General features: G+C 63.7%; 231 protein-coding genes, 5 pseudogenes and 2 riboswitches (2 of these 238 cut by a window edge). Of the genes and pseudogenes, 130 read left to right on the top strand and 106 right to left on the bottom strand.

Annotated elements, in window-relative coordinates:
• Positions 1-355, top strand: partial view of a DUF2165 family protein gene (locus tag ACPRTJ_RS22620; protein WP_123752552.1) — the 3' portion only. 131 nt of this gene lie to the left of the window's left edge; 355 of the gene's 486 nt are visible here — the last part of the coding sequence; its start codon lies beyond the left edge, outside the window; its stop codon occupies positions 353-355.
• Positions 356-403: 48 nt separating this feature from the next.
• On the opposite strand, the gene ACPRTJ_RS22625 is transcribed toward ACPRTJ_RS22620, so the two are convergent.
• Positions 404-991, bottom strand: coding sequence for a TetR/AcrR family transcriptional regulator (locus tag ACPRTJ_RS22625; protein WP_426427326.1), 588 nt, complete (start codon positions 989-991; stop codon positions 404-406).
• Positions 992-1128: 137 nt separating this feature from the next.
• Between ACPRTJ_RS22625 and ACPRTJ_RS22630 the strand changes: the two genes are divergently transcribed.
• Positions 1129-2334 carry an MFS transporter gene (locus ACPRTJ_RS22630; protein WP_426427327.1) on the top strand — a complete coding sequence of 402 codons (1206 nt, stop codon included), beginning with the start codon at positions 1129-1131 and terminating at the stop codon, positions 2332-2334.
• A gap of 1 nt (position 2335) precedes the next feature.
• Here ACPRTJ_RS22630 and ACPRTJ_RS22635 read toward each other — a convergent pair whose 3' ends face one another.
• From ACPRTJ_RS22635 to ACPRTJ_RS22665, 7 genes and pseudogenes are all read right to left on the bottom strand, one after another.
• Complete coding sequence (locus ACPRTJ_RS22635) at positions 2336-2860, bottom strand: M15 family metallopeptidase (RefSeq protein ID WP_043861386.1); 525 nt, start codon at positions 2858-2860, stop codon at positions 2336-2338.
• A gap of 97 nt (positions 2861-2957) precedes the next feature.
• The gene (locus tag ACPRTJ_RS22640) at positions 2958-3254 is read right to left on the bottom strand and encodes a hypothetical protein (RefSeq protein WP_043861384.1); all 297 of its coding nucleotides are present in this window, start codon (positions 3252-3254) and stop codon (positions 2958-2960) included.
• Between the two features lie 173 nt (positions 3255-3427).
• Positions 3428-4009: a hypothetical protein gene (locus ACPRTJ_RS22645; RefSeq protein ID WP_123752555.1), complete on the bottom strand. Its 582-nt coding sequence runs from the start codon at positions 4007-4009 to the stop codon at positions 3428-3430.
• Positions 4010-4109: 100 nt separating this feature from the next.
• Positions 4110-4628: a GrpB family protein gene (locus tag ACPRTJ_RS22650; RefSeq protein ID WP_426427328.1), complete on the bottom strand. Its 519-nt coding sequence runs from the start codon at positions 4626-4628 to the stop codon at positions 4110-4112.
• Positions 4629-4647: 19 nt separating this feature from the next.
• Entirely contained in the window at positions 4648-5271 is a 624-nt protein-coding gene (locus ACPRTJ_RS22655) for an SMI1/KNR4 family protein (RefSeq protein ID WP_054914615.1), read from the bottom strand.
• 90 nt (positions 5272-5361) lie between these two features.
• Positions 5362-5628: a DUF4440 domain-containing protein gene (locus ACPRTJ_RS22660; protein WP_229589509.1), complete on the bottom strand. Its 267-nt coding sequence runs from the start codon at positions 5626-5628 to the stop codon at positions 5362-5364.
• 102 nt (positions 5629-5730) lie between these two features.
• Positions 5731-6273: pseudogene (locus tag ACPRTJ_RS22665) on the bottom strand (GNAT family N-acetyltransferase); the annotation flags it as partial.
• A 184-nt stretch (positions 6274-6457) separates the two neighbouring features.
• Between ACPRTJ_RS22665 and ACPRTJ_RS22670 the strand changes: the two are divergent.
• A complete protein-coding gene (locus ACPRTJ_RS22670) occupies positions 6458-7057 on the top strand; it encodes a DMP19 family protein (RefSeq protein WP_100632817.1) in 600 nt (199 codons plus the stop codon).
• A 35-nt stretch (positions 7058-7092) separates the two neighbouring features.
• On the opposite strand, the gene ACPRTJ_RS22675 is transcribed toward ACPRTJ_RS22670, so the two are convergent.
• The 3 genes from ACPRTJ_RS22675 to ACPRTJ_RS22685 all read right to left on the bottom strand — a co-directional run bounded on the left by ACPRTJ_RS22675 (position 7093) and on the right by ACPRTJ_RS22685 (position 9363).
• Positions 7093-7614, bottom strand: a complete 522-nt coding sequence (locus ACPRTJ_RS22675) for a GNAT family N-acetyltransferase (protein ID WP_100632871.1) — start codon at positions 7612-7614, stop codon at positions 7093-7095.
• 31 nt (positions 7615-7645) lie between these two features.
• Positions 7646-8824: a GGDEF domain-containing protein gene (locus ACPRTJ_RS22680; RefSeq protein WP_177346322.1), complete on the bottom strand. Its 1179-nt coding sequence runs from the start codon at positions 8822-8824 to the stop codon at positions 7646-7648.
• Between the two features lie 137 nt (positions 8825-8961).
• A complete protein-coding gene (locus tag ACPRTJ_RS22685; RefSeq protein WP_253087135.1) occupies positions 8962-9363 on the bottom strand; it encodes a GFA family protein in 402 nt (133 codons plus the stop codon).
• A 106-nt stretch (positions 9364-9469) separates the two neighbouring features.
• On the opposite strand from ACPRTJ_RS22685, the gene ACPRTJ_RS22690 reads away from it, so the two are divergent.
• A complete protein-coding gene (locus ACPRTJ_RS22690; protein ID WP_415377823.1) occupies positions 9470-10702 on the top strand; it encodes a M20/M25/M40 family metallo-hydrolase in 1233 nt (410 codons plus the stop codon).
• A gap of 41 nt (positions 10703-10743) precedes the next feature.
• On the opposite strand, the gene ACPRTJ_RS22695 is transcribed toward ACPRTJ_RS22690, so the two are convergent.
• The gene (locus tag ACPRTJ_RS22695) at positions 10744-12420 is read right to left on the bottom strand and encodes an MFS transporter (RefSeq protein ID WP_054914613.1); all 1677 of its coding nucleotides are present in this window, start codon (positions 12418-12420) and stop codon (positions 10744-10746) included.
• 221 nt (positions 12421-12641) lie between these two features.
• On the opposite strand from ACPRTJ_RS22695, the gene ACPRTJ_RS22700 reads away from it, so the two are divergent.
• Positions 12642-12938 (top strand): DUF3144 domain-containing protein, encoded by a 297-nt coding sequence (locus ACPRTJ_RS22700; RefSeq protein WP_043861375.1) that lies wholly within the window; start codon positions 12642-12644, stop codon positions 12936-12938.
• Positions 12939-12988: 50 nt separating this feature from the next.
• Positions 12989-13420 carry a hypothetical protein gene (locus tag ACPRTJ_RS22705; protein ID WP_104572355.1) on the top strand — a complete coding sequence of 144 codons (432 nt, stop codon included), beginning with the start codon at positions 12989-12991 and terminating at the stop codon, positions 13418-13420.
• 51 nt (positions 13421-13471) lie between these two features.
• Here the strand turns inward: ACPRTJ_RS22705 and ACPRTJ_RS22710 are convergent, their stop codons facing one another.
• On the bottom strand, positions 13472-14218 hold the full coding sequence (locus ACPRTJ_RS22710; RefSeq protein WP_058540110.1) for a hypothetical protein: 747 nt from the start codon (positions 14216-14218) through the stop codon (positions 13472-13474).
• A 166-nt stretch (positions 14219-14384) separates the two neighbouring features.
• On the opposite strand from ACPRTJ_RS22710, the gene ACPRTJ_RS22715 reads away from it, so the two are divergent.
• From ACPRTJ_RS22715 to ACPRTJ_RS22735, 5 genes are all read left to right on the top strand, one after another.
• Positions 14385-14894 carry a sigma-70 family RNA polymerase sigma factor gene (locus ACPRTJ_RS22715; RefSeq protein ID WP_043861372.1) on the top strand — a complete coding sequence of 170 codons (510 nt, stop codon included), beginning with the start codon at positions 14385-14387 and terminating at the stop codon, positions 14892-14894.
• Entirely contained in the window at positions 14891-15856 is a 966-nt protein-coding gene (locus ACPRTJ_RS22720) for a DUF4880 domain-containing protein (RefSeq protein WP_043861371.1), read from the top strand. Before ACPRTJ_RS22715 ends, ACPRTJ_RS22720 begins: the two co-directional genes overlap by 4 nt.
• 110 nt (positions 15857-15966) lie before the next feature.
• Positions 15967-18372 (top strand): TonB-dependent siderophore receptor, encoded by a 2406-nt coding sequence (locus ACPRTJ_RS22725; RefSeq protein ID WP_058540112.1) that lies wholly within the window; start codon positions 15967-15969, stop codon positions 18370-18372.
• A gap of 157 nt (positions 18373-18529) precedes the next feature.
• Positions 18530-19627, top strand: a complete 1098-nt coding sequence (nspC, locus tag ACPRTJ_RS22730; protein WP_043861418.1) for a carboxynorspermidine decarboxylase — start codon at positions 18530-18532, stop codon at positions 19625-19627.
• Between the two features lie 26 nt (positions 19628-19653).
• Positions 19654-20889, top strand: coding sequence for a saccharopine dehydrogenase family protein (locus tag ACPRTJ_RS22735; RefSeq protein ID WP_043861369.1), 1236 nt, complete (start codon positions 19654-19656; stop codon positions 20887-20889).
• Between the two features lie 202 nt (positions 20890-21091).
• On the opposite strand, the gene ACPRTJ_RS22740 is transcribed toward ACPRTJ_RS22735, so the two are convergent.
• Positions 21092-22804: an amidase gene (locus ACPRTJ_RS22740; protein WP_043861368.1), complete on the bottom strand. Its 1713-nt coding sequence runs from the start codon at positions 22802-22804 to the stop codon at positions 21092-21094.
• 217 nt (positions 22805-23021) lie between these two features.
• Between ACPRTJ_RS22740 and ACPRTJ_RS22745 the strand changes: the two genes are divergently transcribed.
• The 8 genes from ACPRTJ_RS22745 (at position 23022) to ACPRTJ_RS22780 (ending at position 30484) form a co-directional block, all read left to right on the top strand.
• Entirely contained in the window at positions 23022-24365 is a 1344-nt protein-coding gene (locus ACPRTJ_RS22745) for a gluconate:H+ symporter (protein ID WP_426427329.1), read from the top strand.
• Between the two features lie 37 nt (positions 24366-24402).
• Entirely contained in the window at positions 24403-25755 is a 1353-nt protein-coding gene (locus ACPRTJ_RS22750; RefSeq protein ID WP_116054272.1) for a D-serine ammonia-lyase, read from the top strand.
• Between the two features lie 14 nt (positions 25756-25769).
• Entirely contained in the window at positions 25770-26708 is a 939-nt protein-coding gene (gene dsdC / locus ACPRTJ_RS22755; RefSeq protein WP_054914605.1) for a DNA-binding transcriptional regulator DsdC, read from the top strand.
• 37 nt (positions 26709-26745) lie between these two features.
• Positions 26746-27243 carry a VOC family protein gene (locus ACPRTJ_RS22760; RefSeq protein ID WP_116054269.1) on the top strand — a complete coding sequence of 166 codons (498 nt, stop codon included), beginning with the start codon at positions 26746-26748 and terminating at the stop codon, positions 27241-27243.
• 161 nt (positions 27244-27404) lie between these two features.
• Positions 27405-28121 (top strand): AzlC family ABC transporter permease, encoded by a 717-nt coding sequence (locus tag ACPRTJ_RS22765; protein WP_043861363.1) that lies wholly within the window; start codon positions 27405-27407, stop codon positions 28119-28121.
• On the top strand, positions 28111-28419 hold the full coding sequence (locus ACPRTJ_RS22770) for an AzlD domain-containing protein (RefSeq protein WP_043861362.1): 309 nt from the start codon (positions 28111-28113) through the stop codon (positions 28417-28419). Before ACPRTJ_RS22765 ends, ACPRTJ_RS22770 begins: the two co-directional genes overlap by 11 nt.
• 124 nt (positions 28420-28543) lie before the next feature.
• Positions 28544-29518, top strand: coding sequence for a quinone oxidoreductase family protein (locus tag ACPRTJ_RS22775; protein WP_058540118.1), 975 nt, complete (start codon positions 28544-28546; stop codon positions 29516-29518).
• Between the two features lie 27 nt (positions 29519-29545).
• Positions 29546-30484, top strand: coding sequence for a LysR family transcriptional regulator (locus ACPRTJ_RS22780; RefSeq protein WP_116054266.1), 939 nt, complete (start codon positions 29546-29548; stop codon positions 30482-30484).
• Between the two features lie 3 nt (positions 30485-30487).
• Here ACPRTJ_RS22780 and ACPRTJ_RS22785 read toward each other — a convergent pair whose 3' ends face one another.
• Entirely contained in the window at positions 30488-31969 is a 1482-nt protein-coding gene (locus ACPRTJ_RS22785; protein WP_116054263.1) for a PucR family transcriptional regulator, read from the bottom strand.
• A 176-nt stretch (positions 31970-32145) separates the two neighbouring features.
• Here ACPRTJ_RS22785 and ACPRTJ_RS22790 point away from each other — a divergent pair, with 176 nt between their 5' ends.
• From ACPRTJ_RS22790 to ACPRTJ_RS22805, 4 genes are all read left to right on the top strand, one after another.
• Positions 32146-33177, top strand: coding sequence for an ABC transporter substrate-binding protein (locus tag ACPRTJ_RS22790; RefSeq protein ID WP_116054260.1), 1032 nt, complete (start codon positions 32146-32148; stop codon positions 33175-33177).
• Positions 33174-34580, top strand: coding sequence for an NAD(P)/FAD-dependent oxidoreductase (locus tag ACPRTJ_RS22795; RefSeq protein ID WP_116054257.1), 1407 nt, complete (start codon positions 33174-33176; stop codon positions 34578-34580). The genes ACPRTJ_RS22790 and ACPRTJ_RS22795 overlap by 4 nt, the downstream gene beginning before the upstream one ends.
• A gap of 9 nt (positions 34581-34589) precedes the next feature.
• Positions 34590-34937 (top strand): cupin domain-containing protein, encoded by a 348-nt coding sequence (locus tag ACPRTJ_RS22800; protein ID WP_043861356.1) that lies wholly within the window; start codon positions 34590-34592, stop codon positions 34935-34937.
• A gap of 105 nt (positions 34938-35042) precedes the next feature.
• Positions 35043-35936 (top strand): AraC family transcriptional regulator, encoded by an 894-nt coding sequence (locus tag ACPRTJ_RS22805; RefSeq protein ID WP_054914598.1) that lies wholly within the window; start codon positions 35043-35045, stop codon positions 35934-35936.
• 65 nt (positions 35937-36001) lie between these two features.
• Here ACPRTJ_RS22805 and ACPRTJ_RS22810 read toward each other — a convergent pair whose 3' ends face one another.
• Both ACPRTJ_RS22810 and thpR read right to left on the bottom strand, forming a co-directional pair.
• Positions 36002-36712, bottom strand: coding sequence for a hypothetical protein (locus ACPRTJ_RS22810; RefSeq protein ID WP_054914597.1), 711 nt, complete (start codon positions 36710-36712; stop codon positions 36002-36004).
• A gap of 44 nt (positions 36713-36756) precedes the next feature.
• Positions 36757-37299 (bottom strand): RNA 2',3'-cyclic phosphodiesterase, encoded by a 543-nt coding sequence (gene thpR, locus ACPRTJ_RS22815; RefSeq protein ID WP_043861354.1) that lies wholly within the window; start codon positions 37297-37299, stop codon positions 36757-36759.
• A gap of 125 nt (positions 37300-37424) precedes the next feature.
• Between thpR and ACPRTJ_RS22820 the strand changes: the two genes are divergently transcribed.
• Positions 37425-38447, top strand: a complete 1023-nt coding sequence (locus tag ACPRTJ_RS22820; RefSeq protein WP_043861353.1) for a hypothetical protein — start codon at positions 37425-37427, stop codon at positions 38445-38447.
• A gap of 9 nt (positions 38448-38456) precedes the next feature.
• Here ACPRTJ_RS22820 and ACPRTJ_RS22825 read toward each other — a convergent pair whose 3' ends face one another.
• Positions 38457-39530 carry an NAD(P)-dependent alcohol dehydrogenase gene (locus tag ACPRTJ_RS22825; RefSeq protein ID WP_043861352.1) on the bottom strand — a complete coding sequence of 358 codons (1074 nt, stop codon included), beginning with the start codon at positions 39528-39530 and terminating at the stop codon, positions 38457-38459.
• A gap of 318 nt (positions 39531-39848) precedes the next feature.
• Between ACPRTJ_RS22825 and ACPRTJ_RS22830 the strand changes: the two genes are divergently transcribed.
• Both ACPRTJ_RS22830 and ACPRTJ_RS22835 read left to right on the top strand, forming a co-directional pair.
• Positions 39849-40178, top strand: a complete 330-nt coding sequence (locus ACPRTJ_RS22830; RefSeq protein WP_043861351.1) for a hypothetical protein — start codon at positions 39849-39851, stop codon at positions 40176-40178.
• Positions 40179-40212: 34 nt separating this feature from the next.
• Positions 40213-41835 (top strand): ankyrin repeat domain-containing protein, encoded by a 1623-nt coding sequence (locus ACPRTJ_RS22835; RefSeq protein ID WP_426427330.1) that lies wholly within the window; start codon positions 40213-40215, stop codon positions 41833-41835.
• A gap of 67 nt (positions 41836-41902) precedes the next feature.
• On the opposite strand, the gene ACPRTJ_RS22840 is transcribed toward ACPRTJ_RS22835, so the two are convergent.
• The 4 genes from ACPRTJ_RS22840 to araD1 form a co-directional block, all read right to left on the bottom strand.
• Positions 41903-43489 (bottom strand): aldehyde dehydrogenase (NADP(+)), encoded by a 1587-nt coding sequence (locus tag ACPRTJ_RS22840; RefSeq protein WP_426427331.1) that lies wholly within the window; start codon positions 43487-43489, stop codon positions 41903-41905.
• A gap of 31 nt (positions 43490-43520) precedes the next feature.
• Positions 43521-45077, bottom strand: coding sequence for a UxaA family hydrolase (locus tag ACPRTJ_RS22845; RefSeq protein ID WP_426427332.1), 1557 nt, complete (start codon positions 45075-45077; stop codon positions 43521-43523).
• A gap of 30 nt (positions 45078-45107) precedes the next feature.
• Entirely contained in the window at positions 45108-46424 is a 1317-nt protein-coding gene (locus ACPRTJ_RS22850; protein WP_371917302.1) for an MFS transporter, read from the bottom strand.
• 63 nt (positions 46425-46487) lie between these two features.
• Positions 46488-47486 carry an AraD1 family protein gene (gene araD1 / locus ACPRTJ_RS22855; protein ID WP_426427333.1) on the bottom strand — a complete coding sequence of 333 codons (999 nt, stop codon included), beginning with the start codon at positions 47484-47486 and terminating at the stop codon, positions 46488-46490.
• A gap of 112 nt (positions 47487-47598) precedes the next feature.
• On the opposite strand from araD1, the gene ACPRTJ_RS22860 reads away from it, so the two are divergent.
• Entirely contained in the window at positions 47599-48516 is a 918-nt protein-coding gene (locus ACPRTJ_RS22860; protein WP_058540129.1) for a LysR family transcriptional regulator, read from the top strand.
• 80 nt (positions 48517-48596) lie between these two features.
• Here the strand turns inward: ACPRTJ_RS22860 and ACPRTJ_RS22865 are convergent, their stop codons facing one another.
• The 5 genes from ACPRTJ_RS22865 to ACPRTJ_RS22885 form a co-directional block, all read right to left on the bottom strand.
• Complete coding sequence (locus tag ACPRTJ_RS22865; RefSeq protein ID WP_043861344.1) at positions 48597-49412, bottom strand: gamma-glutamyl-gamma-aminobutyrate hydrolase family protein; 816 nt, start codon at positions 49410-49412, stop codon at positions 48597-48599.
• A gap of 306 nt (positions 49413-49718) precedes the next feature.
• Positions 49719-50180, bottom strand: a complete 462-nt coding sequence (locus tag ACPRTJ_RS22870; RefSeq protein WP_054914589.1) for a DUF4870 family protein — start codon at positions 50178-50180, stop codon at positions 49719-49721.
• Between the two features lie 30 nt (positions 50181-50210).
• Positions 50211-50849, bottom strand: coding sequence for a glycine zipper domain-containing protein (locus ACPRTJ_RS22875; RefSeq protein ID WP_052504252.1), 639 nt, complete (start codon positions 50847-50849; stop codon positions 50211-50213).
• 37 nt (positions 50850-50886) lie between these two features.
• Entirely contained in the window at positions 50887-52527 is a 1641-nt protein-coding gene (locus ACPRTJ_RS22880) for a hypothetical protein (RefSeq protein ID WP_054914588.1), read from the bottom strand.
• Between the two features lie 2 nt (positions 52528-52529).
• A complete protein-coding gene (locus ACPRTJ_RS22885; RefSeq protein ID WP_426427334.1) occupies positions 52530-53333 on the bottom strand; it encodes a hypothetical protein in 804 nt (267 codons plus the stop codon).
• Positions 53334-53530: 197 nt separating this feature from the next.
• On the opposite strand from ACPRTJ_RS22885, the gene ACPRTJ_RS22890 reads away from it, so the two are divergent.
• Both ACPRTJ_RS22890 and ACPRTJ_RS22895 read left to right on the top strand, forming a co-directional pair.
• Positions 53531-55261 (top strand): hypothetical protein, encoded by a 1731-nt coding sequence (locus ACPRTJ_RS22890; protein WP_426427335.1) that lies wholly within the window; start codon positions 53531-53533, stop codon positions 55259-55261.
• A 158-nt stretch (positions 55262-55419) separates the two neighbouring features.
• A complete protein-coding gene (locus ACPRTJ_RS22895) occupies positions 55420-55713 on the top strand; it encodes a hypothetical protein (RefSeq protein WP_058540134.1) in 294 nt (97 codons plus the stop codon).
• A gap of 99 nt (positions 55714-55812) precedes the next feature.
• On the opposite strand, the gene ACPRTJ_RS22900 is transcribed toward ACPRTJ_RS22895, so the two are convergent.
• The 6 genes from ACPRTJ_RS22900 to ACPRTJ_RS22925 all read right to left on the bottom strand — a co-directional run bounded on the left by ACPRTJ_RS22900 (position 55813) and on the right by ACPRTJ_RS22925 (position 61083).
• Positions 55813-56601, bottom strand: a complete 789-nt coding sequence (locus ACPRTJ_RS22900) for an amino acid ABC transporter ATP-binding protein (RefSeq protein WP_043861496.1) — start codon at positions 56599-56601, stop codon at positions 55813-55815.
• 19 nt (positions 56602-56620) lie between these two features.
• Positions 56621-57865 carry an NAD(P)/FAD-dependent oxidoreductase gene (locus ACPRTJ_RS22905; RefSeq protein WP_054914584.1) on the bottom strand — a complete coding sequence of 415 codons (1245 nt, stop codon included), beginning with the start codon at positions 57863-57865 and terminating at the stop codon, positions 56621-56623.
• 24 nt (positions 57866-57889) lie between these two features.
• Positions 57890-58600, bottom strand: a complete 711-nt coding sequence (locus ACPRTJ_RS22910; RefSeq protein ID WP_043861426.1) for an ABC transporter permease — start codon at positions 58598-58600, stop codon at positions 57890-57892.
• The gene (locus ACPRTJ_RS22915) at positions 58597-59316 is read right to left on the bottom strand and encodes an ABC transporter permease (RefSeq protein WP_043861427.1); all 720 of its coding nucleotides are present in this window, start codon (positions 59314-59316) and stop codon (positions 58597-58599) included. The genes ACPRTJ_RS22910 and ACPRTJ_RS22915 overlap by 4 nt, the downstream gene beginning before the upstream one ends.
• 109 nt (positions 59317-59425) lie before the next feature.
• Entirely contained in the window at positions 59426-60184 is a 759-nt protein-coding gene (locus ACPRTJ_RS22920; RefSeq protein ID WP_054914583.1) for an ABC transporter substrate-binding protein, read from the bottom strand.
• A 29-nt stretch (positions 60185-60213) separates the two neighbouring features.
• Entirely contained in the window at positions 60214-61083 is an 870-nt protein-coding gene (locus ACPRTJ_RS22925) for a MurR/RpiR family transcriptional regulator (protein WP_043861429.1), read from the bottom strand.
• Positions 61084-61231: 148 nt separating this feature from the next.
• Here ACPRTJ_RS22925 and ACPRTJ_RS22930 point away from each other — a divergent pair, with 148 nt between their 5' ends.
• The 9 genes from ACPRTJ_RS22930 to ACPRTJ_RS22970 all read left to right on the top strand — a co-directional run bounded on the left by ACPRTJ_RS22930 (position 61232) and on the right by ACPRTJ_RS22970 (position 77296).
• The gene (locus ACPRTJ_RS22930) at positions 61232-62248 is read left to right on the top strand and encodes an Ldh family oxidoreductase (protein ID WP_426427336.1); all 1017 of its coding nucleotides are present in this window, start codon (positions 61232-61234) and stop codon (positions 62246-62248) included.
• Between the two features lie 137 nt (positions 62249-62385).
• A complete protein-coding gene (locus ACPRTJ_RS22935; protein ID WP_043861431.1) occupies positions 62386-63588 on the top strand; it encodes an aromatic amino acid transaminase in 1203 nt (400 codons plus the stop codon).
• A 228-nt stretch (positions 63589-63816) separates the two neighbouring features.
• Positions 63817-65094, top strand: coding sequence for a serine/threonine transporter (locus tag ACPRTJ_RS22940; RefSeq protein ID WP_043861432.1), 1278 nt, complete (start codon positions 63817-63819; stop codon positions 65092-65094).
• Positions 65095-65246: 152 nt separating this feature from the next.
• Positions 65247-65747 (top strand): thiol peroxidase, encoded by a 501-nt coding sequence (tpx, locus tag ACPRTJ_RS22945; RefSeq protein WP_043861433.1) that lies wholly within the window; start codon positions 65247-65249, stop codon positions 65745-65747.
• 256 nt (positions 65748-66003) lie between these two features.
• Positions 66004-67290, top strand: a complete 1287-nt coding sequence (locus ACPRTJ_RS22950; RefSeq protein WP_078480367.1) for an MdtA/MuxA family multidrug efflux RND transporter periplasmic adaptor subunit — start codon at positions 66004-66006, stop codon at positions 67288-67290.
• Positions 67287-70385: an MdtB/MuxB family multidrug efflux RND transporter permease subunit gene (locus ACPRTJ_RS22955; RefSeq protein ID WP_058540138.1), complete on the top strand. Its 3099-nt coding sequence runs from the start codon at positions 67287-67289 to the stop codon at positions 70383-70385. The genes ACPRTJ_RS22950 and ACPRTJ_RS22955 overlap by 4 nt, the downstream gene beginning before the upstream one ends.
• On the top strand, positions 70382-73489 hold the full coding sequence (locus ACPRTJ_RS22960; RefSeq protein WP_043861436.1) for an efflux RND transporter permease subunit: 3108 nt from the start codon (positions 70382-70384) through the stop codon (positions 73487-73489). The genes ACPRTJ_RS22955 and ACPRTJ_RS22960 overlap by 4 nt, the downstream gene beginning before the upstream one ends.
• On the top strand, positions 73486-74988 hold the full coding sequence (locus tag ACPRTJ_RS22965; protein ID WP_054914580.1) for an efflux transporter outer membrane subunit: 1503 nt from the start codon (positions 73486-73488) through the stop codon (positions 74986-74988). Before ACPRTJ_RS22960 ends, ACPRTJ_RS22965 begins: the two co-directional genes overlap by 4 nt.
• A 229-nt stretch (positions 74989-75217) precedes the next feature.
• Positions 75218-77296 carry a putative bifunctional diguanylate cyclase/phosphodiesterase gene (locus ACPRTJ_RS22970; RefSeq protein ID WP_058540139.1) on the top strand — a complete coding sequence of 693 codons (2079 nt, stop codon included), beginning with the start codon at positions 75218-75220 and terminating at the stop codon, positions 77294-77296.
• Positions 77297-77305: 9 nt separating this feature from the next.
• On the opposite strand, the gene ACPRTJ_RS22975 is transcribed toward ACPRTJ_RS22970, so the two are convergent.
• Together ACPRTJ_RS22975 and ACPRTJ_RS22980 are read right to left on the bottom strand one after the other, a co-directional pair.
• Entirely contained in the window at positions 77306-77563 is a 258-nt protein-coding gene (locus ACPRTJ_RS22975; RefSeq protein WP_043861439.1) for a DUF1652 domain-containing protein, read from the bottom strand.
• Positions 77564-77841: 278 nt separating this feature from the next.
• The gene (locus tag ACPRTJ_RS22980; protein ID WP_426427337.1) at positions 77842-78489 is read right to left on the bottom strand and encodes a DUF1345 domain-containing protein; all 648 of its coding nucleotides are present in this window, start codon (positions 78487-78489) and stop codon (positions 77842-77844) included.
• 81 nt (positions 78490-78570) lie between these two features.
• On the opposite strand from ACPRTJ_RS22980, the gene ACPRTJ_RS22985 reads away from it, so the two are divergent.
• From ACPRTJ_RS22985 to yiaY, 4 genes are all read left to right on the top strand, one after another.
• The gene (locus ACPRTJ_RS22985; protein WP_043861440.1) at positions 78571-79242 is read left to right on the top strand and encodes a DUF3313 domain-containing protein; all 672 of its coding nucleotides are present in this window, start codon (positions 78571-78573) and stop codon (positions 79240-79242) included.
• Positions 79243-79399: 157 nt separating this feature from the next.
• Positions 79400-79852, top strand: coding sequence for a PACE efflux transporter (locus ACPRTJ_RS22990; protein ID WP_043861441.1), 453 nt, complete (start codon positions 79400-79402; stop codon positions 79850-79852).
• Positions 79853-80042: 190 nt separating this feature from the next.
• Positions 80043-81605, top strand: a complete 1563-nt coding sequence (gene ilvA / locus ACPRTJ_RS22995) for a threonine ammonia-lyase, biosynthetic (protein ID WP_043861442.1) — start codon at positions 80043-80045, stop codon at positions 81603-81605.
• Positions 81606-81683: 78 nt separating this feature from the next.
• A complete protein-coding gene (gene yiaY / locus ACPRTJ_RS23000) occupies positions 81684-82832 on the top strand; it encodes an L-threonine dehydrogenase (protein WP_054914574.1) in 1149 nt (382 codons plus the stop codon).
• An 80-nt stretch (positions 82833-82912) separates the two neighbouring features.
• Here yiaY and ACPRTJ_RS23005 read toward each other — a convergent pair whose 3' ends face one another.
• Entirely contained in the window at positions 82913-84265 is a 1353-nt protein-coding gene (locus ACPRTJ_RS23005; RefSeq protein ID WP_043861444.1) for a GntP family permease, read from the bottom strand.
• A gap of 100 nt (positions 84266-84365) precedes the next feature.
• A complete protein-coding gene (locus tag ACPRTJ_RS23010; protein WP_043861445.1) occupies positions 84366-84905 on the bottom strand; it encodes a gluconokinase in 540 nt (179 codons plus the stop codon).
• A gap of 207 nt (positions 84906-85112) precedes the next feature.
• Here ACPRTJ_RS23010 and ACPRTJ_RS23015 point away from each other — a divergent pair, with 207 nt between their 5' ends.
• From ACPRTJ_RS23015 to ACPRTJ_RS23025, 3 genes and pseudogenes are all read left to right on the top strand, one after another.
• Positions 85113-86132 carry a LacI family DNA-binding transcriptional regulator gene (locus tag ACPRTJ_RS23015; protein ID WP_054914573.1) on the top strand — a complete coding sequence of 340 codons (1020 nt, stop codon included), beginning with the start codon at positions 85113-85115 and terminating at the stop codon, positions 86130-86132.
• 194 nt (positions 86133-86326) lie between these two features.
• Positions 86327-86956 (top strand): annotated as a pseudogene (locus ACPRTJ_RS23020) (PAS domain-containing protein); the annotation flags it as partial.
• A gap of 168 nt (positions 86957-87124) precedes the next feature.
• Positions 87125-87541 (top strand): annotated as a pseudogene (locus ACPRTJ_RS23025) (methyl-accepting chemotaxis protein); the annotation flags it as partial.
• Between the two features lie 8 nt (positions 87542-87549).
• Here ACPRTJ_RS23025 and ACPRTJ_RS23030 read toward each other — a convergent pair.
• From ACPRTJ_RS23030 to ACPRTJ_RS23055, 6 genes are all read right to left on the bottom strand, one after another.
• Positions 87550-90846 carry a transporter substrate-binding domain-containing protein gene (locus ACPRTJ_RS23030; RefSeq protein WP_426427338.1) on the bottom strand — a complete coding sequence of 1099 codons (3297 nt, stop codon included), beginning with the start codon at positions 90844-90846 and terminating at the stop codon, positions 87550-87552.
• A gap of 7 nt (positions 90847-90853) precedes the next feature.
• Positions 90854-91468, bottom strand: coding sequence for a response regulator transcription factor (locus tag ACPRTJ_RS23035; RefSeq protein WP_043861449.1), 615 nt, complete (start codon positions 91466-91468; stop codon positions 90854-90856).
• A gap of 295 nt (positions 91469-91763) precedes the next feature.
• Complete coding sequence (gene cobM, locus ACPRTJ_RS23040; RefSeq protein WP_043861450.1) at positions 91764-92510, bottom strand: precorrin-4 C(11)-methyltransferase; 747 nt, start codon at positions 92508-92510, stop codon at positions 91764-91766.
• Between the two features lie 27 nt (positions 92511-92537).
• Positions 92538-92942, bottom strand: a complete 405-nt coding sequence (locus tag ACPRTJ_RS23045) for a cobalamin biosynthesis protein (protein WP_054914569.1) — start codon at positions 92940-92942, stop codon at positions 92538-92540.
• Complete coding sequence (locus tag ACPRTJ_RS23050; protein WP_054914568.1) at positions 92942-93631, bottom strand: CbtA family protein; 690 nt, start codon at positions 93629-93631, stop codon at positions 92942-92944. The genes ACPRTJ_RS23045 and ACPRTJ_RS23050 overlap by 1 nt, the downstream gene beginning before the upstream one ends.
• Before the next feature lie 11 nt (positions 93632-93642).
• Entirely contained in the window at positions 93643-93828 is a 186-nt protein-coding gene (locus tag ACPRTJ_RS23055; RefSeq protein ID WP_043861453.1) for a CbtB domain-containing protein, read from the bottom strand.
• 114 nt (positions 93829-93942) lie between these two features.
• Positions 93943-94171, bottom strand: a riboswitch (cobalamin riboswitch).
• Between the two features lie 56 nt (positions 94172-94227).
• Positions 94228-94425, top strand: a riboswitch (cobalamin riboswitch).
• A 98-nt stretch (positions 94426-94523) separates the two neighbouring features.
• Here ACPRTJ_RS23055 and cobW point away from each other — a divergent pair.
• From cobW to ACPRTJ_RS23075, 4 genes are read left to right on the top strand one after another with little or no spacing between them, the layout of a single operon-like run.
• Positions 94524-95594, top strand: a complete 1071-nt coding sequence (cobW, locus tag ACPRTJ_RS23060; RefSeq protein WP_078480382.1) for a cobalamin biosynthesis protein CobW — start codon at positions 94524-94526, stop codon at positions 95592-95594.
• Positions 95595-95597: 3 nt separating this feature from the next.
• Complete coding sequence (cobN, locus tag ACPRTJ_RS23065; RefSeq protein ID WP_426427339.1) at positions 95598-99347, top strand: cobaltochelatase subunit CobN; 3750 nt, start codon at positions 95598-95600, stop codon at positions 99345-99347.
• 7 nt (positions 99348-99354) lie between these two features.
• On the top strand, positions 99355-100362 hold the full coding sequence (locus ACPRTJ_RS23070) for an ATP-binding protein (protein ID WP_054914566.1): 1008 nt from the start codon (positions 99355-99357) through the stop codon (positions 100360-100362).
• Positions 100359-101027, top strand: coding sequence for a vWA domain-containing protein (locus tag ACPRTJ_RS23075; protein ID WP_229589463.1), 669 nt, complete (start codon positions 100359-100361; stop codon positions 101025-101027). Before ACPRTJ_RS23070 ends, ACPRTJ_RS23075 begins: the two co-directional genes overlap by 4 nt.
• Positions 101028-101144: 117 nt before the next feature.
• Here ACPRTJ_RS23075 and ACPRTJ_RS23080 read toward each other — a convergent pair whose 3' ends face one another.
• Positions 101145-101411 (bottom strand): hypothetical protein, encoded by a 267-nt coding sequence (locus ACPRTJ_RS23080; protein WP_054914565.1) that lies wholly within the window; start codon positions 101409-101411, stop codon positions 101145-101147.
• A 323-nt stretch (positions 101412-101734) separates the two neighbouring features.
• On the opposite strand from ACPRTJ_RS23080, the gene ACPRTJ_RS23085 reads away from it, so the two are divergent.
• The gene (locus tag ACPRTJ_RS23085; protein ID WP_043861458.1) at positions 101735-103060 is read left to right on the top strand and encodes a sigma-54 dependent transcriptional regulator; all 1326 of its coding nucleotides are present in this window, start codon (positions 101735-101737) and stop codon (positions 103058-103060) included.
• A gap of 88 nt (positions 103061-103148) precedes the next feature.
• Here the strand turns inward: ACPRTJ_RS23085 and ACPRTJ_RS23090 are convergent, their stop codons facing one another.
• The 9 genes from ACPRTJ_RS23090 to ACPRTJ_RS23130 all read right to left on the bottom strand — a co-directional run bounded on the left by ACPRTJ_RS23090 (position 103149) and on the right by ACPRTJ_RS23130 (position 111281).
• Entirely contained in the window at positions 103149-104435 is a 1287-nt protein-coding gene (locus ACPRTJ_RS23090; protein ID WP_043861459.1) for a hypothetical protein, read from the bottom strand.
• 47 nt (positions 104436-104482) lie between these two features.
• The gene (locus ACPRTJ_RS23095) at positions 104483-105223 is read right to left on the bottom strand and encodes a hypothetical protein (protein ID WP_058540148.1); all 741 of its coding nucleotides are present in this window, start codon (positions 105221-105223) and stop codon (positions 104483-104485) included.
• A gap of 33 nt (positions 105224-105256) precedes the next feature.
• Positions 105257-105937 carry a C39 family peptidase gene (locus ACPRTJ_RS23100; RefSeq protein ID WP_043861461.1) on the bottom strand — a complete coding sequence of 227 codons (681 nt, stop codon included), beginning with the start codon at positions 105935-105937 and terminating at the stop codon, positions 105257-105259.
• A gap of 60 nt (positions 105938-105997) precedes the next feature.
• Positions 105998-106993 (bottom strand): hypothetical protein, encoded by a 996-nt coding sequence (locus ACPRTJ_RS23105; protein ID WP_043861462.1) that lies wholly within the window; start codon positions 106991-106993, stop codon positions 105998-106000.
• A gap of 65 nt (positions 106994-107058) precedes the next feature.
• Complete coding sequence (locus ACPRTJ_RS23110) at positions 107059-107631, bottom strand: adhesin (protein ID WP_426427340.1); 573 nt, start codon at positions 107629-107631, stop codon at positions 107059-107061.
• A gap of 1 nt (position 107632) precedes the next feature.
• Positions 107633-108085 (bottom strand): hypothetical protein, encoded by a 453-nt coding sequence (locus ACPRTJ_RS23115; protein WP_370409168.1) that lies wholly within the window; start codon positions 108083-108085, stop codon positions 107633-107635.
• A 295-nt stretch (positions 108086-108380) separates the two neighbouring features.
• Positions 108381-108932: an AAA family ATPase gene (locus tag ACPRTJ_RS23120; RefSeq protein WP_286901604.1), complete on the bottom strand. Its 552-nt coding sequence runs from the start codon at positions 108930-108932 to the stop codon at positions 108381-108383.
• The gene (pnuC, locus tag ACPRTJ_RS23125) at positions 108929-109495 is read right to left on the bottom strand and encodes a nicotinamide riboside transporter PnuC (RefSeq protein ID WP_100632791.1); all 567 of its coding nucleotides are present in this window, start codon (positions 109493-109495) and stop codon (positions 108929-108931) included. Before pnuC ends, ACPRTJ_RS23120 begins: the two co-directional genes overlap by 4 nt.
• Positions 109496-109646: 151 nt before the next feature.
• A complete protein-coding gene (locus ACPRTJ_RS23130) occupies positions 109647-111281 on the bottom strand; it encodes a methyl-accepting chemotaxis protein (protein WP_043861500.1) in 1635 nt (544 codons plus the stop codon).
• Between the two features lie 284 nt (positions 111282-111565).
• On the opposite strand from ACPRTJ_RS23130, the gene ACPRTJ_RS23135 reads away from it, so the two are divergent.
• Both ACPRTJ_RS23135 and ACPRTJ_RS23140 read left to right on the top strand, forming a co-directional pair.
• Complete coding sequence (locus ACPRTJ_RS23135; protein ID WP_054914658.1) at positions 111566-112396, top strand: undecaprenyl-diphosphate phosphatase; 831 nt, start codon at positions 111566-111568, stop codon at positions 112394-112396.
• Between the two features lies 1 nt (position 112397).
• Positions 112398-112799: a DUF1294 domain-containing protein gene (locus ACPRTJ_RS23140; protein WP_054914559.1), complete on the top strand. Its 402-nt coding sequence runs from the start codon at positions 112398-112400 to the stop codon at positions 112797-112799.
• A 63-nt stretch (positions 112800-112862) separates the two neighbouring features.
• Here the strand turns inward: ACPRTJ_RS23140 and ACPRTJ_RS23145 are convergent, their stop codons facing one another.
• Together ACPRTJ_RS23145 and ACPRTJ_RS23150 are read right to left on the bottom strand one after the other, a co-directional pair.
• Positions 112863-113222: an MmcQ/YjbR family DNA-binding protein gene (locus tag ACPRTJ_RS23145; protein ID WP_426427341.1), complete on the bottom strand. Its 360-nt coding sequence runs from the start codon at positions 113220-113222 to the stop codon at positions 112863-112865.
• Complete coding sequence (locus tag ACPRTJ_RS23150; protein WP_043861502.1) at positions 113215-114123, bottom strand: LysR substrate-binding domain-containing protein; 909 nt, start codon at positions 114121-114123, stop codon at positions 113215-113217. The genes ACPRTJ_RS23145 and ACPRTJ_RS23150 overlap by 8 nt, the downstream gene beginning before the upstream one ends.
• Before the next feature lie 128 nt (positions 114124-114251).
• Between ACPRTJ_RS23150 and ACPRTJ_RS23155 the strand changes: the two genes are divergently transcribed.
• A complete protein-coding gene (locus ACPRTJ_RS23155) occupies positions 114252-114863 on the top strand; it encodes an FMN-dependent NADH-azoreductase (RefSeq protein WP_054914558.1) in 612 nt (203 codons plus the stop codon).
• Between the two features lie 133 nt (positions 114864-114996).
• The gene (locus tag ACPRTJ_RS23160; protein WP_078480393.1) at positions 114997-116028 is read left to right on the top strand and encodes an alpha/beta hydrolase family protein; all 1032 of its coding nucleotides are present in this window, start codon (positions 114997-114999) and stop codon (positions 116026-116028) included.
• Here the strand turns inward: ACPRTJ_RS23160 and ACPRTJ_RS23165 are convergent.
• The 3 genes from ACPRTJ_RS23165 to ACPRTJ_RS23175 all read right to left on the bottom strand — a co-directional run bounded on the left by ACPRTJ_RS23165 (position 116022) and on the right by ACPRTJ_RS23175 (position 120187).
• A complete protein-coding gene (locus ACPRTJ_RS23165) occupies positions 116022-117215 on the bottom strand; it encodes an MFS transporter (RefSeq protein WP_426427342.1) in 1194 nt (397 codons plus the stop codon). The two genes, ACPRTJ_RS23160 and ACPRTJ_RS23165, sit on opposite strands and share 7 nt — an antisense overlap.
• 171 nt (positions 117216-117386) lie before the next feature.
• Complete coding sequence (locus ACPRTJ_RS23170) at positions 117387-118973, bottom strand: ABC-F family ATPase (RefSeq protein WP_043861471.1); 1587 nt, start codon at positions 118971-118973, stop codon at positions 117387-117389.
• Positions 118974-118993: 20 nt separating this feature from the next.
• Positions 118994-120187 (bottom strand): tyrosine-type recombinase/integrase, encoded by a 1194-nt coding sequence (locus ACPRTJ_RS23175; RefSeq protein ID WP_426427343.1) that lies wholly within the window; start codon positions 120185-120187, stop codon positions 118994-118996.
• A 327-nt stretch (positions 120188-120514) separates the two neighbouring features.
• Here ACPRTJ_RS23175 and ACPRTJ_RS23180 point away from each other — a divergent pair, with 327 nt between their 5' ends.
• Complete coding sequence (locus tag ACPRTJ_RS23180) at positions 120515-120760, top strand: hypothetical protein (RefSeq protein WP_426427344.1); 246 nt, start codon at positions 120515-120517, stop codon at positions 120758-120760.
• Between the two features lie 101 nt (positions 120761-120861).
• On the opposite strand, the gene ACPRTJ_RS23185 is transcribed toward ACPRTJ_RS23180, so the two are convergent.
• From ACPRTJ_RS23185 to ACPRTJ_RS23200, 4 genes are all read right to left on the bottom strand, one after another.
• Positions 120862-121269 (bottom strand): phage protein NinX family protein, encoded by a 408-nt coding sequence (locus ACPRTJ_RS23185; protein WP_426427345.1) that lies wholly within the window; start codon positions 121267-121269, stop codon positions 120862-120864.
• Positions 121270-121462: 193 nt separating this feature from the next.
• Positions 121463-121714 carry a hypothetical protein gene (locus tag ACPRTJ_RS23190; RefSeq protein WP_426427346.1) on the bottom strand — a complete coding sequence of 84 codons (252 nt, stop codon included), beginning with the start codon at positions 121712-121714 and terminating at the stop codon, positions 121463-121465.
• A complete protein-coding gene (locus ACPRTJ_RS23195; protein WP_210015110.1) occupies positions 121711-122067 on the bottom strand; it encodes a hypothetical protein in 357 nt (118 codons plus the stop codon). Before ACPRTJ_RS23195 ends, ACPRTJ_RS23190 begins: the two co-directional genes overlap by 4 nt.
• A complete protein-coding gene (locus ACPRTJ_RS23200) occupies positions 122064-122381 on the bottom strand; it encodes a hypothetical protein (RefSeq protein ID WP_210015111.1) in 318 nt (105 codons plus the stop codon). The genes ACPRTJ_RS23195 and ACPRTJ_RS23200 overlap by 4 nt, the downstream gene beginning before the upstream one ends.
• Before the next feature lie 182 nt (positions 122382-122563).
• Between ACPRTJ_RS23200 and ACPRTJ_RS23205 the strand changes: the two genes are divergently transcribed.
• The gene (locus ACPRTJ_RS23205; RefSeq protein WP_236066310.1) at positions 122564-122863 is read left to right on the top strand and encodes a hypothetical protein; all 300 of its coding nucleotides are present in this window, start codon (positions 122564-122566) and stop codon (positions 122861-122863) included.
• A gap of 4 nt (positions 122864-122867) precedes the next feature.
• On the opposite strand, the gene ACPRTJ_RS23210 is transcribed toward ACPRTJ_RS23205, so the two are convergent.
• On the bottom strand, positions 122868-123161 hold the full coding sequence (locus ACPRTJ_RS23210) for a hypothetical protein (RefSeq protein ID WP_210015112.1): 294 nt from the start codon (positions 123159-123161) through the stop codon (positions 122868-122870).
• Between the two features lie 90 nt (positions 123162-123251).
• Positions 123252-123590: a hypothetical protein gene (locus ACPRTJ_RS23215; protein WP_426427347.1), complete on the bottom strand. Its 339-nt coding sequence runs from the start codon at positions 123588-123590 to the stop codon at positions 123252-123254.
• Between ACPRTJ_RS23215 and ACPRTJ_RS23220 the strand changes: the two genes are divergently transcribed.
• Positions 123583-124440 carry a hypothetical protein gene (locus ACPRTJ_RS23220; protein ID WP_426427348.1) on the top strand — a complete coding sequence of 286 codons (858 nt, stop codon included), beginning with the start codon at positions 123583-123585 and terminating at the stop codon, positions 124438-124440. The two genes, ACPRTJ_RS23215 and ACPRTJ_RS23220, sit on opposite strands and share 8 nt — an antisense overlap.
• Before the next feature lie 71 nt (positions 124441-124511).
• Here ACPRTJ_RS23220 and ACPRTJ_RS23225 read toward each other — a convergent pair whose 3' ends face one another.
• Both ACPRTJ_RS23225 and ACPRTJ_RS23230 read right to left on the bottom strand, forming a co-directional pair.
• Complete coding sequence (locus ACPRTJ_RS23225) at positions 124512-125435, bottom strand: DNA cytosine methyltransferase (RefSeq protein WP_426427349.1); 924 nt, start codon at positions 125433-125435, stop codon at positions 124512-124514.
• Positions 125436-125451: 16 nt separating this feature from the next.
• Complete coding sequence (locus ACPRTJ_RS23230) at positions 125452-125676, bottom strand: hypothetical protein (protein WP_426427350.1); 225 nt, start codon at positions 125674-125676, stop codon at positions 125452-125454.
• A gap of 230 nt (positions 125677-125906) precedes the next feature.
• On the opposite strand from ACPRTJ_RS23230, the gene ACPRTJ_RS23235 reads away from it, so the two are divergent.
• Entirely contained in the window at positions 125907-126254 is a 348-nt protein-coding gene (locus ACPRTJ_RS23235; RefSeq protein WP_426427351.1) for a hypothetical protein, read from the top strand.
• 37 nt (positions 126255-126291) lie between these two features.
• On the opposite strand, the gene yejK is transcribed toward ACPRTJ_RS23235, so the two are convergent.
• Positions 126292-127299 carry a nucleoid-associated protein YejK gene (gene yejK / locus ACPRTJ_RS23240; RefSeq protein WP_426427352.1) on the bottom strand — a complete coding sequence of 336 codons (1008 nt, stop codon included), beginning with the start codon at positions 127297-127299 and terminating at the stop codon, positions 126292-126294.
• Positions 127300-127356: 57 nt separating this feature from the next.
• Complete coding sequence (locus ACPRTJ_RS23245; protein WP_426427353.1) at positions 127357-127761, bottom strand: hypothetical protein; 405 nt, start codon at positions 127759-127761, stop codon at positions 127357-127359.
• Between the two features lie 118 nt (positions 127762-127879).
• Between ACPRTJ_RS23245 and ACPRTJ_RS23250 the strand changes: the two genes are divergently transcribed.
• Positions 127880-128113 carry a hypothetical protein gene (locus ACPRTJ_RS23250; protein WP_275731667.1) on the top strand — a complete coding sequence of 78 codons (234 nt, stop codon included), beginning with the start codon at positions 127880-127882 and terminating at the stop codon, positions 128111-128113.
• 128 nt (positions 128114-128241) lie between these two features.
• On the top strand, positions 128242-128475 hold the full coding sequence (locus ACPRTJ_RS23255) for a PLD nuclease N-terminal domain-containing protein (protein WP_229589100.1): 234 nt from the start codon (positions 128242-128244) through the stop codon (positions 128473-128475).
• A gap of 6 nt (positions 128476-128481) precedes the next feature.
• On the opposite strand, the gene ACPRTJ_RS23260 is transcribed toward ACPRTJ_RS23255, so the two are convergent.
• From ACPRTJ_RS23260 to ACPRTJ_RS23275, 4 genes are all read right to left on the bottom strand, one after another.
• Entirely contained in the window at positions 128482-128757 is a 276-nt protein-coding gene (locus tag ACPRTJ_RS23260) for a hypothetical protein (protein ID WP_426427354.1), read from the bottom strand.
• Between the two features lie 162 nt (positions 128758-128919).
• Positions 128920-129306: a response regulator transcription factor gene (locus ACPRTJ_RS23265; RefSeq protein ID WP_426427355.1), complete on the bottom strand. Its 387-nt coding sequence runs from the start codon at positions 129304-129306 to the stop codon at positions 128920-128922.
• Between the two features lie 3 nt (positions 129307-129309).
• Positions 129310-130161: a ParB/RepB/Spo0J family partition protein gene (locus ACPRTJ_RS23270; protein WP_426427356.1), complete on the bottom strand. Its 852-nt coding sequence runs from the start codon at positions 130159-130161 to the stop codon at positions 129310-129312.
• A 260-nt stretch (positions 130162-130421) separates the two neighbouring features.
• Positions 130422-130574: a hypothetical protein gene (locus ACPRTJ_RS23275; protein WP_426427357.1), complete on the bottom strand. Its 153-nt coding sequence runs from the start codon at positions 130572-130574 to the stop codon at positions 130422-130424.
• Positions 130575-131083: 509 nt separating this feature from the next.
• Between ACPRTJ_RS23275 and ACPRTJ_RS23280 the strand changes: the two genes are divergently transcribed.
• The gene (locus ACPRTJ_RS23280; protein ID WP_338794381.1) at positions 131084-131404 is read left to right on the top strand and encodes a DUF1654 domain-containing protein; all 321 of its coding nucleotides are present in this window, start codon (positions 131084-131086) and stop codon (positions 131402-131404) included.
• Between the two features lie 88 nt (positions 131405-131492).
• Entirely contained in the window at positions 131493-132101 is a 609-nt protein-coding gene (locus tag ACPRTJ_RS23285; protein ID WP_338794380.1) for a hypothetical protein, read from the top strand.
• Between the two features lie 50 nt (positions 132102-132151).
• Here ACPRTJ_RS23285 and ACPRTJ_RS23290 read toward each other — a convergent pair whose 3' ends face one another.
• From ACPRTJ_RS23290 to ACPRTJ_RS23305, 4 genes and pseudogenes are all read right to left on the bottom strand, one after another.
• The gene (locus ACPRTJ_RS23290) at positions 132152-132658 is read right to left on the bottom strand and encodes a hypothetical protein (RefSeq protein WP_338794379.1); all 507 of its coding nucleotides are present in this window, start codon (positions 132656-132658) and stop codon (positions 132152-132154) included.
• 201 nt (positions 132659-132859) lie between these two features.
• Positions 132860-133801 carry a hypothetical protein gene (locus tag ACPRTJ_RS23295; protein WP_426427358.1) on the bottom strand — a complete coding sequence of 314 codons (942 nt, stop codon included), beginning with the start codon at positions 133799-133801 and terminating at the stop codon, positions 132860-132862.
• A gap of 80 nt (positions 133802-133881) precedes the next feature.
• Positions 133882-134119 (bottom strand): annotated as a pseudogene (locus tag ACPRTJ_RS23300) (hypothetical protein).
• A gap of 2 nt (positions 134120-134121) precedes the next feature.
• Complete coding sequence (locus ACPRTJ_RS23305; protein WP_338794375.1) at positions 134122-134931, bottom strand: S24 family peptidase; 810 nt, start codon at positions 134929-134931, stop codon at positions 134122-134124.
• Positions 134932-135029: 98 nt separating this feature from the next.
• On the opposite strand from ACPRTJ_RS23305, the gene ACPRTJ_RS23310 reads away from it, so the two are divergent.
• Positions 135030-135269 carry a transcriptional regulator gene (locus tag ACPRTJ_RS23310; RefSeq protein ID WP_338794374.1) on the top strand — a complete coding sequence of 80 codons (240 nt, stop codon included), beginning with the start codon at positions 135030-135032 and terminating at the stop codon, positions 135267-135269.
• Positions 135270-135593: 324 nt separating this feature from the next.
• Here the strand turns inward: ACPRTJ_RS23310 and ACPRTJ_RS23315 are convergent, their stop codons facing one another.
• Positions 135594-136100 (bottom strand): hypothetical protein, encoded by a 507-nt coding sequence (locus ACPRTJ_RS23315; protein WP_338794373.1) that lies wholly within the window; start codon positions 136098-136100, stop codon positions 135594-135596.
• Between the two features lie 241 nt (positions 136101-136341).
• Between ACPRTJ_RS23315 and ACPRTJ_RS23320 the strand changes: the two genes are divergently transcribed.
• From ACPRTJ_RS23320 to ACPRTJ_RS23520, 41 genes are all read left to right on the top strand, one after another.
• Entirely contained in the window at positions 136342-137049 is a 708-nt protein-coding gene (locus tag ACPRTJ_RS23320; RefSeq protein WP_350489048.1) for a helix-turn-helix domain-containing protein, read from the top strand.
• Positions 137042-138421, top strand: a complete 1380-nt coding sequence (dnaB, locus tag ACPRTJ_RS23325; RefSeq protein WP_426427359.1) for a replicative DNA helicase — start codon at positions 137042-137044, stop codon at positions 138419-138421. The genes ACPRTJ_RS23320 and dnaB overlap by 8 nt, the downstream gene beginning before the upstream one ends.
• Positions 138421-138624, top strand: coding sequence for a hypothetical protein (locus ACPRTJ_RS23330; protein ID WP_350489046.1), 204 nt, complete (start codon positions 138421-138423; stop codon positions 138622-138624). Before dnaB ends, ACPRTJ_RS23330 begins: the two co-directional genes overlap by 1 nt.
• Positions 138621-139058: a VRR-NUC domain-containing protein gene (locus ACPRTJ_RS23335; RefSeq protein ID WP_350489045.1), complete on the top strand. Its 438-nt coding sequence runs from the start codon at positions 138621-138623 to the stop codon at positions 139056-139058. Before ACPRTJ_RS23330 ends, ACPRTJ_RS23335 begins: the two co-directional genes overlap by 4 nt.
• The gene (locus ACPRTJ_RS23340) at positions 139055-140353 is read left to right on the top strand and encodes a site-specific integrase (protein ID WP_350489044.1); all 1299 of its coding nucleotides are present in this window, start codon (positions 139055-139057) and stop codon (positions 140351-140353) included. Before ACPRTJ_RS23335 ends, ACPRTJ_RS23340 begins: the two co-directional genes overlap by 4 nt.
• Positions 140350-140580 carry a hypothetical protein gene (locus ACPRTJ_RS23345; RefSeq protein ID WP_275726651.1) on the top strand — a complete coding sequence of 77 codons (231 nt, stop codon included), beginning with the start codon at positions 140350-140352 and terminating at the stop codon, positions 140578-140580. Before ACPRTJ_RS23340 ends, ACPRTJ_RS23345 begins: the two co-directional genes overlap by 4 nt.
• Positions 140577-140894 carry a hypothetical protein gene (locus ACPRTJ_RS23350; RefSeq protein WP_275726649.1) on the top strand — a complete coding sequence of 106 codons (318 nt, stop codon included), beginning with the start codon at positions 140577-140579 and terminating at the stop codon, positions 140892-140894. The genes ACPRTJ_RS23345 and ACPRTJ_RS23350 overlap by 4 nt, the downstream gene beginning before the upstream one ends.
• A gap of 10 nt (positions 140895-140904) precedes the next feature.
• Positions 140905-141591 carry a hypothetical protein gene (locus tag ACPRTJ_RS23355; protein ID WP_275726647.1) on the top strand — a complete coding sequence of 229 codons (687 nt, stop codon included), beginning with the start codon at positions 140905-140907 and terminating at the stop codon, positions 141589-141591.
• 684 nt (positions 141592-142275) lie between these two features.
• A complete protein-coding gene (locus ACPRTJ_RS23360) occupies positions 142276-142965 on the top strand; it encodes a hypothetical protein (RefSeq protein WP_275726644.1) in 690 nt (229 codons plus the stop codon).
• Between the two features lie 66 nt (positions 142966-143031).
• Entirely contained in the window at positions 143032-143355 is a 324-nt protein-coding gene (locus tag ACPRTJ_RS23365) for a phage holin, lambda family (RefSeq protein WP_236176369.1), read from the top strand.
• Positions 143356-143359: 4 nt separating this feature from the next.
• Positions 143360-143557 carry a hypothetical protein gene (locus tag ACPRTJ_RS23370; protein WP_275726638.1) on the top strand — a complete coding sequence of 66 codons (198 nt, stop codon included), beginning with the start codon at positions 143360-143362 and terminating at the stop codon, positions 143555-143557.
• Complete coding sequence (locus tag ACPRTJ_RS23375) at positions 143557-143889, top strand: HNH endonuclease (protein ID WP_426427360.1); 333 nt, start codon at positions 143557-143559, stop codon at positions 143887-143889. The genes ACPRTJ_RS23370 and ACPRTJ_RS23375 overlap by 1 nt, the downstream gene beginning before the upstream one ends.
• 116 nt (positions 143890-144005) lie before the next feature.
• Complete coding sequence (locus tag ACPRTJ_RS23380; RefSeq protein WP_275726633.1) at positions 144006-144551, top strand: terminase small subunit; 546 nt, start codon at positions 144006-144008, stop codon at positions 144549-144551.
• Complete coding sequence (locus ACPRTJ_RS23385; RefSeq protein ID WP_275726630.1) at positions 144551-146236, top strand: terminase large subunit; 1686 nt, start codon at positions 144551-144553, stop codon at positions 146234-146236. The genes ACPRTJ_RS23380 and ACPRTJ_RS23385 overlap by 1 nt, the downstream gene beginning before the upstream one ends.
• Positions 146233-146394: a hypothetical protein gene (locus tag ACPRTJ_RS23390; RefSeq protein ID WP_019471615.1), complete on the top strand. Its 162-nt coding sequence runs from the start codon at positions 146233-146235 to the stop codon at positions 146392-146394. Before ACPRTJ_RS23385 ends, ACPRTJ_RS23390 begins: the two co-directional genes overlap by 4 nt.
• Complete coding sequence (locus ACPRTJ_RS23395; protein ID WP_426427361.1) at positions 146387-147685, top strand: phage portal protein; 1299 nt, start codon at positions 146387-146389, stop codon at positions 147683-147685. The genes ACPRTJ_RS23390 and ACPRTJ_RS23395 overlap by 8 nt, the downstream gene beginning before the upstream one ends.
• A gap of 16 nt (positions 147686-147701) precedes the next feature.
• On the top strand, positions 147702-148559 hold the full coding sequence (locus ACPRTJ_RS23400) for a head maturation protease, ClpP-related (RefSeq protein WP_275726623.1): 858 nt from the start codon (positions 147702-147704) through the stop codon (positions 148557-148559).
• A gap of 2 nt (positions 148560-148561) precedes the next feature.
• Positions 148562-149743, top strand: a complete 1182-nt coding sequence (locus ACPRTJ_RS23405) for a phage major capsid protein (protein ID WP_275726620.1) — start codon at positions 148562-148564, stop codon at positions 149741-149743.
• Between the two features lie 48 nt (positions 149744-149791).
• Positions 149792-150211 carry a hypothetical protein gene (locus ACPRTJ_RS23410; RefSeq protein ID WP_426427362.1) on the top strand — a complete coding sequence of 140 codons (420 nt, stop codon included), beginning with the start codon at positions 149792-149794 and terminating at the stop codon, positions 150209-150211.
• Between the two features lie 118 nt (positions 150212-150329).
• The gene (locus ACPRTJ_RS23415; RefSeq protein ID WP_210014925.1) at positions 150330-150671 is read left to right on the top strand and encodes a head-tail connector protein; all 342 of its coding nucleotides are present in this window, start codon (positions 150330-150332) and stop codon (positions 150669-150671) included.
• Positions 150668-150994, top strand: coding sequence for a phage head closure protein (locus ACPRTJ_RS23420; protein ID WP_210014924.1), 327 nt, complete (start codon positions 150668-150670; stop codon positions 150992-150994). Before ACPRTJ_RS23415 ends, ACPRTJ_RS23420 begins: the two co-directional genes overlap by 4 nt.
• Positions 150995-151004: 10 nt before the next feature.
• Complete coding sequence (locus tag ACPRTJ_RS23425) at positions 151005-151172, top strand: hypothetical protein (protein ID WP_275726613.1); 168 nt, start codon at positions 151005-151007, stop codon at positions 151170-151172.
• Positions 151173-151175: 3 nt separating this feature from the next.
• The gene (locus ACPRTJ_RS23430; protein ID WP_275726611.1) at positions 151176-151676 is read left to right on the top strand and encodes an HK97-gp10 family putative phage morphogenesis protein; all 501 of its coding nucleotides are present in this window, start codon (positions 151176-151178) and stop codon (positions 151674-151676) included.
• Complete coding sequence (locus ACPRTJ_RS23435; protein WP_275726609.1) at positions 151669-152055, top strand: DUF3168 domain-containing protein; 387 nt, start codon at positions 151669-151671, stop codon at positions 152053-152055. The genes ACPRTJ_RS23430 and ACPRTJ_RS23435 overlap by 8 nt, the downstream gene beginning before the upstream one ends.
• Positions 152056-152109: 54 nt before the next feature.
• The gene (locus ACPRTJ_RS23440) at positions 152110-152607 is read left to right on the top strand and encodes a hypothetical protein (RefSeq protein WP_275726607.1); all 498 of its coding nucleotides are present in this window, start codon (positions 152110-152112) and stop codon (positions 152605-152607) included.
• 40 nt (positions 152608-152647) lie between these two features.
• Positions 152648-152977: a hypothetical protein gene (locus ACPRTJ_RS23445; protein ID WP_275726606.1), complete on the top strand. Its 330-nt coding sequence runs from the start codon at positions 152648-152650 to the stop codon at positions 152975-152977.
• 92 nt (positions 152978-153069) lie between these two features.
• Positions 153070-153228: a hypothetical protein gene (locus ACPRTJ_RS23450; RefSeq protein WP_345799350.1), complete on the top strand. Its 159-nt coding sequence runs from the start codon at positions 153070-153072 to the stop codon at positions 153226-153228.
• Positions 153229-153268: 40 nt separating this feature from the next.
• Positions 153269-153514 (top strand): hypothetical protein, encoded by a 246-nt coding sequence (locus ACPRTJ_RS23455; protein ID WP_275726604.1) that lies wholly within the window; start codon positions 153269-153271, stop codon positions 153512-153514.
• Positions 153515-153577: 63 nt separating this feature from the next.
• A complete protein-coding gene (locus ACPRTJ_RS23460; protein WP_426427363.1) occupies positions 153578-156979 on the top strand; it encodes a tape measure protein in 3402 nt (1133 codons plus the stop codon).
• Positions 156979-157329 (top strand): phage tail protein, encoded by a 351-nt coding sequence (locus ACPRTJ_RS23465; RefSeq protein ID WP_275726600.1) that lies wholly within the window; start codon positions 156979-156981, stop codon positions 157327-157329. Before ACPRTJ_RS23460 ends, ACPRTJ_RS23465 begins: the two co-directional genes overlap by 1 nt.
• A 37-nt stretch (positions 157330-157366) precedes the next feature.
• Entirely contained in the window at positions 157367-158068 is a 702-nt protein-coding gene (locus ACPRTJ_RS23470) for a phage minor tail protein L (RefSeq protein ID WP_426427364.1), read from the top strand.
• A gap of 2 nt (positions 158069-158070) precedes the next feature.
• Positions 158071-158853, top strand: coding sequence for a C40 family peptidase (locus ACPRTJ_RS23475; protein ID WP_275726596.1), 783 nt, complete (start codon positions 158071-158073; stop codon positions 158851-158853).
• Positions 158850-159434, top strand: coding sequence for a tail assembly protein (locus tag ACPRTJ_RS23480; RefSeq protein WP_275726594.1), 585 nt, complete (start codon positions 158850-158852; stop codon positions 159432-159434). Before ACPRTJ_RS23475 ends, ACPRTJ_RS23480 begins: the two co-directional genes overlap by 4 nt.
• Before the next feature lie 55 nt (positions 159435-159489).
• A complete protein-coding gene (locus tag ACPRTJ_RS23485) occupies positions 159490-163005 on the top strand; it encodes a host specificity protein J (protein WP_275726592.1) in 3516 nt (1171 codons plus the stop codon).
• The gene (locus tag ACPRTJ_RS23490; protein ID WP_426427365.1) at positions 163002-163337 is read left to right on the top strand and encodes a hypothetical protein; all 336 of its coding nucleotides are present in this window, start codon (positions 163002-163004) and stop codon (positions 163335-163337) included. The genes ACPRTJ_RS23485 and ACPRTJ_RS23490 overlap by 4 nt, the downstream gene beginning before the upstream one ends.
• A 35-nt stretch (positions 163338-163372) precedes the next feature.
• Complete coding sequence (locus ACPRTJ_RS23495) at positions 163373-164017, top strand: hypothetical protein (RefSeq protein WP_196932260.1); 645 nt, start codon at positions 163373-163375, stop codon at positions 164015-164017.
• Positions 164018-164078: 61 nt separating this feature from the next.
• Positions 164079-164927: a hypothetical protein gene (locus tag ACPRTJ_RS23500; RefSeq protein ID WP_185061865.1), complete on the top strand. Its 849-nt coding sequence runs from the start codon at positions 164079-164081 to the stop codon at positions 164925-164927.
• Positions 164927-165541 carry a tail fiber assembly protein gene (locus ACPRTJ_RS23505; RefSeq protein WP_269210607.1) on the top strand — a complete coding sequence of 205 codons (615 nt, stop codon included), beginning with the start codon at positions 164927-164929 and terminating at the stop codon, positions 165539-165541. The genes ACPRTJ_RS23500 and ACPRTJ_RS23505 overlap by 1 nt, the downstream gene beginning before the upstream one ends.
• A gap of 56 nt (positions 165542-165597) precedes the next feature.
• Positions 165598-166092 (top strand): glycoside hydrolase family 24 protein, encoded by a 495-nt coding sequence (locus ACPRTJ_RS23510; protein WP_123752655.1) that lies wholly within the window; start codon positions 165598-165600, stop codon positions 166090-166092.
• Complete coding sequence (locus ACPRTJ_RS23515; RefSeq protein WP_404940708.1) at positions 166089-166598, top strand: lysis protein; 510 nt, start codon at positions 166089-166091, stop codon at positions 166596-166598. The genes ACPRTJ_RS23510 and ACPRTJ_RS23515 overlap by 4 nt, the downstream gene beginning before the upstream one ends.
• 150 nt (positions 166599-166748) lie before the next feature.
• Positions 166749-167288, top strand: a complete 540-nt coding sequence (locus ACPRTJ_RS23520; protein WP_123752656.1) for an AAA family ATPase — start codon at positions 166749-166751, stop codon at positions 167286-167288.
• Positions 167289-167499: 211 nt separating this feature from the next.
• Here ACPRTJ_RS23520 and ACPRTJ_RS23525 read toward each other — a convergent pair whose 3' ends face one another.
• Positions 167500-168249 (bottom strand): substrate-binding periplasmic protein, encoded by a 750-nt coding sequence (locus ACPRTJ_RS23525; RefSeq protein ID WP_123752657.1) that lies wholly within the window; start codon positions 168247-168249, stop codon positions 167500-167502.
• A gap of 312 nt (positions 168250-168561) precedes the next feature.
• Here ACPRTJ_RS23525 and ACPRTJ_RS23530 point away from each other — a divergent pair, with 312 nt between their 5' ends.
• Positions 168562-168768, top strand: coding sequence for a hypothetical protein (locus ACPRTJ_RS23530; RefSeq protein ID WP_123752658.1), 207 nt, complete (start codon positions 168562-168564; stop codon positions 168766-168768).
• Positions 168769-168988: 220 nt separating this feature from the next.
• On the opposite strand, the gene chrA is transcribed toward ACPRTJ_RS23530, so the two are convergent.
• Both chrA and ACPRTJ_RS23540 read right to left on the bottom strand, forming a co-directional pair.
• Positions 168989-170182 carry a chromate efflux transporter gene (gene chrA, locus ACPRTJ_RS23535; protein WP_123752659.1) on the bottom strand — a complete coding sequence of 398 codons (1194 nt, stop codon included), beginning with the start codon at positions 170180-170182 and terminating at the stop codon, positions 168989-168991.
• A 474-nt stretch (positions 170183-170656) separates the two neighbouring features.
• Positions 170657-170968: pseudogene (locus ACPRTJ_RS23540) on the bottom strand (integrase).
• A 225-nt stretch (positions 170969-171193) separates the two neighbouring features.
• On the opposite strand from ACPRTJ_RS23540, the gene ACPRTJ_RS23545 reads away from it, so the two are divergent.
• From ACPRTJ_RS23545 to umuC, 4 genes are all read left to right on the top strand, one after another.
• Positions 171194-171364, top strand: coding sequence for a hypothetical protein (locus ACPRTJ_RS23545; protein WP_167400192.1), 171 nt, complete (start codon positions 171194-171196; stop codon positions 171362-171364).
• 154 nt (positions 171365-171518) lie between these two features.
• The gene (locus ACPRTJ_RS23550; RefSeq protein ID WP_123752660.1) at positions 171519-171932 is read left to right on the top strand and encodes an Imm50 family immunity protein; all 414 of its coding nucleotides are present in this window, start codon (positions 171519-171521) and stop codon (positions 171930-171932) included.
• Between the two features lie 168 nt (positions 171933-172100).
• Positions 172101-172526, top strand: coding sequence for a LexA family protein (locus ACPRTJ_RS23555; RefSeq protein ID WP_426427366.1), 426 nt, complete (start codon positions 172101-172103; stop codon positions 172524-172526).
• Complete coding sequence (gene umuC, locus ACPRTJ_RS23560; protein WP_426427367.1) at positions 172519-173793, top strand: translesion error-prone DNA polymerase V subunit UmuC; 1275 nt, start codon at positions 172519-172521, stop codon at positions 173791-173793. Before ACPRTJ_RS23555 ends, umuC begins: the two co-directional genes overlap by 8 nt.
• A 230-nt stretch (positions 173794-174023) precedes the next feature.
• On the opposite strand, the gene ACPRTJ_RS23565 is transcribed toward umuC, so the two are convergent.
• From ACPRTJ_RS23565 to ACPRTJ_RS23575, 3 genes are all read right to left on the bottom strand, one after another.
• Positions 174024-174539 (bottom strand): hypothetical protein, encoded by a 516-nt coding sequence (locus tag ACPRTJ_RS23565; protein WP_426427368.1) that lies wholly within the window; start codon positions 174537-174539, stop codon positions 174024-174026.
• The gene (locus tag ACPRTJ_RS23570; protein WP_426427369.1) at positions 174536-175819 is read right to left on the bottom strand and encodes an AAA family ATPase; all 1284 of its coding nucleotides are present in this window, start codon (positions 175817-175819) and stop codon (positions 174536-174538) included. The genes ACPRTJ_RS23565 and ACPRTJ_RS23570 overlap by 4 nt, the downstream gene beginning before the upstream one ends.
• A 624-nt stretch (positions 175820-176443) precedes the next feature.
• On the bottom strand, positions 176444-176887 hold the full coding sequence (locus ACPRTJ_RS23575; RefSeq protein WP_116054070.1) for a hypothetical protein: 444 nt from the start codon (positions 176885-176887) through the stop codon (positions 176444-176446).
• Positions 176888-177252: 365 nt separating this feature from the next.
• Here ACPRTJ_RS23575 and ACPRTJ_RS23580 point away from each other — a divergent pair, with 365 nt between their 5' ends.
• Positions 177253-178311 carry a linear amide C-N hydrolase gene (locus ACPRTJ_RS23580; RefSeq protein WP_043861477.1) on the top strand — a complete coding sequence of 353 codons (1059 nt, stop codon included), beginning with the start codon at positions 177253-177255 and terminating at the stop codon, positions 178309-178311.
• Between the two features lie 263 nt (positions 178312-178574).
• On the opposite strand, the gene ACPRTJ_RS23585 is transcribed toward ACPRTJ_RS23580, so the two are convergent.
• Entirely contained in the window at positions 178575-178709 is a 135-nt protein-coding gene (locus ACPRTJ_RS23585; protein ID WP_426427370.1) for a hypothetical protein, read from the bottom strand.
• Between the two features lie 196 nt (positions 178710-178905).
• Between ACPRTJ_RS23585 and ACPRTJ_RS23590 the strand changes: the two genes are divergently transcribed.
• From ACPRTJ_RS23590 to ACPRTJ_RS23600, 3 genes are all read left to right on the top strand, one after another.
• The gene (locus ACPRTJ_RS23590; protein ID WP_058540517.1) at positions 178906-179421 is read left to right on the top strand and encodes a DUF4142 domain-containing protein; all 516 of its coding nucleotides are present in this window, start codon (positions 178906-178908) and stop codon (positions 179419-179421) included.
• 82 nt (positions 179422-179503) lie between these two features.
• Positions 179504-179698 (top strand): hypothetical protein, encoded by a 195-nt coding sequence (locus tag ACPRTJ_RS23595; RefSeq protein ID WP_426427371.1) that lies wholly within the window; start codon positions 179504-179506, stop codon positions 179696-179698.
• 40 nt (positions 179699-179738) lie between these two features.
• Positions 179739-179912, top strand: a complete 174-nt coding sequence (locus ACPRTJ_RS23600) for a hypothetical protein (protein WP_167400191.1) — start codon at positions 179739-179741, stop codon at positions 179910-179912.
• Positions 179913-179959: 47 nt separating this feature from the next.
• On the opposite strand, the gene ACPRTJ_RS23605 is transcribed toward ACPRTJ_RS23600, so the two are convergent.
• Together ACPRTJ_RS23605 and ACPRTJ_RS23610 are read right to left on the bottom strand one after the other, a co-directional pair.
• On the bottom strand, positions 179960-180562 hold the full coding sequence (locus tag ACPRTJ_RS23605) for a helix-turn-helix domain-containing protein (protein ID WP_426427372.1): 603 nt from the start codon (positions 180560-180562) through the stop codon (positions 179960-179962).
• A gap of 45 nt (positions 180563-180607) precedes the next feature.
• Positions 180608-182560 carry an FAD-dependent oxidoreductase gene (locus ACPRTJ_RS23610; RefSeq protein WP_043861480.1) on the bottom strand — a complete coding sequence of 651 codons (1953 nt, stop codon included), beginning with the start codon at positions 182558-182560 and terminating at the stop codon, positions 180608-180610.
• 192 nt (positions 182561-182752) lie between these two features.
• Between ACPRTJ_RS23610 and ACPRTJ_RS23615 the strand changes: the two genes are divergently transcribed.
• From ACPRTJ_RS23615 to ACPRTJ_RS23630, 4 genes are all read left to right on the top strand, one after another.
• Positions 182753-183796, top strand: a complete 1044-nt coding sequence (locus ACPRTJ_RS23615; RefSeq protein ID WP_426427373.1) for an ABC transporter substrate-binding protein — start codon at positions 182753-182755, stop codon at positions 183794-183796.
• A 121-nt stretch (positions 183797-183917) separates the two neighbouring features.
• A complete protein-coding gene (locus tag ACPRTJ_RS23620; RefSeq protein ID WP_167400190.1) occupies positions 183918-184091 on the top strand; it encodes a hypothetical protein in 174 nt (57 codons plus the stop codon).
• Between the two features lie 104 nt (positions 184092-184195).
• Positions 184196-184375 (top strand): hypothetical protein, encoded by a 180-nt coding sequence (locus tag ACPRTJ_RS23625; RefSeq protein WP_080922870.1) that lies wholly within the window; start codon positions 184196-184198, stop codon positions 184373-184375.
• 84 nt (positions 184376-184459) lie between these two features.
• Complete coding sequence (locus tag ACPRTJ_RS23630; protein ID WP_078480403.1) at positions 184460-184642, top strand: DUF6021 family protein; 183 nt, start codon at positions 184460-184462, stop codon at positions 184640-184642.
• Positions 184643-184695: 53 nt separating this feature from the next.
• Here the strand turns inward: ACPRTJ_RS23630 and ACPRTJ_RS23635 are convergent, their stop codons facing one another.
• The 4 genes from ACPRTJ_RS23635 to ACPRTJ_RS23650 form a co-directional block, all read right to left on the bottom strand.
• Positions 184696-184947 carry a hypothetical protein gene (locus ACPRTJ_RS23635; RefSeq protein ID WP_043861483.1) on the bottom strand — a complete coding sequence of 84 codons (252 nt, stop codon included), beginning with the start codon at positions 184945-184947 and terminating at the stop codon, positions 184696-184698.
• Positions 184948-185150: 203 nt separating this feature from the next.
• On the bottom strand, positions 185151-185363 hold the full coding sequence (locus ACPRTJ_RS23640; RefSeq protein WP_043861484.1) for a hypothetical protein: 213 nt from the start codon (positions 185361-185363) through the stop codon (positions 185151-185153).
• A gap of 119 nt (positions 185364-185482) precedes the next feature.
• Positions 185483-185707: a hypothetical protein gene (locus tag ACPRTJ_RS23645; protein ID WP_426427374.1), complete on the bottom strand. Its 225-nt coding sequence runs from the start codon at positions 185705-185707 to the stop codon at positions 185483-185485.
• Between the two features lie 62 nt (positions 185708-185769).
• Positions 185770-185997 (bottom strand): hypothetical protein, encoded by a 228-nt coding sequence (locus tag ACPRTJ_RS23650; protein ID WP_043861486.1) that lies wholly within the window; start codon positions 185995-185997, stop codon positions 185770-185772.
• Between the two features lie 84 nt (positions 185998-186081).
• Here ACPRTJ_RS23650 and ACPRTJ_RS23655 point away from each other — a divergent pair, with 84 nt between their 5' ends.
• A complete protein-coding gene (locus ACPRTJ_RS23655) occupies positions 186082-186771 on the top strand; it encodes a metallophosphoesterase (protein ID WP_058540159.1) in 690 nt (229 codons plus the stop codon).
• Here ACPRTJ_RS23655 and ACPRTJ_RS23660 read toward each other — a convergent pair.
• Positions 186764-187096: a hypothetical protein gene (locus tag ACPRTJ_RS23660; protein WP_210015441.1), complete on the bottom strand. Its 333-nt coding sequence runs from the start codon at positions 187094-187096 to the stop codon at positions 186764-186766. The two genes, ACPRTJ_RS23655 and ACPRTJ_RS23660, sit on opposite strands and share 8 nt — an antisense overlap.
• Positions 187097-187197: 101 nt before the next feature.
• Between ACPRTJ_RS23660 and ACPRTJ_RS23665 the strand changes: the two genes are divergently transcribed.
• A complete protein-coding gene (locus tag ACPRTJ_RS23665; RefSeq protein WP_043861489.1) occupies positions 187198-187824 on the top strand; it encodes a LysE family translocator in 627 nt (208 codons plus the stop codon).
• Positions 187825-187827: 3 nt separating this feature from the next.
• Here ACPRTJ_RS23665 and ACPRTJ_RS23670 read toward each other — a convergent pair whose 3' ends face one another.
• The 10 genes from ACPRTJ_RS23670 to ACPRTJ_RS23715 all read right to left on the bottom strand — a co-directional run bounded on the left by ACPRTJ_RS23670 (position 187828) and on the right by ACPRTJ_RS23715 (position 199934).
• A complete protein-coding gene (locus ACPRTJ_RS23670; RefSeq protein WP_350488856.1) occupies positions 187828-190278 on the bottom strand; it encodes an autotransporter outer membrane beta-barrel domain-containing protein in 2451 nt (816 codons plus the stop codon).
• A gap of 150 nt (positions 190279-190428) precedes the next feature.
• Positions 190429-190704, bottom strand: a complete 276-nt coding sequence (locus tag ACPRTJ_RS23675; protein WP_038611202.1) for a peptidylprolyl isomerase — start codon at positions 190702-190704, stop codon at positions 190429-190431.
• Positions 190705-190795: 91 nt separating this feature from the next.
• A complete protein-coding gene (gene eco, locus ACPRTJ_RS23680) occupies positions 190796-191275 on the bottom strand; it encodes a serine protease inhibitor ecotin (protein WP_078480411.1) in 480 nt (159 codons plus the stop codon).
• A 68-nt stretch (positions 191276-191343) separates the two neighbouring features.
• Complete coding sequence (hbdH, locus tag ACPRTJ_RS23685; RefSeq protein WP_043861492.1) at positions 191344-192114, bottom strand: 3-hydroxybutyrate dehydrogenase; 771 nt, start codon at positions 192112-192114, stop codon at positions 191344-191346.
• A gap of 10 nt (positions 192115-192124) precedes the next feature.
• Positions 192125-193516, bottom strand: coding sequence for a GntP family permease (locus ACPRTJ_RS23690; RefSeq protein WP_058540163.1), 1392 nt, complete (start codon positions 193514-193516; stop codon positions 192125-192127).
• Between the two features lie 725 nt (positions 193517-194241).
• Entirely contained in the window at positions 194242-195636 is a 1395-nt protein-coding gene (locus ACPRTJ_RS23695; protein ID WP_088514940.1) for a sigma-54 interaction domain-containing protein, read from the bottom strand.
• 28 nt (positions 195637-195664) lie between these two features.
• Positions 195665-196687: an ABC transporter permease gene (locus ACPRTJ_RS23700; RefSeq protein ID WP_058540165.1), complete on the bottom strand. Its 1023-nt coding sequence runs from the start codon at positions 196685-196687 to the stop codon at positions 195665-195667.
• A complete protein-coding gene (gene yejB, locus ACPRTJ_RS23705) occupies positions 196687-197745 on the bottom strand; it encodes a microcin C ABC transporter permease YejB (protein WP_043860172.1) in 1059 nt (352 codons plus the stop codon). The genes ACPRTJ_RS23700 and yejB overlap by 1 nt, the downstream gene beginning before the upstream one ends.
• Complete coding sequence (locus ACPRTJ_RS23710; protein WP_426429148.1) at positions 197742-199583, bottom strand: extracellular solute-binding protein; 1842 nt, start codon at positions 199581-199583, stop codon at positions 197742-197744. Before ACPRTJ_RS23710 ends, yejB begins: the two co-directional genes overlap by 4 nt.
• 69 nt (positions 199584-199652) lie before the next feature.
• Positions 199653-199934: a peptidylprolyl isomerase gene (locus tag ACPRTJ_RS23715; protein ID WP_043860171.1), complete on the bottom strand. Its 282-nt coding sequence runs from the start codon at positions 199932-199934 to the stop codon at positions 199653-199655.
• A gap of 76 nt (positions 199935-200010) precedes the next feature.
• On the opposite strand from ACPRTJ_RS23715, the gene ACPRTJ_RS23720 reads away from it, so the two are divergent.
• The 6 genes from ACPRTJ_RS23720 (at position 200011) to ACPRTJ_RS23745 (ending at position 210340) form a co-directional block, all read left to right on the top strand.
• Positions 200011-204147 (top strand): RCC1 domain-containing protein, encoded by a 4137-nt coding sequence (locus ACPRTJ_RS23720; RefSeq protein WP_426427375.1) that lies wholly within the window; start codon positions 200011-200013, stop codon positions 204145-204147.
• A 72-nt stretch (positions 204148-204219) separates the two neighbouring features.
• Positions 204220-205143, top strand: coding sequence for a hypothetical protein (locus ACPRTJ_RS23725; RefSeq protein ID WP_426427376.1), 924 nt, complete (start codon positions 204220-204222; stop codon positions 205141-205143).
• Positions 205144-205166: 23 nt separating this feature from the next.
• On the top strand, positions 205167-206177 hold the full coding sequence (locus ACPRTJ_RS23730; RefSeq protein ID WP_426427377.1) for a hypothetical protein: 1011 nt from the start codon (positions 205167-205169) through the stop codon (positions 206175-206177).
• 116 nt (positions 206178-206293) lie between these two features.
• Entirely contained in the window at positions 206294-207523 is a 1230-nt protein-coding gene (locus ACPRTJ_RS23735; protein ID WP_104572442.1) for a hypothetical protein, read from the top strand.
• A gap of 11 nt (positions 207524-207534) precedes the next feature.
• Entirely contained in the window at positions 207535-208815 is a 1281-nt protein-coding gene (locus ACPRTJ_RS23740; protein WP_426427378.1) for a hypothetical protein, read from the top strand.
• Between the two features lie 370 nt (positions 208816-209185).
• Complete coding sequence (locus tag ACPRTJ_RS23745) at positions 209186-210340, top strand: hypothetical protein (RefSeq protein ID WP_426427379.1); 1155 nt, start codon at positions 209186-209188, stop codon at positions 210338-210340.
• Between the two features lie 133 nt (positions 210341-210473).
• Here ACPRTJ_RS23745 and ACPRTJ_RS23750 read toward each other — a convergent pair whose 3' ends face one another.
• Positions 210474-211547: a 3-deoxy-7-phosphoheptulonate synthase gene (locus tag ACPRTJ_RS23750; RefSeq protein WP_043860165.1), complete on the bottom strand. Its 1074-nt coding sequence runs from the start codon at positions 211545-211547 to the stop codon at positions 210474-210476.
• A gap of 592 nt (positions 211548-212139) precedes the next feature.
• Between ACPRTJ_RS23750 and ACPRTJ_RS23755 the strand changes: the two genes are divergently transcribed.
• A complete protein-coding gene (locus ACPRTJ_RS23755) occupies positions 212140-212943 on the top strand; it encodes a hypothetical protein (RefSeq protein ID WP_052504202.1) in 804 nt (267 codons plus the stop codon).
• On the opposite strand, the gene ACPRTJ_RS23760 is transcribed toward ACPRTJ_RS23755, so the two are convergent.
• Both ACPRTJ_RS23760 and ACPRTJ_RS23765 read right to left on the bottom strand, forming a co-directional pair.
• The gene (locus tag ACPRTJ_RS23760; RefSeq protein ID WP_043860164.1) at positions 212944-213609 is read right to left on the bottom strand and encodes a response regulator transcription factor; all 666 of its coding nucleotides are present in this window, start codon (positions 213607-213609) and stop codon (positions 212944-212946) included.
• Positions 213610-213654: 45 nt separating this feature from the next.
• On the bottom strand, positions 213655-214191 hold the full coding sequence (locus ACPRTJ_RS23765; RefSeq protein WP_258658293.1) for a PQQ-dependent catabolism-associated CXXCW motif protein: 537 nt from the start codon (positions 214189-214191) through the stop codon (positions 213655-213657).
• Positions 214192-214347: 156 nt separating this feature from the next.
• On the opposite strand from ACPRTJ_RS23765, the gene ACPRTJ_RS23770 reads away from it, so the two are divergent.
• The gene (locus ACPRTJ_RS23770) at positions 214348-214992 is read left to right on the top strand and encodes a response regulator (RefSeq protein ID WP_043860162.1); all 645 of its coding nucleotides are present in this window, start codon (positions 214348-214350) and stop codon (positions 214990-214992) included.
• Positions 214993-215009: 17 nt separating this feature from the next.
• Here the strand turns inward: ACPRTJ_RS23770 and ACPRTJ_RS23775 are convergent, their stop codons facing one another.
• Together ACPRTJ_RS23775 and exaA are read right to left on the bottom strand one after the other, a co-directional pair.
• A complete protein-coding gene (locus tag ACPRTJ_RS23775) occupies positions 215010-215660 on the bottom strand; it encodes a pentapeptide repeat-containing protein (protein WP_043860161.1) in 651 nt (216 codons plus the stop codon).
• Between the two features lie 102 nt (positions 215661-215762).
• A complete protein-coding gene (gene exaA / locus ACPRTJ_RS23780; protein WP_043860160.1) occupies positions 215763-217634 on the bottom strand; it encodes a quinoprotein ethanol dehydrogenase in 1872 nt (623 codons plus the stop codon).
• A gap of 273 nt (positions 217635-217907) precedes the next feature.
• Here exaA and pedF point away from each other — a divergent pair, with 273 nt between their 5' ends.
• The 3 genes in view from pedF to ACPRTJ_RS23795 are tightly spaced (at most 8 nt apart) and all read left to right on the top strand, a layout consistent with a single transcriptional unit that may run on beyond the window.
• Positions 217908-218345 (top strand): cytochrome c-550 PedF, encoded by a 438-nt coding sequence (gene pedF, locus ACPRTJ_RS23785; RefSeq protein ID WP_043860159.1) that lies wholly within the window; start codon positions 217908-217910, stop codon positions 218343-218345.
• 3 nt (positions 218346-218348) lie between these two features.
• The gene (locus tag ACPRTJ_RS23790; RefSeq protein ID WP_054914531.1) at positions 218349-219104 is read left to right on the top strand and encodes a quinoprotein dehydrogenase-associated SoxYZ-like carrier; all 756 of its coding nucleotides are present in this window, start codon (positions 218349-218351) and stop codon (positions 219102-219104) included.
• Positions 219105-219112: 8 nt separating this feature from the next.
• A protein-coding gene (locus ACPRTJ_RS23795) for a quinoprotein relay system zinc metallohydrolase 1 (RefSeq protein WP_426427380.1) crosses the window boundary here: on the top strand, positions 219113-219445 show its 5' end (the start). The gene runs 594 nt beyond the window's last position; only the first 333 of its 927 coding nucleotides appear in the window; it begins with the start codon at positions 219113-219115; its stop codon lies beyond the right edge, outside the window.

The raw sequence follows: 219445 nt of genomic DNA on the forward strand, positions 1-219445 counted from the left end.
GTCGATGGCGCCCCTGCGCCAGGCACCGGCGATCGACCTGCCCCTGTGCTCGCGGGCCATTCACTCGCCCGCCGTACACAGGGCGGCATTGATGGTCGTCGTGCTGCTGCAGGCGGGGGCGGTGCTGGCCGCCTGGGCGGGCTGCTACCACCTGCTGCTGGGCAGCGGCCTGGACGCAGCCCGGCCCTGGTTGAACCTGGCGCTTAGCGCAGCCCTGGGCTTTCTTTTCGCCATGCTGCTCGGGGGGCTGTGGTTCGGCTACTGGATACGCCAGGAGGGCCTGCAGCTCACTCACCTGGCGCTGGTGGTGTGGGTGGTGCTGAACTTCATGGTGTTCAACCTGCAGTGGGGCTAGTGCGCCGCTGTAACCCCAATCGGGCCACCCTCGCGTGGCCTTGATGCCCTATGGTTTGGCCAGCAGCCCGCGCAGCAGCAGTTCCAGTGCGCCGGTGCTGCGCGCCAGTCGCGCATCGCCGTCATCACCCTGGGCGATCCACACCGCAGCCTCGGCCAGGCTGCCGTAGACCAGCGAGGCCAGGGCCTGCGGGGCGGCCTCGGCCACCACGCCTTGTTCGATCAACCGTTCCAGCAGTGCCTGGATCGACGCGATGCAATGGCGTTGCGCGTCCGCCGAGGTGCCCCCCAGCACGGCTGGGGCATCGCGCAGCACGATGCGCTGGTAATCCGGCTCCAGCGCCATTTCCAGATACGCCCGGCACCGCTGGCGAAAGCCTTCCCAGGGCGTCTGGGCAGTGTCGGAGAGCGCCTGCAGGCGTGCATCCAGCTCGGCGTCGATCAACGCCACCACGGCCGCCAGCAGCCCCTGCTTGTCGCCGAAGTGGTGATACAACGCGCCGCGGGTCAGCCCGGCCTGGGCGGTCAGGTCATCCATCGAGGTATCGGCATAGCCGCGTTCGCTGAACACGCTGCGGGCGGTGGCGAGCAAGGTGGCGCGGGTTTCTTCCATTTCGGCACGGGTGCGGCGAGCCATGGGCGTGTCTCCTTACATACGGTGCGTATGATTATTTACATTCGGTGCGTATGAATATACGCTTTTTATACATACATGCCGTATGTAACTTGTCGCGCTGCCGTGTCAGCGGCCAATTCACCGCCCTGGAGCATCAGATGGCCAACCCTTATCGAGACCTTTTTGCCGCGCCGGGCGCCCTGGGCTTTGCCTTGGCCGGGCTGCTGGCGCGTACCGCACTGCCGATGACAGGCATCGGCATCATCACCTTGCTGTCGCAATTGCGTGGCAGCTACGCACTGGCCGGGGCAGTGGCGGCGGCCTTCGTGCTGAGCTATGCGCTGTTGTCGCCACAGGTATCGCGCCTGGTGGATCGCCTCGGGCAACGCCGCGTGTTGCCTGCGGCCACCGCCATCAGCCTGCTCGGCCTGCTGCTGGTGCTGGCCAGCACCTGGCAACGGGCTGGCGACTGGGCGCTGTTCATCGGGGCGGTGCTGGCAGGGTGCATGCCGAGCGTGTCGGCGATGGTGCGTGCGCGCTGGACGGCCCTGTACCGTGGCCAGCCGCAGTTGCAAGCGGCGTATTCGCTGGAGACGGTGTTCGATGAGGTCAGCTTCATTGCCGGGCCGCCGCTGTCGGTGGGCCTGGCGGTGGTGGTATTGCCCCAGGCGGGCCTGCTTGCGGCCGCACTGTTGCTGGTGCTGGGTGTGTTCGCCCTGGTCGTCCAGCGCAGTACCGAGCCGCCGATCCAGCCCCGGGAAGCTGCCGGGGATCGTTCGGGCTCGGTGATCCGCCTGGCCAACGTGCGCCTGCTGACCCTGCTGATGGTGGCGATGGGCATGATCGTCGGCACCGTGGATATCGTCAGCGTGGCCTTTGCCGAGCAACGCGGCCAGCCGGCGGCGGCCAGCCTGGTGCTGTCGGCCTATGCCGTGGGGTCGTGCGTGGCGGGGCTGCTGTTCGGTGCGCTCAAGCTGCAGGTGCCCTTGCCGCGCCTGCTGTTGCTGGGTGGGCTGGCAACCGCTGCCACGACCCTGCCGCTGTTGCTGGTCGCCAGCCTGCCGGGCCTGGGTGTGGCGGTGCTGGTGGCGGGGCTGTTCTTTGCGCCGACCCTGATCGTGGCCATGACCCTGGTCGAGCGGCTGGTGCCCGAACATCGTCTGACCGAGGGCATGACCTGGCTGCTGGCCGGCTTGAACATCGGTGTGGCCGTGGGGGCGGCGGTATCGGGGCAGGTGGTGGATGGCAGCGGTGCACGGGCCGGCTTCGGTGTGGCGCTGGTGGCCGGTGCCCTGGTGCTGCTGGTGGCTGTGTGGGCCCACCGGCGCCTGGTTGCACGGGCGGCGGCGTCGCAGCCCGCCTGAATCAGCTGGCTACATGGCGCCAGTGCCAGGGCTCATACACGTAGCCTGCGCCATTGTCGGGCGGGTACGACAGCTCGAAGCCATAGGTCGCTGCGTTGCGGGTCAACCATCTGAATGCCGGTGTCGCTTCGAATTCGGGCTCCAGGTCGGTGCAGCCGGGGGTGCCTATGTCGACGGCACGCCCGGTGTGATGCTCGCTGAAGAACGGCGGGGCCGAGACCGCAAGGATCTGCTCGATGCTCTGCCCCTTGTCCAGCTTGCGCTGGATGATGCTCTTCTGCCGTTCGACGCTTCTGAAGGCCGACACCAGGTAAAGCGCCACGCCCTCGGCACCGGCAGCCGCTTTCAACTGGCGCCAGGCCTGAGCGGCCACGGCGATCAGTTCGTGCTTTCGGTTGTCCTGGCCGGTCTCGGCCCACTGCAGCAGGCTGGCTTCGACGAACTCCTGCAGATGGCGCTCGATCACCGCGTTCAACGGTATGCCGAGCTGTTCGAGCATCTGCAATGCGGCGGGGGAGTAGGGCATGGGGCTGACCTGTGCAGTGGGTATCAATCCAGCCTAGCAGTGAAGGCGTGGTGCGATGGGGCGTCGTCCGTTCAAACAGGTTCGCCTTGCCGATGCGTTACTGGCCCTTGCACTGGGCCAGTACCACCTGGCAGGTCCTGGGCGTGCCACCGGAGCGGCTGGCGTAGCGCATGCAGTTGTCCATGGATTTCTTGCGGGCCTGGCCCAGGGTCGAGCCCCAGGCCAGGCCGCCTTCGCCAGCGCTGGGCACCGCCTTTGCGTAGCAGTTGGAACCCTGGGCGGCATAACGATTGGCGGCCGTCTTGCCGGCGCAGCCGCCGGTCAGCAGCAGGGCGAATGCAAGCAGGCAGGGCAGGCCCCATGACAAGCGGCCAGGCACTGTTTTTGCGTTCATCCCGGTTCCCCTGTGCAACGGTCAAGCGACGTGAAAAAGGGGGGTGTTCCAATGGAATACCCGTGGCAGGCGCGGCTGCCATCGGGTGGTGGGCGGTGCGTTCCTGGCCGGGGAAATCCGGCCGGGAACGGCGCGCCAGAGCCGTTCGAGTCAGTCGACTCGGCGAGCATACCTCACGGGCGCGAGGTTTTCACGGTCAGCACTTCGGTGTACACCACGTCGACCGTCTGGCCGACCTTGAGGTTCTTCATGCGCGCCTGCAGTTCGGGGTCCTCGACCTTCACCACCTTCACCTTGCCCTGGGGCGGCAGCAGGGTCACTTCATGGGCGTCGAGGTCGATGGCGGTGATCTTGGAGGTGACGCGCACCTGGCGGAAAGCTTCGCCGCCCGGGTTGGGGTTGTCCTTGGTGGCGCGCACGGTGCCGGTCTCGTCGGTGACCTTCGGCGCGCCGCCCTCACTGGTGTTGAGCACATAGGCCACGGCACGGGTCACCGTGATGTCGACCTTGTCGCCCACCTTCAGGTTGTGCAGGTCCTTGGCCTGTTTGGTCAGCTGGATAGGCACCTGGCTGTTGTTCGGGCCTTCGATCGTGACCCGGAAGTTGCCCGGGTCCACGGCCAGCACCTGGGTGCTGATGTGGTCTTGCAGCGCTTCGCTGCCCAGCGGCAGTTCGGCGGCGTGGGCCGCAAAGCTGGCAGTGGTCATGAGTGAGGCGAGGGCAACTGCGTGGGCGAGGGAGCGAATCGATTTCATAAGCCTGCATTCCATGTAATGGCTGAATGAGCGGAACAACGCATGACGCAACGTGCGTGGATCACGCGCAAAGCATAGCCACTGATTGCGGATATGCCCGTTAGACGCCGCCCTGCGACGGCACCTGGCCACGCATCGCGGCCTCGATGAATGGCGCCTTGCCGGCCAGGTACTCGCCGATACCGTCACGATTGGTCGCTTCAAGCTCAAGCTTCAACGCCTGGTAGCGCTGGCGAAGGTCGTCATCGCTGCGCAGCAGGTCGCGAAAGCGCAGCATCCAGGCAATCTGTGGGTGGCCCTGGGCACACACGTGCACCTTGTGGGTACGGATACCGTCGACATCACGACGGTAGAAGTGGTGGCCCGGCGACAGGTCGGAGCCGCGCACGTACCCCAGAGCCTGCATGTGGGCGTGGCGTGCTGCGGTTTCCCGATGCGCCTGAACCACCACCAGCGCGTCGATCTCCGGCTTGGCGGCAAGGCCGGGTACGCCCGTGCTGCCCACATGATGGATGTCGATCAGTTCACTGCCAAAACCCTGGGCGATGCCTGCCCTGGCGGCCAGGTAGCGCTCGGGCCATTGGTTGTCGTAGGGGCGGATCTGACTGGTCAGCTTCATTGCGGTGTTTCCCTGGGAGTCATATTGGCCAGTCGCTTACCCGTGCGTTCCAGCGCTCACGGTGGCGTTCGCGCCAGCCGCGGCTGCCGGAATCGAGCCAGGCGAGGGTGGCCTGCACACTGTCCTGGCTGATGATGAAGCTGTCGATATGGTTGACGATGGTCTCTTCGGCCACATGCAGCAGGGCCAGGTAGTCGTTGAAGCTTTCGGCCAGCACCACGTATTCGTCGCCTTGCTGGCGGCGGCCGGTCCAGGCGGGCAGGGCGGCGACCATCGCGGCCACCTGCTGGCGCCCCTCGCGCAGGTCCAGCAGCAACAGGCTGGCGCCGCCGTCACGCCCGATCGGCAGCAGGCCGTGGGCAGGGTAGCCAGGGCGCTGGCGTGCGCGTTCCAGCTCGTAGGGGTTCGACTCCCATTCGCCGTCCAGGTCCAGCCCGTACAGCGAGAAGCTCATCAACTCGCGTTCGCCGCTGGCCAGGGTGACCGCCACGTCGTACTCGAGGTAGGCGCCGTTGCAGGTCGTGAGAAATTCACGGTAGTCAGCCGGCAGGGGCGCGCCAAGGCTGGCCTCCAGCTGTGCAAGCGCAGCGTCGCTGGCGCCTTGCCGGGTGTCTTCGAGCATCAGCCCGCGGTAATCGGTCATCAAGGTGGCTCGCTGTACAGGGGCGGCAGATGATGCCGCGCATGGGCGCCGCAGGCAAACGGCGCGGGTGGGGCCGCACCGTTTGCGGCATTACGCGGCCGGGGTGCCTTGATGAAAGGTCATCTGCCAATGGCCATCGAGCCTGCGCCATACCGAACTGCGCAGCGACGCGGTGTCGCTGTGGCAGGTATAGGTCACCAGCGCAACGTCCGGCGCCAGGGGGCGTACCTGAAAATCGCTGATCGTGCGCACCCTGAATGCCTGGACGGGCAGGCTGGAGAGCACATCCGCCTTGTGCCAGGCCTTGCCGCTGGCGCCAATCTCCATGAAGTCATCGGCCAGCAGCGTCGACAGCAAGGCCGTGTTGCTGCGTACGTCCTGCTGCAGCAGGCGTTGCTCCAGGTAGTGCAGGGTGGCTTCCAGCTCGCCAGCGGGTTGCGTTGCGGGGCTGGCGTCGCCGCGGCGCTTGCGCCATTCATCCTGCGTCAGCTCCCAGGTTTCCTGGGGCATCGGCCCACTGACGAAATTGCCGGGCTGCACGTGCAGCAGGTGCATGCCCTCGCGCAGCGATATGCGCCGTGACGCCAGGTTGCTCACGGCCTTGGGCACCTGCAGGGTCGGGCGATTCAAGGTGTCGAACCAGAAGCGGTTGATCACCTCGCACACCTCGCGCATGTAGCCCTTGCCTTGCCACTGCGGCGCCAGCCAGAAACCGCGGTGGTTGCCGGGGGTATCGTGCAGCGACACGCTGCCGATGCACTGCAGCGGGTTCTGCACCAGGCGGATCATCCAGTGCCATTCCTCGCCACGCGCCATGGCGGGCAGCGCCAGGTCGCGCACATACGTCAGTGCGCCGTCGTCCGGGTACGGCCAAGGCACGCGGCTGTCGAGATAACGCACCACCTCCCACTGCGGGAACAGTTGCTGGATCGCCGCAGCGTCGCTCAATTGCAGGGGCGTGAGCTGCAGGCGCGCGGTGGTGAAGGTAGGGATGCGGTTCATCTTGGCCTCGAAGCGGTAATGCATGGGGTGGGCGAGGGTGGGCAAGGTGTCGGCACCGAGGGTAAACCAAACCCATGCGCCAAGGCGATTGGATCGCGCAGGCCGGCACGCTGTAGCATGTGCGCCACGTTGGGCGCGACGCGCAAGGGGCGCGCCCTCACCACGCAATGACCATGGGGTGCGCATGAGCGACAACCAACCCTGCCGCGCCTGCGGCAACGTGATCCTGGCAAGCACCGCAGCGCGCACCGGCGGGTTGTGCATGCCCTGCAAGGGCGGCTACCGGGAGAACATCGAGAACGGCAAGCGCTACGCCCAGGAGCGCAAGCAGTACCTGGCCAGCCCGCAGGCGCTGTACTGGTCTGCGCTGGTCGATCGGGTGTTCCGCACGCCCCAGGGCTTTGCCGGGCTGGCACTGGCCGAGCAGCACTATTACGCGGTCAACGTGCTGCAGGGCGAGGTGTACAACGGCGGTTTCGACCAGTACTTCGGCAACTCCTCGGGCGATCACTATGCCAGCGCGTGCGCGGGGCTGCGTGAACTCGGCGCGTTGCAGACCCTCACGCTGCTGGAGGAGGCCAAGGGCCTGTTGTTCGGCGCCCAGGCAGTGCCTGCCGAGCAGGGCGAGCGTCAGTTGCGTATGCCCACCTATGCCGATGAGCCCGACCTGGCCTGCGAGGCCGCGCTGGATGCACTGGATACTCGCTTCTACCTCGACCCCGACCAGCTGGAGGAGCGCCTGGTGGCGTATGCGCGGCAACAGCAGCTGTTTGCCGCCGATTAGGTTTCGGGGTCCTGTTCTGCCAGGGGCGCGCGGTGTCAGTCGTTGCGGGCCTGCACGGTATCCAGTACCAGCTCCATGCCCTGGGACATCAGCGCGCTGCCCGCGCGCAGCGGTTCGGGTGGCCCAATCGGCTTGAAGCCCAGCGCGGTGTACAGGTGCATGGCAGGGCTGTCCTGAATCGTGACCCCCAGCCGTACCCGCTGCATGTCGTGGCGGCGGGCCCAGTCCAGCGCTGCCTGCAGCAGTGCCCGTCCGGCGCCGCGCCCGCGGCGGGTCGGGTCGACCCACATCTGGAATATCTCGGCAACGCCAGGCCCTGCACCGGCCAGCTTGCACCACACCAGCCCACAGGGCGCTTCGCCCTCCAGCGCAACAAACGCACGGCCCTGGCCGGAGCTTGCCGCCGCCTGCAAGCGCGCCGACCAGTCTTCATCGGTGCGCGTGGCCTCCGAGCCGTAGGTGCTGCCGAACGCATCCGGCGAGTCCTGCAGTGACTGCAGGCGCAGGTCGCGGTACAGCGGCCAGTGCGAGGGTTCGAGTGCTGTTGTGGCGATCATGCTGCTGTTCACCTTGTCCATTGGTACTGCCTCAAGGCGTGTGCAGGGGGTCGCCAGCGGCTGCGGTGCGGTCCACCACGCGAATACTGTCACGTCCACCGCGCTTGGAGGCGTAGAGCGCGCTGTCGCTTTGTTCGATCAGGGCCGTGAGGCTGCCCGGCGGCTGGTCGAACAGGTTGGCGCCGATGCTCAGGGTCACTGGCGCAGGCGTGGGGAACAGCTGCGCGGCGGCCTGCCGGAACTGCTCGCGCAAGGCACCGCCCAGCGCCAGGATACGTTCGGTGGGGGCGTTGTTGAGCAGAATCACGAACTCATCGCCACCCAGTCGCGCCGCCAGGGCGCCGGTGGGCAGCACCGCGCGGATCATCTCGCTCAGGTCGACCAGCAGGCGGTCACCGGCGCTATGCCCGAACAGGTCGTTGACCAGCTTGAAGTTGTCGATATCAATCAGTAGCAACGCTCCGGGCCGCGTGGCCGACACGTCTTCGAGCAGGCGCGGCGCACGGACTTCCAGGGCGCGGCGGTTGTACAGGGCCGTCAGCGGGTCGCGGGCGGCCAGGCGGGCGATGCGTTTTTCTCGCCGGTAGCGCTCGGTGCCGGTCATCGACAGCGCAATCAGCATGATTGCCATGGCGCCTTCCACCAGCGAGATCTGGATGATCTGGCCGCGGAACGCCGCCAGGTCGATCAGCGTGCCGGGCACCACCGCCGTGATCGCCTTGGCCACGTAGAACAGGCCGTGCATCAGCAGCACGTAGCGCAGTTGCACCGCCCCCACGCTCAGCGACTTGCCATGCGGGCGCAGCAGTGCACTGGCCTTGAGCGCCAGCAGCGCCACCAGCAGCGAGTTGACCAGCAGCATCAGCTTGGACCATTGCGGCTCCTCGGGTACCACCAGCAGCGCGAGCCATACCACGAAGACCAGGTACCAGCCCCGCGACAGCTGGGTTTGCGTGAAACGCCCGACACCCAGCAGGAACAGCCAGTGCGCCGTCACCAGCAGGCCATTGGCGAACCAGATACCGATCAGCAGCAGGCCGCTGCTGCGCAGCAGCGCGAGGGTACAGCCCACGGTGATGGTGGCGAACCCGGCGCTCCAGAACAGCAGCGAGGGTTCACGCACGCTGCGCCACTCGATCGCCAGGTACAGCGCGGCGGCCGCGGCGAGGGCGATCGTGATGGTGAGCATCGTGGGTGGGTCTAGCGCCATGGCGAGCGGGCCTGCATGAAGTGCACGGAAAGCGGCGATTGTAAGCGTTTGAATCGGTTTTTCGCAGTGCTTGCGCGAAGCGTTTCAGCCGGCTGTCGCAAACCTGGGCCAGCCTGTCGCGGGCAGTGCAAAAGACCCTATCGACCCTGTGGCCAATGGTCCTCGATTACGTACCACGGCGCCTTCGAAGCCACCTCCACATGGCGCTGCCTGTCGAACGTCAGGGGTGAGTCCAGGGTGCCCAGCGCAACCGAGATCCAGTCGGCATGGTCCCCCTGTGAGCGCGACCAGAACAGCGATGAACCGCAGTCGCCACAGAACTGGCGCGCCACCGACTCGGACGATGCGTACGACTTGAGCCGCTCGCCTCCCTGCAGCAGTTGCAGGTCGTCGCGCCTGACGCTGGCGTAGCTGGCGAACGCCGCCCCGTGGCCCTTGCGGCACTGGCTGCAATGGCAGTGCGAAACCGCCTTGAGGGGCGCGCTGAGCTGATAACGGATGGCGCCGCACAGGCAGCTGCCCTGGTACTGGTGTGTCATGGAAGGTCCAACCCGGTTGCTCGCAATACAGGGCCGACAGTCTAAGCTGATCCCTTGCCCGTCATGCAACACACCCTTTTGCCACCCTGCACCGAGGCCCCGCCCTATGCCGTTGTTTCGCCCTCCCTGCGCCAGCGCCCTGGCGCTCTGCCTGTCCTTCGCCTGTACCGGCGCCATCGCTTCCCCCGCCCAGGACCTGCTGGAAAAAGCCAAGGCCGAGCAGTCGAGCTACCTGGATACCCTCAAAACCCTGGTATCGGTGGACACCGGTACCGGCACCCAGCAAGGCCTCACCGACATCGGCGCATTGCTGGTCAAGCGCCTGGAGGCCCTGGGCGCCACGGTGCAGACCAGCGCCGCCACGCCCTCGGTGGGCAACAACATCGTCGGCACCTTCAAGGGCAGCGGCAGCAAGCGCTTCATGCTGATGGTGCATTACGACACCGTGTTCGGCCCCGGCACCGCCGCCAGGCGCCCGTTTCGCATCGAGGGCGAGCGTGCCTATGGCCCCGGGGTGGCCGACGCGAAGGGCGGGGTGGCGATGATCCTGCATGCGATCAAGCTGCTGCAGGATGTGCGCTTCAACGACTACGCCACCCTGACCGTGCTGTTCAACCCCGATGAAGAAATGGGCTCGCTCGGCTCCCGGCAGATCATTGCCGAGCTTGCGCGCAAGCATGACTACGTCTTCTCCTACGAGCCCCCGAACAAGGACGCGGTGACGGTGGCCACCAACGGCATCAACCAGCTGCTGCTGGAAGTGCGCGGTCGCTCGGCACACGCCGGCTCCGCCCCTGAAGACGGGCGCAACGCCTTGACCGAGCTGGCGCACCAGGTGGTGCAGCTCAAGGACCTGGGCGACCCGGCCAAAGGCACCACGGTCAACTGGACCCTGGCCAAGGCCGGCGAGAAAGCCAACATCATCCCGGCGCTGGCCACCGCCGAAGCCGACATGCGCTATGCCGACCTGTCCGAAAGCGACCGCGTGCTGGCCGACGCGCAACGTATCAGCCAGGCCCGGCTCATCGCCGACACGCAGGTCACGCTGACCCTGCGCAAGGGGCGCCCGCCGCTGGCCAGAAATGAAGGCTCCGCCGCCCTGGCCAGCACTGCCCAGCAGCTGTATGGCCAGATCGATCGCAGCCTGGAACCCATCGCCATGCGTTTTGGCACCGACGCCGGCTATGCCTATGTGCCCGGCAGCGCCACGCCGGCGGTGCTCGAAACCATGGGCGTGGTCGGGGCCGGGTTGCACGCCGACGATGAATACATCGAACTGTCCAGCATCGCGCCGCGCCTGTACCTGACGGTGGCGATGATCCGGCACCTCTCGCAGTAGGCTGCACCGCGCCCTCCCGGCACCCGGGAGGGCGGGCGGCTTCAGCTGTGGTTGATGTCGCGGTCCTTGGTCTCGGGCAGGAAGAAGGTACCCAGGATGGCGGTCATCACCGCGATCACGATCGGGTACCACAGCCCGTAGTAGATATCCCCCGTGGCCGCGACCATGGCGAACGCCACCGTGGGCAGGAAGCCGCCGAACCAGCCGTTGCCGATATGGTAGGGCAGCGACATCGAGGTGTAGCGGATACGCGCCGGGAACAGCTCCACCAGCCACGCGGCGATCGGCCCGTAGACCATGGTCACGTAGATCACCAGGATGGTCAGCAGCAACAGCACCATGGGGTAGTTGGTCTTGTTCGGGTCGGCCTTTTCCGGGTAGCCGGCGTCCTTCAGGGCCGCGCCCAGGGTGGCGGCGAAAGCATCGTTCTGCGTCTTGAAGTCGGCGGCCGGCAGGCGGCTGCCGTCGAAGCTGGGCACCACCGTGCTGCCGATGCGCACCTGCGCCACGCTGCCGGGCTCGGCCTTTTCGTTCACGTAGGGGATCGCGCGCTTGGCCAGCACGCTCTTGGCCACGTCGCACGAACTGGTGAAGCGCGCCTTGCCCACCGGGTCGAACTGGAACGAACACTGCGCCGGGTCGGCGACCACCGTCACCGGGTTGCGTGCCTGGGCACTGAACACGTCGGGGTTGCCGTACTGGGTCAGCGCATGAAAGATCGGGAAGTAGGTCAGCGCCGCCAGGATGCAGCCGGCCATGATGATGCCCTTGCGCCCGATGCGGTCGGACAGGCTGCCGAAGATGACGAAGAACGGCGTGCCGATCAGCAGCGAACCGGCAATCAGCAGGTTGGCGGTCTGCGGGTCGATCTTGAGCGTCTGCAACAGAAAGAACAGCGCATAGAACTGCCCGGTGTACCACACCACCGCCTGGCCGGCGGTACCGCCGAGCAGCGACATGATCACCACCTTGAGGTTGTCCCAGCGGGCGAACGACTCGGTCAGCGGCGCCCTGGATGCCTTGCCTTCTGCCTTCATCCGGTTGAATACCGGCGACTCGCTCAGTTGCAGGCGGATGTACACCGACACGATCAGCAGCAGAATCGACAGCAGGAATGGTATGCGCCAGCCCCACGCCTCGAACGCCTCGGTGCCCAGCACGGTACGGCACGCCAGGATCACCAGCAGCGACAGGAACAGCCCCAGCGTGGCGGTGGTCTGGATCCACGAGGTGAAGAAGCCGCGCTTGCCGGGCGGTGCGTGCTCGGCCACGTAGGTGGCGGCGCCGCCGTATTCACCGCCCAGCGCCAGGCCTTGCAGCAGGCGCAGGGTGATCAGGATCACCGGGGCCGCCACGCCGATGCTCGAGTAGCTGGGCAACAGGCCCACCACCGCGGTGGACACGCCCATGATCACGATTGTGATGAGGAAGGTGTGCTTGCGCCCGATCATGTCGCCCAGGCGGCCGAACACGATGGCGCCGAACGGCCTTACCGCAAACCCGGCGGCGAAGGCGAGCAGGGCGAAGATGAAGGCAGTGGTTTCGTTGACCCCGGCAAAGAAGTGCTTGGCGATGATCGCCGCCAGGGAGCCATACAGATAGAAGTCGTACCACTCGAACACGGTGCCCAGGGACGAGGCAAAGATGACCTTGCGTTCCTCTTTGGTGATCCCGCGCCTGGGCGCACTGCCTGTGGAAGTGCTGTCGATTGTCGCCATGAGTTTTCTCCGGATTGTTGTTGTAGGCCGGAACACCCACTGCCACTTCACCCAAGCCCTGGGGCTGATGTCATCGGACTACGCAATGCGCACAGACACCTCGCAGCGCTGCCCGCTCGTTTGAAGCATAATCAGCTTCGCGCAGATATCCACTCGCCGACGGTTGGCCGGACGGCAGGAGGGGGCTGCAATAACCAGACGTGATGAGAAAGGGACACGCAATGCCGCAAAATGCTGACGACTCGTTCTACGACCGCGCCGACGCCCATATAGAGCTGTCCAACGAGCAGCTCGGGCAGGTCCAGGACCTGGGCAAGGTGAGTGCCTCGATGATGTTCGGCACCACCCGGTTCAATGCCTGGGTGAGTGCGCGCAACTTCAAGTCGGGGGAAGAAATGGCGCAGGCACGCGAGGCGATGCTCACGTACTTCTGCGACCAGTACCGGATGATGCTCGAAGACAACCTGGACGACCATATCAACAACTTTGCGACATACATGCAGGGTTCGGCCAAGTAACGCGTTGCCCGCTTCGCCGGCAACGCCGGCTCCTACAAGGAAGAACCGTTATGGCAGGTGAATACAATCTGGCGCTGGTGATTGCCGCGACGCTCAGCGCGCTGGCGGCCGTGCTGCACGTGGGTACGATCATCGCGGGGCCGTCCTGGTATCGCCTGTTCGGGGCGGGTGAGCGCTTCATCCGGGCGGCGGAGGCGGGCCGGACCTTTCCGGCGGTGGTCACGGCAGCGATTGCGCTGGTGCTGCTGAGCTGGGCGGCCTTTGCATTGTCGGGGGCGGGCGTGATCGCGCCGCTGCCGTTGCTGCTGCCGGCGTTGTGCGCGATCACGCTGGTGTACCTGCTGCGCGGTATCGCCGGGCCCTTCGTGCTGGCCAATACCGGGCGCAGCCAGTGCTTCATCGTGGTGAGCTCGCTGGTGTGCCTGGGGTTCGGGGTGGTGCACCTGGTGGGGCTGGTGCAGGTCTGGGGCCGCCTGGGCTGATCCGCGAATGGCCGGCGGGGGCGCCGGGCCGGTGCCGCCACCCGGTCGGCCTCAGGCCTGTGCAGCCACACTGGCCATGAACAACCCCAGTTTCTTCTGGAAGTCGGCCACCTGCTGGTTGCCGGTGTCTTCGTTGCAGCGCAGCTCCCATTTCAGGCGTGATACCTGGCGCTGCACCGCATCGCACTCGGTATCCAGTTGCACCAGCCGGTTCAACTGTTCGCTGCGTTGCCCGGCCTGCTGGCTCAGCTCCACGAACCGCCAGGATTTGCCCGGCTGGATGTGGGTCTTGCGATAGCTGACCTGCAACGTGGGGCGTTCATCGTGCAGGTTGAGGTTGAGGTAGAACTTGATCTGCTTTTTCAGCACGCTCTGCAGGTTGAGATCGTCCACCACCTCGCGACGACCGCTCAGGTAGTCCTCGATGAACGGCAGGTTGTCGCGGTTCTGCTCACTGAAGGTCGCCGGTTCGATCAGTGCCGGGGTCAGGTTGACGGCAATCTTCTCGAACTCCAGAAAGTAGGTGTGGATGTCGTCGAGCAGCGCCTTGCGCTCGTCGTGAAGCCGCTGCAGGTGCTGTTCGCTGTCGTGCAGTGCCTGGGCCAGCGCCGGCGATGTCTTGTCCGGGCTGTGCTTGCCCTGCAACGAGCGGAAGGCATAGCGGGCGAGGAAGTCGGACAGTGCCTCTTCCCCTCGGGCCGCCAGTGCCACTGCCTGGGCCTGCAGGTCGGCGGCCGCGCCCTCGAGGTCGCAATTGCGGAGCTTGGTCAACAAGGTGGTGAGTGTCGCTTGATCCATATGCAGCCCTCCCTTTGGCTGCCTCGCACAGTACTGCACCTGAGCGCCGGCCTGCCAGTGTCGGTGAAGCAGGTTGTTTCGGCAGCAATCATAAAAATCCACCGCAAGCTAATGAGAAGTATTACCATGCACGACTCCCGTCAGCCTGCGTCCCGGAACCCTGCCGATGCATCCACTTTCCAGCACCCACCATGCGGTGGGCGAACTCTACGTTCAACACCACAGCTGGTTGACGCAGATGCTGCGCCGCAAGCTGGGCAACCGGGAGCAGGCGCTGGACCTGGCGCAGGACACCTTCGTGCGCATCCTGCGCAGCGAGGCACCGCCGGTGTACCGCGAGCCGCGTGCCTACCTCACCACCGTGGCCAGCCGCCTGTGCATCCAGTACTTCCGGCGCCATGCGCTGGAGAAGGCCTACATGGAGTCGCTGGCCCATCTTGAACCAGCGCTGGTGCCGTCCCCGGAAACTCGCCTGCTGGTGCTCGAGGCGCTGGACGCGGTGGGCCAGGTGCTCGATGGGCTGGGCAGCAAGGTGCGCGAGATCTTCCTGCTGTCACAGCTTGACGGCCTGACCTACGCGCAGATCGCCGAACACCAGGGCCTGACGGTGAACGTGGTGCAAAAGGCCATGCTCAAGGCCTACCGACACTGCTATGCGGCGGTCTACGGCGCATGAGCCGCTTCGCCCGGATCGACAACCAGCCGCTGGACCCCGGCGTGGTAGAGCAGGCCATGCTGTGGATGGTCACCCTGCAGTCGGGTGTCAGCAGCCTGGCCGAGCAGCAGGCCTGCCAGCACTGGCGCAATGAAAACCCCCAGCATGAACTGGCCTGGCAGCGTCTTGCCGGGCTCACCCATGACCTGCGCCAGGGCACCAGGACGTTACCGGCCGCCGGCGCGCGCGGATTGCTGCAGGCACGTGGCACTGCGTCGCGGCGCAATGTGCTCAAGGGCTTCGCCGGGCTGGGGGTGGTACTGGCGGCTGGCCTTAGCGTGCGTGAGCGGGTGCTGCTGCCGGAACTGTTCAGTGACTACCGCACCACCACCGGCGAGCGTCATCACGTGGCGTTGTCTGGCGAGGTGGAGCTGACCCTGGATACCCGCACCGGCGTGGATGCTCACGCAGACGTGCTGGCGCTCAACCTGGGGCGGATCATGCTCACCCTGGGGCAAGGTGCTTCGCTGGCGGTGCGCACCGCCAATGGCTGGGTACGCCCCGAGCCCGCCTCGCGGCTGGTGGTCAGCCAGGGCCTGCCCGGGGTGTCGGGTACCCAGGTGCAGGTGCTGGCAGGCAGTGCCTCGATCGCCTGGGCCGGCAGCACCCGCATGACCTTGAGCGCCGGCCAGCAGGTGGCGTTCGGGCAGCAGGTCGGCAGTGTCGAACCCCTCGACGCGGGCGCCCAGGCCTGGGTTGACGGCCTGCTGATTGCCGAGCGCATGCCACTGGGCCAGGTGTTGGCCCAGCTCGACCGCTACCGGCGCGGCGTACTGCGCTGCGATCCGGCGGTGGCGGCCTTGCAGGTGTCGGGTTCGTTCTCCCTCGATCGGCCCGATGCCAGCCTCGACCTGCTGGCCAGTGTGTTGCCGATACGGGTACAGCGTGTGTTCGGCTACTGGGCAAACGTGGTCGTGGCCTGAGAACGATTATTTTTAACAGCGGCGGCAGTTTTTTCCATCTCATGCATCAAGACCAGGGAAGACGCTGAAAAACAGCGCATCGCCAACACCCTCAACCCATGGAATTGTTTATGCACAGCCGCCTCACTCCGCTTGCCGGTGCCTTGCGCACGGCCATCCTCGGGCTTTCCCTCGTGTGCGCCAGCCAGGGCGTACTGGCCGGCGCCGATGCCCACGCCACCCACGCCTTCCATATCGACGCCGGCAACCTCGATCGCGTGCTCGGCGCATTCGGCCAGCAGGCCGGGGTGATGATCGCGGTCGACTCGGCCCTGACCCAAGGCATCCACAGCAGCGGCCTGGACGGCAGCTACGCCATCGCCGAGGGCCTGGAGCGGCTGCTCGCACCCAAGGGCCTGCAGGCGATGCCCGAAGGCGAGGGCTACCGGGTAATGCCAAGGCTGGCCACCGGCAGTGCGCAGCTGGAGCTGCAGGCCACCGAAGTCAGCGCCAACCAGCTGGGCACCATCACCGAAGGCACCGGCTCCTACACGCCGGGCACCATCGCCACCGCCACGCGCATGGTGCTGACCCCGCGGGAAACCCCGCAGTCGATCTCTGTGGTCACGCGCCAGGCCATGGACGATTTCGGCCTGAACGCCATCGACGATGTGATGCGCCACACCCCCGGCATCACCGTGTCGACCTACGACAGTGAACGTACCAACTACTATTCGCGCGGCTTCTCCATCGTCAACTTCCAGTACGACGGCATCCCGACCCTGCGTGACGCGCAGTACTCGGCCGGGCAGACCCTTACCGACATGGCGATCTATGACCGGGTCGAGGTGCTCAAGGGCGCCACCGGCCTGCTCACCGGCGCGGGCGGCCCCGGTGGCACGATCAACCTGATCCGCAAGAAGCCGACGGCCGACTTCAGGGGGCATGTGGACCTGGGCGCCGGCTCCTGGGACAACTACCGCTCGGAGATCGACCTCAGCGGCCCGCTGACCGACAGTGGCAACGTGCGGGGCCGGGCGGTGGCCGCCTATCAGGACAAGCACTCGTTCATGGACCATTACGAGCGCAAGACCAGCGTGTACTACGGCATCCTGGAAGTGGACCTGGACGAAGACACCCTGCTGACCCTGGGCGCCGACTACCAGGACAGCGACCCCAGGGGCTCGGGCTGGTCGGGCAGCCGTCCGGTGTACGACTCCCAGGGCAACCCCATCAGCCTGCCGCGTTCGTTCAACAATGGCGCCAAGTGGAGCAGTTGGGAGCAGTACTCGCGCACGCTGTTCGCCACCCTGGAGCATCGCCTGGCCAATGACTGGGTCATCAAGGGTCAGTACAACCACCAGATCAATGGTTATGACGCGCCACTGGGCTCGGTGTCGCCCGACACCCCGACCGTGTCGTCGATCTATTCGCGCAAGTACACCGGCGAAACCACCAGCGACAGCGGCGACCTCTACGCCACCGGGCCGTTCAGCCTGTTCGGGCGCGAACACCAACTGGTGGTGGGTGGCTCGGTGTCCAGCTCGCACTGGAAGGGCGACAACTACAACAACGTCACCTACTTCGACAACGAATACGATCTGGAGAGCTGGCACGGTCAGGCCATCGAGCCGGACTGGGGCTCGGTGACAAAGCGCAACGACGAAACCACCCGGCAAAGTGGCGGCTACCTGACTGCGCGCTTCAGTGTCACCGATGACCTTTCGCTGCTGCTGGGCAGCCGCCTGGCAAACTTTCAGGTCACCGGCACCAGCGACAGCCAGGAGAGCGGACGGCTGGTGCCCTATGCCGGGGTGGTGTACGACCTCAACAGCAACTTCTCTGCGTATGCCAGCTACACCGATATCTTCCTGCCGCAGACGGCCTACCGTGACAGCCGCAACAGGATGCTCGAGCCCAACGAGGGCCAGAACTACGAGGTGGGCATCAAGGGTGAGTTCTACGACGGTCGCCTGAACACCAGCCTGGCCTACTTCGAAGTGCACGAAGATAACCGCCCGCAGGCCGACACGTTCTACAACGCCAGGCCAACCAACCCCGACATCGACTACGCCTACATGGGCATCAAGTCCAGAACCAAGGGCTACGAGGCAGAGGTGTCCGGGGAGCTGGCACCCGGCTGGCAGGTGCAGGCCGGCTACACGCACAAGGTCAGCCGCGACCAGGGCGGGGCCAAGGTAGCTACCTGGGAGCCCGAAGATCAGCTCAACCTCTACACCACCTACAAACTTGGCGGGCGCCTCGACAAGCTCACCGTGGGCGGTGGGGCACGCTGGCAGGGCAAGGGCTGGCAGGTCCTCAACAACTACGCCAAGGGCACCAATGACACCTTCACCCAGACCCCGTACTGGCTGGTCGACCTGATGGCGCGCTACCAGTTCACCGAGCACCTGTCGGCGTCGGTCAACGTCTACAACCTGTTCGACAAGTACTACTACACCAACATCGGCTTCTATAACTCCTCGTACTACGGTGACCCGCGCAACGTGATGTTCAGCACTCGCTGGGACTTCTGACGTCCAGGCCCGCTCCCGTGTGGGGGCGGGTTCGACCTGCGATGGGTGCACCCGAAAAATCCGCGTCGGGCAAAAATCACTTCCGAGCTTTCGATTCCCGTGCAGTGAAGGCACAATGCGTGTCCTTTTTTTGGCCGGCCTTGCCGGGGGCCTCGAAATGATCAAGACGCCGTACTACCTCATCGACAAAACCAAGCTGCTGCACAACATGCAGAAGATCGCCTATGTGCGCGAACAGTCCGGGGCCAAGGCCCTGCTGGCGCTCAAGTGCTTCGCCACCTGGTCGGTGTTCGACCTGATGCAGCAGTACATGGACGGCACCACCTCGTCCTCGCTCTACGAGCTCAAGCTCGGCCGCCAGAAGTTCGAAGGCGAGACCCACGCCTACAGCGTGGCCTGGGCCGACGATGAAATCGACGAGATGATCGAGAACTGCGACAAGATCATCTTCAACTCCATCGGCCAGCTGCAGCGCTATGCCCAGGCCACCGAAGGCAAGGTGCGCGGCCTGCGCGTCAACCCGCAGGTGAGCAGCTCGGACTACCTGCTGGCCGACCCGGCGCGCCCGTTCAGCCGCCTGGGCGAATGGGACCCGGTCAAGATCGATGCGGTCATGTCGCAGATCTCCGGCTTCATGTTCCACAACAACTGCGAGAACGGCGATTTCGGCCTGTTCGACCAGATGCTCAACACCATCGAAGAGCGCTTCGGCGAGCTGCTGCACAAGGTCGAGTGGGTGAGCCTGGGCGGCGGTATCCACTTCACCGGCGAAGACTATGCACTGGATGCATTCTGCGCGCGCCTGAAGGCGTTCTCGCAGAAGTACGGCGTGCAGGTGTACCTGGAGCCGGGCGAAGCGGCGATCACCCAGAGCGCTTCGCTGGAAGTGACCGTGCTCGACACCCTGTACAACGGCAAGCACCTGGCCGTGGTCGACAGCTCCATCGAGGCGCACATGCTCGACCTGCTGATCTATCGCCTCAACGCCAAGCTGGCGCCCAGCGAGGGTGAGCACACCTACATGGTATGCGGCAAATCCTGCCTGGCCGGGGACATCTTCGGCGAGTATCAATTCGATCGTCCGCTGGCCATCGGCGATCGGCTGTCGTTCATCGACGCGGCAGGCTACACCATGGTCAAGAAAAACTGGTTCAACGGTTTGAAGATGCCATCCATCGTAGTGAAACAACTTGACGGTACTGTCGAGGTGGTTCGCGAATTTGGTTTTGACGACTACCTGTCCAGCCTCTCGTAAGCTGGCGGAAAGGAGAGATAAAGAAATTGAAGAAAAACGTTCTTATCATTGGTGCAGGAGGTGTCGCCAAGGTGGTGGCCCACAAGTGCGCGCAGCACAACGACGAACTCGGTCGTATTGCCATCGCGTCACGCAACATCTCCAAATGCCAGGCCATCATCGACAGCGTCAAGGCCAAGGGTAGCCTGAAGGTACCCGCCGACATCACGGCCTTTTCGCTCAATGCACTGGATGTCGAGGCAACCAAGGCGCTGATCCGCGAAACCGAATCGCAGATCGTGATCAACGTCGGTTCCGCCTTCCTCAACATGTCGGTGCTGCGTGCCTGCATCGATACCGGCGTGGCCTACCTGGACACCGCCATTCACGAAGAACCGGGCAAGATCTGCGAGACGCCGCCCTGGTATGGCAACTACGAGTGGAAGCACCTCGAGGAATGCCAGCAGAAGAACATCACCGCCATTCTTGGCGTGGGCTTCGACCCGGGTGTGGTCAATGCCTATGCAGCACTGGCGCAACAACAGTATTTCGACCGCATTGATTCGATCGACATTCTCGACGTCAATGCCGGCTCCCATGGCAAGTATTTCGCCACCAATTTCGACCCGGAAATCAATTTCCGCGAATTCACCGGACAGGTGTGGAGCTGGCAGAACAGCCAGTGGACCAGCAACACCATGTTCGAAGTCAAGCGTACCGACGACCTGCCGGTGGTGGGTTCGCAGAACCTGTACCTGACCGGCCATGACGAAGTGCACTCGCTGTCCAAGAACCTCGACGTGCCGAACGTGCGTTTCTGGATGAGCTTCGGCGAGCACTACATCAATGTGTTCACCGTACTGAAGAACCTGGGCCTGCTGTCCGAGCAACCGGTGAAGACCGCCGAGGGCCTGGAAGTGGTGCCGCTCAAGGTGGTCAAGGCCGTGCTGCCGGATCCGTCTTCGCTGGCGCCGGGCTACACCGGCAAGACCTGCATTGGCGACCTGGTCAAGGGCACCAAGGACGGCCAGCCACGCGAAGTGTTCATCTACAACGTGGCTGATCACGAAGAGGCCTATGCCGAGACCGACAGCCAGGGCATCTCCTACACCGCGGGCGTGCCGCCGGTGGCGGCGGCCCTGCTGGTGGCCCGTGGCGAGTGGGACGTGCAGCGCATGGCCAACGTCGAGGAACTGCCGGCCGAGCCGTTCCTGAAGGCGCTGGACGTGATGGGCCTGCCGACCCGCATCAAGGACGAGAACGGCGATCGTCCCTGGAACTGATGGGTTCAGGCTGACAAAAAAAGGGGGGGCGCCGTGATGGCGTCCCCCTTTTTTGTCTGATAGTTCGTGGCGATCGGTCTTGCGAGCGCTGCGCGCTCGATCGCGGGTCAAGCCCGCTCCCACAGGAAATGTGCGCTGGGTTCGGTCCCAGTGATGTTCTCTGTGGGAGCGGGCTTGACCCGCGATAGGCACCAACCTCTATCTATTTACGGCGTGCCAGCATCGGGGTTCGCGGCGGTATCAAGCGCTTTGAACCCGTAGCCTCGAACGCCGAGGCCAGGCGCAGCAACGCCGAGTCATCATACGCCCGCCCGGCAAAGGTCAGCCCCACCGGCATGCCGATGTCCGCCATCACCCCCATCGGCACCGTCACCGTCGGCACCCCAAGGTGACGGATCGCCAGGTTGCCGTTGGCCACCCACACCCCGTTGCTCCAGGCAATATCCGCCGAGGCCGGGTTCACATCGGCATCGGCCGGGGCCACATCGGCCACCGTCGGGAACAGCACCGCATCCAGCCCCAGCCTGTCCATCCAGTCTTCCAGGTCGATGCGCCGCGTCTGCTCCAGCCCGCGCAGGCCATCGGGCAGGGTGGCGATCTGGTCCCACGGCGTGATGCCGCGCTCGGCCATGCGCACATACTCGTCCATGCCCGCCGCCAGGTCGCCCTCGCGGTTGGGCAGGGTGCCGGGGTCGTGGGGGAAGATCTTCGGCCCGTCCACGTCCACCAGGCGGTTGAGCTGCGGGTCGCCGTTGGCCTGCAGGAAGTCGTCGAAGGCCCAGGCCGTCAGGTCCCACAGTTCATGGTGCAGGAATGCCTTGGACACCAGGCCGCGATTGAACACGGTGGGCGCACCTGGGCGGTCGCCCTCGCAGTTCGATACCAGCGGGAAATCCACTTCGAGCACCTCGGCGCCGGCCGCTTCCAGTGCCTTGCGCGCCGCCTCCCACAGTGCGATCACCGAAGGCCGCGTGTTGATGCGCTGGCCGGTCGGGCCGCCGATGCCGGGGCTGTCCGAGGTGCCGGCATCCGGGTCCTTGTTGATGTACATGCGCGGGATGCCGAAGCGCTTGCCGGCCAGCGCCGCGCTGTCCGCCGCCAGTTGCGGGTAGGCGGCGGGGCGCACCGAGGCCACGCTGGGGATCGGCACCCAGGGCTGCAGGCGCCACAGGTCGCCACGGGTATCGGGGTCTTCGGCCACCACCACGTCGAGCACTTCGAGCAGGTCGGCCATGGTGCGGGCGAAGGGCACCACCACGTCCATGGTCGGCGTCAGCGGCCAGTTGCCGCGCACCGAGATCACCCCGCGCGAAGGGGTGTAGGCGCACAGGCCATTGTTGGAGGCCGGGCCGCGGCCGCTGGACCAGGTTTCCTCGGCCAGGCCGAACGCGGCGAAGCTGGCCGCCGTGGCCGTGCCCGCGCCGTTGGACGAGCCCGAGGCGAAGGGTGCGGTGAGGTAGGCGGCGTTGTACGGGCTTTCGGCCCGGCCATACACGCCGCGCTGCATGCCGCCGTTGGCCATGGGCGGCATGTTGGTCTTGCCCAGGCAGATCGCCCCGGCGCCGCGCAGGCGCTCGATGGTGAAGGCGTCGCGGTAGGCCACCAGGTTGGCGAAGGCCGGGCTGCCGGAGGCGGCGGTCATGCCCTTGACCAGGTAACTGTCCTTGGCGGTGTAGGGGATGCCGTCGAGCGGGCCGAGGGGCTTGCCCTGGGCACGACGCTCGTCGGATGCCTGGGCTTCGCGCAGGGCTTCGGGGTTGCGCACCACCACCGCATTGAGCGCGGTGGGCGTGTCTGCTCCGTCGTAGGCATCGATGCGGGCGAGGTAGGCCTTCACCAGCTCGACCGAGGTGGTCTGGCCCGATTCGAGGGCGGCGCGCAGCTGCGCAATGGAAACTTCGGTGACTTCGATCATGCGGTGGTTACCAGCGGCCAAAGGGGTCATGAGTGATGGCGGGAATCATAGCGGTTTAAGGTTCAGGTGTCCGCCCGGCGAGGGCCCTGGCAGATGACCTCAGATCACCTGTGCGCTGAAAAACCATCCTTTGTAAAGGCCTGCCTGCGTGCCGCCTAATCGCCTCCGACCGCGCCCTGCGCGGCAATCGCTCACTAAAACAAATAAAGGCGAAGTCATGCACGAAGACGCAGGTTTGTTACTGATATTGATGGCGGCCATCGGCCTGATCGTGGTGCTGGTGGTCAGGTTTCGGGTGCACTCGTTCCTGGCCCTGATGCTGGCCAGTTTTGTGGTGGGCGCCGGGGCCGGCATGCCGCTGCCGGCCATCGCCGATTCGTTCGAGAAGGGCATGGGCGGCACCCTGGGTTTTCTTGCGGCGGTGATCGGCCTGGGCAGCATCCTGGGCAAACTGCTGGAGGTGTCGGGCGGCGCCGAACGCATTGCGCGCTCGCTGCTCGACGCCCTGGGTGAACAGCGCACGGCGTGGGCCATGATGCTGGTGGGCTTCGTGGTGGGCATACCGGTGTTTTTCGAAGTCGGTTTCGTGTTGCTGATACCACTGATCTACGTGGTGGCCCGCCAGACCCGGCTCAACATCCTCTATGTCGGCCTGCCACTGGCCGTATCGCTGATGACCGTGCACTGCATGCTGCCGCCGCACCCGGCGGCAATGGCCATCACCCAGCTGCTGGGGGGCGACGTGGGCAAGGAGATCCTGTACGGGCTGATCGTCGGCCTGCCGACCGCGGTGATTGCCGGCCCGGTATGGGCCACGCTGGTGTGCCCGCGGCACGCGGCGCCCGACGCGCAGGCCGCGGCAGAGCCTGCCGCCACGCCAGCCGCTGGCCAGTCGATGCCGGGCCTGGGCCTGACCCTGCTGGTGATTCTGCTGCCGCTGCTGCTGATGGTGGGCAAGACCCTGGCCAGCATGACCCTGGCGCCCGAGGCCGGGCTGTACCGGCTGATGATGTTCCTCGGCAACCCGCTCACTGCCCTGGCCATCGCGGTGTGCTTCGCCTACTGGGCGCTGGGCCTGCGCCGTGGCCTGGGCATGGCCCGGTTGCAGGCGCTGACTGCCGGCTCCTTCACCCCGCTGGCCAGTATCCTGTTGATCATCGGTGCCGGCGGTGCCTTCAATGGCGTACTGATCGACAGCGGGGTCGGCAAGGTACTGGCCAGCACCCTGTCGCAGTGGGACCTGAACCCGATCCTGCTGGCCTGGTTCGTCGCCGGGCTGATGCACCTGGCGGTCGGCTCGGCCACCGTGGCGATGGTCAGCGCCGCCGGCATGGTGCTGCCGCTGCTGGACGCGATGCCGGGGCAGAACCGCGAGATCGTGATCATTGCCATTGGCGCCGGCGCGATTGGCTGGACTACCGTCACCGACTCGGCGTTCTGGGTGGTCAAGGAATACCTGGGCGTGTCGCTGGGCGAGGCGCTCAAAAAATTCACCGCCGCGACACTGCTGGCTTCGGTCGTGGCCCTGGGCATGACCCTGTTGCTGTCGCACTGGGTATGAGCCTGCCCGTACTACCGTCACTTTTCTGGAGAACCGCATGATTCACGACAAGACCCTGGACCAGTGGCAGCACAGCCACCCCTTGATCGCCGACCTGGTGCGCCTGCAACCGACCACCTGGTTCAACCCGGGCCTGGCCCCGACAGCGCAGGCGCTGGGCGACGTGCCGCTGACCCTGGCCGATGTGGACGACGCCAGCGCGCGGCTGGAACGTTTTGCCAGCTACATTGCCTCGGCCTTCCCGCAGACGGCGGTGAGCAAGGGCATCATCGAGTCGCCCCTGCTGCCGTTGGCGCAGGTGCAGGCCGCGCTGTGCGCCGAAGCGCAGGTACCCGTGCAGGGCGCGCTGTGGCTCAAGGCCGACAACCTGCTGCCGATCTCCGGCTCGATCAAGGCGCGTGGCGGTATCTACGAGGTGCTCAAGCACGCCGAAGACCTCGCATTGGCGGCGGGCATCCTGCAGCCTGGGGATGACTACGCCAGCCTCGACAGCGACCGCGCGCGGGCATTTTTCGGCCAGTACAGCGTGGCGGTCGGCTCCACCGGCAACCTGGGCCTGTCCATCGGCATCATGAGTGCGCGCCTGGGCTTCAAGGCCAGCGTGCACATGTCGGCCGACGCCCGGCAGTGGAAGAAGGACCGCCTGCGCAGTTGCGGGGTGGAGGTGATCGAGTATGCGTCCGACTACAGCGTGGCGGTGGAGCAGGGGCGCCAGCAGGCCGAGGCCGACCCGCGCTGCCATTTCGTCGATGACGAGAACTCCATCAACCTGTTCCTCGGCTACGCGGTGGCGGCGCGTCGCCTGCAACGCCAGCTTGAAGCGGCGGGCATCAGGGTGGATGCCGAGCACCCGCTGTTCGTCTACCTGCCATGCGGCGTTGGTGGTGGCCCTGGCGGGGTGGCATTCGGTCTGAAGCAGATCTTCGCCGACGCGGTGCACTGCGTGTTCGCCGAGCCGACCCATTCGCCCTGCATGCTGCTGGGGGTGTACACCGGGCTGCACGAGCAGGTCAGCGTGTACGACTTCGGCATCGACAACCGCACCGCCGCCGACGGCCTGGCGGTGGGGCGCCCGTCCGGGTTTGTCGGGCGCTCCATGCAGCGCCTGATCGACGGCTATTACACCGTTCCCGACGAGCAGCTGTATCGGCAACTGGCGCAACTCGAAGCCATCGAGGGCCATCGCCTGGAACCCTCGGCGCTGGCCGGGCTGCCGGGGTTCCTGCGGGTGACCGGGGAACGGCAGGGCTATCGCCAGCGCCTGGGCCTGAGCGCGCAGCGCCTGGCCAATGCCACGCACCTGGTGTGGGGCACCGGCGGCAGCATGGTGCCGGACGATGAAATGCAGGCGTATCTGGCGCAGGGCCGTACACTGCTGGCCGGACACTAGCGGAACCTGCCCCGATGCTGAACCTGCCCCCGCGTTTGAGCGCACGCCTGAACAGCTCGCAATTTGCCAACCTGCACACCTTTCTGGTGGCGGCGCGGCACCTGAGCTTTGCCCAGGCAGCCGAGGAGCTGTGCCTGACCCCCAGTGCGGTGAGCCACCGTATCGCCCGCCTGGAGCAGGCCCTGGCGCTGCGCCTGTTCGAGCGGCTGACCCGGCGCATACGCCTGACAGCCGAGGGCGAGCGGGTGTTCGCGATACTGCAGGGGGTGATGGAGCAGCTGGGCGATGCCCTGGAGCCATCGCCCGAGGCCGAGCTGCGCGGGGCGGTGGCGTTGTATGCGCGCCCGTCCGCAGCGCAATGCTGGCTGGTGCCGCGCCTGGCCGACTTCCACCAGCGCTACCCGAATATCGCGCTGGACGTGCGGGTGGGCAACGATGCGGTCGACTTTCGCACGCACAACATCGACCTGGCGCTGCTGTACGCCAATGGCGAGTTTCCCGGCCTGGTCAGCCATGCGCTGATGAGCGAGACCATCGCCCCGGTGTGCAGCCCGCGCTATGCCGAGCTGCACCAGCTGTTCGACAACCCCGCCAATCTGCGCCAGTGCACCTTGCTGCACGATGCACTGGCCTGGGAGAACGCGGTGTTCGATGCCGAGTGGCAACTGTGGGCTGGCCAGCAGGGGCTGCTGGACGCCTTGCCGCAGCGCGGCCTGACCTTCGATCGGTCGGACCTGTGCGTGACGGCGGCCATCCACCACGCCGGTATCGCCATCGGCCGCCAGCGCCTGGTGCAGGCGCGTATCGACCAGGGCGAGCTGGTGCTGCCGTTCGGCGGGTTTTCCCAGCCGGGGCGCTATGACTACTTTCTGGTTCACCCGCCGCGCGACCCGTTGCCCCGGCGGGTGCAGGTACTGATCGACTGGCTCAAGGGTTGCGCTGCGGGCGACTAGACTGCAGAGGTCTGTCGCTTTTCTGTGGAGAACCACGATGAACAGCAAGAACACGATCTGCCTCTGGTACGACGGCGCGGCGCTGGAGGCTGCCACCTTTTACGCCAGCATCTTTCCCGACAGCGCGGTGGGCGCCGTGCACCGTGCCCCCGGCGACTTCCCTGCCGGCAAGCAGGGCGATGTGCTGACCGTGGAATTCACGGTCATGGGCATCCCGTGCCTGGGCCTCAATGGCGGCTCGGCCTTCCATCACAGCGAGGCGTTCTCGTTCCAGGTGGCCACCGACGACCAGGCCGAGACCGACCGCCTGTGGCAGGCGATCATCGGCAACGGCGGCCAGGCCAGCGTGTGCGGCTGGTGCAAGGACAAGTGGGGGCTGTCGTGGCAGATCACCCCGCGCGCGCTGACCGCCGCGATCAGCCACCCCGACCCGGCTGCGGCCAAGCGTGCCTTCGACGCGATGATGCAGATGGACAAGATAGACATCGCTGCCATCGAGGCCGCCTTGCGACCCAAGGCACCGACGCGAGAGTAAATTCGCCGACAACTGCACAACAGGCTTTGTGACGCGCGTGTGTGCGGGCATAGTAGCGCCCGCACGCCAGCGCGCGCGTGCGTCACTATAAAACGAGCGGTTCGGCATGCGCCCCTTCGGGCCGGTGCATGACAAGATCGCCACACGAAGGAGGCTGTGCCTTGTCAACCGTAGAGAAGCATCTATCCAGGCTTGCGTGGAGCGACGTCTGGGCTGGCTTCAAGCAACTCTTGCCGATTTCCCTGTTCGTCGTGGTGTTCGGTGTGGCCTTCGGCCTCGCTGCAGCCCAGACCGGGCTGGGGGACGCGGCGACCCTGCTGATGAGCGCACTGGTGTTCGCCGGCGCCTCGCAGTTCGCCGCGCTGGAACTGTGGGGCGAGCAGGTACCGCTGGTGCCGCTGATTATCACCGTGTTCGCCATCAATGCCCGTCACCTGCTGATGGGCGCCACGCTGTACCCCTGGCTGCGCGAGCTGCCCACTGCCCGGCGCTACGGCGTGATGCTGGTGGTGTCCGACGCCAACTGGGCGATGGCCATGCAGGCATTGAACGCCGGCAAGCCGGGCCTGGGCCTGGTGCTGGGCGGCGGTATCGCGCTGTGGTCGGCGTGGTGCCTGGGCAGTTGGCTGGGGCTGCATTTCGGCAATGCGATCCACGACCCGGTCAGCCTGGGCCTGGACATGGTGATGGGCTGCTTTCTGCTGGCGATGGTGCTGGGCGGGCACAAGAGCCTGCGCATGCTGATGATCTGGATCGTGGCGGCCGGTTCGTCGCTGCTGGCCTACTGGTACCTGCCGGAGAACAGCCACGTGGTGGTGGGCGCGCTGGCGGGCGGCATTCTGGGTGTGGTGTGGATGGAGAACAAGCATGAACGTTGAAACTGCAGGCGCCGGCACGCTGCTGCTGGTGGTGATCATGGGCCTGGTGACCCTGGCCACCCGTTGGGGGGGTGTGTTCGTGATGTCGTTCGTGCCCATCAACTACCGCGTGCAGCAGTTCATCAGCGCGATGTCCGGCTCGGTGCTGGTGGCGGTGCTGACGCCGTTGGCGGTGAACGGCGACAACGGCGCACGCCTGGCGCTGCTGAGCACGGCGGTGGTGATGCTGCTGGTGAAAAAGCCGCTGCCGGCGATTGCGGCAGGCATTGTGGCAGCGGCGCTGGTGCGGGCGCTGTAGGGGGCGAAGGGCACCTGGCATTGCTGCATCAGGTGCACATATGTTCGGCAATGGCGCTGTATTGTCGTTTACGGGTGCGCTAATTAGCCTTTGCAGACCTTCAACCACTGCAAGAGGCAACATCATGGTGACTTCAATCACGCTCCAGGCGGTAGGCGCCCCCGAGGTGATGCAGCTTCAGGCCGGCGCCGTGCAAGCGCCAGGCCCGGGCCAGGTGTGGCTTGAACAGGCCGCGATCGGCGTCAACCCGCTGGACATCAACCAGCGCAAGGGCACTGTGCCGATTGCATTGCCGTCCGCGCTGGGCCTGGAAGGTGCCGGCACCGTGCGGGCGCTGGGGGCGGGCGTGACCGAGGTGGCCGTGGGCGACCGTGTGGCCTATGCCACCGGGCCGCTGGGTGGCTATGCCAGTGCACGCCTGTACCCGGCCGAGCGCCTGGTCAGGCTGCCCGCTGCCGTGTCGTTCGAAGACGCGGCTGCCGTGCTGTTCAAGGGCATCACCGCCCAGTACCTGCTCAAGGCGAGCTACCCGGTAGGCCCCGGCACGCGTGTGCTGATCTACGGTGCGGCGGGGGCGGTAGGGCAGATCATGGTGCCGTGGGCCAGGCACCTGGGCGCCCATGTGATTGGTGTGGTGTCCAGGGCGCAAAGCGTCGAGCGCGCCAAGGCGGCCGGCTGCAATGCGGTGCTGGTGTTCGACGCAGCCACGTTGGCGGCCCAGGTGAGCGAGCTGACCCAGGGCCACAAGGTCGATGTGGTCTACGACTCGGTCGGCCGGGTGAGCTGGGAGGCGTCGCTGGACAGCCTGCGCCCGCGCGGCACGCTGGTGTCGTTCGGCGCCACCAGCGGCGTGCCCCCAGCGGTCGAGGTGGGCACGCTGAACGCCAAGGGCTCGCTGTTCCTCACCCGGCCGTCACTGGCGGCACATACCGCCAGCCCCCAGGAGTACCAGCAGCGCGCACAGGATGTGCTGGATGCACTGGCGGCGGGTATCATCCAGCCGCACATATGGCAACGCTACCCCCTGGCCGACGTGGCCAGCGCCCATGCTGCCATCGAGCAAGGCCGGTCCCAGGGGGCGGTCGTGCTGATCCCCTGACCGACGCGCACGAGGCCGACCTCACCGATGGACCCTTTCGACAGCCGTCAGGCCGATGAATTTGCCACCTTGCTGGCGCTGCACGAGCACGGCTCGTTCGCTGCCGCCGGCCGGGTGCTGCAACGCCATGCCTCGGTGCTGTCCAAGCGCCTGGCGGCTCTGGAGCAGCGCCTGGGTATTCGCCTGGTGGAGCGAACCACCCGGCAACTGCGCTTCACCGACGAGGGCACGCGGCTGGTGGAGCGCCTGCAGCATGCCGCCAGCCTGATCAGCACGGCCGAACTCGAGGCCTGCAACGGTGCGGCGCAGGTGCGCGGGCGTCTACGCGTGGCGCTGCCGGGGGCGATGGGCCGGCGCTGGCTGAGCCCGCTGGTGGCCGGGTTTTCCCTGGCCTACCCCGAGGTGACCGTCGACGTCGACTATGCCGACCGCTTCGTCGATATCGTGGGCGAAGGCTTCGACGTGGCCGTGCGCGTCGGCGAGCTGGCCGACAACCGGCTGGTGGCGCGCAAGCTGTGCGAGCACACGCGCATCCTGTGTGCTGCGCCGGCCTATCTGCATCGTCACGGCGCACCGCAACGGCCATCCGACCTGGCCGGGCACAATTGCCTGGGTTTCAGCGGCTTGCGTTCGTTCCCCGACTGGCGCCTGAACGGGCAGGGCGGGCAGCAGACGGTGCGGGTGCAGGGCAGCCTGATCAGCAATGACAACGAGGCACTGCTGGCGGCGGCGCGCTGCGGCGTGGGGATTCTGGCCGGTGGCGACTGGATGATGCACCAGGACCTGGCCGAGGGGCGCCTGGTGCGCGTGCTGCCCCAGTGGCAGCTGGACTCGGCGTCGGGCATCTACCTGATGCGGCCTTCGGCGCGCTTCACCACGGCCACTACCCTGGCGTTCAAGCACTGGATGGAGGCGGCCTTCGCCAAGGGGGCGCCATGGCAGCACGCTGGGGCGTCTGCCGCCTAGCCCTCAGGCCAGCCCCGCCATGCGCGCCGCGCGCAAGGCGAACCACAGCGTGGCCACGTCCTCGGTACTGTCCAGCGAGCGGCCGGTGATCTCTTCGATGCGGCGCATGCGGTACACCAGCGTCTGCTTGTGCACGTGCAGCTGCGCGGCCGCCGCCAGCCACGAGCGGTTGTGTTGCAGAAACACCTGCAGGGTGTGCAGCAGCTGGGTGTTCTGCTGGCTGTCGTAGTCGGCCAGCGGGCCCAGTACGTTGCGGAAGGTACGTTCGGCTTCATCCAGGCTCTGCGCCAGCCACGGTACGCTGGCGCCGGCCTGGGCGTAGGTCACCAGCGGTTGCGCGGCGCTGGTGTGGGCCAGTGCCAGGCGCGCCTCGCGCAGCGCCTCGACACTGCGCCCGGCGTGGCCCAGCGGGTTGCTCACCCCCAGCGGCGCCTGCAGTTGCGCCTGCAACTGCGGGATGCTTTCGGCGGCGCCGAGCACGATCAGGTCATCGCCCTGAACCCGAATCAGCACGCGACGACCCTGGCGTTGCAGGGCTTCGTCGCAGGCCGCCGGTGACACCCCGGCGGCGCGGCCGAGCAGCAGGCAGGCCTGTTCGGCGCCGATGTCGAAGGCGGCCAGGCGCTGTTGTGCCTGATGCGCCGGCAGACGCTGCTGCAACAGGTCGTCCAGCAGCTCGGAGCCCAGGCGCAGGTTGCGCTCGTTGTCGACCCGCAGGCGCTCCAGCTCGATGCCCAGCACCGCCACCACATGGTGCAACAGGCCGTAGTCGAGCAGCCCGTCACCTTCGGCCACCAGCAGGCAGTCGGCCTGGGACGGCAGCGCCATCACCAGCAGCTCGCCCGCCTCCAGCGCGTGGCGCTGCACCACCGGCCGGTTGCCCGAGGTGTCGCGCTGGCGGGCCGCCAGCCATTGGCGCTGGCTTGTCGGCAGGCCGCCCAGTGCGTCGCGCCAGGGCGCGAGCGACGCGGCGTCGAGCAGGGTCAGGCGCGCCTGCACGTCCTTTTCCAGGCGCTTGAGCAGTGCGCCCAGGCCCAGCCCCTGAATGCTCATGCGGGCACTTTCGTAGACCCGGGTGATGGCATTGCGGCGCGCCTGCTCCTCCTGCTGGCCGGCATCGACGATGGCCCGCGTGACGGCGGCGAAGGGAACGCCGTAGTGGGTGAACATCACCGCAAAATCCAGGGCGTCGGCCCGCTCCATCAAGGCCTCGAGGTTGGCCGGGGCCTGCATGTTCTCGCCGATCATCATGCCCGCCAGGCCAGCGGCCGCGAGGTTTTCCACGTACGCGCGCTGGGCATCGGCATCGGCGGGTATGCCGATGCCGGTGGTCATCAGCAGGTCGGCGTCGCCCAGCCATTCGCTGGGGTCGGCCAGTTCGCACACGTGGGCCCAGCGTACCGGCTTGCCCAGCCCTCCGGCACCGCTGATGACGCGGGTGCGCAGTTCGGGCAGGGCGATGATGTCGCTGACAGACAGGGCCATGGGGCAGCTTCCGGGGCAGGGTGACGGCCAGTGTAACCGGGCATGGCGCGCCTTTGAACGGCTTTGTACGAACGTATGAAGGTGCGCGGCTGAATCTTGTTTGCGTCTGATTGTGGCGACCCGGCTGCGGCTCGACACTTGGCCTACTGAGCCATCCCGACCCGGAGAACATAACAATGCACAAGAATCTGGCCTTTTCGCTCACCCTGATCGCTGCCGCTGCGTGCAGCACATCGGCGCTGGCCGACCTCACCGTGGTGTCCCACGGCGGGGCCAACAAGGCCGCACAGGTGGCGGCCTTCTATGACACCTACCAGGCACAGACCGGCACCCGCATCGTGGCCGGCGAGTTCAATGGCGAGATGGCCAAGGTCAAGGTGATGGTCGATACCGGCAGCGTCTCGTGGGATGTGGTCGAGATGGAGTTGCCCGAGCTGGCACGCGCCTGTGAAGAAGGCCTGCTCGAAGAGTTCGCCCCGGACCCGGCCGTGGCCGCGCAACTGCTGCCCGGTGCGGTACAGCCGTGCGGCGTGGGCTTTTTCGTGTGGTCGACGGTGATCGCCTACAACGCCGACAAGCTCAAGGTGGCCCCCACCAGCTGGGACGACTTCTGGAACCTGGAGAAATTCCCCGGCAAGCGCGGGCTGCGCAAGGGCGCCATGTATACCCTGGAATTCGCCCTGCTGGCCGACGGCGTGCCGGCGGCCGATGTCTACACCCTGCTGGCCACCCGTGAAGGCCAGGACCGCGCCTTCGCCAAGCTCGACCAGATCAAGTCGAGCATCCAGTGGTGGGAGGCCGGCGCCCAGCCGCCGCAATACCTGGCCTCGGGCGACGTGGTGATGAGCTCGGCCTACAGCGGCCGGATCAGCGCGGTGCAGAGCCAGACCCCGCTGCGCATCGTGTGGAATGGCGGCATCTATGACATGGACGCCTGGGCCATTCCGCGTGGGGCCAAGAAGCGCGACGAAGCACTGAAGTTCATCAACCACACCCTCAAGGCCGAGCAGCAGAAGGGCTACGCCGAACAGATCGCCTACGGGCCGGTCAACCGCGAGGCCCTGGGCCTGCTGAGCGAGCAGCGGGTCAGCGAGCTGCCCACCGGCAGCCCCAACCTGCAAGGCCAGTTGCCGATGAACGCAAGCTTCTGGGCCGACCACGGCGAACTGCTCGAACAGCGCTTCAACGCCTGGGCGGCACGCTCATGAAACTGACCCCCAGCGCACCGCTCAAACGCAGCTACTGGCTGGAAAGCGCCGAGCCCAGCCTCAAACCCGGCCCGGCGCTGCAGGGTGAGCACGACGCCGATGTGGTGATCGTCGGTGGCGGCTTCGTCGGCCTGTGGACCGCCCTGACCCTCAAGGAACATGAGCCGGATATCCGCGTGATGGTGCTGGAGCAGGACGTGTGCGGCGGGGGCGCCTCGGGGCGCAACGGCGGCTTCGTGATGTCGTGGTGGCCCAAGGTGGGCACCCTGGCGAGCTTCTGCACCCGGGAGCAGGCGCTGTTTCTGGGGCACAGCGCCGAGCGGGCGATCAGCGAGCTGGGCGAGTTCTGCCAGCAGCACCAGATCGACGCGCACTTTCGCCAGAAGGGCTGGCTGTGGACGGCCACCAGCCCCGCGCACATCGACACCTGGAACGCCACGCTGGCCGCCTGTGCCCGCCTTGGGGTAACGCCGTTCGAGCGGGTGCCGGCTGCCGAGGTGGCGCGCCGTTGTGGCTCGAAGGTGCACCTGGCCGGCGTGTTCGAACGCAGCAACGCCACCGTGCAACCCGGCGCCCTGGTGCGCGGCATGCGCCGGGTGGCGCTGGAGGCGGGGGTGGTGATTGCCGAGGGTACCGCGGTCAGCGATATCCAGCCCGGCACACCGGTGCAGGTGCTGACCCCGCAGGCGCGCATCCGTGCCGGCTCGGTGGTGCTGGCCACCAATGCCTGGGCGGCTGCCTTGCCGCAACTGGCGCGCCTGATCACCCCGGTCAACAGTTCCATCGTGCTCACCGAGCCGGTGGCGACCCGCCTGGAACAGATGGGCTGGACCGGCGCCGAGTCGATCACCGATTCGCAACTGATGGTCGACTACTACCGCACCACCGTGGATGGCCGTATCGCCTTCGGCAAGGGCACCGGGGCGATAGCCTACGGCGGCAGGATCGGGCCGGTGTTCAGCCACGACCCGGGCAGCATCGCGCTGACCGAGGCCGACCTGCGCCGTACCTACCCGATGCTCGATGACGTGCGTATCACCCATACCTGGTCGGGGCCCATCGACCGCACCTACGACAGCCTGCCGACCTTCGGCGGCCTGGGCGAGCAGGGCAACATCCACTACGGCATCGGCTGGAGCGGCAACGGCGTGGGTCCCAGCCGCCTGGGCGGGCGCATCCTGGCCAGCCTGGCCCTGGGGCGCAAGGATGCCTGGAGCACCTGTGCACTGGTGGGGCGCAACTGCAAGGCCTTCCCGCCGGAGCCGCTGCGTTATGTGGGCGGTTCGCTGGTGCGCAACGCCGTGATACGCAAGGAGCGCGCCGAAATGGCCGGCCACACCGCCGGCCGTCTTGACTGCATGCTGGCCCGCCTGGCTCCGGCCGGGCTTGAAGACAAATCCTGAGGACTGCACATGAACCCTGTACTGATTCACCTTGAAGACGACACGGCCTTCGGCCCCAGCGCGGCAGTCGGCGCCCCCCTGGGCGAGCCGGTAGCCATGGCGCGTACCGCTTTGCACCAGGAGCTGGCCGGGCAGGGCGCCAGCACCGGCTTGTGGGAATGTACGCCGGGGCGCTTCCGGCGCCAGGTGGTGCAGGCCGAGTACAGCTATATCATCAGCGGCGAGGGCAGCTTCACCCCCGAGGGTGGCGAACCTATCCCGTTCGGTGCCGGCGATGCGCTGTACTTTGCCGCCAACAGCCAGGGCACCTGGGACGTGCGCCAGACGGTACGCAAGACCTACCTGATCCTGGGTTAATGCTCCGATAGTCATGCCTGATCCTCCGGGATCGGGCGTGCGGTAGTGGCGGTGGGCAGCGAATCTGCGATGATGCGCGTGTCTGATCCTCTGATGCGGTACCCCATGCAGCTCACCTGCCACGCCGATGCCAATGCCACGCTTTGCGCCCTGATCCAACCCCTTGCCACCCGCCCGGGCCCGGTCGACACCCACCTGCCGCAGGTGCAGGTGTTGTCCTGGAGCCACTACGTGGCGAGCAGCCCGCAGATCTACGAACCGAGCCTGATGATCCTGGCCCAGGGCAGCAAACTGGCCCGGCTGGGGCCGCGCACCCTGGAATATGGGGCTGGCCACTACCTGGTGCAGGCACTGTCGGTGCCGTTCATGTGCGAAACCTTCGCCACCGAAGATGAACCCCTGCTGGGCGTGTCGGTGGCGATCGACCGCACGGTGCTGAGCGAACTGGTGCAGAGCATGGGGCTGGGGGCTGGCCAGGTGGTGGCGGCGCAGACGCCCGAGTCCATGACATCAGCGGCGCTGGATGCGCCGATGCGCGAGAGCGTGGAGCGGCTGCTGCGTTGCCTGCACGACCCGCTGGAAAGCCGGGTGATGGGGGCGGCGCGAGTGCGCGAGGTGTTGTACGTGGCCTTGCGTGGGCCGCAGGCCGGGGTGCTGCGGGCGCTGGTGGAGCAGCAGGGGCATTTTGCGCGCATCGCTGCAGCCCTCAGCCATTTGCGCGAGCATTACGCCGAGCCGTTGAGCGTGGAGGCGTTGGCGGGGCGGGCGAACATGAGTACCTCGACGTTTCATGAGCACTTCAAGCGCTGCACGTTGCTGTCGCCGATCCAGTACCTCAAGCGGTTGCGTTTGCTCAAGGCGCAGCAGATGTTGATAGGCGAGGGGTTGGGTGTGGCGCAGGTGGCGCATCGGGTGGGGTATCAGAGCACGTCGCAGTTCAGCCGCGAGTACAAGCGGCATTTCGAGCGCAGCCCGGGGCGGGAGCAGGCTTATCTCTAGGGAGGCGAGCGCGTGGCGCTCGTTCGCCGGCAAGGCCGGCTCCTACAATAGAGGTGGGCCACTCCTCATTCGGTGTAGTAGTAGCTCTTCAGGAACCGGAACTCATGCGCCTGCGCCTCGCACCACTGGGCAAACCCCACCGCCCGATCACCCGCCTGATACTGCGCCCAGGCCTCGAGCATTTCACGCAGGCTGCACACTTCACCATCAATGTAACTGCGGGTCGTCTCGGCCTCGATCAACCGCGCCAGCGCACTGGCACGCGCAAGCTTCGTCGCCGCAACGGTAACGTCACCCAGAAACACCGACTCATGCAGGTGATGAACCATGAAATCAACCTCGCCCAGCTCATCCAGCGCCAACTGCCGCAACGCCACCTGATCCTGCGGGTCGTGCGCCAGTGCCGCCTGGAGCCACGCCGACTCGCCCGTCAGCTTGCCCATCCAGCGATAAGGCTCGGCCAACGCCGGGCCCTCGTCGCACCAGGCTCGCAGCACCTGCCTGAGGTAGCGGGTCAAGGCATGCGACAACAACTGGTGCGCACCACTGTTGCTGAAGGCAAGATCGGCAATCTCGCAGACAATCGCCCGCTGCTGGCCCACCTCCCGCTGACGCGCACCGTCGAGAAACTCGTCCAGCGCCTTGAGCGCCGGCTTTTTCAGGCCCTGTTCGCGCAGCAGGCAATACCGCGAGAAACCGGCAAAGCCTTCACGGGAGGCATAGACCTCGCCAATGCGCCTGAGGCCTTCGAAATTGTCCTTGTTCCAGTAATACATGCTCTTCCTTGCCAGTCAGCGCCGACACCACGGTCGGCAGGGGTTCACGCCAGCGGCCACTGCGCTATCGGCTTGTAGCGGCCGCCACTGGACTCGAACAACACGAAATCGTCGATGTTCAATCTGAACGCCGGTGGCTCCGGCGTCTCCGGTACATCACCCGGGTAGTCGCGCACCAGCGTCAGGTGCGCACGAAACTCACGCACGCTGTCTTCCACGCCCAGCGGCAGCAACGCCTGCTGCAGGGCATACACCCATTGACGCAAGGCCACCGGCGTCTGCGTGGGCTCCAGCACCAGTGCATCGGCGCGGTGCCATGCGACCAGCCGGTCCAGCTCCAGGCGCAGCGGGCCTTCGGGGCGCGGCACCGCCGCCATGGCGTCGCACAGCGCAGGCAGGCGCGAGACGCCGACTTCCCCAAGGAACATCAGCGTCAGGTGAAAATTGGCCGCAGGCACCGGACGACCACGGGTGATCCCCAGTGTGCTGCGCCATTTGCCGATGGCCCGGCATTGCTGCTCGGTACAGGGCAGGGCGATGAACAGGCGCTTGAACGGCTCGCCCGGGGTTCGCAGTTCACCTCGCATGGAAGCTCCCTTGAATGTGTGCAGGTGCCGACAGGGTACCGAGCAGCGCCGACCAAGGCCAGCCGTGGTTCCCGCGCCGCTCGCTATACTCCAGGCAAGCGCTTCACTGCACCGGGGGGCCGACCTTGAACCAGCGCATCCTGCTCGCCCTGTGCACCCTTGCACTGTTGCTGGCCATCGGCGGTTGCGCCCGGTCCCGGCCGACACCAGCGCCGCAACCCCCGGTGGTGCTGTCCCAGGCCGCCTGGCAACGTGTCGACTGGGACATCATCGACGCCTCCGAGGGCGCCAGCCGTTCCGCCCAGGACTATGCGCGACGCTCCATGAAGGTATGGAAAGACGCAGTGCACGCGCGTACCGAGGCGGACTTCATTCCGTGGTTCACCGGCTACTGGACCCAGCAGTGGCTGACCCTCAAGGTGGCCTGGTACAAGGTCAGCAAGAACCAGCAGACCGCGCCCGGCGAGGACCGCCTGGCGCTCTACCTGCAGGAGCAGTACCGCGAACGGGTGCTGGAGCCGGTGGCCAGGGAAATCAACCCGCAGCTGATCCGCGAGCGCGCCACCCAACTGTACGTGCAACTGCTCGGCCAGCAGCTGCAAGGTATCGGCCAGCGCTACCGCGCCGCCCCCGACCAGTTCGCCCTGCACCTGAACCGCATTCCCGCCATCGCCCTCGGCCCGCCGGCCGCACGCGACGCCTCGGTGCATCAGCTGATCACGGCCCAGCCACTGCTGACCCTGCCGGCCTACCTGGCGTTGAACGAGCAGATCCAGAAGGCTGCGGTGGCGGCAGGCCAGGCGCCGTCCGACACGGGCCTGTCGTCGGTGGCCAAGCGCGCCAGCGCCCAGCTCGAAGCAACGCTGGTGCCGCGCGGCGCGGCCAGCGCGGTGGCGGCTGCGGTGGGCAAGGCGGTGGGGGCGCTGATCTCGGTGGCCTCGGCGGGCATCGGCGCGATGATGCACGAAAGCGAGCGCCCGGCCATGGTCGAGCAGCTGCGGGTGATTCTCAATGTGGCGCTCAACGAGGAATGGCAGGGCCTGATGCAGAACCCCGCCACCGGGGTGATGGCGGGGGTCAATGCGCTGTCGGGGCAGATCCGCGACAGCCTGGTGCTCAGCAGCGGCTTGCCGGCGATGCAGCCCTGATGGCGGTGCTCATGGAGTGATCGCGACTTTCATCACGCCGTCGCGCTGGTGCGCGAACAGTTCGTAGGCCGCCTCGATGTCGTCGAGCTTGTAGCGGTGGGTCACCAGCGGCTTGAGGTCGACGCTGCCGCTGGCCACCACCTCCATCAGGCGGCGCATGCGCTCCTTGCCGCCGGGGCACAGGGTGCTGACGATGCTGTAGTCACCAAGCCCGGCGCCAAAGGCCGACAGCGGGATGGTCAGGTCGGAGGAGTACACCCCCAGGCTCGACAGCGTGCCGCCCGGGCGCAGGATGCGCAGCGCCGACTCGAAGGTCGACTGGGTGCCCAGCGCCTCGATGCTCACGTCTACGCCACGGCCGTGGGTGAGGGCCATGATCTGGTCCACCACGTTGCCCTGCTTGAAGTCCACCACATGGGTGGCGCCCAGCTGACGGGCTACCGAAAGTCGCGCGGGCACGGTGTCGACGCCGATGATGGTGGTGGCGCCCATCAGCTTGGCCCCGGCCACCGCGCACAGGCCGATCGGGCCCAGGGCGAACACTGCCACCGTGTCGCCGATGCGCACGCCGCCGCGCTCGGCCCCGGAGAACCCGGTAGACATGATGTCGGGGCACATCAGTACCTGTTCGTCACTCAGCCCGTCCGGGATCGGCGAGAGGTTGGCCATGGCGTCCGGCACCAGCACGTATTCGGCCTGGCAGCCGTCGATGGTGTTGCCGAACTTCCAGCCGCCGGCCGGCTTGAAACCGTGCGGCGTGCCGGGGCCGTCCTGGGACGAACAGCCACACAGGCAGGCATAGCTGTGGCCGCTGGGGGTGATGGCGCCGGCGATGACGCGCTGGCCCTCGGTGAAGCCCTTAACCTGGGCGCCGAGCTTTTCGATGATGCCGACCGGTTCATGGCCGATGGTCAGGCCCTTTTCCACCGGGTACTCGCCGCGCAGGATATGCACGTCGGTGCCGCACAGGGTGGTGGTGGTGATGCGGATCAGGGCGTCCGAGGGGCCGACCTCGGGGATCGGTTTTTCATCGAGCACGATGCGGTTCTTTTCGACAAAGATTGCAGCTTTCATGCGGGCCATGGTCGTTTCTCCTCAAGGGGTACACGCGCAACTTCATGGGGCAGGGTGCGCCTGCACGGGCGGCGGGCTGTTGATCCGGGTCAAGCTGATGAGCATAGGCCATGGCGGGGCTCATCTGCGTAGGAAACAAATCACCGGGCTCCCAGGCTATTTTCATCATCTTTTGTTTTAAAACAGATAGTTAGGCAAATAATCTAAAGTTGTTTATGAAGTGAACTTAAATTGTAGGACAGGGTCATAGGTTGCTCATGCTGGCAGGTTGATATGAAAGTGCCAGCGTGCAACCCACAAGACAGATACGTGCTAAGGACTCGGTTAATGAAAATCATCAAGACGCTGGTGCTCACCTCGCTGTTCGCCGCCCTGGCCGGCTGCGGCAGCGATGCCATCGAAGGCAAGTTCAACGTGCAGGCCAGCGTGATGGGCTTCAAGAGCAACGTGGGTACCGCAGAGCTGGACGAGGACTACATCACCCTGCTGGGCGACAAGTACGAGATCGACGAGTGGAAGCGTGACGGTGACACCGTCGTCGCCCGCGACAAGAACGGCACCGCGGTGATGAACGCGCGCGTCGAAGACAACGGCAACCGCCTGGTGGTGCTGGACGGCGGTGAGCTGGTCAGCATGACCCTGACCCGCATCAAGTAACTCCCCACGCCACATTCAACTCCAAGGACGTTCTGTGAAAAAAGTACTGGCTGTATCAGGCATTGCCGCGTTGCTGGCTGGCTGCGGGTCGAGTTACCAGTGGGACGAGGTCACCACCTCCAAGGGCAGCAAGGGCAAGCCCACTGCCATCTATGTGGACAAGAAGACCAAGGAGCCGGTGTCCGGCACCATCATCTGGAAGGAAGGCGACACGCTGATCTCCGAGTTCAAGGTCAAGAACGGCAAGGTCCAGGGCGACTGGGTTACCCACAATGCCGACGGCTCGGTGGCCATCGAGGCGCAACTCGATGACGGCCAGCTGACCGGCACCACGACCGTGTATTGCAGCGGCGGCGAGAAAAAGCCGCAGCAGCGCATCGTCATCGCCGGCAAGAAGCAGACCGAGAGCCAGTTCGACTGCGCCAGCGGCCTGCAGACCCGCGAACAGGTCACGGTGCACGAAGAGGGCAGCAAGCAGAACGGTCGCACCCTGGCCCAATCGGCCTGGCGCGTGGTCAATGGCGAGCAGGTGCCGGCCGTGGTCGCCAACTATGACAAGGACGGCAGCGGCCAGCTCGATGGCGTGCAGGAAACCTTCTACCCGACCGGCCAGGTGCAGGAGCGCAAGCACTACAACCAGGGCAAGCTGGAGGGCCTGCAGGAGGAGTTCGTGCTGCTCGACGACGGCACCTACCGTCTGCGTAAGGTCACTGCCTACAAGGATGGCCAGCGCGATGGCGATTCGATCCAGTACTTCGCCTCGCCCGACTGGCCGGAAAAGACCGTCGAAAAACGCGAAACCTACGCGGCGGGGCAGGACACCGGCAAGACCGTGATCTACCGCGAGCTGGATGTACAGGTGCTGGTGCCGTACCAGGACGTGCCGCCCAACCACTACAAGCTCAAGGAAGCGCTGGCCGGCAAGTCTACCCGTGACGGCTACGTGGCCGATGTGGAGTCGCTCAAGTACCTGCTGCAGGCCTCTGACATCGACCTGAACAAGCCGCTGGTCGCCGAAGCCGAGCTGCCGGTCCACTATGTGGCCGAGAATGCCTACGACATGCTGGTGAGCCTGGGCGCCGACCCGCTCAAGACCACCGCAGAGGGCAATACCCGGCTGATGATGTGCCTGAAGAACGCGTGGCGCGATTGCTCGGACGCGCACTTCGACCAGCTGCTGGCCTTGTCCAATGCCAAGACGGCCAACCTGTTCGGCAACACGCCGCTGCACGAGCTGTGCAAGAGCAACAGCCTGACCAAGGAGCGCTCGGAACTGGGCCAGCGCCTGATCGCCAGCCAGGACATCAACGCGGTGAACTACGCGGGCCAGACTGCCTTGCACTACTGCATCACGCAGCGTGACAAGACCGTGGCCAATGCGCTGATCGCGGCCGGTGCCGATCTGGACAAGGCGGACTATTCGGGCGTTACCCCGGTGCAACTGGTGTTCCTGCGCGACCCGCGCCTGGGCCGTCAGAAGCAGGTGAGCTGGGACGCGGCGCGTATCCAGTACGTGGGCGGGCTGCTGGGCAAGTCCACGTTCAACTTCGAAGCGCCGTTCCCGGGCTTCGACAAGAGCCTGAAGCAGCTGATGATCGAAGCCAGCGATGCGCAGAGCGCAATGCTGGTTGACAGCCTGGCTGCCAACAAGGGTTGACCCCAGTCGCCGGGAAGGCTGGCCCCTGCAGGTGCAGGAGCCGGCCTTGCCGGCGAAGGCGCCCGCATCAGGCGCCGACAGCCTCGCGGCTCATGACGCCATCGACCAGCCGCTGGATTCCCAGCGGATTGGCATTCTGCAACGCTTCGGGCAGCAGTGCATCGGGGTAGTTCTGCAAGCACACCGGGCGCAGGAACCGGTCGATCGCCAGTGAACCCACCGAGGTGCCCCGGGCATCGGACGTAGCCGGGTACGGTCCGCCATGCACCATCGCATCGCACACCTCGACCCCCGTCGGATAGCCATTGAGCAGAACCCGCCCGACCTTTTCCACCAGCAACTCACCCAGCCAGCGGTACTCGAGCAACTCGGCCTGCTCGCCGATCAGGGTGGCGGTCAGTTGTCCCCGCAGCCTTTGCAATGCCAGCGCCAGCTGCGCATCGTCCTCTATCTCGATAACGATGGTGGTTGGGCCGAACACTTCTTCCTGAAGCAAATCATCACCTTGCAGCAACAAGTTCACATCGGCCTTGAACAGCTGGGGTTGCGCCTGGCGCCCGTTCTGCGCGGCCCCTGCCAGGTGCGTGAGGCCAGGATGGCGGTGCAGGTGCTCCAGCCCCTTGGCATAACTGGCCAGTGCCCCGGCATTGAGCATGGTCTGTGCAGGCTGTTCGGCCATCTGTGCGACGAAGGCGTGCACAAAGTCACTGAACGCCGGCGAGCGCACGCCGATGATCAGGCCGGGGTTGGTGCAGAACTGCCCGCAGCCCAGGGTAACCGAACCGGTCAGCTCGCGGGCGATGGCCGCCCCACGCACCTGCAGCGCCTGTGGCAGCAGGATGACGGGGTTGATGCTCGACATCTCGGCGAACACCGGGATCGGCTGCGGGCGCTCGGCGGCCATTTTGCACAGGGCGTTGCCGCCCTTGAGCGAGCCGGTGAAGCCCACCGCCTGGATCGCCGGGTGGCGCACCAGCCATTCCCCCACACCTGCGCCATAGATCATGTTGAATACCCCCGCCGGCATGCCGGTGCGCTGCGCAGCGCGCAGGATCGCATCGGCCACCCATTCGGCGGTGGCCATGTGCCCGCTGTGAGCCTTGAACACCACCGGGCAGCCGGCGGCCAGCGCCGAGGCGGTATCGCCGCCGGCCGTGGAGAAGGCCAGCGGAAAGTTGCTGGCGCCGAACACCGCCACCGGCCCCAGGCCGATACGGTACTGGCGCAGGTCCGGGCGCGGCAGTGGCTGGCGCTCGGGCAGCGCGCGGTCGATGCGAGCCCCGTGGAAGTCGCCACGGCGCAGCACGTTGGCGAACAGGCGCAGCTGCCCGCTGGTGCGCCCGCGTTCGCCCGAGATGCGTGCAGCGGGCAGGGCGGTTTCGCGGCATACCGTGGCGATGAAGTCATCGCCCAGGCCGTCCAGCTCGTCGGCGATGGCATCAAGAAATTCGGCGCGCCGCGTCGCAGGCAGCGTACGGAACTGCGGGTAGGCGCTGGCGGCAGCCTTGGCGGCGGCGTCCACTTCTTCGGCAGTGGCCTGGATGAAGGTGCACGCCAGCGCTTCGCCGGTGCTCGCATCCAGGCTCTGCAGTACGGTGGTGCCGGCAGCGCTGCGCTGGCCGGCGATGTAGTTGTGGCCGAGAACAGAGGTCATTGCGGGGTCCTTGTCGGTTGAGGGCAGGGGCTCAGGTGATGGCGCCGATCTGCCAGGGCACGAATTCGTTCTGGCCGTAGCCATGTTGTTCGCTCTTGCTGCGCTCGCCCGAGGCAATGCGCAGCATCAGGCGGTAGATGTGTTCGCCGCGTTCCTCGATGGTGGTGCTGGCGTCGGCGATGCCGCCGCAGTTCACGTCCATGTCGTCTTCCTGGGTTTCCCACAGGCGGGTGTTGGTGGCCAGCTTGATCGAGGGCGACGGTGCGCAGCCGTAGGCCGAACCGCGCCCGGTGGTGAAGGCGATCAGGTTGGCGCCGCCGGCGACCTGGCCGGTGGCCGAGATCGGGTCGTAGCCGGGGGTGTCCATGAACACCAGGCCGTGGGCACGCACCGGTTCGGCGTATTCGTAGACGTCCATCAGGTCGCTGGAGCCAGCCTTGGCCACGGCGCCCAGGGATTTTTCGAGAATGGTGGTGAGCCCGCCGGCCTTGTTGCCGGCCGAGGGGTTGTTGTTCAGTTCGGCGCCCATGCGCTCACAGTAGGCTTCCCACCAGTGGATACGCGCGATCAGCTTTTCGCCCACTTCGCGGCTGACCGCACGGCGCGTGAGCAGGTGCTCGGCGCCGTAGATTTCCGGGGTTTCGGACAGTATCGCGGTGCCACCGGCCTCTACCAGGCGATCCACCGCATTGCCCAGTGCCGGGTTGGCGGTGATACCCGAATAGCCGTCGGAGCCGCCACATTGCAGGCCGACGGTCAGGTGCCTGACGCTGACCGGCTCGCGACGCACCTGATCGGCTTCGGCCAGCAGCGACTTGACCTGGGCGATGCCGCTGGCAATGGTGCGCGTGGTGCCGCCGGTGCCCTGGATGGTGAAGGTGCGCAGGGTGTGGCTGCTGTTCAGGCCCTGGGCGGCCAGCAGGTCGGGGATCTGGTTGGTCTCGCAGCCCAGGCCGATCATAAGCACCGAGGCGAAGTTGGCATGCACCGCGTACCCGCCCAGGGTGCGCTGCAGCATCGCCAGCGCCTCGCCGCCAGGGTCGACCGCGCAGCCCACGCCGTGGGTCAGGGCCACCACGCCGTCCACGTTGGGGTAGGGCGCGAGCGCCTCGGGGTGGATGTCGCGGCGAAAATGGTCGGCGATGGCGCGTGCCACGGTGGCCGAGCAGTTCACCGAGGTGAGGATGCCGATGTAGTTGCGCGTGGCCACCCGGCCGTCGGCGCGCACGATGCCCATGAAGGTATCGTCGGTGGTGGCCGGTGTACCCCTGGCGTCCACGCCGAAGGCGTAGTCGCGGGCAAAGTCGCCCATGGCCAGGTTGTGCACGTGCACATGCTCGCCGGCGGCGATGGGCTGGCTGGCAAAGCCGATGATCTGCCCGTAGCGGCGCAGCGGCTGGCCGGGGGCGATGGCGCGCACCGCCACCTTGTGCCCGGCCGGGATGGCCTGCAGCACCTCGATGTGCTCGGCCTGCAGGTGCAGGCCCTTGGGCAGGGGCTGGCGGGCGATGAGCACGTCGTCCAGCGGGTTGAGGCGGATCACGGCATTGGCGGCGCTGTCGCTGCCTGTTGTTGTAATGAGTTGCATCTCAGTCATCTCCAGAGGCGTGGGCCGGGCTTACGCCAGGCCGCGCTCGCGATAGTCGATCAGGCCGGAGAACAGCATCAGGCCGAAGGCCATGACCACGAAGAAGATCAGGGCCAGGAAGTAGGAGCCGGTGAACTGCACGATCAGGCCGATCAGGATCGGCACCAGTACGCCGACCATGTTGCCGCAGAAGTTCATGCTGCCGCCCAGGATGCCGGCCTTGGACTTGCCGCCCAGGATCGCCGGCAGGCACCAGTACATGCCGCACCAGCGGATGAAGAACAGCGCGACGCACAGCAGGGCGATGACCCGCGCGGCATCCGGGGTGTAGGCCACCAGCAGGATGCACAGGGCAGCCACGGCGGCGGAGCCTGCGAACATGCTGCGCATCACGGTGTTGGGCTGGCCGCCGCTGGCTTTCCACTTGTCGGCGATCCAGCCGCCGATCAGCTCGCCGACGAAGCCGCACATGAAGATCAGGAAGGTGGCGCCGCCCATGGCCTTGATGTCCAGATTGTGGGCCTGGTGCAGGTAGCTCGGCATCCAGGTCAGCAGGCCGTAGAACACGCTGTTGTAGCAGGCATAGCCGGCGAACATGGCCAGTACCGAGCGGCTCTTGAGCAGCTCCTTGAGGATCGCCTTGCGCCCGTTGCCGTCGCTGGCCACCGCGTTGGCCTGGTTGATGTAGTCCAGCTCGGCGGCGTTGACCTTGGGGTGCTCGCAAGGGTGGTTGCGGATGTACCACCAGGCCCAGATGCCGACCACGATGGTGCCCACCCCGGCGATCACGAAGGCGATGCGCCAGGAGTCGAACCAGGTGATCAGGCCGGCGATGATGATCGCACCGAATGCGGTGCCCAGCGGCGCGCCGCCGTCCACCAGGGTGGCGCCACGCCCACGCTCGTTGGGGGTCAGCCAGGCGCCGTTGAGCTTGGCCCCGGCCGGCATGATCGGCGATTCGGCCACACCCAGGCCGACGCGGGTGATCAGCAGGGTGATCCAGTTGTGCGCGCCGCCGGCCAGTGCCTGGAAGGCGCCCCAGCCAATGGTGGCGGCACCGATGATGTTGCGCACCTGGAAACGGTCCAGCAGCATGCCGCTGGGGATCTGCATCAGTGCGTACGACCAGAAGAACGCGCTGAGAATCAGGCCTTCCATGGCCGGGGTCAGTTCGAATTCCGCCGAGATCAGCGGCAGCGCCACCGACAGCGAGGCGCGGTCGATGTAGTTGATCGCGGCCAGCAACAGCAGGATCAGGAAGATGCGCCAGCGCACGGTGGTGGGCCGCTGGGCATCGGTGGCAGCCAGGGCAGGTGCCGGGGCGGCCTGCAAGGAGGTGTCTTTCATGCTCATCTCACTCTTATGGTTGTTATGAAATGCCGCGGCGGCGCGCGGGGCGCCGCCTGCGGTTCAGAGCGCTTTCACCTCGCCGGGTGAGATGGCCGAAGGCGTCACGCTGATGCCATTGCGCAGCGGGGCGCCGAACTCGGGCAGGCTGATTTCGAACACGTCGCCGGGCGCGGCCTTGACCTGGTCGGCGAACGACAGGGTCGCGGTGCCGAAGAAGTGCACGTGCACATCGCCCGGACGCAGGAACTGGGTGTACTTGAAGTGGTGGTACTCCAGGTTCTCCAGCGAATGGCACATGTTGTCCTCGCCGCTGAGGAATTCCTTTTCCCACAGCAGGTTATCACCGCGGTGGATACGGCTGACGCCGCCCAGGTGAGCGGGCAGCTCGCCGACCCGCAACTCGGGGCCGTAGGAGCAGTTGCGCAGCTTGGAGTGGGCCAGGTACAGGTAGTTGCGCCGCTCCATCACATGGTCGGAGAACTCGTTGCCGATGGCGAAGCCTACCCGGTAGGGCTGACCGTCATCGCCGACCACGTACAGGCCGGCCAGCTCGGGCTCTTCGCCGCTGTCTTCGGCAAAGGCGGGGCTCTGGAACGGCTGGCCGGGGCGTACCACGATCGAGCCGTCGCCCTTGTAGAACCATTCCGGCTGCACACCGGCGGTGCCGGAGGGCGGGCGGCCGCCTTCGATGCCCCACTGGAAGATGCGGGCGGTGTCGGTCAGGGCGGTGCTGTCGTCGATTTTCTGCTGGTGCATCTTGTCGCGGGTCGAGGCGCTGCCCAGGTGGGTCAGGCCGGTGCCGCTGATCAGGCAGTGGGCGGGGTCATCGTGGTCCAGCGGCGGCAGCACCCGGCAGTCGGCCAGGGCCTGGGCGTAACTGTGGGCGGTGGCGTCCAGGCCGCGGGCGAGCACTTCGTCGCACAGGCTGCGGGCGTTGCGAATCGCGGCCAGGGCCAGTTCACGCATGGTGCGGGTATTGCGTACCACCTGGATCAGGTCGCCTTCGATGACGCCGACGTGACGCGCGGCTGCAGGGGTTTCGAATTGGATCAGACGCATGCTGACTCCTGATTGTTCTTGTGGGGAGGGCTGTTGTCCGACACTTTAAATTTGCGTGGCTTTGCTGCCTAATGACAGCTGTTGACCGAGGGATAACCAAAAGTAATCACCTATGCTGCCACCCCTGACTACCATGGCTTCGCGCCTGCGCATGCGCCAGTTGCGCCTGCTGATCAGCCTCGACGAGCTGGGCTCGATCCACAAGGCCGCCCAGGCCCTGTCTATTACCCAGCCGGGCGCGACCAAGGCCCTCAATGAAATCGAATCGACCCTGGGCGCGGTGCTGTTCGAGCGCACCAGCAAGGGGCTGGAGGCCAATGACCTGGGGCGCTGCGTGGTGCGTTATGCGCGCCTGATCAATACCGACCTGGCGCACCTGCGCGAAGAGATGATCGGTATTCTGCAGGGCCACGGCGGGCGGCTGTCGGTGGGGTCGATCATGGGGGCGGTACCGATGCTGGTGGAGGGCCTGGCGCGTCTGCGCGAGAGCCAGCCGGACCTGTCGGTATCGATCGTCGAGGACACCAGCGACCGCCTGCTCAGCTTGCTCGATCAGGGCCGCCTGGATGTGGTGATCTGCCGAACCAGCGTGAGCCCGCGACCGGGCGCCTATGTGAGCCGGGCCAGGCATCAGGAGCAGTTGGTGGTGGTGGCCAATCTGCAGCACCCGCTGGTGGGGTGTGCCGAGTTGAGGCTCGAGGCGTTGGCCGATTCACGCTGGGTGGTGTTCCCGGTGAACATGCCGATGCGCTTGACGCTGGAGCGAGAATTTCGTGAGGCGGGTTTGAGCTTTCCGCTGTATCCCATTGAAACTTCATCAACTTTTACCACGCTCACGCTGCTGTTGCAGGACCGTGGGCTGGTGGCGGTGATGCCGTGGGACTCGGCCAGGATCGCGCTCGAGTATGGGATGCTGGCGCAACTGCCGCTGGAATTGAACTCGCGCAGCGAGCCCTATGAGGTGGTCACGCGCAAGGGGGTGGAACTGCCGGTGCCGGCGCAGTTGCTGATCGAGGCGCTGGGGGTGTGAGGTGACAGGCCGGGCCCGTCGCCGGCAAGGCCGGCTCCTGCGGCAGGAGCCGGCCTTGCCGGCGAAGCGGTTGGCGCGAATCAGGCCGTAGAGCCGACCTTCTTTGCCGCCTGACCTTTGGCTGCCTGCTGGCGGCAGGCCTGGCCGAAGGCTTCGAACATCTTCACCGAGTCCGGGTTCTGCGCCGCCTGCCATTCCGGGTGCCATTGCACCGCGAACAGGAACGGCGACAGGCTTGGTGCATGGATCGCTTCCACCAGCCCGTCTTCGGCACGTGCCAGTGGCTCGAGGCCTTCACCCAGGGTCTTCAGGCCCTGGCCATGCAGCGAGTTGACGCGGATTTCATCGCTCTGCAGCAGTTCGCGCAGCCAACTGCCGGCTTCCAGGCGCACGCTGTGAACCTGGCTGTACTGCACATCAACCGGATCGTCGGGGTTCTCCCGGTGATCGTTGAAGCCTGGCTCGGCATAGACCTTCTGGTAGATGTCGCCGCCCAGTGCCACGTTGATTTCCTGCATGCCGCGGCAGATACCGAAGATCGGCAGGCCACGGGCGATGGCCAGTTGCACCAGCGGCAGGTCGAACAGGTCGCGGTCGCGGTCCTGGGCCTTGCCCGGGGTTTCGTTCTCCTGACCATACAGCGCCGGGTCGATGTTGCTGCCGGCACCGGTCAGGTACACGCCGTCGGCCATGTCCAGGTACTGCTCGAGGTCTTCGGTACCGCAGCAGGTCGGAACCAGAACCGGCACGCATCCGGCATGGTCGACCAGGGGTTGGATGTATTTGTGGGTCATTACCTGGTAGGCATGGCCCTTGCGTTCCTGGGCACCCATGGTCATGAGTACGACAGGCTTGCGCAGGGTCTGATTCTTATTGCCAATGTTGCTGTTGGGCATATGTCACCTTGGGACAGGCTCGGCCTGTCATTGTTGTGCAGGCGCATCGGGAACCGCTGACGCTACCTGAGGTTTCGAGCACTGCCGAGAGCGCCTGGAAGGACGACTCCCGGTCGAAACCTGTGACATAGCTTGCCAGAGCCGTTAAATATGTCAAACGGCTTTACCCTGTGGCAGGCTAATTTCCTTATGTTGTTTCTAGTAATACAACCCAATACCTTGTTTTATAAGGATTAATATCAATTGTTAGCGTGCTTGGTAGTTCATTATATTTAACGTACGACTTTCGGCGTAGGCAACCGGGCCTCAGCTGGCCGGCTGGCCCTTGCGCCAGCGCCGCATGCCGGTGGTGATTGCGTACAGCAGCCAGACAGCCCAGCCGACCAGCACGAACCAGCCGAACACGAAGGGTATGCCGATGACGCCCACCCCCAGCAGCAACAGGCCGATCCAGAACATGCGGATCTGGAAGGTGTAGTGGCTGCGGTCCAGGTCATTGGCGCCAGCGCGGCTCTGGTAGGCGTAGACCAGCCCGGCAGGCGCGGTGACCACCACCAGCAGGCTGATGAGGTACAGCACGTAGACCAGCATCGGGCCGTTGTCGCTGCTGCGGGTGTAGGTGCTCTGGTTCTGCTGCGCCTGGCGGTGGCGGGGCTTGTAGTAGGCCGTGTGGTCGGTGCTGTCGGGCTGCTGCGGTTGGCTTTGCGGCTTGCTCTGCGGCTTTGCGCGGCCATCCGGGTCGGGGCGTTGAATCTTGAAATCCTGCATGCTTGCTGTTCTCCACTGGAGTTGGAAGGCTTAAGCCTGGGCGTCGTGCATGACCTGAATCGCCGACTGGGTGCCGCGGGTCTGCTCGCGGTACTGGTAGGTGACCTTGTCGGTGGCGACCTTGCCGTTGTAGCCGCTCTTGATGGTTCTGACGATGTAGTTGAAGTCGCCCTTGCTGCGGGTGGTGACCACCACATTGGCCTTGCTGCGGGCACCGGACACGTAGCTGCCGACACGGCCCAGGGGCTCCTTGAGGCGCTTGTCGCGCTTGTTGACCAGGGCCTGGGGCACGTTCACCTGCATGGAGTCGACGGCATCGATGCTGGCGGCGCCCACCGCATTGCGCTCGTCGGCCGGCACCGCGACCTGGCGGGTACTGACCTGCACGGCGGCTACGTCGGCAGACTGGCGCTCGATGTCGGCCTGCACCTGCCGGGCCTGCTGCAGGTCTTTCTGGCGGCCGATGTAGTAGCCACTGGGGGCGCCCAGCGCGGCACCAATGGCGCAGCCCACACCGGGCTTGCCGCCGGTGCCGACCGCAATGATCGCGCCGCCCAGGCAGCCGGCAGCACCGCCCAGTGCGGTGCTGCCCATCTGCGAGTTCTGGCAGCCGCCGAGCAGCACGCCGCCAGCCAGTAGTACAAGGGTAAGGGTGGTCGAGCGGGTCAAGGTGGGGCTCCTTTCAGGCCGTGGCGGGGCGCTGTCATCAGTCGTTGTCGTGGTAGCCGTAGCTCAGGCCTTGCAGCAGGTGCAGGCGAATCGCTTCGTTGAGCGGGTAGAACAGCGGCTGCACCTGGGCGGTCCACTGCGCACCGTGGGCGATCACCCAGCCCATGGCGCCCAGGGTGCTGGCGCCTCGCTGCTTGAGGGTGAGAAACAGCGGCTGTTCGGTGACCTTGTTGCTGAACGGCATCGGCAGCGCCAGCACCACCACCGCGTACACCGCCAGCGCACCCCAGTAGGCGCGACGCGGCACCGGGCGCACGGCGCGCAGGGCGAACAGGGTGCATTTGAACAGGTGGGTGAAGGCCCCCAGCAACGAGAACAGCAGGGCGATCATCGGCACGATCAGGGCGCGGTAGCTGTCTCGGCCGATGTCGGCCTTGTCGTTGCGCTCGCCATAGCGGGCCGGCTCGACCAGGCGTTCTTCGAGCAGTTGCTGGGCATCCAGGCGCAGGGTCGGGCGGTAGATCGCCTGTTCATAGGCGTCGAGCGACCAGTCGGGCTTGAGTGACAGGCTGTCGGGCAGGTACAGCGCGCTACGCCAGCGCTGCTGGATCGCCGGGTCGGCGAAGAACCCCTGGCGCGACAGGCCGGGTTTGATCCAGTCGCCCTGGATATGCTTGAACAGCTCGGTGCCGTAGGCGCCGCTGGCATGGCCCTGCACGCGCTTGGCCACGGCCAGGTTGAAGCCGGCGCGGTCGCCGGGTTGCCAGTTGTCACTCACCTGAATGCCCTTGTCATCCAGCATGCGGCGCACCTGCGGCCAGTGTCGGCGCGGCACGTTGCCTGGGGTCAGGCGGCGATTGCGCTGCTTGAGGGTCTGCACGTAATCGTCCCAGGCCTGCTGCTGATGCCGGGCGATGGCGGCCGGGCTGGTGGCGTCCAGGTAGCGCTGGCTGCCCTGGCGGTAGTTGCCGTACAGCTCGTCCAGCTCGGCCAGGGCCTCGCGGTAACGCTGGTAGTTGTCGGCCAGCGGGCCGCGGCGGGTTTCGGCGAACAGTTCGAAGAAGGCCAGGCCCTGCTGGCGCACCCGCTCTTCGAGGCGATCGACCGACTGCAGCAGGATCGGCAGGGTGGCCAGCAGGGTCTTGCCCTCGGGGCGCTTGTAGTCGTCGGTGCCCAGCTCCAGCCCCTTCAGGCCGAACTCGCGATGCACCAACAGGTAGCTGATGGGCACGCCCAGCACGGCGCGGGCACGCTCCTGCGGGGTTGAAGTGGCGACCAGGTGGTTGATCAGGGCCAGCTGCGCATAAAACACCACCAGCAGGCAGCTGCCCACCGTCAGCGCAGACCAGGCCAGCGTGCGGCCCAGGCTCCAGTACTGGCTGCAGGCCTTTTTCAGTACCCAGCCCAGGCCCAGCAGGGCCACGGCGGTGCCGGCGATCAGGCGTCCGTAGACTTCGATCGACTCGACCTGCGCGGGGCTGGCCAGCCCGCCCACCACATCCAGCAGGCGTGCGTTGAAGCCCATCTCGACGAGCAGGTAACACAGCGTCAGCCCCAGCATCAGGCGGGCCACGAAGCGTTGCTGCTGGCGGGGCGTTGACGCACGTGCCACGACAGGCCGGCGCAGCCACCCGCGCCATGGCCGGCCCGTCAGGTCGGGCGACAGGCGGCTGTTCACGGCTAGTGTTCCAGCTCGGAGGTCAGGTCGAGCGTCACCCGGCGCTGGGCCGGCGCCGCGGTTTTGGCGCGGTCGACCACTTCAGTGGCGACCTGGGGCGTGACCTGGGGCGTGACCTGCGGCGCGGCCGATGGCGCTGCTGCCGGGGCAGGCGTTGGCGGTTTGGCTTCGACCCTGGCCACTGCGGGCGCGGGCCTGGGTTGCGGCGGGGGCGTCGGGGCCACGGCGTGCTGGACGGGTGCAGGGCGTGGCGCTGCGGCCCTGGCAGGGGCTGGTGTCGCCTTGGCCAGGCCCTTGAGCAGGTTCGGCAGGTCGACCCGCAGCGGGCCGCGGAACTGCCGGTCGAGCGACGAGTAGGTCCAGGCCGCCGACTGCGTGCCGTTGAGCTGCATCGCCACCAGGCTTTTGCCGTCTTCGGCGCGCTGCAAGGCCAGCATGTCGGAACAGCCGCCCAGGCGGTAAGGCCCCCACGCCGAGGTGCCGGACAACACCACCAGCGCGCTTTGCGAGTCGCATTGCGGCGTGCGGTAGCTGAGCACCACGGCGGTTTCGCCCTGCAGGTCGTAGGTGCCCTCCACATTGGTTTCGCGCCACTGCGCTGGCAGCTGCAATTGCAGCTTGCGCTGGGGCAGCGTGAGGTAGGCGTGCCCCTGCGGGGTTTCCATGTGGTTGATCGGGCCGGCAGCCGAGGGGTGGGTGCCGATCAACTGGTCGGCCAGCGCGCCGGATGCCTGGAAGGCGAGCCCGGCCATTAGCCAGCAGGCCAGGCCGAGTGCGCTGAAACGTGAGGGGGTGTGGTGTTTCAAAGAGTGCTTCCCTGTACTGATGGCGCGCGTGACCCGCTGCGCGGGATGGTAGCACAGGGCTACATATTGGGCAGTTTCCTACAAGAATTGCTGACAACCGAAACGTGACGCGTAGCGCACGCCAGGGGCGGCGTGGCATTCTGTGGCGTTACGCCAGCAGGCGAAAACAGGACGCGCGCATTGAGACGGAGTAGACGATGACCCAGGCATTCACCCGCACCGTGGAGCAAGCACTGCGCAGCCGCCTGCAGGGGTGCGGCTATGACACCTCCGATCTCGAGCTGACCGTGCAGCAGGTCGAGGACAAGGGGCGCGCGGTGAGCGTGAGCCGGCGCTGGAGCCTGGTGACCGAAGTGCGCCGCGAGTCGGCTTCGGTGGGGCTGCGGATCAATTCGGTGAGCGAACACCAGCTCGAGCAGTCGATGGCCGAGCAGCGTCAAGTGCTGCTGGGCAGGGGCGCGGCGCATTACAAGAACCGTGTGCTCAAGGGGCTGGGCAGCAATCCCGCGCATTTTCTGCGCAGCCAGCAGGTGAAGCTGTTTGCCCTGGACCCGCTCTACACCAGCCATACCTGCGGCACCTGCAGCGGTTACGGCAAGCAGCGCTGCACCGCGTGCAACGGCAGTTGCAAGCTAAGATGCAGCAGTTGCAGCGGCAAGGGCCGCACGCAGTGCTGGGGCTGTGGCGGCTCCGGCCGCACCGGCAGTGGCAGTTGTGCCTACTGCATGGGCGCAGGCGGCGACAACTGCCCCAGTTGTGTGGGCGGCTCTGTGGCGTGCGGCTGCATGGGGGGGCAGGTGACCTGCGGCGGCTGTTTGGGCGACAAGTTCATCTGCACCCGCTACACCCTGGAGGTGTCGGCCAAGGCGGTCGGCAATTCGGTACACCTGAAGTCCAACGATACCTGGCTCAAGCCTTACGTCGACGAGTGGGGGGATGAGCCCGAAACCATCGAGCGGGCTGCCGAAGGGTTCGCCGCGCCCTATTACCCGGACAACACGCCCGAGAAGGGCGACCTGGTACTGAGCGTGGACGGCACCTGCTATTACAGCCAGGCCCAGGTGCGTGCCGGACGGCGCAGCATCCGTTGCAACATGCTTGGCCGCTACCGGCATGTGGTGTTCGATGACGGGCTGGCCGCCAGCTACTTCGACAGGGTGATCGAGCAGTTGGAAAACCCGGCAGACATCGAACAGGTGGCCCTGGCCAGCGAGCGTTCGGTGGCCCGGCGCATGATCGAGGAGTCTGGACACGTGAATTACGTCAGCCAGCTGTCGGACGTGAAAAACGGCACGGTCAGCCCCGAGCAGGCCAATCGCTTCTTCGCGCTGCGCAAGAACGCCTCGGACCAGCAGACGGCCCTGCGCAGCAAATTGGAGCCCAGGCTGGTGCTGCGCCGCGCGCTGGGTTACTTCTGGCGGCTGAGCCTGCTGATGCTGGTGCTGTTCTTTTTCAGCGCGGGCAAGCTTCTGGAGGTGAAGTTCGGCGGGCCGCAGGTGCTGTTCAGGGCCGATGGCCCGGCCACGGTGTGGGCCATGTTCAAGCATTACCTGATGCTGCCGTTCACCAGCCCGATCAACGGGGTGATGCTGGTGGGCGTGGGGCTGCTGTGCACCTGGCTGTTCAAGGACATGCTGTGGCACCGCATGAACCGCTTCATGGGCAAGGGCCCGGGCAATCGGCTGCTGGCCGCCGTGGTGCTGGCCTTCTGCCTGATGCCGCTGCTGGCGTTGTTCCCGGACACGCCGATCGCCCTGCTGCGGGACGGGCCACGCCTGCAGCACATGCTGCCCAATGCGCTGGTCGGCATGCTGGGGGCCTTGCCCACGCTGGTGCCGCTGTCGCTGCTGCTGGCCCTGGTGTTCAACCGCGCGCTCAACGCGCCGGCCATCGATGCGCGGCTGCGTCGCATGAACTTCGACGTGTGAGGGGGCAAGGGCAGGGCGTGTACCTGTCCTATACTTCGCGTATCCGCAACAGCTGGCTGTCGTTGATCGGATCGAGACGTCTCGATGCCGCCGGTAGTGCCTGTAGTCGTAGTCGCAGCTGAGCCGTCACTCAATCAGCGCTGCGCAGGGGTATAGCCATGGACATCGTGAGTCTGGTCATTCAGGTCATCAGTGGTGTGGTAGGCGGCAATGCCGCCGGCATGAGCAAGCAGAGCATGGGGCCGTTGCTCAATTCGATCTTCGGCGGGGTGGGCGGGGTGATCGTGGGCCAGATACTGGCCGCGATCACCGGTGAGCCCGGGGCCGGCATGGGGGCTGGCGGGTCGCTGGACATGGCGGCGATCATCAGCAGCATTGTCGGCGGTGGTGCCGGCGGCGCGGTGCTGACGTTCGTGGCCGGGTTCATCAAGTCGAAGATGCAGGCGCGCTAGGCGTATTACGTGGTGGGCCTTTCGCGGGGCAAACCCGCTCCCACAAGGCCGGCGTGAGCCTCTGTGGGAGCGGGCGTGACCCGCGAAAGGGCAGCGGCTTCAGTGCAGAATCTGCGCCAGGAAGCCCTTGGCCCGATCACTCTGCGGGTTGTTGAAGAACGCCTCGGGCGGGGCATCCTCGATGATCTGCCCGCCGTCCAGAAACAGCACGCGCTCGGCCACCTGTCGCGCAAAGCCCATTTCGTGGGTCACGCACAGCATGGTCATGCCGGTGTCGGCAAGCTTGACCAGCACATCCAGCACTTCGGCGACCATCTCCGGGTCCAGTGCCGAGGTCGGCTCGTCGAACAGCATGATCTTTGGCTTCATGCACAGCGCCCGGGCGATTGCCACGCGCTGCTGCTGCCCGCCCGACAGCTGGCTGGGATACTTGCCCGCCTGGCTCTCGATGCCCACCTTGTTCAGGTAGAACCGTGCCCGCTCCTCGGCCTCCTTGCGCGACAGGCCGCGCACGCTCATCGGCGCCAGGGTGCAATTGTCGAGCACGCTCATGTGCGGGAACAGGTTGAAGTGCTGGAACACCATGCCGATCTCGCTGCGCACCTCGGCGGCCTGGCGCGTGGTCAGCGCCAGGTCGGTGTCGTTGACCAGCAGGGTGCCTTTTTCGGCGATCTCCAGGCGGTTGATGCAGCGGATCAGGGTCGACTTGCCCGAGCCGGACGGCCCGCACAGCACGATGCGCTCACCTTCACGCACCTTGAGGTCGACGTCGCGCAGTACGTGAAAGTCGCCATAGAACTTGTTCAGCCCGTCGATGCTCACCACGACCTTGCGCGGGTCGGGGTGCGTGTCGGGGCGTGCAGCGGCAAGGCTCAGTGGTGCGGTCATGTTGTTGTTCTCCGCGATCTCAGTGTTCGAAGCGGTCGGCGCCATAGGGCGTCGGGTCGGTAAAGGTGTTTTCGCCGGTGATCATTTCTGCCAGCAGGCGCCCGCATACCGGGCCCAGGGTGAGGCCGTGGTGGGCGTGGCCGAAGTTGAACCACAGGCCCTTGTGCCGCGGCGCCGGGCCGATCACCGGGCGCATGTCCGGCAGGCAGGGGCGTCGGCCCAGCCACGGCGCGTCCTGGGTGCGCTCGCCCAGCGGGAACAGCTGGCGGGCGATGGCTTCGCAGCGCTGCAACTGGACCTCGTTGGCCGCATCGTCGCTGGCGGCGAACTCGATGCCGGTGGTCAGGCGAATACCCTGGGCCATCGGTGCCAGCACGAAGCCGCCCTGCACGTCGCACAGTGAATGCTTGAGTGCAGCACCGGCCTTGGCATGAAAATGTACGTGATAGCCGCGCTTGACCTCCAACGGGATATCGTAGCCCAGCGGGCGGAACAGCTCGCCGGCCTGCGGGCCCAGCGCGATCACCGCCTCCGGTGCAGTGACCGGGCCCTGGCGGGTGTCGACCTGCCATTCGCTGGCCACCTGGCGCAGGGTGCGCGCATCGCCCTGGATGAACTGCCCGCCGCGCTTGACGAACAGCGCCGCGTAGCCGCGGGTGAGGCCGCCGGGGTTGCTCACGGTCTTGGGGTCGAGCCAGTGGATGCCGCCCACGGCGTTGGCGCTCAGGTCCGGTTCGCGATCGTGCAGTTGCTGCTTGTCGAGAATCTCGAACTGCAGGCCGTAGGGCTTGAGCGCCTGGGCATCGGCCACGGCCTGGGCCAGGGCAGGCTGGGTGCGGTACACCTCGATCCAGCCCTTGGCCTGCACCATGGCGCCCAGTTCGGCGGCCTCGATCAGTGCGTCGTGTTCCTCGACGCAGCGCTGCACCAGCGGCAGCATGGCGCGGGTGGCTTCGGCCAGGGGCGCCGGGGCGGAGTTCTTCCAGTATTGCAGCAACCAGGGCGCGGCCTTGGGCAGGTAGCTGAAGCTGTAGCGCACGTCGGGCTGGCGGTTGAGGCCGTAGCGCAGCAGCTTGGACAGCTCGCGCGGGAAGGCATAGGGGATCACGCTGGAGCGCTCGATCAGGCCGGCATTGCCGTGGCTGGTGCCGCTGCCCGGTTCGTCACGGTCGATCAGGATCACCTTGCGCCCGCGTGCTTGCAGGTGCAGGGCCGTGGAAACACCGACGATACCGGCGCCCAGAACGATGGTTTGGCAATGCATGAAAAAATCCTCTACGGCTACGGTTCAGCGCAGGTGGCGGCCCAGTCGGGCTTCTATGTGTTTGAGGCTGCGGCGCACGATCTCCACGATCAGCAGGTAGAGCACCGCGGCCCACAGGTAGATCTGGAAGTCGAAACTGCGCGAGAAGGCCAGCTTGGTCACGCCCATCAGGTCGTAGATGGTCACCAGCGAGGCGATTGCACTGGCCTTGATCATCAGAATCAGCTCGTTGCCCAGCGGGCCGATGGCCACGATCAGCGACTGCGGCAGGATCACCTTGAAGAAGGTCGTCGAGCGCTTCAGGCTCAGTGCCCTGGCCGCCTCGTATTGCCCGGGGGCCACGGCCATCAGGCTGCCGCGAAAGATCTCGGCCTGGTAGGCGGCGGTGTTCAGGGTGAAGGCCAGCAGGGTGCAGTACCAGGCTTCGCGGAAGAACCACCACATGCCGACGTCCTGCCAGAAGCTCTTGAGCGAGCCCAGCCCGTAGTACAGCAGAAACAGCTGCGCCAGCAGCGGCGAGCCCCGGAAGAAGTAGATGTAGCCGGCGCTCAGGCGTTGCAGCAGCACGTTGTTCGACAGCCGCGCCAGCGCCAGCAGCAGGCCCAGCAGGGCGCCCAGGGTGAAGGAGATGGCCACCAGTTTGCCGGTGACCAGCAGCCCGTCGATAAAGCGCGGGCCGTAGCGTTCGAGCAGGTCGGGGTCGACGAAGAACGCCAGCAGGGCATCGAGATTCATGTGCGTGCACTCCGCAGGTGACGGCTGGTGTGGCGTTCGATATAGGCGAAGACCCGGCCCGACAGCGCCGAGAACAGCAGGTAGCCCAGGCAGGCGACGGTGTAGAAGAACATCGGCTCCTTGGTCACGCTGACGGCCAGGTTGGTCTGGCGCATGAGGTCGACCAGCGAGATGGTCGACACCAGCGAGGTGTCCTTGAGCAGCGACAGCCAGTTGTTCGACAGGCCCGGCAGGGCGATGCGTACCAGCTGCGGGAACACCACCTTGCGGAAGGTGGTGGTTTTGCTCAGGCCCAGCGCGGCCGAGGCCTCGTACTGGCCCTTGGGAATGGTCTTGAACGCGCCCAGCCAGATTTCACTGGAAAACGCGGCGAACACCAGGCTGAAGGCGATCATGGCGGCGAGGAAGGTATTGATCATTACCTCGCCCTCGTAGCCCATGGCGGTGAGGATCTTCTGCGCGGCGATCTGGCAGCCGTAATAGATGATCAACAGCGTGAGCAGTTCGGGCAGGCCGCGAAATACCGTGGAGAACACGGTGGCCCAGGCGCGCGGAAAGCGTTTTTTCGAGCGGGCGGCCAGCGCCACGCCCAGGCCCAGCGGCAGGCCGATGGGCAGGCAGGCCAGGGCCAGGGAAATGGTCACCAGGGCGCCGGCCAGCAGGGCCTGGCCCCAGCCGCCGCTGGCGAAGGATAACAGGGACAGTTGTTCGATCATGCGCGAACCCTCGGCAAGACAACAGGGCCTCTTCGCCGGCAAGCCGGCTCCCACAGGGTCGCGGTTGACGCAAAACCCTGTGGGAGCTGGCTTGCCAGCGAATGCGGTCTTACTGGTAGATATCGAAGTCGAAGTATTTGCTGGAGATCTTCTGGTAAGTCCCGTTGGCGACGATCTCGTCCAGGGCCTTGTTCAGGCGCTCGCGCAGCGCCTCGTCTTCCTTGCGCACGGCGATAGAGGCATCGGCGGTGGTGCCCTTGACGTCACCCAGGATCTTGCAGCAGTCCTTGCCTGCCTTGCCCAGCCATTCGAGCAGCGGGAACTTGTCGGCAATCACCCCGTCCAGGCGCCCGGCGGCGAGGTCCGCGTTGGCTTCGTCCAGGGTCGGGTACAGCTTGACGTCGGCACCGGCCTTGCCATACACGTCTTCGGCGTAGATCGCCTGGGTGGAGGAGGACTGCGCGCCCACCGTGTAGCCCTTGAAGTCGGTCTGCGCGTCGGTGATCTCGCTGTCCTTGGGCACTGCGACCGACAGCGGCGTCTTGTAGTAGTGGTTGGTGAAGGCGATTTTCTTGCGGCGCTCTTCGGTGTTGATCATCGAGGCCACCACGGCGTCGTACTTCTTGGCCATCAGCGCCGGGATGATGCCTTCCCAGTCCTGGGCCACCACGGTGCACTCGACCTTCATCTGTTCGCACAGGGCCTTGGCGATGTCCACGTCAAAGCCGTGCAGCTGGTTCTTGGAGTCGACGTAGTTGAACGGCGGGTAGGCGCCTTCGGTGGCGATCTTCAGGGTTTCGGCCTGGGCCGAGGTGATGCCGGCGAACAGCAGCGCGCATGCGCCTGCAAAGCGGAGGACGGGTTTCATGAAACACCTCGTGGTTGATTGCACTCTTGCTATTGTTTGCTCGTTGACGTGTAGCCAACGAATTCGTTGTGTAGAGCGGCAGTTGCTTCCAAGCGTTTTTCAACATCCGGCCCGAGCTTCTTGCAGACCTCGTTGACCATCAGGTGTACCCACGACAGCATCGTCGCGGTGGACTCCCAGAACAGATTGAATTCGGTGGGGATGCGAAACACCTCGTCGGCGTTGGCATCGGCCCAGTCACAGAAGGTGTCGGTAACCAGTGTTACCGGGATGCCCGCTTCGCGTGCCTTGCGACACAGCACCAGGGCGTGGCGCGAGTAGCGGCGCGCCTCGAACACCACCAGCGCGCAGTCGTGCGAGGCGCTGAGCAGCACTTCGCCGAAGTGCCCGGCGCTGCCGTCCACCACCTGCACGCCATCGCGCAGGTATTGCAGCAGGTGGCTCATGCACTGGGCGATACCGCGCTCGGTCTGGAACCCGGCAATGAATACCCGGCGCCGTTCGGCCAGGCGCCGGGCCACGGTGTGCCAGGCCTCGGTGCGGCTGTACTCGTAGACCCGCACCAGGGCGGCGACCTCCAGCTCGAGGCTGCGCGCGCGGTCGATGTCGTCCTTGCCCTGTTGTTGGCGAAATTCTTGCAACCGATCACCGACCAGCCATGGGCCATCGCCCAAGTCGTCCTTGAGATCGTGCTTGAGGGCCTTGAGGTGTTCGTAGCCGAGCGAGCGGCAGAAACGCCCGACACTCGATTCGCTGACGCCGATTTTTGCCGCCAGGCTGGCCGAGGTCTCGAAGGGCAGGTCGGTGAAATGGGCGAGCATGTACGTGGCGATCTTGCGACCCGAGGCCGCCGCATGTTGCAGGCTGTTTTCCAGGCGTTGCTTGATCGGTTGGCTCACGGACGATTCTCGACGGCGGTTGCGCTGGGAATAGAAAATGAATGTTTTCTGTCATCAAGTCAACATTTGACAGTTTGCTGTCAATCGGAGGAAAGTCCGCTATCGCTCACTGCTGTCGCCCATACCAATTCCAACAAGGGAGCTTCAGATGTCCGCAGCTGTTCACCACTTGCCCCAGGCCGATCTCGAGCGCCTGTTGCAGCAGATTTTCGTGCGCCACGGCACCAGCGAATCGGTTGCCCGCACGCTGGCCGCCAACTGCGCCAGCGCCCAGCGCGACGGCGCCCATAGCCACGGGGTATTCCGGATTCCCGCCTATGTGTCGACCCTGGCCAGTGGCTGGGCCAACGGCACGGCGGTGCCCCAGGTGCAGGACGTGGCCAGCGGCTACGTACGGGTCGATGCCGGGGGCGGTTTTGCCCAGCCGGCGCTTGAGGCGGCGCGGGCGCTGCTGGTGGAAAAGGCCCGCAGTGCCGGCATTGCTGTGCTGGCGATACACAACTCGCATCACTTCGCGGCCCTGTGGCCGGATGTCGAGCCCTTTGCCGAAGAAGGCCTGGTGGCCCTGAGCGTGGTCAACAGCATGACCTGCGTGGTGCCGCACGGCGCGCGCAAGCCACTGTTCGGTACCAACCCCATCGCGTTCGCCGCACCCTGTGCCGGGCATGCGCCGATCGTGTTCGACATGGCCACCAGCGCCATGGCCCATGGTGACGTGCAGATTGCCGCGCGCAAGGGCGAGCAGTTGCCCGAAGGCATGGGCGTGGACCGCGACGGGCAGCCGACCTGCGACCCGCAGGCGATTCTCGACGGGGGTGCCTTGCTGCCCTTTGGCGGGCACAAGGGCTCGGCGCTGTCGATGATGGTCGAGTTGCTGGCCGCGGCGCTGACCGGCGGCAACTTCTCGTTCGAGTTCGACTGGTCGCAGCACCCGGGCGCCAAGACCCCGTGGACCGGGCAACTGGTGATCGTGATCGACCCGACCAAGGCCGAAGGCAGCCGTTTTGCCGAGCGCAGCCGTGAACTGGTGGAACAGATGCAGGCGGTAGGCCTGACCCGCATGCCCGGCGAGCGGCGCTTGCGTGAGCGCGAGGCGTCGGCGCGGGACGGGGTGAGCGTGACGGCGCAGGAGTTCGAGCAGTTGCAGGTGTTGGCCAAGGGGTGACCCGCGGCCTTTTCGCCGGCGGATGCATGCGCAGCTGCACTGATCAGTTGCATCCAGGGTCATGTCACAAATCGGCGGCTACAGGTATCCTCGGCAGCGTCTTTCACGATTTGCCCAGACCCAAGGAGCTGCACGCTGTGTTCAAACATGTCGATGCCTATGCCGGCGATCCGATTCTCTCCCTGATGGAGACCTTCAAGGCCGATCCGCGTGCCAACAAGGTCAACCTGAGCATCGGCCTGTATTACGACGCCGCCGGTGTGGTGCCACAGCTGGCGGCAGTGGGCGAGGCGGAAAAACGCCTGGCCGACCAGCCCCACGAAGCCTCGCTGTACCTGCCGATGGAAGGCCTGGGCAGCTACCGCCAGGCGATCCAGGCGCTGCTGTTCGGCGCCGATCACCCGGCCGTGGGTGGCGCACGTGTGGCCACCGTGCAGACCGTGGGCGGCTCGGGTGCGCTGAAGGTCGGTGCCGACTTCCTCAAGCGCTATTTCGCCGACTCGCAGGTATGGGTCAGCGACCCGACCTGGGACAACCACCGCGCGATCTTCGAAGGCGCCGGGTTCAAGGTCAACACCTACCCGTACTTCGACCCGGCCACCCGTGGCCTGGACTTCGACGGCATGCTCGCCACCCTGCAGACCCTGCCGGCCAACAGCATCGTGCTGCTGCACCCGTGCTGCCACAACCCGACCGGGGTCGACCTGAACCAGGCGCAATGGCAGCAGGTGATCGAGGTGGTCAAGGCGCGCGAGCTGATTCCGTTCCTCGATATCGCCTACCAGGGCTTCGGTGAAGGCCTGGACGCCGACGCCTACGCCATTCGCGAGTTTGCCCGCGCCGGCGTGCCGTGCCTGGTCAGCAACTCGTTCTCCAAGATCTTCTCGCTGTATGGCGAGCGGGTTGGCGGCCTGTCGGTGGTCTGTGACGACAGCGCCACCGCGCAGAGCGTGCTGGGCCAGCTCAAGGCGACCGTGCGCCGCAACTACTCCAGCCCGCCCAACTTCGGTGCGCAACTGGTTGCGACGGTGCTTGGCGATGCCGGCCTGAATGCCCAGTGGCAGGCTGAAGTGGAGGGGATGCGCCTGCGTATCCTGGACATGCGCCAGGCGCTGGTGGATGCACTGGCGGTGCTGCTGCCGGGTCAGAACTTCGACTTCTTCCTGAGCCAGCGCGGCATGTTCAGCTACACCGGCTTCAGCGTGGAGCAGGTACGCCGGCTGCGTGACGAGTTCGGCGTGTACCTGATCGACAGCGGCCGGGTGTGCATGTCGGGCGTGCGCCCGGACAACCTGCAGCAGGTGGCCGAAGCGTTCGCGGCGGTGCACAAGACCGCATAACGGCCAGTTGCGGCTCAAGCCCGCTCCCACACGTACAGTGATGGCCTTGTGGGGGCGGGCTTGACCGGCGCTGCGCTGCCGGCAGGTGCAACCACTCCTCGGCAAGGGCTTTGCAAGTGCAACCAAAGCGCGCACAATCGCGCCCCTCTTTTACAGCTGGGGTGCGCCGATGCGTCTGTTTGGCCACTCCCAGCGATGTTGCAGTCTTGCGAGCGGAGTTGCACCCGGATGAATGAGCAGGCCCCGAGCGTTGATCAACGCTTCGAATCGACCCCCGCCGCCCTAGGTAGCTGGGCCCGGCAGGACACCACCTGGATGCTGGGCCTGTTCGGTACCGCCATCGGTGCCGGCACGCTGTTCCTGCCAATCAACGCCGGCCTCGGCGGCTTCTGGCCGCTGCTGATCCTCGCGCTGCTGGCCTTCCCGATGACCTACTACGCACACCGTGGCCTGACCCGCTTCGTGCTCTCGGGGCGTGACGGTGCCGACATCACCGAAGTGGTGGAGGAGCATTTCGGCCTCAGCGCCGGCGCCTGCATCACCTTGCTGTACTTCCTGGCCATCTTCCCCATCCTGCTGATCTACAGCGTGGCCCTGACCAACACGGTCAGCAGCTTCATGGAGCATCAACTGCACATGGCGCCGCCGCCGCGGGTGCTGCTGTCGTTCGTGCTGATCCTGGGCCTGCTGGTCATCGTGCGCTGCGGCGAGCAGGCCACCGTCAAGGTCATGAGCCTGCTGGTGTACCCCTTCATCGTGGCCCTGGCATTGCTGGCGGTGTTCCTGATACCGCACTGGAACGGCGGCATCCTCACGACCGCCACCGAGCTGCCATCGGGGTCGGCATTCGTGCACACCCTGTGGCTGGCGATTCCGGTGATGGTGTTCTCGTTCAACCACTCGCCGATCATTTCGGCCTTTGCCGTGGACCAGAAACGCCGCTACGGCGAGCACGCCGACGAGCGCAGCGGGCAGATCCTGCGGCGCGCGCACCTGCTGATGGTGGCGATGGTGATGTTCTTCGTGTTCAGCTGCGTGCTCACCCTGAACCCGGCGCAACTGGCCGAGGCCAAGGCGCAGAACCTGTCGATCCTGTCGTACCTGGCCAACCACTTCAGCAACCCGACCATCGAGTTCGCTGCACCGCTGATTGCCTTCATCGCCATCGCCAAGTCGTTCCTGGGCCATTACATCGGTGCCAGCGAAGGCCTCAAGGGCCTGGTGCTCAAGACGGGCAAGCGGCCGGGTGCCAAGGCCCTGGACCGGTTCACCGCAGCCTTCATGCTGGTGATCTGCTGGGTGGTGGCCACGCTCAACCCCAGCATCCTGAGCATGATCGAGTCGTTCGGCGGCCCGGTGATCGCGGCGATCCTGTTCCTGATGCCGATGTACGCCATCCGCCGCGTGCCGGCGATGCGCAAGTACAGTGGCGCGCTGTCCAACGTGTTCGTGGTCGTGGTGGGCCTGGTGGCCATCAGCGCCATCGTCTACTCGCTGGTCGGCTGAGGCCGGGGGCGGGCAGGGGTGCACACCCTTGCTCGCTCTTTGTCCACAAAAACTCTCTGGATATTCAACAATTTATCGCTGCCCCATAGGTGTCGGGGCACTTTCATGCTTAACTCTGGTCCTTTACTCACCCCCGCATAAGGACTTCTTTCATGGCTCAAGTGACTCTCAAAGGCAACCCGGTTCAGGTCAACGGCGAACTGCCGAAAGTCGGTGCCCAGGCACCTGCGTTTTCCCTGGTGGCGGGCGACCTGTCCGACGTGACCCTGGCTTCCTTCGCCGGCAAGCGTAAAGTGCTGAACATCTTCCCGAGCGTCGACACCCCGACCTGCGCCACCTCGGTGCGCCAGTTCAACGCCAAGGCCAACGAACTGGCCAACACCGTGGTACTGTGCATCTCGGCCGACCTGCCGTTCGCCCAGGCACGCTTCTGCGGCGCCGAAGGCCTGGAGAACGTCAAGAACCTGTCCACCCTGCGTGGTGCCGAATTCATCCAGAACTACGGCGTGGCCATCGCCGACGGCCCGCTCAAGGGCCTGACTGCCCGTGCAGTCGTGGTACTGGACGAAAACGACAAGGTGCTGCACGCCGAACTGGTCAAGGAAATCGCCGAAGAGCCGAACTACGACGCGGCGCTGGCGGTACTGAAGTAACGCATTCAGGCACCGCGAGTTTTCATGCACCGCATGGATGCCTTCGCTGGCAAGCCAGCTCCCACAGGGGGGCGGTGCTGAAATAGAAAGGTTATTTGAAAAAAGTTGTAACGGCCTGGCCTTAGCCCAGGCCGTTTTTATTTATAGTTCAGCACTTTGCCAACGTCAGCTCTAGGTAAATAGCCGGTAAAGGCGCTTTGCTAAAACCGCTCTACTGCTTATCGTTCAGCCTCCTCAAGAGAAGTCTTTCCGCACAATGGCCGATCAACCGATGCAAACCGCCCGTCCTCGTCACTCCCGTCGCTGGCTGCTGAGCCTGCTGGTCCTGCTGCTGATTGCCGGCCTGTGCTGGGTATTCTGGCCTTCATCGCCGGCGACCAAGGCCCCGGGCGCAGGCAAGCCGGGGGGCGGGCGGCCAGGTTTCGGCGCGTTCGGCGGGCCGGTACCGGTGCGTGTGGCGCCGGCCACCGTGGGCGACTTCCCGCTGTACTACAAGGCCCTGGGCACCGTGACCGCGACCAACACGGTCAACGTGCGCAGCCGCGTGGGCGGCGAGCTGGTCAAGATCAACTTCAAGGAAGGCCAGCGGGTCAAGGCCGGCGACCTGCTGGCAGAGATCGACCCACGCAGCTACCAGATCGCCCTGCAGCAGGCCGAAGGCACCCTGGCACAGAACCAGGCGCAGCTGAAAAACGCCCAGATCGACCTTGAGCGCTACAAGGGCCTGTTCGCCGAAGACAGCATCGCCAAGCAGACCCTCGATACCCAGGCCGCGCTGGTGGCCCAGTACCAGGGCACCATCAAGACCAACCAGGCGGCGGTGGGCGATGCCAGGCTCAACCTCGACTTCACCAGGATTCGCGCCCCCATCAGCGGGCGCCTGGGCCTGCGCCAGCTGGACGTCGGCAACCTGGTGGCGGCCAACGACACCACGGCACTGGTGGTGATCACCCAGACCCAGCCGATCACCGTGGTCTTCACCCTGCCGGAAACCGAGCTGAGCACCGTGCTGTCGCGCTACCGCAGCGGGGCCCAGCTGCCGGTGCAGGCGTGGGACCGCGGCGACACCCAGCAGCTCTCGGTGGGCGTGCTGAGCAGCCTGGACAACCAGATCGACACCACCACCGGCACCCTGAAGTTCAAGGCCGGGTTCGAAAACCAGGATGAAATGCTGTTCCCCAACCAGTTCGTCAACGTACGCCTGCTGGCCGATACCTTGAAGGACGTGGTGCTGGCGCCATCGGCCGCGATGCAGTTCGGCACCAACGGCACCTTCGCCTACGTGATGGACGGCGACAACAAGGTGACCATCCGCAGCCTCAAGCTCGGCGCCAGCGACGGCGACCTCACGGTGGTCAAGGAAGGCCTGGCCAAGGGCGAGCGCGTGGTGCTCGAAGGCACCGACCGCCTGCGTGACGGCAGCGAGGTGGAAGTGGTCAACGACAGCAGCGACGTGCCCGCCACCCCAGGCCAGCACCTGCAGGGCCAGGACAAGAAAGACCTCTCGGCCACGCCGGGCGAGCAGGGCAAGGCTGGCGCATGAACCTTTCGCGGCTGTTCATCCTGCGCCCGGTCGCCACCACGCTGAGCATGCTTGCCATCGTGCTGGCCGGCCTGATCGCCTACACGTTGCTGCCCGTGGCGGCCTTGCCCCAGGTCGATTACCCGACCATCCGGGTCATCACCCTGTACCCCGGTGCCAGCCCGCAGGTGATGACCAGCGCGGTCACCGCGCCGCTGGAGCGCCAGTTCGGGCAGATGCCCGGGCTTACCCAGATGGCCTCGACCAGTTCGGGCGGTGCCTCGGTACTGACCCTGCGCTTCAGTCTCGAAATGAACATGGACGTCGCCGAGCAGCAGGTGCAGGCGGCGATCAACGCGGCCAGCAACCTGTTGCCCAGCGACCTGCCGGCGCCGCCGGTGTACAACAAGGTCAACCCGGCCGATACCCCGGTACTGACCCTGGCCATCACCAGCAAGACCATGCTGCTGCCCAAGCTCAACGACCTGGTCGACACGCGCATGGCGCAGAAGATCGCACAGATCAGCGGTGTGGGCATGGTCAGCATCGCCGGTGGCCAGCGCCAGGCGGTACGCATCAAGGTCAACCCTGACGCGCTGGCCTCGGCCGGGCTGAACCTGGCCGACGTGCGCACCCTGATCGGCGCCTCCAACGTCAACCAGCCCAAGGGCAACTTCGACGGCCCCACGCGGGTCTCGATGCTCGACGCCAACGACCAGCTGCGCTCCCCCGAGGAATACGCCAACCTGATCCTGGCCTACAAGAACGGTGCGCCGCTGCGCCTGAAGGACGTTGCCGAGATCGTCGACGGCGCCGAGAACGAGCGCCTGGCGGCCTGGGCCAACCAGAGCCAGGCAGTGCTGCTGAACATCCAGCGCCAGCCTGGGGCCAACGTCATCGAGGTGGTCGACCGGATCAAGGCGCTGCTGCCGTCGATCACCGACAACCTGCCGGCGGGGCTGGACGTGGTGGTGCTCACCGACCGCACCCAGACCATCCGTGCTTCGGTCAAGGATGTGCAGCACGAGCTGCTGATCGCCATCGTGCTGGTGGTGCTGGTGACCTTCCTGTTCCTGCGCCGGGCCAGCGCCACCCTCATCCCGTCGATCGCCGTGCCACTGTCGCTGATCGGCACCTTCGGCGTGATGTACCTGGCCGGGTTCTCGATCAACAACCTCACGCTGATGGCCCTGACCATCGCCACCGGCTTCGTGGTGGACGATGCCATCGTGATGCTGGAGAACATCTCGCGGCATATCGAGGAGGGCGAGACGCCGATGCAGGCCGCGCTCAAGGGCGCCCGGCAGATCGGCTTCACCCTGATCTCGCTGACCTTCTCGCTGATCGCGGTACTGATCCCGCTGCTGTTCATGGCCGACGTGGTGGGGCGGTTGTTCCGCGAGTTCGCCATCACCCTGGCGGTGGCGATCCTGATCTCGCTGGTGGTGTCGCTGACCCTCACGCCGATGATGTGCGCGCGCCTGCTCAAGCGCGAGCCCAGGGAAGAGGAACAAGGGCGCTTCTATCGCGCCAGCGGTGCCTGGATCGACTGGATGATCGCCCACTATGGTCGCGGCCTGCAGTGGGTGCTGCGCCACCAGCCGTTGACCCTGCTGGTGGCGGTGGCGACCCTGGGCCTGACCGTGCTGCTGTACCTGGCGGTGCCCAAGGGCTTTTTCCCGGTGCAGGACACCGGGGTGATCCAGGGTATTTCCGAAGCCCCGCAGTCGATCTCGTTCGCCGCCATGAGCCAGCGCCAGCAGGAACTGAGCGCGGTGATCCTGCAGGACCCGGCCGTGCAGAGCCTGTCGTCGTACATCGGCGTCGACGGCGACAACGCCACGCTCAACAGCGGCCGGTTGCTGATCAACCTCAAGCCCCACGGCGAGCGCGACATCACTGCCTCGCAGGTCATCACCCGCCTGCAACCGCAACTGGACAAGCTGGTGGGCATTCGCCTGTTCATGCAGCCGGTGCAGGACCTGAGCATCGAAGACCGCGTCAGCCGCACCCAGTACCAGTTCAGCCTGTCGTCGCCGGATGCCGACCTGCTCGCGCAGTGGAGCGGCAAGCTGGTGGATGCGTTGCATGATCGCCCCGAGCTGACCGATGTGGCCAGCGACCTGCAGGACAAGGGCCTGCAGGTGTTCCTGGTGATCGACCGCGACGCCGCCAGCCGTCTGGGCATCAACGTGTCGGAAATCACCAACGCGCTGTACGACGCCTTCGGCCAGCGCCAGATCTCCACCATCTATACCCAGGCCAGCCAGTACCGCGTGGTGCTGCAGGCCGCTGCGGCGGCCGACCTTGGGCCCAGGGTGCTCGACCAGATCTACGTCAAGACCACCGATGGCGCGCAGGTGCGCCTGTCGAGCCTGGCCCATGTGGAGCAGCGCCAGGCGCAACTGGCCATTGCCCACATCGGCCAGTTCCCGGCGGTGATGATGTCGTTCAACCTGGCCGAAGGCGTGTCGCTGGGCGAGGGCGTCAAGGTCATCGAACAGGTGCAGCAGCAGATCGGCATGCCGCTGGGCGTCCAGACCCGCTTCCAGGGCGCGGCCGAAGCCTTCCAGGCGTCGCTGTCGAGCACCCTGCTGCTGATTCTGGCGGCGGTGGTTACCATGTACATCGTGCTCGGCGTGCTCTACGAGAGCTACATCCACCCGGTGACCATCCTCTCGACCCTGCCCTCGGCCGCAGTGGGCGCGCTGCTGGCCTTGATGATCAGTGGCAACGACCTGGGCATGATCGCGATCATCGGCATCATCCTGCTGATCGGTATCGTCAAGAAGAACGCGATCATGATGATCGACTTCGCCCTGGAGGCCGAACGCAACCAGGGCATGGACCCGCAGACGGCGATCTACCAGGCGGCGCTGCTGCGCTTCCGGCCGATCCTGATGACCACCCTGGCGGCGCTGTTCGGGGCCATCCCGCTGATGCTCGCCACCGGCTCGGGCGCCGAGCTGCGCCAGCCGCTGGGCCTGGTGATGGTGGGCGGGCTGCTGGTGAGCCAGGTGCTGACGCTGTTCACCACGCCGGTGATCTACCTGTACTTCGACCGCCTGGCGCGTCGCTGGCGCCGTCAGCCTGACCCGCAACAGGCCGACGCATGAACCTCTCCGGCCCGTTTATCCGTCGCCCGGTGGCGACCATGCTGCTGAGCCTGGCCATCATGCTGCTGGGCGGGGTCAGCTTCGGCCTGCTGCCGGTGGCGCCGCTGCCGCAGATGGACTTCCCGGTGATCGTGGTGTCGGCCAGCCTGCCCGGGGCCAGCCCCGAGGTGATGGCCTCCACCGTGGCAACCCCGCTGGAACGCTCGCTGGGCAGCATCGCCGGGGTCAACACCCTGACCAGCCGCTCCAGCCAGGGCTCCACGCGGGTGATCCTGGGCTTCGACATGGGGCGCGACATCGATGGCGCCGCACGCGAGGTGCAGGCGGCCATCAATGCCACGCGCAACCTGCTGCCCAGCGGCATGAAGAGCATGCCCACCTACAACAAGTTCAACCCGGCCCAGGCACCGATCATGGTGCTGTCGCTGACCTCCGATGTGCTGCAGAAGGGCCAGCTCTACGACCTGGCCTCCACCATCCTGTCCCAGAGCCTGTCCCAGGTGCCGGGTGTGGGCGAGGTGCAGATCGGCGGCAGTTCGCTGCCGGCGGTGCGTATCGAGCTTGAGCCGCAACTGCTCAACCAGTACGGCGTGAGCCTGGACGATGTGCGCCAGACCATCGCCAACGCCAACGTGCGCCGGCCCAAGGGCTTCATCGAGGACACCCAGCGCAGCTGGCAGGTACAGGCCAACGATCAACTGGAGAAAGCCAAGGACTACGGCCCGCTGGTGATTCGCTACCAGGACGGCTCGGTGCTGCGCCTGAGCCACGTGGCCAAAGTCACCGATGGCGTGGAGAACCGCTACAACAGCGGCTTCTTCAACGACAAGGACGCGGTGCTGCTGGTGATCAACCGCCAGACCGGCGCCAACATCATCAAGACCATCGAGAGCATCAAGGAGCAGTTGCCGGCGTTGCAGGACCTGATGCCGGCTAGCGTGCAACTGAACGTGGCCATGGACCGCTCGCCGGTGATCAAGGCCACCCTCAAGGAGGCCGAACACACGCTGCTGATCGCCGTGGCGCTGGTGATCCTGGTGGTGTTCCTGTTCCTGGGCAACCTGCGCGCCTCGCTGATCCCGACCCTGGCGGTGCCGGTGTCGCTGGTGGGCACCTTCGCGGTGATGTACCTGTGCGGGTTCTCGCTCAACAACCTGTCGCTGATGGCGCTGATTCTAGCCACCGGGCTGGTGGTGGACGACGCCATCGTGGTGCTGGAGAACATCTCGCGGCATATCGACGAAGGCGTCGCGCCGCTGGCCGCGGCCTTCCTCGGCGCCAAGGAGGTGGGCTTCACGCTGCTGGCGATGAACGCCTCGCTGGTGGCGGTGTTCGTCTCGATCCTGTTCATGGGCGGCATCGTCGAGTCGTTGTTCCGCGAGTTCTCCATCACCCTGGCGGCGGCCATCCTGGTGTCGCTGGTGGTGTCGCTGACGCTCACGCCGATGCTCTGCGCGCGCTGGCTCAAACCTCACGCCCCCGGCGAGCAGACCCGCCTGCAGCGCTGGAGCGAGCGTCTCAACCAGCGCATGATGGCCGGCTACGACCGCAGCCTGGGCTGGGCGCTGCGCCATCGCCGCCTGACGCTGCTGAGCCTGCTGGTGACCATCGTGGTCAACGTGGCGCTGTACGTGGTGGTGCCCAAGACCCTGATGCCGCAGCAGGACACCGGCCAGCTGATGGGCTTTGTGCGGGGTGACGACGGGCTGTCGTTCGCGGTGATGCAGCCGAAGATGGAAATCTACCGGCGCGCCTTGCTCAAGGACCCGGCCGTGCAGAGCGTGGCCGGTTTCATCGGCGGCAACAGCGGCATCAACAACGCCATGGTGCTGGTGCGCCTCAAGCCGATCAAGGAGCGCAAGGAGTCGGCGCAGAAGATCATCGAGCGCCTGCGCAAGGAGATGCCCAAGGTACCCGGCGGGCGGCTGTTCCTGATGGCCGACCAGGACCTGCAGTTTGGCGGTGGCCGCGAGCAGAGCAGCTCGCAGTTTCTCTACACCCTGCAAAGTGGCGAGCTGACGGCGTTGCGCGAGTGGTACCCGAAGGTGGTGGCGGCGTTCAAGGCGCTGCCGGAGCTGACGGCCATCGACGCCCGCGAAGGCAGCGGCACCCAGCAGGTGACCCTGGTGGTCGATCGCGAGCAGGCCAAGCGCCTGGGCATCGACATGAACATGGTCACCGCCGTGCTCAACAACGCCTACAGCCAGCGCCAGATCTCGACCATCTACGACAGCCTCAACCAGTACCAGGTGGTGATGGAGGTCAACCCCAAGTATGCGCAGGACCCGCGCACCCTGGAGCAGGTACAGGTGATCACCGCCGACGGCGCGCGCGTGCCGCTGTCGACCTTTGCCCATTACGAGAACAGCCTGGCCGAGGACCGTGTCAGCCATGAGGGGCAGTTCGCCTCCGAGGACATCTCGTTCGACCTCGCAGAAGGCGTCAGCCAGGACGTGGCGCTGGCCGCGGTGGAGCGCGCGGTGGCCAAGGTCGGCCTGCCCGAGGACGTGATCGCCAAGCTTGGCGGTACCGGCGATGCCTTCACCAAGAGCCAGGAGGGCCAGCCCTGGATGATCCTCGGCGCCTTGCTGGCGGTGTACCTGGTGCTGGGGATTCTGTATGAAAGCTACATTCACCCGCTGACCATCCTCTCGACCCTGCCATCGGCCGGGGTAGGGGCGCTGCTGACGCTGTACGTGGTCGGCAGCGAGTTCAGCCTGATCTCGCTGCTGGGGCTGTTCCTGCTGATCGGGGTGGTGAAGAAGAACGCGATTCTGATGATCGACCTGGCCCTGCAGCTGGAGCGCCATGAAGGGCTCAGCCCGCAGGAGTCGATTCGTCGGGCCTGCCTGCTGCGTCTGCGGCCGATCCTGATGACCACCCTGGCGGCGATCCTGGGCGCCTTGCCGTTGCTGCTGAGCACCGCCGAGGGCGCCGAGATGCGCCAGCCGCTGGGCCTGACCATCATTGGCGGGCTGGTGTTCAGCCAGATCCTCACGCTTTACACCACCCCGGTGGTCTACCTCTATCTGGACCGCCTGCGCCATCGCTTCAATCACTGGCGCGGCGTGCGTACCGACGCTGCTTTGGAAACCCCGCTATGACCCGACCTGCCGATGTTTGTCCACCTTCCCTGCAGCGCGTGCTGGCGGCCCGTGGTTCGCGCCTGCTGACCTCGGCCCTGTGCCTGGCGATGCTCAGCGCCTGTACCCTGAGCCCCGACTACCACCGGCCGCAGGCGCCGGAGCCGGTGGCGTTCAAGTACGCTGAGGGCTGGACCCAGGCCAACCCGTCCGACGCCCTGGCGCGCGGGGCCTGGTGGGAGCTGTACGGCGATGCGCAGCTCAACGGTCTGGTCGAGCAGCTCAATGCCAACAACCAGACGGTGGCCCAGTACGAGGCGCAATACCGCCAGGCCCAGACCCTGGTGCGCAGCGCCCGGGCTTCGCTGTTTCCCAGCCTCGACCTGAGCGCCGGCAAGACCCGCTCCAGCCAGGGCACCGGCAGCAGCAGTTCGAGCCTGAGCAACAACAGCAGCGGTATCCGCGACACGTACAGCGCCCAGCTGGGCGTGAGCTGGGAAGCCGACCTGTGGGGCAAGCTGCGTGAGGGCCTGAACGCCAACGAGGCGAGTGCCGAGGCGAGCCTGGCGGACCTGGCGGCGATACGCCTGAGCCTGCAGTCGGAGCTGGTGCAAAACTACCTGCAGCTGCGTGTGATCGACGAGCAGAAGCGCCTGCTCGAGGCCACGCTGGCGGCCTATCAGCGTTCGCTGACCATGACCCAGAACCAGTACCGCGCCGGGGTTTCGGGCAAGGACGCGGTGGCCCAGGCACAGACCCAGCTCAAGAGCACCCAGGCCGACCTGATCGACCTGATCTGGCAGCGGGCGCAGTTCGAGAATGCGATTGCCGTGCTGATGGGCAAGGCGCCGGCCGAATTTGCCCTGGCGCCGAGCACCACCATACCGGCCTTGCCGCAGATCCCGCTGGCGCTGCCGTCGCAGCTGCTGGAGCGCCGCCCCGACATTGCCTCGGCCGAGCGCAAGGTGATGGCGGCCAACGCCAATATCGGCGTGGCGCGGGCGGCGTACTTCCCGGACCTGACCCTGAGCATGAGCGGTGGCTACAGCAGTAGCAGCTTCAGCGACTGGATCAGCTTGCCGAACCGATTCTGGTCGGTGGGGCCGCAGTTGGCCGTGACCCTGTTCGATGCCGGCAAGCGCTCGGCCGAGGTCGACCGTACCAAGGCCGTGTACGACCAGACCGTGGCGCAGTACCGTCAGAGCGTGCTGGATGGCTTCCAGGAGGTGGAAAACTACCTGGTGCAGTTGAAGGTGTATGCCGATGAGGCGCAGGTGCGCGATGAGGCGCTGGCGTCGGCGCGCGAGTCGCTGCGCCTGACCGAGAACCAGTACAAGGCGGGCCTGATCGGTTATCTGGACGTGGTGAACGTGCAGACCACCGCGTTGAGCAATGAACGCAGCGTGCTGAACCTGCTGCAGGGCCGGCTGGTGGCCAGCGTGCAGTTGATTGCGGCGTTGGGGGGCGGCTGGGAGGCAGCCAGCCTCGCTGCTGAAGACCGTACCGCGACCGACAGGTAGTGTGCGTCGAGGCGTTCGCCGGCAACGCCGGCGCCTACAGGCCGCGATGTGATTGTAGGAGCCAGCCTTGCTGGCGAAGGCCGCGACGCGGTTCCAAAGCCTGATGGCCATTCGCCAAAAACATCCCGCCATCCCTCGGAAACTCCGTGCGTTTCGCTAAAGGTTGAGTACAATCATCGGTTTTTCACCGGGCCGGGACAGCGCCCGTCAACCGGGCCTTGGAACCTTCATGCTCAACGGTAGTTATTCCTCCTCGCTGGTCCTGATTTCGCTGTGCGTGGCGATTCTGGCGTCCTACACGGCGCTGGACCTGACCGGGCGCATCGCCACCGCCAAGGGCCGTGCCGCGTACCTGTGGATGGTCGGCGGTGCTCTGGCCCTGGGCACCGGGATCTGGTCGATGCACTTCATCGGCATGCTTGCCTTCAGCCTGCCCATCGAGCTGGGCTACGACCTGAGCCTCACCGCGCTGTCGCTGGTGATCTCGGTGCTTTCGTCGGGCTTCGCACTGTGGCTGGTGAGCCAGCCGAGCCTGCCGGGCCGCGTGCTGGCGCTGGGGGCGCTGATCATGGGCGCGGGCATCAGCAGCATGCATTACACCGGCATGGCTGCCATGCAGATGCAACCGGGCATCGACTACGACCCGCTGCTGTTCGCCGCCTCGCTGTTGATTGCAGTAGGCGCGTCGGTGGCCGCACTGTGGATCGCCTTCCGCCTGCGCCGCAATACCCCGTATGTACGCCAGATTCGCGGCGGCGCCGCCGTGGTGATGGGCATTGCCATCGTCGGCATGCACTACACCGGCATGGCAGCGGCCAATTTTGCCGACGGCAGCTTCTGTGGCGCGCTGGACGGTGGGCTCAGCGGCAGTGGCCTGGACTACCTGGTGCTGATCACCACCCTGGCGGTGCTGGCGGTGGCGCTGCTGACCTCGGTGCTGGATGCACGCCTGGAGGCGCGCACTGCGGAGCTGGCGCAATCGCTGACCCTGGCCAACCAGGAGCTGACCCAGCTGGCGCTGCACGACACCCTCACCGGGCTGCCCAACCGCAGCCTGCTGACCGACCGCATCGAGCAGGCCATCGCCAAGGTGGCCGAGCAGGGCGGCTGCTTTGCGCTGATGTTCATCGACCTGGACGGGTTCAAGCCGGTCAACGACGCGTTCGGTCATCACACCGGCGACCAGTTGCTCAAGGAGGTGGCGATGCGCCTGCGTGGCCACCTGCACAGCCAGGACACCCTGGCGCGCATCGGCGGTGACGAATTCGTGCTGCTGGTGGAGCTGGACGAGCCTGAAGATGCGGTGGGGGTGGCCGCCAAACAGGTCAACCTGGTGTCGCGCCCGTTCCGGGTGGCCGAGCAGAGCCTGCAGATCTCCGCCAGCGTCGGCATCGTGTTGTACCCCGGCAACGGCGCCGACCAGATGGAGCTGCTGCGCAATGCCGACGCGGCCATGTACCACGCCAAGAGCGCCGGCAAGAACGCCTACAGCTTTTTCGATGTGTCGATGAACAGCAACGCGCGTCTGCAGCTGCAGTTGCTGCAGGACCTGCGCATGGCGCTGGAGCAGCGCCAGTTGCGCCTGTTCTACCAGCCCAAGTTCGATGCGGTGGGGCGCCAGCCTATCGGTGCCGAGGCCCTGCTGCGCTGGGAGCACCCGCAGCACGGCATGTTGCTGCCCGATCGCTTCATCCAGCTGGCGGAAAAAACCGGGTTGATCATCCCGATCGGCGAGTGGGTGCTGGACGAGGCCTGCCGCCAGATGCGCAGCTGGATGGACCAGGGCTATGAAAACTGGCGGGTTGCAGTGAACCTGTCGGCCATCCAGTTCTGCCATGCCGGGCTGGTGGACAGCGTGGCGTCGGCCTTGCAGCGTCATCGCCTGCCGGCCAACAGCCTGACCCTGGAGATCACCGAAACCACCGCCATGCACGACGCCGATGCGAGCCTGATGGTGTTGCAGCGCCTGTCGGACATGGGCGTGGACCTGTCCATCGACGATTTCGGTACCGGCTACTCAAGCCTGATGTACTTGAAGCGCCTGCCGGCCAACGAGCTGAAGATCGACCGTGGCTTCGTGCGCGACCTGGAGCAGGACAGCGACGATGCCGCAATCGTGTCGGCCATCGTGGCGCTGGGGCAGGCACTGGGGTTGAGGATTGTTGCCGAAGGGGTGGAAACCGACCGCCAGCAGGACTTCCTGACCCGTCTGGGGTGTGATTCGCTGCAAGGGTACCTGCTCGGTCAGCCGCTGCCGGCCGAGCGTTTCATGGCTGATATCGAGAGACTGGCGGTGGGGCAGGCCTGAGCGCCAGCGTCAGGCCGAGCGCAGCGCACACGAGGGCTGGAACGCTTCAAGCTCGTCTTCCACCGCTTCGATGATGCGCTCCACATCCGACGCCGCCATCAGTGTGGCGCACGGAATGCCGGCAATCGCCAGCAGGGTTTCGCCGGTGGCGCGATCGAACACGCGCGCCACCATGCTGCGCGGTGCATCCATGCTGGCTTCAAAGCCCAGCGGATGGAAGTGCCAGCGCATCATCTGGCAGGCGTTGGGAAACGTGAGCTTGTTCATGCCGGCCTCCTTTTACAGCTGACCCCGATTCGCTGAGCATGCCTGTACCCGGGACACGCTGCCCAGGGAAGGCCAAGACCCTAACCATAGCACCGATGCGGCCGCTGTCCGCCGCTTGTTTGCGCCCCGTTGCAGGATGTTTGACCTGCGTCACAATGGCTTTTTGCTATGTGTGGGTTGCGCAAGCGTTTGCGTGGTCCGCATTGCGGCGGGTGAGGCTGTCATGGCCGCTGAAGCGGGCAGGGTGGCGCCACGGGTATTTCAGACCAGCGGCGGGCTCAGCTGAGCAGGCCGGCGGCGATGTTGATGGTGAAACCCAGAATCGCGGTGTTGAACACGAAACCGATCACCGAGTGGGCCAGCACCACGCGGCGCAGTTCACGCCCGGCCACGCCCACATCGGAGGTTTGCACCGCGACGCTGAGGGTGAACGAGAAGTAGTGGAAGTCCCAGTAATCGGGGTTGCGCTCCTCGTCTGGAAAGCGCAGCAGCGGCTGCTTGGCGGTGCTGGTGTAGAACAGGCGCGCATAGTGCAGGCTGAAGATGGTGCCGATCAGCAGCCACGAGCCGGCCACGGTGAGGCCGGTGTACAGGTAGTGCAGGGCCTGGGTGCTGCCGGTCAGGCCCTTGCTGCTGGCCAGTTGCAGGGTGACTGCGGCAAGGCTGGCGATGGCCGCGATACTCACGGTAAACAGCACCAGCCCGGCATTTTCGTCCTCGATGCAGGCCACCTTGCGCACCTGGCCCGGTTTTGCCCGCAGGGTCAGCCAGAACACCAGCAGCAGGTACAGCCAGACCCCGACGTTCCAGCCCGCCAGGATGTGTTGCACCAGGTTGTCTGCCGGGATGAACACGCCGCCCAGGCAGCCGACCAGTGCGGCGGCGCTGAGGCGCGGGTGGGTATGGGCCAGTTTGTGGAATGCCATGTTGCCTCACGTCGATGGATGCACCGCCAACTGTAGCCTATACCTAGGAAGCCTTTCTTCAGGCGCCACTGGAGCGACCGCATGAAACACGCATTGATCATCGGCACCTTGTGCCTGGCCGGGCTGGGCCTGGCCGGTTGTTCGAGCAGCACCGTGCAGCCCGACGAGTACTCCGGGTTCCTCAAGGACTACAGCCGTCTCAAGCAGACCACCTCGCCCTCCGGTGCCACGGTGATGCGCTGGATCGACCCGAACCTCAAGCTCGACCGCTACACCAGCGTATACATCGAGCCCAGCCAGCTGTATCCCAAGCCGCAGCCTACCGCGCGGATTCCGCAGAGCACCCTGCAAGGCATCACCCACTACTACGACCAGGCGCTCAAGCGCGAGCTGGGCAAGTCGTTGCCGCTGGCCACCGGCCCTGGCCCGGGGGTGATCGTGGTACGCCCGGCGATCACGGCCGTCAGCAGCAAGACCGAGGGCCTGAAGGCATACGAAGTGATTCCGGTGGCGCTGGTGGCGGCAGCGGTGAGCACGGCCTCGGGCATCCGCGACCAGGAAACCGATATCGCCACCGAGGCGCAGTTTCTGGATGGCGGCAACAACAAGGTGCTCGCCCAGGTGGTGCGCAAGGGTAGTGGCAAGCCGCTGGAAAACGACAGCCAGGTGATGAAGGCCGACGATGTGAAGGCAGTGCTCGATGGCTGGGCGTCCGACCTGCACCAGTCCTACCTCAAGCTCAAGGGCCATTGAGCCCTGTGCCAGGCCATTTCGGGGAGCCTCGCAATGGCCTGGCAGCGTGTTGGCCGGTCTGCCGCCCCCTGCGGCCGACGACAGTTGACCGCTTCACCATTGAAACCCGGCTTCAATCAGCCTAGCCTGCGCGGCATACCGTTGAAAGGAGCCCGTCATGCAAGGCGTTACCCGCAAGATCACCCAGGCCATTCTGTACGAAGTCATCGCGGTGGCCTGTGTCGCACCGGCCCTGGCGTTGGCCTTCGATGAGGGCATGGCCCATTCCACCGTGCTGTCGGTGATCATGTCGGGCATGGCCCTGGGCTGGAACATGCTCTACAACTACCTGTTCGAGTTCTGGGAGGCACGTCAGGCCCGACGCAGCCGCACCTTCGTGCGGCGCCTGCTGCATGCCATCGGCTTCGAGGGCGGGCTGGTGCTGATCCTGCTGCCGGTGGTGGCCTGGTGGCTGGACATCAGCCTGTGGGCGGCACTGGGCACCAACCTTGCGCTGTTCGTGTTCTTCTTCGTGTACGCCTTCGTGTTCCAGTGGGGCTTCGACCGGGTGTTCGGCGTGCCCGAATCGGCGCACGAACGCGGCGTGCAAGCCTGCACGAGCGCAAAATGAATGATTGACTTGAAAAAGGCCCTGGGCTAGTTTCGCTGCCATGACCTTATTCGCAGCGTTGCCTTCGCACAGCATTATTACCGCCATTATCAGATTGGCGGGCTAGCGAGCACCTTGCACCTAACCCGCCCTGGAGGCGGGTTTTTCCTTTCTGACTCCTGGGCACTTCAAAAAAAACCAGGAGTCACCGATGACCAGCCTTACCGTCTGCCCCAGCACCTCGACCAGCGCCACCAGCCTGCTGTCGGACTACGTGCGAAGGATTCTTGCCGCACCGGTATATGACCTGGCCATCGAGACGCCCCTGCAGCCCGCCCGGGCGCTGTCCGAGGCCCTGGGCAACAACGTGCTGCTCAAGCGCGAAGACCTGCAGCCGACCTTTTCCTTCAAGATCCGCGGGGCCTACACCCGCCTCAGTCGCCTGAGCACCGAGCAGCGCGAGCGCGGGGTGATCACCGCGTCCGCCGGCAACCATGCCCAGGGCGTGGCGCTGGCCGCCCGCGAACTGGGCATGCGCGCCACCATCGTGATGCCCACCACCACTCCGGCGCTGAAGATCGAAGGGGTGCGCTCGCGCGGCGGCAATGTGGTGCTGCACGGTGACAGCTTCCCGCGGGCGCTGGCCCATGCGCTGCAACTGGCCCAGAGCGAAGGCGCCACGTTCGTGCCACCGTTCGACGACCCGGACGTGATTGCAGGGCAGGGCACCGTGGCCATGGAGATCCTGCGCCAGCAACCGGGCGAGCTGGACGCGATCTTCGTGCCGGTGGGCGGCGGCGGCCTGATCGCCGGCATCGCCGCCTACGTCAAGTACCTGCGCCCGCAGGTAAAGGTGATCGGCGTCGAGCCGCATGACTCTAACTGCCTGCAGGCCGCGCTGGCCGCTGGCGAACGGGTGGTGCTGCCCCAGGTCGGCACCTTCGCCGACGGCGTGGCGGTTGCGCAGATCGGCGCGCATTGCTTCGAGGTGTGCCGGCATTACGTGGACGAAGTGGTCACGGTCAGCAGCGACGAGCTGTGCGCGGCCATCAAGGACATCTACGACGACACCCGCTCGATCACCGAGCCTTCCGGTGCGCTGGCGGTGGCCGGGATCAAGAAGTACGTGGCCAGCCGCGGCGTGACGGGCCAGACCCTGGTGGCAATCGACTCCGGTGCCAACGTCAACTTCGACCGCCTGCGCCATGTGGCCGAACGCGCCGAACTGGGCGAGCAGCGCGAGGCGGTCATCGCGGTGACCATCCCCGAGCAGCCGGGCAGCTTCCGCGCCTTCTGCCAGGCCCTGGGCCAGCGCCAGATCACCGAGTTCAACTACCGCTACCAGCCCGGCAAGGAGGCCCGCCTGTTCGTCGGCGTGCAGACCCACCCGCACACCGACCCGCGCGCGCAGTTGCTGGCCAGCCTGGCCGGGCAGGGCTACGAGGTGCTGGACCTGACCGAGAACGAGCTGGCCAAGTTGCATATCCGCCACACCGTGGGCGGCCACTCGGCCCCCTCGCTCGACGAGCGGGTGCTGCGCTTCGAGTTCCCGGAGCGTCCTGGCGCCTTGCTGGGCTTTCTGGAGCGCCTGGGCAAACGCTGGAACATCAGCCTGTTCCACTACCGCAACCACGGGGCTGCCGAGGCGCGGGTGTTCGTGGCGCTGCAGGTGCCGGACGATGAGCTGGCGCAGTTGCCAGGCACCCTCGACGGCATGGGCTATCGCTACTGGGACGAGACCGACAACCCGGCCTATCGGCTGTTTCTTGGCTGACTTTGCGCTGGATCAACATGCCCTGCGGCCCACGGGCGGATCCTTGAGGCAGAGATATAAAGCCTGAGGAATACCGCCATGAGCAGCACGTTTTTCATCCCAGCCGTCAACATCATGGGCATCGACTGCCTGGACGAAGCCATGACCGCCATTGTCGGCTATGGCTTTGCCAAGGCGTTGATCGTCACCGATACCGGGCTGGCCAAGGCCGGCGTGGCACAGCGAATCGCCGAGCAGCTGGCGATGCGTGACATCGACTCGGTGGTGTTCGACGGCGCCAAGCCCAACCCGAGCATCGCCAACGTGGAGCAGGGCCTGGCGATGCTCAAGCGCGAGCACTGCGACTGCGTGATTTCGCTGGGCGGCGGTTCACCCCACGACTGCGCCAAGGGCATTGCCCTGTGTGCCACCAATGGCGGGCACATCGGCGACTACGAAGGGGTCGACCGCTCCGCCAAGCCGCAATTGCCGCTGATCGCGATCAATACCACGGCCGGTACGGCCAGCGAGATGACGCGCTTCTGCATCATCACCGACGAGGCGCGCCACGTGAAAATGGCCATCGTCGACCGCAACGTCACCCCGTTGCTGTCGGTGAACGACCCGGCGCTGATGGTCGGCATGCCCAGGTCGCTGACGGCGGCCACCGGTATGGATGCACTGACCCACGCCATCGAGGCCTATGTATCCACGGCGGCCACGCCGATCACCGACGCCTGCGCACTCAAGGCCATCGAGCTGATCAGCCGCAACCTGCGCCAGGCGGTGATCGACGGGCAGGACCTGACCGCGCGGGAGAACATGGCCTATGCGCAGTTCCTCGCCGGCATGGCGTTCAACAATGCTTCGCTGGGGTTCGTGCATGCGATGGCGCATCAGCTCGGTGGCTTCTACGACCTGCCGCACGGGGTGTGCAACGCGGTGCTGCTGCCCCATGTGCAGCGGTTCAATGCGGCGGTGAGCGCGGCGCGCCTGCGTGATGTGGCACAGGCGATGGGCGTGGCGGTGGAGGGGCTGAACGCGGCGCAGGGTGCCGATGCGGCGATCCAGGCCATCGTGCAACTGAGCGACGATATCGAGATCCCGCCGGGGCTGGAGGTGCTGGGTGCGCGGGTGGCGGATGTGCCGACCCTGGCGGCCAACGCGCTCAAGGATGCCTGCGGCCTGACCAACCCGCGGCGGGCCAGCCAGGCCGAGATCGAGGCGATCTTCAAGGCAGCCTTCTAGCGCATCTTCGCTGGCAAGCCAGCTTCCACAGGGTTCTGCGGTACAGCCAGAACCTGTGGGCTGGCTTTGCGGCGATGCCGTCAGACCACCAGCGACAACAGCATGATGAAGATGATGCCCACCACCGACAGGATGGTTTCCATCATGCTCCAGGTCTTGAAGGTTTCGGCCACGGTCATGTTGAAGTACTGCTTGACCAGCCAGAAGCCCGCATCGTTGACATGCGACAGGATCAGCGAGCCGGCCCCCGTGGCCAGCACCAGCAGCTCGCGGTTCACGCCCGGTATCATGCCGATCACCGGGGCCACGATACCCGCACCGGTAATGGTCGCCACCGTCGCCGAGCCCGTGGCGATGCGAATCACCGCCGCCACCAGCCAGGCCAGCATGATCGGCGAGATCTGCGCCTGCACTGCCATCTGACCGATCACGTTGCCCACACCGGTATCCACCAGCATCTGCTTGAAGCCGCCCCCGGCGCCCACGATCAGCACGATTGCCGCCGTAGGCGCCAGGCTCTGGTCGAGCATCTTCATGATCTGCTGGCGGCTGAAGCCCTGGGCCGAGCCGAAGGTGTAGAAGGCCAGCAGCAGGGCTGCCAGCAGCGCCGTGATCGGGTGCCCGATCAGGTCCATCCACTGGCGAAAGATGTGCTCGGCCGGCAGTACCACGTCGGCGAAGGTCTTGAGCAGCATCAGGAACACCGGCAGCAGGATGGTTACCAGCGTGATGGCGAAGCTGGGCAGTTGCGTGCGCTCGGCTTCGCGGGCGATCTGGTCCATCAGCTCCTGGGACGGCGAGCCGGGGATGTACCGCGAAATGAACGTGCCGTACAGCGGCCCGGCGATGATCGCCGTGGGCAACGCCACGATCAGCCCGTAGAAGATGGTCTTGCCGATGTCGGCGCCGAACACGCCGATGGCCAGCAGCGGGCCCGGGTGCGGCGGCACCAGCCCGTGCACCACCGACAGCCCGGCCAGCAGCGGAATGCCGATCTTGATCAGCGATACCCCGGTGCGCCGGGCCACGATGAACACCAGGGGTATCAGCAGCACGAAGCCGATTTCGAAGAACAGCGGGATGCCCACCAGGAAGGCGGCGAACATCATGGCCCAGTGCACCTTCTGCTTGCCGAAGGCGCGAATCAGGGTTTGCGCGATCTGGTCGGCGCCGCCGGAATCGGCCATCAGCTTGCCGAGCATGGTGCCCAGTGCCAGCACGATCCCGACAAAGCCGAGTACGCCCCCGAAACCGTCCTGGAACGACTTCATCACTTTGGCTACCGGCATGCCGGAGGTCAGGCCCAGAAAGCCCGCGGCCAGGGTCAGCGCCACGAAAGGGTGCACCTTGAAGTGGGTGATCAGCAGCACCAGGCCGATGATGGTCACCAGTGCATCAAGCAAGAGGTAGGTATCAGTTGCCAGACCGAACATGGTTCAGTGCCTCGTATTGTCATTGTTGTGAGCGGAACTTTTACAGCGTGCAGCAGTCGAGACAGCGCTATCTTTGGTGAGCCGGAAAACTGCCGGAAAATCAGGCAGTTCGCGCCAGTGCCGACTCACCGCAGGGCTTTAGCCAGGTGTCTACCTGACGGGCCAGCTGGGCGATGGGTTGGGTGGCGTCCAGGGTCAGGGTCAGGGTTTCGCCGCGCGGCGACTCCAGGGCGGCGAACTGGCTGTCGATCAGGCTTGCCGGCATGAAGTGGCCGGGGCGTGCCAGCACGCGGCGTTCGGCTTCCTGGGGCGTCAGTTCGAGGAACACGAAGCCCAGGTCGGGTACGGCGTGGCGCAGGGCGTCGCGGTAGCGCTTTTTCAGCGCCGAGCAGGTGAGGATCGGCCGTTCGCCGGCCTTGAGGGTGGCCTGCAGCTCTTCGCCCAGGCGGATCAGCCAGCCAGCGCGGTCGTCATCGTCAAGGGGAATGCCGGCGCTCATCTTCTGGATGTTGGCGGCAGGGTGAAAGGCATCGCCTTCGATCAGGCGGCCGCCGCTGCAATCGGCGATGGCAGAACCGACGCAGCTCTTGCCGCAGCCAGCCACGCCCATCACCACAATAGCGGACAGGGGAGAGTTCATCGGTACCTCCTGCGGGGTGAGATAGCGCTATCTTTGGCCGAGGCTGACAACGCCTCGGCGGCTTTCCACCCGGTTGTTATTGGTTTTGTAAAAGCAGTCTGGGCGCTCATCGCCGTGCACCTGCAGTTATGCATTGCCTGACGTCTGAGACAGCGCTACCTTAGTGCCCGTTCCCTTCTCTTTGCAAGCCGAAAAATAAAAGCCCCCATGACCCGCATTGGCTCCCGTACTACCGGTCGTCCGACCCTGGCTGAAGTGGCCAGGCTTTCCGGGGTTTCCCCGATCACCGCCTCGCGCGCCCTGCGCGGCATCAGCACGGTTGCCCCGGAACTGGTGCAGAAGGTCAAGGATGCTGCCGCAGCGCTGGGCTATGTCGCCAACCCGGCAGCCCGCGCGTTGGCGTCGGCACAGAGCCAGTCGGTGGTGGTGCTGATTCCGTCGCTGTCCAACCAGCTGTTCATCGAAACCCTCGAAGCCATCCACGACGTGATGCGCCCGCGCGGCCTTGAAGTGCTGATCGGCAACTTCCACTATGACGTGGCCGAAGAGGAGAACCTGATTCGCAACTACCTGGCCTACCAGCCGTGCGGCATGCTGCTCACCGGTTTTGACCGCACCGAGGCGTCGCAGCAGATGCTGGCCGCCAGTGGTGTGCCCTGCGTGCACATGATGGAGCTGGGGGGGCCGGACACGGCCACTTCGGTCGGGTTTTCCCAGCAGCAGGCCGGGCGCGCGGCTGCCCGGCACCTGATCGAACGCGGGCGGCGGCGCCTGGGCTTCATTGCCGCGCAGCTCGATCCGCGGGTGATGCAACGCGCCGACGGGTTCCGCCAGGCGCTCGACGATGCAGGGCTGTATGACCCGGCACTGGAAATGCTCGCACCGCAGCCGTCATCCATCGGCCTGGGCGGCGAGCTGTTCAGCCAGTTGCTCGAGCGTCACCCGGAGGTGGACGGGCTGTTCTTCTGCAACGACGACCTGGCCCAGGGCGCGATTCTGCAGGCCTTGCGCCAGGGCATCGAGGTGCCGGGGCAGGTGGCGATGGTGGGCTTCAACGACCTGCCGGCATCGGCTCACCTGGTACCGCGCCTGACCTCCATTCGCACCCCGCGCGCTGCCGTGGGGCGGCAGGCTGCGCAGGCGCTGCTGGCGTTGCTCGACGGCAAGGGCGGGCAGCCGCGCACCCAGGACCTGGGCTTCGAACTGATGGTGCGCGAAAGCAGTTGACGTGGGGTGATAAACGGTGATGGCAGTTGGCTTGCAGGGTACAGAAGTGCATCTATGCTGAGCAAAAACCGCCAATGGAGTGGTAACCAATGTTTAACGCCCATCGCAAGTCTGACCTGGCTGAAATCGAGCGTTGCACCCAAGCGTTACACCACTCCAATGCCAAGCTTGCGGCCATAGGTCGCTCGATGGCCATGATCGAGTTCAGCCCCGACGGGGTGATTCTCGAAGCCAACGAGCGTTTCTGCTCCACCCTAGGCTATGCCGCCGAGGAGATCATCGGCAAGCACCACCGCATTTTCTGCGAGCCCGACTACGTCAAGAGCGATGCGTACCGCACCCTGTGGCGCGACCTGGCGCGGGGCGAGGCCCACAGCGGTACCTTTCTGCGGCGCGACAAGGCCGGGCACGATGTGTGGCTGGAGGCCAGCTACATGCCGGTATTCGGCGCCAACCAGCAGGTCACCAGCGTGATCAAGGTCGCCTCCGACATCACCCGGCGGGTGGTCGAGGAGCATGAGAGCGACAGCCTGATCAACGCCATCAGCCGTTCCATGGCGATGGTCGAGTTCACCCCCGAAGGCAATGTGATCCGTGCCAACGAGAACTTCCTCAAGACCATGCATTACCGGGCCGAGGAGGTCATTGGTCAGCACCACAGCCTGTTCTGCCACCGCAGCGAGAGCGAGTCGAGCGCCTACAAGGCATTCTGGGCCTCGCTCAATCGCGGCGAGTACCATTCCCATCGTTTCGAGCGCAAGAACAAACTCGGGCAGATGGTGTACCTGGAAGCTTCCTACAACCCGATCTTCGATACCCGTGGCCGCCTGTACAAGGTGGTCAAGTTCGCCAGCGACATCACCCACCAGGTGTGTACCCAGCAGACGGCGGCCGAAGCGGCCCACGCCACCTCGGTGCAGAACGATGCCTGCGCGCGCAAGGGCTCGGAGGTGGTGCAGCATACGGTGCAGGTGATCGAGGAGATCTCCCGCGAGCTCAATGCCGCAGCCCGCAGCATCGATGCGGTGAGCAAGCAGTCGGAACTGATCGGGCAGATCGTGCAGACCATCCGCAGCATTGCCGACCAGACCAACCTGCTGGCCCTGAATGCCGCCATCGAGGCGGCGCGGGCAGGTGAGCACGGCCGCGGCTTTGCCGTGGTGGCCGACGAGGTGCGCAGCCTGGCGGCACGCACCAGCAAGGCGACCCTGGAGATCGTCGATGTGGTGCGCCAGAACCACGACCTTTCACTCAATGCGGTGGCCAGCATGCAGTCGAGCCTCAGCCGCACCGGGCTGGGGGTGGAACTGGCCAATGAGGCGGGGGAAGTGATCCTGGAAATCCAGCAGGGTTCGCAGCACGTGGTGGACGCCATCAGCCAGATCAACTCGACCCTGCAGCTGCACTGAGCCGCATCTCAACCGGCGGCGATGGATCGCTGCAGGTGTTCATGCAGATCCTTCAGGCTCTGTTCCAGCGCCGCCAGCAACGCCTCGATGGCCTTGTCCGGGGCCTTGCCGGTACAGGCCTGCTCCAGCGCATCGCAGTGCCCCACCAGGCCATGGGCCTTGAGCATCTTGGCGCCGCCCTTGATGCGGTGCGACAGGCTGCGCAGTTGCTGTCGACTCGCGCCTGAGCCCAGGGCACGCAACGCCTCGAGGTCTTCGGCGCTGCTGCGCTCCAGCTCCGTCAGCAGACGCTTGATCAGCCGTGGGTCACCCAGGGTCAGGTGCTTGAGGTTGTCGATGTTGAAACCGCTGTTGTCCTCGGCGCGGGGCTCGGGTGGCGCCTGCGGCTCGGGGGTATCCACCCCCGACAGGTGACGGCTCAAGGCGCCCAGGCCGATCGGCTTGAACAGGCAGTCATCCATGCCCGACGCCAGGCAGCGTTCGCGTTCGTCGGCCTGGGCGTTGGCGGTCAGGCCCAGGATCAGGCAGGGCGGGCGATTCGCCTGGGCTTCCTGGGCACGAATCTCGCGCGCCAGCAGGTGGCCGTCCATGCCGGGCATGTTGCAGTCGGTGATCACGGCGTCGAAGCGCCCGGCCTGCCAGGCCTGCAGGCCGCCCGCGCCGTCGCTGGCCTGGGTCACCCGATGGCCCAGCACGCTCAGCTGCTTTTCCAGCAGCATGAGGTTGGCGGGGTAGTCGTCGACCACCAGAATGTTCAGCCGCTGGCTGGCCTGGGCCGTTGGCTCCTGGGCCGGTTCCTCGGGTTGACTGGCAGTGCTGGCCAGCATCAGCGGCAGGCTGACCGTGACCTGGGTGCCATGGCCCGGGGTGCTGTGCAGCTCCAGGCTGCCCTGCATCAGTTCGCACAGGGTCCGGCTGATCACCAGGCCCAGGCCGGTGCCCTGGCGAGCCGGCTGGCTGCCGGCCTGGATGAAGGGGTGGAACAGGCGCTGCTGGTCCGGCTGGCTGATGCCGATGCCGCTGTCCTCGACGGCCAGGTGCATGTGCACCTGCTTGCCGCACGGTGTGGGCTGGCACTGCAGGCGCACGTTGACGCCGCCGCGCTCGGTGAACTTGATGGCATTGCCCAGCAGGTTGGACAGGATCTGGCGAAAACGCAGCGGGTCGATCTCCACCAGGGCGGCGGGGGGCTGCAGGTCCTGGGTCAGGCTGATGTCCTTGAGACGGGCGCTGCTTTCGAACACCTGCACGGTGCTGCGTACCAGCGCACCCAGGTCGGTGGGTTGAGGCGCCAGGCTCATGTGTCCGGATTCGATGCGGGCGATGTCCAGCACGTCGCCGATCAGCTCCAGCAGGCTGCTGGCCGAATCGAATGCCACCTGCAGGGAGTGCTCGTCGGTGCGGCCCTGTGCGGCATCCTTCAGGGCAAGCTCGAGCAGGCCGATCACCGCGTTCATGGGGGTGCGGATCTCGTGGCTCATGGTGGTCAGGAAGGTGCTCTTGGCGTGGTTGGCGCTGTCGGCCTGTTCCTTGGCCACATGCAGCTCTTCGAGCAGGTGTTCGCTGATGCGCAGCTGCAGTTGCAGGGCCTGCTCGGCCTCGGCGCGTTGCTGCATCAGCTTGCGCAGGTAACGGTTCCACAACGCTATGGCAAGCACCAGCGCCACCGCGATGCCCAGAATCTGCAGCACCAGCGAGCGGTAGTTGCGCCAGGGCGTGTCGCTGATCAGGGCATTGATGCGCCAGCGATTGACCAGCTGGGTCATCTGCTCGGGCGGGATGCTGAGCAGGGATTTTTCCAATATCGCATGCAGTGGCGAAGAACGTTCGGTGGCGAAGGCGGCGAGGGCCGGGGTGTCGTCCAGCAGGGTGGCGATGCGCAGGCGGTCCTTGAACATGCGGCTGATGAAGTAGGCGGCGTTGATCTGCGAACTGAGCGCCGCGTCCGCGCGGCCCTGGGCCACGTACTCCATCAGTGCCAGCGGGTCGTCGACTTCGATCAGGCTGATGGCGGGATAGCGCTGGCGCAGTTCGGCGCTTACCGGTGTACCGCGAATGATCGCCAGGCGCTTGCCGTCGAGCTGGTCGGGGTGGCGGATCGATGTATCGCGCACGCTGGTCACCAGCACCCGCGGGTTGGCCAGGTAGGGGCGGGTGAAGGCCAGGGTTCTGGCGCGCTGCTCACCATAGTTGAGCGCGCCGACGACCTCGGCTTCGCCCTGTTCGACCATGCTGATCATGGTGGGCACCGAGTCGGTCTCGATGATCTGGAACTTCAGGCCGCTGCGCAGGCTGATCTGCGCCAGCACGTCGGCGGTGATGCCGCGAAAGTGCTGGTTTTCGTCGAAGAAGCTCAGGGGCGCGAAGTACTTGTTGATGACCACGCGCACGCTGGGATGCTGCGCGATCCAGTGTCGCTCTTCGTCGGTCAGCGCGATGTCCGCCCGGTTGAGCAGGATGCTGCTCACGCCGCTGGTCCAGCGGCGCATCACGTTCAACCGGTCGCTGTCGGTGATGCTGCCCAATGCCTTGTTCACCAGGTCCAGCAACGCGGTGTTCTCGCGCACCAGGGCAAAGCCGAAGGAAGAGCGCTGGGGTTTGACGTAGTGGGAGATCTGCAGGCTTTCGCGGTAGTTCTTGCCGATCAGATAGTCGGAACTGATCGCGTCGCCGATGAATGCATCGGCCTGGCCCAGGGCCACCGCCGACAGGGCCGACATGGTCGAGGCGTACAGTTGCAGGTTTGCCCGGGGGTAGAGCTGGCGGACCAGCGGCGGTGGCAGGTAGTGTTCGACCATCGACAGCGTCAGCCCGTCGAGCGGGTCGTCAGGGTCATGGGTCACGCCGACGGGGGTTGCGATGATCGGCTGGTCGTCGGCGTAGGGCTGGCTCATCACCAGTGCGCTGTCGGCGGCTTCGTAGCCGTTGGCGCTGCCCAGCAGGTCGATCTGGCCACTGTGCAGGGCGGCGATGGCCTGGATACGGTTCGGGAACTGCAGCACCTGCACCGGGATCTTCAACTGCTCGCCGATCAGGCCGGCGAAGTCGGCGCTGACCCCTTCATAGTCGTGCTGGCTCACATTGATGTCGAAGGGCGGGTAGTCCGGCGCCGAGGTGCCCAGGCGCAGCACCTGCTTGTGCTTGAGCCACCGACGTTCGGCGAGGGTCAGCGGGGGTGGCGCACTGCTGCTGACCGAACGCCCGAGCAGTTGGCGGGCAACCCCCGGCTCCTGTGCCATGGCGCTTATCGCCAGCCACTGCACCAGGCAGGCGAGCAGCAGGGCAGGCAGGCAACGCTTGGTCATGGGCGGCTCAGGTCAGTGCGTTGCGGTTGGCCACATCGATCAACTCAACCAGCGATACCACCCCGAGCTTTTCCATGATGCGGGTCTTGTAGGTGCTGATGGTCTTGGCGCTGAGGATCATCGCCGTAGCGATTTCGCCGTTGCTGGCGCCCTTGGCCAACTGGCGCAGCACCTCGAACTCACGGTTGGACAGCTTGTCCAGGCGCTGGAGTTCCGAGCTTGACCGGTCATTGAAGCGTGACGCATCGGGCAGGTAGGAGTAGCCGTTGAGCACGGCCTTGAGGGCGGCGCTCAGGATATCGAGGTCTTCGTCCTTGCGCACGAATGCCGAGGCACCGGACTCGATGCAACGGCGGGCGAACAGCCGGGGTGGGCGGCCGGTCAGTACCAGGATGCGTGGCGGGTTGGTCAACTGGCTGAGCCGCTCCAGCACGCTCAGGCCATCCAGGCGTGGCAGCCCCAGATCGAGGATCACCACGTCAGGCTGCAGCTTGCGCGCCAGTTCGACGGCACTCGCGCCGTCTCGGGCTTCACCGACGATGTTGTAGCCATCGCGCTCCAGCAGGGTGCGGATGGCGAAGAGGATGGTGGTGTGGTCATCAACGATCAAGACTTTGGGCATCGCGCAACTCCTTGTCAGAGAGGTGATCCAGGCCCCGAACCGTTCGGGGCGACGCCTGCCCAGGCTCTGGCAAGGCGGCCAAGATACGTGGAAACGCTCAGCAGGAGTACGTCCAGTATAGAAGTGAGGAAGAAATCAGTTCGATTAGAGGATTTTTCTTACAAGGCGCTCGAAAGTTCTGTAGCCGATTTCCTATCGCCTGGGCCGGTTATCGCTAGCAGAGGCTGTTGAATTGGCAGGCGCGCCCATGGGAACGCGCCGGGCATCGGGCCGGGAGGGCGGCCGTCAATGGCCGTCAAGGTCGGTACAGGTGCGCATGCCCGGCGCGGTAGAGCGCCGACTCGCTGAAGGTATCGCTGCCTAATACCCGGCCCACCAGGATCAGTGCGGTGCGCCGAAAGCCCTTGGCCTGCACCCGTTGCACGATGTCGTCCAGGCTGCCCAGCACCCAATCCTGATCTGGCCAGGTGGCGCGGTGCACCACGGCGATCGGGCAATCGCTGCCGTAATGCGGACGCAGTTCCTCGACGATTCTGGCCAGGTGCTTGACCCCCAGGTGAATGGCCAGGGTTGCCTGATGGCTGGCGAGGCTCCCCAGCGATTCGCCCGGCGGCATCGGCGAGGTGTCGCCGTAGCGCGTCAGGATCACGCTCTGGGCGATGTCCGGCAGGGTCAGCTCGCATTCGAGCAGCGCGGCACTGGCGGCCACGGCGGTCACGCCGGGGATGATCTGGAACGGGATACCCAGTTCACGCAGGTGGCGGATCTGTTCGCCGATCGCACCGTACAGCCCCGGGTCGCCGCTGTGTACGCGGGCCACATCCTGGCCGTTGGCGTGGGCCGTGCGCATCAGCTCGATGATCTGCCCCAGGTGCAGTTCGGCGCTGTTGATCACGGTTTCGGCGCGGTGGCCTTCGAGCACGGCGGCAGGCACCAGCGAGCCGGCATAGATGATCACCGGGCAGCTGTGGATCAGGCGCTGGCCCTTGACGGTGATCAGCTCGGGGTCGCCCGGGCCGGCACCGATGAAATAGACGGTCATGATGAATCCTTGGAAGATTGCGCGGCATTATCCGTCAAACGGCGGGGCCCAGGCCAATGCCAGGGTGGCGGCGCCTTGCACGGTGCGTGGCAGGCGCAGTGCGGCATTGGCGCCGCCGCGTTGCTCGGCCAGGGCCAGCGCGGCGCTTTCGGCCACCCCATGGCAGCCGCTGAGGGCGAACGCCGTGGGCGAACGGTGGCTCAGGCGGCTTTCGAAGGGGGCCAGTTGCGCGGCCGAAAAGAATACCAGCGGCAACCCCAGTTGCCTGGCCAGTTCATGCAGGCCGGGCTCGTCGGCCTTGAGGTCGATGCTGGCCAGCCCGGCGAGGGCAGAGGCGGGCAGGTGATGGGCGAACAGGGTCTGCTGGAGCAGGGCAGCCAGTTCGCGGGCCGGGCAGCCGCGACGACAGCCCAGCCCGGCATACAGCTGCATCAGGCTGGCTGGCGACGGTACAGCCAGGCACTGAGCAGGCCCAGGGCCAGCCAGAACGCGGCATTGGTCAACAGCGACGCCACTTTGAACTGCGCCTCCAGTGCTTGCGGCGCCAGGCTCTCGTGCACCTCCGGCTGCGGCGCACCGATCACGTGCGGAACAACCAGCAATGCCACACCCAGCGCCTTGAGCAGCCAGTTGTGGGCAAACACGATCAGGGCCAGGCCGGCAGCGGTGGCAGCCGCGGCGCCCACCCACCACAGTTGACGCTGCGCCAGGTCGGCGGCGGCGGTGCCCGGCAGCTCTGGCGGCAGCCCGAGGGTGGGCGCCAGGCAGAATACCGCGAACCCGGCAAGCCCCCAGGCTGCACCGGTGGCGGTACGGCCCGGCGCACGCAGGGTGTACAGCGCAGCCAGGATCAGGGCAAAGCCGACGGCCACCACCAGGTTGCCACCGGTGGTCGACAGCACGCGCTGCCAGCCGTCTTCAGGCGACCAGGCCTCGGCATCGTGGTGGTGGCCTTCACCCGCGGCGTCGGCATGTTCATGGGTTTGGGCGGCTGGTGCCGGGTTCTCGTAGGTTTCGGCCTGCAGAATCAGCGGTGCGACCCAGAAGCTTTGCAGCAGGGTCAGCAGCAGGGCGGCGAGCAGGCCGGTAAAGCCTGCGGTGCGGGCAATGCGCTTGATCATCGGGGCAGGTCTCAGTGGCAAGGGAACGCGGCGCTGTGGCGGGTATCGTGGGCAGCGTTGTGCACCGCCTCGATGTGCGAGAAGCCGGCGAAGTAGACCAGGCAAAGGCCCAGCAGCGATGCGCCGATGGCGACGGCCAGGCGCTGGCTGAGGGTAGTGGGGGTGACGAGGGGCTGGCTGGCGGTACTGATGGGCATGGCGCGTTCCTTTTTGCTGTTGTCGTGTCGTCGGGGCTGTCGGCAACAGGCAAGCGCGGCCAACCCCTGCGCGAGGCTCGCCCAGGGGTTCAACAGCGCCCGCCCACCGCGGGTTTGTCATGACTGTATCGGGCCGGTCTCCGGGCTTGCGAGGGCTGGCAGCATGCTCAGCCTGAGGGCGTCACCTTCCCATGCCGCACAGCTGGCACAGTGGTAAAGACGCTTTCCTCGCTTACCGTTGCGGGGGCAGCACCGGATTTGTCGCTGCTTCTTTGCAGAAGCGGCTGACGCACCGGTTTCCCGTTTCACCTTGTAAAAAGGCACCCGAACGAATGCGGCTAGCAAATCATGCGCGCCGGCATCCGTCAATACAGCGGTTGACCTGCCCCGGACCACTGCGTAGCCTAGCCGCTTCGAGGTTCTGCGGCCCTGGCTGCAGCTAAGACGGGAATACGGTTCAAGCCGTGGCTGCCCCCGCAACTGTAAGCGTTAACGGCATCGGCCGTGCCACTGCCCCGGGCGGGAAGGCGTCGATGCTGCCGGCAGGCGTGCCGGCACAGCGCGAGCCAGGAGACCTGCCTCGAACAGTTTCCGACTTTCAACCGGGCGGGGTGATCCGGTGGCGAATGCGCTCAGGCAGCAAGGCTCCTGCGGCTCTCGTCCTGCATGCCCGCCATCCTGCCAAGGGCACCCCCATGAAAACACTGGCCAAACTCCCCGTCACCATCGTTACCGGCTTCCTCGGCTCGGGCAAGACCACCCTGCTGCGGCACATGCTCGACAACGCCCAGGGCCGCCGCATCGCGGTGATCGTCAACGAGTTCGGCGAGCTGGGCATCGATGGCGAGATCCTCAAGCAGTGCAGCATCGGCTGCACCGAGGAAGAAGCCAGCGGGCGCGTCTACGAGCTGGCCAACGGCTGCCTGTGCTGCACCGTTCAGGAAGAGTTCTTCCCGGTGATGCGCGAGCTGGTGGCGCGCCGTGGCGACCTGGACCATATCCTCATCGAAACCAGCGGCCTGGCGCTGCCCAAGCCGCTGGTGCAAGCCTTCCAGTGGCCGGAAATCCGCAACGCCTGCACGGTCGATGCGGTGATCACCGTGGTCGACAGCCCGGCCGTGGCCGCCGGCACCTTCGCTGCCTACCCCGACCAGGTGGACGCCCAGCGCAAGCTCGACCCGAACCTGGACCACGAGTCCCCACTGCACGAACTGTTTGCCGACCAGCTGGCCAGCGCCGACCTGGTGGTGCTGAACAAGGCTGACCTGATCGCTGCCGACGACCTGGCCAGGGTGCGCGCCGAGGTGGCCGAGGAACTGCCGCCTGCGGTCAAGGTGGTGGAGGCCAGCAGCGGCCGCCTGCCGTTGGACGTATTGCTGGGTCTGGGCGCCGAATCCGAGCAGCACATCGACGCGCGCCGTACCCACCACGATTCGCACCATGACGGCGATGACGACCACGACGATCACGACCATGATGCTTTCGACTCCATCTCCATCGAGTTGCCCCAGGCCGACGAAAGCCTGCTGCTCGATGCCCTGACCCAACTGGTGGTGCAGCACGGCATCCTGCGCGTGAAGGGCTTCGCGGCCATTCCGGGCAAGCCGATGCGTCTGCTGGTGCAGGGCGTGGGTACGCGCTTCGACAAGCACTTCGACCGCGCCTGGCGCAGCGACGAGCCACGTACCACGCGCCTGGTGCTGATCGGCCAGGACCTTGACGCCGTGCACCTCGAAGCCAGCCTGCGCGCCGCACTGGGCGCCTGACCCATGCACCTGCTGCGGACCCAGCCCGGCGGCTTTGTGCCGGACGACAGCATCGCCGACCTCGGCCAGACCCCCGCCGACCTGGTGATTCTCTGCAGCGGTGATTCGCACCTGGCACTGCTGGCCGAAACCGCCCAGCAGTTGCCGGACGACTACCCCAGCCTGCGCCTGGCCAACCCGATGCAGGTGCAGAACCATGCTTCGGTCGACCTGTATGTGGACGAAGTGCTGCGCCATGCCAAGGTCATCCTGGTGTCGCTGCACGGCGGCATCGGTTACTGGCGCTATGGCGTGGAGCAACTGGTGGCGCTGGCGGGGCGGGGCGTGCAACTGATCCTGGTGCCGGGCGACGACCGCCCGGACCCTGAGCTGACCAGCCTGAGCACGGTGCCCGCTGCCCAGGCCGAACGGTTGTGGCACTACCTGCGCCAGGGCGGCAAGGCCAATGCGCTGAACCTGTTCCAGTGCCTAGCCAGCCAATGGCTGGGCCGCGACTACCGCTGGGACGAGCCGCAGCAGTTGCCGCGCACCAGTGTCTATCACCCGCAACACCCCCAGGCGAGCGTGGACAGCTGGCGTGCCCTGTGGCAGACCGGCCAGCCCGTGACGCCGATCATCTTCTACCGCTCGCACCTGCAGGCCGCCAACACGGGGTTCATCGATGCGTTTTGCGAGCGTCTGCAAGGCGCGGGGCTCAACCCGCTGCCGATTGCCGTGGCCAGCCTCAAGGAGGCAGCCTGCCTGGACCAGGTCGAGCAATGGCTGGACCAGGTCGACGCGGCCCTGATCATCAACACCACAGGCTTTGCCCAGTCCAGCCCGCAGCAGCCGCATTTGCGCCCGTTCCGGCGCGACATCCCGGTGCTGCAGGCCATCTGCGCACAGGACAACCAGCCGGCCTGGGAGGCCAGCGAACAGGGCCTGGGGGCCCGCGACCTGGCCATGCACATTGCCCTGCCGGAACTGGACGGGCGCATCATCAGCCGACCGATCAGCTTCAAGGACCTGGCCTGGCGCAGCGAACGCAGCCAGTCGGACGTGGTGTGCTACAAGCCGCACCTGGAACGCATGGATTTTGTTGCGGAACTGGCCCGGCGCTGGTGCGAGCTGGCGCGCCTGGGCAACCCGCAAAAACGCGTGGCGCTGATTCTGGCCAACTACCCGACCCGCGACGGGCGCATCGGCAACGGTGTGGGGCTGGACACCCCGGCGGCGGCGCTCAACATCCTGCGCGCCATGCAGGCCCAGGGCTACCCGGTGGGGCCGTTGCCAGACAGTGGCACGGCGCTGATCCAGGCCCTGCTCGGCGGGGTCAGCAACGACCTCGACACGCTCGACCAGCGCCCCTGTGCGCAGAGCATGGCGCTGGACGATTACCGCGCCGCCTTCGCCCTGTTGCCTCAGGCCAACCAGCAGGCGGTGCGCGAGCGCTGGGGCGAGCCGGAGCAGGACCCGATGTTTCGCAGCGGGCGCATGATGGTCGCCGGCCTGCGCCTTGGCCTGACCTTCGTCGGTATCCAGCCGGCGCGCGGTTATCAGGTCGACCCCAGTGCGGTGTACCACGACCCCGACCTGGTGCCGCCGCATGGCTACCTGGCGTTCTACTTCTGGCTGCGCCACGCCTATGCCGCCGATGCGCTGATCCACGTGGGCAAGCACGGCAACCTGGAGTGGCTGCCGGGCAAGGGCGTCGGCCTGTCGGCCGGGTGCTGGCCGGACGCGTTGCTGGGGCCGCTGCCGAACATCTACCCGTTCATCGTCAACGACCCGGGCGAGGGCGCCCAGGCCAAGCGCCGCACCCAGGCGGTGATCATCGACCACCTGATGCCGCCGTTGACCCGCGCCGAAACCTACGGGCCGTTGCGCGACCTGGAACTGCTGGCCGACGAGTACTACGAGGCGCAACTGCTGGACCCGCGCCGGGCCCGTGAACTGCAGCGCGACATCCTCAACCTGGTGCGCGACAACCACATCGACCGCGAGCTGCAGCTGGAAGGCGCGCTGGACGATGCGGCGGTGTGGCTGCCGCGCCTGGACACCTACCTGTGCGACCTCAAGGAGTCGCAGATTCGCGACGGCCTGCATGTGTTCGGCCAATCGCCGGACGGTCGCCTGCGGATCGACACGCTGCTGGCCCTGCTGCGGGTGGAACGTGGTGATGGGCGCGGCCCCAATGCCAGCCTGCTGCGCGCCCTGGCCCGCGGCCTGGGGCTGGGCTTCGACCCGCTGGACTGCGACCTGGGCCTTGCCTGGGAAGGGCCACGGCCGCCCAGCCTGGCACAGGTGAGCAGCGAGGCCTGGCGGACCAACGGCGACACCCGCGAGCGGCTTGAACTGTATGCCGCCCGCCTGATCGAGCAGACCCTCGACGGGGCGCCGGCCAGCCACCAGCACAGCGCCGACGTCGAGGCCGTGCTGCAGGCGCTGCGGGCCCAGGTGGCGCCGCAGCTGGATGCCTGCGGCCCGGCCGAAATGCAGGGCCTGCTGGCGGCGCTGGACGGGCGTTTCGTGCCGGCGGGGCCGAGCGGGGCGCCCAGCCGCGGGCGCCTGGACGTGCTGCCCACCGGCCGCAACTTCTACACCGTGGACGTGCGCCACCTGCCCACCGCCACGGCATGGCGCATCGGTTTCGCCTCGGCCAACCTGATTCTGGAACGCCACCTGCAGGACCACGGCGACCACCTGCGCCAGCTCGGCCTGTCGGTATGGGGCACGGCCACCATGCGCACCGGCGGCGACGACATCGCCCAGGCCATGGCCCTGCTCGGCGTACGCCCGGTATGGGCCAGCGGCAGCCAGCGGGTGGACGACTTCGAGATCCTGCCGGTGAGCCTGCTGGATCGCCCCCGGGTAGACGTGACCCTGCGCGTTTCGGGGTTCTTCCGCGATGCGTTCGGCAACCTGATCAAGCTGTTCGACGCGGCGGTGCAGGCCGTGGCGGCACTGGATGAGCCGGATGACCTCAACCCCCTGGCGGCCAAGGTGCGCAGCGAGCGTGCCGAACTGCTGGCCGCTGGCCTGAGCCCCGAGCAGGCCGAGCGCCAGGCGGGCTGGCGGGTGTTCGGCTCCAAGCCCGGTGCCTACGGCGCCGGGGTGCAGAACGCCATTGACGGCCGTCTGTGGCACAGCCGTGAAGACCTTGCCGAGGTCTACATCAACCATGGCGCGTATGCCTATGGCGCCTCGGACGACGGCACCGCCGCGCGCGAACCCTTTGCCCGGCGCCTGAGCCAGGTGCAGGCGGTGCTGCAGAACCAGGACAACCATGAGCACGACCTGCTCGATTCCAATGACTACTACCAGTTCCAGGGCGGCATGCTCGCGGCGGCAGAAAGCCTGGCCGGCGCCGGCGTTGCCAGTTACCACGGCGATCACAGCCAGCCGGATCGCCCGCGCATTCGCACCCTCAAGGAAGAACTGAACCGGGTGATCCGTGCGCGCGCGCTCAACCCCAAGTGGATCGACGGGGTCAAGCGCCATGGCTACAAGGGCGCGTTCGAGATGGCCGCGACGGTCGACAACCTGTTCGCCTTCGATGCCACCACGCACCTGATCGACGATCATCATTACCAGTCGCTGGCCGAGGCCTATGTGCTCGATGCCGCGACCCGCGAGTTTATCCGCCAGCACAACCCCGAGGCCCTGCGCGACATCACCGAACGTTTGCTGGAGGCCCAGCAGCGCGGGCTGTGGCAGGCTCCGGGCGAGTATCGACAGGCCCTGGAAGAGCAACTGCTGGACGCAGAGGAATAAGCCAGACATGAGCGAACCCGTACATTTTCCGCTGGCCGCCGTGGTCGGCGCCCACGACCTGAAGCTGGCGCTGTGCCTGACGGCCATCGACCCCAGGATCGGCGGCGTGCTGATCGAAGGCCCGCGCGGCATGGCCAAGAGCACCCTGGCCCGGGGCCTGGCCGACCTGCTGGGCGAGGGGCCCTTCGTGACCTTGCCGCTGGGCGCCACCGAGGAGCGCCTGGTCGGCACCCTGGACCTGGATGCTGCGCTGGGGCAGGGCCGCGCCCAGTTCTCGCCGGGTGTGCTGGCCAAGGCTGATGGCGGCGTGCTGTACGTCGACGAGGTCAACCTGCTGCCCGATCACCTGGTCGACCTGCTGCTGGATGTGGCTGCCAGCGGCACCAACCGGGTAGAGCGCGATGGCATTTCCCATCGGCACAGTGCGCGCTTCGTGCTGATCGGCACCATGAACCCGGAGGAGGGCGAACTGCGTCCGCAGTTGCTCGACCGTTTCGGCCTGAATGTGGCCCTGCAGGGCCAGCCGCTGCCCGAGGCGCGAGGCCAGATCATCCGCCGCCGGCTGGACTTCGACAGCGACCCGCAGGCGTTCTGCGCGCAGTGGGCCGATGCCCAGGCCGAGCTGCGCCAGCGCTGCCAGCAGGCACGCGAGCGCCTGGAACAGATTGCCCTGGATGACCAGGCCCTGACGCAGATCACCCAGCGCTGCTTCGAGGCCGGGGTCGACGGCCTGCGCGCCGACCTGGTCTGGTTGCGTGCCGCCCGTGCCCATGCGGCCTGGCGCAGTGCACCGGGCATCGAGGCCGAGGATATCGAGGCGGTGGCAGAGTTTGCCTTGCGCCATCGGCGCCATGACCGGCCCGCCGAGCAACCGCCTCGCCCCGACGCTCAGCCCCAGGGGCAATCGAGCCCGTCGAGCGAGCCCCAGGGCAGTGGCCAGTGGGGTGAGCTGCCAGGCCAGCCGGTGGCTGTGGGCGCTCGGCGCGAGGTACCGCGCTGGCCAAAAAAGCCTTGAGCATCCGCCCGCGCTCGCACCCGGCGGCGGATGCCAGGCCCCGTGCAGGCAAGCTCGACCGGGGCCCGCGCGGGCGTGCCCGGGCAGCCGGGCAGGGCAGCGTGGCCTGGCCTGCCACCCTGCTCAAGGGCCGCCCGCGCCAGCGCGACGAGCTGTGCTGGGCGCAGCGCACCGCCGCGCCGACGCAGCTCTGGCTGGTGATTGTGGATGCGTCGGCGTCTACCCGGCGTTACCAGGCACTGAGCAAGGCCAAGGGTTTGCTGGCCGAACTGTTCGACCAGGCGTACCGGGCCCGCGCCAGGCTCGCCCTGCTCACGGCCAGCGGCCGCGAACCGCGCTGGCAGCGCCACGGCCTGAAGGCCTCTGCTGCGCTGCAGCCCTGGCTGGCGGAGCTCGGCGCCGGCGGAGGCACGCCACTGCTCGAGGCACTGCAGCAGGCCCGGCAATGGCTGACCCAACGCCAGCGGCGCTACCCCAATGAGGTGCAGCACTGCCTGATCCTAACCGATGGCCGGCTCAAGGCCTGGCCGGCGCTGGAGGCACTGCCGTGCAGCAGCCTGCTGGTGGACATGGAAAGCGCACCGGTTCGCCTGGGCCGCGCCAGGCAAATGGCGCTGGAACTGGGTGCGCAATACCAACACCTGGAACAGTTCAACTTGCGTTGAAACAAGTACTTGGGCCGTAAACTGCGGCCAACTGCCGCAGCCGCCGGCGCACACTTCACAAACAAAAAAAGTGCACCCGGTGGGTGCACTTTTGCATGAACGGGGCAGGCCGGAAAGTTACTTCGGCATGCTCCACGGCTGCAAGTCATAACCTTTCTGGCTCAACTCGGCGCGCACTTCCTCGATCAGGTGTGCCAATTGCTGCGGGTCGGAATAGGTGCTGCTTGGAACTTGCTTGCTGCCGATACGGGTGCTGGTCCGGTCGATTACCGCCAGGCTGAGTTCGCCAGTGCCGTTAGGCACATCCCAGGCGACGCACTGGAAAGGTTCGAAGGCGTGGTCGGCAATCAGCAGTGCTTCGTTGACACGGAGCGGGGCGTTCATGGGTTCGGTCTCTCTGTGGTCCCAAACATTGAAAAAGTTGCGGCAAGGTGTGTTCCCTGCGGCAGGTTACTTGTACTGATGCACGCAGTAGTGGGTCAGGTCACACTGCAAGTAATGTTTTTTTAATCGGTGCTGACAATCTGCATTCATTGGCAACATCTGGGACGTTGAATTAACAGGAAAATTCTACCGAGCCGAAAGCAAGGCCGTATTTGCAGACGGACGGTAGTGGGCATTCTGACGTTGGTTGCTACTGTTACAGACGGGCCATACAACATGCTGTTTCTACTAACATTTCCAATAATTGGCGCCAAGGAAAGGTCATGCTGGAACCGGTACCGAACCGCCGCTTGCTGATCGTTGACCCTTGTGACGATTGCCACCGCTTGTTGCCAGGCCTGCGCAGCGTAGGTTGGGACGTGCGCACCTGCACCCTTGCCACTGCCCTGGAGCACCCTTGCGATGTGGGGCTGCTGCGCCTGCACGCCAGCCACCTGCAGCACCCCGATGCGGTCAAGGACCTGATCAGCCGCAGCGGCACCGAGTGGATCGCGGTGCTCAGCGCCGAGGAGCTGCGCGCGCAGAACGTGGGTGATTTTGTGTGCGAGTGGTTTTTTGACTTCCATACGTTGCCATTCGATGTCTCCCGCGTGCAGGTGACCCTGGGTCGCGCTTTCGGCATGGCACGCCTGCGCGGCAAGGGCAACCTGCATGTGGATGAGCCCGAGCACGAACTGCTGGGTGACAGCCGCCCGATCCGCGAACTGCGCAAGTTGCTGAGCAAGCTGGCGCCCACCGAGTCACCGGTGCTGATTCGAGGCGAGAGTGGTACCGGCAAGGAACTGGTGGCGCGCACCCTGCACCGGCAGTCGCAGCGCCACGACAAACCGTTCGTGGCGATCAACTGCGGGGCGATTCCCGAACACCTGATCCAGTCCGAGCTGTTCGGCCACGAAAAGGGCGCCTTCACCGGCGCGCACCAGCGCAAGGTCGGGCGCATCGAGGCTGCCAACGGCGGCACGCTGTTTCTCGACGAGATCGGCGACCTGCCGCTGGAACTGCAGGCCAACCTGCTGCGTTTTCTGCAGGAAAAGCATATCGAACGGGTGGGCGGCAGCCAGCCGATTGCGGTGGACGTGCGCGTGCTGGCTGCGACCCATGTCGACCTGGAGAGCGCGATCACCAGCGGGCGTTTTCGCGAAGACCTGTATTACCGGCTCAACGTGCTGCAGGTGGTGACGGCACCGCTGCGTGACCGGCATGGCGACCTGTCGATGCTGGCCAGCCACTTTTCGCGTTTCTACAGCCAGGAGACCGGCCGGCGCCCGCGCACCTTCAGCGAAGACGCGCTGATGGCGATGGGCAAGCATGATTGGCCGGGTAATGTGCGCGAACTGGCCAACCGCGTGCGTCGCGGCCTGGTGCTGGCCGAAGGGCGGCAGATCGAGGCCCAGGACCTCGGGTTGCAGGGCGCGCAGGTCGAGATGACGCCGATGGGTACCCTGGAAGACTACAAGCACCGCGCCGAGCGCCAGGCGCTGTGTGACGTGCTCAATCGTCACAGTGACAACCTCAGCATTGCGGCCAAGGTGCTTGGGGTGTCGCGGCCTACGTTCTACCGGTTGCTGCACAAGCATCAGATTCGCTGAAGATCCCACGCTACGTCCATTCGCCAGCAAGGCTGGCTCCTACCCGAAGGTAGGAGCCAGCCTTGCTGGCGAATGGCGTCGGCGCAGATCAGAAGTAGTAAGGGAATTTGAGGCTGAAGGTGAAGTCCGGCGCATCGTCGGTCAGGCCGATCGACAGGTTGGGCACTATGGTCAGGTTGTCGGTGGCGGCCAGGGTCATGCCCACGTTGAAATAGGCGGCGTTGGCATCACTGCTGGGCACCGAGGTCCAGCTGTCGCCGGTTTCGGCCGACTTGATCTTGGATTTGCGCGCGATCAGGTCGGACACCGAGAACGACATGCTCATCTTCTCGTTCAGCGCAAAGGCGATACCGGCGCCGATCTGGAAGCTGTCGCCCAGCTTGACCTTGCCCGGCACCTTGACCCCGGACGTGGAGCTGACGTCACTGAACGACTCTTCCAGGGTATGGGTATAGGACAGGCTGCCGAACAGTACTGCCGGGTCGAACGTCTTGACCAGCGAGATGCCCGGGCTGATGGACCATACGCCGTTGCCGGTGGGCAGGTCTTCGGGGTAGGCGAGGCTGTCGTTGTTCGGATCCTGGATCAGCTTGATACCGAACGGGTCCTTGCCGGTGGGCGCCTTGACCCGCAGGGTGAGCACCGCATCGGGGCTGTTTTCCGATTCGTCGAGGAACTTGTAGGCCACCCCGAAGTTGACATCCCCCAGGGTCGGGTCGCGGGTGACGGTCTGTTCGGTCACGCCCTGGGCGTTGTTGCCGGCGCCCCCGGACTGGTAGGTGGACTCGCGGTAGACGATGGGGGCGTTGATATCGAACTGCCAACGCTGGTCGAGGTTGTAGCGGGCAGTCAGGTCCAGGGTCCAGTTGTCGGCCTTGATGCGGTCCAGGTTGATGTTGCCCAGGAAAATCGAGTCCAGCGCGAGGAAACCGTTGAGGATCAGTTGGCGGGTGTCGTAGCGGGCGTAGGTGATGCCGGTCTCGACGCTGAACTTGCCGCCACCGAAGAAGCCGCTGGCTTCGTCGTACAGGTTGGACACGCTCTGTGCAGGTTCCGAATCGCCCTTGAGCGCTTCGCCGTAGGAACTGCCGGTGCCGGGGGCCGCCCCGGATGCGGTAGCCACCTGGCCTGACCGGGTGGGGGCCGCTGGCGAGCGGGTCAGGCGCTGAGGAGGTGCCGCGGGTTGATCTTCAACCTGACGGACCCGCTGCTCGAGCACCATCAGTGCCTGCTGCTGGGATTCATAACGTTGCTTGAGTGCCTGCAACTCCTGTTTCAGGGCCTCAACTTGCGGATCTGGCGCCGCTTGCAGCAGCGCTGAAGACGCCAGAGTGCTCACACAGACCACTGCCTTCAACGAAAACGATCGATGCATGGGTTAGCCGTCCCTTCCAACTGCGGTGAATTGAGACAGAGCGTAGATCAATATCCGGAAATACGAAGGCCCTTTAGTTGATCCAGGTTGCAGTTCAAGGCCCCGGCAGTAGGCAGGTTGTTGCGCAGTACCACATTGAGCTGGGTGATGTTGTTGACGGCGTTGTTGCCGCCCAGGAGCGTGGTGGCCTGCAGCAGCCCGCCCTGGGCCAGGCGCTGCACCGTATTGCCCTGGTTGTTGTTGGCCTGGATACCCAGCTGGATGCCCTTGCCGGTGGAGGAAACGCTCAGCGTGCCGGCGCCATTGCTGCCGGTGATGGTCTGCCCGCTACCCAGCAACTGACCCTGTGGCTGGCCCGCCGCCGGGGCACTGTTGGCTTCCTTCACGTTGATCGAGACGTTGTTGTAGGCCGTGTTGTAGTCGCCCGCTGCGCGTACCGACTGGGTAACGCCCTGGGTCGTGCCAAGGCCGGCCCCGCCGGTGACGGTACCGTTGCCCTGGGTTACCGGGGCGCCGTTGCCGTCGCGCGTGTCGAGCGAGACATAGAACTGCGGCTTGAACGAGGACTGCTGCACTTGCATGCTGGCGGTGGCGCCGATGCTGTCGCCGCGGGCGTTCTGCCAGGTGCTGCTCATCACCACGCCAAAGCTGATGATGCGCCCTGGCATCACATAGCGTCCGCGCAGCTCGGACAGTTCCTGGTCCTTGATCTCGATGGGCTTGAACTGCGCATGGGCAGGCAAGCTGGCGGCCAGGCAGGCGGCAACCAGCCAGGTTGAAGTCTTCATCGGGTGCTCCCCGGAGCTTCATGCCCCTTCTGATTAGAAGAAATCACTTTGTATGAAACCAAAATCCATCAACTGCGCATCGTCTACCGGGCTGAACCCGTTGATCTTGTTTTTTGCAGTCAAGGGTTGTGGCGGGTCGAGCAATGCGTTGGCCTTGTCATAGCCAGGGCCGATGACGGCAAAGATGATGCCGTTCCAGCCTTTGACGAAATCATCGAACTTGTAGCGTTTGTGGCCCAGAACCGGGTCACCGATGTACACCCAGTCCTTTTCGGTGCGTTGCAGCACCACGAAGTGCTTGTAGCCGCGAATGTCCATCAGCACCACCACTGGAATGGTGACGCTTTGCAGGCTCTCGGGCGGGATCCGATAGCCCCGGGCACGCATGCCGATGCTTTCCACGTATTTCTTCATGTCCAGCATGGAGAAGCCCTGGGTCTTGACCACTTGCTGGTCGGCGTGGGCGAGCATGCCGTCGATGATGTGTTCTTCGTCGACGTCCAGCCAGTAGGCCTGCTTGAGGACGGTGGCCAGGGCGGCGGCGCCGCAACTGAAATCGGTTTTCTGTTGTACAAGGTCGGCGAAGCGTCGTTCGCGAATGCTCTGGATGGGCTTGTAAATGACATTGCCGCCCGGCAGGGCAGCGATGGGCATCTGTGCGGCCTCGGCCAGGCTGGCCAGAAACAGCAATGCGGCAAGCAGGGCAATGCGCATGGTCTTCGCACCGTGTAGATGGCAGGAAAGGGGCCCCTGGGGGCCCCGTCCTTTTTCAGCTTACAGGCAGGCGCGGCAGCCTGCTGCGATGGACAGCGAGTTGCTTTGCTGGTTGCCCGAGCCGGCCGACACGTTGGCGCCCACGTTGCCCGACACGCCATTGAGCGAGTTGCTCATGTTGGCGTTGTTGACCACAGGGTTGGCCCAGCCGGTAGGTTTGAGCACCTGGTAGGTGTAGACGCCACCGAGTACGAAGCTGCCTTCTTCGGTGAAGGTAAGCTTGTCTTTCTGTGGTTTGTTGCCGCCACGATCATCCCAGCCACCGTTGTGCCCGGGTTTGTCGTCTTTGCGTTCCACGTAGCCGTGGCCTTCGCCTTCGTACTGGCCATAGGCGGCAAAGGCGCCACCGAGGGTTTCCTTGGTGTAGGTACGGTCGGCCTTGTTGTTGACGCTCAGGCCGGAGGTGGACTGGTTGGCGGCTGCGCTGGCCACGGCCACACGGCCGCCGGACACGGCGATTGCCAGGTTGTTTTTCTGTTGGTTGAAGTCGCCGGCGGTCACGTTGACACCGATGTTGCCGGAGCTGTTGTTCGCCGAATTGGTGAGATTGGCGTTGTTCTGGGTAGAGAAGTTGTTGACGATGTTGCTGGTGTTGGTCTGGGTGGCGCTGGAAACAGCAACCGCACTGCCGAAGATGAAGCGTTCGTCGGCAGTGGCGATGGCGGCAACGTTGTCTTGCTGGTTGCCGTCACCGGCTGCCACGTTGGCGCCCAGGTTGCCTTGAGAGCCGTTTGCCGAGTTGTCCATGGTGCCGTTGTTGCGGGTGTTCTCGTTGAGCACACCGTTACCACCATTGCCCTGGGTATCGATCACGGTGGCGCCAGCGCCGGCGTTTACCAGCAGGGCGAGCAGCGCGCTGGAATTGTTGTTGCCGCCGTTATTGCCGCCATTGTGTCCGCCGTTGTGACCACCGTTGTTTCCGCCCGCTTGTGCAGCAACTGCCATGACCGCTGCGAGTGCGAATACCAGAGGCTTGAGTGCCATTGTGGGTTTCATGGTGTTTCTCCGCATTGTTTTTAGTTGTTAAGTGTTGTGTTGTGCTGCGTTGTGAACTGCTCGGGTCAATCTGCAACCCGTACGCTCAGGGTGTTGGCCATTCGGTTCCCGACCCCGGCGCTCTGGTTCAACTGGATCACCCCACGGCTGCCGGTGAAGGCCTGATCGCTGGTAGCGACCTGGCGACTGCCGGGGGTTTGACCTGTCGAGCCTGAGCCGTTTGACAGCGCCACGTTCTGCTGGTCGAGGACGCTGTCGTCGATGCTCTGCGCGTTGGCACTGATGCTTACCCGCACGGCATTGACTTGTTGTGTGTTGGCACCGGCCGACTGGTTGATCCCAATCATCCCGTTACCGTTGGTGAAGGCGTTGCCACCGATGCTGGCGCGGGCATTGATCGCGCTGCTGGCAGGGGTGTCGATGCGCTGGCGCACCTGGGTGGTGGCGGTGGCATCGGGGTTGATGGCGATGGCGCGACTGTTGTTCTGTTGCTGCTGGTCGCCAGCCGCCTGGTTGATGGTCACGTTGCCCTTGTAGCCCTGGCCGCTGGCGTTGATGGTGGCGTTGTCATTGACCGGTTGGCCGGCCAGGGCCGACGCGCTGCAGGCCAGCGCCAGAAACAGCAGTGAGTGGTTCATCTCAACGGCCCCCGGTCAGGATCTGCAGCGGCGCAAGGCCACGCTGCACGTTCTGGTTGACCGAATTGGAGATGCTGTTGGCGCCCCCTGCGCCAGGGCCGGCGCCGCCACGCAGGCCCGGCAGGCTGGTGGGCACGGCCCCCATGCCGCGGATGTTGCCGGACGCGTCGGGCATCAACACCCGGTTTACACTGGCACCGCTGGCCACACCGGCAAAGTCGCCATCGCTGAGCTCGTTGGTCTGGCTCAGGATGCGTGGCGACTGATTGGCATTGACGGTCATGGGGCGGGGGTCGGGGGTGCCGGTCGGGCGAACGGCCGAACGGGGCTGAACCTGGCGCTGGATGATGATGGTGCCGTCGCCGGCGGCCAGTATCGGCAGGCTCAGGGTGCTGGCGCCCAGCGCACAGCCCATGACGAAAAGACTCAGCAGCTTGTTGGTGTGATTCCCCACGGCAGCGATTCCTTCTTCGGTGCGCTGGCCCTATCAGCGTTGCGAGAAGGAGAGCAGAAGCTGTGCCGCTTTTGCTTTGTGCCAGCGAATCAAGGGCATAGCGCACGGGGCAGGGGCCGGTCGGAAAACCTGTATCACCGGTGATACAACCGCTGGTCCTTTTTGCAGGCGCCGCAGCAGCGCAGATGCCCGGCGTGCCCCGAGGGTGGGTGTATCACCGGCTTAACACGTCACCGCGTGTTGGGCGCAAGTGCTCTGGATCGGCGGTTGAGGTGGCCGGGTGTGTAACGCCGGGTTAACACTCGGTGGCGCAGGCCGGGGGCTTGCCTTCCAGCAGCGCCTGTACGGCCGCCAGTACCGTCGATTGGCGGTATGCCCAGTCGCCCTCGATGACCTGCATGGGTTGGCCATGCCGTTGCAGCCATTGGCGGCTGGCCTCGAAGAACGCCTGGCGCTCCTCCAGCCGTGGCTGACAGCGCTGGCCGTCGCCGACCCAGGGCACGCCTGCGGGGCTGAGCAACAGGTGCAGGTCGTAGCGCCGTGCCAGCAGCGCCTGTTCCAGCCACGTCGGGCAATCGTTGAACAGTACGCGGCTCCACAGCATGTTGCTCAGCAGGTGCGTATCGAGTATCAGCAGCTCGGGCTGGCGCGCGCGGGCCGCATCCTCCCACACCAGCTGCCCGCGGGCGATGGGGTCGATGTCGGCGTAGCAGGTGTCGCGTCGCTGCTCGTCGATGAAGTGGCGCACGTACTCGCCTACCAGTTCGCCACCGAAATGCGCCTGGATTTCGCCGCCCAGCCAGCTCTTGCCACTGGATTCCGGGCCCGCCAGTACCAGGACCTTCATGGGCTGGCCAATGCCGGGTCACGTCGCCAGCTACGCCAGCCCTGCAGGGCGATCAGGGTGAACAGCGCATACAGCGCGGCGGTGATGTACATGCCTTTGTAGAGGAACAGGCCGACGAAGATCACGTCCAGCACGATCCACAACGGCCAGCATTGCACGCGCTTTTGCGCCATCCAGAACTGCGCCACCAGGCTGAAGGCGGTGAGGGTGGCGTCCAGCCAGGGCTCTGCAGCATCGGTCCAGGTGGCCATGGCCGCACCGAGGGCCAGGCTGGCCAGCAGGCCCACGCCCAGGCCCGACAGCAGCGGCGCGGTACCCAGGTAGGTCACCTGCCGGATCGGGCGATCCTCGCCGGGGCGTGTCCACTGCCACCACCCATAGAGCTGGAACACTGCAAACGCCAGTTGCAGCAGCATGTTCGAATACAGCTTGAAGTCGAAGAAGATCCAGCTGTAGAGCAGCACCACCAGCAGGCCGATGGGCCAGCACCAGGGGTTCTGGCGGGTCGTGAGCCATACAGCGATGACGCCCAGCACGGCAGCGTACAGTTCCAGGCCGGACATCGGCGTTCCTTGAAGGGGGGCAGGGCGGCGATTGTACCTTGTGGCACGTCAGGTGCCAGCCTTGGGTGAGCACTTCGCCGCCAAGGCCGGCTCCTGCTGAGGCAATGTCGAGCCTTGCAGAAGCCGGCCGCCGGCGAGGTGCAGGCTGCGGTCAGACCCGGAACTGCCTCAGCAACTGCCCCAGCTGTTCGCTCAACTGGTTCAATGCGGCCCCGGCACTGCTCGACTGGTGCGCCGCCACGGCCGTCTGACGCGACAGCTCGGCCGTCTGGGTGACGTTGTGGTTGATCTCTTCGACCACATGCGACTGCTGCAGCGTGGCACTGGCAATCGAGGCATTCAGCGCGCTGAGGTTGTGCAGTGCCTGGCTGATGGCATCCAGGCTGGCACCGGCCTCGCTGGCCTGTTCGACCGTCTCGCGCGAGGCCAGGCTGCTGGCATCGATCGCCTTGACCGCAGCCTCGGACTGGCCCTGAAGATGCTCGATCATCTGCTGGATCTCGGCCGTCGACTGCTGGGTGCGTTGTGCCAGCAGGCGCACTTCGTCGGCCACCACGGCGAACCCGCGACCCTGTTCACCCGCCCGCGCGGCCTCGATGGCGGCGTTGAGTGCCAGCAGGTTGGTCTGCTCGGCAATCGAACGGATCACCTCCAGTACGCTGCCGATACGCGTGCTCTGGCCCGCCAGGGCCTGGATCACCTGCACCGCCTGGTCGATGGTGCCCGACAGCTCGTCGATTTTCAGCAGGCTGCCATGAATGCTTTGCCGGCCCTGTTCGGCCCGCTGCTGGGCGTCCTGCATCTCGCTGGAGGCGTGCTCGGCGTTCCTGGCCACGTCCTGCACCGCATAACTGACCTCGTTGATTGCGGTGGCCACCTGTTCCATCTGCTGCGACTGCTGTTCGCTGCGCTGGTGCGCCTGGCCGGCGTTGCTGCCTACATCCCCGGCCGAATGGCCCAGGGCCTGGGCGGCGCCCTGCAACTGGGTCACCACCTGCTGCAGCTTGGCGGTGAAGGTGTTGAAGTGCAGGCCCAGCTGGGTGACTTCATCCTGCCCATGGGTGTCGAGGCGACGGGTCAGGTCGCTTTCGCCGCTGGCGATGTTGCCCATGGCATCCACGGCTTCCTGCAAGGGGCGGGTGATACTGCGGGCGATCAGCATGACCACCAGTGCCATTATCAGCGCGATGACCACCCCCAGCAGCGATGCGTCGCGAAGCTGGCGCACGAACTCGGCGTGCATGTCGTCGATGTACACGCCAGAGCCGATCACCCAGCCCCAGGGTTTGAACAGCTGGATGTACGAGGTTTTTTCCACCGGCTCGCTGGCACCGGGCTTGGGCCAGCGGTAGTCGATGCTGCCGGCGCCCTGGGCCTTGGCCAACGCGACCATTTCGTTGAACAGCGCATAGCCGTCCGGGTCGCGAATGCCGGAGAGGTCCTGGCCTTCGAGCTTGAGGTTCATGGGGTGCATGATCATCTTCGGGCCCAGGTCGTTGATCCAGAAGTAGTCGTCCTGGTCATAACGCAACCCGCGCACCGCACTCAGCGCCTGTTGCTGGGCGGCCTCGCGGGTAAGGGTACCGCTGGCTTCCAGCCCCTGGTAATAGGCCAGCACGCCGGCTGCGGTTTCGACCACGTGCCGGGTCTTTTCGGCCTTTGCCTGGTACAGGTCACCGTGGATCTGACGCAGCATCAGCAGCCCCAGGGTCACCAGCATCAGTACCGCCACCACCAGGATGAGCCACAGCCGACGGCTGATCGACATACTGCGTAAAGTCTTCATGAAGGTCACCCTATGTTCTTGTTATTGTCCGCATCCAACCACGCTTTACCGAAACAACCTACTCGACCAAGGGCTAAGTGATTGATTAGTAGAGCGCTGTCGCGTCGAGCGGCAGCGTTTGCACGAGCGCTCTGTTAGGATTTCGGCCTTCACGGGGCAGTTCTGAAGGCCGGGGTAGCATTTCCTTCGGTTTTGCGACGGAGTGTCGCCGTAATATGCCCGGTTTCGGGCAATCAAATAACGAATGATGAGACCTGCCAGCGGCAATGTCTTACGGGGGAATGATGGATTTTTGGACCGCCATGCAGGCTGTGATTCTCGGCATCGTCGAGGGTCTGACGGAGTTTTTGCCCATTTCGAGTACCGGTCACCAGATCGTGGTCGCCGACCTGATCGACTTTGGCGGCGAACGCGCGATGGCGTTCAACATCATCATCCAGCTGGGCGCGATCCTGGCGGTGGTGTGGGAATTTCGCCGCAAGATCCTGGACGTGGTGGTGGGCCTGCCCCGCCAGGCCCGGGCCCAGCGCTTTACCCTCAACCTGCTGATCGCCTTCATGCCCGCCGTGGTGCTGGGCGTGCTGTTCGCCGACCTGATCCATGAGTACCTGTTCAACCCGATCACGGTGGCGGTGGCCCTGGTGGTGGGCGGGGTGATCATGCTGTGGGCCGAGCGCCGCCAGCACGTGGTGCGTGCCGAGGAGGTCGATGACATGCGCTGGACCGATGCGCTGAAGATCGGCTGCGCGCAGTGCCTGGCAATGATTCCAGGGACTTCGCGGTCGGGCTCGACGATCATCGGCGGGCTGTTGTTCGGCCTGTCGCGCAAGGCCGCCACCGAGTTCTCGTTCTTTCTGGCGATGCCGACCATGGTCGGGGCGGCGGTGTTCTCGGGCTACAAGTACCGTGACCTGTTCCAGCCGGATGACTTCCCGGTGTTCGCCATCGGCTTTGTGGTGTCGTTCATCTTCGCGATGATTGCGGTGCGCGGCTTGCTCAAGTTCATCGCCAGCCACAGCTACGCGGTGTTTGCCTGGTACCGTATCGCATTTGGCCTGGTGATCCTGGCGACCTGGCAGTTCGGCTGGGTCGACTGGGCCGTGGCGCACGGCTGAGATGGCCCGCATCGAAACGCGCCCGCCCATGCGCCACCTGCGCCTCAAGTTGCTGGCATTCGTGGCCCTGTGCCTGCTGCCGGTGCTGGGCGCACTGAAGCTGGGTGTGGGCACAGGCAACTGGTTGTGGCTGGCGGCCTATGGGCTGGCGAGCCTTGGCTGTTTCGGGCTGTATGGCTACGACAAGCGTCAGGCGCGCGGCCAGGGGCAGCGTACCCCCGAGAAGGTGCTGCATGCCTGCGAACTGGCCGGTGGCTGGCCAGGGGCGCTGCTGGCGCAGCAGGTGTTCCGGCACAAGACACGCAAGTTGTCCTATCAGCTGGTGTTCTGGGTGATCGTGCTGGGGCATCAGGTGTTCTGGGCCGACTACCTGTTTCTTGCCGGGCGATTGTTCGGGTTCTAGAGCGCTTTCGCCGGCAAGGTCGGCGCCTTCAGGGGCCGGCCTTGCCGGCGAAAGCCATCGGCCTCAGAGCCGCAACCCGACCTGTACGCGCTTGGGCAATCGCCGCACCACCAGTTGATGCGAGCGGCGCAGCAACTCTTCCAGTTCCCCACGCCCCATCGCATAAGGCTGCGCCACACTGATCCAGTGTGCCCGCGCCAGGTACGGCGCCGGTCGCACCCCGGGGCGGTCCACGTAGCCCAGGAACAGCTCGGTGTCGACCTTGAACGACAAGCCTGCACCCGCCAGGTCCATCACCGCGAACATCTTGTTGCCGGCCACCGAGAACACGCGCACGCCACCCCATTTGTAGTCTTCCTGCACACCGGGCAGGCCCAGGCAGAATGCCGCCACCTGTGCCTCGGTCATTTTTCGCTCAGACATAACGCTCTCCACATTCCTCGAACGAGGCTACCAGGTGATCGATCCACGCCCTGACCGCCGGCAGCACGCCGCGCCGGTGCGGGTACACCGCCTGCAGGTAACCGCCCGGCAGTGACCAGCCCGGCAGCAGGCGTACCAGTTCGCCGCGCTGCAGTTCGGCCTCGCAGTGCATGATCGGCAGCGTGGTGAAGCCCAGGCCCGCCAGGGTGGCGGCCTTGCGCACCACGAAGTCGTCGATGGCCAGGCGCGCTTCCAGGGTCAGGTCCTGCTTGTGGCCCTGCTCGTCGAGCAGGCGCAGGTGCACCAGGCGGTCGGCCTCGACCGCGCCCAGTACCGGCACCCTGGCCAGGTCGGCAGGGGAGCTGACAGGGTGCCGGGCGGCAAACTCAGGTGCGGCCACCAGCAGCATCTGCGCCTGGCGCAGGCGGCGGGTGACCAGTGCCGGGTCTTCGTCGCCCAGGTCGCGCACACGCAGGGCCACGTCGATGCCCTCGGTGATCAGGTCGACCCGGCGGTTGAGCAGCACCATGTCCAGCTGTACCTGCGGGTACTGCTGCAAAAATGCGCTGATCACGCCGGGCAGGAACTCATGGGCCAGGCCCACCGGGCACGACACCCGCAAGCGCCCGCGCGGTTCGCTGGTCATGCTGGCCACCGCTTCGTCGGCCATCTCGGCCTCCAGCAGCATGGCCTGGCAATGGCGCAGGTAGCGCTCGCCCACGGCGGTGAGCTTGAGTTGCCGAGTGGTGCGCTGCAGCAGACGCGTGCCCAGGCGCTCCTCCAGTTCGGCAATGCGCCGCGACAGCCTGGATTTGGGCACACCGAGCAGACGCCCGGCCGCCGCGAAACCACCGGCCTCCACCACGCGTGCGAAATAGAACAGATCGTTGAGGTCTTGCATGCCGGTCATGGGCATTGTCCTGCCAGTGGGACGAAGAAGTGCGAATTTGCGATCTTATCAGCTATTGGCTATCCCGGTAGCATCCTCCCCATCGTGATCGCCAGCCGATCCTCATTCAGGAGAGCCCCATGAAACTGTTGCACATCGATTCCAGCATCCTCGGCGACAACTCCGCTTCTCGTCAGCTCAGCCAGCGCGTGGTCGCCGCCTGGCAAGCGGCAGAACCTTCGGCGCAGGTGGTCTACCGGGACCTGGCCGCCGATGCCATCAGCCATTTCTCGGCCGCGACCCTGGTTGCCGCCGGCACGCCTGACGAACTGCGCGATGCGGCGCAGCAACATGAAGCCAGGCTCAGCAGTGAAACCCTGCAGGAGTTTCTGGCGGCCGATGCGGTGGTGATCGCCGCGCCCATGTACAACTTCACCGTGCCGACCCAGCTCAAGGCCTGGATCGACCGCATTGCCGTCGCCGGCCAGACCTTCCGCTACACCGAAGCCGGGCCTGAAGGCCTGTGCGGCAACAAGAAGGTGATCGTGGTGTCGACCTCCGGCGGCCTGCACGTCGGCCAGCCGACCGGTGTGGCCCACGAGGAATTCCTCAAGGTGTTCCTGGGCTTTATCGGCATCACCGACGTCGAGTTCGTGCGCGCCCATGGCCTGGCCTACGGCGACGAGCACCGCAGCAATGCCATGCAGGCCGCCCAGGCGCAGATCGACAGCGAGCTGTTCGCGGCTGCCTGAGCCCCTGTCGAAAAGCCGACTTGCGGTCACCCCGCAAGTCGGCTTTTTCATGCACCTTTCATCCAGCCCGGCCTGGCCCGCTCTATGCTTGCCAGTACCGGTCACAGGTGCGGGCCGGGCAGGGTGAGCAACGATGCGGTGGGTTCGAACATTTTTGATGCTGGTGCTGTGGGGCTGCTGCCTGCTGGTGCAGGCCGAGCCCGCGCAGCACTGGAGAGTCGGCTTGCATCGCATGGCTGTGACCGACCCGGTGGACGGCCAGCCGATGCAGGCGCTGGCGTTCTACCCATCCAGCGACGCCGCCCGGTGGCATCAGGTCGACGGCTATCGGGTCCACGTGGCCGAAGAAGGCGCGGTGGTAATGGGCCGCTTCCCGTTGCTGATGTTGTCCCATGGCAATACCGGCACGCCACTGGCGCTGCATGACCTGGCCAGCGCCCTGGCACGCCGGGGCTTCGTGGTGGTGGCGGTGGTGCACCCGGGAGACAACGCCCGCGATCACAGCCGGCTTGGCACCCTGAGCAACCTCTATGGCCGGCCCCTGCAGATCAGTGCCGCCTTGACCGCGACCCTTGCCGATCCGTTGCTTGCACCTTACGTCAGCGACGGGCAGGTAGGCATGATCGGTTACTCGGCCGGTGGCGAGACGGCGTTGATCCTGTCCGGTGCCCGACCAGACCTGCAACGCCTGCGCCGCTACTGCCAGCAGAACCCGCTGGACGCCGATGCCTGCAAGGCCCACGGGGTGCTGGTGGCAGACCGTGACGACCTGCTGCCCCATGCCGACCCCAGGGTGCGTTCATTGCTGCTGATGGCGCCGTTGAGCCTGATGTTCGGACGCCACGCGCTGGCCGATGTGAAGGTGCCCGCGCTTATCTACAGCGGCGACCGCGACCAGTTGCTGGCCATCGACAAGAATGCCCAGGCGCTGGCGCGCAAACTGCCGATCACCCCCAACTACCGCCTGCTGGCGGGTGCCGGGCACTTCGTGTTCATGGCCCCGTGCGACGCATCCCAACTGCAGCATATGGCCACGCTGTGCACCGATGCCGAAGGGGTGGACCGCGCCGGCATTCACCTGTCGTTGCAGGCCGAAGCCACGCGCTTCTTCACCCGTACCCTGGGGGGCGCCGAGCGTGTCGGCCTGAGTGCGGTCGATCACTGAGCCGTGGCGCGGCGCAACAGCACCAGGGTCAGGCCCACGCCGGCCAGTGACAGCAGCGCGGCCACGCAGAAGATCGAGGCGTAGCCCAGGTGCGCAGCGATGGCGCCCATCACCGGGCCGGCAATCGCCAGGGCCAGGTCGAAGAACACTGCGTAGGCCCCCAGCCCGGCGCCGCGGCTGGAACTGGGCACCTGCTTGATCGCCTCGACCCCCAGTGCCGGGTACACCAGTGACAGGCCGAAGCCGCTCAGCCCCGCGCCGACCAACGCCAGCAGCGGTGACGGCGCCAGCCACAGCAATGCCAGCCCCAGGGCCTCGACGCCCATGCAGGCAATTGCCACACGGTAGCCGCCCCACTGGTTGACCGCGTTCACGAACAGCAGCCGCGACAGGATGAAGCACACGCCGAAGGCGCTCAGGCACAGGGCGGCGCCGCTCCAGCCGCGTTCTATATAGAACAGCGTGATGAAGGTGGTCAGCGTGCCATAGCCGATGGAGGCCAGGGTAAGGCCCACGCCGCACGGTGCCACCCGCGCGAAGGCGGCCCAGAACGGCAGGCGCACGCCACGCACCACCGGCACCGAGGGCTTGTTGCGTATCACCAGTAGCGCCGCTGCCGCCAGCGCGGTCAGGCTCAGGCCCAGGGTGGCGAAGTTCAGTTCGCTGGCCACGATCACCCCCAGCGGTGCTCCGATGGCGATGGCGCCATAGGAGGCGATACCGTTCCAGGAAATCACCCGCGCGGTGTGTTCGGCGCCCACCTGGCCGATGCCCCAGCTCAGGGTGCCCACGCCAATCAGGCCCTGCGCGATGCCCAGGGCCACCCGTGCAGCCAGCAGCACTGCCAGGCTCATCACTGGCAGGTGCACGGCCAGTGCCGATGCCCAGGTCAGCACGCCGCTCAGCGCGATGCCCAGCAGCCCGTAGATGATCGCGCGCTTGGTCCCCAGGCTGTCGGCCAGGCGTCCGGCCATGGGGCGGCTGAGCAGGGTGGACAGGTATTGCAGGCCGATGGTGATGCCGGCGATGACCGCGCTGAACCCCAGGGTGTCATGCACATGGCTGGGCAGCACCGCGATCGGCAGGCCGATGCAGAGGAAGGCGATGAAGGTGTAGAAGACGATCGACAGTATCTGTCGGGTAACCGACTCGTTACTGAGTACAGCAGAAGGGGGCGGGGCAGACATGGGGCTCGTTCGCAGGCAAGCGGTTGGAGGCGACCATGATGGCGGGAGCGGGCAGGAAAAGAAAGCAGGCTAACGAACAAGCTGTGGCCAGCAAGGCCGGCCCCCACCCGGGTCGCGAAAACCACGCACCCTGCAGGAGCCGGCCTTGCCGGCGAAGCTTGTGAACGACGTTTAGATCAACACACCCTGGCTGCGCAGGTAGTCGTCATAGGTACCGCTGAAGTCGATCACGCCGCTGGGGCTCAGCTCGATGATGCGGGTTGCCAGCGAGGACACGAACTCACGGTCGTGGCTGACGAACAGCAGCGTGCCGGGGTAGTTTTCCAGCGCCAGGTTGAGCGCCTCGATCGATTCCATGTCCAGGTGGTTGGTCGGTTCGTCCATCACCAGTACGTTGGGCTTTTGCAGAATCAGCTTGCCGAACAGCATGCGGCCTTGCTCGCCACCGGAGATCACCTTCACCGACTTGAGGATCTCGTCGTTGGAGAACAGCATGCGCCCCAGGGTGCCGCGGATGATCTGCTCGCCCTGCGTCCACTGGCCCATCCAGTCGAACAGGCTCAGGTCCTCTTCGAAATCGTGGGCGTGGTCCTGGGCGTAGTAGCCCACTTCAGCGCTTTCGGTCCATTTCACCTCGCCGGCATCCGGGGTCAGCTCGCCGACCAGGGTGCGCAGCAGGGTGGTCTTGCCGATACCGTTGGGGCCGATGATCGCCACGCGCTCGCCGGCTTCGACGGTGAAGCTGAAGTTCTTGAACAGGGTCTTGCCGTCGAAGCCCTTGGACATCTTCTCGATGGTCACGGCCTGGCGGTGCAGTTTCTTGGTCTGCTCGAAGCGGATGAACGGGCTGACGCGGCTCGATGGCTTGACCTCGGCCAGCTGGATCTTGTCGATCTGCTTGGCACGCGAGGTGGCCTGCTTGGCCTTGGAGGCGTTGGCCGAGAAGCGGCTGACGAAGGTCTGCAGCTCGGCGATCTGGGCCTTCTTCTTGGCGTTGTCCGACAGCAGTTGCTCGCGCGACTGGGTGGCGGCGGTCATGTACTCGTCGTAGTTGCCCGGGAACAGACGCAGCTCGCCGTAGTCCAGGTCAGCCATGTGGGTGCACACGCTGTTGAGGAAGTGACGGTCGTGGGAAATGATGATCATGGTGCTGTTACGCGCCGTGAGGATGCTTTCCAGCCAGCGGATGGTGTTGATGTCCAGGTGGTTGGTCGGCTCGTCGAGCAGCAGCACTTCAGGGTCGGAGAACAGTGCCTGGGCCAGCAGCACACGCAGTTTCCAGCCTGGGGCGACTTCGGTCATGGGGCCGAAATGCTGTTCGAGGGGGATACCCAGGCCCAGCAGCAGTTCACCGGCGCGGGATTCGGCGGTGTAGCCGTCCATCTCGGCGAATTCGGTTTCCAGCTCGGCGACGGCCATGCCGTCGTCTTCGGTCATTTCCGGCAGCGAGTAGATGCGATCGCGCTCGGCCTTGACCCGCCACAGTTCCTCGTGGCCCATGATCACGGTATCGATCACGGTGAATTCTTCGTAGGCGAACTGGTCCTGGCGCAGCTTGCCCAGGCGCACGTTCGGCTCGAGCATCACCTGGCCGGCCGACGGCTCCAGGTCGCCGCCGAGGATTTTCATGAAGGTCGACTTGCCACAGCCGTTGGCGCCGATCAGGCCGTAGCGGTTGCCATTGTTGAACTTGACCGAGACGTTCTCGAACAAGGGCTTGGCGCCAAACTGCATGGTGATGTTAGCGGTGGAGATCAAAGGGCTTACCTATCAATAGCTTACGTCGCTGGCAATGCAGCTGATACCGATTTGATACCAATTTGCAGCTTTTCCAGCTCGCTCCAGTCGGAGCTTGAGTTAATCCAACGCGCATAAGTTGACAGCAGCATCTGAACGCTGTGGCCAAGCTGTTGGGAGATGAATGCGGGGTTGAGGCCGGACATTAAGCATATTGTCGCATAGGTGTGACGGCAGTTGTATGGCGGCCGATAACGAATTCCTAGGTCCTTCAGCACCGGCCGCCACTGGTGATGCAGGTCCGAGGTCTGCTGAACGAACTCTGCGCTCTTCGACGGCGGGAACACGAACGGTGTTTCGGTGACCCGTCCCTTTCCATTCCTGCGGCGCTCGGCGTAGTTCTTTGCGAACTCGAGCGCGCGCAAGGCCCTCTCGTTGAGCAGTACAAACCGGTCTTTGCCGGTCTTGGTGCGCTCTACCACCTCGCCCAATGCGACTGTGCGTCGCACATGGGCTACCTTCTTATCCAGATCAACCGCATCCCATCGCATCGCCAGTCCTTCGGACAGGCGCACGCCGGTGAAAAACACGAACTCAAAGAACGCCGCATAAATTTGGCTGGGCCAGTGAGCGTGCTGGTACAGCTTCTCGACTATCTGGTTTGCCTCGTCCAGGGTGAAGGGGTCGATTTCCTTTCGTGATCGTTTCGGCAGCTCGACTGCAGAGGCAGGGTTCTTCGTTATAAGCCCCTCTTTGAGCGCCGCGCCGAGGATCGTCGAAAGCCTGATCAGCGCGTTGCGCTTCACACCTGGCGAGTGCCATTCGGTGCTGGTGATGATGCGTCGAATGGTTGTCGTCGAAATTAGGTCCACCTGGGTGAGGGCCAGCGCCGGCATCCAATAGAGGTTGAGCGCGCTTTTGTAGTTCTGGCGGGTACCGGATGTGATTTCGCGGCTATCGAGCCAGAGCTGGGCGTACTCGCCAAACGACGGCTTGCTACCGGCGACGGTCTGCGACCCCGGAAACAGCTCGGCGTACTTGTCCTGGTCAAGCAGCCCAAGCCTGTTAAAGCTGACTACCTGATCGCGAAGCTGGGATGCAGCCTGGATGCCTTTTTGTGTCGGGGGGTAGGGGAGCGTTTCACATCGACGGATACCGCCCCATGTGAAACGAATCCGGAGGGAGTTGCGGAAGACTTCGACCCCACGGGGCAAATCCATTGGCTTTCGAGCCATTCGTCGTACCTTCTTTTGCTGTACATGATGCGGCCGTGGATCTTCATCCAGACGCCTTCGGGGAAAACCGAGCGCAGGCGCCGGCCTTCGAGGGATCGCTTCGTGCAGCCGAGTAGTTCGGCCATGCGCTGCTCGGTGACCTTGTCGAAGTCGCCGCTCTCAGCCTCGTTGTTCATAGCAATAGCTCTCCATGCCCGCGCATATAGTCGGGTTTTAGTTGTATTGATGAGGGGGTGAGGGAGAAAAACTGGATGCTTCGTTGTCTATGGCGTATTGCTATCGTTTCTGTATGTTGGGGCCACATTTGCGCTTTGAGGAAATCAAGAAATGTCTAATGGTGACCAGAGATACCATGCCTACCAGCTCCTTAGAGAGCTCGACATGCTGACATCTTCAATCATGAATCAAGTCGCCTATGGCCGAGTCGGCGGACCTCTTTGGGAGGAGGCTTTGTTGCTACAGCAACAAGCGTTCCTCGATTGGCTCACGTATGCAGATACTCTGATTTTCTCTGTCGACCAGGTAAGTAGCTTGGATGCCTCCAAGGACCGTGGGGTAGAAAGTCAGGAGTGACCGATCTCACAAAACGCCATCAGGCTGTTGCATTTCCTTTGATATCAAGGTCAATTTCTTGAGTGATGTTATCCATCACCTTTAGGCCTTATTTCCAACGCTTACTGTCCATTTCGATGCATCCGCAATTCCTTGGGTACCTGAACGGTATCGCCGAGCTTGGCGGTCACGATGGATCGGCAGACTGCCACCAGTGGCTGCCAACCACCCTGGCAAAAGTCCTTGTCGCGAATGGTCACCCAAGCCGCCCAGCAATCGTCGCTGGTTTGAGGTGTGTGCAGATTCACCCGGCACTGCTGGATGAGTCTGCCGCCAAGCGCCCAGCTCTCTTGCGGGTTGTACCGCTCGCACCGCTCGATTGCCTCGCCGCGGTAGTTGACGAACACCCTGGCCAGCGTGCCGTAGTGCGGCTTGTCCACATGCACATCCAGCCCTTCTGCCTTGGCGACAGCCCAGGCCAGCGCCTCACCCTCTAGGTCGGCTGCCTTCACTTCGATCAAGTCGCTCATGGTCGCTTCTCCAGAGAATCCTTCCAGTCGCCACCAGGGGCGCTTTTCCCAGCCAAGGTGTGCTGGGTGTCATAGCCCGCGAGCCACAGAACTCGTCGGCAGTCAGGAAACGCTTGGAACCAATACCACTCGCCGAAGCTGTCCCTGGCCAACCATTCCGCCCATTGCGGCGCATCCTTCCAATCTGGTTTGCTCACAGCGAATACCTCTCTTTGTTCCAGCGCGCTGGCGCCTGGGCTGGGGTAGGGGTGGTGTCTTGTTCGTGCGGGGAGAGCTGGCGCTCGTTGCCGGCCTGCAGCTGGCTGTCGGGGATGCAGCTGATGCCTACGTGATTGAGGATGTAGCAGGTGACGCCGCGCTGGCTGTCGTGCTCGACGTCGATGACGTTCTCGGTTGCGCTGGCGCCTGTGGCCAGAAGCAGGAGGCAGAGGGCAAGGCGGGTCATGCTGCCTCCTTGCTGATTCGCTCGCAGCTGGCCGCGAGCTTCAGCAGGTTGATCGTTGTAGGCCGAAATCCCTCTGTGTTGGGGTAGCCTTCATGGCGATGTCCCTGGGGGTAAGCCTCGAAAGGACCATGCCAGCACCAGTTCATCTTCCAGATCTCCCAGACGGTATAGGCGTCGCAACCTTCACCCCAGTAGTCCACCCCGCCACCCACGCTCCAGATGTGGCTGACCCGCGTCCCCTGCTCGTAGGCCAACTCAGTCGGCTCGCCCTTATCGATCCACGCGCCGTGAAACTGCGATGGGGCTATTTCCAGCAAGCGCTTGCTCAGTTTCTTCTCGATCCGCGCCTTCATGGCTTTACCTCGCGGCGCGCCCATTGCACATGCGGGCCGTCTTCCGTGTCGAAGATTCCCATCAGGAACCACTCAGGGCCGGGCGATTCAGGCTCCCAGCCGTTGCAGTGGCTGGCGCCGTCGAAGTACGGATGCTCAACCAGGTCTGAATCCATATCCCAGGTCTTCAGCTCCAGGCCTTGCTCAGCCGCCCAGGCCTTGAAGGGGGCCGGGTCTTCCGTTCCGCCAAAGCCAGGGATGCCAGGGTGGCACCACCACCCGTTTTCGTCGCGCGTGACGGGGGCCGGCTGGATCAATTGCTTTTCTGTAGGCATGACTTCGTCCTCGCTGATTTGTAGCGGTTATACAAAAGTTATACATATGATTTATTTGTATCGAATCTGTATAGGTTTAAAGACCAGTTATCTTTTAGATCCTAAAAATGGGGAACAGAGAGCGGTACAGACCGTCAACTTTATTACGCTAATAGTTCCGCTAATTGCGAGCAGGAGGCTTTATGAGGAATAGAGGAGAGCAATTTTGGGCATGGGCAGACCCTCAATTGCACACACGAACCCACGACGAAACTCTTCATGGCGGTACCACCATTGATGTTCAAGTGAGGCTTTCGAGGACTGGCTCTACACAAATGTTTATCGGCGTGTATGCCGCAAGTGGCATGGCTATTATTGAAGAGGCCTATGATTCTCGCCCGCAAGAATCAATGACACGCGCCCTGGCATGGGGCGTAGGCCGAGCTCGCCGCATTGCAGCGGAGCCTGAGCACTTATCCCAAGTAGTCTCTAAACAGGCCTGAAACATCAAGGGATGCGAACCCACCAAGACTGGGCGTAGGCGACACCGTCGATGATCTCGATTCCGGTGAACGTCGCGCCCAGCGTAGACATTCCAGTCATCACGGCTTCATACAGCGGCGGCAGGTCGGGTTTTCCGGGGTGCACGTTCAGTAGCGACGCCGAGTTCGAAGCCCGGCCAAGCGGCGCGAACTCATCCAGGCGCAGGTGCACGTCACCACGTATCGGGTTAAAGGCGCGGATCTCTTTCTGGCTGCGTGGCACGCCGCGCACACGCATTGGAACGATGAGGAAGTGCATAGAGAATACTGTTCAAATAAACAGTATTTTGTTCCCGCTTCGCTCAGCCGTCGATGGCGGTTCGTCGGGTGGAGTACAAATGTTCTCCTGCTATGACTTGCGCTCCAGGGCGGCGCGGGCAACAGATCCGTCTTCAATGAAGTCCGGATCGTCGCCGCACCACAGGATGTTCAGGGGCTCGCCGCTCACCGTGTCCCAGTTGCCGCTTTCGAAGTGGTAGTGCTCGCGGTCGGCGTAGAACTTCAACGCAGCGCGCAGGCGCTCCAGCTCGCCCTGGTGCTGGGCGGCTGGCTGGGCGAGAAAGGCCTGAACCCTTTCGGACGCCTCACAAGCGCAGCGCTCCTCTAGCAGGCCGGCGTAGTTTTCAACCCATTCGCGTGGCACGCTGACCATCTGTTCGGTGTTGCTGGATCGGTTTTCTGTGGGCATGGGGATACCTCGCGGCTATAGTTCGCCAGCTATCAAAGGATTTGGAGGGGGTATGGGGGTTTGTGCGCTTTGCAGAGATAAGGCGGATTTGATAAATAGCCATCTAATTCCAGCTGCTGCATACAAACATGTGCGGGGCGCGGTCGGCGGGAATGGAGATTCACCGGTAATCATAGATGGAAGTGACAAGACAGCTTTTCAAACGGATAAGCAGATTACCCAGTACTTACTTTGCAAGGAGTGCGAAGACCGTTTCTCGAGAAATGGAGAGAGAATACTAGGAAAGCTTTGGTCAACACGGCGCGGATTTCCGCTGCTCGAAAAACTTGCACAAGAGAATGTTATATATGCTGGTAACGAATTCTCTGTGTACGGGCACGAGACACTTGATAGTCAAATACTTGAATGCCTTTTTTACTTCGCGGTGAGTGTTTTTTGGAGGGCGCATGTTTGGGATTGGGGCGGGCAGAAAAACTCCTATGGAGGAGCCCTTGGTGAAAAATATGAAACAGAGGTTCGACGTTTTCTGCTCGGTGATGGAGCTTTAAAAGAAGCGCGGATTTTTGTGCACTTGAATACGAATTCCACGTATCGCTCCATGATACGCCTGCCAAGTTACCTCAGGAAAAATGGAGTTACGCATCATTCATTCTCAATACTGGGTATTGATTTTTGGTTGTATGTCGGCGGATCTGTAGGTAAAGAGTTAAAGAGTCTTTCACAAAATAACATGTTGTTTGCAAGTAGCGATTTTGCCAAAACAAATAGCTTGGATAAGTTGGCGGGTATGCTTCAGACAAATATTTTGATTAAAGGAAAGCTCGCAAAAAGAGGGTTAGTTGGAGTGTAGGTCAGCGCTGGTTATTGGAGACTTCCCTAATCATTTGAGAGGGGAAGACATTGGCGAGCAGTTCCAGAAGTTCAGGCGGCTTTTATCAGAGCCTCAATGACGCGCTGCCCAGCCAAAGGCGGTACCGCGTTGCCGGCCATATGCATGGTCAGCCGGTGGTTGTCCGGGCGCAGAGTGCCGGCCGGGAACGACATGGCGGCCAGGCCCTCGTCAGCGCTGAGCATCCGCATGCGGCCGCCATCGACCAGAGCCCAGCGATCCACTGTGGTAATGGTGCCGATCGGCCGGTTGATGTCCCGGCCGGTGGTGCCGGAGCCTTTGCCGTAGTAGGGCATGATGAACCTGTCGCCGAACCGGGCTCGGCCATTGCGCACACGGTCGAGGGTGGCCTGGGCCCTACCTGGCTTCTCGATCTGCGACCAGCGCCCGGCATCGAAGTCGAGAAAGCTGCTCGCCGGCACATGGCGCTCCTGCGGTAGCTGAAGCATCAGCGGCGCCCTGCTGCGGGTAAGCACCATGAACAGGCGCACGCGGTGCTGTGGCACGCCCAGGTCGGCGCAGTCGACGATATGCGGTGCCGCCTGATAGCCCAGCGCTTGAACAGCCTGTAGCCAGGCCGGGTAGAGCACCCAGTCGGTGAACTCCGGCACGTTCTCAATCACTGCCGCCTGCGGCCGGTGGAACTCCAGTGCCGATACCGGCGCCCAGGCCGTCGAGCGCGATGCGTCATGCTCAGGGTTGCCCGACTTCTTGCCACGGGCCTTGGCGTGGCCCTGGCAGCATGGCGAAGCCAGCAGGATGTCATGCGCCGGTACTTGCTCCCAGCGCGCCTGGTGCAGGTCCTGGCAGACGTGCTGAGTGTCGGGGTGGTTGGCGCTGTGCCATTCAACGGCCACCGGCCAGTGGTTTGCTGCCCAGAGCACCTGGACGCCTGCGGCGCGCGCGCCGGTACTCCATCCGCCGAGGCCGGCGAACAGGTCGATTGCTGTGGTCATGGGTTTTTGTCCTGGGTTAAGCGGCGCTGGAGGTTGCGTGGCGGTATTCGGTCCAGCCGATCCTCGGCAGCTTGGTCTTGGGGTTGATCACCGGCTTGCCTTTGGAGTCGGTGAGTTCGCATTTCGCTCTGATGCGCAGATCTCGGCACTGGCCTGACTTCCTGGCCAGCTCGATGAACTGCTGGGCGTACTGCGGGGCATCGAACAGATGGCTCAGCTGCTTGACCTTCTCGCTGGCCATGATCTTGGCTGCCTGCTGTTCAACTGCCTCATTCCACTCAGCAAGGGTCAGCTCCAGGGGGGGGGGGGGGCGCCGGCTTTCCCGCTTGGCCTGGTCGTCTTGGTGATCTTCCTGGCCTCAGCCAGCGCTACGTCGGCGGTCATGCCGAAGACTGCGAATGTGCTCATGGTTATCTCCTGCTGGTGTATCTCCGATGGCAAAATGGGATCTCCATCGAGAAGGAGTGATTTATGGAGGCCTGGGCCGTCGGTTTGATTGGGGCGTTGGTGGGCTCGGTGAGCTCGTTTGCCGGAATATGGATTCAGAGTCGGCACCAACACAAAAGAGAGATGACCAAGATGGTGATGGAGTCGGCCACAAAGGATCGGGATCACCTTTTCGACTTGGCGGCGAAGTCTGGCAAGGGAGGGCCTTTGCCTCCCGTTGTGCTTTTCGTTCACTACCATGCCGAGCTGTTCAAGCTGATGGGGAAGGGACAGCTGAATCAGAAGCGCCTGAAAAAACTTCACGACGAGAACATGGAAATATGGCGACTGATCCACCAGATGGATGAACAGCGCCGCTCCGAGGGTCTGTAATAATCTGGCAGCTCATCGTGCGGGCAGCGCCGAACGGTCAGGCCGCGCGGCGCTTCAGTTGATCAGTCAGCTGTGTTGGCAGGTTGCGGATAGTCAGGCTGCCGTCGTCTTGGTCGAACTCGATCTTGGAGCCGAGCAGGTGAGACTCGAAGCTGATCGACAAACCCTCGGCTCGGCCGGTGTAGCGCCTGAACTGGTTCAGTGTGCGCTTGTCCGCAGCGAAGCTTTCCGTCAGGCCGTAGTCGCCGGCTTTGATGAACTCGGCGAAAGTAGTCGGCTGATCTTCGTCGAGCACCTCGGATAGCTCAGTCAGGCTGATCGGCTCGCCGGTCTTGGTTTGAGCTGTCACGTAGGTGACCAGTTCGTGGCTCTTCTCACGAGCGGTGTCGGCTGGCAGATCCTCGCGCTCGACGTAGTCGCTGAACGCCTTGAGCAGGGTGCGCGTTTCGCCTGGGCTGTCGACACCCTCCTGACAGCCAATGAAGTCTTGGAAGTATGCGGTCGATTTACGGCCGCCCTTGGGCTTGATGAAGGAAATGTACTGCCTCGACACCGGGTTGTTCTTCCACTCGCTCAGGTTGATGCGGGCGGCGAAGTGCAGGGTGCGAGAGTCGAGCTGGCGCGAGGTGGCAACAGTAAGGTCTTGAGCAACGGCAACCGTCTCGACCTGCTGCAGGATGGCGACCGTCAAGTAGTCCGTCATGCCCTGCTGATACAGCGCGAACAGCACGTGACCGCCGACGCTCAGGTTCGACTCTTCCATCAGCTTGACCAGGTGCTCGGTCGCGGTGCATGTGAAGTCCATGAAACCCAGCTCACCTTCGATGAACTTGCTCAGCCAGCCGCTGAGCGGGTATGCGCCCGACTGCGCATGAAAGAGGCCCCAGGCCTTTCCCGTCTTGGCGTTGTAGGTGTCGTTCACGTCAGCCAGCAGGTTCTCGATGGCCTGCGTGTCCGGCAGGCTCTGGCGGGCCAGGTGCAGTACAGCAGGGCTGCCGTCGGGCTTCTTGTCGATCTGGTGGATCACAGCGTGGCGAATGAGCATAGGGTTTCTCCGGGGCAGGCGCCGCCCTCCATGGCTGGATGCGGTCGTGTGGTTGGTTCAGTTCAGTATGTCGAGTTGCACGTCGCGGCATTGTTGCTCGCCGTGCGGGAGGGTCTTCGGTGCTTCGAGTTCGTCGCCGGGGTTGCGCTTCAGTTCGGCCCGAGTGGCTGCCGCAAACTTGCGCGCTAGTTTTGGCGATATCTTAAAAGCTGGCGCGTCAGGCTTTTTCAGGCGGCGCGCTTGCTCTCGATGGTCAACAGCAATGAACGCCCGGTGCAGGTCCTGCAGCAGCTCCTGCAGCTGGGTGTAGCCGTGAGCTTTCATGGCATTGGCCATCTCCGCGCGCGTCCCGGCTGCCGACTCCACAGGCAGCGTCTCGATACCCAGGCGTTCGGCCTCGGCCTTCTTTCTGTCGCGGTAATCCGCCGAGTGCTTCGCTGCCCCCGTCTTCTTCTCGGCCATCTTCAATTCCTTCTGCTGGGTCTCATGTAGTTAGCGCATGAGACATTTGTGCAAGTTGAAACCTAATCTGAAGCAGACTAAATTTAGAGTTCCATCAACTTTTCGGAGACTCATGAGCATGCCAACTGATCGCGAGCTGCAGCTCGAACAGGCGCTTATAGCAGTGATCGCATCATCAGAATTACTTGGCTGTAACATTGATTTTCTGTGCAATCGCGCCATTGGCGGCATTATTGGCGGTGTCGAGTTCGCTAATATTCCTGAAGCGCACGTTCAGAGTGTTATCGACGAAATTGAAAGGGCGAAAGCTGCTTCGAAACGCAGTATTGACGCAGCCATTCAACAGGGCTGAAAACTATCCGGCGCCGCTTGGGGAGCCAGGTGGCGTCGAGGTCTTCTTCAGTCCAGCCCATCGAAATATTGAACCCACCTGCTGACCCGCTCGCCTAACCCTGTATCAACCCACAGGGAGCAGCAGTCATGTCCAACCTCGCTATCTATTTCTGGATCGCCGTTGCGGTGATCGTCATCCTTGTCGACCTATGGGCCATCGTCAGTGTGTTTCGCAGTGACAAAACTGATGGCGTTAAGGTCATGTGGTTTCTCGGCATCGTGATCTTCCCGGTTGTGGGATTGATCATCTGGGCGCTGTTTGGGCCAAGGGGAATCAAGCCAGGGACCGGACCAACTTCGCCAGAGCACAGCAAAGGGTGACAGTAGTCACGTTGCCGGCCTGCCCACCAACTTACGGTCGGCGGCAGCTTCCAGCGCCTGGGCGGTGTTGACCGCGACCTTGTAGTTGAAGCAGAACACCCGGGTCTTGCCTGTGGCGCGCTCGATGATGTGGTAGGCCTTGCCCTTGGCGACAACCTGGTACCGCACAGACTGGGCCGGTGCGGCCAGGCCGAGGATGACGTGCAGGTTGGCCGGCGGCAGGGTGGTTCGTGCGCGCATCGCGGCCAGGCCGTCGACGCGCTGCTGCATGGATGGGTGCATGGGGATCTCCAAGGGACGGGCAAGAAAAAGCCCGGCGTACCGGGCTGGCTCAGTAAGTACCACCTCACGTGAGCTACCGAAGCCGCGTATGGCGGTCCGGCAAGGGCTGGCGGTTACATGGCGGCATCCTCCGTTGCACGCCACTGGGAAGGCAGTGGCCACCTATGAGTGCAGTTCCACGCTCTCGGCGCGACGCAGCACGCGAACCTGGGCAATGCGTCGTTCAGGGGCCCGGCGGTCGCGACGCATCGGGTCACCGCCACCGGCAGCAAGTGAGTGCATGGCGACCAGGGCGACGAGCACAAAGCACATGGGGCTGATGATCTGGCGCTTCATGGCCTCGGCGACCAGGGCGGCGCGGCGGTGTACGCCAAGCTTGAACATGGCGTTTTCGATGCGATTGGCGACGGTGCCGGGCGAGATGTTCATGACGTGGGCAATCTCTTTGGCGGTCATGCCCTGGGCAACAGCCAATAGTGCTTCCAGCTCTCGCGGAGCCAGGCCCTGTCCGAGCCGGCCGGTCCATGAGCCGCAGGTGATCGTGTCCATGATTTATCTCGGTAGGGCGCCTTCCAGGGCTTTGCGCAGCTCAAGGACAAGCGCGGTCGATAGGGTGAGGGATTTGCTGTCTTCGTCGATGGCATCAAGCGACGCAATCAAATTGCGAGAAGCGATATGCACGGCTTCGAGTCGAGGTTTCGGTATTGCTGGGCCCTTCATCGTCCCCGCCGTGACCTTCTTCTTGCCGCTGGCCTGGGCTTTCTCCAGCTCGGCCCCCAGCACCTTGCCGGCACCGTCGCCGTGCTCTCGAACCACCTGTGCGGCTGTCGTGGCCGATACATGGCCAGCAGCAACTAGGTTCTGCACGTCTGTGTTCGCGTTGCCTACGGTGAGCACCTGCTCAACGTGCTGTCGCGTCTTGCCGACTTTCTTGGCGATCTGGTCGGGCAACCACCCGAAGGCGCGCAACCGCTTGTAGCCCTCGGCCAGCTCAAGAGGCGAGAGCTTCTCGTTCTCCTGGCTGGAAATGATCCGAGCAACGCGGTCGGCATCACTGCCTTCGAACGCAATCACAGGCACCCAGGCTTCGAGGATTTCGGGGTTGTCCTTGTTGGGCGTCCGCGGCAGCCGTCCAGCTTGGTCTAGCTTGAGCATGGCCCGTCGGCGGCGGTGACCATCTACGATCCAGACCCCGCCATCAGCCCGCGGCCGCACTTCAAGGGGCGGGATCTGGCCGCCGTTGGCGATGAACTCGGCCAGCAGCTCAATGCTTGCTTCGAGGGCTTCACCCTCAATGCGCAGGTTGAAGCCGGGTTCCTCGTTGAGGTCTTCCAGCTTCACCCGCATGGCGTCTGCGCGGCGCACATCGCCATCCTTGATCATTTGCTTGAATGACTTGGTCATGCAATTAACTTCCGTAAGGGTGGGCTGCATTGGTCGTAACGCTCGCCGCCATGAACCTCCCGGACTAGGGGAGGGCGAGCGTCACGACCAATGCAGCCTGGTGCTGGGGAGTAGAGCATCGGGCCGCCTTTGCGGCTGTCAGGGAATCAGTTAGAAAGGCCGGCTGGAATCTTCGTCAATACCTCATCAACCAAGATTCGAGCCTTTTCGCGGTCAACCATGGCAAACGCTTTTTCAGCCTTTAGCCATTCACCCTCCTGCTAATCAGGCTTGAAGGTCATTGCGATGGAGCAGACGCCCAGCCCGTCAGGTACAAAGTAGGTCCGCACCTCGGGTCCATCATCGCCATCGTCAAGCTTGACCAGCACCTGGCCTATGTCGGTGAACTCGAAGAGCTTTGCAAACTGGCTCATCTATTTGCCCTCCAGGGCGGTTAATTTCCCGTCTGGCCCTGTCGCCAAGGCCAGCCAGTGAAATCTGTTGTCCGCACCATGCGCGTCACCGCGGCTATCCCCACCTGGCCGGGTCACACATTTCGTGTTCGGTGTTCTTCCCGGCTGGCTTGCATGGTTTGGCGTCCTCCCATGAGGGGAGTCCGGCAGCTATCCAGAGGCTGCGTGGTCGACGGTTTAGCTTGGTTGCCACCGGCGGCTGCCGGTACGTCGAGGGGTCACGTCGGATTGTGTAAAGAGCGGTGAGGCTTGATGGCCTCCCGAGGGGCTGTGTAGCGCCTCGATGAACATAAATTAGCAACAGCTAAATTTATCGTCAATAGCAAATGCTAAATGAATTTTTCGCACGTACTCCGCCCGGCCCAAGCCAGGGGCTAAACATCTCGCGCATCAGGGGTTTTACATTCTGCTAATTCTGGGTATTCTTTTCGCCAATACTGTACATGCATACAGCAATCAAGGAGTGAACGATGGCTCGCCCACAAAAACAGAAGCAGCAAGAACGCACGCCAATGTCGGGAGTTGAAAGGCTCAACCTAAGGGTGTCGAGCATGATCAATCACCCAGTTGCTCAAGATCAGCGCTGGGTAACGATTCACCGGCTGGATACAGACGGCGATCGAGAGTGGGACGAGGTAATGACCGTGCTTTCGGAAACTGACGGGATCGAAATGACGATCAACGACGAGGACGAGTCGGTGACATTGAGGTGGGAGGCGCCATCTGACGAAGACCTCAGAGTAGAGGTGATCGACGAATTTTTGGCCGTTGAAGAGCCAGCGCCGTTCTAATGGCCCACAAAAAAGCCCGCTCAACGGCGGGCCTAGGGTGGTGATGGCGCTCTGTTACAATCGGCGCACTCAAAAAATGGAGCTGGGAATGAAGCGGATCATCGCAATAGCTGCAGTAGCCTTTGCCCTTGGCGGCTGCGCGTCTGGATCGGTATGGAAAGCCACAGGGTCCACGGACGAGTTCACCGACAAGACGACCATGATGGTGACCACCGGAAACTTCACTGCTGGGAGCTCGATCGTCACAAGCTCGCTGAAGTTTTACCCGGTGGTGCGAAAGGAAGGGGGAGAAATTTACGTCGGCCTGATGTCGGGCGGACGCTTCAAGATCCCGGTTGGAACTGTACAGCTCAGGGTCGACCAGAATGAGGCGTGGACGATCACCCCGCAGGAGACGCCAGTAAGCATGGTTCCCGAAATTCCGCAGGTTGCCTTGAACCTCCCGCCAGAGCAGGCTGCGCTTGTCAAAAGCGCTCAGGCACAGGCGATGACGAATATGGCTCAAGTGATGAGCCCATATACCGTTACGGGCGGCGACAAGGCCCGAAAGATCCTCAAGCAGATGCTTTTAGGGCAAACCCTCAAGTATCGGACTGTCGGGATCAACCAGGCCGCATCCACAACAGGCGAGACGCTGATTGATCAATCCCTGGCTGATTCGCTCAGGCTGATCGGTATCGACCCGACCTCTTTGTAAGTCAGGCAGCAAAAAGCCCGCACAAGGCGGGCTCCTGTTCCTGGCTTTACCTACTGAGAGAACTTGATCTCGGTGGCCAATGCCTCCTTGGCTGCGGCGTATTCCGCCTTGGCACGGAGGTCTGTTCGACTATAGGGGCTCATAGTCGAAAGGTACGCCGACCACTTGGCATACAGGTCCTTCGCCAGATCGGCCTGTTTTGCGCTGACCTTTGCGGCCCTCAGTCTGGCAATTGCTGCGTCCCCCTCAGATCTCGCGTGCTTGTTGCAGTCGAGCAGTGACTGACTGTACTCGGCGATCCCTTGTGGATTCCTGTAGCGCACGGCGTAGCTTCCAGTCTCCGCATCCAGGGCGCATTGGAAGATAGGAATGTCGAGCTGACGAGCAAAGTTGGTAGCCTCGGGGAGCTTGTCGTCGTGCTTGAACTCAATAGGCTTAAAAACGTGCGGCGCCTTCTTCGCTGGAGCGGCGGCGTACTGCGATGATGAGGGCTGGATTGGGGCGCAACCTGCGAGCAAAGACGCAGACAGCATGAAGGCGGTGATCGTATAGCGCATGGCTCTCTCCTTGAGGACAGTCGCCATCCTACCACTCTGGCCATCAGCCATCAGCCATCACGCAGGCATAAAAAAGCCCGCCTGAGGGAGGGCGGGCTGAGTGTTTCACGGATGAACACTAGACATGCCTGCGCCGGGGTAAAAATTTCGTGAAGGCATGAAAGAGTCCGCCGAGGCGGGTTAGAGGCTGCATGGATGGAGTCAGTCTTCGATCATTCGCTGAACTGTAATAGAGACCGGTTCCATTTTTTTAGTCTTCGCGGACATCCGGAATTTGACGACCACGTCGGCGCGAACTTTGAATTTTCCGGCCAAGCTTTGAGGGTCTACACCGTCCTCCAGGACCAGCCTCACTCGTCGATCTACAAGTCCGCGTATTATCGCAGCCCAGCCTTTGCTGGAGGAGTCGAGATCCGTGGCTCTGATTTCTACATCAGCGTCTGGATGGGGCTCGTCAATTTCGAAAGGCTCGAATTCAACGGCATCCGGCGTGTTATTGACGGTTTCCGCTGGGATCGAAAGGCTATCGTCTTGGCTCATTACGACGGTGGCGCCTTCCTCTTTTTTCGCGGGCGCAATAATTTTCACCGCCGCCTGGGCTAGTTTTTTCTTGTCCGTAGAGCCAACTTTTTCGATGACCTCGGCGAATTTCTCAGGGGACATTGCATAAGACTCCGCCCCGATAATTACGAAGTTGCTGTCGGTGATATTGAGGGACAATGGAGATGGCGATGGGGGAGCTTTGTTGATGATGGCCCAGCCGGCGCCCGCAGCCACCAAGGCGCCGATCACGCAAGTGACCGCTACTGCGCCTTTCAAGACTGGGCTTCCGTTGCCAGGAAGATTTCGGTAGGCATTCTTTCCTCCTTCTCGAACCTTGTCCAAGAATTTGTCCATTTCTTCTTGGCTTTTGAAGAGTAGCTTTATGAGCGTGTCTTCGATGAACGAGCCATGCTGGAAGCCCTCAATCAGCAGTTCTGCTGACATCACGCCGGCGCCAGTGAGCTGGGACAACGCCTCAGGAAGAAAGTGAACAGACACCTTTTCCAAAGCTGATAGTGAGTCTATTACGTCCTGGACCGCTAGCGGCTGCTTATTCGTGTACTTTACGGAATGCTCTACCAGCAGCACAAACTCAGTCATCTCGATCCCTTCTCATCATTTTCCATTGGATGACCTCAGCCGCAGCGCCTTCACCCATTTATGTGCATGCCTCGAAGCAATCATGCGTCGCATCGAGAAATCCTTCCCGCCCTCATCTCAACTCCATACCCAACACAACTTGTCCTCCCCAGCCTGCATCACCTGGCAGATCCTGATCACTGCCTGGGCGTCATGCTCGTTTCCGGCCTGGCTCAGTCGCTCGGCAATGCGCATCAGCTCGACCGCCGACCATTTCAAGTCAGATGCCAGGCCCTGGAGATCGCGGCGTAGCTCTTGGTTGGGCCTGGTTAGGGGCATGACTAGGCTTTCCTGGCGTTCCAGATGAGTAGCACTTTCGCGTGAATGGTCACGTCATCGATCCGCGCCGTCTGGTTCTCGTAGTGCTGGTTGTCGGAGATCAGACGATAGTGCTCTTCGTCTAGGCGCATCATCCGCTTTATGTACAGATCCTGATGCCAGGTCATTACGTAAATACCCTCGCCAATGAAGTCCTTCACACCCTTGTCGACGATGACCAAGTCCTTGTCGTTGATCGTTCCTTCCATGCTCTGACCCCATCCGGTGATCATCGCCAGAGATGCTGCAGAGGTGTAGGTAACACCTTTCTCGCGCAAGAGCTCCTCTCGCACAACCAGGTTGCGCACGGCCTCGTTGTATTCAGGCGGGAGCTGGCCGTCACCCATTGCAGCGCGAATGTCGTACTGAGGGATCAGGATCTCTTCATTCGTTGGACGAAGGCTGGCCAGATTCGCAGGAAGGTAGTCGGTCGGCTGACACTCTGGCTCTTCGGCCGCTGCGACTATCCGATCTCGCGCCTCGCTGGAAAACCCCTTCACCTTGGCGAGAGAGAGCTTCAACTGTTCGATAGCTGACAGCCCAGCGTTGGGTGAAGTGCTTTTTTCAAGCGCAGCAGGGTTGACCAGACTGCCGGAAGGCAGACCAATCTTCTCTTCCAAATTCGCCGCAGCTTTTTCACCGAGGTTTCTGTGCCCATTGAGGATCTGCGACAGATACGAGGCATCAAGCCCGTGCTGATTGGCGAAGTCTTTCTGAGATGCCCCGGCCATCACGGCTTTCAGGGCATTCACTCTCTGTTGGTTTATATCCATTTGCCAATAATCGCGCCCTGTTAGCAATCAGTAAATTACAGTCTGCTATTGCTTGCCGTATTAGCAGTTGCTAATCTGGCGGCAATAGGAGGCGCATTATGACCCTGCACGACTACATCAAGCCGTTCGACAAGCAAGAGCTGGACAGTTTCGCTGCCAGGTGCGGAACCACAGCGGGCCAGTTGAAACAGGTTGCATATGGCTATCGACGCCCAGGTGCAGCACTGGCCATCAGCATCGAGCGCGAATCCTCGCGCGCGGTTACCTGCGAAGAAATGCGCCCGGATATCGACTGGGCATATCTGCGTAGCACCGACCCCACTAAATCCGCCGCTTAACCCATTTCAATCGCAAGGAGCAGTACCCGTATGGCGCGCGACGAGCGCGGCCGTTGCACAGCCATGACAGGGTCAACTGAGTCAATTATCCACCCACTGGCACACCGCCAGTAGATGACCAAAACACCTGTGAATTTAACCAGTAGAGGGAATGCCGAATGAAGCCTTGCACGATGCTGGCGCTTGCTGGCCGCAAGTCAGCGCTGTCGACCGAGCTTTTCCTCCAGGCCGAGGATGGCCTGGAAGAAGCATTCATCGAGCTGTGGGGGCAGGGGACGTTGATTGGTTACGCAAGGCTTGCTCGCGTCCGTAGCGCCGATGAGTTCAGGGTTGGCCACCCAGTAGCAACGTTTGAATTAGCGGAACTGCTTTCGGCACGTTCTCCATGCCCAGGTCCACTAGTTTCGTTATCAGCTGTTTTGTGGTGTCGCCGGGAGCTTCTCGAAGGGCCTTCAGGATCCCGCTTTTCTTATCCGGAGGAAGGTCAGACGCCTGGACCTTCGCCTCAATCAGCTGGCGGAGCGTCTCCTCGTGAAGCTTGATGGTCACCGTCCCGAGTATTGCCCCAAGGCCCCCGTCGTCCGCCAAGAAGTCCATCCCCTTGGCCGTGCACCGAAGCTTGTCGGTGTTGATCAGGACTGGACCATTGATGGGCAGAGAGACCCCCTGGTCGATGAGCCCGTGCTCCATCAAGTAGTAAAGGTTGGAGTCCAGAGCTTCCTCGCCACAGGTCTCGACGAGGTCATCGTAGTCCTCTTCCGAAAGGCTGTGAGGATATTTGCTCGCCATGAGCGTCAACACGCGGCGCTGCAACTCTCTATCAAGCTTCATGCATGAGGTCTCCATGACCATGGGGGCTGCGATCAACTCAGGAATGTCGCGAGTTTCTGAAAGTTTCAACCCGTCCAAATAGCGGGCATAAAAAAACCGCCTGGCAGGGCGGTCTCTTCAACATCATAACGGGGTCGATTATGCACATAGCAATCGATGTAAGCAATACCAGTCCTATCGCGTCAGTTTTCGGTTTTGCTCCGAACCTGTCGCGTCAGGCCGAGTTGTCGAGGGCTGCAGCGTGAGCACCATCATCATGAGCGCTTGCTGGCCACTACAAGGCATGAGCGGGCCGCAAAAGGCTGTACTGATATCGCTTGCGGACAACGCAAACGATGAAGGTGTTTGCTGGCCTTCCGTTGCACGAATCGCGGAACGAACCTGCCTTGCGGAAAGGACGGTTCAAACTGCTATCAAGTGGCTGTGCCAGGTCGGACTGCTGTCCATCCGTGAGCGGATGGGGCGATCGACAATGTACACCCTGACCCCGGCAGCATATGCACCCCCGCAAGAGCCGCACCCCGCAGCAGCCGCACCACCACCCCCGCAGCTCACAACAGAAACCCCCGCAGCAGCTGCACCCAGAACCGTAATAGAACCATCAAGTGAACCGTCATCCCTTGGTGACGACGGGTTGCCACGGAAGATCTCGAAGCCGAAGTGCCCGGCTCAGGCAATCGTCGACCTGTTCAACTTGACGATTCCAGAGTTTCCCCGGGTCGTGATGCTGACCAAGGATCGGATCGCGAAGATCGGGGCACGGTGGAACGAGAGCGACGTGCACCAGGATCTCAGCTTCTGGGCGGAGTATTTCGCCTTGGTGCGCTCAAGCAAATTCCTGATGGGCGAGGTGTCCGCAGCTGGTGGGTCTCCATTCAGGTGCAACTTCGACTGGCTCATTGCGCCAACCAACTTCGTGAAAGTCGTGGAAGGAAATTACAATGCGTGACCTGCACAGCGTCGAGGCCGAGCACGGCCTGCTGGGCGCGATGATGATCCGCCCCGAACTGATCGACACCTTGAGCGATGACCTGACCCCTGAGTCGTTCTACTTCGCCGAGAACGCCGATGTGTTCCGCGCGATCATGGCAACGCGATCTGATGGCAAGGCCGTGGACTTCCTGACGGTGGCCGACCAGCTGGGCGTCTGGTCGTTTGAGGGCACACCCCTCGGCTACTGCGCGGAAATCGTCAACAACACGCCGAGCGCCGCAAACGCCAAGACCTACGCGGGGATCGTGCGAGAGCGGGCCATCGAGCGCGCCCTGTATGACCTTGGCGGGCAGGCCATGGAGATCGCTCAGGATACTGGCGACGTGCAGGCGAAGATCGCAGCCATCCAGGCCGCGGCCATGGCCATCGATAGCAGCGCCGGGGATGACGGCATCGTCAAGGCTGGCGATGTCATCGCCGACCAGGTCGAGGTGTGGCAAGAGCGGCATGACCGCCTCGCTCGCGGTGAATCGCTGATTGGCATCTCTATCGGCCTGAAGGACCTGGACGACAAGCTGGGTGGCCTGCAGCCGGATAATTTGTACATTGTCGCCGGCCGCCCCGCGATGGGCAAAACCACCTTGGCCATGGGCTTCATTGCTGAAGCCGCGATCCGCCAGAAGAAATCGTCCTTGGTCATCAGCCTGGAAATGAACAAGGTCCAGCTGATTGACCGGCTGACCGCATCAGAAGGGCGAATTCCGCTCACCCTGATCAAAAACGGAGCAGCTTGCCAGAGCCACGGCGCGCAGCTCTCGGTAGCTGCCACAGCGCTTCACACTGCGCCGCTGTACATCGCTGACCGCGCCGGTACCAGCATCGGGCGTATCCGTGCCCTGGCCCGACGCCACAAGCTGCGTTACGGCCTCGATCTGTTGATGATCGACTACCTGCAGCTCACTGAAGGCGAGGGTGGTAACCGCACCGAGGAAGTCAGCAGCATCAGCCGTGGCTGCAAGCTGCTGGCCAAGGAGCTGGGTATTCCGGTCGTGCTGCTCAGTCAGCTCTCGCGCAAGTGCGAGGAGCGCCCGAACAAGCGCCCGATCCCATCCGACCTGCGCGAGTCAGGTGCGATCGAGCAGGATGCCGATGTGATCCTCTTCGTGTACCGCGACGAGGTCTACAACGAAAATACTGACTCCAAAGGGATCGCCGAAATCATCATCGGCAAGGGCCGAGACGTGGAGACCGGCACGGTTCGAACCGCCTTCCTCGGGCAGTACAACCGGTTCGAAAACCTGGCCGCCGGCTGGGTGCCCGAGCCGAAGGCTCAACCTGAAAAAGTCACCAGCCTTGCAAGCCGCTATGCAAACAAGGATCGCTTCTGATGGCCGATCCAATGCTGGCCGCACCTGACCTCGCAGAGTACCGCTGGGCGCTCTATGCCTGCGGGCATCTGCTCGACCTCACCACTGAGCCACACTCGCCCGTGGGCCTGTATCGCGACGAGCAGTCGGCGAGGCTGCACGGCCTGCGCATGTGGCCAAGCACCTTCACCGTCATCGATCTGCACAAGGACGACCTCTCATGAGGACTGCTCGCCTGTTTCCCGCCAAGACCGCGCCCAGCAAGCCGCGCGCCAAACCCGTGGACCGTGAAGGTCAAGAACAGGCCGCCCTGATGCGCGAACTGCAGTTGCGCTTTCCGGCCGCATTCAAGCTGATCTACCACGTGCCGAACGGCGGGCACCGGGTGAAAGCGGTCGCCGCCAAGCTGAAGGCCCAGGGCGTGAAGGCTGGCATTCCTGACCTGGTGCTGCCGATGGCGCGGGGTGGGCACTTCGGGCTGTACATCGAGTTCAAGGCCATGCCGCCGTTCGATGCGCCGGTTTCGGCCAGCCAGGACGCCTGCATTCAGGCGCTGACCGATCAGGGTTACCTGGCCATCGTGTGTCGCGGCCGGATCGATGCCGTTGATGCGATCAGGGCCTACCTGTTGCAGCCGCAGACCCGGGTGGCTGCATGAGCGCGACCCGGGAAGTGAAGTTCAGCGAGGCCGAGGTGCGCCGTCAGGCCGCCGACATGTCGGTACGCGACCTGCGCGACGCGCGCCACCCCGGCCTGCGCCTGCGCTTCTGGAGCAGCCGTGACCGTGGTACTTGGCACCTGGTGCGCGGCAAGCACTGGGCGCCTATTGCTCGCTGGCCCGACCTCAGCGTTGCAGCGGTACTGGCCGAGCTGCCTACGCTGCGTCAGCGCCTGATGCGCGACCCGGCCACCGCGCCTATAGCCTCGGGCATTGCCACTGTAGGTCAACTGCTCGACTGGTACGGCGATCGCATGGCTCGTGATCGGTCACTGTCAGCCAAGCGCAAGGCCAGTGCCCGCTCGGCCATCGCCCAGCACCTGAAGCCGCGGCTGGATGACCTGGCCGTAGTCGATGTGACTGCCGATAGCCTGGATAAGCAGCTGATGTGGCCGAGCCAGGCCGTGGTGTCGCTGTCATACCTGCGCCAGATGTTCGCGCTGCTGCTGACCGCATTTCGCCAGGCCCTGAAGCTGGGCCTGATCGACCGCAATCCGATGGCCGGGATGCGCTTTAGCGACTTCACCAAGGCCAAGATCCTGCCCAAGGCAGCGCGGCTGCGCGACGTCCAACTGCCCGAGCTGATGCAGCAGTTGGCCCAAGCCTTCGAGCAGGCGCCCGGTGACGCCATGCTGGCCCTGATGATGCTGGCCCACGGCAGCAGGATCGGTGAGACCCGCTTGGCGCGCTGGAACGATGTTTCACTGGCTGCTGCCGAGTGGTTCATCCCCGCAGCAAACGCCAAGACCCGCACCGAGCACCGCTTGCCGCTGACTGCCCAGCTGAAGGCGCTGCTGAGCCGGTACCGGGCCATCCAGCAGGCTCAGGGCTACGAGGGCGCCTACCTGTTCCCGAATCGTCGGGGGCAGCCGCTGAGCGAGACCCAGGCCAGCGCCGTGTTCACCCGGCTGGGGCAGGGGCAGTGGACCAGTCACGACCTGCGCAAAGTCTCCCGCACCACCTGGACCGACCTCGGTATCGACGGGCATATCGGCGAGATGCTGCTGAACCACTCACTGGGCAAGATCGCCAGCACCTATATCCACACCCAGGCCATGCAGCAGCGCCGGGCAGCCCTGGAGAAGTGGCACGGCTGGTTAGACAGCATCGGTTTTTCGGCCATTCACGGCCTTACCGAGGCCTTATTTGAAGTTTCACAGATTCGCGTGCAGCCCACGGCTGACGGGGCTCCAAGCGGTATTGACGAATTTGTTACTAGCGAGGATTCGAAATGAGTATTTCAGAGCAGGGCGCCCTTGCACTTTCCTGGTCTGTGCAGGCGTTCAGGCCTGATGCGCCAGCCTTCGACCGCTCGAAAGTGTTCATGGTCTGCATCCAGAACTACGACGATCACCGGCGCCTCAGCGTGACCATGCTTGGCGGCGGTCGCTTCGAGGTGGACAGCCGTACGTTCCCCTACGACATAGACATGGCAGCCGACTGGCTGGTAGGTGGTGAATGAAGAAAAGCCACGGTCCAGCCTTCAAGAAGGCCGTGATCGAGCTGGACAAGTGCCCTTTGTGCCGTGGGAGAGCGGTCACTCAGGGCCTGTTTCACGAACTGCCATGTGACCACTGCAACGCCTCGGGCTGGGTAGCGGCTGCAACCGGCGAGGCCCTGGCCCTGGATGAACTGGTGACCCAGCTCAGCATGAGGCTGCAGGCAGCGACACGGCAGATCGAAAAGTTGAAGAAGCCTCGGGCCATTGGGCCGGAGGCTCTGTATCAGGATGGCAACCGGCTGGGCGCCGGCGGCACAAACTACACGGGCGATTGAGGGGAAGGACATGATCTATAGCAGCGTATCGGGGGCGGTAGTCGCGGCATTGGCGGCAGGCGAGAAGGGCGCAGCAAAGGGGCAGGCGTGGCAGAAGCTGTACAGGGCAGCCGAGGAAGAAGGCGGGTGTCTGGCCTCACTGGGTGGCCAGTCGCACGGGCTTGACCGTACTCAGGTGGATTACTGGATCGCAGCGCGATTGCATCACATGCTGAAGGACTGGCACTGGGACGCCCTAGTGGCGAAGTACAGCACCAACAAGGCGAAGAAGCTTCAGGCAATCACAGCCGTTCGCCCGCGCATTGCCAGCCCCGCGCCGCAGCTGTTCATCTTCAAGGCAGTGACGGCCTGGGCGATCCCTAAGTTGAAGGGCGCCCGCCGGAAAGCGCCGCGATCGGTATCGGTCGAGGTGCCGCTGGATGCGCCTGCGTGGCGGCGTGATTCGCTGGTCAATGCTGCGGTGGCGGCAGGCCAGGCAGAGAGGCGTCGTATCGAGGGGCAGCAGGAGGAGGTGATCGTCCTGGCCGACAGCTTCTACGACATGAACACCTGGGACCTGGATGCCGCCCCAGAGTCGACACGTCGCCGATGGAGGGCCGATATCAATGAGAAGCTCGACGGCATGGTCAGTGACGCACTGACAGAGGTTCGCGAAATACTTCAAGCCGAAGGGCTGCTGATGCAAGAAGCTGCGTAATTGCCTGTTGACATCAGTGAGCGCGTGAGCGAAATTAACCCCATCCTGTCATTCCTGCGCGTTTCAGAGGATAGACAATTGAAAGCCCGGCCATAGCGCTGGGCTTTTTCGTTTATGGAGCTTGCAAGCAACGCGACACAGACGAGCCCCGGTCTATAAGTCGGGGTTTTTTGTTGGCGAGGGGCTCACTCTCACATCTGAGATACCGAGCTCTTTCGCCAGCTGCATGTGATCCAGAACAGAGGTTCGAGGCAGATCCACTCGCAAAACCTGGTCCGCATAGGACATGTGGAGCTTGATAAGTGCGAGCAAAGCATCATCGAGTGAAAGGGTGTCAGCTGGTGCCTCGCAGCACCACCATCGCTCCTTTCCCCTCAGGAAATAGTCAATTCTGAATCTCATCACGATTCCTATGTATGTCGGCCTGGGCTGGAGTCTAGGCAATGCCGGGGATCTTGGCTGTGTCGGCCGTCCCGTTTTATGCAGATGACGCGCCCAGGCAGCTGGGCTAAGTCGGTAGTGGCATCGATCAAAGCCGTGAGCTCCCTGATCGGTTACGCGATGAGAGGCTGGGGTACGTGACCCAGCGATCCAGCCCATCAAGCCGGGTAAGCACCGGCCCTCTGCACCCATTCCAAGGCTCGCCATATCGGCGGGCCTTTTTTCGTTTATGGAGGTCAGCAAATGCGCGGCTCGATCCAATCCGCCAACTACACGCCCAAATCGCTCTGCGGCAAGCATGGCTCTGGCTGGAAGCTCGATCTGGCTTCCGGTGACTTCGAGATTAACGGCCCTGATGTTCAGCTCGGCAGCCTGCCGCCTGAGCCGCAGATGGCCACCGTGACGGTTGGTGAGTGGGCAGAGAGCGACCTGCCCAGCAACGCAGTCGAGCGCTACAAGTTCATCGGCGATCAGGTGATGAAGATCCCCGCCGAGCATCGTGACAGCGCCGAATTCTCGACTGAGGATATTTCGTTCGATCGCGACGGCTCGGACATCCGTACCACGCTGACCTACGAGCGGCCCGAGAACACCGATGAAGCGTCGGCTCGCTCGCAGGCCCGCATGGGCACATCGATCAAGTTGGAGAATGGCAAGCTGACTATCAGTGATGGCGGGGTGCCGCGCATCGTGCTCAGACGTCTGGATCAGCCTTTCGTTGTTGATGGCGGTCAGGCCTATATCAGCGAGGCGTGCATTGATGAAGGCTCGATCGGCATCGGCGAGCACCGGGCAGAGTCGAAGATCGATCTTGCCTCTGCTCTTGCAGACTGGCCAAGTGTCGCGACTCTGAAGATCACCGACCCAGCCGATCAGATCCGCCAGGTGATCCGCGACGAACTCAAGCCCGGCGGTATGCTTCACCGCAACTGACTTTTTCATATTGCCCGCCTTGAGCGGGCATTTTCGTTTTCAGCTCCCCGAAAGGGAGGAACCCGGATGCCCAACATGCCCGAGAAAGACCCTGGCCTTTGGGCCGCCGTGATCGCCTGGGTGATCGCCCATCAGCCACAGCTTTACGCTGCTGGGTTGTCTGTCGGTATTGCCGCGCTGCGCGTTGTGTACGGCGGCGGGACGCGCCGACAGGTGATCCTGGAGGGCGCCTTGTGCGGACTCATCACCCTGGCTCTGGTGCCGCTGCTCGAATGGATGGGCTTGCCGCAGGGCATGGCCACCTTTGCTGGCGGCGCTGTCGGCTTCATGGGTGTGGAGAAGCTGCGTGGCTACTCCGACGTGTTCATGTCTCGCAAAGCACAAGGGTGACCCGATGATCACGCTGACTGACATTAACCGCCGCCAGCACTATCTGGCTCCAAGCTCTATTGCCCGCGTTCAGGAAGCCGGTGCCAGCTCCCAGTGGCACGGCATCTGCGCCTTTGTCCATACGTTCGATGGCCAAGTGATCGAGGTGCGCGAGCGCGCTGATCACATCGCGCTGCAACTCAACATGCGGCGGGATGAGTGATGGCCAGGCTCAAGACCCTTGGCTCTCGTATCAAGGAAGGCTCCAGCTCCTGGGTCAAGGTGGTCACCCCAGGTAGCTGGCGCAGCGGCATGACCAGCTCCCAGCGAGGCTACAACTACAAGTGGCAGAAGGTTCGCGAGCAGTACCTGCGGGACAACCCGCTGTGCGTCTACTGCGCCCGGCAAGGTCGTACCGTTGCCGCTGGAGTGGTCGACCATATTGAGGCGCACCGCGGCGACATGACGCTCTTCTGGGATCAGGCCAGCTGGCAGTCGCTCTGCAAACTCTGCCACGACTCGGTCAAGCAGGCCGAGGAGGCAGGATCGCTTTGATGCACGCCAATGACGTGCCGCAATGGGAGGGGGGGGTAAAAATCTGAGCGCTTCCCGCAGCTAGACCGCCTCCGATCCCACGCACAGATTTTTTCTCCCCACAGGATTTTTGTTAAATGGCTTTAACATCCCGCAAGCGCGCTTTCATCGCTGCGCTGAGGGAAGGTGCGTCCAATCGAGACGCTGCCGTGGCGGCCGGCTACTCCGAGAAGACAGCGTCTGCTGCGGGCTCTCGGCTGGTCAAGGACAAGGATGTAGCGGCTGAGCTGCTCAAGCTCCGCGCCCTGGGTTTGATGCCTCAAGATGTTAAAGGCGATGTTAAAGCGCATGTTAAAGCCAAGCCTGCTGAGAAGGCCTCGGCAAAGGATGAGCAGGCGGCAGATTCGGACCCTGTAGCCGAGGAACATCCGGAACCCGAGCCAGCTGGTTTCGACCTGACCCAGGCGCTCCTGCATCGAGACCCCAAAGACTTCTTGCTGTCCGTGATGAACGACCTCGGCAGCGAACCGAAGCTGCGTGTTGATGCAGCCAAAGCCCTGATGCCATTCGTTCACCCGCGCAAGGGTGAGAGCGGCAAGAAGGACCAAGCTCAGGCTAATGCCGAGAAAGCGGCCACCGGCAAGTTCGGCACGCGCCGCGGCCCACTGCAGTCGGTGAAATGATGGAGTGGTCAACTGCCTGTCCAGACTGGGAGCGGCGCATTGTTGCCCGCCAGAGCCTGATCCCATTCGAGCCGCTGTTCCCGACTGAGGCTGAGGAAGCCTTGGACGTGTTCGGTGCATTGCGCATGGTGGACGCCACTGGCAGTCCGTTGATGTGCGAGACCGTGCGTGACTGGGTCAACCAGTTCGTGGCCGCAATCTTCGGCGCATACGACCCAGACTCAGGCCGGCGCCTGGTCAGCGAATTCATGCTGCTTATCAGCAAGAAGAACGGCAAGTCGACCATCGCCGCCGGTATCATGCTTAGCGCGCTGATCCTCAACTGGCGAGCTTCAGGTGAGTTCATCATCCTCGCACCGACCAAGGAGATCGCGGACAACTCTTACCTGCCGATCAGGGATATGGTGGCGGCCGACGACGAGCTCAAAGCCTTGCTGAAGGTGCAGGACCACCTGCGCACCGTGACCCACCGTCAGACCAACGCCACGCTGAAGGTCGTCGCGGCAGACAGCGAGACGGTGTCGGGCAAGAAGGCAATCGGCGTGTTCATCGACGAGCTGTGGGTGTTCGGCAAGCGCGCCAATGCCGAGGCGATGCTGAGAGAGGCCACCGGTGGCCTGGCATCCCGACCGGAGGGGTTCATCATCTGGGCCACCACCCAGTCCGACGCCCCGCCTGCTGGCGTGTTCCGGCAGAAGCTGATGTACGCCCGCAAGGTGCGCGACGGCGAGATCGTCGATAAGTCGTTCTTGCCGGTGCTGTATGAGTTTCCCAAGGCGATGCTGGATGCCGGCGAACACAGGGACTTCTCCAACGCGTACATCACCAACCCTAACCTTGGGCTGTCGGTCGACGAACCTTTCATCGAGCGTGGTTACGCACAGGCCCAGCTGGACGGCGAGGAGTCGTTCCGCGTCTTCCTGGCCAAGCACCTCAACGTCGAGATCGGCTTGGCGCTGCTTTCGGATCGATGGGCGGGTGCTGATTTCTGGGAGGCGCAGACCTCCGAGCTATGCCGCACGTTGGAAGACCTGATCGAGCGCTGCGAAGTGATCGACATCGGTGTCGATGGCGGAGGGCTGGATGACCTGCTTGGCTTTGCAGCACTTGGCCGAGAGCAGGGCACACGGCGCTGGCTGACCTGGACTCACGCCTGGGCCCATCCATCAGTACTGGAGCGGCGTAAAGCCGAAGCGCCACGCATCCGCGACTTCGCCAAGGATGGGCACCTTACCCTTGTTGAGCGCATCGGCGACGACATTGAAGCGGTTGCGCGCCTGGTGGCGCAGGTCGAGCAGGCCGGCCTGCTGGACAAGGTCGGGCTGGACCCGGCCGGTGTCGGCGCGATCCTCGACGCGCTGGAGGCTATGGGTATTCCGCGCGAAAAGATCGACGGTATTTCACAAGGGTGGCGCCTGGGCGGAGCCATCAAGACTGCCGAGCGCAAGCTGGCCGAGGGCACGCTGCTACACGGGGGCCAGCCGATGATGGCCTGGTGCTGCGGTAACGCCAAAGTCGAGCCGCGTGGCAACTCGATCCTCATTACTAAGCAGGCCAGCGGCTCGGCCAAGATCGACCCGCTGATGGCTCTATTTAACGCTGTGACGCTGATGGCCCTCAATCCAGAGGGGCAGGGCGGCATGGAAAACTTCATGGCCGGCATTCGGGATCCACTGATCGCATGAACGCATTTCATATTTTCATCGCCTGCGCAGTGGTCGCTTTCTGCCTGGCATGCAGCGGGGTCTGGATGCTGGCTGGTACCGGCTGGGCTTTGCTGGCCGGATCACTGAGCTTCTTCTGCATCGCCGGCTTCATCCGCAGAGGGCTTGTCAGTGATTAAAACCCTATCCCAGGCACTGGGCGCTGCTGCCACCAAGCCTTCAGCCAGTATGAGTGAATGGCTGGGCAAGGCTATCAAACTGTCGGATGGAGGTTTCTGGAGCGCCTTTAACGGCGCCCAGTCCAGTAGTGGTAAGTCAGTCAGCGTCGACAAGGCCATGCGCCTGTCCACCGTGTGGGCATGCGTTCGTATCATCTCGACCTCGGTAGCCGGCTTACCGTTGAGCATCTACCGGCGGATGCCCGATGGTAGCCGAGAGAGTGCCCGCGATTTCCCGCTGTACGACGTTGTGCACAACAGCCCCAACGAAGACATGGCCGCCTTCCATTTCTGGCAGGCAGTCGTGGCATCGATGCTGCTGTGGGGCAACGCCTACTGCGAGATTCACCGCTCCGCAGGTCGGGTCATTGCGCTGGACTTCCTGATGCCGTCTCGAGTCGACCTCGAGTTCGATGATGACGGCAGGCTGCGATACTTCTTCAGGCCCCGAAAGGGAGCCCGCCGAGAGATTCAGCGGCAGGACATGCTGCATATCCCAGCATTCACCCTGGATGGGCGGGTCGGGCTTTCTGCTATTCGGTACGGCGCAGATGTGTTCGGTTCTGCGATGTCTGCAGACGATGCCGCCAACAGCACCTTCCGCAACGGCATGATGCCCACAGTCGCGTTCTCGGTCGACAAGACGCTTAACCCGGCTCAGCGCGTCGAGTTTCGTGAGTACGTTAAGACAATCTCCGGGGCATTGAATGCCGGCAAGAGCCCAGTGCTCGAGCAGGGCGTGAAGCCGGAAATGATCGGCATCAACCCCGCCGATGCGCAACTGCTGGAGTCGAGAGGGCACAGCATCGAGGACATCTGCCGCTGGTTCGGGGTTCCACCCTGGATGGTGATGAAGACCGACAAGGGCAGCAACTGGGGCACAGGACTGGAGCAGCAGCAGATCGCGTTTCTCACCTACTGCATCATGTCCTTCACGGCGCCGATTGAGCAGTGCGTGAACAAGTGGTGCATGACGGCGGTTGACCGGATCAAGTTTTATGCGGAGTACTCGCTTGAAGCATTCCTGCGTGCGGATAGCGCGGGCCGTGCGGCTTATCTCAGCACGATGGGACAGAACGGCTACCTGACCCGAAACGAGGGCCGGCGAAAAGAGAACCTTCCGAGCATGCCGGGTGGCGATGTACTGACCGTGCAATCCAACCTGGTTCCACTTGACCAGTTGGGCAAGCAAAACGATAGCCAGGCCGCAAGGGCCGCTCTGATGAACTGGCTCCAACAGCCCGAAAAGTAAATCACGGGAGTAATCCATGAAGCACAAGATCCAGTCTCGCGGCCTGCGCAGCGAGATGAGCCCGCGCGCGCTCGACAAATGGAATCCCGCGATCCAGGCGGCCGTCGAGAACACCTCAGACACCATCACCGTGTACGGCGTGATCGGCGAAGACTGGTATGGCGAGGGCGTCACGCTGAAACGAATCGACGCCGCCTTGCGGGCGATCGGCGAGCGTGATGTCACCGTCTACATCAACTCGCCAGGCGGTGACATGTTCGAAGGCATTGCCATTTACAACCGCCTGCAAGAGCACAGTCACGAGGTCACCACCAAGGTGCTCGGCATGGCGGCGAGCGCTGCTTCGATTGTCTTCCTCGCGGGGAAGAAGCGAGAGGTGGCCAGCAGCGCCTTCCTCATGATCCACAACTGCTGGACCTGGCTTGCCGGCAACCGCAACTACCTCCGCGATATCGCCGACGATATGGAGGAATTCGATGCCGCGATGGCTGACCTCTATGCCGAGACCAGCGGGCAGTCGGCTGAAGACATGGCCGAACTGATGGACGACGAAACCTACCTCCGCGGCAAGCGTGCCGTGGAGCTTGGTCTGGCCACTGGGTTGTTGTCGTCCGCCGAGGTCACCGAGCGCGAAACCGAAGACGCTGCCCAGGCCAATGCACTCAAGGCCATGGATGTAGCCCTGGCCAAGGGAGGAATGCCTCGCTCCGAGAGACGCGAGCTGTTCGCCAGTTTCAAGTCCGGCATGCCTCGCGCTGCCGGCGGGGGCACGCATAACGCTGCCCCGACCGATAAGCCTCGCGCTGTCGCGCCAGACCTCTCCGCCTCTCTGAGCGCGGCAACCAATCTCCTCAATTCTCTGAAAGGAAAGTGACCGTGGACTTTGAAGCCCAAGTCAAAGAACTCAACGCCAGCCTCAAAGGCATTGGCGACCAGATCAAAAGCCAGGCCGAGGCGACCGAGAAGCAAATCAAGGCTTCCGGTGAAATGAATACCGAAACCCGTGCCAAGGTCGATGAACTGCTGACCAAGCAGGGCGAACTTCAGGCGCGCCTGGGCGAGGCAGAGCAGAAACTGGTGAATGCAAGCCGGGATCGGAGCCATCAGGAAGAGCCGCAGAAATCGGTAGGTGCTCTTGTGATCGAGAGCGAAGAAATGAAGGACATGAACTCGTCCTTCCGTGGTTCCCGCCGTGTCTCCGTGCCGCGCGCGGCCATCACCACCGCAACCGGCGGTGACCTGGTGCAGACTCAGCGCTTGCCGGGGATCATTGCCCCGCCTCAGCGCCGACTGACCGTCCGCGACCTGGTCGCGCCAGGTACCACCGAATCGAACTCCATCGAGTACGTCCGTGAAACCGGCTTCGTCAACAACGCCCGCACTGTGGCGGAGAACACTGCCAAGCCGTACTCCGACCTGACCTTCGGCCTGGCCACGGCGAACGTGCGGACCATCGCCCATTTGTTCAAAGCCAGCCGCCAGATGCTGGACGACGCCAAGGCACTGCAGAGCTATATCGACGGTCGTGCACGCTATGGCCTCACCATGGCAGAAGAAGCTCAGTTGCTTTACGGCAACGGCACCGGGGTGAACCTGCAGGGCCTCATGACGGTTGCTCAACTGTACGCCGCCCCGGCTGGCGTAGCTGTAGTGGGCGAGCAGCGCATTGACCGCCTGCGCCTGGCGCTGCTGCAGGCCGAGCTGGCCGAGTTCCCATCCGACGGCATCGTGCTCAACCCGATCGACTGGGCGGCCATCGAGCTGACCAAGGACGGGGAGGGCCGCTACATCATCGGTCAGCCTCAGGAAGGCACCAACGCGAAACTCTGGAATCGCCCAGTGGTTTCTACCCAGGCCATGACACAGAACGACTTCCTGGTCGGCGCCTTCAAGCTCGGCGCTCAGATCTTCGATCGCATGGAAATTGAAGTGCTGATCTCGACCGAAAACAGTGATGACTTCGAGAAAAACATGGCAACGATTCGTGCTGAAGAGCGCCTGGCCTTTGCCATCTATCGCGACGAAGCGTTCGTCACTGGCCCGCTGGTCACGCCTTAATCTTTCCGCAACACGGCGCCAGAAATGGCGCCTCAACGGAGTACTCCCATGGCACGTAAACAGGAAAAACCAGAGTCTACGGTCGAGCCGCAGGATCCTGCCTCGACCACTGAAACGAGCGGCAGCCAGCCTGAAGATGGGGCTTTGGCCCTCTCGCCGGGTGATGCAGTCTCGCCAAATCCTGGCGAATCGGCCGCTTCTGAAACTGATCCAGGCTCGGGGGATAGCACAGAGCAGGCACTGCCACCCGCACCGGGAGACTCGGGGCCTGGATCGAACGTCTCAGCAAGCGACCTGAGCACTATTGCCGAAGCCTCCGCTACTGAAACGGGGGCATCGGAAGGCGCAGGACAGAGCGGCCCAGCGGCGGCTGAGAGTGGCGACGATATCGACCAGCCAGTTGGCGAGGATCTGGTTGCAGCTAACCCCAATCCAGCAACTCTTCAGATCTACCCGATGCGCTCCTAGATGGATGAGGGCGAACTGCGTCGCCGCGGCGGTCCCGCTTACATGGTGCCACGCCGGCATGCAGAGGAGCTGGTGCAGCGGAAGTTGGCATCGCTCGAGCCGCTGGAGGAGTGAAGGCATGCCTGTAATCAGTTTGACCATTGCACGCCATCACCTTCGAGACCCTGACGACGATGACGAGTATCTAGAACTCCTGATCGAGGCCTCGGAAGGGCAGGCGATGGACTACCTGAACCGTCGTTTCTATGCCGATCAGCAGGCGCTGGATGAGGCTGTCGCCGCCGGAGCTGCCGGCGAGTCCCCCATGGTCTGCAACAAGCAGATCAGGGCTGCCTGCCTGCTGATCCTCGGCCACCTTTACGCGAACCGTGAGGACGTTGTGATCGGGACCACCGCCACTGAGCTGCCGAAAGGCTCGGAGGCACTCCTGACGCCGCACCGCATTGGGTGGGGCGTATGAGGGCCGGCCCGCTGCGTCATCTGTGCAAGGTCACCTTCCCGCACGAGGAGCGCAATAAGTCCGGGGGCGCCACAGTGACGTGGTTGCCCGCTGCTCGTCCTGATATGTGGGCTGAAATCAGAACCCCCAGCGGTCGGGTTTCATCTGTTGCCGAGCGACTGGAAGCCGTCGTCACTGCCGAGATCATCGCCAGGTCACGCACTGACATTGTTGCGGGCTGGCGGGTGACCAGGCGCGGGATTACCTACAAGGTCGAGGCTGTTTTGCCTGACAACGAAAACTCAATGATGAGGCTCTTGTGCTCATCAGTCCCCAACCCATGAGGTACCCCCAATGAAAATTCGTGCACTGGGCCGACTCTCGGGCGCCTCCGGCGATCGAGAGAAGGGCGAAGAGTTCGAGGTGGCCAAGGAGTATGCCGAGGGCCTGATTGCTCGCGGCTACGCCGAAGCGGTAACCGACAAGGCCGAGAAGCCGAAGGCCGCCCCGGCCAAGGAGTAGGCGATGGCCCGTCGATCCAAGCTACTTGGTGATTTCAAGCTGCGCCGCACGTTGCGCAACATCAACAAGACGATGGACAACGAGCTGAAGCCGGCCATGGAACAGGCGGCAGGGCGCATCCTGGCCACCCAGCAACAGCTGATCCCCAAGGACACCGGCGATGCCGCTGCGGCACTGCGCATGTATGTGTCGCCCAGCGGTCTGGACGCGCAGATCGGTATACGCGGCAAGCGGGACAACCGCCGCTTCTACTACCTGCGCTTCATCGAGTACGGGACCAAGGGGTACACGGGCGGCAAGCGCGCCGGCAATCGCAGTAAGCGCGAGACGAACAAGAGCGACGGCACGCACTTCTTCGGCAAGCACCCGAACATCCCGGCCCGCCCGGCGCACCCCTGGCTGCGGCCATCGATGGACGTGAACCGGGAGTATGTGCTGGCGGATATCGAGACAGCGATTCGACGCACGCTGCGCAAAGCGAGCCTGGGGGCCGGCAATGGCTGACCCATCCCTTGCGCTGCAGGAAGCGCTGGTCGTCCGCCTGCGCGACGAGGTCGATTGCCCCGTGCTGGATGGGGCCGGCATCAACACCCCGATGCCTTATGTGTCCATCGACCGCGAGGTCTCGACCAACATCAGCCCTATCGCCGGCCGCAAGCGCGAGCAGCGCCTGATCTACCTGTCTGTCTGGTCTGATGCCGTTGGCCAGGCAGAGGTCAAGCGCATCAACGGCAAGGTCATCGCCGCCCTCGACGAGCGCCGTCTGGTGCTCGAGCACGGGCGGGCAGTGTCCGTGCGCGTGCTGCAGGCCGATGCCCAGCGCGATGCTGATGGCACTACGTACCAAGGCTCGATCACGGTTCGCGTGATCACCACCCACTGATTTACCTACCGGCCGCCCCGCGGCTTTATCCAACGCGCCTTTGGAGGAACCCCCATGGCCGAAGACAATCTGAACACGGCGGCCGGCTGCCGCTTACGCTTTGGCGGGAAGACCGCCGCCACCACCGAAGCCGAGTACAAGGCCGATGACTACATTGATGTGGGCGAGATCGAGGACCTGGGCGAATTCGGTGACACCTTCAGCAGCGTGACCTTTACCGCCCTGAGCGATGGCCGGGTGCGTAAGTACAAGGGCACCGCAGACGCGGGCGACATCACTTTGACTGTCGGCCTGGATAGCGGCGATGCCGGCCAGAAAGCGGTGTCCGTCGCGCACAAGGACCGCACCAAGGGCAACTACAACACCATGGTCACCCTCAACGACGGCGACCCTGGCGCGACCCCGGCAATCCTTCCGACCACGTTCTACTTCGGCGTCAAGGTGATGAACAACACCGTGGCACCTGGTGCGGCTGACAACGTGGTCCGCCGCAACATCACGCTCGCCATCAACACCGAGATTCTGGAAATTCCAGCCCACGCAGCCCCGTAACCAAACGGGGCTTCGGCCCCGCTTCAACAGGACCTGAACCATGAACAAGACTTTGCACGGTACCTTGACCGTGAAACTGGGCGACGAGGAGTTCACCCTGCAGCCCACGCTGAAGGCGGTGCGTGCGATCGAAAGCCGCTTTGGCGGTCTGCGCGGCGCTTCGCAGACACTCAATGCCATGAGCGTGGATGGCTGCGCCATCATCCTTGCCGCCGGCGCCGGCCTGGAAGGCAAGGCGGCCGAGGCGATCGCCGATAAAGTTTGGAAGGCCGGCGTGCTGGAAGTGTCGGTGCAACTGAACGCCTACCTTGCCGCACTCTACAACCCGCGCGGTGGTGACCAGGGAAACGACCAAGCCGGGGCGGCGTAAGCGTCGTTGAGGACGGCAGCTACGTCGACCGGCTCTACGCCATCGCGACAGGCTGGTTGGGGTGGCCCCCCGCCACGGCCTGGAGCACACCATTGCCCGAGCTGTTCATTGCGCTGGACGCCAAGATCGAGTGGTCGCAGATGACCAATCCGTTTGGCAGCGGCAAGGCGACTGGACAGAAAGCGAAGCCCAAGCCTGCTGGTGTGGCTGAGAAGCTTCGACAGGCGCTGACGGGCCGCAAGGCAGCATAACCTCTGATATCCTGCGCCGTTTCTGAATGGAGGCAGGCCGATGCAGAAACTCATCTTCGCAGCGTTGCTGGTGATCATTGTTCTTTTGGCGCCCTGGACGCTCGGCTGGCTGCTGACCGCTTTTTCAATATGGGCGGTGGCAGCTGTTGTTGTCGCCATATGTGCGGGGCTGGCGATGATCTGGCTCAACTACAGCACCGACTTCAATCGTGAGCAAAAGCGCCTAGATAGGCGGATCAAAAAAATTACTGACGAAGCAAATAGAGTGAACGCCCGTCGCGATTAGCGCGCTGTCGATAGCTCAGCTCAGCCCGGCAATTGCCGGGCTTTTTATTGTCTGGAGAAAAGCATGGCTGACACCGACATCCAGGGGATGCTTGTTCGCATTGAAGCGACTACCGCTCAGTTGCGCGGCGAGATGGCGCGCGCAGATTCTAGCGTGGCCCAAGCATCCGGGAAGATCGACAAAAGCCTAGAGCGAATCGATGCAGCGTTCGACCGTGCGGGCGAGAGCGCCCAGAAGGCCGGGGCCCTGATCAAGACCGCGCTTACCGCTGCTACGGGCGCGGTATCGGTCAAGTCGATCATTGATGTAGCAGATTCTTACTCGCAGATGTCTGACCGCATTGGCCTGGCAACAGGCAGTTTTGGCGAGTACAACCTGGTTCAGGAGCGTCTGCTTGAAACGGCCAAGCGTACCTATCGGCCTCTGAGCGAAGCGCAGGAGCTCTTTATCGGCACGGCCGATAGCCTGAAGTCCATGGGCAAGAGCACAAGCCAAGCGCTGGATGTGATGGACAGCTTCAGCTTCCTGCTGGTGACCAACTCAGCAAGCGCCGACAAGGCTTCGTCGGCCATCGACGCATACTCGAAGGCATTGCAGACTGGCAAGGTTGATACTGATGGATGGAAGTCCATTATTGCGGCGATGCCTACAGTGGTTGAAACCTTGGCAAAAGCCACCGGCAAGAGCGCAGAAGAGATCCGCTCTCTTGGCATTGAGGGCAAGCTCAGCCTAGACCTGCTCACCAACGGCCTGGAAAAGTCGGCCAAGGCCAACGGCGAGCTGGCTGACAGCATGGGCGTTGCCGTCCGGGACGCGCTTCAGAACCTGAGCAACGCCTTTTCCGTCTACGTGGGTCAGGCCAACGAGGCGCTTGATTTCACAGGGCAGATAAGTTCGGGGATATCGCTTCTCGGCGACAACTTCGACACCCTGGCCAATGTCGCTATTATCGCAGCGACTACTGCTCTGGCGAAGTACGGTGCGAGTGCCGCCGGCGCGTCTGCTACAGCCGTGTACTCAGCATTGAAGGATTCAGTAGCCAGAAAGTCGCAGACCGCAGCAGTACTGCTCGCTGCGCAGGCCGAGCAGCAGAAAGCCAGAACCACCGTCTTCTTGGCGGAAAAAGAGGCAGTTGCGGCCAGGGGTACTGCGGTTCAGACGCAAATGTCATTGCAACTTGCTGAGGCAAGAATGGCGGAGGCACGAGCTACCGCTGCTGTGGCTACAGCCCAGACCGCAGTTACGCGTGCGGGATTCAGCTTCATCGGAATGCTTGGCGGGCCTGCTGGAATTATCGCGCTGGCAGTCGGCGCCGCCACAGCGTTTCTGACGCTGCGTGATAACACCGGCGTTCTAGAAAAGAAGCTGGGCGATCTCAACGACCCAATCGACAAGCTGGTCGAGCGATTCAACAAGCTCAATCGAGCCACCCAGTCGGTAACTCTGCGAGAGCTAAAGGCTTCGATTGAGGACGCAGAAAAAGACCTGACCACCGCAGCAGGCTCAATCGCTTTTGAGTTTCAAAGCAGCTTGACCAACGCCGGCCTGGCCGGCGCATCTGGGTTTATGGCCGGGATCGTGCCTTTGTCGGCCGAGTTTCAGGCCGCAATGGAAGTCGTTGACAAGGCGTCAGCCGACCAGGCCGCCGGAATGGCCGTGGATTGGAAGGAAGTGGCTGACCGCCTGCGGGATATTCCAGGCGTTACTTCTGAGATGGCTGACGCCCTTGAGGAGGGCGGCGGGGCCGCGGCGGAAAAAGCAGAGGTCATCACTCACCTCAAGAACGCAATGGCTGAGCTCACCGGTGAGACCGATGCCAACACTAGGTCAGAGCGGGAGAACGCTGCGGCTCGCACTACTGCAGCCAAGGAAACCCAGACGTATCTGGATCAGCAGCTCAAGCAACTGGCGTCCGCGCAAGACAAAACGAGTACCGACGCTGCGAAGCGGTACATTGCCGAAAGGACCAATCTGACTGAGGGCGAGCGGACGGCAATCCTTTCGGTTGCTGCCGCACGCGACGCCCAGAAAGAAGCCGATGATGCTGCCGTCAAGGCTAAGCGAAAGACCACCACAGAAAGCGAGCAAGCCAGCAAGAAACAGCTCAAGGATTTCGAGTCGACCGAGGAGGGCTACAAGCGCCAGATCGAACTGATCAACACCACCGGCGACAAGCAGAAGGACGCCACCGAGGTGGCCAAGCTGTCGTTCGAGCTGCAGGAGGGCAAGCTGGGGAGCCTGTCCAAGGTTCAACAGAAGCGCCTGCTCGAGCTGGCTGCTGAGCTGGACGGCCTGAACAAGATCAAGAAAGCCAACGAGGACGCCCTGAAGCTCAGCGCGTTCAAGGCCGCTCAGGCTGCCGGCACACAGACGACGATCAACGGCTACTCGCAGGTGCTGGCCGGCATCGGCATGGGGGATAAAGCTCGCGACCGGATGCGCGCCGACCTGGCGATTCGGCAGAAGTACGTCGAGGAGCTGAAGGCGCTCAACGAGCAAAGCAACACTGGGCAGATCAGTCCGGAGCTGTACGCCAGCCAGAGCCAGGTGCTGCAGGACGAGCTGAACAAGCAACTGATTGCTCAGCAGTTCTACTACGAGCAGGTCGACGAGCACCAGACCAATTGGCTGCTGGGCGCTCAGGAGGCCTGGCAGAATTACGCCGACTACGCCCAAAACTACGCGGCCCAGGCAGCCGACTTTGTCAGCGGCACCTTGGGTTCAGCTACCAGTGAGCTGGGCGGTGCCTTTTCCGACATCATCACTCAGTCGAAGAGTGCAGAGGATGCGTTCGCCGATGCTGCAGCCGGCATGGCGAAGTCGATGATAAACGCCCTCAGCGATATGGCCGCGCAATGGCTTGTGTATCAGGCAGTGCAGGCGCTGGTCGGGTCCACGACACAGAGCGCTGCGAGCCTTGGCATGGTCGCCAACGCCCAGGCAACGTCGTTCCAGGCCAGTCTTGCCGCCTACGCCTCTACCGCAGCGATTCCGGTGGTTGGCCCCGCGCTGGCCCCGGGTGCCGCCGCTACGGCTGCTGCTGCAACTGCACCAATGGTTGCAGCGGTATCCACCGCGACCGCGATGGCAGGCGCCGGCTTCATGGATGGCGGCTACACCGGCCACGGTCGACGTGATGAGGTGGCGGGGCCAGTGCATCGCGGCGAGTACGTGTTCGACGCCGAGGCCACCGCGCGTATTGGCGTGGGCCGCCTGGAAGCGCTGAGTAATGGCCAGATCGGGATGGTGGGCACTTCTTCGGGCAGCGCTCCCGCGAGCCAGCCAGCGCCCGGCGGCCCCGCCCCGATCATCATCAACTCACCGATCACTGTTCAGGCTCAGCCCGGTATGAGCGACGAAGCCGCGCGCCGCCAGGGGGCAGCGATGGAGGACGGGTTCCGGCAAATGTGCCGGGAGGTTGTCCGGGAGGAGTTCGGGCAGGGTGGCTCTATGTGGAGGCGGTAATGACAGAGACTTTTGACTTCGACATAGAGGCGGACGCCGATGGCGACATCAGTCAGCGCACTTGGGATAACGACTTCGGCGATGGCTACGCGCAGTCAGGCGGTACCGGCATCAATACGAAGTCGCAGTCCTGGAATGCAACTCACACAGGCCTGTTGGAGCAGGGAGAGGAGGCCCTTGAGATCTGCAAATTCCTTGATCGGCACGAAGGCTACAAAACCTTCTTCTGGACCCCACCAGGTGGAGTGCAGGGTCGGTATCGCGTCAAGGGCTACAAGCTCAAAGCCAGAGGCAGCTCCAAGCTGGTAACGATCAGCTGGACTTTCGATCAACGATTCACCCCTTACTAAGCCCCGCCCGTGCGGGGCTTCTTGTTTCTGAGGCCCCATGACTTTTAATGCCGATATCCAGAAGCTCGAGCCGGGCAACCAGATCCGGCTGTTCGAAGTGGATGCCACGCGCCTGGGCGGTAACCTCTGGCGCTTCCACGGCCACGCCCAAGAGGGCGACATCATCTGGCAGGGCCACCTCTACGAGCCGATCCAGCTCGAGGCGAAAGGGTTCGACATCCGCGGCGATGGCCGGCCTTCGTCGCCGACCCTGCAGCTGGCCAACGAGCTGGGTGGGGTGAGGGGTGCAATTTCAGCGCTATGCCTGCACCTGCGCGACCTGGCCGGCGCCAAGGTCAAGGTCATCGAGACCTTTCGCCACTTCCTGGATGCCGCGAACTTCCGGGACGGCAACCCAGCCGCCGCCAACCAGGCGCGCATCAACCTCTGGTACATCGAGCAGAAGACCGATGAGGACCGGGAGCAGGTGACCTTCCAGCTCTCCAGCCCGCTGGACCTGGAGGGGCAGATGCTGCCTACCCAGCAGATCACCAAGCTGTGCCGCTGGGCCTGCCGTGGGCAATACCGCCAGGAGGCGTGCGGCTACACCGGCACAGCCAAGTTCACCAAGAAGGACGAGCCCACCAACAACCCCGCGCTGGACCGCTGTGGCGGGCGCTGGAAGAGCTGCAAGGCTCGGGGTAATACGCGCCGCTTTGGCGGCTCCATGGGCGCCAGTCTCATTGCCAGCTCGAGGTAACCATGCGCATCAACCAACAACTACAAGCCGCCATTCGCGAGCATGCCGAGCGGGCATACCCGGACGAGGCCTGCGGGGTGCTGATCAAGACCGAGCAAGGCCGCGAGTATGTGCCGTGCCGCAACCAGGCCAGCACACCTCGCGAGCAGTTCTCGCTGAACCCCGAAGACCTGGCCCAGGCTGAAGACCGTGGCCAGGTTCTCGCGATCATCCACAGCCACCCCGACAAGTCGCCGGCACCCAGCATGGCTGATCAGGTGAGCTGTGAGCTGCATGAGTTGCCGTGGGGCATAGTCGGCTGGCCCGGCGGTGAGATGGAGTGGTTCAAGCCTTCGGCCTACCAGGCGCCTCTACTGGGGCGTGACTTTGCGCACGGCCTGCTGGACTGCTGGGGCGCGTGCCGCGACTGGTACGCCCGCGAGGCCGGTCTGGTGCTGCCGAACTTCGAGCGCAAAGATCTGTGGTGGGAAGAGCGTGATGGCCCGAGCCTGTATGAGGCGAATTTCGCGGACGCCGGCTTCTACCTGGTTGACGAGCCCCGCCGCGGCGACATGCTGGTATTCATCGTGCCGTCACCAGGCCGGCCATGCCACCACCCCAACCACGCCGCCATCTACCTGGGCGACGAGCCGGCCTTTGTCAGCGAGCCAGCCCCGGACCTGGGTGGCAGCGGACCGTTCATCTATCACCACATGGCAGGGCGGGCATCGACTCGCGAAATCTACGGTTGGTCGATGGCCAGCCGCCTGCGCCTGGTGCTGCGCCACAAGGATTACCGGCCATGATGCGAACCATCAAGCTCTACGGCGTGCTGCGCAAGCACTTCGGCAAAGAGTTCACCCTCGACGTGTGCAGCGTGCGGGACGCGATCAGCGCCCTGTGCGCCATGGTGCCGGGGTTTGAGAAGTTCCTGCGCACGGGCGAGGAGCGGGGACTGGTGTTCGCGGTGTTCTCTGGCCGCCGAAACCTGGCCAATGCCGAGCTTGACCTGAAGGGCGACGATCCCGGACAGATCCGCATCGCGCCGATCATTCAGGGCAGCAAGCAGGGCGGCATGTTCCAGACGATCCTCGGGGCCGTTCTGGTCGTCGCTGGCTTTTTCGCCGGCGGCACCACCACGGGCCTCGGCATGGCCCTGATAGCTGGCGGTGCTGCACTGTCGCTCGGTGGCGTGGTGCAGATGCTGTCGCCAACGGCGCGCACCAATACCGGTACCAAGAACGAAGACGGCAACAACCCGAGTTACGGCTTCGGTAGCGCGGTCACCACCATCGCCCAGGGCAACCCGTACCCACTGCTGTACGGCGAGCGCGAGATCGGCGGCGCCATTGAGTCGGGCGGGATTTACACCCAGGACAGGCTGTAGCTGTTGAGCCACCACCAACCCGCTTCGGCGGGTTTTTTGTTTTCAGGAGATCCGCATGAGCGCAGTTGCAGCGAGGCCGCAGGCATCCCGTAAGCGTGTGGCCGGAGCGAAGGGCGGCAGCTCGAAGCCGAAGCAGCCAAGCATTGCATCGAACAGCACGCCCTCCATCGCCACGGCCCGCATCGTCTATCTGTGGAGCTGGGGGCCAATTGTTGGCCCGGTGGATGGCCTGCGGTCGATCAAGCTCGGCGACACGCCTATCCAGGCCGCCAATGGCACCATCAACTACCCGGGTGTGAAGTGGCAATTCCGTTCTGGCCAACTGAACCAGCCTCGCCTGGATGGTATTGCCGAGTCGAGTAACGAGATCGGCGTCAGTCAGGAACTGCGCAGCACCACCCCCTACATCTACACCGTGACCAATTCTATGGTCGACGCCGTGCGCGTGCGCTTCAGCTGGCCACAGCTCCAGTCGCAGGATAAGTCCGGCAACATCAACGGCGTGCGGATTGACTACGCGATCGACGTGGCCACCGATAGCGGGCCGTACCAGCAAGTACTGGCGTCTTCGGTCAACCGCAAGAACATCACCAAGTACGAGCGCTCCCACCGCATCAACCTGCCCGACGGTAGCCGGTGGTCGGTGCGTGCTCGGCGCATCACGCCAGAAGCCAACAGCTCCCTGGTGCAGGATGGGATGTGGATCGATGCGATCGCCGAGGTCGTCGACAGCGACCAGGAGTACCCGCTGACCGCCGTCGGCTGCCTGGAGTACGACGCCGAGCAGTTCGGCGGGGACATCGCCAAAGTCGCAGCGCTGATGCGCGGCCGAATTGTTAGCGTGCCGGCGAACTACGAGCCGGAGACACGGACCTATCACACCAGTGGCCCCGGTACCACCAATGGCGTCTGGAACGGCACGTTCAAGCAGGCCTACACGAACAACCCAGCCTGGGTCTTTTATGATCTGGTCCTGAACCCGTACTACGGCCTGGGCGAGCGCATCGATTCCACGCAGATTGACCGCTGGTCTCTGTACCGCATCGCACAGTACTGCGACCAGCTTGTGCCGAACGGCGCCGGCGGCCAAGAGCCGCGGTTCACCTGCAACCTCTACCTGCAGAAACAGGCCGAGGCCTATGCGGTGCTCCAGGACCTGGCCTCGATTTTCCACGGCATGGCCTTCTGGGACGGTAGCCAGATCGTCGTCAACGCCGACATGCCCAGCGACCCGGTGTACACCTACACCCCGTCGCAGATCCTGGGCGACGGCGCAATCAAGTACAGCGGCAGCCGGTTGCGTGACCGGCACAGCCTGGCGATTGTGGCTTGGGACAACCCGGCCCAGGGCTTCGAGACCGACAAGGAGCCCATCTTCGACGACGAGGCCATGGCCGAAATCGGCGTGCGCGAAGTGTCCGTCGAGGCGCTGGGGTGCACATCGCTCGGCCAGGCGCAGCGCGCCGGCCAGTGGGCGCTGATGACCGAGCAGCTGCAAACTCGGGGTGCGACTATTCGTGTTGGGCTCGATGGGCATATCCCGCGGCCAGGCCAGGTGATCGCCCTGTCTGATCCGATGCTCTCTGGCCGCGCCAACGGCGGGCGTATCGCTGCAGTCGCAGGCCGGGTTATCACCCTCGACCGCGATACCGAGGTGACACCCGGTGCCCGCCTGCTGGTCAACCTGCCCAGCGGCAAGTCTGAAACCCGGCAAGTTCGATCGGTTGCCGGGCGGGCTGTGACAGTGATCGCCGATTTCAGCGAGGCCCCGCAGCCGGAATGCGCCTGGGCGCTGGACTTCGACGACCTGAAGCTGATGCAGTTTTTCGTGCGCAACGTGACGCGCCCGGAATGGCACCAGTTCCAGTTCGAGCTGATCCAGCACGAGCCAGAAAAGTTTGATGTCATTGACTACGGCGCAGTGATCGACGATCGGCCGATCAGCGTGCTGCCGCCAGGTGTGCAGGAAGCTCCGGCGCAGGTATTGATCAGGAGCCACAGTTCGATAGAGCAGGGGCTGGCTGTCACCACCATGACAATCGGGTGGGATGCCGCGCCGGGGGCCGTGGCTTATGAGGTCGAATGGCGCTGGGGTGCGCGGGACTGGATCAAGCTGCCGCGCACTGGCGAGCTCTCTGCCGACGTGCGCGGCGTGTATGCCGGCCAGTACCTGGCTCGCGTGCGCGCCGTAAACGCGATGAACGTGGCGTCGATGCCTGCCAGCTCAATGTTGACCGAGGTGGCGGGCAAGACCACGCCGCCGCCGGCAGTTACCCACCTGCTGGCCACCAGCGAGCTGTTTGCCATCGGCCTGCGCTGGGGCTTCCCAGAAGGCGCAGAAGACACCCAGCGCACTGAGATCTGGTACAGCCCAAGCAATGACCTGTCGGTGGCCACGAAACTCACCGACCTGGCCTACCCGCAGCGTGACTTCATGCTGCAGGGGCTGGCTGCGGGCGTGTCGTTCTTCTTCTGGGCACGCCTCGTCGACCGCACCGGCAACATCGGTCCATGGTATCCCGTGGACAACGGCGTACTGGGGCAGAGCGGCATGGATGCTTCGCCGATCCTCGACCTCATTGCAGGGCAAATTGGCGAGACTGAGCTGGGCAAGGAGCTCATCGACAAGATCGATGGCCTGCAAGACCAGATCGATGCGCTGGACGGGCTCAAGGCATACGAGCCGGGTGAGCCATACGTGAAAGACCAGATGGTCGTGGTCGATGGTCGGATCTACCAGGCAAAAGGCCCTGTTCCTGCCGATGCCTCGGGTGCAAATTCTCCGCCGAACGCGAACCTCTGGATCGATGTTGGTCAGTCTGTGCAAGCGGCCAACGGCCTTGCACAGCAGGTGCAGACGAACAAGACCAACATCGAGACTGTCGACGGCAAGGTCACGGCGACGGCCGAGAGCCTGCAGGCTCTGCGGGCGTCTGCTCGTGACGCCGATGCCGAAGGCGATCTGGCCGGCGCGCTCCACCAGTGGGACGCGACAGCGGCATTTGCAGAGGAAGTGAAGGTCAGCGCCTCTCGCGATGAAGTCATCGTGCGCAAGACCGAGACGCTCGAAGCGACGATGAATGACACGACGGCGGCCGTGCAGACGATCAGCCAGGCCCAGGTCAATGCCGATGAAAAGGCCTCGACGATGTGGGCTGTGAAGATGCAGCTCAACTCGCAAGGCAAGTACGTTGTCGCCGGTATCGGCCTTGGCATCGAGAACGGGCCAGCGGGCCTGCAGAGCCAGTTCATCATCAATGCCGACAGGTTCGCCGTGGTCAACGACATCAACGGCACTCCCGCATCGTTTTTCGCGATCCAGGATGGGCAGACGTTTATCCAGGCAGCCTTCATCGCTGACGGCACGATCACGAACGCCAAGATCGGGAGCTTCATCAGTTCGACGAACTACGTGCCGGGCGTCCAAGGCTGGCGACTGAACAAGGACGGAACACTCGAGATCAACGGCGCTATTGCGGGGCAGGGACGGCTCACGATCACGCACCGTGCCGTGAAGGTTTTCGACAGCAATGACCGGCTGCGCGTGCAACTTGGAGATCTGACGGCATGAGTTACGGTCTAAGGACATTCAGTGAAGACGGTGTTGTAGAGCTTGATACCGACAGCTTCACCTATCAAGTGCTTCACAGCCAAACCTATACGCTCACTGGAAATGGGGCAGTCGTTTCTGTCCCCATTTCAGGGTTCAACCCGGCAACATGCACGGCCGTGATCCTTCCAGCAACTGCGCGCAAAAACGAGTTCAACGAAAGCGCAATGCCCTATATGAGGGTGGCGGTAGGCAATGTGACCGTGCGATCAAAGCACCCGAACCAGCCCGGCACTGAGGATTCCGGCTCACACATTCAATTTCGTCTTCTTGTAATGAGGTTCAAGAATTGAGCTTTGGACTTTACGTTAGAAATGACGATGACTACGTGCAGATCGACTCCGACAACCCCAGGCTGTGCGCGCTGTACAGCGGGACTTACTCCGCGACAAGTTCAAGCACTGTAGTCGTCTCGTTCCCGGCCCCGATAAGAACGACCGAGCCGCCCTGCATCTTCATTCGCAACTCGCCGAGCCAGCCAGACATTCTCTATCGGGAAATGACAATTACCGGCTCTCCAGGCAACTGGACAGGCTTCAGACTCGAGAGCGGCAATGTGACCTGGCGGCCCACCGGGAAGTGGTTTGCAGCTGTATTTGCCAGCCGCTCAGCAGCGAGTTGGGGGTTGAGGATGTGGGACGAGGCCGGAGTCATCATCTACGACTCCGGGTCAACTCCGATCATATTCACCAAGGCCACAAACTCATGGAGCTATCAGGGCATGGTCCAGCTGGCACTGGGGAATGCCTACTACTACCTGTGCGCCGCTGTGGGGGCTCTGGCTTCGGACGAGTACTTCATGATCAACCCGTTTTCTCGTGGGCTCATGGCGCCCAACCAGATCCTCACAAATTGGTGTGGTGCAAGATTCAATTACTCAATCAACCGGCTGCAAATCTATTCAGTCGGAACTACAGGCTGGAGTGATCTGGGGCAGCCCGGAGCTGTTTTTGCCCGCTTGCCAGGGACATAACAGTCGCATTCGAAAATCAACATTACCCGCCGCAGCGGGTTTTTTATTGCCTGGAGAATTTATGCCCTGGTACAGAGAAGGCAAGGTCGCAATCGCGGCAGGACAAACCACCGTAACCGGTACCGGTACAAACTTCGCAGCGAACTCTCGCGTCGGCGATGCTTTGCAGGGGCCTGATGGCCGTTGGTATGAAGTAACGAACATCGCAAGCGGTACAGTGCTTTCAATTTATCCTGCCTATCAAGGTGCCACCATCGCGGCCGGTACCTACGGCCTCGCGCCCATGCAGGGGTATGTCAAAGAAGCAGCCGACCGCCTTCGGCAGATCGTCGAGCAGTTCGGCTCGACTCTGGCGGTGCTCGGCGTTGCCACGACTGCACCGAAGCTTCGGGAGAACATCGGCGCCGCGGCGCGCGGGGCGAATAGCGACATCACGTCACTGACCGGCATGACAACCGCGCTGAGCGTTGCTCAGGGCGGTACAGGCGGCAGCACACAAGCGACCGCCAGGGCAGGCCTGGGCCTAAAGGCTGCCGCAACGGCTGATATCGTCGGCACAGTGAGTCAATCGGGCGGCGTCCCCACGGGTGCAATATTTGAGAAGGGCAGTAACGCTAATGGCAGATACGTGAAGTATGCGGACGGCAGTGCGACCGCCGAGATGACGGTAACCACCACGTCTTTTTCTCCTGTCGCGGGCCTGCACGTCTCCAATGATATGAGCGCTCCGACCCCTATTACGTTCATTGCTGGCAGCGCCGTCCTCTCCGGCAATGACGCGTTAAACAACTCATTTCTGGTCGCGGGCCGGGTAGAACCCAACAACATCAGTGTGAAGGCCTACTTCACTTCATCCCCTGGCGTACCGGTGAGAACCATAAACATTGTTGTGCAAGGGAGGTGGTACTGATGCGCATTAAATTGTCACCGTTCAGTGCAGACGAAACACTCGTGCTCAGCAGGAGCGGCGAATCGATCACGATCAACGGCATGAAGCTCGATTTCGAAGCTCTGCCCGACGGCGCGATGCTGCCCGCCACTGCGACGAGCTGCTCTTGGCTCTACGGCGCAATCGAGCGGGTCGCTGGAGAGCTTACGCTGACTGTCAGGCTTCCCCATGGCGCTCAGGCGAGTGAGCAGTCGCGATTCCCAGTGGACATCGTTAATCCGCCAGACGGCCGGGTTCCGCTGCCCACCGACAATGACCCACAGCCAGAACCCCTGGGGCTGGCATGGACGGATACTGTTGGCGTCATCGACTGGTCGCAGATGATCACGGCAGAGATGAAGCAGGATGCGGCTGCAGCGCAGCACCTGGCAAACGTGCAAGCAGAAGCTGCTGTGCGTCGCTCCGCAGCCGACACGGCAATCGCCCCGCTGCAGGATGCCGTCGACCTTGACGAAGCCACCGACGCCGAAGCCGCTGCGTTGAAGGCGTGGAAGAAATACCGAATTGCGCTGGTCCGGCTGCCTGAGCAGCCTGGGTACCCGACCGACATTGACTGGCCCGCACCGCCGGCTTGATCCTGACTGAACACCGACACCCGCCTTGAGCGGGTTTTTTATTGCCTGGAGAAAACATGGCTCGAATTTCTGATTCACTGGCGGGCAGCAAGAATGCACTCGCTTTCCTCGACATGCTGGCCTGGGCTGAGGGCACGTCTATCAGCAAGCACACCCGCGACGACGGCTATGACGTGGTTGTCGGCGGTATCGATAGCCCGAACACCTTCAAGAGCTACAGCGCCCACCCTGGCGTGCTGGTGACCGTGAACAACAAGGGCCTGAAGTCCACGGCCGCAGGCCGGTACCAGCAACTCCAGCGCTACTGGCCGCACTACCGCGACCTGCTCAAGCTGCCCGACTTCGGGCCCACCAGTCAGGACAAGCTTGCCCTGCACCTGATCAAGGAGCGCGGCGCCTTGGCGGACGTGCACGCCGGCCGTATCCAGTCGGCGATCACGAAGTGCCGGAATATCTGGGCCAGCCTGCCGGGCGCCGGGTACGGGCAGCATGAGCGCAAGCTGGATGACCTGCTGGCGCACTACATCGCGGCCGGCGGGAGGCTGGTGTGATCGCCTGGGGCGCGCGCGCGCGGGCCTTGCTACTGGGGCTCGCGATGGGTGGCATTGGCGCATGGCTATGGCAGGCCAACGCTTACGAAACACTGCTGGCCAAGCAGGCCGAGACTTACGTGACTGAGCGCGAGGCAGAGGCGGTCGCTGTGCTCGATCAGTTACAGCAGGATCAGGAGCGCCGCCGGGCCCTGGAGGACCGCCTGCAGGCGGATGAAAAAACCAAGCACAAGGAATTACGCGATGCACAAAAAGCCCGGGATCGCCTTCGTGATCGGCTGGCTACTGCTGATTTGCGGCTGTCAGTCCTACTCGCCGCCACCGCCCAGGGTAGTGGCGGTGGGGTGTCAGCCGCCACCGGCACCTGCGACGTGGTTCATGGAACCGCGCGAGCCGAACTTGACCCAGCGCATGCTCAACGAATTGTCGCCATCACCGGGGATGGTGACGACGGACTAATAGCCCTACGAGCGTGCCAAGCGTATGTCAGAGATATCGGACGGTGAACTGGGAGAGGCAAGTCCAGGCGGCCGCTTACGACCCAAAGCGGAACGTCACGACAATCAAGTCTTGGCTTGCTGCCTGTTGACGGGGTTGGAGGTTGGCGTAAAATCGCCGCCCCCAAAAAATAGCGCGTATGGCGAGAAGGAGCTTAGATGCAGCGGGTGATGATTATTGGTCAACCTGGGTCGGGCAAAAGCACTTTGGCGCGTGAGCTTGGTCTGCGCACGGGCTTACCTGTCGTTCATATAGACACTATCCACTGGCAGCCAGGGTGGGTTGAACGAAGCCGGGACGAGAAAACACGCCTTTGTTCCGAGGTCGAGGCTCGTGATCGCTGGATATTCGAAGGCGGCCATTCCGTTACTTGGGAGAATCGGGTAGCGCGCGCAGATCTTTTGATATGGATTGATCGTTCGGGGACGCTTCGATTTTGGCGCGTGCTGCTAAGAACGCTGATTCAGCGCGGCAGCTCTCGGCCCGATTTGCCGGACAACTGCCCCGAACTGCTGGCGAATCTGCCAGAGTTTTTGAGATTTATGTGGCGGACGAAAAAAACAGCGCGAGTGAATATGCAGCAGCTGGTGGCGACGGCGCCATCAACATGCCGCGTCGTTCGGCTGCGCTCTAATCGAGATACCAACGTGTTTCTTTCGAGCATTGGCTATTTGAGCGGTCAGATCCCACGAGATTGATCGACGGCTGACGGCTGCGGTATGGAAACTACCGATTGCGAGCGGGTGCTACTGGCCGGTTAGCGACGGCCTGACACCGACCGTCGCCATGCGGCCATTCACTTCCAAGGCTGATGGCTGCGTGTTGCAAAAATGTTCATGACTTATCCTCCGCGTTGAGTGAGAGCGAAGCTGGATAAGGGCGAAGCGGGCTTGCGCTGGTTCCGCGCTGTCATTGCCCGATGGGGTAATCGTATCGATCCTGTATGCGCTCCAATTCGCCCGAGTGGCGCAGTTGCTCTAGGGCGTGGGCCCAGGAGGCTACCAGTTCGTCGTCACAGTCGCGGCTGAAGGCGATGTACAGCGATGAGCGATAGAGCTCGATAGGAATCTGCCGCAGCGTGCCGGGGGCGATGTTCAACTGGCGGCTGTAGTAAACCACTCCCGCATCGGTGTCGCCTATGATGATATCGGTGCGCCCGGCTAGCAGCATGCGATAGAGCTGCAGGCTCTGGGTTGCACTTTTTTCGAGGTTGTTGAAGCCCCGCGACTGAAGAGTCTCGGGTATCAGGCCGGCATGTCTCGTCGTAATTTTTGGGGCGCGAAGTAGCTGCTCCAAGGAATTCACCGGCTGCTGCGCATTGGCTAACTGATAGGGGTGAATGGACTCTTCCACGATCGGTCCGACCCACTTGTATAGCGGTTCGCGCTCTGCCGTGCGGAATAGTGAATACATGATGGTCTTGGGCCGGGTCTTCAATGCACGGGCGCTTCGCATACTGGGCAGCAGCACCATCTCAAAGTCATCCCCGGTCCGCGCCATTATGGCTCGAACGATCTCCGTGGCCATGCCGGTGAGCTGATTTTTCTGCTGGTAGTTGTACGGCGCCCACTCTTCAGTAACGACCTGATACTGCTCGGCCCTGACGGGAGTGCCAAGTAATAGGCAGAGCAGCGCGGCAGTAAATGTCGAATGTTTCACGTGTTCTGCCTGGTGGGCTGTGCGGTGATTAAGGGTGGATCTGATCAAAAGAGCGAAATTAGTATAGACCCTGACACACGTCAAACGCCTGATGCAGTCCCCTAAACCGTCAACACGGCGATTGATACATACGAACCAGTACGGATGGCATAGGTTTCTCAAGAGCGTTTAGGGGATTGCCTCTTATCGATATCAGTTGGAACATGTTGTGACCGTCCGGTTCTGGCCGTAAGCGGACATTGATGCTTTTGCCCTTTTGCAGAGCCCAATAGGCGTTGACCTATAGTGCTCTCACCGAAGCCGGAGGACAGCATGGACGACTTGCAGGAGAAGATGGCGGCGGGTGAGCCGCTGATGCAGCAGGCGATGGATGCGGTGCGGCGCTATCACGAAGCGCTGGAATTACTTGCTCCTGCTGAGGATGTCGAGTGCCTGCGCCTTGAGGCAGAGTCACTTATGCAGGCTGTGAGCGAGTACCAGCTGAGCGCCTTGGGCGGGCGGCCCGCAACTCGTCATTGAGACGGCGTGTCCATGGGACAGTAGTGTGCGAAATATACGTCGAAGGATACTCGGTTGGAGAAGGTGCAGCGGAGTAAATCGTCGGCTCGCTTTGCAGCGGCCAAGCGAGATCGCCGAGCTTCTGCCGCTTAGATGAACCCCTGTTTTATCACGCAAGCTTGGTTCAGCTGACGCCTATAGAACGAGCGCGGCTTAGCTATGCTGAATTAGCTGGCTTTCTTTAAAAAACAATACTTAGCAACCATCCGATCAAGCCACTGCCCAATACAATTAACCAAGGAGGAGCCTTCCAGAACATTAAGGCAACAAGGGCTATCAGCGCCAACCCGAAGTCTTGGGGAGCTAATATGGCACTCGTCCAGACCGGGTTGTACAAGGCCGCCAGGAGAAGCCCGACCACTCCCGCGTTGACCCCTGCAAGCGCCGCCTGAGTGCGAGAGCTATGCCGCAGTTGCTCCCAGAAAGGCAACGCGCCAATCACGAGGAGGAATGAAGGTGCAAAGATAGCGATGAGGCACACCGATGCGCCCACCCAGCCAGAAGGCTGGACGTTCATGGAGGCACCGAGAAATGCTGCAAAGCTAAAGAGTGGGCCCGGTACTGCCTGCGCTACGCCATACCCAGCCAGGAAAGTGTCGTTGGCTACCCAGCCGTTGGGTACCGTTGCCGCCTGAAGTAACGGCAGCACAACATGCCCCCCTCCGAAGACTAATGAACCGGCCTGGTAAAAGTCGTGCACCATAGCTAGCGTTTGAGAGGGCCAAAACTGCATCAATAATGGAAGGCCAAACAACAAGCTGAAAAACACCACCAAGGAGATCGCACCCACCTTCTTGGTGATCGAGATCGCCAAAGATTCCGCGGCTTGGCGCTGTGTGGTTTTAAGCAGCATCAAGCCGACGAGGGCGGCGCAGACGATCACACCAATCTGTCCCAATGCATTGGGCCACAGGAGTGCAGCGCAGGCAGAGAATGCGGCGATAGTCACGCGAAGCACATCGGTACAAAGATTGCGGGCCATTCCCCAGACTGCTTGAGCGACGACAGCGACCGCGACGATTTTAAGGCCGTGCAATAGACCGCTTGGGAAAGCACTTCCCCAAGTGGACATACCCTTAGCGAACAGAACCAGCATTAGAGCCGATGGCAATGTGAAACCTGCCCATGCAGCAATAGCTCCAGAAAATCCGGCATGAGACAGTCCCAATCCTATGCCAACTTGGCTACTCGCAGGCCCCGGAAGGAATTGGCACAAAGCGACCAAATCGGCATAACTGCGGTCGCTAAGCCATTGGCGCCGGGCTACGAACTCTTCACGAAAGTACCCCAGATGGGCAACCGGGCCGCCGAAAGACGTTAGTCCCAAGCGCAAAAACACCAGAAAAACTGACCACGCGGAATCAGACGTAGCCATCTTGATGTGACTTTCTGGTGACAATACTCATGCTCCCAACGGTGACTGATATAGCGGGATTGACAAATATCATTCAAGCACAACTCGAGTATTCAATCAGCCCATTTGACGAGTGAGCAAGCTCAGTACCTGCTGGACACCCATTCAATTATGAAAGGTACGTTGGGAGGACGCTCACAATGCCGCACGCCAAAGCTTGTGAAGCTGCAGCAACAATAGTTAATGAGAGTTGGGGTGGAATTGTCGGCAGGACGCCAGTGGCACGTTGAAGTGATACCAATTCTGATACCAATCACCGAGTTTTGATGGGGTGCAGGGGGGGATTTGGCCCAATAAAACCGACCTATAAGCACCCTTTGAGCCCCATGCAGGACGGCATGGTGATGTTAGCGGTAGAAATCAAGTGCTTATCCTGCGGGGTGTCCAGAGGTGTGTTTAGGTGCCGCCGACCTTTTGGGGCCGATTTTGGGCCCGTCAGATACGGGACGGCAGCTTCTCCAGCTCCTTCCAATCCGAGGAGGAGCTGATCCATTTTGCGTAGGTAGAGAGCAACATCTCGACGCTGTGGCCGAGTTGGTTCGCGATGAACGCGGGGTTCATCCCAGCCATTAGGCACATGGTTGCGTAGGTGTGGCGCGTGTCGTACTGCCGACGTTCACGGATGCCCAGCGCCTTGGGCGCGAGCTTGAAGTGCCTGATTGTAACACCTGCCTGCCTGATCTACATCCCGCCTTTACCCGGCTGGAAGACAAAAGGACTGGTGGGAGTGGCTGATTTCGATGCCATTTTGCGCAAACCCGGTACCACGGCCTGTTGCTCCCCAGCGTGCTCATCCCCGGGTTTCTTCCTTTTTGCCCGCATGCTTGTCTGCGGGCCGCTACTGCCGTCGTCCTTGCGCGCCGCCACAGCGGCCCGGCCAGATCTTCGTTTGCCACGGCAACAGCTCTCCAGGCCCGCGCCTTTCGGCGGCCTGATGTGTTATAAAAAAGTATGTCAAACAGGAGGTTAGATATGGCCAACAAAGCCAAACCGTTCTACTACGCTGCGGCGCCATTGATTGCGATCGGCGCTGCGTTCGCCGCAGTCGGCGCCTCTGGGCAAGCTGCTTTTGGCTACACCGCGGTCGGCTTTCTGGTGCCTGGTGTAGTGCTGCTCATTACCGGATATCGCCAGCGGGCTTGACGTGTGCGGTGGGGTCAAGCTGCAGGCCATTCATGGTGATCCCCAGCGACTTTTCGCGCTTGCCGGCCTTGTGACCTAACAGGGGCTTTTCATCTGTTTGGGGCCCACGTTGTATATCGGGTGGAATGCAACAAGTTCTCAGGGAAAGACTCTTATGCAAAGCCCCGTCGGTGTTGAAAACACAGAGAAGTTAATCGAAGCACTGGGCTACTGGCCCAGTTTTCATGATGCAGAAATCATAGAGATATCTGCCATCAGGGCTATGGCAGGGGAGCCGGCTGCCACGTCTGCAAGGCTACGCGTCAGTATTTGCGAGTACAAAGAAATTGGCGCAGGAACCGCAACCTACGAGATGGTGTGCTCGAAAAACCTCTTGATTGATTTCCTGTTCTATGATTTGCATTATCTTTGCTTTGAGGATTTCAACCATCAGAATGTGGTTGACGCTATCGCGTTCAATCTATTGGAGAACCAGTTAATCGAAGTCACTGTAGCCTCCATATTCGGAATAGGTGGTGTTATCAGGTGCGCGCGGGTCGAGGTAGGTGATGTTACCAGCCAGCTGTGAGTTCTATGTGATTTGCAGCCAAAGCCTCAGCCTTTAGCGGCGCATGCACCACGGCATCCAGCATGCTGTCCGATCCCGCCTATCAGAAATCCCCTACAGAGAAATTGACCGCAAGGCTCGCAGAACGTCAACTGTACATTCGCACAGTATTTTCGAAAGTCGTGCGTCATGAGCTATTCAATCATAGGCCCAATCACTGAGGGTGGCCTGAAGCTGCCCCTGTGCCTGTTCCATGTACCGGCCGGGTTTCCGTCGCCAGCGGCCGATCACATCGAGGCGCACATCTCCCTGGACGAGGTGCTCAATATCCGGGCGCCCCACGTCTACCTGGTCTCCATCACTGGCGAGAGCATGCAGGGCGCCGGCATCTTCGACGGTGATCTCGCCGTGGTCGATCGCTCGCTCGAACCGGTGCACGGACACATTGTCGTGGCCCTGCTGAACAATGACCCGGTGTGCAAGCGCCTGTGCATTCGCGGCAAGGACGTGATCCTGCTGTCCGAGAACCCCAAATACCCACCGCGTTACGTGCTGGAAGGGGACGAGCTGTCGATCTGGGGCGTGATCATCGGCAGCGTGCGCAGCCATGTCTAACGCACCGGTGTTCGCCCTGGTCGATTGCAACTCGTTCTACGCATCGTGTGAGCGCGTGTTCCGCCCGGACCTGGCCAAGATCCCCATCGTCGTGCTGAGCAACAACGATGGCTGCGTCATTGCGCGCAGCTACGATGCCAAGCCGTTCGTGAAGATGGGCGAGCCGTATTTCCAGATCAAGCACAAGCTCAAGCAGCACGGCATCGTGGCGTTCTCGTCCAACTACGCGCTGTATGGCGACATGAGCGAGCGGGTCATGACGCTGATTGAGTCAATGGTGCCGGCGGTCGAGGTGTACAGCATCGACGAAGCCTTCGCCGATCTGACGGGCATGGCTGACCTGGACCAGCTCGGCCGGCGCATCCGCGCCCAGGTGCTGCGCTGCACCGGCATACCGGTCGGCGTCGGCATCGCCGGCACCAAGACTCTGGCCAAGCTGGCCAACCACACAGCCAAGCGCCTGCAGGTGCAGACCGGTGGCGTGGTCAACATCTGCGACCCTTTCAAGCGCGACTGGGTGCTCAGGAATACGGCCGTAAGCGAGGTATGGGGCGTCGGCCGGCGGATGAATGCTCATTTCGAAGAGATGGGTATCAAGACCGCGATGGATCTGGCCAAGGCCGACCCGTGGATGTTGCGCAAGAAGTTCAGTGTGGTGGTCGAGAAGACTGCACGTGAGCTGGCCGGGACGCCTTGCCTGGAGCTGGATGAGCCAAATTCCCCGAAGCAGGAGATCTGCTGCAGCCGGATGTTCGGCAAGCGCCTGCAGGAGCTGCCGCCAATCAAGGAAGCGGTGGCCACCTACATGATGCGTGCCTCGGAGAAGCTGCGCGCCCAGGGCTCGGTGTGCAAGAAGGTGCGCGTGAGCATCCGCACCGGCATGTTCAATCCCGACGAAGCCAAGTACGCCAACGGTGTGATCATTGATCTGCCGTACCCAACGGATGATGTGCGCGTGCTGACGAAGGCAGCGGTCGGCGCACTCGAGCGCGTGTTTCGGCCTGGCTTTAAGTACAGTAAAGCTGAGGTATTGCTGATGGGGCTATGTCAGCGGGGCGAATATACCGATGATCTCTTCGCTGCTGCCCAGCCGGCTGAGGCTACCCGGGTAATGACAGTGTTGGATGAAATCAATAGTCGATGGGGGAGGGGGACATTGCGTGCAGCTAGCGTTCCAACTGACCCCAGCTGGGGCATGCGGCGAGAAATGATGAGTCGGAGCTTTACGACTCGCCTCGATCAGTTGTGGCGAGTTGACTGTAATTAGCCTGACCTGGGTGTGATTTGCGCTGGGGCAAAAATGGGGCAAATCATATGCCATTCTATGCCTTCCAATGCCCCCTCAGTCATCATCTGCACTTGTTCGAAATAGGCGCCAAAGCTCGTGTACTGGGCTTTGGCGCCTTTTTAGCTTAATACTCCAGCACAATCGGGGTATTATCAGAATCGCTGACGCAGATTACTGAGTGTGCTGAGAATGTGTTGGATGTGGAATTACTATCCACCTCGTCGTCGCCGGGGGATCATCACTGGTTGTGCGGGCTCATGCGCTTTGAGACCTCGATCTCCGGTCAAGATCTCAACCGAGAATCCTGCTTTGGCATAGAAATCTGCAACATCTTTGATGGTAGTGTCGCCGATTGATAATTTCTGTGCTGCTAATTCCGGCCAAGAGTCGGCAAGAATATTGAGGCTGGTTGCATTCCAAAGCTCTGTTTGCTCAGTGAATGCCGCCCATGGTGAAGCTGCGTTCGCAGCCTCTCGCAGATGCGCGGCCAATGCAGTTGCGCATTTATATCTATCGCTTCCAGCTTGGGATATATGGTTTCCCGTCTCAATTAAGGTGGCCAGAGGTAGAACCAAGGTGCTCTTTTTTTCAATCTCTGTGGTTAGTATTTTATCAATTCTTTCGAAGTGCCATCTATCATCTACCGGGCCAGCCTCAGCTTTCCCTGGGACACGTAGCCAGCAGCACAATACAGATGTATCGATTATAAGGACGCGCCGGCTCATTCAGCAATTCCTTCTGCTCGGGTGCACTGTTCGGTAGTCAAGCTTTTTTCAATAAGTCCTTGGCTGGACAGTCGTCCGATTGGGCCTTGAGCTAGAAGTTTTGGGAGCTGGGCAATATCCTCAAGTAAAGTTAATATGCTATTTCCAGTTTTCGGGTCTCGATTCGCTACGGTTATGAATGGGAGCATTTCATTTCCCATGGCGTCGAGCAAGGCGGGATTGTGAGTGGTTACGAGGATATCAACGCTGCGCTCAGTACCAACCTCTTTAAGCATGTCTAGAAGTAATCTAGCCCTAGATGGGTGCAGTCCATTGTCTACTTCTTCAATTACAAGTAAGCTGGATTTTGGTCGGGTTAACAATGCAGTAAGAATGGCGAGAAACCTCAAAGTCCCATCGGACATTCCACGGGCGTCAACGATGGGCGCTTCATCTTGGTCCCGCCAGCATTCCTCACAGTAAAGCATTGCGTCCGAGTTAAATCTCCCGACTGTTTCAGCATAGACACGCCGGATATCTCGTTCTGGAAGCTTGCTCGCATAAAGAGTAAGAACATCCTCTATTTCACGCTGCTTGTCTTGTGGTAGTGCGGCCAGAACGCCAGCAATGTTCTTCGCGTCAGACTCAAGCCTCTCAGATAGTGGAGAATATCCCCTCATGTGGGACGGAATAGGGTCCAAAATGAAAATCTCTCGTAACGATGAAATAACCGAGGTCACGCCGTCGTGTATTTCTTGTCTAAGCTTCTGGCCGACTAGCTGAAAAAGGATCGTGTTTGTGCGACTTAGTTGGCGAGGTGAGCCCTGTTTTTCATTGTAGAGTCTGGCGACGATTGTAGGAGAGTCCTCGGGGCAAACGTCGGTGCGAAACAGTTTGATAGTGCCTGCTCTGGATTTCCTTATTCCATCCTTGCCAGGCCGATATTTTATGCGCGTCAGTTGCTCTGCATAGACCTCGCATCGATTTTCTCTTGCGTTGCATTCTAAACGGTATTCATAGTCAGTCAGCTCATCTGCTTTGCAAGTCACCGAGAGAGCAAATAGAGTTCCAGGGCGCCTGGCTGCCCATTCAATACCACCCCGGAGTGCGGTCTGTGCACCGTCGCCCTGAAGCGCTGCGGTCAGCATTACACCGTAGGCGGAACGATTTAGAAGCAATAGAGCGTCAAGTGCGTTGGATTTTCCGCTTGCGTTTGTCCCCACTAGAACAGAGAGGGGGTCGATGAATAAAGTCGCTTTCTCGTAACTTTTCCAGTTTTCGAGCGACAGCTCAGTAATCATGGGTGCTTCCTGCCGGTGAGTTGGAGGTGGCGGAAATCATACTCGAAGCTGCTGTGGAGCGGCGAGGATGCTGCAGAGCCTCAACCGAGGGCGGGGCGTGAAGCACATCCGGGAGATCCAAATATCAGCAAGCACCGATAGCCGAATGGTAAAAAATTGGTACAAAAGGTAGCGCGATGTCATACATGCCACGAGAGCCGTGCGGTACAGGGTGAGTAGTCCCAATCCATCATCGGTCATGGCTGCGACGAGCCATGCACGGGATCCTGCATAAGCGATGTGGCCATAGGGGTAGCATTGCTAGTATGCCGAACCGGCATTAGGGACGCGCAAGCCTCACGGACCAGTTTTCGGTCCAAGAGGTGCGTTTCTGAGGGAGACCGCGGGGGATTTGGCCCAGCAAACACTACGCTTCAACCCCCGTCAACCCCCATGCCTTAGCGCATGGTGATGTTAGCGGTGGAGATCAAACGCTTATCCTGCGGAGTATGAAGAGGTGAGTGTAGGTGCCAGCCAATGACAGTCGACAGCTTGTGCAGCGCCCCAAATCCAAGGAGGAGCCGATCCATCCGTGCAGGTGGAGGCCATGTCTCGAACCACTTGCTCTGGCGTTCGCATGAACCATTAGCGACGAGCATTGCGCGATCGACCTTCAAATGCACGAATCAGATAGGCCTCAAGCGCTGAAGCCAAGTGGCTGTGCCGCGCCTCGAAGCCTATGGTGTGTATCGAGGTTATGGACTCCCAACCTGGGCGCAGCTTCAACCAGCCCGGGCCGCGCTCCTTGTCCAGGCGGTACACATGTGAGCTCAGCCGGCGTGATATCCCATGATCACAATACAATCCACCCCCTCGGCTGGCGCCCAGGCCGATGTACTCAAGATCGTCCCCGGCAAACAGCGCATAACAGCCGCCCAACTGATAGTTCGGTGCAGACCCCTTGAACTCCCGCCAGGCATGCCAGGCAGGCGGTTGAATGCCGAGCACGTCGGTGTTCCAGTGCATGCCAAAGAACGTTTCGGTTTCAGCCTCAAGCTGAGCCAGGGTGACTGGCTTTCGATCATTCATGCTCTTGATTCCTTTCAATCCGGTTGCGAGGCAAGCGTCGGCTTCCATCTTTGGCGTGCGGTCCCGGGCAGCAGTGTCGACGCTGGCGAAAACATGTGCAATCGCTGCGCTAGCCCGTGCAACCACAAAATGGAAAAACACCGAATCGACCCAAGTGGGGTAAGCCAAGGCTGCGGTACTTGTAAGCGAACGCTGTTTGTCCCCTCAAATCTTGATTTCTGATATGTCCGTGCTTTATTGGCTGATGTTTGTCGTCATTGACGATCAAACACTATTTGTCATTACCGAGCCAGGTGCTTGCACGTTCGCTTGAAGGCCTGGGCTCGCGCGTGTTGATAATCAGTTTGGTCAAGGAAATCAAAGGAATGAAACTTTCACCCGCAGCAAAAGGAATTGCACTGGCCCTGGTCGGTTTCTGTTCATCGATACCCGTGGTGCACGCGTGCACGCGGCTGGTTTTTCTTGGAGATAACCAACAGATCATAACGGCACGCTCAATGGACTGGGCGAAGGATGTGGAAACCAACCTGTGGGTGTTCCCCCAGGGCATGAAGCGCCACGGTGAGGCAGGCCCCAATTCGGTTACCTGGACGTCGAAGTACGGCAGTGTCATTGCGTCCGGCTACGATATTTCCACCACCGACGGCATCAACGAAGCCGGGTTGTCTGCAAACCTGCTGTGGCTGGTGGAATCAGAATATCCAGCACTCGAACAGGGCAAGCCAGGGCTCAGTATCTCGGCATGGGCTCAGTACGTATTGGATAACTTCAAGACCGTGGCTGAAGCGGTCGAGGCGCTCAAGGCCGAACCGTTTCATGTGGTGACATCCAAGGTTCCGAAGGAAACCCGCCTGGCAACGCTGCACCTTTCAATGTCCGATGCGTCGGGCGATAGCGCAATCGTTGAATATATCGATGGCAAGCAAGTCATTCACCACGACAGAAAATATCAAGTGATGACGAACTCGCCGAAGTTCGACGAGCAGTTGGAAATGTATGCTTACTGGCAAGGCATTGACGGAACACAGATGTTGCCTGGCACCAACCGCTCGCCTGATCGCTTTGCGCGTGCGTCCTTCTACGTAAATGCCGTGCCCAAGCATGAGGATGCGCGGCTGTCACTGGCCAGTGTGTTCAGTGTGATTCGCAACGTCTCGGTGCCGTACGGCATTACAACGCCAGATCAGCCCAATATCTCATCCACGCGCTGGCGCACCGTGGCGGACCATAAACACAAGCAGTATTTTTTCGAGTCCGCAGTCACGCCCAATACGTTCTGGGTTGACCTGAAGAAGCTGGACCTCAGCCAGAAAACCGGCAAGGTGAAGAAGCTGGACCTGGGGCCGAACCAGGCAAACGTGTATGCCGGCGAAGTGTCCGCCCGCTTCGAAGAGTCCGCACCGTTCAAATTCGAGGGGATTTGAATTGCACCAGCGACTTGATCCCTGACATTTACACTCAGGACGCAACAGCGCTCGCCTCGGCAATCATGAGGTCGAGCGCTTTTGTGTGCGTTGAACAAAAGGCGGCTCGGTCATCAGCCTGCCTGTGACAACCCAAATCCCAGACAAAGAAAAGCCCGCGATGGGGGGGAGCGGGCTTAAAGGTTTCTACTAGGAGCTGGGTCAACCATAAGCCTTCGAATGTGAAAGGCTTGTGAAAATTACGGGATTGGTCTGAATGATTGCTATTTCACCGTGCAGGTCCAGCGGTGATTGCGCCGGTAGGGCGCGCGCATGAAGGTGATGTCCGAGACGCGGGTCAGGCCGCGTTTGCGCAGGGCGTCGGTCAGTTGTACGAGTGTCTCTGCTTCGATAGTCATTGCTGTTACCTCGTCAGATTTACTGCGTTCATAGGTCTGGACCGGGCGGGTGTCGGGCTAATTCATTTTTTTTGCCCGTGTATCGACGACCGCAAACAGGCCAGGCAAAAAAGATGAACCACCCACGCCGCCACGCGCTCACATGAACAGCGGTACCTCAAACGCAGTTCCCGAAAAACAGAACGAGGATTTCATGATGAATACCCTGTTGCGAAGCAGCGCTTTTGCGCTGGCGTTTACCCTGGCAGGCGCGGTACACGCGGCCCAGGACGCCGACGATTTCGTGGAAGACGCCTCGGCCAAAGGCATCGCCGAAGTGGAAGCCGGCAAGCTGGCCCAGGAGAAGGGCAGCGCCAGCGACGTGAAGGCCTTTGCCGACATGATGGTCAAGGACCACACCGCCGCCAACGAGAAGCTCAAGGCCATCGCTGCCAGCAAAAAGCTGGAAGTCTCGGATGATGCCATGCTGATGGACAAGGCCAAGGCGATGATTCTGGAGCTGCGTAGCGCCAAGTCGTTCGACCAGGCCTATGCCAACAACCAGGTCAAGGCGCACGAGGCCACCATCGAGCTGTTCGAGAACTATGTGAAGGACGGCACCGATGCCGAGCTCAAGGCGTTCGCCGAGAATACCCTGCCCACGCTGAAAGAGCATCTGACCAAGGCCAGGGCACTTGCCAGCGCACACGGCGGTGATGCAGCCCAACCCTGAGTCAATGCCCGCTGGCCAGTGCGCAGGCGCTGGCCATTGGCAATGCAGTACGCACCGTTCCAGTCGTAGAGGAGAGGTGACGATGAACGACACGGACAAAAGGCAGGCGTTGCAGAACTGGCGACAGACGTTGGTCCACGAGCATGCGTCACTGGACGCCGAGCAGCGTTACGACAAGGCGTTGATGGCCGCCGATGCACTCGAGGTGGCGGGCATCATCAGCAGTCGCGAGTGGCGCGAGCTGGTGAAGGAAGCCAATGCCTTTATCTTCCACTGAGGGGCGTTGCCTGTGCCGGCAGTGCCTGGAGGTTAGCGTCATGAAACTGACCGCGTTGGCGTTGCTGGTCGCCAGCCTGTCGATGCTGCAAGGGTGCTTCAACGAGCCCGAGCATGTCGACAAGGATACCGATCGCAGCAAGTCTTCCCTGCAGATGCAAAAGCCCGACACGCCCCCTGCGGAGCCGGCGCCTCGGCAACCCCCCAACAACTAGCTTGAGCGAACGTGCGCCCCAGTCAGCCGAGGCTTGGGGCGCAGGGCTCAGAAGGTGGGCGGGGTGATCACCCAGATCACCACCGCATCCACTTCACCCGGGTTGCCGTACTTGTGCGGCTCCTGGCTGGAGAAGCTGAAGCTGTCGCCTTCACCGAGTTCGAAATGGCGATCCCCCACCCACAGCTCGAAGCGGCCGGACAGCACGTACCCGGCTTCTTCGCCCTCATGGCTGTAGCTCTGCAGGCTGTAGGTGCCTGGCGGAAAACGCGAGTGGAGCATCTCCAGTTCGCGGTTGGGTTGCGGGGTGAGCAACTGGTCGACGATGCCGTCTTCGTAATGCACGCTCAGTCGGCTCTGCCGGCGCACCACGTAGCCGCTGTCCTCGGGGGCGGTGACCGCCTCGCTGGCGAAGAACCACTGGATGGTCACGCCCAGGCTGCGGGCGATATTGAACAGTGCCGGTATCGAGGGGTACGACAGGTTGCGTTCCAGCTGGCTGATATAGCCGGCGGTCAGCTCGCTCTGTTGCGCAAGCTCGGTCAGGGTCATGCCGCGACGCTTGCGAAGCCCGCGAATGCGCGTGCCCAGAAAGTGCGGCGCGGCGCTGCCGTCCTCGGCGGTGGGCGGCAGCTTGCTGTTGTTGCTCATGGCGTTATCCGATCAGCCCTGCAAAGGCCCGGAGTATAAACAGCCTCACAGGCTCGCGGCGACTTTAAGGCCCTCATAGATGGCTTCCTCGGCGGTACGCGCCGCCAGGCAATCGCCAATGCGGTGTACTGCGGCCAGGTCCTGGATCTCGCCGGCCAGGGTGTCGACCGGGTGATGGCCGTGGCACAGCACCAGGGTGTCGATGCCCTCGAAGATCATCGCCTCGCCGCTGGCGGTGTGCTGCAGGTAGACGCTGCTGTCGTCGCAGCCATACAGCCGCGCATAGGGCGTGATCGGGATGCCCAGCTTGTGCAGCTCGCCGGCCATCTGGTCACGCACATACAACGGCAGGCTCTCGCCGCAGTGGGTACCGTTGACCGCCAGTTGTACCTGATGCCCGGCGCGGGTCAGGCGTTCGGCGATGCCCGGCCCGATCCAGTCGCAGCGCCAGTCCATCACCATCACCGAGCGACCGACCTGTACCTGCTCGCGCAGCACCTGCCAGGCGTCGACCACCTGCAACTCGCCGCCGCGCTCGAACGCCGGCCAGTAGGGCGCGGCACCGGTGGCGACGATCACGGCATCCGGCTGCTCGCGCGCGACCAGCGCGCGGTCGACCCGGGTATTGCGCACCACCTCCACGCCGGCCAACTGCATCTCGCGTTGCAGGTTGGTGCTGGCACCGCCGAATTCGCTGCGCCGTGGCAGCAGTTGCGCCAGCAGCACCTGGCCACCCAGTTGGGCGGCCGCCTCATACAGGGTGACCTGATGACCACGGGCCGCCGCTACCGCGGCAGCCTTCATGCCGGCCGGGCCGCCGCCCACCACCATCACCTTCTTGCGCAGTGTGGCAGGCTGCAGTTGGCCGAACTGCCGCTCGCGCCCGGTCTCCGGATGCTGGATGCACGAAATCGGCAGGCCCTTGTGGAAGTGCCCGATACAGGCCTGGTTGCAGGCGATGCAGGCACGCACGTCTTCGGCCCGGCCGCTGTCGGTCTTGTTCGGCATCTGCGGGTCGCAGATCAGCGCGCGGGTCATGCCACACACGTCGGCCTGGCCGCGGGCAAGTATCAGCTCGGCCTCCTGGGGCTGGTTGATGCGCCCGGTAACGAACAGCGGAATGTCCAGGCTGGCCTTGAAGGTGCCCGCCTCGCGGGCCAGATAGGCGGCCTCGATGGCCATCGGCGGCACGATATGCACCGCGCCGCCCAGGGACGCCGAGGTGCCGGCCACAATATGCACATAGTCCAGTTGCCCTTGCAGGGCCTTCACCGCGCCGAGCGATTCATCTTCGCTCAGGCCCTCGGCGTCGCGTTCATCGGCGCTGATGCGCAGGCCGATGATGAAGTGTTCGTCGGTGCTGGCACGCACCGCGGCGATGACCTCGCGCACAAAGCGCAAACGTTGTTCAAGGTCGCCGTTGTAGCCGTCGCTACGCCGGTTGACCCGAGGGTTGATGAACTGGGCGGGCAGGTACCCGTGGCTGGCCACCACCTCCACGCCGTCCACGCCCGCCTGATGCAGGCGCCGCGCCGCCGCGGCATAGCCGGCCACGATCTCGTCGATCATGCCTTGGTCAAGCTCGCGCGGCATCACCCGGAACCGTTCGTTGGGCACCGCCGAGGCCGAGTAGGCCACCGCCAGCAAGCCGTCGCTGGACTCCATGATCTCGCGGCCCGGGTGAAAGATCTGCGACAGCACCACGGTGCCGTGGGCATGGCAGGTCTCGGCCAGCCGGCGATACCCCTCGATGCAGGCGTCATCGGTGGCCATCAGCACGTGGGAGGTGTAGCGGGCGCTGTCGTGTACGCCGGCCACCTGTAGCACGATCAGCCCCACACCACCTTCGGCCCGGGCCTGGTGATAGGCGATCAGCTGTTCGTTGACCAGGTTGTCGGTGGGCATCGAGGTGTCGTGGCCGCTGGACATGATGCGGTTCTTGAGGCGCTTGCCACGGATCTGCAACGGGGTGAACAGGTGCGCGAAGGCGGTCGACATGGTGGTCAGGCTCCAGCGGGGGTGTTGTTATTATTTTTCTATGAAAGTGTACCGACAGTAAAAAATCAACTTGTTTTTTTACTTGGGTTTGATTAGCGTCGAGTCACCCCAGTGCAGGGGCTTACCTCACAAAAACAAGAAAGTGGACCACGCCGGCGCCAGGCCGAGTGGTACCCGCAGGAGGATCCATCGATGAAAGCGTTCCCGCGTAAACCAGGCCTGTATGCAGTGCTGCTTGCCCTGGGCCTGGGCAGTGCCCAGGCAGCTCCGCAGATGGTCGTGGTGGGTTATGGCGGTGCCGGGCAGAAGGCCCAGGACGTGGCGTTCTTCCAGCCGTTCAGTGCCCAGGACAAGAGCAAGCTGATCCAGAGCGAGTACAACGGTGAAATGGCCCGCATCAAGGTCATGGTCGACACTGGCAATGTGGACTGGGATGTGGTGCAGATCGAAGGGCCTGACTTGATGCGCGGGTGCGACGAAGGCATGTACGAACCCCTCGACTGGAAGCAGCTGGGGCATGCCGACGAGCTGATCCCGGACGCTGCCCAGGCGTGCGGCTCGGCGGCGCTGGTGTGGAGCGTGGCGATCGCCTATGACCGCGACAAACTGGCCCAGGCGCCCACCTCCTGGGCCGACTTCTGGGACGTGAACAAATACCCGGGCAAGCGCGGCCTGAGGAAGCGTGCGGTGTACAACCTGGAGTTCGCACTGCTGGCCGACGGCGTCAAGGTCGAGGAGGTCTACAAGGTACTGGCCACCCCCGAGGGCGTGGACCGCGCCTTTGCCAAGCTGAGCGAGCTCAAGCCCAACATCCAGTGGTGGGAGGCAGGCGCGCAGCCGGCGCAGTGGCTGACGGCGGGTGACGTGGTGATGACCTCCACCTACAGCGGGCGCATCGCCAGCGCCGCGCAGGCCGGTGCGCCGTTGGCGGTGGTATGGCCCGGCAGCCTGTACGGCATGGACTACTGGGCCATCATCAAGGGCTCCAAACATGTCGACCAGGCCAAGCGGCTGATCGCCTACACCAACGACCCGGCAGCGCAGGTGCGCTATGTGCAGCAGATTCCCTACGGCCCGACCAACACCCAGGCCGCGGCAAAGCTGGACCCGTCGCTGGCCAGCTGGGTGCCGACCTCGCCGCAGAACCTTCAAGGGGCGCTGTCGATGAATGTCGAGTTCTGGGTCGATCATGGTGACGAACTGGAGGAGCGGTTCAACGCCTGGGCTACCAAGTAGCCGTTGCAGCCCGTCTCCTGCGCCGTTCTGCAGGAGCGGGCTCAGCTGTGAAGGGGCACGCGGCGCCCCTTCAAAGTCTGGTTAAATACGCGCTTACCAGAACCGCCGGCGAGCCCGTTCCATGCACGATGACGACGATATCCACGAACCCGAGCACGACCACCTGCTCGACCACGAATTTCACGATCAATACATTGCCCCCGAGCCAGAGGCGGGCGGTATGGATGAGGATGACGAGGACGATGATGCCTGGGGTCTGCTCGACGATGACGATGACCAGCCCGAAGACCCATAGCCCTGCCGGCTTCACCATTCGTCGCGTGTGCTGCACCCTGGCCCCGGCCTGACCTCCAACTGACAGGGCCCGGATGTTCCGGGCCTTTGCTGGCGAGGTGTTCCATGACTGACCAAGTGACTGCCCAAGCCCAAGACCCCACCCAACCGACGACGGCTCCCGAAGACGTCGATCCGCTGGCACGCCCACCGGTGTTCACGCCAGATCGTCCCGAGGACTGGAAAGACCCGGCCAGCGGTGATGGCGTGCCCGATGACGAAGACATGCCGCTGCCCAATGATTGAGCGCAGGGGCGTCTGCCAGGGGGCTGGGGGGATCGCTGGCAGACACCCGGATGCCTGGCCCCATTCGACGACGTGGAGGTATTGATGACCGGTAATCAGCACAAACCAGAAGGACCGCATTCATCCGAGCACGCCTCTGAACGGGACACGCTGGACTTTGATCCCGATTCGCCAGACCTGGATGACCCGCAGGTGGATCCGGTAGGCCCGGCCAAGGCGCCCAAGGGCGGGCCAGAACCACGCAAGCCACCGCTTCTTGGCGAGTAGCCGCAAACAAGGGCCCGGCGCAATGCCGGGCCTTTTTGCAATCAGCCGTGCAATCAGCCGCCGGCTGCCTTGGCCGCGGTCACACCCGCCGCACTGAGCTTGATCGGGTAACGCACTGACGGTTCATCGTCGGCCCCAACGGTGACCGCACCGTCCTGGATCAACCCCTTGTCCTGCAGTTGCTTGAGCGTCTCGGCCACCGCCTTTTCGCCTTCGAAGTTGTCCAGCACTTCCTTGCCCAACCCGTTCGGGTGGGCGTGGTACAGCCGGGTGAGTACTTCGTTTTGCAGTGTTTGATTGGTCATTGCCTGCCTCGCAGTGTTCATGGGTATGAAGGGCGTTGCACAGCTTCCGACAGGCCAGGGCGGCAGGGATTCCACCGGATGTCGCGAGGGGGCGACCGGTTGCGTTACAGCAGGTTGCGGGGTGGGGGCGGGCAGCAGGGCCCTGAAACAGAACTGCCCCGGGCAACGCCGCGGGGCAGTGGGTCAAGCGCTACGCCGGGGCGTCAGGGCTTGTTGTTGAGCTTGCGCAGTTCTTCGTAGGTGGCCGACTGGACGAACCAGAAGCCGGAAACGATGCACCAGGTCAGCGTACCGACAATCAATGTGCCCAGGCCAGCCAGGAAGCTCTGGCTAAACATGAACAGGCCGGAAATCCAGATGACGGCCAGTGCCACGTACAGCACCACGTTGTTGACGCTGATAACAAAATCTTTCACGAGTAATCCTTCCCGAGTCATTGTCCACTGCCGCACGAACGGCGTGCGACAGGCCGCTATCATATTGATATTGCGACAACAATTCCATCGGAACGGGCGATGCGCCTGTCTGTCAGCGGCTAGCGAAAGCGCGGCAGCGGTCGGTCCAGGGTGAGGGAGGTCAGGGTCTTCTTCACCAGCACCTCGTCGGCTTCAACGGCCTTGAGAGTGTCGCGGATCTTGCCCGCCACCGGTACATCGCCCTGGCGGTCGATCCAGTCGGCGATCTCCTTGCAGGCCACGGCCAGGTGGTCCTGACGGTGGTTGATCAGGGTCAGCAGGGTGGTGATCTCTTTGTCGGACATGGCGCATTCCTCCCTTCGGCGAATTAAGTGTAGCAGTGCGCCGGCAGTTGGCCCCCCCAGCCTCAATCGGGTTTGCCGCGCACGATGCGCCCGTCCTTGACCTCGTCGGCATAGGCCTTGAGCTTGTCCGAGTCCCGGTACAGGCGGTTCATCAGGTGCAGCACCGCCACCACGTCGACGTCCTTGATGCGCTCGGCCAGCTTGCTGATTTCACCGGCGGTACGCTCAAGGTCGGTGGCGACCAGCTTCAGGTCACGTTTGAGTTCTGCGGAGGACTTCTTGATACCCATGGATACCTCGGATGGGCTGATTGCGTTCAAATGGGTGCATTCTAGCAGGCGACACCATCGGCAACAGAAGAGGGGAGGCACAGCATGAGCGCCAGGGTGCAGGTACGGGCCAACCGTCGTGGCCGCGATATCGCGGTGGGCGATGTCCATGGGCACTTCCAGCGCCTGCAGCAGGCACTGGATGCCGTCGGGTTCGATCCGGCCATCGATCGGCTTTTCAGCGTGGGCGACCTGGTCGACCGTGGGCCCGACAGCGAACAGGCGCTGGCATGGCTCGATCAACCCTGGTTTCACGCGGTGCAAGGCAATCATGAAGCGTTGGCCATTGCCCATGTGCGGGGCCACTGGCTGGACCAGGCGATGTACCGCGCCAGTGGTGGCGGCTGGTTTCTTGACCTGGATGCGCAGGCCCAGGCCCGCTTTGTGGCCGCCTTCGAACAGATGCCCCTGGCGCTGGAGCTGCAAACCCCTGAAGGCCTGGTCGGCCTGCTGCACGCCGACTGCCCGTTCGCGCATTGGCAGACACTGTGCGAGCACCTGGCAGGCGAACCTTCAGCCGATGTTCAGGAGGTGTGCCAATGGTCGCGACGACGCTTGCAGCAGGGCGACACTGGCGAGGTTCAGGGCTTGCGTGCGCTGATCGTCGGGCACACCACGCTGCGCGAGGTGAAGGTGCTGGGCAATGTCTGGCACCTCGATACCGGCGGCTGGGCAAGCGGACACTTCAGCCTGCTTGATCTTGCCAGCCTTGAGTTACTGCAGACGCCTAGATGAACCACCACGGGTCACCGTTGGGCTTGGTGGGGGTTCGCCTGAGCTGGCGTATCGATACCCATGCCAACGCGATGCCAACCAGCAGCATCAGGCCACTGAACACCATCTTGAACAGGATCGCGGCATGAAACGCGTCGGGGTTGTCACGCAGCGTATGGGTCACGTGGTGGACTGGCCGGATACGGTTGCTGACCATGCTGGTCACGCTGCCCGCCTGCAGGTCTTGCAGGTTCAGCAGGGCCATCGCCAGGGCACCCAGAATCAACAGGAAGCCAGCCGTCAGCAAGACCATCATATGGCCGCGGCCTACCCTGTTCTGGCGCATGGTCGCCTCCTGGCAGATTTCGAGAAGCGCGCGATCATACATGACTTGACGCTGGCCGGCAGGGCATTTGAAACTCGTTGCCCCAGCCACCGGAGCCCCTCATGGACCTGACCACCCTCGCGTTATTCATCCCGGCCTGTTTCGCCCTGAACATGGCCCCTGGCCCCAACAACCTGCTGTCGCTGAACAACGCCAGCCGCTACGGCCTGCGCACGGCCTGCCTGGCTGGCGCCGGCCGCCTGCTGGCGTTTGCCGGCATGATCGTACTGGCCGCCATGGGCCTGGCGGTGGTGCTGCATACCAGTGAATACCTGTTCCTGCTGGTCAAGGTGCTGGGCGCCGGCTACCTGTTCTACATCGCCTGGCAGTTGTGGCGCGCACCGGTCGGCGAGGCCGCGCAGGTCGGTGCACGCGGCGTGGGCACCCTGCGCCTGGCGCGTCAGGAGTTCCTGGTGGCGGCGGGCAACCCCAAGGCCATCCTGATCTTCACCGCGTTCCTGCCCCAGTTCGTCAGTGTGACAAGCGCCACGCCGGTGGCCGAGCAGTTCGCCGTGCTGGGGGCGATGTTCCTGGTACTGGAGTGGCTGGCCATCGCCATCTACGGCTGGCTGGGGGCGTACATGCAGCGCTGGTTCAACCAGCCTGCACCGCGTCGGCTGTTCAACCGGGTCAGCGCATCGTTGCTGGGCCTGGCGGGGTTCGGCCTGCTCGCCGCACGCCGGGCCTGAGCCCTACCAGCGGATGCGCAGCCCCAGGGTGCCGCCAATCGATTCCTGCTGGCGGCTGTCAAGGTTGGCGCTGTAGGTCACTGCGCCGTACATCGCCACGGCGGGGCTCAGCCGGGCGCTCAGGCCGGCGCCCACGTCCATCCAGGTGGCGGCCTGATCAGTCCTGATCGGCTCGCCCCCGTCGAACCGCAGGGTGTCGCGCCCGCCACTGCTGCGCCATACATTGCTGCGCAGGTAGGGCTCCAGCGGCACGCTGCCGGCCAGATAGGTGCCCTTGATTCGTGCGCCAACGCGCCCGGTCCAGTTGGTCTGGCTGTCCTGGGTGACCGTTGAAATGCCATCGCTGCGTGTATCGAAGTCGACCTTGCGGGCGATCACCTGCACCTGGGGCTCGACCACCCAGCGCGCGCTCAATGCCAGCGGATAGCCGGCCTCCACCGAGGCCGCCAGGGCATGCCCATCCAGATCGAGCTTCACGCCGCGATCGGAACGGGCGCGGCCGTCCAGATCGGTGTACTGCAGCACTGTGTCCACGTACCACTGCCCGGGACCGATCAGCGTCCAGTAGGCGCCGACACTGTCGCCATCGAGGCGAACATCGCCCACAGCATTGTCTTCGAAACCCAGCGCGAAGCCTTTGACATCGCCATCGAGCCGGCTATGGCTGACATACACCCCGGCGTGCTGGCGATAACCGCCGTCGGTGTGCGTCGCATACAGGTCATGGCCCACCTCGAAACCGCTCAGGTTGCCGTCCAGGCTTGGCGACACCGTGCCGGACCACTGCTGGCGCAGGTGCTCGCCAAAGGTGCGGGCCCACCCGGCGGCCACCGGGCCTTGTTCGTCGAGCAGGCGTTGCTCGCCCTGGCGCTGGTGGAAGGTGCCCAGGGTCGACAGGCTGATGATGGCCGCGGCGCGGCTGGCCACCGCGTACACCGGCACTTCGGCGCGGTACAGCACGATGGCCTGCCCGGCGACCGGGGTGGGCAGTGGCGGGGTACCCGGGGCGGCCACGGGCGCCGGCACCACCGGTGGCGGTGGCTGGCTCGGTAGGGGCGGCGCCGATACCGGGGGCGCGACCACGCTCGAGCGCAGGTACCAGCTGTTCTCGCTGCCAGCGCTGACCCCGCCCTTGAACAGGTAGTACTGGTAGGCCCCGGCCGACAAGGGCTGGCCAAGGCTGAACGCCGTGCTGGTGCTGGTGGTGCCAGGGCCGGCCTCGACCACCTGGATGCCGTCGGCCGCTGTCAGCGCGCCGCTGCCGCCCAGGTTGTTGACCTGCAGGGCAGTGCTGCCGGCCAGCGAGCCCTGGTTGACCACCAGCCTGTCGGAGGCGGCGCCGTCGCCTTCGAGCACGCTGTCGACCTTGAGCACGCCGTTGCTGCCTGCGTAGTTGCCGTCGAGGGTCAGGCGGCCCAGTGCATTGGCGCCGCTGCTGAGGTCGATGAGCCCGGCGTTGTTCACGCTCACTGGTGTGCCGCCGGCAAACGCCGTCACCTGGCCGGTGCGCGCCACCAGCTGGCTGGTGGCATCGATCAGCAAGGTGCCGGTACCCGTGCCCTGGTCTCCAAGAACCAGGTGGTCATCCAGGTTGAAGACCGAGGCGTTGGTCAGGGCCATGCGCTCCCAACCGGTATAGCGCGCGCCCAGGCTGCTGCGGGTATGGTCCAGTACCAGGCTGTCGCTGCCCAGGCCGCCGTCCACCTGGCGCACCAGCCCCACGCGGCTTTCGTCGAGGTTGGCCAGCAGCGCCTGGTCGCTGCCGTCGCCCATCAGCACCGCACCGCGCACGATGCCGTCGTCGCGCCAGGTGAAGCTGTCGTCGCCGAAGCTGAGCAGTACATTGCCCACCACCTCGCCACCGCTGATGGTCACACTGTCGTCGCCGCCGCTGACGCTGATGTTGCCGCCGATGCGTCCGCCACTGACGATGACCGTGTCGCGGTCAAAGCCTGTGACCAGGTTGGCGTCGATGATGCCGCCGGACATGTCGAACAGGTTGCGGTCCAGCTTCATGTCGACGCGCCCGATGCGCCCGCCGCTCATGTAGGCCACATCGCCATCTTCGAAGGCGCCGATGATGCGTCCGCCGCTCATCTGGAACAGGTCGCGGCCGTTGCCCTGCTGCAAGGCCTGCAACTGCCCGCCGGTCATGATGAAGGTGTCGATGCCCGCGCCCTGATCGAGCACGCCGGTGATGATACCCGACGCCATTTCGACGCGGTCGGCGCCGGGGCCGAAGGTCACGCTGCCGGCGAGGGTGCCGCTGCCCCCGGCCGGCAGTATCAGCGTGTTGTCACCGCCAGGGTCGACAAGGGAGGTGCCAATGCCGCTGTCGCAGACATAACGATCGTTGCCGCCGGTAGGGGCGAAGGTGCAGTCCGCCTGACTTGTCAGGGCCCACGGGCCCAGCAACGGCAGGCACGCCAGGGCAACGCGGCTGGGCGGGCTCATTTCGTCCTCCTTGGGCTAGCGATCGGCCCAAGCGATACAGGGCTGCGACGGCGGTCACAACTGGCAGAAATGATAGGTGGTCATCGGAAATGTGCACATTGGCGCAAAAACGCCTGACCGATGGCACGCCTGTCGATCAGGGCAGAGGGCTCAATCGCGGTAGAACACCTGCACCAGGTGGTAGCCGAATTTGCTCTTGATCGGGCCGTGTACCACCCGCAACGGCTTCTTGAAAATCACCTGGTCGATGGCGCCCACCATCTGTCCCGGGCGTACTTCGCCCAGGTCGCCGCCGCGTTTGCCCGACGGGCAGGTGGAGTACTTTTTCGCCAGCACATCGAAGGCTTCGCCCTTGGCGATGCGCTGCTTGAGCTGTTCGGCCTCTTCGGCGGTCTTGACCAGGATGTGACGGGCCTGTGCTTTCATGTTGCCTCTGTTACGGGTAAAACCGGCGATTATGCCTGATTCGGGGCAGGGCGGCTTGGCGCGCCGTGCCCCGAACCCACGCCTTGGCGGGTTACTCCACCGTGGCGCGTTTCACGTCGCTGGAAGCCGACCAGATGCGATAGCGCACTTCCACGTCCTTGGGGGTGTAGACCACCACCGGCAACTTGCTGTTGTAGCGCAGCAGGAAACCATCGCCGACCACCGGCACGAAGGCGTCGATCTTCTTGTTGTCGGGGCAGCCCATCAGGGTCGAGACAGGGCCCATCACCTTGTCCAGCCGGTAGTAGCTATAGCCCCAGCCTTCGAGGGTCTTTTCTTCGAGGTTGCCACCCAGGCGCTGCAGGTTGCAGTCCACCTTGAGGGTCTTGCCGGCCAGTACCTCGACCTTGAATGCCGACTCGTCTTTCTGCTCGGGCAGGTGGATCACCTGGCGCACAAAGCCGTTTTCGGCTTCGGGATAAGGGGCCACATCCTTGAGGCTTGCTGCGAGAACAGGGGCGCTGAAAGCCAGGGGCAGCATGAACAGGGCGGTCAGGGAAAGCGGTCGCATAAAAGCTCCTTGCGGTTTGAAAATGACAGTCGTAGCCGGCCAGCGGTACCTGCGCCCCAGGCCGATGGCTACTGGGCCAGCCAGCCGCCGTCGATGTTCCAGGCGGCGCCGCGTACCTGGCTGCCGGCTTCGCTACACAGAAACAATACCAGCTCGCCCAGGTGTTGCGGTGTGACGAAGGCGTGCGAGGGCTGCTTTTCGGCCAGCAGGTCCTGCTGGGCCTGCTGCGGGTCGACCCCGCTGGCGATGCGATCGTCGATCTGCTTCTGTACCAGCGGGGTGAGCACCCAGCCGGGGCAGATGGCGTTGCAGGTCACGTTGCTGGTGGCGGTCTCCAGGCCCACCACCTTGGTCAGCCCGACCACCCCGTGCTTGGCCGCCACATAGGCGGCCTTGCCTACCGAGCCGACCTGCCCGTGCACCGAGGCGATGTTGATCACCCGCCCCCAGTTGCGCTGGCGCATGCCGGGCAGTGCCAGGCGGGTGCTGTGAAACACCGCCGAAAGGTTGAGCGCGATGATCGCGTCCCAGCGTTCCACCGGGAACGCCTCCACCGGGGCGACATGCTGGATGCCGGCATTGTTGACCAGGATATCGACCCCGCCGAACTCGCGTTCGGCATAGGCAAACAGGTCGTTCAGTTGCTCCACGCTGCCAAGGTCTGCCGCGTGGTGCCCCACCCGGGTGCCATGCCGGCCCACCTCGGCAAGCGCTGCACTGGCGTCGCCGAAGCCGTTGAGAATCACATCGGCGCCAGCGCCGGCCAATGCCTGGGCGATACCCAGGCCGATGCCACTGGTGGAACCGGTAACCAGTGCGACTTTTCCTGCAAGGCTCATGGAAGTCTCCTTAGACAATGCCTGTAGCGTAGAAGGTAGCGATCACCACGAAGACTGCCAGGGTCTTGATCAGGGTGATGCCGAAGATGTCCTTGTAGGCTTCGCGGTGGGTCAGGCCGGTCACCGCCAGCAGGGTGATCACCGCGCCGTTGTGCGGCAGGGTGTCCATGCCGCCGCTGGCCATCGCGGCCACTCGGTGCAGCACCTCCAGCGGAATGTTCGCCGCGTGCGCCGCACTGATGAAACTGTCGGCCATGGCTGCCAGCGCAATGCTCATGCCGCCGGATGCCGAGCCGGTGATGCCGGCCAGCAGGGTCACGGTGATGGCTTCGTTGACCAGCGGGTTGGGAATGTTGCGCAGCGCATCGGCCAATACCAGAAAGCCTGGCAGCGACGCGATCACCGCGCCGAAACCGTATTCCGACGCCGTGTTCATCGCCGCCAGCAGGGCACCGTTGACCGCGCTCTTGCTGCCCTCTGCCAGGCGCGTGCGGATGGCGCCGAAGGCGCTGACCAGCACCAGCAGGATGCCCAGCAGCAGGGCGGCCTCGACCGCCCAGATGGCCGTCAGCTTGGCGATCTCGGTCTGTACCGGAGCGCTCATGCCGGGCAGGCTCAGGCTGTGGGTCTTGCCGTACCACGCCGGGATCCAGTGGGTGAACAGCAGGTTCATCACCCCCACCAGCAGCAGTGGCGACAACGCCAGCAGCGGGTGCGGCAGGGTCAGGTCGGCGGCGGTTTCGGGCTCGTTGCGCAAGTCGCTGCCGTAGCCTTCACCGGCGCGCTGCGCCTTGTTGCGCTGGCGCTGCAGGTACAGCATCCCGGTGCAGAACACGAACAGCGTACCGATCACGCCAAGCCAAGGCGCGGCCCAGGCGGTGGTGTTGAAGAAGGTGCTGGGGATGATGTTCTGGATCTGCGGGGTGCCCGGCAGGGCGTCCATGGTGAACGAGAACGCACCCAGGGCAATGGTGGCTGGTATCAGACGTTTGGGGATATCGCTCTGGCGAAACATCTCGGCGGCGAACGGGTACACCGCGAACACCACCACGAACAGCGACACCCCGCCATAGGTGAGCAGCGCGCACACCAGCACGATCACCAGCATGGCCTGGCGTGTGCCCAGCAGGCGAATGGCGGCAGCCACGATCGAGCGCGAGAAACCCGAGAGCTCGATCAGCTTGCCGAACACGGCGCCGAGCAGGAACACCGGGAAATAGAGCTTGATGAACCCGACCATCTTTTCCATGAACACCCCGGTGAAGGCGGGCGCGACGGCGGAAGGGTCGGTAAGCAGCACCGCGCCGAGGGCGGCGATGGGGGCAAAAAGAATCACGCTGTAGCCACGGTAGGCCGCCAGCATCAGCAGCGCCAGGGCTGCCAGGGCAATGATCACACTCATTGAGTGTCTCCTTGGGTGCATCTTGTTTTTGTTGGGATGCAGCCCTTAGCGAAGACCGTGCCATGTTAATAAGCTATTGATTTATATGGATAAATACTAATTCCAGTGGAATTTATCGAATGATTGTCTCTGGTTTGAGACTGGCTGTGCCGTGCGTGCGCTTGGGCGCAGGAGGATCTGCACACGGGTCTGCCTGACACCCCGTGCACTCTGGTTTTACGACCGCTTCGCGCTCGTTCGCCGGCAAGGCCGGCTCCTACGCCTCGGGCCGGCAGGCCGTAGGAGCGGGCCTTGCCCGCGATCTGGTGCGCAGCGCCAGTAAAACCTGCACATGCGGTCTGCCTGACACACCGTGCACTCTGGTTTTACGACCGCTTCGCGCCCGTTCGCCGGCAACGCCGGCTCCTACGTCTCTGGCCGGCAGGCCGTAGGAGCGGGCCTTGCCCCGCGATCTGGTGCGCAGCGCCAGTAAAACCTGCACATGCGATCTGCCTGATACATCGCGCAGTCAGGGTCTACGACCGCTTCGCGCTCGTTCGCCGGCAACGCCGGCTCCTACGCCTCTGGCCGGCAGGCCGTAGGAGCGGGCCTTGCCCCGCGATCTGGTGCGCAGCGCCAGCAAAACCTGCATATGCGGACTGCCTGACACACCGCGCAAACAGGTCTATGACCGCGTTGTGCCGATTCATCAGCAAGGCCGTCTCCAGGTTGAGATGCCAGTCTCTCTATTGAGACTTTATCCCCAGAGCCGCCAGCTTCTTGTACAGCGTCGAACGCCCCAACCCCAGCTCACGCGCGGCCTGCGGCACATTCCCGGCGCAGCGAGCGAGGGCGTTTTCCAGCAACTGGCGCTCGAATGCTTCGCACGCCTGCCTGTAGTCGGTTACGGGGTCGGTGTCGACTGTAAGGGGCGTCAACGGGCCCAATGCCGATTGCACCTGGGCGGCAGTCAGTTGCTGCTGGTCGGCCATCAGCGTGGCCCGCTCCAACACGTTGCGCAGCTCGCGAATGTTGCCCGGCCAGGCATGTCGGGCCAGCAGCGCCTGTGCCGGTGCCTGCAGCTCATGGCGGCTGCCCAGCTCCTCCAGAATCGCCTCGCTCAACGCCGGCAGGTCATCGAGCCGGGCACGCAATGGCGGCACCTCGATCGGCAGCACGTTCAGGCGGTAATACAGGTCGGCGCGAAACTCCCCGCGGGCCATCGCTGCCGAAAGGTCGCGCGAAGTGGCAGCAATCACCCGCACATCGCTCTGCAGCATCTGGTTGGAACCCACCGGCTCGTACTCCTTTTCCTGCAGCACGCGCAGCAGTTTGCTCTGCAGCGCCAGCGGCATGTCGCCGATCTCATCGAGAAACAGCGTGCCGCCTTCGGCCACCTGCAGCTTGCCCGGCCGGCCCTTGCGGTCGGCGCCAGTGAACGCACCCGGCGCGGTGCCGAAGAATTCGGCCTCCAGCAGATCGTGCGGGATAGCGGCGCTGTTGATGCTGACAAACGGCTTGTGGGCGCGGGGCGAGGCGGCGTGGATGGCATGGGCGAGCAACTCCTTGCCCGTGCCGGTCTCACCCAGTAGCAGCACCGGCGAATCGCTGCTGGCCCCACGCCGCGCGCGGCGTTTGACCTCAAGGCTTGCGGCGCTGGTACCGATGAACTGCGCAAAGCTGTACTTGGCCTGGCGCGCACGCAGCAGCGAGCGGGTCGAGGCCAGTTCCTGCTGCATGCTCGCATAGCGCTTGAGCAGCGGCGAAAGGCTGTGCAACTCATCGAACAGGGCAAAGCCGATGGCGCCCATTACCGCGCCCTCGGCATCGTGGATCGGCAGGCGCATCACCACCAGCGGCTCCTTGGGCGTGTCGAGCATGTCCAGCAGAATCGGCCGGCCCTGGGTGATCACGTCGCGCATCTGGCTGCCGGGGATCACGCTTTCACACGGCTGACCAATCGCGGCACTGGCGTCCTCCAGGCCAAAGCGCCGTGCGTAGCGCTGGTTCATCCACACGATTCGTGCATCGCGATCGACGATGATCGTGCCCTCGCTGGATTGCTCGATGATCTCGAACAGCGAGCGGATCGCCAGTTGGCGCACGCGCTGGTAGTCCTTGAGGCTGTCACTGTCTTGCATGGGCCGCTCCGCCGTAATGAGGCTGCGATTATGCCCGTGGATCGAACGCCTCGCGCAATGCGTCGCCGATGAACACCAGCAGCGAAAGGATCAACGCCAGGGCGAAGAATGCGGTAAACCCCAGCCATGGCGCCTGCAGGTTCTGTTTGCCCTGGTTCACCAGCTCGCCCAGGGAGGCGCTGCCGGCAGGCATGCCGAAACCGAGAAAATCCAGTGCAGTGAGGGTCGAGATGGCCCCGGTGAGAATGAACGGAAGGTAGGTGAGGGTGGCGTTCATCGCATTGGGCAGAATGTGCCGCACGATCACCAGCCGGTCGGGCAGGCCCAGCGCCCTGGCGGCCTGCACGTATTCCAGGTTGCGCCCGCGCAGGAACTCCGCGCGCACCACGTCCACCAGTGCCAGCCATGAAAACAGCGCCATGATTCCCAGCAGCCACCAGAAGCCGGGTTCCACAAAACCACTGAGAATGATCAGCAGGTACAGCACCGGCAGCCCCGACCACACTTCCAGCAGGCGCTGGCCGATCAGGTCCACCCAGCCGCCGTGGTAGCCCTGCAGGGCGCCGGCGGCCACGCCGATCACGGTGCTGATGGCGGTCAGCAGCAGGGCGAACAGTATCGACACACGGGTGCCGTACAGCACCCGCGCCAGCACGTCGCGCGCCTGGTCGTCGGTGCCCAGCCAGTTGGTGGCGGTGGGTGGGCTGGGGGTGGGTACCTGCAGGTCGTAGTTGGGGGTGTCGGCGCTGAAGGGGATCGGGGCAAACAGCATCCAGCCACCCTGGCCCTCGATCAGCTGGCGCACGTACTGGCTGCGGTAGTCGGGCTGGAACGGCAACTGGCCGCCGAACTGCTGTTCGGTGTAGCGCTTGAAGGCGGGGAAGTACAGGCTGCCCTGGTAGCCCAGCAGCAGCGGCTTGTCGTTGGCCACCAGCTCCGCCCCCAGGCTGAGCAGCAACAGCAGCCCGAACGCCCACAGCGAGAACCAGCCGCGGCGATTGCGCCGAAAATTCGCCAGCCGGCGCCTGGACAACGGCGACAGGCGCCGCATCAGTGCTGCCTCGTGGCAAAGTCGATACGCGGGTCGACCAGGGTGTAGCACAGGTCGCCCAGCAGGCGGATCAACAGGCCGAACAGGGTGAAGATGAACAGCGAACCGAACACCACCGGGTAATCCCGCGACACGGCCGCCTCGTAGCTCATGCGGCCCAGGCCGTCGAGCGAGAAGATCACTTCGATCAGCAGCGAGCCTGCGAAGAACACCGTGATCAGCGCCTGGGGAATGCCCGCCACCACCAGCAGCATCGCGTTGCGAAACACATGCCCGTACAGCACCCGACGCTCGCTCAGGCCCTTGGCCCGCGCGGTGACCACGTACTGGCGGGTGATCTCGTTGAGGAAGGCGTTCTTGGTCAGCAGGGTGAGGGTGGCGAAACCGCCGATCACCAGCGAGCCCACCGGCAGCACCAGGTGCCAGAAATAGTCGGCCAGCTTGCCGGCCAGGCTCAGCTCGGCAAAGTTCTCCGACACCAGCCCGCGCACCGGAAACCAGTTGAGCGAGGTGCCACCGGCAAACAGCACGATCAGCAACAGTGCGAACAGAAACGCTGGCAGCGCATAGCCGATCACGATCAGCGCACTGCTCCAGGCATCGAAAGCGCTGCCGTGGCGGATGGCCTTGCGGATGCCCAGCGGGATCGACACCAGGTAGGTGATCAGGGTGGCCCATAGGCCCAGTGAGAGGGTGACCGGCAACTTGTCCAGGATCAGGTCGGTGACCTTGGCACCGCGAAAGAAGCTGCTGCCGAAATCCAGCTGGGCGTAGCGAGTGAGCATCAGCCACAGCCGCTCGTGGGCCGGCTTGTCGAAGCCGTACTGGCGTCTGATGGTCTCCAGCAGTTTGGGGTCCAGCCCGCGGCTGGCCCGCGAGTCGCTGTGCAGCGTGTCGCTGCCGGCCCCCGGCGCACCGCCGCCGATACCCTGCAGGCGCGCCACGGCCTGTTCTACCGGGCCGCCCGGTGCCGCCTGGATGATCACGAAGTTCACCAGCAGAATGATCAGCAGGGTGGGCAGTATCAGCAGCAGCCGGCGCAGGATGTACGCGGTCATGGCGCAGCCTCCAGGCGCTCGGCCATCTGCGCCGTGGTCAGCGGGGTGGGGCTGACCTCCCACCAGGTGTCCAGCGCCGGGTCATTGCTGGCTTGCACCCTGGGGATGCCGAAGCGGTTCCACCACACCGTGGAGGCGCCGGGCGGGTAGTAATTGGGGATCCAGTAGTAGTTCCATTGCAGCACCCGGTCCAGCGCATGGGCATGGCGCAGCATGTCGGCCGGGCTCGCGGCCTTGACCAGGCCGTCGATCAGGCTGTCCACCGCCGGGTCCTGCAGGGCCATGTAGTTGTTCGAGCCAGGGTCGGTAGCCGCCGCCGAGCCGAAGTAGCTGTAAAGCTCCGGCCCGGGCGAGGGCGACACCGGGTAGCCAGTGACGATCATGTCGTAGTCACGGGCCATCAGCCGGTTGACGTACTGGGCCGCGTCGATGCGGCGTATGTCCAGGGTGATGCCGATCTGCGCCAGGTTGCGTTTCCACGGCAGCAGCAGGCGCTCCAGGCCCGACTGGCCATTGAGGAAGGTAAAGCTCAGCGGTTCGCCCCGGGCATTGATCAGCTGATCGCCCTGCGGGCGCCAGCCGGCCTGCTGCAGCAGAGCGAGGGCTTGCAGCTGCTTGTCACGGATCAGCCCCGAGCCGTCGTTGCGCGGCGCCTCGAACACCCGGTCGAATACCTCGGCCGGCACCTGGGCACGCAGGGGTTCGAGCAGGGCGAGCTCTGCGCGGTCGGGCAGGGCGCGGGCGGCCAGCGCACTGTTGGCGAAAAAGCTCTGCTGGCGGATGTACAGGTTGCGCATCATCTGCCGGTTGCTCCATTCGAAATCCCACAGCAGGCCCAGTGCCTGGCGCACGCGCCGGTCCTGGAACACCGGGCGCTGCAGGTTGAACACATAGCCCTGGGCATTCTGCGGCGCCCCTCGGGCCAGGTGCGCACGTTGCAGGCGCCCGTCGTCCAGGGCCGGGCCGTTGTAGCCGATCGAATAGCCGGTGGCGGAGAACTCGCGGTTGTAATCGTAACCGCCACCGCGCAGCACCTGGCGTGCCACGTCGGTGTCGCCGAAATACTCGATCTTCAGCTGGTCGAAGTTGTAGCGCCCACGATTGACCGGCAGGTCCCGTGCCCACCAGTCGCGGTTGCGCTCGAAGGTGATGCTGCGCCCGTTGTCGACCCGTGCGATGCGGTACGGGCCGCTACCCACCAGCGCCTGGAAGCCGCCGCCGTTGGTGAATGCATCCTGGTCGAGCGCGTGCTCGGGCAATACCGGCAGCGACGCCAGGTCCAGGGCCAGGGTACGGTTCTGATTGTTCTTGAAGTCGAAGCGTACCTGCAGGGGCGTCTCGACCACCACAGCAGCCACGTCGGCAAACTGCGTGCGGTACTTGAGGTTGCCTTCACGCAGCAGCAGTTGGTAGGTGAAGCGCACATCCTCGGCACGCACTGGGCGGCCATCGGCAAAACGCGCACGCGGGTCGATGTAGAAGCGCAGCCACAGCCCATCGGCGCTGCGCTCGAGCTTTTGCGCGATCAGGCCGTACACGGTATAGGGCTCGTCCAGTGACCGAATGGCCAGCGGTGCATACAGCCAGCCGTCCACCTCGCTGACCCCGGTGCCCTTGTCGATGTAGGGCAGCACATGGTCGAAACCGCCGATTTCCAGCGCCGAGCGACGCAGGCTTCCACCTTTCGGGGCTTGCGGGTTGACGTAGTCGAAATGGCTGAACGAGGCGCGGTAGCGGGGGGCTTCACCATAGACGGTGAGGGCGTGGCTGGGGGCGGCGATCAGGGTTTGCCAGGGAGGCAGCAGAAACAGCAGCGGGGCAAGGACGAACAGCACAATGCGGGTCAAGCCCGCTCTCACAGGAGCGGGCCGACCCTCGACACGGCCGGCAGATGCGGCCAAGGCCGATCAGTCCTGGCGGCTGGTCACTTCCAGCAGGTGGTAGCCGAACTGGGTCTTCACCGGGCCTTGAACAGTGTTCACCGGTGCGCTGAACACCACGGTGTCGAACTCCTTGACCATCTGGCCGGGGCCGAACGAGCCCAGGTCACCGCCCTGGCGGCTGGAGGGGCAGGTGGAGTTGGCCTTGGCGATTTCGGCGAAGTCGGCGCCGGCTTCGATCTGTGCCTTGAGTTCGTTGCACTTGTCTTCGCTGGCGACAAGGATGTGACGGGCGGTGGCTTTTGCCATGGAGAATGCTCCTGGTGAGTAAAGGTGCAGCCTAGCGCAATCGGCGCGCGATTTCCTCCCCCGGTGTGCACGTGCCTTGGCCGGGCACCTGGTATTTGTGTCAGTTGTGCGCCTCGTACATTTTGCCTTTGAATCATTTCCAGCCCATTCCCCCGTTCATACCTTTCGGGCTTCCTGGATTGGAGAAAACTTCATGACGAACAACTTGATTGTCCCCGGGACCCAATCGGGCTTGCAAACGATGATCGACCTGTTCAATGCCATAGTGGGAGGGCCGCCGGCATTCGGAGGATTTGCAGCCGGCACCCTGGCCCTGCGACGCATCTACATTCCAGGTTACATCACCCCGGTATACACCGAAGGCGCCCAGGTTGGCGTGAACAAGGGGATGGTCAATTCGGTGCGCGGAATGCAGGTATTCGTGCAGCCGTATCCGAACATGCTGGCGGGGGATCTGATCGAGGTGTTCTATGGCACCAGCAACATCGCGGCGGTGAAGGTCAGTGTCCGCGAGGAGCAGCTCGGCCAGAACATCGAAACCTACATCCCGGCCAAAAAGGTGCTGGAGGGCGTGCACGACCTCTACTACGTGATCACGCGCGCAGGCTCCACCAACAAGGAGTCTTCGCTGGTGCTCAAGGTACTGGCACGCCTCAAGTACCCCGGCGGAAACGACCCTGAACCCGATCGCGCCGGGCACTACAAGTTGCTGCCACCGTTTCTGACCAGCCCTCCAATCGGTGGCGTGGTGGGTGAAGAAGACATCAAGGACTTCCTTGATGGCGAGCTGTATGGCGTGGAAGTCACCGTACCGGCGTACCCGAACATGCGCGAGTACGACACAATTCGCCTGAGTTGGGGCGGCTCGATCGTCGAGTACATCGTGCAACCTGACGAGGTGGGCAACGACCTCGTCATCGAGGTGGATGCCGAGCTCATCTACGAGGCCGGCGACAGCGAAAAGCTGGTGCTTGTGTACTGGATCTGGGACGAAGTGTTCAATCCCGCAAGCGACTGGTCATTGCGCGGTTACATCGAGGTATCGATCGACCCCAACAAACTGTTGCCGCCCATCATCGTCAACCCAGACTCGCAAGCCGTGGAGGGCGACCCGATCGATGTGGCGCTGGTGGCGCAAGATGGCCTGGAAGTACAAGTGGCGGCGCTGTCGGTGTTCGGCTTCAAGGCAAGGGATGAGATTACCCTGTACTGGGTAGGCACCACGGCGCAAGGCCAGATCATTGCCCTGAATTACTCGCAAAAGTTGAGCAGCCCCCGGATATTGGTATTCAAGATTCCCTATGCCCACGTGCAGATGCTGGCGCGGGGTTTTGGCAGAACCTGGTTCACCAGAAAGCCTGATAAAAGCAACGTAGTACAGACCTCCCGGCGTGTGGGCGCAAACTTTATCGGCGCTGCCGTCAAGCTGCCAAGCCCGCAAGTGACCGAAGCGGTCGACGGCGTGCTGGAGGCCACACTGGCAACGGCGACCGTGGTGGTACCGGCAGCGGCCCAGCTGGAGAAGGACGACTTCATCGAGATCACCTGGCGAGGCACCGGTTCCGATGGCAGCACGTTGCTCTACAAGGACGCCAAAACGGTCACCAGCGCCAGCGCAGGAAAAGACATCTCGTTTGCCGTGAACGGGCCGCAGAACATTCAGCCGCTCAGCGGCGGTTCGCTCGAAGTCAGCTACACCGTAAGCCGGCAGGGCCTGGGGCGCCCTCTGGAATCACAGGCTCTCACGCTGCAAGTGGGCGTGGCGCAGTTGGAACTGCCGGCACCCCGTTGCCCGCAGGCACAAGACGGTGAACTGGATCCTGATGTCCTCGCCAGCGTCGATGTGATCATCGAGCCGTACACCGGAATGAAACTCGACCAGACCATCAGGGTGGTGTGGTCCGACGCGGGCGGTACCTTCTTCGACGATCTGATGAAGGTGACCAAGAACAATCTCGACAAGCAAGTGACGTTCACCTTCGAGCACGCCAAATGGAGCAACTACCTGACAGTGGCAGCCGATGTGTACTACCAGGTCATCGAAGACCGCCAGCCGACTCGCGTGTCTGCCATGCTTTCGTTGCGTCGCAAAGAGCGCCAGTTCCTGCTGCCCGACCCGGTGGTGGAGGGCGCGGTCAATGGCACGCTGCGCCCTGTGGGCGATGCAGTGGTCACGATCCCAGCCGAGGCCCAGCTCAAACTTGGCGATGAAGTGGAACTGCTCTGGGATGGCGATGCCCCCCAAGGCTCGACGAGCGTCACCCTGTACATACTGGAAGATCAGACCCGTGAGCTTAAGCAGTCTATCGATGCACGGTTCGTACTGGCCAACATCGATGCCAATGTACGGGTCAAGTACGTGGTGTACCGCTTCGATGGCCGCGAGCAGACGTCCGGCACCGTCACGCTGCGGGTACAGCGTGCGGCGCTGCCGCTGCCGATATTCGTGCAGGCGACCGCCAACAACCAGCTGAACCCGGACGATGTACGCAATGGTGCAACGTATCGGATCGACACCGTGGCCAGATTGCTGCGCGGTGACAGGGTGACCGTACGGGTGTACAGCGAGCTGCCGGCAGGCAACTTCAACCGCACGATCGTGGTAACGGCGGGCGACGAGGGCAAGGCCCTCGACGTGTCGGTACCCTATGCCACGATCAACGCCAGCAATCGCACCACGATCAAGCTCGAATACACGCTGCAGCGTAGCAGCGGCGGCCCGGAGGAACGCTCGCCGTCCAACAGCTATTTCGTAAACCGTGTGATAGGCAGCGGCAACCTGCGTATTTTCGGCGCCCGCTACGGCGCGAGCACCTACCGCGCCTCCAGTACCTCGCGAATTCTGAGCGCATTCAATGCGCAAAGCCTGCAGCCGATCCTCGCCGAATGGCGTTACCTGGACGAGCCCACCTGGACCGCAGGCACTACCTGGATGGACAAGCAGCCCTGGAAGGCGCTGCGCGTGCGCACGCAAACCGATGAGGTGCAGCTCAACCCGGCCAACATCATCGGCAACGGAATCGACGCCGCGGTCAATGGCAGTGCAGCGTTTGTCGCCCTGCGCAACGAACGCTCAGGGGGGGAGCGCGATATCGTCGGCTGGGGCAGTATTGCCTACGGGGCAGCTATTCCGCCGACATTGCAGACCCGCGACGACATCGCTGAAGTCAGTTGCACGCGCAGCGCGTATGCCGCACGCATGACCAATGGCACTGTGCAGTGCTGGGGCCAGGCGGGCGAGGGCGGTTCCATGCCTAAAGGTGAAACCGGAAATTTCGTCGAAGTGCGCAGCAATGCCAGGGCGTTTGTCGGACGCAAAGCCGACGGTCGCCTCATTGGCTGGGGTGTGGGGCCCGAGGGCGCGACCATTCCGCCGGGGATCCTCAACCTGACGGATTTCACCGCTGTCTACGGTGCCGGCAGCGCTTTTGCAGCGCAGCGTGCCGACGGTTCGCTGGTAGCCTGGGGCAGTGCCGCCAACGGCGGCAGCTTGCCCAACGATATCGCCGACCTCAAGGACATCTACTACGTCAAGGGCAACTTTGCCGCCTTTGCCGCACGGCGCACCAACAATCGTGTCGTTGCCTGGGGCAATGCCGGATATGGCGGCACGGTACCGGATGCAATCGCCCAGTTGACCGATATCGTCACCCTTGAGGGGGCTACGGCCCAGGCATTCAGCGCCTTGCGTGCCACCGGCCAGGTAGTGGCCTGGGGGGCTGGCAGCCATGGCGGCTCGGTGCCGCAAGAAATTGCAGGTCTGACTGACATCGTGGAGGTCACCAGCACCTGGCATGCCTTCTGTGCCCGGCGCAGGAACGGTTCGGTGGTGGCCTGGGGCAACGCGAACAACGGCGGCAACGTGCCACAGCCTGTGGCCAACCTGCGCAATGTCATTCAGGTCACCGGCAGCGCATGGGCGTTCGCCGCCCTGTGCAGCGACGGCACCGTGGCGGTCTGGGGGCGTTCTGAAGCCGGCGGCGATATCAGCCGGGTGTCCGACCAACTGAAACATGTGCGTGCGGTGTACGCCAACTCCAACGGCTTCGCCGCATTGACGTCAGACGGGCGCGTGGTGACGTGGGGCCAACCGCAGGGCGGTGGCGACAGTGCGGCGGTGCAGGCGGCGCTGCGCAACAAGGTGACCACCGGCCACCGGGTAGATGTCAATGCCGAGGCCGACGGCGAATGGGCTGGCGCGCCAGGCGCCTGAGGCCTTTGAGCGATATGACCCTGCAATCGGCGCTGCCTGGCGCCGGTTGCCTACCTGCGGGAGTTTGACGACATGACCGACTACACCGTGCCAAAGATGAACGACGTCAGCGAAGGGGCACTCGACCTCGGTACAGTGGGTGAATTCACCCGTGCAGAGGTACAAAGAAGTGCCAGCTGGCACAACAAAGTGCTGAAGCTGTTTGTGCTCGACGAGCAGAACAAGGTGCTCTACGACGAGGTAAGGCCCACCCCGAACAACGACCGACTGGCGGTGTGGGAAAATATTGCGAAAAGCATATTGCTTGGCCGTGAGGGCCAACAACTGCGCGTGTATTACGAGGTCGACGGGGTGAAGTCGCAGGTACTGACATTCACCATCAAGGCGAACTTCGCTGCGCCCCTGACAGTCGACCTCAGCGGCCGCAACTACATCGTGTTCCGCACCGCCGCCGAGGAGCCCAGCCCGCCGCCAGAAGTGCCCGACTACGCACAGTTCACCCGCACCACCGCACAGGCCGTCAACTACGAAAGCAGCGACACCAAGGTTGCCCGTGTCGACAGCAGCGGCAAGGTCAGCCTGCTGGGCAATGCAGAGGATCCGCCGGTCACCATTACCGCACTGGACGCTGCCGGTGCCTCGGTCGGCAGCTACACACTGACGGTCCGAGGGGTCAGGGGGTTGTACCTGTTGAGCTTCGACCACGAGCTGCAGGCCCCAGGCGCCGCACTAGCCGCCACCAGCTATGGCCTGGACGTGCCGACAGCCGACGACTTCAGTCGCTTCAGCGCTGTGTACGCGGCGGCAAAAGACGACCTCGCGGGCTATCTGAACGCGCAGAACCTGGGCCTGCCGGACATGACGGAAAAAGGCTTTCTGGGTGTTGTTACTGATACGAGCGGCTCGCCCACCTACCTGGACCTGGCAACGCTGCAGGTAAGCAGCGCCAGCCCAAGCCAGAAAGGCTACGCGATAGGCATCAGCCAGCCCCACTGACTCCATGGCAGGAGCAACCGTTGATGGACGCAATCAGACGTACCTATGCGGCACTGGTGTTATGCGTTTGCGCGAGCATGTTCAATGCGCATGCAGACACTACCCAACCTTCGGACCCAACCCTTCGCCTGCCCGAAGTGGCAGCCTTGCAGGGCGCCGAGCTGGACCCTGAAAAGGTACCGGCCACGGGGCTGAACATCACCGTCCAGGGGGTTGATAACGATAACGCGGTAGTACTGGCGTTCCAGACCACCTTGACGATCTACCTTGCCGATGCGCAAGGCCAGGCGATCACCACGATCAGTTGGCCGATCTCGGCGCGCAATGCCGGCAAACCCGTCACCTTGCCGATCGAAAAGCGCTATGTCGAGGCCAATGTCGGCAAGACCCTGCAGGTCTACTACACCGCGCAGGCGCCGCGCTCGGCGCCGCGCAGATCGGGCGTGGTCACCCTGCTGATCAAGGAAGGCTTCACTGCTGCACAGGCACTCAACATGGCCAGCCGACGCTATGTCGTGTTCTTCGACGAGCACAACCTGGCCAGGACGCCACCGACCATCCCCGACTATGCCCGCTACACCCGTGCACAGCCAGGGGCCACCGCCTATCGCGTGGACAACACGGACATTGCCAGGGTCGATCCCGATGGACAGGTCTCGGTATGGGGCAATGGCGACATCACCGTCACTGCGCAGAACGCGGCAGGGGCCAGTTCCAGCTACGTGCTCAGTGTGCGCGGCGTGCGTGAGCTGCGCCTGCTCAGCTCGGCATATCGATCCACCTGGGCACAGGCGCAGGCCAAGGCCCGCGACGAGGGCTACACCTTGCCGAGCGACGAGGATTTCGAGGCGCTGGCACGGCTCTACCCATCGCCGGCCAACAGCCTCGCCCAGGCACTGAACCTGGCTCCGTACCGGGTGTGGGGCAAAGGGTTGGGCGCACAGACGGCCGTGTACCTGGACCTCTACGACAACCTGGTCAGTTCCGAAGTCACGACAGAGTATGAGCTGGGCTACCCGGCCGGCATTCGTTGAACAGCGGCGCGCCATGGGAGGCGACCTGGATGAACGTTGCGAGCAAACTGATTTGTGGCATCGCATTGTGCGTTTTGCTGGGCAGCGCCCATGCCGTCGGGAGCCCGCAGGTAGCGATGCAGTTGAATGCGCGCTACAGCAGCACACCGGCACAGTGCGTAGGACGCGCACCGGCCTTTGCCTGCAGCGGCGTGTTGCTGCGCGCAGTGCCAGCCAGTGACGTCGAAACGTTCTGGAAGAAAGACGATGCCGCGCAACTGGTTTTTCTGCGCAAGGACCGCGCCCTTGACGGGCTGGCAGCACCTTCGGGGTTCGTGCTGTTCGACCGGCTGACGGCCGTGGGCCTGGGCAAGCCGTATCAGGCCGACAGCAGTGCCGGTGGCGTGGTGGTCAGTACCTGGAATGCCCAGGTGCCCGCGCAATTGCCCATCCAGGCCATCTTCTACGACGTCACCCGGGCCGGTGCCCTGGCGGCAGCCCAACGCAGCCAGCGCGCCTACTTCGACGCCACGGCCCAGTGGTTGCCTGTGGTGCGCCTGCACCTGGGCGATGGCAATGGTCTGGTGTTCGGTTTCAGCCAGCAGGATCAGCTGGACAATGGCTACAGGGTCACCCGGCGCCTCAACCAGCGTTACGCCGACACCCGGCCTGGCTGTATCAGCGGCCGCTCCGGGTTCGATTGCAACGGGGTGCTGTTGCGCTCGACAGGCACGGGCAACTTCAAGGCCTGGAATCCGGCCCCCCGTGCGCTGAAGAACGGCGGCGTGTCCTTCAGCTACCTGCGCAGTGACATGGCCATCAAGGTGGTGGTGTGGCCGCAAGGCTATCTGATTCGCGAAACCGCCGCCCCTGTAGTACACACTCTGCCTGCCGCATGCCTGTACGTCGCCGACGGCGCCACGCACGATGCGGTATCAACCAACACCTGCACCTTTCGTGGCTGGTGCGACGAAAAACAACCGCCGGTGAACAGCGTCGCCACCTGGTCCGCCTCCACTGCTGGGAATCGGTTCAGAAGCTGTGCGTTCCGCGCCGACGCCACGGCCTTGCAACTGATGGTCGAGATTCGCCAGAAAGTCCCGGGGCTAACCGGTTGGAATGAAATCATGGTCCCTACCTGGCCGCAGGACATTGCAGCGCAATTGCCGATCGAAGCGTTCTTCTTCAGCGCCACTGCGCATTACCTGGGGCAGGTGGGGGGTACCAACGGCCTGGCCGGGGGGCAGTCGTTCCAGCAGGACTACTTCAAGGAGACCAGCCGCTGGCTACCGCTGGTCAAACTGGACGTGCAGGCCGCCAATCGGCAGCCCTTCACCTATGACCCCGCTGTGCAGCAGCTCAAATGAGGCGCGCACACATGGGCATCTTGAGACTGTGCGGTGTGCTGGCACTGTGCGCCTGCCTTGCGCCGGTGCACGCGCAGGAAGGCACCCGCACGGCGCAGTGGCTCAATGCACGCTTCACCAGCACGCCCGAACAGTGCGTGGGCAGAAGTCCTGCCTTCGCCTGCAGCGGCGTACTGGTGCGCAGCGTACCGCAGAGTGCGAACGCAGATTTCTGGGCGCTCAAGGACGTTGCCGGCAGCGACCTGCGCTTTGTCTTCCTGCGCAACGACCGCAGCATGGCGGGCCTGGCGCTCGGGTGCGGCTACCTGCTGTTCGATGGTCTGAGCGCAGCAGCGCTTGGCAAGGCTTTTCAGGCTGTGCAAGACCCGGTATCGCCCGGGGCGGTCCTGGTGTCTGGCTGGCAGGCACAGGCGCCGGCGCAGCTTGCCATCCAGGCACTGTTCCATGACAGCGCGCAGGCCGGGGGCCTGCGCTGCGCTCAGCGCAATCAGTTGGCCTATTACCAGGCCACCGGCCTCTGGCTGCCGATCCTGCGGATTGCGCCTGGCGATCCGCAGGCACAGGTGTTCGGCTTCGCGCAGCAAGAGCAGCTCTACAATGGCAGGCGCGTGGCCGAGCGCCTTGAGCACCGCTATCGGGATGCCTTGAGCGAATGCCGCGACGGGCAGGCAGCCGCCTACTGTCGCGGGGTGCTGATCCGTGCAGTGAATGGCGCCTCCGGTTTTCACGCATGGAACCCCAGCAGCAACTCCGTGACACGCAACGGCGTGTCGTTCTCCTACATACGTAGCGATGTCGGTACGCAGCGCCTGGCCGGTACCGAAGGGCTCATCTACCGCGAGCTTGCAGCACCCGCACGCCATACACTGGTAATGCGCTGTGCCTACCCGGCCAATGCCAGTAGCAGTGTCATCCCCAACAGCTGCCGGGCCAGCTGCGCCTCGCAGAACATCAACAGTGTCAGCGCCTGGCGCAGCCGCTATGGCGCCAACCCCTTCAGCAGTTGCGCCTTCGACCCCAGTGCTGCGGCCTTCGAGTTGAGTATCGAAGTGCGTGCCCATGGCGGCGCCTGGAACGAAATCATCATCGCGTCCTGGCCGCAGAACATCGGCCCGCAGCTCACACTCGAGGCTGCATTCCTTATCCGTGGCAGTGGCGGGCTGAACGGTGCCCGGTACATCCAGCGCGATTACTACCAACAGGCCGGCAAGGTCATTCCTGTGCTACGGGTCGATCTGACGGCGGCCAACGGCCAGGTGTTCACCTTCGACCCCCTGGACCAGAACCTGTGACAACGCAAGGCATAGGGCATGGAGGTAACCAGGGGGCTTCACTGCGACCGACAAGCGCCGCAGCACGGTGAGCTACGGAGTGAAGGTGAGCAATCGTACCTGAAACCCTCTGCTGGCACTGCCTTCTCGGGGCGGGCGAGTACGAACCAGGCTATCCAAGCCGGTATCCACTGATCGCAGCCACGCTGCCAAGGAGTCGACGATGAGGAACCTGATGCGTTCACTGTGCCTGGGCTGCACCTTGTGCCTTGTACAGAGTGCAGCGTACGCCCTTGGGGGGGCACAAACCGCCGCGCTGCTGAATGCGCGCTACGCCAGTACCGCGTCCCAGTGCGTGGGGCGCGCACCTGCCTTTGCCTGCAGCGGCATCGTGCTGCGCACGCTGATGCCCAACCAGGCCGAGAAGTTCTGGGTGCCTGACGCCGCCGAAGGCACCGACATGCGCTTCATCTTTGTGCGCAAAGACCATGTGCCGACGACATTGGGCTCGGGCGCGGGGTTTTTGCTGTTTGATCGCTTTACGGCGCTGGCCCACGGCAAGCCGTACCAGGCCACCCGGCCAGCGGCCAACCTGGGCGAGGTGGTGGTGAACGGCTGGAATGCGCAGGCGCCGGGGCAACTCGCGATCCAGGGCGTGTTCTATGACCCCGGGCAAGCCGGCAGTCTGTTGCGCGCCCAGAGCAGCCAACGCGATTACTTCCAGGCCACCGGTACATGGCTGCCGCTACTGCGCTTGCAGCTTGGCGAACCGCAGGGGCAGGTCTTCGGCTTCAGTCAGCAAGACCAACTGGACAATGGCTACCGGGTGGCGGCACGGCTCAACACACGCTACCTCGACACCGGCAATGGCGACGACACCTGCCGGGGCAATCGGGGCGCCTTCTACTGCCGTGGTGTACTGCTGCGCACGACCGATGTCGGCAACTTCCGTGCGTGGAACCCGAGCTCCAATTCGGTACGCGGCAATGGCGTGTCCTTCAGTTATTTTCGCGCCGACAGCAAGGTGCTGCGTACCTACAAGGCGCAGGGGCTGGTGATACGTGAAGAAGCGGCACCGGCGACCAGACCCTTGTCTCTACGGTGCGTGTACCCCTTCGATGGTAGCACTGGCGGGCGGGCCGATATGTGCGACTTCCGGCTTTCTTGCGCCTCAGCGGGGATCGATTCGGCAGCGGCATGGTTGGCGCGCTTCCGTGGCAGCCCATACTCAGGTTGTTGGTTCTCCCCGGCGGCGCAACAATTTCGGGTGGCCAACGAGATCCGCCAACAGCTCAACGATGGCCTTGGCTGGAATGAAATGGTTGTAGCGGCCTGGCCCGCCGGTGCGCCGCTTGGATTGCCGCTTGAGGCGCTGCTCTACAGCAGGGCCAGTTACTTTGCGGGCGATGGCCTGGCAGGTGGCAAGCGGTTCCAGACCGATTACTTCGCCGATACGGGCCGTACCTTGCCGTTGCTTCAGTTGCACCCGATGCCCACAGATGGACGCCTGTTCATCTACGACCCGAACGATCAGGCCCTTCGGTAATCGACGCGACAGCGGCCAACCCACTGCCCCTGGGCAAGCTGGAACGGCAGGACCAGAACGTCTGACCTGCCTGCCCCTTAACATTCTGCCTATGTGAGGGGCGCCGAGGCGCCCTCGTCGGGGCGGCAGGTGTCTACCCGCGTTGGCTAGTGGCCGCTTCGCTCAACAAGGCTTCTGTGGCCCCCCAGCCCAGGCAGCCATCGGTGATCGATACACCGTAGCGCAGGGGGGCCTTGCCCAGTGCCTGGCAACCCTCGAACAAATGGCTTTCGAGCATCATGCCGATGATCGAGCGGTCACCCTGCAAGCGTTGCTGCAGCACCTGATTGAACACTTGAGGTTGGCGCAGTGGGTCCTTGCCGCTGTTGGCATGGCTGCAGTCCACCATCAGGCGTGGGCGGATGCCGGCCTTGTGCAGGCCCTGGCGTGCCTGCTCCAGGCTGGCGGCATCGTAGTTGGGGCCCTGGTGGCCGCCGCGCAGCACCAGGTGGGTATCAGGATTGCCAAGGGTCTCGACGATCGCCGGATGCCCCTGGGCATCCAGCCCGAAGTGGCGGTGGGCATGCGCGGCACTGCGGATGGCGTCGCAGGCGATACCCACGCCGCCGTCGGTGCCATTCTTGAATCCGACCGGCAGCCCCAGGCCGCTGACCATCTCGCGGTGAATCTGCGATTCGGTGGTGCGTGCACCGATGGCCGCCCAGCTCAGCAGGTCATCGAAGTAGCCTGCTGCCATCGGCTGCAGCAGTTCGGTGGCCACCGGCAGGCCCCGTTCGAGCATGCCCAGCATCAGCTGGCGAGACAGCGCAAGGCCACCCTGCATGTCATCGCTGCCATCCAGGTGCGGGTCGTATGCCAGGCCTTTCCAGCCCACCGTGGTGCGAGGCTTTTCGACATAGGCACGCATCACCAGCAACAACTGGTCATCAACCTGGCGGGAGAGGGCAGCCAGGCGTTCGGCGTATTCGAGGGCAGCGTGGGGGTCGTGTAGCGAGCAGGGGCCGACAATCACCAGCAGGCGATCATCCTCGCCGTCGAGAATCGCCTTCACCGCCTGGCGGTGGCGCTCGACCTGGCCGCCAAGGGCGCTGGACAAGGGCAGTTGCTGCTTGAGCTGAAACGGGCTGGGCAGGCGCAGGTTGAGGCTACTGTTGGCTGCGACAGCCTGGGGTTGGGACAGGTTCAGGGCTTGGGTGGACGCTTGCATGGTCGGGTTTCCTTGGGCGGAAGGCGGGTTCGGTCCCGCGCCTTCGGCCCTAGCGAGATGTTCGATTTCGTGTCGGTGTTTGCGTGCCACCTGTACTGGACCGGTCGGAGGCGGCTGGCTGGCCCGAACGGCAGTGGCTAAATCGCCAGGCAAGGCTTTGGTAACGGTAATAGGTGCTGTGGTTCATGCTGCAATCCTCATCGATGTCGGTGGTGTACGGCGCCCAAAACAAAACCCCCGGTGGGCAGGGCCGACCGGGGGTTGAGTATTCTCGTGTTCGGCGGCCCTGGGAGTGGGCGCCGGTGTGGGTATCAGCGGCGCCTGTGGCTAAACCAATACCCAAAATAAAAGCCGCTGGCAGACAGTGCCGCGCACGCATGCACAGCCGCCAGGTGCGATACGCGACCTGTGTGCAGTGCTTGAGTGAGGGAAATAGACGACATGCTGTGCTCCAGTTGATTGCCCGAGCTTACTTCAGGCGCGCAACTGGATGCAACCGGCAAATGGCGTTAGGCTTGCGCCCGATTGCTGGCACCGGAGCGTTGTCAGCGCACGCCGCACAGACGTGCATACCACCACATGGAGTCTCCCGATGCATGTGAACGACTACACATCGGCCATTACCACCCGCACCACCGGTGCAAGCCCCCTCCCTACCAGCCTTGGCATCAACCATGGCAACAGCAGCAGCGCCAGGGCCCTGAATGCCTACGCCGGGCAGGATACCAGCAGTGTCTCCAACCTGGCCCGTCAACTGGCCGCAAGTGCCACCCGTGCCAGCGAGCGCGATACCGGCCTGAGCCATTCGGCACTCGGTGCGTTGGCCAGGTCGCTGCTCGACAAGATTACCGGCGCTGCGTATTCGGCCAACAAGGCCGCCCACGACAAGGAAGTACCGGCCACCGATGACCCCGAGCTGCTGGCCCGGGCCGAACAGGCCACTGCGTTCGTGAACGCGACGCTGACCGTGGGCAGCAAGACCGTTGAAAACCCGTTCGCCGGCCTGTCGCGCGAGCAGCTGGCGCTGATCACCTACGATGACAGCGGCACCTTCACGGTCAACGAACGGCGCGCCGCGTTCGAGGAGTCCACCCGCCAGGAGCAGGCGTGGCGTCGCGAGGTCAGCGACAAGGCGCAACAGGAATACAACACCACCGGTCGCATGACGGACTTCTTCAAGCAAGTGCAGGCTCACTACAACAGCCTGCCGGCAATCGAGAAGGCCCAGTATCCGGCCGACTATGCGGCGCAGGTGCAACAGCACATCGATGCCGACATCAACTACAAGGCGCAGAACGCCAAGGACATGATCGTTCCCATGACCCTGGCCGAAACCCTGTTGACGATGGGGCCGGTGGGCAGCGGCAAGACCCTCGCGCTGCCCGGCGCCGGCTGATCAGCGCCGCAGATAGGCGGTAAAGTCGATATCGCCGGCACTGAGAATCGCCTGCACCCGATTATGCACGTTGAGCTTGCGCAGAATCGCCGAGACATGGGCCTTGACCGTGGTCTCGGCGATATCCAGGTTGTAGGCGATCTGCTTGTTCGACTCCCCCTTGGTCATGCGCTCGAGCACCAGCAACTGCTTGCGGGTGAGCGCCTGCAGCAGCTCCGGGGCAAAGCCTGCATGCTCGCTCTGGTTGCGCCGGCCGGTGCTTTTTTGCGTGCGGATGATGTCGGGCGGCAGGTACACGTTGCCGTTGAGGATCTGCTCGATGGCATCGGTCATCTGCGAGCGCGGCGACGACTTGGTGATGAACCCCACCGCGCCATAGGTGATTGCCTGCAGCACCACCTGCTTGTCCTGCTCGGCCGAGACGATCACCACCGGGATCGTCGGCGCCTCGTTGCGCAGGTTGATCAGCCCGCCAAGGCCATGCATGCCGGGCATGTTCAGGTCCAGCAGGATCAGGTCCAGGTCGTCATGCTGGCCGGTCAGGCTCAGGGCGCTGTCCAGGTCGGCGGTTTCCATGACCTCGCTGCCAGGGAAGCCGTCAGTGATGACGTTGTGGATCGCTTCGCGAAACAGCGGGTGGTCGTCGGCGATCAGAATCTTGTACATGGCTTTGCACCTTATTGTTGTGGTTGACCGCTAGGCAGACAGTAGTCAGGGGAACGCTTCGGGTGTCGCGGGGTGTACCGGCAGCCCGGCATTCTCCCAGGCATCCAGGCCATCACGGTACCAGTACAGCCGCGTGTAGCCCAGTGCATCGGCGCGCTTGACCGCATTCCAGCTCAGCCAGCAATCGGAGCGACAGTAGAAGACGATGGCGCGCTGCTTGTCGCCATGGCTCAGGCGTTGCAGGTGGCGGCTGAAATAGCGGGCCCAGGCGTCGTCCAGCTGGCCATCGCCGGTGTTGGCCAGCCAGTGGCTGTGGGGGAGGTTGGCATGCGGCTCGCTGTCGATGAACCGTCCATGCAGCCAGGGGCGCTTGTACACGTCGATCAGCAACGGCGGGGGCTGCTGTTGCAGCAGAGCCTGCAGCTGCGCGGTATCGAGGGTCTGCGCCGGCGGCGCCTTATCGGGGGTAGGGCTGCGGTACAGGGTGGCGCGGTAGCCGTCGGCAGTGAACAGCGCCGTGTCGGCGCTGGCGGGCACCGCCAGGGTCAGGCAGGCAGAAGCGAACAAGGCACGCAGCAGCATGGTCGGCAGTCTCGTTTTTGTTATGCCTGGTATTACAGGCCAGTACTGGCGCTTTGTGAATGCGACCATCGACAGCGCGGGCAGTACCAAAGTAGTAGCGGCCGTGCTCGCCAGCGGCTCTAGCATGGGGTATAGCCACTACAGGAGTACTGCGCGATGGGCATCTTGCTGGTCGACGACCACCCGATGATCCGCCTGGGCCTGGCCCACTTTCTGGGCGAAGGGCTCAATGGCCTGCCAGTTCGCGAGGCCGGCAGCGGCGAAGAGGCCCTGCAGCAGGTGCAGGAGGAACTGCCCGGCCTGGTGATCATGGACTTCGACCTGCCCGGCATCAGCGGCCTGGAAACCACCCGGCGCCTGCGTCAGCGCCTGCCGCAACTGCGCGTGCTGTTTTTCAGCGAACACACCGAGCTGGGCCTGGTTCGCCAGGCACTGGACGCGGGGGCCTGCGGGTTTCTGTCCAAGGCGGCAGCGCCGGCGGTGGTGCTTGAAGCCGTGCGCCGGGTACTGGCGGGGCATGCCTACATCGAGCAACCGCTGGCCACCCAGCTGGCCTGTCAGCCGCACCCGGGGCAGGGTGGCGGCAATGCTCGCCTGCAGGGGCTGACCCAGCGCGAGATCGAAATCTTCCTGATGCTGGCCAAGGGCACGCCGACCCGGTTGATAGCCCAGCAGTTGTGCATCAGCGCCAAGACCGTCTCCAACTACCTGACCTTGCTCAAGAGCAAGCTGCAGGTCAGCTCCCATGCCGAACTGGTGCACCTGGCAATCGAAGCCGGCCTGCTGCGTATAGCGGCGTAGGCTGTGTACGCAGGCACCTAGTCCCAGGTGCTCGGGCAACCCTGGCAGCCTTCCATGTTGCTGTCCTGGAAGTTGGCGTAGTGCTGGCGAGTGCCGCGCAGGTCGGCTTTCTCCAGGTTGCTTTCACCGAACTTGGCTTCCTGCAGGTTGGCATCGGCCAGGTTCGCCCCCACAAGGTCGGCCCTGCTCAGCCAGGTCATTTCCAGGTCGGCGGCTTGCAGGTTGGTATTGTGCAGCTTGGCGCCGGACAGGCGGGCAAACTCCAGGTAGGCGGCGCTGAGGTTGGCACCATTGAAGTTGGCGCCCTGGGCGTACATGCCCCAGGCCTGGACCGCGATCAGCGTGGCATCGGTGAAGTTGGCCACGCGCAGGTTGGTTTGCTGCAGGCTGGCACGGGTGAGGTTGGCGCCTTGCAGGTTGGCTTTCTCCAGGTTGGCCAGGTCGAGCTTGGCGTGACGCAAGTTGGCGCCACGCAGGTCGGCACCGGCCAGGTTCATCTTGCGCATGTCCTGGTTGTTCAGGTCGGCGTTCTGCAGGTTGGCGCCGGGGCACTGGCTTTCAGGCTGGATGATGCAGCCGTTGATCTTCAGCGGCTGTGGTTCCAGTTCGTCGTCGGCAGCAAAAGCCGGGGACAGGGCGACGGCGAGCACTAGGGGCAGATACTTCATGGGAATCTCCTTGGCAGTTTGAAAGCAGACGCGGGTCAAGCCCGCTCCCACAGGTTTGGTGATCCCTTGTGGTGGCGAACTTGACCCGCGAAAACGCTCAGATCAACGCTTGGCGGTCTTGGTATCCCAGGCCGGAATCTTGAACACCCAGAACGATCCACCCTGTGCCACCGGCTTGGTCAGCTCGGCCATGTCGCCACCCCACAGCGGTACTGCACCGCCGTAGCCGACGGTCACGCCGATGTACTGCTCGCCATCCTGTTCCCAGGTGATCGGTGGCGAAACGATGCCGCTGCCGGTCTGGAATTTCCACAGCTCTTCGCCGGTCTTGGCGTTGAAGGCCTTGAAGTAGCCGTCGCCGGTACCGGTGAACACCAGGTTGCCCTTGGTGGCCAGCACGCCGGCCCACAGCGGCAGGCGCTCGTTGTGCTCCCACACCACCTTGCCGGTGGTCGGGTCCATCGCACGCAGCGAACCTACGTGGTCCTCGTACATGCGCTTGATGCGGAAGCCCATGCCCAGGTAGGCCGACCCTTTCTTGTAGTTGACTTCTTCGGTCCAGTATTCCTCTTTCCAGTGGTTGGCCGGTACGTAGAACAGGCCGGTGTCCTGGCTGTAGGCCATCGGGTTCCAGTTCTTGCCGCCCAGGAACGGTGGCGAGACTTCCACCGGCTTGCCCTTGGTTTCGCCTGGCAATGGCTTGGCAGGGCGCTGGCCTTCGTTTTCGACCGGGCGACCGGTCTTGAGATCGATGTGGCTGGCCCAGGTGATGTTGTCCACGAACGGGAAGGCGTTTTTCAGCTTGCCGTTGGTGCGGTCCACCACATAGAAGAAGCCGTTGCGGTCAGCGTGCGCGGTGGCCTTGTACTGCTTGCCGTCCTTGTCCTTGTAGTCGAACAGCACCAGTTCGTTGTTGCCCGAGAAGTCCCAGGCATCGTTCGGGGTGTGCTGGTAGAACCACTTGACCTCACCGGTGGTCGGGTCGACGCCGACCTGGCCCGAGGTGTACAGGCTGTCGAAGTCGTGCGGGTTGCCGTCCTTGGAGGTACGTGCCCAGGTGTTCCACGGGCCAGGGTTGCCGGCGCCGACGATGATGGTGTTGGTTTCGGGGTCGAAGCTTGCGCTTTGCCATGGGGCGCCGCCACCGTGGCTCCAGGATTCGACCTTGCCGGTCTCGGTGGTCGGATCGTCCGGCCAGGACGGCGCCTTGACGTCGCCGGTAGGGGTGCTGTCCTTGCCGTTCAGGCGGCCCATGTGGCCTTCGACGAACGGACGCATCCACACTTCTTCACCGGTTTCCGGGTCGCGGGCATACAGCTGGCCGACCACGCCGAATTCGTCACCGGAGCTGCCGTGAATCAGCAGCACCTTGCCGCTCTTCTGATCCTTGATCAGGGTCGGGGCGCCGGTCATGGTGTAGCCGGCGCTGTGATCGCCGAATTTCTTGTTCCATACCACCTTGCCGGTGTCTTTGTTCAGCGCGATCACGCGGGCATCGAGGGTGCCGAAGTAGATCTTGTCGCCGAAGATGGCAGCGCCACGGTTGACCACGTCACAGCACGGACGAATGTTGTCCGGCAGGCGATGGTTGTAGGTCCACAGACGCTTGCCGGTCTTGGCATCCAGGGCGAACACCCGCGAATAGGAGCCGGTGACGTAGATCACGCCGTCGTTGATGATCGCCTGGGATTCCTGGCCGCGTTGCTTTTCGTCACCGAAGGAGTACGACCAGGCCGGGGTCAGCTTGAACACGTTCTTGTCGTTGACCATGGCCAGCGGGCTCCAGCGCTGGGCATTGGTGCCCATGCCGTACTGCAGCACGTTCTGGGTGTTGAGGTGGTCGTTGGCGATGTCTTCCCAGGTCACCGGCTTGGCGTTGGCCGCCGGTGCCAGGGCCAGGCTCGAGACCAGCAGGACGGCCTGCACAGCCATGGACAGTGGGGAAAGCGCGGCGGGTAACGATCTTATTGTCATAGTGGGTGTTCCCAATGGAGGTTTTGTGCCTGCCTAGACTGGATCGTCGCCGCCTGCGCAGATACGGAAAAACTCCCGCCCTGAGCGGGAAAATGTCCCAGTCGGCGCATGATTTGGCACTGCCCCACAAGCCCTACTACCAAGGGAGTAGCACGCGACCACCAAAGCAGCATGGGGGCGCTGGAGTGCGCTTTCTAAGATGCCCGGCAGCACCCCGGTATCGCGAGGTGCCTGCGTGCAAACCGTACAGACAAAGCAGTCGAGGGCAGAACAATGACAACAGTGAAAAACGCCTGGATGAGCGCCGTGCTGATGGCCGGCCTGATGAGTACCGGGGCGGTGTTCGCCCATGGCAACGTGACCCCGTCGGCGGTCAACACCGGCACCCTGGAAAAACTCGGTGACGAGTGGCGTGAAACCAACCCCTACCGCAACGGCCCCAACCATGACGAGGCAGTGTCCATCGGCGCCTCGGCCTACAACCAGAACTGCGCGGCCTGCCACGGCCTGGAAGCCAAGTCCGGTGGCATCGCCCCCGACCTGCGCCTGCTGGACGAGGGCGAGGCGGGCGATGAATGGTTCGTGGAGCGGGTACGCAACGGCGCGGTGCGTGACGGGCGCGTGTACATGCCCAAGATGGCCGACTACCTGAGCCAGGAAGCGTTGTGGGCGGTGCGTACCTACCTTGACAGCGTGCACATCGAGGAATAGGCCATGCGCCGGGTACCGTTGCTGTTGGCCGCGTTGCTGCTGGCCGGCCCGGCCTGTGCAATACAGCCGGGTGCCGATCCGGTGCCATCGGTGATGTGGGAGTTCTATCGCAAACAGTGGCTCCAGGATGAGCCCTACGTCTTTGATGAGCGCGTGCGGGTGATTGCCCCGCCATTCGCCGAGGACGCCCGACAGGTGCCGTTGCAGGTCGATGCCCGGGCGTTGCCGGGCAAGGTGCAGCGCATACTCGTGTGGGCCGAACTCAACCCGATACCGCGGGTCGTCGATTTCCATCCCGGCCCGCAGGTTCTGCCGTGGCTGGCTGTGCGCATACGCATCGAGCAGGCCACCCCGCTGCGTGCGGCCGTGTTGACCGATGACGGTACCTGGCACATCGGTTCGGGCCTGATCGATGCCGCCGGCGGTGGCTGCACGGCGCCCAGCGTGGTACGCAGCCAGCCCGGCTGGGAAGAGCGTCTGGGCCAGGTACTGGGTGCACGCTACCCGCGCGAAGCCTTCAGCCGCGTGCGCCTGGACGTGTCGCACCCGATGGATAACGGCCTGACTGGCGGCATCCCCGAATTCTTCATCGAACACGCCGAGCTGTTCGATGCCAAGGGCCAGTCGCTGGCCACCCTCGAACTGTTTCCTGCCGTGAGCGAGAACCCCAGCCTGGGCTTCGACCTGCTCAACCAGGGGGCTACCCGCCTGGTGCTGCGTGACAACAACGGCAACCAGTTCGACGCTGCCATCGAGTGAGGACCGTGATGCGAGTACTGTTGCTGTTGCTGGCGTGTGTCAGCCTGCCGAGCCTGGCCGACGTGGACTATCGCCTGGCGCCGCGCCAGATCGCGGCCGGCACCTATGTGCTGGAGGGCAGCACCGAGCACTTCTCCCGTACCAATGGCGGCAACATCGTCAACACCGGTTTCATCGTCACCGAGGCTGGCGTGGTGGTGATCGACAGCGGTCCGTCGCTGCGCTATGGGCAGGCCTTGCGCAAAGCCATCGAAAGCGTCACCGACCAGCCGGTGGTGCAGGTGCTGCTGACCCATCACCACCCCGATCATGCGCTGGGCAGCCAGGCCTTTGCCGGTGTG

The organism is Pseudomonas palmensis (assembly GCF_049942755.1).
GTDB lineage: Bacteria > Pseudomonadota > Gammaproteobacteria > Pseudomonadales > Pseudomonadaceae > Aquipseudomonas > Aquipseudomonas palmensis.

Coding starts and splice junctions, on each gene's coding strand:
- ACPRTJ_RS22625 (WP_426427326.1), bottom strand. CDS start 991: ATGGCTCGCCGCACCCGTGCCGAAATGGAAGAAACCCGCGCCACCTTG.
- ACPRTJ_RS22630 (WP_426427327.1), top strand. CDS start 1,129: ATGGCCAACCCTTATCGAGACCTTTTTGCCGCGCCGGGCGCCCTGGGC.
- ACPRTJ_RS22635 (WP_043861386.1), bottom strand. CDS start 2,860: ATGCCCTACTCCCCCGCCGCATTGCAGATGCTCGAACAGCTCGGCATA.
- ACPRTJ_RS22640 (WP_043861384.1), bottom strand. CDS start 3,254: ATGAACGCAAAAACAGTGCCTGGCCGCTTGTCATGGGGCCTGCCCTGC.
- ACPRTJ_RS22645 (WP_123752555.1), bottom strand. CDS start 4,009: ATGAAATCGATTCGCTCCCTCGCCCACGCAGTTGCCCTCGCCTCACTC.
- ACPRTJ_RS22650 (WP_426427328.1), bottom strand. CDS start 4,628: ATGAAGCTGACCAGTCAGATCCGCCCCTACGACAACCAATGGCCCGAG.
- ACPRTJ_RS22655 (WP_054914615.1), bottom strand. CDS start 5,271: ATGACCGATTACCGCGGGCTGATGCTCGAAGACACCCGGCAAGGCGCC.
- ACPRTJ_RS22670 (WP_100632817.1), top strand. CDS start 6,458: ATGAGCGACAACCAACCCTGCCGCGCCTGCGGCAACGTGATCCTGGCA.
- ACPRTJ_RS22675 (WP_100632871.1), bottom strand. CDS start 7,614: ATGATCGCCACAACAGCACTCGAACCCTCGCACTGGCCGCTGTACCGC.
- ACPRTJ_RS22680 (WP_177346322.1), bottom strand. CDS start 8,824: ATGGCGCTAGACCCACCCACGATGCTCACCATCACGATCGCCCTCGCC.
- ACPRTJ_RS22685 (WP_253087135.1), bottom strand. CDS start 9,363: ATGACACACCAGTACCAGGGCAGCTGCCTGTGCGGCGCCATCCGTTAT.
- ACPRTJ_RS22690 (WP_415377823.1), top strand. CDS start 9,470: ATGCCGTTGTTTCGCCCTCCCTGCGCCAGCGCCCTGGCGCTCTGCCTG.
- ACPRTJ_RS22695 (WP_054914613.1), bottom strand. CDS start 12,420: ATGGCGACAATCGACAGCACTTCCACAGGCAGTGCGCCCAGGCGCGGG.
- ACPRTJ_RS22700 (WP_043861375.1), top strand. CDS start 12,642: ATGCCGCAAAATGCTGACGACTCGTTCTACGACCGCGCCGACGCCCAT.
- ACPRTJ_RS22705 (WP_104572355.1), top strand. CDS start 12,989: ATGGCAGGTGAATACAATCTGGCGCTGGTGATTGCCGCGACGCTCAGC.
- ACPRTJ_RS22710 (WP_058540110.1), bottom strand. CDS start 14,218: ATGGATCAAGCGACACTCACCACCTTGTTGACCAAGCTCCGCAATTGC.
- ACPRTJ_RS22715 (WP_043861372.1), top strand. CDS start 14,385: ATGCATCCACTTTCCAGCACCCACCATGCGGTGGGCGAACTCTACGTT.
- ACPRTJ_RS22720 (WP_043861371.1), top strand. CDS start 14,891: ATGAGCCGCTTCGCCCGGATCGACAACCAGCCGCTGGACCCCGGCGTG.
- ACPRTJ_RS22725 (WP_058540112.1), top strand. CDS start 15,967: ATGCACAGCCGCCTCACTCCGCTTGCCGGTGCCTTGCGCACGGCCATC.
- nspC (WP_043861418.1), top strand. CDS start 18,530: ATGATCAAGACGCCGTACTACCTCATCGACAAAACCAAGCTGCTGCAC.
- ACPRTJ_RS22740 (WP_043861368.1), bottom strand. CDS start 22,804: ATGATCGAAGTCACCGAAGTTTCCATTGCGCAGCTGCGCGCCGCCCTC.
- ACPRTJ_RS22745 (WP_426427329.1), top strand. CDS start 23,022: ATGCACGAAGACGCAGGTTTGTTACTGATATTGATGGCGGCCATCGGC.
- ACPRTJ_RS22750 (WP_116054272.1), top strand. CDS start 24,403: ATGATTCACGACAAGACCCTGGACCAGTGGCAGCACAGCCACCCCTTG.
- dsdC (WP_054914605.1), top strand. CDS start 25,770: ATGCTGAACCTGCCCCCGCGTTTGAGCGCACGCCTGAACAGCTCGCAA.
- ACPRTJ_RS22760 (WP_116054269.1), top strand. CDS start 26,746: ATGAACAGCAAGAACACGATCTGCCTCTGGTACGACGGCGCGGCGCTG.
- ACPRTJ_RS22770 (WP_043861362.1), top strand. CDS start 28,111: ATGAACGTTGAAACTGCAGGCGCCGGCACGCTGCTGCTGGTGGTGATC.
- ACPRTJ_RS22775 (WP_058540118.1), top strand. CDS start 28,544: ATGGTGACTTCAATCACGCTCCAGGCGGTAGGCGCCCCCGAGGTGATG.
- ACPRTJ_RS22780 (WP_116054266.1), top strand. CDS start 29,546: ATGGACCCTTTCGACAGCCGTCAGGCCGATGAATTTGCCACCTTGCTG.
- ACPRTJ_RS22785 (WP_116054263.1), bottom strand. CDS start 31,969: ATGGCCCTGTCTGTCAGCGACATCATCGCCCTGCCCGAACTGCGCACC.
- ACPRTJ_RS22790 (WP_116054260.1), top strand. CDS start 32,146: ATGCACAAGAATCTGGCCTTTTCGCTCACCCTGATCGCTGCCGCTGCG.
- ACPRTJ_RS22795 (WP_116054257.1), top strand. CDS start 33,174: ATGAAACTGACCCCCAGCGCACCGCTCAAACGCAGCTACTGGCTGGAA.
- ACPRTJ_RS22800 (WP_043861356.1), top strand. CDS start 34,590: ATGAACCCTGTACTGATTCACCTTGAAGACGACACGGCCTTCGGCCCC.
- ACPRTJ_RS22805 (WP_054914598.1), top strand. CDS start 35,043: ATGCAGCTCACCTGCCACGCCGATGCCAATGCCACGCTTTGCGCCCTG.
- ACPRTJ_RS22810 (WP_054914597.1), bottom strand. CDS start 36,712: ATGTATTACTGGAACAAGGACAATTTCGAAGGCCTCAGGCGCATTGGC.
- thpR (WP_043861354.1), bottom strand. CDS start 37,299: ATGCGAGGTGAACTGCGAACCCCGGGCGAGCCGTTCAAGCGCCTGTTC.
- ACPRTJ_RS22825 (WP_043861352.1), bottom strand. CDS start 39,530: ATGGCCCGCATGAAAGCTGCAATCTTTGTCGAAAAGAACCGCATCGTG.
- ACPRTJ_RS22830 (WP_043861351.1), top strand. CDS start 39,849: ATGAAAATCATCAAGACGCTGGTGCTCACCTCGCTGTTCGCCGCCCTG.
- ACPRTJ_RS22840 (WP_426427331.1), bottom strand. CDS start 43,489: ATGACCTCTGTTCTCGGCCACAACTACATCGCCGGCCAGCGCAGCGCT.
- ACPRTJ_RS22845 (WP_426427332.1), bottom strand. CDS start 45,077: ATGCAACTCATTACAACAACAGGCAGCGACAGCGCCGCCAATGCCGTG.
- ACPRTJ_RS22850 (WP_371917302.1), bottom strand. CDS start 46,424: ATGAAAGACACCTCCTTGCAGGCCGCCCCGGCACCTGCCCTGGCTGCC.
- araD1 (WP_426427333.1), bottom strand. CDS start 47,486: ATGCGTCTGATCCAATTCGAAACCCCTGCAGCCGCGCGTCACGTCGGC.
- ACPRTJ_RS22860 (WP_058540129.1), top strand. CDS start 47,599: ATGCTGCCACCCCTGACTACCATGGCTTCGCGCCTGCGCATGCGCCAG.
- ACPRTJ_RS22865 (WP_043861344.1), bottom strand. CDS start 49,412: ATGCCCAACAGCAACATTGGCAATAAGAATCAGACCCTGCGCAAGCCT.
- ACPRTJ_RS22870 (WP_054914589.1), bottom strand. CDS start 50,180: ATGCAGGATTTCAAGATTCAACGCCCCGACCCGGATGGCCGCGCAAAG.
- ACPRTJ_RS22890 (WP_426427335.1), top strand. CDS start 53,531: ATGACCCAGGCATTCACCCGCACCGTGGAGCAAGCACTGCGCAGCCGC.
- ACPRTJ_RS22895 (WP_058540134.1), top strand. CDS start 55,420: ATGGACATCGTGAGTCTGGTCATTCAGGTCATCAGTGGTGTGGTAGGC.
- ACPRTJ_RS22900 (WP_043861496.1), bottom strand. CDS start 56,601: ATGACCGCACCACTGAGCCTTGCCGCTGCACGCCCCGACACGCACCCC.
- ACPRTJ_RS22905 (WP_054914584.1), bottom strand. CDS start 57,865: ATGCATTGCCAAACCATCGTTCTGGGCGCCGGTATCGTCGGTGTTTCC.
- ACPRTJ_RS22910 (WP_043861426.1), bottom strand. CDS start 58,600: ATGAATCTCGATGCCCTGCTGGCGTTCTTCGTCGACCCCGACCTGCTC.
- ACPRTJ_RS22915 (WP_043861427.1), bottom strand. CDS start 59,316: ATGATCGAACAACTGTCCCTGTTATCCTTCGCCAGCGGCGGCTGGGGC.
- ACPRTJ_RS22920 (WP_054914583.1), bottom strand. CDS start 60,184: ATGAAACCCGTCCTCCGCTTTGCAGGCGCATGCGCGCTGCTGTTCGCC.
- ACPRTJ_RS22930 (WP_426427336.1), top strand. CDS start 61,232: ATGTCCGCAGCTGTTCACCACTTGCCCCAGGCCGATCTCGAGCGCCTG.
- ACPRTJ_RS22940 (WP_043861432.1), top strand. CDS start 63,817: ATGAATGAGCAGGCCCCGAGCGTTGATCAACGCTTCGAATCGACCCCC.
- tpx (WP_043861433.1), top strand. CDS start 65,247: ATGGCTCAAGTGACTCTCAAAGGCAACCCGGTTCAGGTCAACGGCGAA.
- ACPRTJ_RS22950 (WP_078480367.1), top strand. CDS start 66,004: ATGGCCGATCAACCGATGCAAACCGCCCGTCCTCGTCACTCCCGTCGC.
- ACPRTJ_RS22955 (WP_058540138.1), top strand. CDS start 67,287: ATGAACCTTTCGCGGCTGTTCATCCTGCGCCCGGTCGCCACCACGCTG.
- ACPRTJ_RS22960 (WP_043861436.1), top strand. CDS start 70,382: ATGAACCTCTCCGGCCCGTTTATCCGTCGCCCGGTGGCGACCATGCTG.
- ACPRTJ_RS22965 (WP_054914580.1), top strand. CDS start 73,486: ATGACCCGACCTGCCGATGTTTGTCCACCTTCCCTGCAGCGCGTGCTG.
- ACPRTJ_RS22970 (WP_058540139.1), top strand. CDS start 75,218: ATGCTCAACGGTAGTTATTCCTCCTCGCTGGTCCTGATTTCGCTGTGC.
- ACPRTJ_RS22975 (WP_043861439.1), bottom strand. CDS start 77,563: ATGAACAAGCTCACGTTTCCCAACGCCTGCCAGATGATGCGCTGGCAC.
- ACPRTJ_RS22980 (WP_426427337.1), bottom strand. CDS start 78,489: ATGGCATTCCACAAACTGGCCCATACCCACCCGCGCCTCAGCGCCGCC.
- ACPRTJ_RS22985 (WP_043861440.1), top strand. CDS start 78,571: ATGAAACACGCATTGATCATCGGCACCTTGTGCCTGGCCGGGCTGGGC.
- ACPRTJ_RS22990 (WP_043861441.1), top strand. CDS start 79,400: ATGCAAGGCGTTACCCGCAAGATCACCCAGGCCATTCTGTACGAAGTC.
- ilvA (WP_043861442.1), top strand. CDS start 80,043: ATGACCAGCCTTACCGTCTGCCCCAGCACCTCGACCAGCGCCACCAGC.
- yiaY (WP_054914574.1), top strand. CDS start 81,684: ATGAGCAGCACGTTTTTCATCCCAGCCGTCAACATCATGGGCATCGAC.
- ACPRTJ_RS23005 (WP_043861444.1), bottom strand. CDS start 84,265: ATGTTCGGTCTGGCAACTGATACCTACCTCTTGCTTGATGCACTGGTG.
- ACPRTJ_RS23010 (WP_043861445.1), bottom strand. CDS start 84,905: ATGAACTCTCCCCTGTCCGCTATTGTGGTGATGGGCGTGGCTGGCTGC.
- ACPRTJ_RS23015 (WP_054914573.1), top strand. CDS start 85,113: ATGACCCGCATTGGCTCCCGTACTACCGGTCGTCCGACCCTGGCTGAA.
- ACPRTJ_RS23030 (WP_426427338.1), bottom strand. CDS start 90,846: ATGACCAAGCGTTGCCTGCCTGCCCTGCTGCTCGCCTGCCTGGTGCAG.
- ACPRTJ_RS23035 (WP_043861449.1), bottom strand. CDS start 91,468: ATGCCCAAAGTCTTGATCGTTGATGACCACACCACCATCCTCTTCGCC.
- cobM (WP_043861450.1), bottom strand. CDS start 92,510: ATGACCGTCTATTTCATCGGTGCCGGCCCGGGCGACCCCGAGCTGATC.
- ACPRTJ_RS23045 (WP_054914569.1), bottom strand. CDS start 92,942: ATGCAGCTGTATGCCGGGCTGGGCTGTCGTCGCGGCTGCCCGGCCCGC.
- ACPRTJ_RS23050 (WP_054914568.1), bottom strand. CDS start 93,631: ATGATCAAGCGCATTGCCCGCACCGCAGGCTTTACCGGCCTGCTCGCC.
- ACPRTJ_RS23055 (WP_043861453.1), bottom strand. CDS start 93,828: ATGCCCATCAGTACCGCCAGCCAGCCCCTCGTCACCCCCACTACCCTC.
- cobW (WP_078480382.1), top strand. CDS start 94,524: ATGAAAACACTGGCCAAACTCCCCGTCACCATCGTTACCGGCTTCCTC.
- cobN (WP_426427339.1), top strand. CDS start 95,598: ATGCACCTGCTGCGGACCCAGCCCGGCGGCTTTGTGCCGGACGACAGC.
- ACPRTJ_RS23070 (WP_054914566.1), top strand. CDS start 99,355: ATGAGCGAACCCGTACATTTTCCGCTGGCCGCCGTGGTCGGCGCCCAC.
- ACPRTJ_RS23080 (WP_054914565.1), bottom strand. CDS start 101,411: ATGAACGCCCCGCTCCGTGTCAACGAAGCACTGCTGATTGCCGACCAC.
- ACPRTJ_RS23085 (WP_043861458.1), top strand. CDS start 101,735: ATGCTGGAACCGGTACCGAACCGCCGCTTGCTGATCGTTGACCCTTGT.
- ACPRTJ_RS23090 (WP_043861459.1), bottom strand. CDS start 104,435: ATGCATCGATCGTTTTCGTTGAAGGCAGTGGTCTGTGTGAGCACTCTG.
- ACPRTJ_RS23095 (WP_058540148.1), bottom strand. CDS start 105,223: ATGAAGACTTCAACCTGGCTGGTTGCCGCCTGCCTGGCCGCCAGCTTG.
- ACPRTJ_RS23100 (WP_043861461.1), bottom strand. CDS start 105,937: ATGCGCATTGCCCTGCTTGCCGCATTGCTGTTTCTGGCCAGCCTGGCC.
- ACPRTJ_RS23105 (WP_043861462.1), bottom strand. CDS start 106,993: ATGAAACCCACAATGGCACTCAAGCCTCTGGTATTCGCACTCGCAGCG.
- ACPRTJ_RS23110 (WP_426427340.1), bottom strand. CDS start 107,631: ATGAACCACTCACTGCTGTTTCTGGCGCTGGCCTGCAGCGCGTCGGCC.
- ACPRTJ_RS23120 (WP_286901604.1), bottom strand. CDS start 108,932: ATGAAGGTCCTGGTACTGGCGGGCCCGGAATCCAGTGGCAAGAGCTGG.
- pnuC (WP_100632791.1), bottom strand. CDS start 109,495: ATGTCCGGCCTGGAACTGTACGCTGCCGTGCTGGGCGTCATCGCTGTA.
- ACPRTJ_RS23130 (WP_043861500.1), bottom strand. CDS start 111,281: ATGAAGACTTTACGCAGTATGTCGATCAGCCGTCGGCTGTGGCTCATC.
- ACPRTJ_RS23135 (WP_054914658.1), top strand. CDS start 111,566: ATGGATTTTTGGACCGCCATGCAGGCTGTGATTCTCGGCATCGTCGAG.
- ACPRTJ_RS23140 (WP_054914559.1), top strand. CDS start 112,398: ATGGCCCGCATCGAAACGCGCCCGCCCATGCGCCACCTGCGCCTCAAG.
- ACPRTJ_RS23145 (WP_426427341.1), bottom strand. CDS start 113,222: ATGTCTGAGCGAAAAATGACCGAGGCACAGGTGGCGGCATTCTGCCTG.
- ACPRTJ_RS23150 (WP_043861502.1), bottom strand. CDS start 114,123: ATGCAAGACCTCAACGATCTGTTCTATTTCGCACGCGTGGTGGAGGCC.
- ACPRTJ_RS23155 (WP_054914558.1), top strand. CDS start 114,252: ATGAAACTGTTGCACATCGATTCCAGCATCCTCGGCGACAACTCCGCT.
- ACPRTJ_RS23160 (WP_078480393.1), top strand. CDS start 114,997: ATGCGGTGGGTTCGAACATTTTTGATGCTGGTGCTGTGGGGCTGCTGC.
- ACPRTJ_RS23165 (WP_426427342.1), bottom strand. CDS start 117,215: ATGTCTGCCCCGCCCCCTTCTGCTGTACTCAGTAACGAGTCGGTTACC.
- ACPRTJ_RS23175 (WP_426427343.1), bottom strand. CDS start 120,187: ATGGCTCGAAAGCCAATGGATTTGCCCCGTGGGGTCGAAGTCTTCCGC.
- ACPRTJ_RS23180 (WP_426427344.1), top strand. CDS start 120,515: ATGTCTAATGGTGACCAGAGATACCATGCCTACCAGCTCCTTAGAGAG.
- ACPRTJ_RS23185 (WP_426427345.1), bottom strand. CDS start 121,269: ATGAGCGACTTGATCGAAGTGAAGGCAGCCGACCTAGAGGGTGAGGCG.
- ACPRTJ_RS23190 (WP_426427346.1), bottom strand. CDS start 121,714: ATGACCCGCCTTGCCCTCTGCCTCCTGCTTCTGGCCACAGGCGCCAGC.
- ACPRTJ_RS23195 (WP_210015110.1), bottom strand. CDS start 122,067: ATGAAGGCGCGGATCGAGAAGAAACTGAGCAAGCGCTTGCTGGAAATA.
- ACPRTJ_RS23200 (WP_210015111.1), bottom strand. CDS start 122,381: ATGCCTACAGAAAAGCAATTGATCCAGCCGGCCCCCGTCACGCGCGAC.
- ACPRTJ_RS23205 (WP_236066310.1), top strand. CDS start 122,564: ATGAGGAATAGAGGAGAGCAATTTTGGGCATGGGCAGACCCTCAATTG.
- ACPRTJ_RS23210 (WP_210015112.1), bottom strand. CDS start 123,161: ATGCACTTCCTCATCGTTCCAATGCGTGTGCGCGGCGTGCCACGCAGC.
- ACPRTJ_RS23215 (WP_426427347.1), bottom strand. CDS start 123,590: ATGCCCACAGAAAACCGATCCAGCAACACCGAACAGATGGTCAGCGTG.
- ACPRTJ_RS23225 (WP_426427349.1), bottom strand. CDS start 125,435: ATGACCACAGCAATCGACCTGTTCGCCGGCCTCGGCGGATGGAGTACC.
- ACPRTJ_RS23230 (WP_426427350.1), bottom strand. CDS start 125,676: ATGGCCAGCGAGAAGGTCAAGCAGCTGAGCCATCTGTTCGATGCCCCG.
- ACPRTJ_RS23235 (WP_426427351.1), top strand. CDS start 125,907: ATGGAGGCCTGGGCCGTCGGTTTGATTGGGGCGTTGGTGGGCTCGGTG.
- yejK (WP_426427352.1), bottom strand. CDS start 127,299: ATGCTCATTCGCCACGCTGTGATCCACCAGATCGACAAGAAGCCCGAC.
- ACPRTJ_RS23245 (WP_426427353.1), bottom strand. CDS start 127,761: ATGGCCGAGAAGAAGACGGGGGCAGCGAAGCACTCGGCGGATTACCGC.
- ACPRTJ_RS23250 (WP_275731667.1), top strand. CDS start 127,880: ATGCCAACTGATCGCGAGCTGCAGCTCGAACAGGCGCTTATAGCAGTG.
- ACPRTJ_RS23255 (WP_229589100.1), top strand. CDS start 128,242: ATGTCCAACCTCGCTATCTATTTCTGGATCGCCGTTGCGGTGATCGTC.
- ACPRTJ_RS23260 (WP_426427354.1), bottom strand. CDS start 128,757: ATGCACCCATCCATGCAGCAGCGCGTCGACGGCCTGGCCGCGATGCGC.
- ACPRTJ_RS23265 (WP_426427355.1), bottom strand. CDS start 129,306: ATGGACACGATCACCTGCGGCTCATGGACCGGCCGGCTCGGACAGGGC.
- ACPRTJ_RS23270 (WP_426427356.1), bottom strand. CDS start 130,161: ATGACCAAGTCATTCAAGCAAATGATCAAGGATGGCGATGTGCGCCGC.
- ACPRTJ_RS23275 (WP_426427357.1), bottom strand. CDS start 130,574: ATGAGCCAGTTTGCAAAGCTCTTCGAGTTCACCGACATAGGCCAGGTG.
- ACPRTJ_RS23280 (WP_338794381.1), top strand. CDS start 131,084: ATGGCTCGCCCACAAAAACAGAAGCAGCAAGAACGCACGCCAATGTCG.
- ACPRTJ_RS23285 (WP_338794380.1), top strand. CDS start 131,493: ATGAAGCGGATCATCGCAATAGCTGCAGTAGCCTTTGCCCTTGGCGGC.
- ACPRTJ_RS23290 (WP_338794379.1), bottom strand. CDS start 132,658: ATGCGCTATACGATCACCGCCTTCATGCTGTCTGCGTCTTTGCTCGCA.
- ACPRTJ_RS23295 (WP_426427358.1), bottom strand. CDS start 133,801: ATGACTGAGTTTGTGCTGCTGGTAGAGCATTCCGTAAAGTACACGAAT.
- ACPRTJ_RS23305 (WP_338794375.1), bottom strand. CDS start 134,931: ATGGATATAAACCAACAGAGAGTGAATGCCCTGAAAGCCGTGATGGCC.
- ACPRTJ_RS23310 (WP_338794374.1), top strand. CDS start 135,030: ATGACCCTGCACGACTACATCAAGCCGTTCGACAAGCAAGAGCTGGAC.
- ACPRTJ_RS23315 (WP_338794373.1), bottom strand. CDS start 136,100: ATGAAGCTTGATAGAGAGTTGCAGCGCCGCGTGTTGACGCTCATGGCG.
- dnaB (WP_426427359.1), top strand. CDS start 137,042: ATGCGTGACCTGCACAGCGTCGAGGCCGAGCACGGCCTGCTGGGCGCG.
- ACPRTJ_RS23330 (WP_350489046.1), top strand. CDS start 138,421: ATGGCCGATCCAATGCTGGCCGCACCTGACCTCGCAGAGTACCGCTGG.
- ACPRTJ_RS23335 (WP_350489045.1), top strand. CDS start 138,621: ATGAGGACTGCTCGCCTGTTTCCCGCCAAGACCGCGCCCAGCAAGCCG.
- ACPRTJ_RS23340 (WP_350489044.1), top strand. CDS start 139,055: ATGAGCGCGACCCGGGAAGTGAAGTTCAGCGAGGCCGAGGTGCGCCGT.
- ACPRTJ_RS23345 (WP_275726651.1), top strand. CDS start 140,350: ATGAGTATTTCAGAGCAGGGCGCCCTTGCACTTTCCTGGTCTGTGCAG.
- ACPRTJ_RS23350 (WP_275726649.1), top strand. CDS start 140,577: ATGAAGAAAAGCCACGGTCCAGCCTTCAAGAAGGCCGTGATCGAGCTG.
- ACPRTJ_RS23355 (WP_275726647.1), top strand. CDS start 140,905: ATGATCTATAGCAGCGTATCGGGGGCGGTAGTCGCGGCATTGGCGGCA.
- ACPRTJ_RS23360 (WP_275726644.1), top strand. CDS start 142,276: ATGCGCGGCTCGATCCAATCCGCCAACTACACGCCCAAATCGCTCTGC.
- ACPRTJ_RS23365 (WP_236176369.1), top strand. CDS start 143,032: ATGCCCAACATGCCCGAGAAAGACCCTGGCCTTTGGGCCGCCGTGATC.
- ACPRTJ_RS23370 (WP_275726638.1), top strand. CDS start 143,360: ATGATCACGCTGACTGACATTAACCGCCGCCAGCACTATCTGGCTCCA.
- ACPRTJ_RS23375 (WP_426427360.1), top strand. CDS start 143,557: ATGGCCAGGCTCAAGACCCTTGGCTCTCGTATCAAGGAAGGCTCCAGC.
- ACPRTJ_RS23380 (WP_275726633.1), top strand. CDS start 144,006: ATGGCTTTAACATCCCGCAAGCGCGCTTTCATCGCTGCGCTGAGGGAA.
- ACPRTJ_RS23385 (WP_275726630.1), top strand. CDS start 144,551: ATGGAGTGGTCAACTGCCTGTCCAGACTGGGAGCGGCGCATTGTTGCC.
- ACPRTJ_RS23390 (WP_019471615.1), top strand. CDS start 146,233: ATGAACGCATTTCATATTTTCATCGCCTGCGCAGTGGTCGCTTTCTGC.
- ACPRTJ_RS23400 (WP_275726623.1), top strand. CDS start 147,702: ATGAAGCACAAGATCCAGTCTCGCGGCCTGCGCAGCGAGATGAGCCCG.
- ACPRTJ_RS23410 (WP_426427362.1), top strand. CDS start 149,792: ATGGCACGTAAACAGGAAAAACCAGAGTCTACGGTCGAGCCGCAGGAT.
- ACPRTJ_RS23415 (WP_210014925.1), top strand. CDS start 150,330: ATGCCTGTAATCAGTTTGACCATTGCACGCCATCACCTTCGAGACCCT.
- ACPRTJ_RS23420 (WP_210014924.1), top strand. CDS start 150,668: ATGAGGGCCGGCCCGCTGCGTCATCTGTGCAAGGTCACCTTCCCGCAC.
- ACPRTJ_RS23425 (WP_275726613.1), top strand. CDS start 151,005: ATGAAAATTCGTGCACTGGGCCGACTCTCGGGCGCCTCCGGCGATCGA.
- ACPRTJ_RS23430 (WP_275726611.1), top strand. CDS start 151,176: ATGGCCCGTCGATCCAAGCTACTTGGTGATTTCAAGCTGCGCCGCACG.
- ACPRTJ_RS23435 (WP_275726609.1), top strand. CDS start 151,669: ATGGCTGACCCATCCCTTGCGCTGCAGGAAGCGCTGGTCGTCCGCCTG.
- ACPRTJ_RS23440 (WP_275726607.1), top strand. CDS start 152,110: ATGGCCGAAGACAATCTGAACACGGCGGCCGGCTGCCGCTTACGCTTT.
- ACPRTJ_RS23445 (WP_275726606.1), top strand. CDS start 152,648: ATGAACAAGACTTTGCACGGTACCTTGACCGTGAAACTGGGCGACGAG.
- ACPRTJ_RS23455 (WP_275726604.1), top strand. CDS start 153,269: ATGCAGAAACTCATCTTCGCAGCGTTGCTGGTGATCATTGTTCTTTTG.
- ACPRTJ_RS23460 (WP_426427363.1), top strand. CDS start 153,578: ATGGCTGACACCGACATCCAGGGGATGCTTGTTCGCATTGAAGCGACT.
- ACPRTJ_RS23465 (WP_275726600.1), top strand. CDS start 156,979: ATGACAGAGACTTTTGACTTCGACATAGAGGCGGACGCCGATGGCGAC.
- ACPRTJ_RS23470 (WP_426427364.1), top strand. CDS start 157,367: ATGACTTTTAATGCCGATATCCAGAAGCTCGAGCCGGGCAACCAGATC.
- ACPRTJ_RS23475 (WP_275726596.1), top strand. CDS start 158,071: ATGCGCATCAACCAACAACTACAAGCCGCCATTCGCGAGCATGCCGAG.
- ACPRTJ_RS23480 (WP_275726594.1), top strand. CDS start 158,850: ATGATGCGAACCATCAAGCTCTACGGCGTGCTGCGCAAGCACTTCGGC.
- ACPRTJ_RS23485 (WP_275726592.1), top strand. CDS start 159,490: ATGAGCGCAGTTGCAGCGAGGCCGCAGGCATCCCGTAAGCGTGTGGCC.
- ACPRTJ_RS23490 (WP_426427365.1), top strand. CDS start 163,002: ATGAGTTACGGTCTAAGGACATTCAGTGAAGACGGTGTTGTAGAGCTT.
- ACPRTJ_RS23500 (WP_185061865.1), top strand. CDS start 164,079: ATGCCCTGGTACAGAGAAGGCAAGGTCGCAATCGCGGCAGGACAAACC.
- ACPRTJ_RS23505 (WP_269210607.1), top strand. CDS start 164,927: ATGCGCATTAAATTGTCACCGTTCAGTGCAGACGAAACACTCGTGCTC.
- ACPRTJ_RS23510 (WP_123752655.1), top strand. CDS start 165,598: ATGGCTCGAATTTCTGATTCACTGGCGGGCAGCAAGAATGCACTCGCT.
- ACPRTJ_RS23520 (WP_123752656.1), top strand. CDS start 166,749: ATGCAGCGGGTGATGATTATTGGTCAACCTGGGTCGGGCAAAAGCACT.
- ACPRTJ_RS23530 (WP_123752658.1), top strand. CDS start 168,562: ATGGACGACTTGCAGGAGAAGATGGCGGCGGGTGAGCCGCTGATGCAG.
- chrA (WP_123752659.1), bottom strand. CDS start 170,182: ATGGCTACGTCTGATTCCGCGTGGTCAGTTTTTCTGGTGTTTTTGCGC.
- ACPRTJ_RS23545 (WP_167400192.1), top strand. CDS start 171,194: ATGGCCAACAAAGCCAAACCGTTCTACTACGCTGCGGCGCCATTGATT.
- ACPRTJ_RS23550 (WP_123752660.1), top strand. CDS start 171,519: ATGCAAAGCCCCGTCGGTGTTGAAAACACAGAGAAGTTAATCGAAGCA.
- ACPRTJ_RS23555 (WP_426427366.1), top strand. CDS start 172,101: ATGAGCTATTCAATCATAGGCCCAATCACTGAGGGTGGCCTGAAGCTG.
- umuC (WP_426427367.1), top strand. CDS start 172,519: ATGTCTAACGCACCGGTGTTCGCCCTGGTCGATTGCAACTCGTTCTAC.
- ACPRTJ_RS23565 (WP_426427368.1), bottom strand. CDS start 174,539: ATGAGCCGGCGCGTCCTTATAATCGATACATCTGTATTGTGCTGCTGG.
- ACPRTJ_RS23570 (WP_426427369.1), bottom strand. CDS start 175,819: ATGATTACTGAGCTGTCGCTCGAAAACTGGAAAAGTTACGAGAAAGCG.
- ACPRTJ_RS23575 (WP_116054070.1), bottom strand. CDS start 176,887: ATGAATGATCGAAAGCCAGTCACCCTGGCTCAGCTTGAGGCTGAAACC.
- ACPRTJ_RS23580 (WP_043861477.1), top strand. CDS start 177,253: ATGAAACTTTCACCCGCAGCAAAAGGAATTGCACTGGCCCTGGTCGGT.
- ACPRTJ_RS23585 (WP_426427370.1), bottom strand. CDS start 178,709: ATGACTATCGAAGCAGAGACACTCGTACAACTGACCGACGCCCTGCGC.
- ACPRTJ_RS23590 (WP_058540517.1), top strand. CDS start 178,906: ATGAATACCCTGTTGCGAAGCAGCGCTTTTGCGCTGGCGTTTACCCTG.
- ACPRTJ_RS23595 (WP_426427371.1), top strand. CDS start 179,504: ATGAACGACACGGACAAAAGGCAGGCGTTGCAGAACTGGCGACAGACG.
- ACPRTJ_RS23600 (WP_167400191.1), top strand. CDS start 179,739: ATGAAACTGACCGCGTTGGCGTTGCTGGTCGCCAGCCTGTCGATGCTG.
- ACPRTJ_RS23605 (WP_426427372.1), bottom strand. CDS start 180,562: ATGAGCAACAACAGCAAGCTGCCGCCCACCGCCGAGGACGGCAGCGCC.
- ACPRTJ_RS23610 (WP_043861480.1), bottom strand. CDS start 182,560: ATGTCGACCGCCTTCGCGCACCTGTTCACCCCGTTGCAGATCCGTGGC.
- ACPRTJ_RS23615 (WP_426427373.1), top strand. CDS start 182,753: ATGAAAGCGTTCCCGCGTAAACCAGGCCTGTATGCAGTGCTGCTTGCC.
- ACPRTJ_RS23620 (WP_167400190.1), top strand. CDS start 183,918: ATGCACGATGACGACGATATCCACGAACCCGAGCACGACCACCTGCTC.
- ACPRTJ_RS23625 (WP_080922870.1), top strand. CDS start 184,196: ATGACTGACCAAGTGACTGCCCAAGCCCAAGACCCCACCCAACCGACG.
- ACPRTJ_RS23630 (WP_078480403.1), top strand. CDS start 184,460: ATGACCGGTAATCAGCACAAACCAGAAGGACCGCATTCATCCGAGCAC.
- ACPRTJ_RS23635 (WP_043861483.1), bottom strand. CDS start 184,947: ATGACCAATCAAACACTGCAAAACGAAGTACTCACCCGGCTGTACCAC.
- ACPRTJ_RS23645 (WP_426427374.1), bottom strand. CDS start 185,707: ATGTCCGACAAAGAGATCACCACCCTGCTGACCCTGATCAACCACCGT.
- ACPRTJ_RS23650 (WP_043861486.1), bottom strand. CDS start 185,997: ATGGGTATCAAGAAGTCCTCCGCAGAACTCAAACGTGACCTGAAGCTG.
- ACPRTJ_RS23655 (WP_058540159.1), top strand. CDS start 186,082: ATGAGCGCCAGGGTGCAGGTACGGGCCAACCGTCGTGGCCGCGATATC.
- ACPRTJ_RS23660 (WP_210015441.1), bottom strand. CDS start 187,096: ATGCGCCAGAACAGGGTAGGCCGCGGCCATATGATGGTCTTGCTGACG.
- ACPRTJ_RS23665 (WP_043861489.1), top strand. CDS start 187,198: ATGGACCTGACCACCCTCGCGTTATTCATCCCGGCCTGTTTCGCCCTG.
- ACPRTJ_RS23670 (WP_350488856.1), bottom strand. CDS start 190,278: ATGAGCCCGCCCAGCCGCGTTGCCCTGGCGTGCCTGCCGTTGCTGGGC.
- ACPRTJ_RS23675 (WP_038611202.1), bottom strand. CDS start 190,704: ATGAAAGCACAGGCCCGTCACATCCTGGTCAAGACCGCCGAAGAGGCC.
- eco (WP_078480411.1), bottom strand. CDS start 191,275: ATGCGACCGCTTTCCCTGACCGCCCTGTTCATGCTGCCCCTGGCTTTC.
- hbdH (WP_043861492.1), bottom strand. CDS start 192,114: ATGAGCCTTGCAGGAAAAGTCGCACTGGTTACCGGTTCCACCAGTGGC.
- ACPRTJ_RS23690 (WP_058540163.1), bottom strand. CDS start 193,516: ATGAGTGTGATCATTGCCCTGGCAGCCCTGGCGCTGCTGATGCTGGCG.
- ACPRTJ_RS23695 (WP_088514940.1), bottom strand. CDS start 195,636: ATGCAAGACAGTGACAGCCTCAAGGACTACCAGCGCGTGCGCCAACTG.
- ACPRTJ_RS23700 (WP_058540165.1), bottom strand. CDS start 196,687: ATGCGGCGCCTGTCGCCGTTGTCCAGGCGCCGGCTGGCGAATTTTCGG.
- yejB (WP_043860172.1), bottom strand. CDS start 197,745: ATGACCGCGTACATCCTGCGCCGGCTGCTGCTGATACTGCCCACCCTG.
- ACPRTJ_RS23715 (WP_043860171.1), bottom strand. CDS start 199,934: ATGGCAAAAGCCACCGCCCGTCACATCCTTGTCGCCAGCGAAGACAAG.
- ACPRTJ_RS23725 (WP_426427376.1), top strand. CDS start 204,220: ATGACCGACTACACCGTGCCAAAGATGAACGACGTCAGCGAAGGGGCA.
- ACPRTJ_RS23730 (WP_426427377.1), top strand. CDS start 205,167: ATGGACGCAATCAGACGTACCTATGCGGCACTGGTGTTATGCGTTTGC.
- ACPRTJ_RS23735 (WP_104572442.1), top strand. CDS start 206,294: ATGCAGTTGAATGCGCGCTACAGCAGCACACCGGCACAGTGCGTAGGA.
- ACPRTJ_RS23740 (WP_426427378.1), top strand. CDS start 207,535: ATGGGCATCTTGAGACTGTGCGGTGTGCTGGCACTGTGCGCCTGCCTT.
- ACPRTJ_RS23750 (WP_043860165.1), bottom strand. CDS start 211,547: ATGCAAGCGTCCACCCAAGCCCTGAACCTGTCCCAACCCCAGGCTGTC.
- ACPRTJ_RS23755 (WP_052504202.1), top strand. CDS start 212,140: ATGCATGTGAACGACTACACATCGGCCATTACCACCCGCACCACCGGT.
- ACPRTJ_RS23760 (WP_043860164.1), bottom strand. CDS start 213,609: ATGTACAAGATTCTGATCGCCGACGACCACCCGCTGTTTCGCGAAGCG.
- ACPRTJ_RS23765 (WP_258658293.1), bottom strand. CDS start 214,191: ATGCTGCTGCGTGCCTTGTTCGCTTCTGCCTGCCTGACCCTGGCGGTG.
- ACPRTJ_RS23770 (WP_043860162.1), top strand. CDS start 214,348: ATGGGCATCTTGCTGGTCGACGACCACCCGATGATCCGCCTGGGCCTG.
- ACPRTJ_RS23775 (WP_043860161.1), bottom strand. CDS start 215,660: ATGAAGTATCTGCCCCTAGTGCTCGCCGTCGCCCTGTCCCCGGCTTTT.
- exaA (WP_043860160.1), bottom strand. CDS start 217,634: ATGACAATAAGATCGTTACCCGCCGCGCTTTCCCCACTGTCCATGGCT.
- pedF (WP_043860159.1), top strand. CDS start 217,908: ATGACAACAGTGAAAAACGCCTGGATGAGCGCCGTGCTGATGGCCGGC.
- ACPRTJ_RS23790 (WP_054914531.1), top strand. CDS start 218,349: ATGCGCCGGGTACCGTTGCTGTTGGCCGCGTTGCTGCTGGCCGGCCCG.